The organism is Martelella lutilitoris (assembly GCF_005924265.1).
In the GTDB taxonomy this organism is placed as follows: Bacteria; Pseudomonadota; Alphaproteobacteria; order Rhizobiales; family Rhizobiaceae; genus Martelella; species Martelella lutilitoris.
In genome coordinates this window covers 113,587-337,870 of record NZ_VCLB01000001.1, presented here as the reverse complement: position 1 = coordinate 337,870, position 224,284 = coordinate 113,587, and the positions used below count along the sequence as shown (strand labels likewise).

Annotated in this window: 215 protein-coding genes, 2 tRNA genes, 1 pseudogene and 1 riboswitch (2 of these 219 running past the window's edge); of the genes and pseudogenes, 123 read left to right on the top strand and 95 right to left on the bottom strand. The window is 62.3% G+C overall.

The features are described 5' to 3' along the window. The 3 genes in view from FF124_RS01580 to FF124_RS01570 are tightly spaced (at most 44 nt apart) and all read right to left on the bottom strand, a layout consistent with a single transcriptional unit that may run on beyond the window. Positions 1-750, bottom strand: the 5' portion of a protein-coding gene (locus FF124_RS01580) for a metal ABC transporter permease (RefSeq protein ID WP_138746719.1). It extends 108 nt beyond the left edge of the window; only the first 750 of its 858 coding nucleotides appear in the window; its start codon is at positions 748-750; its stop codon lies off the left edge, out of view. Further along, positions 750-1,652, bottom strand: coding sequence for a manganese/iron ABC transporter ATP-binding protein (locus tag FF124_RS01575; protein WP_138746718.1), 903 nt, complete (start codon positions 1,650-1,652; stop codon positions 750-752). Before FF124_RS01575 ends, FF124_RS01580 begins: the two co-directional genes overlap by 1 nt. A gap of 44 nt (positions 1,653-1,696) precedes the next feature. After that, a complete protein-coding gene (locus FF124_RS01570; RefSeq protein WP_138746717.1) occupies positions 1,697-2,617 on the bottom strand; it encodes a metal ABC transporter substrate-binding protein in 921 nt (306 codons plus the stop codon). Between the two features lie 208 nt (positions 2,618-2,825). Here FF124_RS01570 and FF124_RS01565 point away from each other — a divergent pair, with 208 nt between their 5' ends. From FF124_RS01565 to FF124_RS01530, 8 genes are all read left to right on the top strand, one after another. Further along, complete coding sequence (locus FF124_RS01565) at positions 2,826-3,971, top strand: NAD(P)/FAD-dependent oxidoreductase (protein ID WP_138746716.1); 1,146 nt, start codon at positions 2,826-2,828, stop codon at positions 3,969-3,971. 146 nt (positions 3,972-4,117) lie between these two features. Beyond that, positions 4,118-4,609 carry a bacterioferritin gene (locus tag FF124_RS01560; RefSeq protein ID WP_138746715.1) on the top strand — a complete coding sequence of 164 codons (492 nt, stop codon included), beginning with the start codon at positions 4,118-4,120 and terminating at the stop codon, positions 4,607-4,609. Positions 4,610-5,083: 474 nt separating this feature from the next. After that, positions 5,084-5,641, top strand: coding sequence for a dTDP-4-dehydrorhamnose 3,5-epimerase (gene rfbC / locus FF124_RS01555; protein WP_138746714.1), 558 nt, complete (start codon positions 5,084-5,086; stop codon positions 5,639-5,641). Positions 5,642-5,650: 9 nt separating this feature from the next. Continuing rightward, complete coding sequence (gene rfbB, locus FF124_RS01550) at positions 5,651-6,694, top strand: dTDP-glucose 4,6-dehydratase (RefSeq protein WP_138746713.1); 1,044 nt, start codon at positions 5,651-5,653, stop codon at positions 6,692-6,694. Further along, complete coding sequence (rfbD, locus tag FF124_RS01545; protein ID WP_138746712.1) at positions 6,691-7,539, top strand: dTDP-4-dehydrorhamnose reductase; 849 nt, start codon at positions 6,691-6,693, stop codon at positions 7,537-7,539. The genes rfbB and rfbD overlap by 4 nt, the downstream gene beginning before the upstream one ends. Next, positions 7,536-8,432 carry a glucose-1-phosphate thymidylyltransferase RfbA gene (gene rfbA / locus FF124_RS01540; RefSeq protein WP_138746711.1) on the top strand — a complete coding sequence of 299 codons (897 nt, stop codon included), beginning with the start codon at positions 7,536-7,538 and terminating at the stop codon, positions 8,430-8,432. The genes rfbD and rfbA overlap by 4 nt, the downstream gene beginning before the upstream one ends. 170 nt (positions 8,433-8,602) lie before the next feature. Further along, positions 8,603-9,574, top strand: a complete 972-nt coding sequence (locus FF124_RS01535; protein ID WP_138746710.1) for an endonuclease/exonuclease/phosphatase family protein — start codon at positions 8,603-8,605, stop codon at positions 9,572-9,574. Between the two features lie 161 nt (positions 9,575-9,735). Then, positions 9,736-10,788, top strand: coding sequence for a hypothetical protein (locus FF124_RS01530; RefSeq protein WP_138746709.1), 1,053 nt, complete (start codon positions 9,736-9,738; stop codon positions 10,786-10,788). Positions 10,789-10,860: 72 nt separating this feature from the next. Here FF124_RS01530 and FF124_RS01525 read toward each other — a convergent pair whose 3' ends face one another. From FF124_RS01525 to ectA, 4 genes are read right to left on the bottom strand one after another with little or no spacing between them, the layout of a single operon-like run. Continuing rightward, positions 10,861-12,285: an aspartate kinase gene (locus FF124_RS01525; protein ID WP_138746708.1), complete on the bottom strand. Its 1,425-nt coding sequence runs from the start codon at positions 12,283-12,285 to the stop codon at positions 10,861-10,863. A 4-nt stretch (positions 12,286-12,289) separates the two neighbouring features. Continuing rightward, positions 12,290-12,688, bottom strand: coding sequence for an ectoine synthase (locus FF124_RS01520; protein WP_138746707.1), 399 nt, complete (start codon positions 12,686-12,688; stop codon positions 12,290-12,292). A gap of 6 nt (positions 12,689-12,694) precedes the next feature. Next, positions 12,695-13,981 (bottom strand): diaminobutyrate--2-oxoglutarate transaminase, encoded by a 1,287-nt coding sequence (gene ectB, locus FF124_RS01515; RefSeq protein WP_138746706.1) that lies wholly within the window; start codon positions 13,979-13,981, stop codon positions 12,695-12,697. 54 nt (positions 13,982-14,035) lie between these two features. After that, positions 14,036-14,569: a diaminobutyrate acetyltransferase gene (ectA, locus tag FF124_RS01510; RefSeq protein WP_138746705.1), complete on the bottom strand. Its 534-nt coding sequence runs from the start codon at positions 14,567-14,569 to the stop codon at positions 14,036-14,038. 223 nt (positions 14,570-14,792) lie between these two features. Between ectA and FF124_RS01505 the strand changes: the two genes are divergently transcribed. After that, complete coding sequence (locus tag FF124_RS01505; RefSeq protein WP_138746704.1) at positions 14,793-15,293, top strand: MarR family winged helix-turn-helix transcriptional regulator; 501 nt, start codon at positions 14,793-14,795, stop codon at positions 15,291-15,293. Positions 15,294-15,304: 11 nt separating this feature from the next. Here FF124_RS01505 and FF124_RS01500 read toward each other — a convergent pair whose 3' ends face one another. Next, positions 15,305-16,135, bottom strand: a complete 831-nt coding sequence (locus tag FF124_RS01500) for a PaaX family transcriptional regulator C-terminal domain-containing protein (RefSeq protein ID WP_210237415.1) — start codon at positions 16,133-16,135, stop codon at positions 15,305-15,307. A gap of 244 nt (positions 16,136-16,379) precedes the next feature. On the opposite strand from FF124_RS01500, the gene FF124_RS01495 reads away from it, so the two are divergent. Together FF124_RS01495 and FF124_RS01490 are read left to right on the top strand one after the other, a co-directional pair. Further along, complete coding sequence (locus FF124_RS01495; protein ID WP_246072141.1) at positions 16,380-16,937, top strand: cytochrome b; 558 nt, start codon at positions 16,380-16,382, stop codon at positions 16,935-16,937. 3 nt (positions 16,938-16,940) lie between these two features. Continuing rightward, the gene (locus FF124_RS01490; RefSeq protein WP_138746701.1) at positions 16,941-17,702 is read left to right on the top strand and encodes a RibD family protein; all 762 of its coding nucleotides are present in this window, start codon (positions 16,941-16,943) and stop codon (positions 17,700-17,702) included. On the opposite strand, the gene FF124_RS01485 is transcribed toward FF124_RS01490, so the two are convergent. The 4 genes from FF124_RS01485 to FF124_RS01470 are packed head-to-tail and all read right to left on the bottom strand — an operon-like array spanning position 17,682 to position 20,894. Further along, entirely contained in the window at positions 17,682-18,473 is a 792-nt protein-coding gene (locus tag FF124_RS01485) for a methyltransferase domain-containing protein (protein ID WP_138746700.1), read from the bottom strand. The two genes, FF124_RS01490 and FF124_RS01485, sit on opposite strands and share 21 nt — an antisense overlap. After that, positions 18,470-19,507: a glycosyltransferase gene (locus tag FF124_RS01480; RefSeq protein ID WP_246072140.1), complete on the bottom strand. Its 1,038-nt coding sequence runs from the start codon at positions 19,505-19,507 to the stop codon at positions 18,470-18,472. Before FF124_RS01480 ends, FF124_RS01485 begins: the two co-directional genes overlap by 4 nt. Beyond that, positions 19,504-19,902, bottom strand: coding sequence for a 6-pyruvoyl trahydropterin synthase family protein (locus tag FF124_RS01475; protein ID WP_138746698.1), 399 nt, complete (start codon positions 19,900-19,902; stop codon positions 19,504-19,506). Before FF124_RS01475 ends, FF124_RS01480 begins: the two co-directional genes overlap by 4 nt. Positions 19,903-19,913: 11 nt before the next feature. Then, on the bottom strand, positions 19,914-20,894 hold the full coding sequence (locus FF124_RS01470) for a zinc-dependent alcohol dehydrogenase (RefSeq protein WP_246072139.1): 981 nt from the start codon (positions 20,892-20,894) through the stop codon (positions 19,914-19,916). Between the two features lie 221 nt (positions 20,895-21,115). On the opposite strand from FF124_RS01470, the gene ribA reads away from it, so the two are divergent. Further along, complete coding sequence (gene ribA, locus FF124_RS01465) at positions 21,116-22,222, top strand: GTP cyclohydrolase II RibA (protein WP_138746697.1); 1,107 nt, start codon at positions 21,116-21,118, stop codon at positions 22,220-22,222. A gap of 6 nt (positions 22,223-22,228) precedes the next feature. Then, positions 22,229-23,044 (top strand): CDP-alcohol phosphatidyltransferase family protein, encoded by an 816-nt coding sequence (locus FF124_RS01460; protein WP_138746696.1) that lies wholly within the window; start codon positions 22,229-22,231, stop codon positions 23,042-23,044. Here the strand turns inward: FF124_RS01460 and FF124_RS01455 are convergent. Next, positions 23,029-23,952 (bottom strand): lysylphosphatidylglycerol synthase transmembrane domain-containing protein, encoded by a 924-nt coding sequence (locus FF124_RS01455; protein ID WP_246072138.1) that lies wholly within the window; start codon positions 23,950-23,952, stop codon positions 23,029-23,031. The genes FF124_RS01460 and FF124_RS01455 overlap by 16 nt on opposite strands. A 52-nt stretch (positions 23,953-24,004) precedes the next feature. Between FF124_RS01455 and FF124_RS01450 the strand changes: the two genes are divergently transcribed. After that, the gene (locus tag FF124_RS01450; protein ID WP_138746694.1) at positions 24,005-25,681 is read left to right on the top strand and encodes a sulfatase-like hydrolase/transferase; all 1,677 of its coding nucleotides are present in this window, start codon (positions 24,005-24,007) and stop codon (positions 25,679-25,681) included. Between the two features lie 55 nt (positions 25,682-25,736). Here FF124_RS01450 and FF124_RS01445 read toward each other — a convergent pair whose 3' ends face one another. The 5 genes from FF124_RS01445 to FF124_RS01425 are packed head-to-tail and all read right to left on the bottom strand — an operon-like array spanning position 25,737 to position 30,432. Further along, positions 25,737-26,249: a hypothetical protein gene (locus tag FF124_RS01445; RefSeq protein WP_138746693.1), complete on the bottom strand. Its 513-nt coding sequence runs from the start codon at positions 26,247-26,249 to the stop codon at positions 25,737-25,739. Then, complete coding sequence (locus tag FF124_RS01440; RefSeq protein WP_138746692.1) at positions 26,242-27,546, bottom strand: hypothetical protein; 1,305 nt, start codon at positions 27,544-27,546, stop codon at positions 26,242-26,244. Before FF124_RS01440 ends, FF124_RS01445 begins: the two co-directional genes overlap by 8 nt. Then, a complete protein-coding gene (locus FF124_RS01435; RefSeq protein WP_138746691.1) occupies positions 27,543-28,301 on the bottom strand; it encodes an ABC transporter ATP-binding protein in 759 nt (252 codons plus the stop codon). The genes FF124_RS01440 and FF124_RS01435 overlap by 4 nt, the downstream gene beginning before the upstream one ends. Next, positions 28,298-29,353 (bottom strand): FecCD family ABC transporter permease, encoded by a 1,056-nt coding sequence (locus FF124_RS01430; RefSeq protein ID WP_138746690.1) that lies wholly within the window; start codon positions 29,351-29,353, stop codon positions 28,298-28,300. Before FF124_RS01430 ends, FF124_RS01435 begins: the two co-directional genes overlap by 4 nt. Beyond that, positions 29,350-30,432, bottom strand: a complete 1,083-nt coding sequence (locus FF124_RS01425; RefSeq protein WP_138746689.1) for an ABC transporter substrate-binding protein — start codon at positions 30,430-30,432, stop codon at positions 29,350-29,352. Before FF124_RS01425 ends, FF124_RS01430 begins: the two co-directional genes overlap by 4 nt. Positions 30,433-30,848: 416 nt before the next feature. Here FF124_RS01425 and pcaF point away from each other — a divergent pair, with 416 nt between their 5' ends. The 9 genes from pcaF (at position 30,849) to FF124_RS01380 (ending at position 39,367) form a co-directional block, all read left to right on the top strand. Next, a complete protein-coding gene (gene pcaF / locus FF124_RS01420) occupies positions 30,849-32,054 on the top strand; it encodes a 3-oxoadipyl-CoA thiolase (RefSeq protein ID WP_138746688.1) in 1,206 nt (401 codons plus the stop codon). Between the two features lie 20 nt (positions 32,055-32,074). Beyond that, positions 32,075-33,073: a 1,2-phenylacetyl-CoA epoxidase subunit PaaA gene (gene paaA, locus FF124_RS01415; protein WP_138746687.1), complete on the top strand. Its 999-nt coding sequence runs from the start codon at positions 32,075-32,077 to the stop codon at positions 33,071-33,073. A gap of 29 nt (positions 33,074-33,102) precedes the next feature. Beyond that, entirely contained in the window at positions 33,103-33,387 is a 285-nt protein-coding gene (gene paaB, locus FF124_RS01410; protein WP_024708712.1) for a 1,2-phenylacetyl-CoA epoxidase subunit PaaB, read from the top strand. 38 nt (positions 33,388-33,425) lie between these two features. After that, on the top strand, positions 33,426-34,223 hold the full coding sequence (paaC, locus tag FF124_RS01405) for a 1,2-phenylacetyl-CoA epoxidase subunit PaaC (protein WP_138746970.1): 798 nt from the start codon (positions 33,426-33,428) through the stop codon (positions 34,221-34,223). 38 nt (positions 34,224-34,261) lie between these two features. Then, entirely contained in the window at positions 34,262-34,750 is a 489-nt protein-coding gene (gene paaD / locus FF124_RS01400) for a 1,2-phenylacetyl-CoA epoxidase subunit PaaD (RefSeq protein WP_246072155.1), read from the top strand. A 14-nt stretch (positions 34,751-34,764) separates the two neighbouring features. Beyond that, a complete protein-coding gene (gene paaE, locus FF124_RS01395; RefSeq protein ID WP_138746685.1) occupies positions 34,765-35,841 on the top strand; it encodes a 1,2-phenylacetyl-CoA epoxidase subunit PaaE in 1,077 nt (358 codons plus the stop codon). After that, the gene (locus tag FF124_RS01390) at positions 35,831-36,601 is read left to right on the top strand and encodes a Phenylacetic acid catabolic protein (protein ID WP_138746684.1); all 771 of its coding nucleotides are present in this window, start codon (positions 35,831-35,833) and stop codon (positions 36,599-36,601) included. Before paaE ends, FF124_RS01390 begins: the two co-directional genes overlap by 11 nt. A gap of 66 nt (positions 36,602-36,667) precedes the next feature. Next, positions 36,668-38,749 (top strand): phenylacetic acid degradation bifunctional protein PaaZ, encoded by a 2,082-nt coding sequence (gene paaZ / locus FF124_RS01385; protein ID WP_138746683.1) that lies wholly within the window; start codon positions 36,668-36,670, stop codon positions 38,747-38,749. Positions 38,750-38,752: 3 nt separating this feature from the next. Continuing rightward, positions 38,753-39,367: an acyltransferase gene (locus tag FF124_RS01380; protein WP_138746682.1), complete on the top strand. Its 615-nt coding sequence runs from the start codon at positions 38,753-38,755 to the stop codon at positions 39,365-39,367. A gap of 244 nt (positions 39,368-39,611) precedes the next feature. On the opposite strand, the gene FF124_RS01375 is transcribed toward FF124_RS01380, so the two are convergent. The 4 genes from FF124_RS01375 to paaG form a co-directional block, all read right to left on the bottom strand. After that, positions 39,612-40,211, bottom strand: coding sequence for a TetR/AcrR family transcriptional regulator (locus FF124_RS01375; protein ID WP_138746681.1), 600 nt, complete (start codon positions 40,209-40,211; stop codon positions 39,612-39,614). Positions 40,212-40,301: 90 nt separating this feature from the next. Beyond that, positions 40,302-41,618, bottom strand: coding sequence for a phenylacetate--CoA ligase PaaK (paaK, locus tag FF124_RS01370; RefSeq protein ID WP_138746680.1), 1,317 nt, complete (start codon positions 41,616-41,618; stop codon positions 40,302-40,304). Positions 41,619-41,645: 27 nt separating this feature from the next. Next, positions 41,646-42,092 (bottom strand): hydroxyphenylacetyl-CoA thioesterase PaaI, encoded by a 447-nt coding sequence (gene paaI / locus FF124_RS01365; RefSeq protein ID WP_210237414.1) that lies wholly within the window; start codon positions 42,090-42,092, stop codon positions 41,646-41,648. Between the two features lie 2 nt (positions 42,093-42,094). Then, positions 42,095-42,889, bottom strand: coding sequence for a 2-(1,2-epoxy-1,2-dihydrophenyl)acetyl-CoA isomerase PaaG (paaG, locus tag FF124_RS01360; RefSeq protein WP_138746679.1), 795 nt, complete (start codon positions 42,887-42,889; stop codon positions 42,095-42,097). 99 nt (positions 42,890-42,988) lie between these two features. Here paaG and paaN point away from each other — a divergent pair, with 99 nt between their 5' ends. The 8 genes from paaN to FF124_RS01320 all read left to right on the top strand — a co-directional run bounded on the left by paaN (position 42,989) and on the right by FF124_RS01320 (position 52,690). Next, positions 42,989-44,641, top strand: a complete 1,653-nt coding sequence (paaN, locus tag FF124_RS01355; RefSeq protein ID WP_138746678.1) for a phenylacetic acid degradation protein PaaN — start codon at positions 42,989-42,991, stop codon at positions 44,639-44,641. Positions 44,642-44,688: 47 nt separating this feature from the next. Further along, positions 44,689-45,831 carry an ABC transporter substrate-binding protein gene (locus FF124_RS01350; protein ID WP_138746677.1) on the top strand — a complete coding sequence of 381 codons (1,143 nt, stop codon included), beginning with the start codon at positions 44,689-44,691 and terminating at the stop codon, positions 45,829-45,831. Positions 45,832-46,157: 326 nt separating this feature from the next. Continuing rightward, positions 46,158-47,030, top strand: coding sequence for a branched-chain amino acid ABC transporter permease (locus tag FF124_RS01345; protein WP_138746676.1), 873 nt, complete (start codon positions 46,158-46,160; stop codon positions 47,028-47,030). A 4-nt stretch (positions 47,031-47,034) separates the two neighbouring features. Further along, entirely contained in the window at positions 47,035-47,991 is a 957-nt protein-coding gene (locus tag FF124_RS01340; RefSeq protein ID WP_138746675.1) for a branched-chain amino acid ABC transporter permease, read from the top strand. Beyond that, positions 47,988-48,770, top strand: a complete 783-nt coding sequence (locus FF124_RS01335; RefSeq protein ID WP_138746674.1) for an ABC transporter ATP-binding protein — start codon at positions 47,988-47,990, stop codon at positions 48,768-48,770. The genes FF124_RS01340 and FF124_RS01335 overlap by 4 nt, the downstream gene beginning before the upstream one ends. Then, the gene (locus tag FF124_RS01330) at positions 48,757-49,458 is read left to right on the top strand and encodes an ABC transporter ATP-binding protein (protein WP_138746673.1); all 702 of its coding nucleotides are present in this window, start codon (positions 48,757-48,759) and stop codon (positions 49,456-49,458) included. The genes FF124_RS01335 and FF124_RS01330 overlap by 14 nt, the downstream gene beginning before the upstream one ends. A 1-nt stretch (position 49,459) precedes the next feature. Continuing rightward, the gene (locus tag FF124_RS01325; RefSeq protein WP_138746672.1) at positions 49,460-51,394 is read left to right on the top strand and encodes a 3-hydroxyacyl-CoA dehydrogenase NAD-binding domain-containing protein; all 1,935 of its coding nucleotides are present in this window, start codon (positions 49,460-49,462) and stop codon (positions 51,392-51,394) included. Between the two features lie 78 nt (positions 51,395-51,472). Further along, complete coding sequence (locus FF124_RS01320) at positions 51,473-52,690, top strand: META domain-containing protein (protein ID WP_138746671.1); 1,218 nt, start codon at positions 51,473-51,475, stop codon at positions 52,688-52,690. 13 nt (positions 52,691-52,703) lie between these two features. Here FF124_RS01320 and FF124_RS01315 read toward each other — a convergent pair whose 3' ends face one another. The 8 genes from FF124_RS01315 to FF124_RS01280 form a co-directional block, all read right to left on the bottom strand. After that, positions 52,704-53,807 (bottom strand): calcium:cation antiporter, encoded by a 1,104-nt coding sequence (locus FF124_RS01315; RefSeq protein ID WP_138746670.1) that lies wholly within the window; start codon positions 53,805-53,807, stop codon positions 52,704-52,706. 51 nt (positions 53,808-53,858) lie between these two features. Further along, on the bottom strand, positions 53,859-55,343 hold the full coding sequence (locus FF124_RS01310; protein WP_138746669.1) for a TolC family protein: 1,485 nt from the start codon (positions 55,341-55,343) through the stop codon (positions 53,859-53,861). Next, complete coding sequence (locus FF124_RS01305; protein WP_138746668.1) at positions 55,343-57,163, bottom strand: FUSC family protein; 1,821 nt, start codon at positions 57,161-57,163, stop codon at positions 55,343-55,345. Before FF124_RS01305 ends, FF124_RS01310 begins: the two co-directional genes overlap by 1 nt. Continuing rightward, a complete protein-coding gene (gene mdtN / locus FF124_RS01300) occupies positions 57,147-58,181 on the bottom strand; it encodes a multidrug transporter subunit MdtN (RefSeq protein ID WP_138746667.1) in 1,035 nt (344 codons plus the stop codon). The genes FF124_RS01305 and mdtN overlap by 17 nt, the downstream gene beginning before the upstream one ends. 3 nt (positions 58,182-58,184) lie before the next feature. Next, positions 58,185-58,427 carry a YtcA family lipoprotein gene (locus FF124_RS01295; protein WP_246072137.1) on the bottom strand — a complete coding sequence of 81 codons (243 nt, stop codon included), beginning with the start codon at positions 58,425-58,427 and terminating at the stop codon, positions 58,185-58,187. Between the two features lie 149 nt (positions 58,428-58,576). Next, positions 58,577-59,404, bottom strand: coding sequence for a porin family protein (locus FF124_RS01290; protein ID WP_138746666.1), 828 nt, complete (start codon positions 59,402-59,404; stop codon positions 58,577-58,579). 9 nt (positions 59,405-59,413) lie between these two features. Next, positions 59,414-60,859 (bottom strand): metal-dependent hydrolase family protein, encoded by a 1,446-nt coding sequence (locus tag FF124_RS01285; RefSeq protein WP_138746665.1) that lies wholly within the window; start codon positions 60,857-60,859, stop codon positions 59,414-59,416. Positions 60,860-61,017: 158 nt separating this feature from the next. Then, positions 61,018-62,196 (bottom strand): alpha/beta hydrolase, encoded by a 1,179-nt coding sequence (locus tag FF124_RS01280; protein ID WP_138746664.1) that lies wholly within the window; start codon positions 62,194-62,196, stop codon positions 61,018-61,020. Positions 62,197-62,402: 206 nt separating this feature from the next. Between FF124_RS01280 and gad the strand changes: the two genes are divergently transcribed. Then, on the top strand, positions 62,403-63,797 hold the full coding sequence (gene gad / locus FF124_RS01275) for a glutamate decarboxylase (RefSeq protein WP_138746663.1): 1,395 nt from the start codon (positions 62,403-62,405) through the stop codon (positions 63,795-63,797). A 274-nt stretch (positions 63,798-64,071) separates the two neighbouring features. Here gad and trhO read toward each other — a convergent pair whose 3' ends face one another. The 3 genes from trhO to FF124_RS01260 form a co-directional block, all read right to left on the bottom strand. Further along, positions 64,072-64,983, bottom strand: coding sequence for an oxygen-dependent tRNA uridine(34) hydroxylase TrhO (gene trhO / locus FF124_RS01270; protein ID WP_138746662.1), 912 nt, complete (start codon positions 64,981-64,983; stop codon positions 64,072-64,074). An 80-nt stretch (positions 64,984-65,063) separates the two neighbouring features. Continuing rightward, on the bottom strand, positions 65,064-65,987 hold the full coding sequence (locus FF124_RS01265) for a CHAD domain-containing protein (protein ID WP_138746661.1): 924 nt from the start codon (positions 65,985-65,987) through the stop codon (positions 65,064-65,066). Position 65,988: 1 nt separating this feature from the next. Then, positions 65,989-66,465, bottom strand: coding sequence for a CYTH domain-containing protein (locus FF124_RS01260; RefSeq protein WP_138746660.1), 477 nt, complete (start codon positions 66,463-66,465; stop codon positions 65,989-65,991). A 202-nt stretch (positions 66,466-66,667) separates the two neighbouring features. Here FF124_RS01260 and FF124_RS01255 point away from each other — a divergent pair, with 202 nt between their 5' ends. From FF124_RS01255 to recF, 8 genes are all read left to right on the top strand, one after another. Further along, positions 66,668-67,312 carry a 2-dehydro-3-deoxy-phosphogluconate aldolase gene (locus FF124_RS01255; RefSeq protein WP_138746659.1) on the top strand — a complete coding sequence of 215 codons (645 nt, stop codon included), beginning with the start codon at positions 66,668-66,670 and terminating at the stop codon, positions 67,310-67,312. An 87-nt stretch (positions 67,313-67,399) separates the two neighbouring features. After that, entirely contained in the window at positions 67,400-68,089 is a 690-nt protein-coding gene (locus FF124_RS01250; RefSeq protein WP_138746967.1) for a GNAT family N-acetyltransferase, read from the top strand. Further along, positions 68,086-68,295, top strand: coding sequence for a DUF2207 domain-containing protein (locus FF124_RS01245; protein WP_138746658.1), 210 nt, complete (start codon positions 68,086-68,088; stop codon positions 68,293-68,295). Before FF124_RS01250 ends, FF124_RS01245 begins: the two co-directional genes overlap by 4 nt. Positions 68,296-68,324: 29 nt before the next feature. Further along, a complete protein-coding gene (locus FF124_RS01240; RefSeq protein WP_138746657.1) occupies positions 68,325-69,437 on the top strand; it encodes an adenosylhomocysteinase in 1,113 nt (370 codons plus the stop codon). A gap of 421 nt (positions 69,438-69,858) precedes the next feature. Then, positions 69,859-71,784 carry a molecular chaperone DnaK gene (dnaK, locus tag FF124_RS01235; protein WP_138746656.1) on the top strand — a complete coding sequence of 642 codons (1,926 nt, stop codon included), beginning with the start codon at positions 69,859-69,861 and terminating at the stop codon, positions 71,782-71,784. 91 nt (positions 71,785-71,875) lie between these two features. Continuing rightward, positions 71,876-73,018, top strand: a complete 1,143-nt coding sequence (gene dnaJ, locus FF124_RS01230; RefSeq protein ID WP_138746655.1) for a molecular chaperone DnaJ — start codon at positions 71,876-71,878, stop codon at positions 73,016-73,018. A gap of 128 nt (positions 73,019-73,146) precedes the next feature. Then, positions 73,147-73,770 carry an ImmA/IrrE family metallo-endopeptidase gene (locus FF124_RS01225; protein WP_138746654.1) on the top strand — a complete coding sequence of 208 codons (624 nt, stop codon included), beginning with the start codon at positions 73,147-73,149 and terminating at the stop codon, positions 73,768-73,770. Positions 73,771-73,898: 128 nt separating this feature from the next. Continuing rightward, positions 73,899-75,023: a DNA replication/repair protein RecF gene (gene recF / locus FF124_RS01220; protein WP_138746653.1), complete on the top strand. Its 1,125-nt coding sequence runs from the start codon at positions 73,899-73,901 to the stop codon at positions 75,021-75,023. A 7-nt stretch (positions 75,024-75,030) separates the two neighbouring features. On the opposite strand, the gene FF124_RS01215 is transcribed toward recF, so the two are convergent. The 10 genes and pseudogenes from FF124_RS01215 to cyoA form a co-directional block, all read right to left on the bottom strand. After that, positions 75,031-75,234, bottom strand: a complete 204-nt coding sequence (locus FF124_RS01215; RefSeq protein ID WP_138746652.1) for a SlyX family protein — start codon at positions 75,232-75,234, stop codon at positions 75,031-75,033. 142 nt (positions 75,235-75,376) lie between these two features. Next, positions 75,377-76,354: a class 1b ribonucleoside-diphosphate reductase subunit beta gene (gene nrdF, locus FF124_RS01210; protein ID WP_138746651.1), complete on the bottom strand. Its 978-nt coding sequence runs from the start codon at positions 76,352-76,354 to the stop codon at positions 75,377-75,379. A 17-nt stretch (positions 76,355-76,371) separates the two neighbouring features. Continuing rightward, positions 76,372-78,480, bottom strand: a pseudogene (nrdE, locus tag FF124_RS01205) (class 1b ribonucleoside-diphosphate reductase subunit alpha); the annotation flags it as partial. Positions 78,481-78,581: 101 nt separating this feature from the next. Beyond that, positions 78,582-78,983, bottom strand: a complete 402-nt coding sequence (gene nrdI, locus FF124_RS01200; protein ID WP_138746650.1) for a class Ib ribonucleoside-diphosphate reductase assembly flavoprotein NrdI — start codon at positions 78,981-78,983, stop codon at positions 78,582-78,584. A gap of 125 nt (positions 78,984-79,108) precedes the next feature. Next, positions 79,109-79,330 (bottom strand): glutaredoxin-like protein NrdH, encoded by a 222-nt coding sequence (nrdH, locus tag FF124_RS01195; RefSeq protein ID WP_138746649.1) that lies wholly within the window; start codon positions 79,328-79,330, stop codon positions 79,109-79,111. 686 nt (positions 79,331-80,016) lie between these two features. After that, a complete protein-coding gene (locus tag FF124_RS01190; RefSeq protein WP_138746648.1) occupies positions 80,017-80,766 on the bottom strand; it encodes an SURF1 family protein in 750 nt (249 codons plus the stop codon). A 137-nt stretch (positions 80,767-80,903) separates the two neighbouring features. Beyond that, positions 80,904-81,362, bottom strand: coding sequence for a cytochrome o ubiquinol oxidase subunit IV (cyoD, locus tag FF124_RS01185; RefSeq protein ID WP_138746647.1), 459 nt, complete (start codon positions 81,360-81,362; stop codon positions 80,904-80,906). Beyond that, a complete protein-coding gene (gene cyoC / locus FF124_RS01180) occupies positions 81,359-81,967 on the bottom strand; it encodes a cytochrome o ubiquinol oxidase subunit III (RefSeq protein ID WP_138746646.1) in 609 nt (202 codons plus the stop codon). The genes cyoD and cyoC overlap by 4 nt, the downstream gene beginning before the upstream one ends. Then, positions 81,964-83,946 carry a cytochrome o ubiquinol oxidase subunit I gene (gene cyoB, locus FF124_RS01175; protein ID WP_138746645.1) on the bottom strand — a complete coding sequence of 661 codons (1,983 nt, stop codon included), beginning with the start codon at positions 83,944-83,946 and terminating at the stop codon, positions 81,964-81,966. Before cyoB ends, cyoC begins: the two co-directional genes overlap by 4 nt. After that, positions 83,946-85,052, bottom strand: coding sequence for a ubiquinol oxidase subunit II (gene cyoA / locus FF124_RS01170; protein WP_246072136.1), 1,107 nt, complete (start codon positions 85,050-85,052; stop codon positions 83,946-83,948). Before cyoA ends, cyoB begins: the two co-directional genes overlap by 1 nt. Positions 85,053-85,329: 277 nt before the next feature. On the opposite strand from cyoA, the gene FF124_RS01165 reads away from it, so the two are divergent. The 3 genes from FF124_RS01165 (at position 85,330) to pgi (ending at position 87,883) form a co-directional block, all read left to right on the top strand. Beyond that, positions 85,330-85,575, top strand: coding sequence for a hypothetical protein (locus FF124_RS01165; RefSeq protein WP_138746644.1), 246 nt, complete (start codon positions 85,330-85,332; stop codon positions 85,573-85,575). Positions 85,576-85,610: 35 nt separating this feature from the next. After that, positions 85,611-86,015 carry a hypothetical protein gene (locus tag FF124_RS01160; protein ID WP_138746643.1) on the top strand — a complete coding sequence of 135 codons (405 nt, stop codon included), beginning with the start codon at positions 85,611-85,613 and terminating at the stop codon, positions 86,013-86,015. Between the two features lie 242 nt (positions 86,016-86,257). Further along, the gene (gene pgi / locus FF124_RS01155; RefSeq protein ID WP_138746642.1) at positions 86,258-87,883 is read left to right on the top strand and encodes a glucose-6-phosphate isomerase; all 1,626 of its coding nucleotides are present in this window, start codon (positions 86,258-86,260) and stop codon (positions 87,881-87,883) included. Positions 87,884-87,972: 89 nt separating this feature from the next. On the opposite strand, the gene FF124_RS01150 is transcribed toward pgi, so the two are convergent. The 7 genes from FF124_RS01150 to FF124_RS01120 all read right to left on the bottom strand — a co-directional run bounded on the left by FF124_RS01150 (position 87,973) and on the right by FF124_RS01120 (position 92,482). Continuing rightward, the gene (locus FF124_RS01150) at positions 87,973-88,209 is read right to left on the bottom strand and encodes a hypothetical protein (RefSeq protein WP_138746641.1); all 237 of its coding nucleotides are present in this window, start codon (positions 88,207-88,209) and stop codon (positions 87,973-87,975) included. A gap of 149 nt (positions 88,210-88,358) precedes the next feature. Further along, complete coding sequence (locus tag FF124_RS01145) at positions 88,359-88,589, bottom strand: hypothetical protein (protein ID WP_138746640.1); 231 nt, start codon at positions 88,587-88,589, stop codon at positions 88,359-88,361. A 153-nt stretch (positions 88,590-88,742) separates the two neighbouring features. Continuing rightward, positions 88,743-88,973 carry a hypothetical protein gene (locus FF124_RS01140; RefSeq protein WP_138746639.1) on the bottom strand — a complete coding sequence of 77 codons (231 nt, stop codon included), beginning with the start codon at positions 88,971-88,973 and terminating at the stop codon, positions 88,743-88,745. A gap of 307 nt (positions 88,974-89,280) precedes the next feature. Continuing rightward, on the bottom strand, positions 89,281-90,237 hold the full coding sequence (gene tal / locus FF124_RS01135) for a transaldolase (RefSeq protein ID WP_138746638.1): 957 nt from the start codon (positions 90,235-90,237) through the stop codon (positions 89,281-89,283). A gap of 318 nt (positions 90,238-90,555) precedes the next feature. Then, the gene (locus FF124_RS01130; RefSeq protein WP_138746637.1) at positions 90,556-90,963 is read right to left on the bottom strand and encodes a hypothetical protein; all 408 of its coding nucleotides are present in this window, start codon (positions 90,961-90,963) and stop codon (positions 90,556-90,558) included. Positions 90,964-91,030: 67 nt separating this feature from the next. Next, positions 91,031-91,915 carry a methylated-DNA--[protein]-cysteine S-methyltransferase gene (locus FF124_RS01125; protein WP_138746636.1) on the bottom strand — a complete coding sequence of 295 codons (885 nt, stop codon included), beginning with the start codon at positions 91,913-91,915 and terminating at the stop codon, positions 91,031-91,033. Between the two features lie 75 nt (positions 91,916-91,990). Further along, complete coding sequence (locus FF124_RS01120) at positions 91,991-92,482, bottom strand: DUF2244 domain-containing protein (RefSeq protein ID WP_138746635.1); 492 nt, start codon at positions 92,480-92,482, stop codon at positions 91,991-91,993. Between the two features lie 21 nt (positions 92,483-92,503). On the opposite strand from FF124_RS01120, the gene nth reads away from it, so the two are divergent. Continuing rightward, complete coding sequence (gene nth / locus FF124_RS01115) at positions 92,504-93,256, top strand: endonuclease III (RefSeq protein ID WP_138746634.1); 753 nt, start codon at positions 92,504-92,506, stop codon at positions 93,254-93,256. Positions 93,257-93,266: 10 nt separating this feature from the next. Here the strand turns inward: nth and FF124_RS01110 are convergent, their stop codons facing one another. From FF124_RS01110 to FF124_RS01090, 5 genes are all read right to left on the bottom strand, one after another. Then, positions 93,267-94,124, bottom strand: coding sequence for a D-amino-acid transaminase (locus FF124_RS01110; protein WP_138746633.1), 858 nt, complete (start codon positions 94,122-94,124; stop codon positions 93,267-93,269). A 111-nt stretch (positions 94,125-94,235) separates the two neighbouring features. Then, a complete protein-coding gene (locus FF124_RS01105; RefSeq protein ID WP_138746632.1) occupies positions 94,236-94,940 on the bottom strand; it encodes a sulfate transporter family protein in 705 nt (234 codons plus the stop codon). Positions 94,941-95,108: 168 nt separating this feature from the next. Further along, positions 95,109-95,651, bottom strand: a complete 543-nt coding sequence (locus FF124_RS01100) for a hypothetical protein (protein ID WP_138746631.1) — start codon at positions 95,649-95,651, stop codon at positions 95,109-95,111. Positions 95,652-95,901: 250 nt separating this feature from the next. Beyond that, a complete protein-coding gene (locus FF124_RS01095) occupies positions 95,902-98,070 on the bottom strand; it encodes a malate synthase G (protein WP_138746630.1) in 2,169 nt (722 codons plus the stop codon). A gap of 112 nt (positions 98,071-98,182) precedes the next feature. Continuing rightward, positions 98,183-99,088: a LysR family transcriptional regulator gene (locus tag FF124_RS01090; RefSeq protein ID WP_138746629.1), complete on the bottom strand. Its 906-nt coding sequence runs from the start codon at positions 99,086-99,088 to the stop codon at positions 98,183-98,185. A gap of 134 nt (positions 99,089-99,222) precedes the next feature. Between FF124_RS01090 and FF124_RS01085 the strand changes: the two genes are divergently transcribed. Both FF124_RS01085 and FF124_RS01080 read left to right on the top strand, forming a co-directional pair. After that, positions 99,223-99,849 (top strand): class I SAM-dependent methyltransferase, encoded by a 627-nt coding sequence (locus FF124_RS01085; protein WP_138746628.1) that lies wholly within the window; start codon positions 99,223-99,225, stop codon positions 99,847-99,849. 65 nt (positions 99,850-99,914) lie between these two features. Next, positions 99,915-100,676 carry a molybdopterin-synthase adenylyltransferase MoeB gene (locus tag FF124_RS01080; protein ID WP_138746627.1) on the top strand — a complete coding sequence of 254 codons (762 nt, stop codon included), beginning with the start codon at positions 99,915-99,917 and terminating at the stop codon, positions 100,674-100,676. A 5-nt stretch (positions 100,677-100,681) separates the two neighbouring features. Here the strand turns inward: FF124_RS01080 and FF124_RS01075 are convergent, their stop codons facing one another. From FF124_RS01075 to FF124_RS01065, 3 genes are all read right to left on the bottom strand, one after another. Next, positions 100,682-101,017, bottom strand: coding sequence for a protein tyrosine phosphatase family protein (locus FF124_RS01075; RefSeq protein ID WP_138746626.1), 336 nt, complete (start codon positions 101,015-101,017; stop codon positions 100,682-100,684). A 37-nt stretch (positions 101,018-101,054) separates the two neighbouring features. Then, the gene (locus FF124_RS01070) at positions 101,055-101,942 is read right to left on the bottom strand and encodes an MBL fold metallo-hydrolase (RefSeq protein ID WP_138746625.1); all 888 of its coding nucleotides are present in this window, start codon (positions 101,940-101,942) and stop codon (positions 101,055-101,057) included. A 216-nt stretch (positions 101,943-102,158) separates the two neighbouring features. Next, positions 102,159-103,928 carry a sugar phosphorylase gene (locus tag FF124_RS01065; protein WP_138746624.1) on the bottom strand — a complete coding sequence of 590 codons (1,770 nt, stop codon included), beginning with the start codon at positions 103,926-103,928 and terminating at the stop codon, positions 102,159-102,161. Positions 103,929-104,277: 349 nt separating this feature from the next. On the opposite strand from FF124_RS01065, the gene FF124_RS01060 reads away from it, so the two are divergent. Further along, complete coding sequence (locus tag FF124_RS01060; protein WP_138746623.1) at positions 104,278-104,625, top strand: hypothetical protein; 348 nt, start codon at positions 104,278-104,280, stop codon at positions 104,623-104,625. A 270-nt stretch (positions 104,626-104,895) separates the two neighbouring features. Continuing rightward, positions 104,896-104,971 (top strand) — tRNA-Phe (locus FF124_RS01055). Between the two features lie 229 nt (positions 104,972-105,200). Here the strand turns inward: FF124_RS01055 and FF124_RS01050 are convergent. Next, a complete protein-coding gene (locus FF124_RS01050; RefSeq protein WP_138746622.1) occupies positions 105,201-105,440 on the bottom strand; it encodes a hypothetical protein in 240 nt (79 codons plus the stop codon). Between the two features lie 107 nt (positions 105,441-105,547). Between FF124_RS01050 and FF124_RS01045 the strand changes: the two genes are divergently transcribed. The 5 genes from FF124_RS01045 to FF124_RS01025 all read left to right on the top strand — a co-directional run bounded on the left by FF124_RS01045 (position 105,548) and on the right by FF124_RS01025 (position 110,299). Continuing rightward, on the top strand, positions 105,548-105,928 hold the full coding sequence (locus FF124_RS01045) for a GtrA family protein (protein ID WP_138746621.1): 381 nt from the start codon (positions 105,548-105,550) through the stop codon (positions 105,926-105,928). Further along, a complete protein-coding gene (locus FF124_RS01040; protein WP_138746620.1) occupies positions 105,921-106,868 on the top strand; it encodes a glycosyltransferase family 2 protein in 948 nt (315 codons plus the stop codon). The genes FF124_RS01045 and FF124_RS01040 overlap by 8 nt, the downstream gene beginning before the upstream one ends. Before the next feature lie 96 nt (positions 106,869-106,964). Continuing rightward, complete coding sequence (locus FF124_RS01035) at positions 106,965-108,080, top strand: hypothetical protein (RefSeq protein WP_138746619.1); 1,116 nt, start codon at positions 106,965-106,967, stop codon at positions 108,078-108,080. Then, the gene (locus FF124_RS01030) at positions 108,077-108,625 is read left to right on the top strand and encodes a hypothetical protein (RefSeq protein WP_138746618.1); all 549 of its coding nucleotides are present in this window, start codon (positions 108,077-108,079) and stop codon (positions 108,623-108,625) included. The genes FF124_RS01035 and FF124_RS01030 overlap by 4 nt, the downstream gene beginning before the upstream one ends. An 87-nt stretch (positions 108,626-108,712) precedes the next feature. After that, positions 108,713-110,299: an ArnT family glycosyltransferase gene (locus FF124_RS01025; RefSeq protein ID WP_138746617.1), complete on the top strand. Its 1,587-nt coding sequence runs from the start codon at positions 108,713-108,715 to the stop codon at positions 110,297-110,299. A 72-nt stretch (positions 110,300-110,371) separates the two neighbouring features. Here the strand turns inward: FF124_RS01025 and FF124_RS20885 are convergent, their stop codons facing one another. The 5 genes from FF124_RS20885 to FF124_RS01005 form a co-directional block, all read right to left on the bottom strand. Continuing rightward, a complete protein-coding gene (locus tag FF124_RS20885; protein WP_281285216.1) occupies positions 110,372-110,494 on the bottom strand; it encodes a hypothetical protein in 123 nt (40 codons plus the stop codon). A 136-nt stretch (positions 110,495-110,630) separates the two neighbouring features. Continuing rightward, on the bottom strand, positions 110,631-111,293 hold the full coding sequence (locus FF124_RS01020; RefSeq protein ID WP_138746616.1) for a nucleoside/nucleotide kinase family protein: 663 nt from the start codon (positions 111,291-111,293) through the stop codon (positions 110,631-110,633). Between the two features lie 194 nt (positions 111,294-111,487). After that, entirely contained in the window at positions 111,488-112,489 is a 1,002-nt protein-coding gene (locus FF124_RS01015) for a rhamnose ABC transporter substrate-binding protein (RefSeq protein ID WP_138746615.1), read from the bottom strand. A gap of 54 nt (positions 112,490-112,543) precedes the next feature. After that, positions 112,544-113,533: an ABC transporter permease gene (locus tag FF124_RS01010; protein WP_138746614.1), complete on the bottom strand. Its 990-nt coding sequence runs from the start codon at positions 113,531-113,533 to the stop codon at positions 112,544-112,546. Next, the gene (locus FF124_RS01005) at positions 113,533-116,133 is read right to left on the bottom strand and encodes an ATP-binding cassette domain-containing protein (protein WP_138746613.1); all 2,601 of its coding nucleotides are present in this window, start codon (positions 116,131-116,133) and stop codon (positions 113,533-113,535) included. The genes FF124_RS01010 and FF124_RS01005 overlap by 1 nt, the downstream gene beginning before the upstream one ends. Before the next feature lie 260 nt (positions 116,134-116,393). Here FF124_RS01005 and FF124_RS01000 point away from each other — a divergent pair, with 260 nt between their 5' ends. The 4 genes from FF124_RS01000 to FF124_RS00985 all read left to right on the top strand — a co-directional run bounded on the left by FF124_RS01000 (position 116,394) and on the right by FF124_RS00985 (position 124,054). Further along, entirely contained in the window at positions 116,394-117,605 is a 1,212-nt protein-coding gene (locus FF124_RS01000) for an ROK family transcriptional regulator (protein ID WP_138746612.1), read from the top strand. Between the two features lie 189 nt (positions 117,606-117,794). After that, the gene (locus FF124_RS00995) at positions 117,795-118,355 is read left to right on the top strand and encodes a type 1 glutamine amidotransferase domain-containing protein (RefSeq protein WP_138746611.1); all 561 of its coding nucleotides are present in this window, start codon (positions 117,795-117,797) and stop codon (positions 118,353-118,355) included. Positions 118,356-118,684: 329 nt separating this feature from the next. Beyond that, positions 118,685-120,475, top strand: coding sequence for a DUF4422 domain-containing protein (locus FF124_RS00990; RefSeq protein ID WP_187326761.1), 1,791 nt, complete (start codon positions 118,685-118,687; stop codon positions 120,473-120,475). A 1,035-nt stretch (positions 120,476-121,510) separates the two neighbouring features. After that, positions 121,511-124,054 carry a calcium-binding protein gene (locus FF124_RS00985; RefSeq protein ID WP_138746609.1) on the top strand — a complete coding sequence of 848 codons (2,544 nt, stop codon included), beginning with the start codon at positions 121,511-121,513 and terminating at the stop codon, positions 124,052-124,054. A gap of 265 nt (positions 124,055-124,319) precedes the next feature. On the opposite strand, the gene FF124_RS00980 is transcribed toward FF124_RS00985, so the two are convergent. The 4 genes from FF124_RS00980 to FF124_RS00965 all read right to left on the bottom strand — a co-directional run bounded on the left by FF124_RS00980 (position 124,320) and on the right by FF124_RS00965 (position 131,377). Further along, on the bottom strand, positions 124,320-125,615 hold the full coding sequence (locus tag FF124_RS00980; RefSeq protein WP_138746608.1) for an HlyD family type I secretion periplasmic adaptor subunit: 1,296 nt from the start codon (positions 125,613-125,615) through the stop codon (positions 124,320-124,322). A gap of 1 nt (position 125,616) precedes the next feature. After that, entirely contained in the window at positions 125,617-127,341 is a 1,725-nt protein-coding gene (locus FF124_RS00975; protein WP_138746607.1) for a type I secretion system permease/ATPase, read from the bottom strand. Positions 127,342-127,730: 389 nt separating this feature from the next. Further along, the gene (locus FF124_RS00970; protein ID WP_138746964.1) at positions 127,731-129,845 is read right to left on the bottom strand and encodes a transglycosylase domain-containing protein; all 2,115 of its coding nucleotides are present in this window, start codon (positions 129,843-129,845) and stop codon (positions 127,731-127,733) included. Positions 129,846-129,988: 143 nt separating this feature from the next. Next, positions 129,989-131,377 carry a dipeptidase gene (locus tag FF124_RS00965; RefSeq protein ID WP_138746606.1) on the bottom strand — a complete coding sequence of 463 codons (1,389 nt, stop codon included), beginning with the start codon at positions 131,375-131,377 and terminating at the stop codon, positions 129,989-129,991. A gap of 446 nt (positions 131,378-131,823) precedes the next feature. Between FF124_RS00965 and polA the strand changes: the two genes are divergently transcribed. Further along, positions 131,824-134,775: a DNA polymerase I gene (gene polA, locus FF124_RS00960; RefSeq protein ID WP_138746605.1), complete on the top strand. Its 2,952-nt coding sequence runs from the start codon at positions 131,824-131,826 to the stop codon at positions 134,773-134,775. Positions 134,776-135,038: 263 nt separating this feature from the next. After that, entirely contained in the window at positions 135,039-135,383 is a 345-nt protein-coding gene (locus tag FF124_RS00955) for a DMT family transporter (RefSeq protein ID WP_138746604.1), read from the top strand. Positions 135,384-135,388: 5 nt separating this feature from the next. Here the strand turns inward: FF124_RS00955 and phnN are convergent, their stop codons facing one another. From phnN to mepA, 8 genes are all read right to left on the bottom strand, one after another. Next, complete coding sequence (gene phnN / locus FF124_RS00950) at positions 135,389-135,946, bottom strand: phosphonate metabolism protein/1,5-bisphosphokinase (PRPP-forming) PhnN (RefSeq protein ID WP_187326760.1); 558 nt, start codon at positions 135,944-135,946, stop codon at positions 135,389-135,391. Between the two features lie 3 nt (positions 135,947-135,949). Continuing rightward, positions 135,950-137,092 carry an alpha-D-ribose 1-methylphosphonate 5-triphosphate diphosphatase gene (locus FF124_RS00945; protein WP_138746603.1) on the bottom strand — a complete coding sequence of 381 codons (1,143 nt, stop codon included), beginning with the start codon at positions 137,090-137,092 and terminating at the stop codon, positions 135,950-135,952. Beyond that, positions 137,089-137,793 carry a DUF1045 domain-containing protein gene (locus FF124_RS00940; protein ID WP_138746602.1) on the bottom strand — a complete coding sequence of 235 codons (705 nt, stop codon included), beginning with the start codon at positions 137,791-137,793 and terminating at the stop codon, positions 137,089-137,091. The genes FF124_RS00945 and FF124_RS00940 overlap by 4 nt, the downstream gene beginning before the upstream one ends. 173 nt (positions 137,794-137,966) lie before the next feature. Then, positions 137,967-138,725: a hypothetical protein gene (locus FF124_RS00935; protein WP_138746601.1), complete on the bottom strand. Its 759-nt coding sequence runs from the start codon at positions 138,723-138,725 to the stop codon at positions 137,967-137,969. Positions 138,726-138,923: 198 nt separating this feature from the next. After that, positions 138,924-139,559 carry a 2,3-bisphosphoglycerate-dependent phosphoglycerate mutase gene (locus FF124_RS00930; protein WP_138746600.1) on the bottom strand — a complete coding sequence of 212 codons (636 nt, stop codon included), beginning with the start codon at positions 139,557-139,559 and terminating at the stop codon, positions 138,924-138,926. Positions 139,560-139,586: 27 nt separating this feature from the next. Next, on the bottom strand, positions 139,587-140,414 hold the full coding sequence (dapB, locus tag FF124_RS00925; RefSeq protein ID WP_138746599.1) for a 4-hydroxy-tetrahydrodipicolinate reductase: 828 nt from the start codon (positions 140,412-140,414) through the stop codon (positions 139,587-139,589). A gap of 118 nt (positions 140,415-140,532) precedes the next feature. Further along, entirely contained in the window at positions 140,533-141,558 is a 1,026-nt protein-coding gene (locus FF124_RS00920) for a glucokinase (RefSeq protein WP_138746598.1), read from the bottom strand. A gap of 240 nt (positions 141,559-141,798) precedes the next feature. Then, positions 141,799-142,815: a penicillin-insensitive murein endopeptidase gene (gene mepA / locus FF124_RS00915; RefSeq protein ID WP_138746597.1), complete on the bottom strand. Its 1,017-nt coding sequence runs from the start codon at positions 142,813-142,815 to the stop codon at positions 141,799-141,801. Positions 142,816-142,972: 157 nt separating this feature from the next. Between mepA and FF124_RS00910 the strand changes: the two genes are divergently transcribed. From FF124_RS00910 to FF124_RS00810, 21 genes are all read left to right on the top strand, one after another. After that, positions 142,973-144,787 carry an extracellular solute-binding protein gene (locus tag FF124_RS00910; RefSeq protein WP_138746596.1) on the top strand — a complete coding sequence of 605 codons (1,815 nt, stop codon included), beginning with the start codon at positions 142,973-142,975 and terminating at the stop codon, positions 144,785-144,787. A gap of 229 nt (positions 144,788-145,016) precedes the next feature. Then, positions 145,017-146,114: a microcin C ABC transporter permease YejB gene (locus FF124_RS00905; protein ID WP_138746595.1), complete on the top strand. Its 1,098-nt coding sequence runs from the start codon at positions 145,017-145,019 to the stop codon at positions 146,112-146,114. Position 146,115: 1 nt separating this feature from the next. After that, positions 146,116-147,255 (top strand): ABC transporter permease, encoded by a 1,140-nt coding sequence (locus FF124_RS00900; protein ID WP_138746594.1) that lies wholly within the window; start codon positions 146,116-146,118, stop codon positions 147,253-147,255. Beyond that, entirely contained in the window at positions 147,252-148,871 is a 1,620-nt protein-coding gene (locus FF124_RS00895; RefSeq protein WP_138746593.1) for an ABC transporter ATP-binding protein, read from the top strand. Before FF124_RS00900 ends, FF124_RS00895 begins: the two co-directional genes overlap by 4 nt. 56 nt (positions 148,872-148,927) lie before the next feature. Further along, positions 148,928-149,887, top strand: coding sequence for a 2-hydroxyacid dehydrogenase (locus tag FF124_RS00890; protein ID WP_138746592.1), 960 nt, complete (start codon positions 148,928-148,930; stop codon positions 149,885-149,887). Between the two features lie 85 nt (positions 149,888-149,972). Beyond that, on the top strand, positions 149,973-150,194 hold the full coding sequence (locus tag FF124_RS00885; protein WP_138746591.1) for a hypothetical protein: 222 nt from the start codon (positions 149,973-149,975) through the stop codon (positions 150,192-150,194). A 36-nt stretch (positions 150,195-150,230) separates the two neighbouring features. Further along, complete coding sequence (locus FF124_RS00880) at positions 150,231-150,467, top strand: hypothetical protein (RefSeq protein WP_138746590.1); 237 nt, start codon at positions 150,231-150,233, stop codon at positions 150,465-150,467. A 132-nt stretch (positions 150,468-150,599) separates the two neighbouring features. Continuing rightward, positions 150,600-151,904, top strand: a complete 1,305-nt coding sequence (pncB, locus tag FF124_RS00875) for a nicotinate phosphoribosyltransferase (protein ID WP_138746589.1) — start codon at positions 150,600-150,602, stop codon at positions 151,902-151,904. A gap of 87 nt (positions 151,905-151,991) precedes the next feature. Beyond that, a riboswitch (cobalamin riboswitch) is annotated at positions 151,992-152,190 on the top strand. 161 nt (positions 152,191-152,351) lie between these two features. After that, positions 152,352-154,286, top strand: a complete 1,935-nt coding sequence (locus FF124_RS00870; protein ID WP_138746588.1) for a TonB-dependent receptor domain-containing protein — start codon at positions 152,352-152,354, stop codon at positions 154,284-154,286. Next, the gene (locus FF124_RS00865) at positions 154,287-155,228 is read left to right on the top strand and encodes an ABC transporter substrate-binding protein (RefSeq protein WP_138746587.1); all 942 of its coding nucleotides are present in this window, start codon (positions 154,287-154,289) and stop codon (positions 155,226-155,228) included. Next, positions 155,225-156,226, top strand: a complete 1,002-nt coding sequence (locus FF124_RS00860) for a FecCD family ABC transporter permease (RefSeq protein ID WP_138746586.1) — start codon at positions 155,225-155,227, stop codon at positions 156,224-156,226. Before FF124_RS00865 ends, FF124_RS00860 begins: the two co-directional genes overlap by 4 nt. Then, on the top strand, positions 156,226-156,999 hold the full coding sequence (locus tag FF124_RS00855; protein WP_425462496.1) for an ABC transporter ATP-binding protein: 774 nt from the start codon (positions 156,226-156,228) through the stop codon (positions 156,997-156,999). The genes FF124_RS00860 and FF124_RS00855 overlap by 1 nt, the downstream gene beginning before the upstream one ends. Positions 157,000-157,198: 199 nt before the next feature. After that, complete coding sequence (locus tag FF124_RS00850) at positions 157,199-158,449, top strand: aspartate kinase (protein WP_138746584.1); 1,251 nt, start codon at positions 157,199-157,201, stop codon at positions 158,447-158,449. Between the two features lie 85 nt (positions 158,450-158,534). Then, entirely contained in the window at positions 158,535-160,802 is a 2,268-nt protein-coding gene (ptsP, locus tag FF124_RS00845; RefSeq protein ID WP_138746583.1) for a phosphoenolpyruvate--protein phosphotransferase, read from the top strand. Positions 160,803-160,861: 59 nt separating this feature from the next. Continuing rightward, positions 160,862-161,944: a peptide chain release factor 1 gene (gene prfA, locus FF124_RS00840; protein ID WP_138746582.1), complete on the top strand. Its 1,083-nt coding sequence runs from the start codon at positions 160,862-160,864 to the stop codon at positions 161,942-161,944. A gap of 10 nt (positions 161,945-161,954) precedes the next feature. Continuing rightward, complete coding sequence (gene prmC, locus FF124_RS00835; RefSeq protein WP_246072134.1) at positions 161,955-162,821, top strand: peptide chain release factor N(5)-glutamine methyltransferase; 867 nt, start codon at positions 161,955-161,957, stop codon at positions 162,819-162,821. A gap of 318 nt (positions 162,822-163,139) precedes the next feature. Next, entirely contained in the window at positions 163,140-163,889 is a 750-nt protein-coding gene (locus FF124_RS00830; protein ID WP_138746580.1) for a DUF4167 domain-containing protein, read from the top strand. Between the two features lie 122 nt (positions 163,890-164,011). Beyond that, positions 164,012-164,644, top strand: a complete 633-nt coding sequence (cmk, locus tag FF124_RS00825; protein WP_138746579.1) for a (d)CMP kinase — start codon at positions 164,012-164,014, stop codon at positions 164,642-164,644. Positions 164,645-164,816: 172 nt separating this feature from the next. Beyond that, positions 164,817-166,523: a 30S ribosomal protein S1 gene (gene rpsA / locus FF124_RS00820; RefSeq protein WP_138746578.1), complete on the top strand. Its 1,707-nt coding sequence runs from the start codon at positions 164,817-164,819 to the stop codon at positions 166,521-166,523. A 157-nt stretch (positions 166,524-166,680) separates the two neighbouring features. After that, positions 166,681-168,396: a S1 family peptidase gene (locus FF124_RS00815; RefSeq protein WP_138746577.1), complete on the top strand. Its 1,716-nt coding sequence runs from the start codon at positions 166,681-166,683 to the stop codon at positions 168,394-168,396. Between the two features lie 80 nt (positions 168,397-168,476). Next, complete coding sequence (locus FF124_RS00810; protein WP_138746576.1) at positions 168,477-168,821, top strand: DUF6665 family protein; 345 nt, start codon at positions 168,477-168,479, stop codon at positions 168,819-168,821. 77 nt (positions 168,822-168,898) lie between these two features. Here FF124_RS00810 and FF124_RS00805 read toward each other — a convergent pair whose 3' ends face one another. Next, positions 168,899-169,072: a YdcH family protein gene (locus FF124_RS00805; RefSeq protein ID WP_138746575.1), complete on the bottom strand. Its 174-nt coding sequence runs from the start codon at positions 169,070-169,072 to the stop codon at positions 168,899-168,901. Positions 169,073-169,401: 329 nt separating this feature from the next. Between FF124_RS00805 and purE the strand changes: the two genes are divergently transcribed. The 4 genes from purE to FF124_RS00785 all read left to right on the top strand — a co-directional run bounded on the left by purE (position 169,402) and on the right by FF124_RS00785 (position 171,918). Next, the gene (gene purE, locus FF124_RS00800; protein ID WP_187326759.1) at positions 169,402-169,905 is read left to right on the top strand and encodes a 5-(carboxyamino)imidazole ribonucleotide mutase; all 504 of its coding nucleotides are present in this window, start codon (positions 169,402-169,404) and stop codon (positions 169,903-169,905) included. A 4-nt stretch (positions 169,906-169,909) separates the two neighbouring features. Continuing rightward, a complete protein-coding gene (locus tag FF124_RS00795; protein ID WP_138746574.1) occupies positions 169,910-170,965 on the top strand; it encodes a 5-(carboxyamino)imidazole ribonucleotide synthase in 1,056 nt (351 codons plus the stop codon). Between the two features lie 146 nt (positions 170,966-171,111). After that, positions 171,112-171,237: a type B 50S ribosomal protein L36 gene (gene ykgO, locus FF124_RS00790; RefSeq protein ID WP_018064355.1), complete on the top strand. Its 126-nt coding sequence runs from the start codon at positions 171,112-171,114 to the stop codon at positions 171,235-171,237. An 87-nt stretch (positions 171,238-171,324) separates the two neighbouring features. After that, positions 171,325-171,918 carry a tetratricopeptide repeat protein gene (locus tag FF124_RS00785; RefSeq protein ID WP_138746573.1) on the top strand — a complete coding sequence of 198 codons (594 nt, stop codon included), beginning with the start codon at positions 171,325-171,327 and terminating at the stop codon, positions 171,916-171,918. A 137-nt stretch (positions 171,919-172,055) separates the two neighbouring features. On the opposite strand, the gene FF124_RS00780 is transcribed toward FF124_RS00785, so the two are convergent. From FF124_RS00780 to dapF, 5 genes are all read right to left on the bottom strand, one after another. Continuing rightward, positions 172,056-172,709: a septation protein A gene (locus FF124_RS00780; RefSeq protein WP_138746572.1), complete on the bottom strand. Its 654-nt coding sequence runs from the start codon at positions 172,707-172,709 to the stop codon at positions 172,056-172,058. Positions 172,710-172,809: 100 nt separating this feature from the next. Continuing rightward, on the bottom strand, positions 172,810-174,174 hold the full coding sequence (gene ftsY, locus FF124_RS00775; RefSeq protein WP_138746571.1) for a signal recognition particle-docking protein FtsY: 1,365 nt from the start codon (positions 174,172-174,174) through the stop codon (positions 172,810-172,812). 100 nt (positions 174,175-174,274) lie between these two features. Beyond that, complete coding sequence (gene mtaB / locus FF124_RS00770) at positions 174,275-175,537, bottom strand: tRNA (N(6)-L-threonylcarbamoyladenosine(37)-C(2))-methylthiotransferase MtaB (RefSeq protein ID WP_138746570.1); 1,263 nt, start codon at positions 175,535-175,537, stop codon at positions 174,275-174,277. Between the two features lie 329 nt (positions 175,538-175,866). Beyond that, positions 175,867-176,283 (bottom strand): hypothetical protein, encoded by a 417-nt coding sequence (locus FF124_RS00765; protein ID WP_138746569.1) that lies wholly within the window; start codon positions 176,281-176,283, stop codon positions 175,867-175,869. Positions 176,284-176,354: 71 nt separating this feature from the next. Further along, the gene (gene dapF / locus FF124_RS00760; protein ID WP_246072133.1) at positions 176,355-177,233 is read right to left on the bottom strand and encodes a diaminopimelate epimerase; all 879 of its coding nucleotides are present in this window, start codon (positions 177,231-177,233) and stop codon (positions 176,355-176,357) included. 151 nt (positions 177,234-177,384) lie between these two features. On the opposite strand from dapF, the gene FF124_RS00755 reads away from it, so the two are divergent. From FF124_RS00755 to FF124_RS00745, 3 genes are read left to right on the top strand one after another with little or no spacing between them, the layout of a single operon-like run. Continuing rightward, positions 177,385-177,603: a hypothetical protein gene (locus FF124_RS00755; RefSeq protein ID WP_138746568.1), complete on the top strand. Its 219-nt coding sequence runs from the start codon at positions 177,385-177,387 to the stop codon at positions 177,601-177,603. After that, entirely contained in the window at positions 177,600-178,499 is a 900-nt protein-coding gene (locus FF124_RS00750; RefSeq protein WP_138746567.1) for a DMT family transporter, read from the top strand. The genes FF124_RS00755 and FF124_RS00750 overlap by 4 nt, the downstream gene beginning before the upstream one ends. Before the next feature lie 23 nt (positions 178,500-178,522). Further along, positions 178,523-179,215: a DNA alkylation repair protein gene (locus FF124_RS00745; protein ID WP_138746566.1), complete on the top strand. Its 693-nt coding sequence runs from the start codon at positions 178,523-178,525 to the stop codon at positions 179,213-179,215. 4 nt (positions 179,216-179,219) lie between these two features. Here FF124_RS00745 and FF124_RS00740 read toward each other — a convergent pair whose 3' ends face one another. Next, the gene (locus tag FF124_RS00740) at positions 179,220-180,242 is read right to left on the bottom strand and encodes an MBL fold metallo-hydrolase (protein WP_138746565.1); all 1,023 of its coding nucleotides are present in this window, start codon (positions 180,240-180,242) and stop codon (positions 179,220-179,222) included. Positions 180,243-180,585: 343 nt separating this feature from the next. On the opposite strand from FF124_RS00740, the gene ffh reads away from it, so the two are divergent. From ffh to fdhD, 14 genes are all read left to right on the top strand, one after another. Continuing rightward, the gene (gene ffh / locus FF124_RS00735) at positions 180,586-182,124 is read left to right on the top strand and encodes a signal recognition particle protein (RefSeq protein WP_138746564.1); all 1,539 of its coding nucleotides are present in this window, start codon (positions 180,586-180,588) and stop codon (positions 182,122-182,124) included. Then, entirely contained in the window at positions 182,121-182,648 is a 528-nt protein-coding gene (locus tag FF124_RS00730) for a GNAT family N-acetyltransferase (RefSeq protein ID WP_138746563.1), read from the top strand. The genes ffh and FF124_RS00730 overlap by 4 nt, the downstream gene beginning before the upstream one ends. Further along, a complete protein-coding gene (locus FF124_RS00725; protein ID WP_138746562.1) occupies positions 182,645-182,947 on the top strand; it encodes a chorismate mutase in 303 nt (100 codons plus the stop codon). The genes FF124_RS00730 and FF124_RS00725 overlap by 4 nt, the downstream gene beginning before the upstream one ends. Before the next feature lie 118 nt (positions 182,948-183,065). Beyond that, a complete protein-coding gene (gene rpsP / locus FF124_RS00720) occupies positions 183,066-183,449 on the top strand; it encodes a 30S ribosomal protein S16 (RefSeq protein ID WP_138746561.1) in 384 nt (127 codons plus the stop codon). 145 nt (positions 183,450-183,594) lie between these two features. Further along, complete coding sequence (gene rimM / locus FF124_RS00715) at positions 183,595-184,161, top strand: ribosome maturation factor RimM (protein WP_138746560.1); 567 nt, start codon at positions 183,595-183,597, stop codon at positions 184,159-184,161. A 6-nt stretch (positions 184,162-184,167) separates the two neighbouring features. Continuing rightward, positions 184,168-184,866, top strand: a complete 699-nt coding sequence (gene trmD / locus FF124_RS00710; RefSeq protein WP_138746559.1) for a tRNA (guanosine(37)-N1)-methyltransferase TrmD — start codon at positions 184,168-184,170, stop codon at positions 184,864-184,866. Then, entirely contained in the window at positions 184,856-185,419 is a 564-nt protein-coding gene (locus FF124_RS00705; RefSeq protein WP_138746558.1) for a GNAT family N-acetyltransferase, read from the top strand. The genes trmD and FF124_RS00705 overlap by 11 nt, the downstream gene beginning before the upstream one ends. Before the next feature lie 171 nt (positions 185,420-185,590). After that, positions 185,591-186,052: a 50S ribosomal protein L19 gene (rplS, locus tag FF124_RS00700; RefSeq protein WP_138746557.1), complete on the top strand. Its 462-nt coding sequence runs from the start codon at positions 185,591-185,593 to the stop codon at positions 186,050-186,052. 368 nt (positions 186,053-186,420) lie between these two features. Beyond that, on the top strand, positions 186,421-186,636 hold the full coding sequence (locus FF124_RS00695; protein ID WP_138746556.1) for a hypothetical protein: 216 nt from the start codon (positions 186,421-186,423) through the stop codon (positions 186,634-186,636). A 53-nt stretch (positions 186,637-186,689) separates the two neighbouring features. Beyond that, positions 186,690-186,815, top strand: a complete 126-nt coding sequence (locus FF124_RS20880; protein ID WP_281285213.1) for a hypothetical protein — start codon at positions 186,690-186,692, stop codon at positions 186,813-186,815. A 74-nt stretch (positions 186,816-186,889) separates the two neighbouring features. Further along, a complete protein-coding gene (gene leuC / locus FF124_RS00690) occupies positions 186,890-188,299 on the top strand; it encodes a 3-isopropylmalate dehydratase large subunit (protein ID WP_138746555.1) in 1,410 nt (469 codons plus the stop codon). Between the two features lie 203 nt (positions 188,300-188,502). Then, positions 188,503-189,555, top strand: a complete 1,053-nt coding sequence (locus FF124_RS00685; protein ID WP_138746554.1) for a 3-carboxy-cis,cis-muconate cycloisomerase — start codon at positions 188,503-188,505, stop codon at positions 189,553-189,555. A gap of 163 nt (positions 189,556-189,718) precedes the next feature. After that, a complete protein-coding gene (gene ehuR, locus FF124_RS00680) occupies positions 189,719-191,119 on the top strand; it encodes a MocR-like ectoine utilization transcription factor EhuR (protein WP_138746553.1) in 1,401 nt (466 codons plus the stop codon). Further along, on the top strand, positions 191,112-191,927 hold the full coding sequence (fdhD, locus tag FF124_RS00675) for a formate dehydrogenase accessory sulfurtransferase FdhD (protein WP_138746552.1): 816 nt from the start codon (positions 191,112-191,114) through the stop codon (positions 191,925-191,927). Before ehuR ends, fdhD begins: the two co-directional genes overlap by 8 nt. A 267-nt stretch (positions 191,928-192,194) precedes the next feature. On the opposite strand, the gene FF124_RS00670 is transcribed toward fdhD, so the two are convergent. Further along, a complete protein-coding gene (locus FF124_RS00670; protein WP_138746551.1) occupies positions 192,195-193,295 on the bottom strand; it encodes a glycerol dehydrogenase in 1,101 nt (366 codons plus the stop codon). On the opposite strand from FF124_RS00670, the gene FF124_RS00665 reads away from it, so the two are divergent. Together FF124_RS00665 and FF124_RS00660 are read left to right on the top strand one after the other, a co-directional pair. Beyond that, positions 193,279-193,599 (top strand): hypothetical protein, encoded by a 321-nt coding sequence (locus tag FF124_RS00665; protein ID WP_138746550.1) that lies wholly within the window; start codon positions 193,279-193,281, stop codon positions 193,597-193,599. The genes FF124_RS00670 and FF124_RS00665 overlap by 17 nt on opposite strands. 11 nt (positions 193,600-193,610) lie before the next feature. Further along, positions 193,611-194,186 carry a nucleotidyltransferase family protein gene (locus FF124_RS00660; RefSeq protein WP_138746549.1) on the top strand — a complete coding sequence of 192 codons (576 nt, stop codon included), beginning with the start codon at positions 193,611-193,613 and terminating at the stop codon, positions 194,184-194,186. 20 nt (positions 194,187-194,206) lie between these two features. Here the strand turns inward: FF124_RS00660 and FF124_RS00655 are convergent, their stop codons facing one another. Both FF124_RS00655 and FF124_RS00650 read right to left on the bottom strand, forming a co-directional pair. Next, positions 194,207-195,058 carry an IclR family transcriptional regulator gene (locus tag FF124_RS00655; RefSeq protein WP_138746548.1) on the bottom strand — a complete coding sequence of 284 codons (852 nt, stop codon included), beginning with the start codon at positions 195,056-195,058 and terminating at the stop codon, positions 194,207-194,209. A gap of 66 nt (positions 195,059-195,124) precedes the next feature. Continuing rightward, positions 195,125-196,837 (bottom strand): thiamine pyrophosphate-binding protein, encoded by a 1,713-nt coding sequence (locus FF124_RS00650; RefSeq protein WP_138746547.1) that lies wholly within the window; start codon positions 196,835-196,837, stop codon positions 195,125-195,127. A gap of 181 nt (positions 196,838-197,018) precedes the next feature. On the opposite strand from FF124_RS00650, the gene FF124_RS00645 reads away from it, so the two are divergent. Beyond that, entirely contained in the window at positions 197,019-198,077 is a 1,059-nt protein-coding gene (locus tag FF124_RS00645) for a lysine-2,3-aminomutase-like protein (RefSeq protein ID WP_138746546.1), read from the top strand. Here the strand turns inward: FF124_RS00645 and FF124_RS00640 are convergent. Beyond that, positions 198,059-198,961, bottom strand: a complete 903-nt coding sequence (locus FF124_RS00640) for an N-acetylglucosamine kinase (protein WP_138746545.1) — start codon at positions 198,959-198,961, stop codon at positions 198,059-198,061. The genes FF124_RS00645 and FF124_RS00640 overlap by 19 nt on opposite strands. Positions 198,962-198,973: 12 nt before the next feature. Beyond that, a complete protein-coding gene (gene lplAB / locus FF124_RS00635) occupies positions 198,974-200,023 on the bottom strand; it encodes a lipoate-protein ligase LplAB (RefSeq protein WP_138746544.1) in 1,050 nt (349 codons plus the stop codon). Positions 200,024-200,188: 165 nt separating this feature from the next. Here lplAB and FF124_RS00630 point away from each other — a divergent pair, with 165 nt between their 5' ends. Beyond that, the gene (locus tag FF124_RS00630; RefSeq protein WP_246072132.1) at positions 200,189-201,673 is read left to right on the top strand and encodes a pyruvate kinase; all 1,485 of its coding nucleotides are present in this window, start codon (positions 200,189-200,191) and stop codon (positions 201,671-201,673) included. Between the two features lie 128 nt (positions 201,674-201,801). On the opposite strand, the gene FF124_RS00625 is transcribed toward FF124_RS00630, so the two are convergent. Together FF124_RS00625 and FF124_RS00620 are read right to left on the bottom strand one after the other, a co-directional pair. Beyond that, positions 201,802-202,404: a sugar transferase gene (locus FF124_RS00625; protein WP_246072153.1), complete on the bottom strand. Its 603-nt coding sequence runs from the start codon at positions 202,402-202,404 to the stop codon at positions 201,802-201,804. Positions 202,405-202,917: 513 nt separating this feature from the next. After that, positions 202,918-202,992 (bottom strand) — tRNA-Gly (locus FF124_RS00620). Between the two features lie 478 nt (positions 202,993-203,470). On the opposite strand from FF124_RS00620, the gene FF124_RS00615 reads away from it, so the two are divergent. The 8 genes from FF124_RS00615 to FF124_RS00580 all read left to right on the top strand — a co-directional run bounded on the left by FF124_RS00615 (position 203,471) and on the right by FF124_RS00580 (position 211,032). Further along, positions 203,471-205,060 (top strand): fucose isomerase, encoded by a 1,590-nt coding sequence (locus tag FF124_RS00615; RefSeq protein WP_138746543.1) that lies wholly within the window; start codon positions 203,471-203,473, stop codon positions 205,058-205,060. A 121-nt stretch (positions 205,061-205,181) separates the two neighbouring features. Further along, positions 205,182-205,685, top strand: coding sequence for a prolyl-tRNA synthetase associated domain-containing protein (locus FF124_RS00610; protein ID WP_138746542.1), 504 nt, complete (start codon positions 205,182-205,184; stop codon positions 205,683-205,685). Between the two features lie 58 nt (positions 205,686-205,743). Continuing rightward, the gene (gene trxA, locus FF124_RS00605) at positions 205,744-206,718 is read left to right on the top strand and encodes a thioredoxin (RefSeq protein ID WP_138746541.1); all 975 of its coding nucleotides are present in this window, start codon (positions 205,744-205,746) and stop codon (positions 206,716-206,718) included. A 17-nt stretch (positions 206,719-206,735) separates the two neighbouring features. Then, positions 206,736-207,401, top strand: coding sequence for an LON peptidase substrate-binding domain-containing protein (locus FF124_RS00600; RefSeq protein WP_138746540.1), 666 nt, complete (start codon positions 206,736-206,738; stop codon positions 207,399-207,401). A 10-nt stretch (positions 207,402-207,411) separates the two neighbouring features. After that, complete coding sequence (locus FF124_RS00595) at positions 207,412-207,600, top strand: Trm112 family protein (protein WP_138746539.1); 189 nt, start codon at positions 207,412-207,414, stop codon at positions 207,598-207,600. 93 nt (positions 207,601-207,693) lie between these two features. After that, on the top strand, positions 207,694-208,590 hold the full coding sequence (locus FF124_RS00590) for a hypothetical protein (RefSeq protein ID WP_138746538.1): 897 nt from the start codon (positions 207,694-207,696) through the stop codon (positions 208,588-208,590). Next, the gene (locus FF124_RS00585; protein WP_138746537.1) at positions 208,575-209,972 is read left to right on the top strand and encodes a hypothetical protein; all 1,398 of its coding nucleotides are present in this window, start codon (positions 208,575-208,577) and stop codon (positions 209,970-209,972) included. The genes FF124_RS00590 and FF124_RS00585 overlap by 16 nt, the downstream gene beginning before the upstream one ends. Before the next feature lies 1 nt (position 209,973). Beyond that, positions 209,974-211,032 (top strand): trypsin-like serine peptidase, encoded by a 1,059-nt coding sequence (locus tag FF124_RS00580; RefSeq protein ID WP_138746536.1) that lies wholly within the window; start codon positions 209,974-209,976, stop codon positions 211,030-211,032. Positions 211,033-211,057: 25 nt separating this feature from the next. On the opposite strand, the gene FF124_RS00575 is transcribed toward FF124_RS00580, so the two are convergent. Both FF124_RS00575 and FF124_RS00570 read right to left on the bottom strand, forming a co-directional pair. After that, a complete protein-coding gene (locus FF124_RS00575; protein WP_138746535.1) occupies positions 211,058-212,134 on the bottom strand; it encodes an NAD/NADP-dependent octopine/nopaline dehydrogenase family protein in 1,077 nt (358 codons plus the stop codon). A gap of 22 nt (positions 212,135-212,156) precedes the next feature. Further along, on the bottom strand, positions 212,157-212,618 hold the full coding sequence (locus FF124_RS00570; RefSeq protein WP_138746534.1) for an Lrp/AsnC family transcriptional regulator: 462 nt from the start codon (positions 212,616-212,618) through the stop codon (positions 212,157-212,159). A 398-nt stretch (positions 212,619-213,016) separates the two neighbouring features. On the opposite strand from FF124_RS00570, the gene FF124_RS00565 reads away from it, so the two are divergent. From FF124_RS00565 to FF124_RS00520, 10 genes are all read left to right on the top strand, one after another. Beyond that, positions 213,017-213,760: an aspartate/glutamate racemase family protein gene (locus tag FF124_RS00565; protein ID WP_138746533.1), complete on the top strand. Its 744-nt coding sequence runs from the start codon at positions 213,017-213,019 to the stop codon at positions 213,758-213,760. Between the two features lie 70 nt (positions 213,761-213,830). Further along, positions 213,831-214,931 carry an extracellular solute-binding protein gene (locus FF124_RS00560; protein WP_138746532.1) on the top strand — a complete coding sequence of 367 codons (1,101 nt, stop codon included), beginning with the start codon at positions 213,831-213,833 and terminating at the stop codon, positions 214,929-214,931. A gap of 81 nt (positions 214,932-215,012) precedes the next feature. After that, positions 215,013-215,996 (top strand): ABC transporter permease, encoded by a 984-nt coding sequence (locus FF124_RS00555; protein WP_138746531.1) that lies wholly within the window; start codon positions 215,013-215,015, stop codon positions 215,994-215,996. A 10-nt stretch (positions 215,997-216,006) separates the two neighbouring features. Continuing rightward, a complete protein-coding gene (locus tag FF124_RS00550) occupies positions 216,007-216,798 on the top strand; it encodes an ABC transporter permease (RefSeq protein ID WP_138746530.1) in 792 nt (263 codons plus the stop codon). Position 216,799: 1 nt separating this feature from the next. Further along, a complete protein-coding gene (locus FF124_RS00545) occupies positions 216,800-217,870 on the top strand; it encodes an ABC transporter ATP-binding protein (protein ID WP_138746529.1) in 1,071 nt (356 codons plus the stop codon). A gap of 30 nt (positions 217,871-217,900) precedes the next feature. Continuing rightward, entirely contained in the window at positions 217,901-219,346 is a 1,446-nt protein-coding gene (locus tag FF124_RS00540; RefSeq protein ID WP_138746528.1) for an NAD(P)-binding domain-containing protein, read from the top strand. A gap of 11 nt (positions 219,347-219,357) precedes the next feature. Then, complete coding sequence (locus tag FF124_RS00535; RefSeq protein WP_138746527.1) at positions 219,358-219,951, top strand: 2-hydroxychromene-2-carboxylate isomerase; 594 nt, start codon at positions 219,358-219,360, stop codon at positions 219,949-219,951. Between the two features lie 12 nt (positions 219,952-219,963). Further along, complete coding sequence (locus tag FF124_RS00530; RefSeq protein ID WP_138746526.1) at positions 219,964-220,446, top strand: CMD domain-containing protein; 483 nt, start codon at positions 219,964-219,966, stop codon at positions 220,444-220,446. 1 nt (position 220,447) lies between these two features. Next, positions 220,448-221,026, top strand: coding sequence for a peroxidase-related enzyme (locus FF124_RS00525; protein WP_138746525.1), 579 nt, complete (start codon positions 220,448-220,450; stop codon positions 221,024-221,026). Between the two features lie 6 nt (positions 221,027-221,032). Continuing rightward, positions 221,033-222,373 carry an MATE family efflux transporter gene (locus tag FF124_RS00520; RefSeq protein ID WP_138746524.1) on the top strand — a complete coding sequence of 447 codons (1,341 nt, stop codon included), beginning with the start codon at positions 221,033-221,035 and terminating at the stop codon, positions 222,371-222,373. Positions 222,374-222,382: 9 nt separating this feature from the next. Here FF124_RS00520 and FF124_RS00515 read toward each other — a convergent pair whose 3' ends face one another. The 3 genes from FF124_RS00515 to FF124_RS00505 form a co-directional block, all read right to left on the bottom strand. Next, positions 222,383-222,622: a DUF3329 domain-containing protein gene (locus FF124_RS00515; protein ID WP_138746523.1), complete on the bottom strand. Its 240-nt coding sequence runs from the start codon at positions 222,620-222,622 to the stop codon at positions 222,383-222,385. Between the two features lie 67 nt (positions 222,623-222,689). Further along, on the bottom strand, positions 222,690-223,727 hold the full coding sequence (locus FF124_RS00510; protein ID WP_138746522.1) for a DUF2793 domain-containing protein: 1,038 nt from the start codon (positions 223,725-223,727) through the stop codon (positions 222,690-222,692). A gap of 374 nt (positions 223,728-224,101) precedes the next feature. After that, on the bottom strand, positions 224,102-224,284 hold the 3' portion of the coding sequence (locus tag FF124_RS00505; RefSeq protein WP_138746521.1) for a YifB family Mg chelatase-like AAA ATPase. Its footprint extends 1,356 nt past the window's final position; 183 of the gene's 1,539 nt are visible here — the last part of the coding sequence; its start codon lies beyond the right edge, outside the window; its stop codon occupies positions 224,102-224,104.

Genomic DNA, 224,284 nt, shown 5'->3' with positions numbered 1-224,284 from the left:
GATGATGCCGCCGGTCGCGCCGTCGAGAAAATAGCTGGCATAGGCGCCGAAGAAGCTCGTCAGCGTGCCGATGATGACGGCAAGCATCAGCAGGCGGGGGAAGCGGTCGGTCAGGAGATAGGCCGTGGCGCCGGGCGTGACCACCATGCAGATCACCAGAAAGGCGCCGACAGTCTGCAGGGCGGCGACGGTGGAGGCGGCCAGAAGCGTGAAGAAGACGGCCTTCAGAAGGCCCGGTCTGAGGCCGATGGAACGCGCATGGTTCTCGTCGAAGAAGGTGACTATCATGTCCTTCCATTTGAAAAGGAGAATGGCCAGCGAGACGAAGCCGATGATGGCAAGCTGCAGCGTATCCTCCGGCGTGATCGCCAGGATGTTGCCGAGCACGATGGTCTGGATGTTGACCGATGTCGGCGAGACCGAGGCCATGAACAGGCCAAGGCCGAAGAAGGAGGAAAAGATCAGGCCGATGATCGCGTCCTCCTTCAGTTTGGTGCGCTGATTGAGAAACAGCATCGCCGCCGCCGCAAGCCCGCCGGAAAAGAAGGCGCCGATGGAAAAGGGCAGGCCGAGCATGAAGGCGCCGGCAACGCCCGGGACGATCGAGTGGGAGAGCGCGTCGCCGATCAGCGACCAGCCTTTCAGCATCAGGAAACAGGAGAGAAAGGCGCAGACCCCGCCGACGAGCGCGGAAACCCACATGGCGTTGGTCATGTAGTGATAGGTGAAGGGTTCAAAGATGACGGACATCAGCTTCCGCTCCCCGCCGTCTCGTCCTCTTCCCGCTTCTGGGCAACGCCGTCGCGAAAGATCAGCGGACGCTCGTCGTCGGAGAAGATGCCGACCGGGTTGGGCTGTCCCTTCCTCGCGCCATTGTTCAGCATGAAGTGGCGCAGCACCCCGCCGAAGGCCTGTTCCAGATTGGCTTCGGTAAAGGTTGTCTCCGTCGGGCCATAGGCGAGCACCGTGCCCTTGACCAGCACGGTCTGGTCGCAGAACTCCGGCACGGAGCCGAGATTGTGGGTGGAGACCAGCATCACCCGGCCTTCGTCGCGCAGGTCGCGCAAGAGCCTGATGATCTGGTCCTCGGTCTTGACGTCGACGCCGGTAAAGGGCTCATCGAGCAGGATGACGCGGCCATCCTGCGCCAGCGCGCGCGCCAGGAAGACGCGCTTCTTCTGCCCGCCGGAAAGTTCGCCGATCTGGCGATGACGGAATTCGCTCATGTTGACGCGGGCAAGGGCCTTGTCGACGGCCTCGCGATCGGCGGTCTTCGCGCGGCGCAGCGGCCCCATATGGCCATAGCGGCCCATCATCACCACGTCTTCGACCAGAACCGGGAAGTTCCAGTCGACCTCTTCCGACTGCGGAACATAGGCGACGAGGTTCTTCCTCAGGGCCGCATCCACCGGCATGCCGAGGACGGAAATATCGCCTCTGGCCAGCCGCACGAAACCCATGATCGCCTTGAAGATCGTCGACTTGCCGGCCCCGTTGACGCCGACAAGGGCCGCGATCGTGCCGGAGGGAATAGAAAAGGTCGCATCGCGCAGGGCGGTGTGGCCGTTGCGATAGGTGACGGTCGCGTGCGAAACCGCGATCCCCGCCGTCTGCGCTCGATGGTCGCTTGGCCCGTCCTTGCGTGCATTCATTTCGGCTGGACCTTCGGGTTTGAAATCTGTTGCAGCGCTGACCATCAGGAATTGCCCGACAATCCGTCGGCGATCCGCTCCGAGGTTACCCGCAGCAAGTCGATATAGGTCGGCACCGGTCCGTCGACCTCGCTCAGCGAATCCACGTAGAGCACGCCGCCATACTCGGCGCCGGTCTCGCGGGCGACCTGCTCGGCCGGGGCGGGCGAGATCGTGCTCTCGGAGAACACCACCTTGATATCATTCTCGCGCACGACGTCGATCACATGGCGCACCTGCTGCGGCGTGCCCTGCTGGTCGGCATTGATCGGCCAGAGATAGAGCTCCTTCAGCCCGAAATCGCGGGCGAGGTAGGAGAACGCGCCTTCGCTCGAAACCAGCCAGCGTTTTTCTTCCGGCACGGTGTCGAGCTTTGCCTGGATCGGGCCGACTGCGGCGCGGATCTCATGCTTGTAGGCTTCGGCATTGGCCCTGTAGGTTTCGGCATTGTCCGGATCCTGCTCCGCGAAGGCATCGCGAATATTGTCGACATAGATCAGGGCCGATGCCGGCGACATCCAGGCATGCGGATTGGGCTTGCCCTGATAGGGGCCGTCGGCAATGCTCATCGGCTCGACGCCGTCGGAGACCACCACGCTCGGCACGTCTTTGAGGTTCTGGAAGAACTTCTCGAACCAGAGTTCCAGATTCAGCCCGTTCCAGAGGATCAGGTCGGCATTCTGGGCCCGCAGGATATCCCGCGGGGTCGGCGCGTAATTGTGGATCTCCGCACCCGGCTTGGTGATCGATTCCACGATCGCCGCCTCTCCCGCGACATTCTGCGCGATATCGGCGATCACCGTGAAGGTGGTCACGGCCTTCAGCTTGCCGTTTTCTGCGGCCCTGGCCGGCAGGGCCGTGACAACGGCCGAGAGGACGAAAGCCGTCATGGCGGTCAGAATGGATCGCCGTCTTGTCTGCAACATTGCGCACTCCTGTTGGGGGCCGGTTCAGATGCCGTCCTTCATCATTAATGTAATTGAGAATGATTTGCAATAAAAGACTTGACCTGCCCGTGATGATCGCAATGGGCCGCCCGCCCCGGCATATCTTTGTCGAGTACAAATCGAAAACCATTGCGATTGAAGTTTATATACGTATATATGAAGAAACACAGATTATGGGCGTATCGATATGACCAATGTGACGATTATCGGAACCGGGTTCGCGGCTCTCACCACCGCGCGCGAACTGCGCAAGCGCGACAGCGCGGTGACGATCAGGATGATCTCTCCGCGCGCGGACCTGCATTATCTTCCGAGCACGATCTGGCTGCCGGCGCATTTGCGGCAGGGCGAGAAGTTGAAAGTGCCGCTTGCGGGCTTCTTTCAGAGGCATCGCATCGACTATGTGTCCGGTAGCGTCACCGGCCTTGCCGAAGACGGTCGCACGGTTCTCACCGAAAACGGCACCTTCCGGGCCGACCATGTGGTGATTGCCTCCGGCGCGCGCTTCATCAGGAAACTGCCGGGCATCGAGCATGCGCTGGTACCCTGCGAGGGCATCGCCGTCGGCGAGGAAATCGCGCGGCGACTGGAGGCGTTGGACGGCGGCACGATCGCCGTCGGTTTCGCCTCCAACCCGAAGGAACAGGGCGCCGTGCGCGGCGGGCCGATGTTCGAGTTCCTGTTCATCATCGACACCCTGCTCCGGAAACAGAAGCGGCGCGACAAGTTCCGCCTGGTCTTCTTCAACCCCTCCGACCGGCCGGGCCAGCGGCTTGGCGACAAGGCCGTCGTCGGTCTCCTGAAGGAAATGAAGCGGCGCGATATCGAGACCCGGCTCGGTCACAAGATGGTCCGCTTCGAAAAGGATGAAGTCGTCACCGAAGGCGGCGCCTTTGCCGCCGACCTGATCCTGTTCATGCCGGGGTTGACCGGCCCGGCATGGCTGGAAAACACGGACCTGCCGCTCTCGCCCGGCGGCATGATCGCGGCAGATGAGATGTGCCGGGTCTCCGGTCGTGACGGCCTCTGGGTCGTCGGCGACGCGGGCTCCTTTCCCGGTCCGGAATGGATGCCCAAACAGGCCCACCAGGCCGATCTGCAGGGCATGGCGGCTGCGGAAAACATTGCCCGCGCCTTGAAGGGCGCCGCGCCACGCCGCGCCTTCAAGCCGGAGCTCATCTGTATCGTCGATACGCTCGATGCCGGCATGCTCGTCTTCCGCAATCTGAAGCACAATATCGTCTTGCCGAAGAGCCGGGTGTTCCACTGGCTGAAGCGCTATTTCGAGAGACACTACCTCAAGGCCTTTCGCGACACCCCGCCGCAGCGCTGAGGTCGTCGTGCCCGACGCCGGCCCCTTGTCGGCGCGAACGGCAAGGCCATATGTGTCTTACGATCGGTTCAACGCACACTGGCCGCCACGCGCCTTTCTGAGCTGAGCGACCGCCGTGAACCGCTAACCGGGAAAGGATGACAGCGATGAAGAACACCAAATTGATCGAATATCTCCAGCGTGCGGTGAACATGGAGATGAGCGCTGCCCATCAGTATCAGCTGCATGCCCATACGCTTGAGGACTGGGGCCTGACGAAGATGGCGGCGAAGATGCGCGAGGAAATGTCGGAGGAACTCGGCCATTCCGACCTGTTCATCGAGCGGCTGTTTTTCCTCAAGGCTTCGCCGAAGATCGCCTTCGACAAGCCCCCGCAGAAGGCCGAAAGCCTTCCCGAGATGTTCAAGGCCGACAAGGCCGACGAGGAAGAGGCGATCGCCGTCTATACAGAGGCGGCGCAGCATGCCGCGGAACTCGGCGATATCGGCACGCGGATGCTGTTTGAGAAGATCGTGCTCGACGAGGAAGGCCACAAGGACTGGCTTGAGCTTCAACTCGACCTGATCGATCGCCTTGGCGAGAAGACTTACAGCTCCAAGCTGGTTTCCTTCGCTAACGACGAGGAAGACGAAGGCTGAAAAAGGCCTTGCCCTCCGTGCTGTCCGTTGAACGCGCGGGGGAGCGCCGGTCGTGGCGGTTGTTCCGCCCTTCCGGTTTCGCCCTGCCGGTTGCTCCCGGCATTTGGACAAGCAATTGCAGATCCTTCGGGCGCGATGTCCCCCGGCCGGTGTCGGGGGCCAATCTCTGCAACGATACCCGAATGCGGCCCCTCAAATCGAACTCGCGACCTCCGCCCACCCGGGAGACGCGGGGCAGCCAGGCAGGCTTGAGTTGTGTCTGCCTGCACAAATATCCTGTTCCTCTTCAACCGTTTTCTGCTCAACATAGGATCGTAAAGCTGGTAAGCCGTCCCGACTATGGGCGGCAATTCCGGGGGAACGCGGTTTTGACATTGCGGCGTTTTGCCTCAATACCATCGCGGTCTGCTGCCCGCCCCGTCTGGCAGCCAGCCTGTCCGTCGCAGATTCGAACGGTTTAGAGTGTTTTTTGAAATGGAAATTGAGAAGACGCATATTCCTGATCTCGCTATTCTGACGCCAAGGCGTTTCGGCGACGAGCGCGGGTTCTTTTCCGAGAGCTGGAACAGGAAGGTGATGTCCGGTCTCGGGGTCGATATCGACTTCGTGCAGGACAATCATTCCCTGTCGCGAACGGTCGGCACGGTGCGGGGACTTCACTACCAGTCACCGCCGCATGCACAGGCCAAGCTGGTCCGGTGCGGTCGCGGGCGCATATATGACGTCGCCGTCGATGTCCGCGCCGGATCGCCAACCTTCGGCCAGTGGTATGGCCTCGAACTTTCCTTCGAAAACGGCAGGCAATTGATGATCCCTGCCGGTTTCCTGCATGGCTTCATGACGCTCGAACCCGATAGCGAGATCATTTACAAATGCTCCGATTATTACGCGCCGGAATGCGACGGATCGGTCCGTTTCGATGACCCGGATATCGGCATTGAATGGCCACTCTCCGGTGTTCAATTCACCGTTTCGGCAAAGGACCGGGATGCCCTGTCCTTCAGGGATTTCCAGAGCCCGTTTATTTATTGAGGCCTTGCCATGAAACTACTTGTAACCGGCGGCGCCGGCTTCATCGGATCCGCGGTTGTGCGCCTTGCCGTCTCCCGCGGCATGCATGTCGTCAATCTTGACGCGCTGACCTATGCCGCCTGCCTTGAGAATGTCGCAAGCGTTGCCGACAGCCCCCTCTACGCGTTCGAGCATGCCGATATACGTGACCGCGCGGCGCTCGACAGGGTTTTCGAAACGCATGCGCCGGACGCGGTGATGCATCTTGCCGCCGAAAGCCATGTCGATCGCTCGATCGACGGTCCGGGCGATTTCATCGAGACCAATATCAACGGTACGTACAACATGCTGGAGGCGGCGCGCAGCTACTGGACCGGCAAGGGAAGGCCGGAGGGCTTCCGCTTCCATCACATCTCCACCGACGAGGTTTTCGGCTCGCTCGGCCCCACGGGCATGTTCACCGAGACGACGCCCTACGACCCGCGTTCGCCCTATTCCGCGTCGAAGGCCGCCTCCGATCATCTCGTGCGCGCCTGGCACGAGACCTATGGCCTGCCGGTGCTTGTCACAAACTGTTCCAACAATTACGGGCCTTATCATTTTCCCGAAAAGCTGATCCCGGTGGTGATCATCAACGCGCTCGCCGGCAAGCCGATCCCGGTCTACGGCAAGGGCGAGAACATCCGTGACTGGCTGTTTGTCGAAGACCACGCCGAAGCGCTTCTCACGGTCGTGGAAAAGGGAAAGCCCGGACGCAGCTATAATATCGGCGGCGAGAACGAGCGCACCAATCTCGATCTGGTCAGGACGATCTGCGCGCTTCTGGACGACAAGCGTCCGCTTGCGCACGGTTCCTATGCGGACCAGATCACCTTCGTGACCGACCGGCCCGGCCATGATCTGCGCTATGCCATCGACCCGAGCCGCGCGCGGGACGAGCTTGGCTGGCGGCCTTCAGTGACGGTCGAGGAGGGACTTGAGAAGACGGTGCAGTGGTATCTCGACAATGAAGACTGGTGGCGCGCCCTGCAAGGCCGCAAGGGCGTCGGGACGAGACTGGGAGTGAAGGCATGATCCTCGTTTTCGGCAGTACCGGCCAGGTCGCGCGCGAACTGCGCGACATTCTGCCCGACGCCCGTTTCCTGTCGCGTGAAGAGGCGGACCTCGCCGACCCTGCCGCTTGCGGGGCGGCGGTGAGGCGCCTTGCGCCGGAGGCCGTCATCAATGCTGCCGCCTACACGGCCGTCGACAAGGCGGAGAGCGAAGAGAACGTCGCGCTCGCGATTAATGGCGAAGCGCCCGGCGCGATGGCGCGCGCCTGTGCGGAACTGGGCATCCCGCTGGTTCATATCTCCACGGATTATGTTTTTGACGGAACGGGCGAAACGCCTTTTTCGACCGACCGCGAACCGGCGCCGCTTGGTGCCTACGGCAGGACGAAGCTGGCCGGTGAACGCGCCATTGCGGAGGCCGGACCTTCCCATGCGATCCTGCGCACAAGCTGGGTGTTTTCCGCCCACGGCAGCAATTTCGTGAAAACCATGCTGCGTCTTGCCGAAACCCGAGACACGCTCAATGTCGTCAGCGACCAGATCGGCGGGCCGACGTCGGCAAGGGCCATTGCCGCAGCCTGCAGGACGATCGCCGGGCAATTGATGGCCGAGCCCGGGAAATCCGGCATCTACCATTTCTCCGGCGCGCCGAATGTCAGCTGGTCTTTTTTCGCCCGCGCGATCTTCAAGGCAGCCGGCAAGGATGTCGTCGTCAATGACATACCGACATCCGATTATCCCACGCCCGCTGCCCGGCCGCTGAACTCCCGCCTCGACTGCGCATCCTTGTCGGCCTTCGGCCTGCAGCGACCGGACTGGGAAATGGACATGAACGCCGTTCTCGAAACGCTCGGAGCAAAGCCATGACCCAACGCAAGGGCATTATTCTCGCCGGCGGTTCCGGCACGCGGCTTTACCCGCTGACGCTGGCAATTTCCAAGCAGCTCATGCCGGTCTACGACAAGCCGATGATCTACTATCCGCTTTCCGTTTTGATGCTGAGCGGCATTCGCGAGATCGCCATCATCACCACGCCGGACGACCAGGCGCAGTTCCGGCGGCTACTGGGCGACGGCGGCCAGTGGGGGCTCTCCCTGACCTATATCGTCCAGCCTTCGCCGGACGGCCTCGCCCAGGCCTACATCCTGGCGGAGGATTTCCTCGCCGGTGCGCCGTCCGCCATGGTGCTCGGCGACAATATCTATTTCGGTCACGGTCTGCCCGATATCCTGAGAAGCGCCGATGCCAAGGAGAAGGGCGGAACGGTTTTCGGCTACTACGTCGCCGATCCGGAACGCTACGGCGTCGTTGCCTTCGACAAGACCGGCAGCGTGAGAGAAATCATCGAGAAGCCGGAGGTGCCGCCGTCGAACTATGCGGTGACCGGGCTCTATTTCCTGGACGGCGAGGCCCCGGCGCGCGCGCGTTCCGTCAAGCCTTCGCCCCGCGGCGAACTCGAGATCGTTGCGCTTCTGGAAAGCTATCTTCACGAGGGAACGCTGAGCGTCGAGCGCATGGGCCGCGGTTATGCATGGCTTGACACAGGGACCCATTCGAGCCTGCTCGATGCCGGCAATTTCGTCCGTACCCTTTCGGTTCGGCAGGGCATGCAGTCCGGCTGTCCGGAAGAGATCGCCTATCGCCAGGGCTGGATCGATGACGAAATGCTGGAAAAGCATGCGGAACGCTTCAGAAAGACGGATTACGGCGCTTATCTCGCCAACCTGTTGAGGGCAACGCCTGACCACCCGGTCGGTTAAGGCAAAAAATTGCCTTGATGCATCCCGGACGCGTCTCGACGAGATTGCGGACTGGCGGGAAGGGAGAATTGTGCTCGGGCAAGGAGAGCTGCCATCCTTCTCGTTGCCGCCACGCCGGCAGGATGCTAGTGTGAGAAGATATTTTATGCTCTTCTTTTCAGGATTTCAGTTTGTGCTTCCTCAGGTCCCTGTTCGGCATTTGCGCCGTTCTTGCACTCTCGCTGGGCGTATTGCCGTTCTTGTCGCAGGCGTGGCCATTCGTCTTTCTCGGCGGCATGCGCTTGCATATTGCCGTCGCGGCCATTTTCTTCTCACTCATTTTTTGGGCGCTTGTCCGCTCGCCATGGGCCGCGCTTCCGCTGGCGGGTGCCGTCATTCTCGCGGTCTGGGTCGGCTGGCTGCACCATGGGATGGTTCAGCCGGAGCGTGAGGGCGGTCAGCGTTATGCCACCCTGAAGCTCATCGAGTTCAACATGCTCCACCGCAACAGAAATGGGGCAGCCATTGCCGACTGGCTGAAGGCGCAGGATGCCGATGTCGTCTACGCGCTGGAATCAAGCCCGATCTGGCGTCATCTCGACGCGCTTTCCGAAACCTATCCCTATTGCGCCGGTTGCGAGCGTGTCGAACGCAGTGATGACCTGCTTGTCCTTTCGAAGTTTCCTTTGCAGGACGTGAGCCTTTTTTCTCTCGGCGAGCTCGCGTCCAGGCGCTTCATACGTTCGCGCATCGAGGTCGAAGGAACTTCGGTCACGCTTGTGGCGATGCATCTGACCAAGCCTTATTTCGATGATCTCCAGCAAGAGGAACTGGCGCGGGCGAGGCATCTTCTCAGGACGGTCGAGGGGCCGATCATTCTCGGGGGAGACTTCAACTCATCGCTGCTCTCTCCGGATATCCAGTCATTCATCGGGTCGACCGGCCTGCGCTCCCATGCGCATGAACCGCGCACCTGGCCGGTCAGAGCGCCCTCGATCGGTCTTCCTATCGACCATATCCTGGTCAGGCCGCCGGCGCATATCGACAAGCTTGCCCGCATGGAGGACAGTCTCGGCTCCAATCATTTCGGATTGATCGCCGAGATATCTATCCCTGTCGGGCCGCTCGCCGAGACCGGCGGGGCCAAGGCCGCCGATCCCTGATTGCCAGCAACGGGTTCGAGCCTGAAACTTTCAAATATCAGTTTTGTGTTTGCGCTGTCAGGAGGCGTGGCTTTCTGGCAAGCTGGTTCCGTTGCTTTTTAAGAGGGGCAGGGGGCCCGACAACAATGAGAGCAGTAGGTCGAATTTTGGGGTGCGCATTGATGGTTCTTTCCGCTGCCGGGATATCCCCGGCGACGGCGGATGAACCGACCGACGAGAATTTCTGTGACTGGTACTCCGCCTTTTCGGCGGCGATCGCCCATGAGGCGATCATGAAGAACCCGGACTGTCTCGATTTCGGGCGGGGCGTCCATGATAACAAGGACATGCATTTTTCATGGTGCATGCGCAACACCAAGGACACGGTGACCGGCGCCGGCCGGCATATCGCCGAGCTTGCCGAGCAGTGCAGCGCGCCATCAAACCCGCGCCCGGCGCAAAACAACCCGGATGCGTTTGCCGCGAAGGTGGCGGCCGGCGGCCAGACATGGATGGTCGAGCGATTGATCCCCGGCGTCTGCTATGCCGAACTGATCGACAATTCGAAACAGGACTACTTTGGCCGGATGATGCGGTTCGAGTTCTCCGACGGGCAGTATCGTCTGGTCTCCGATTTCACCGGCGCTGAAGGCGTGCACAATGTCCTCGTGGACGGCCGTGGCTTCCCAACGCGTTTCGAGCAGTTCTCCGATGCCGTTACGGCCACGGTCGACCAGGATTTCATCGCGGCCGTCAAGCGCGGCAGCCGGCTGAACCTCAATTTCGAGCCGGACGGGCCGGAATATTCGCTTAGCGGTTCCGCGGCCGCGCTCGACATGATGCGCGATTGCGCCAGCGGTCGGCAAGCCGCCACGCGTCAAACGGGGGCGCAAACGGCGCCCCAGCCCGCCTCGCCGCCGACAAGGGAACCCACCGTCATTCAGGGAAGCTGCAGGCTGATCGTCGACGGCATGACCTATATCGACCGGCGCGGCGATTGCCCGATCTGGATGGACAATGACGGGTCCGGAAGGCTCTGGATCAACACCGACCGCGTGAACGACATGCCCGACTATTTCGCCGAGCTCAGTCCGGACGGAAACGGTTTTGCCTCGGGCCACTGGAACGGCGAGCCGGGCGCGACCCATGCCCAGGGCTGGCTGGGGGACGATTTTCAGCTGGGCAAGGGCGGGTGCTGGTCGAACAGCCGCGCCACCATCTGTGCGGCGCGCTGAACAAAAGGAAAGGCCGGTCATGTTCTGACCGGCCTTGACCCCTCTCCGTCATGTTGATTTGCCTGCCGGCAATCACGCCGCCTTTGAAAGGGCGGGGCGTTCCGGCTCGGCCAGCGCGCGGTGCAGCGCAATGATCACCGGGTCCAGCGCGTCGCGGTCGACGATGAACTGGACGTCGACATTGCGCGGGCCCTGGCTGGCGCCGATCGCCTCGTGGCCGGCGGCGGCAATGGCCTGAAGGCCGCGCGTCAGGACCGAAAGGCCGTTCAGGTCGCGTCCGACGACCGAGGCCATGGCGATTGCCCTCGACGTGACTTCCGCCGAAGGGCAGCGCTCGGACAGATCCTTCTCCACGCGGCGCAGCACCTTGAGCGAGCTGTCGACGTAATGGGTGATCGTGTTGGCGTTGGAGACCTTCGAGACGATGCGCACCTTGTGGCGCGTCAGCACCTCAAGGATCGCCGCGTCATAGCCCTTTACGCCGACCATGTCCTGCTCGAACAGTTCAAGCGCGTAGAGCTCCAGTCCCGTGACGATCTCGACGCCGGGCTTGGCCGCCGGCTGGTCGTCAATCAGCGTGCCGGGATCTTTCGGCTCGAAGGCGTTGGTCACGCGCAGCGGCACGGCGGCTCGGCGCAGCGTCTTCGCCGCCTTCGGGTGGATCGCTTCCATTCCGAGATTGGAAAGCTGGTCAGCGACATCGTAATTGGTGCGGCCGAGCTTGCGCACGGCGTCCGCGCCGACGAGCGCCGGATCGGCGGAGGACAGGTGGAATTCCTTGTGAATGATCGCTTCGCTGGCGCCGGAAAGGGCGGCAAGGCGCGAAAAGGTCACTTCGGAATAGCCGCGGTCGAACTCGCTCATCAGCCCTTCGATACATTGCGCGTAACCGGTGACGATCGGCATCTCGGTTGCAAGATCAATGTCATCAATGCCCTGGCGGATGCGGTCATCAAGCGAGAGATCACCCTCGTCATGCCAGCCGGAAAGGTCGACGAAACGGGCATTCACGCCGGAGCGCTTCAGAAGAAGCGTCGTGGCAAAGGCCGAATGCGCCTCGCCGAGGCCGGACAGCAACTCGCGAATCTGGCTCATATGCTCCGACAGGCGGAAATGGCCGTAGGAGCACAGGCGCTGCAGGTCGATCAGGCAGTTGCGCGCGCCGAGAATGCGCTCCTGCACGAAGGCATCGGCGCGCTCGATATCGGCCGGATTGTCCAGCACCTTGAAATGCGCTTCCTTCATGGCATCGGCAACGCGATCCAGCGCGTCATGCCAGCCATGGTGGCTCTGATTGTTGACGAATGCGGCGTAAACGCCGTTCTCGCCGGTCTTCTTGTGCTCCAGCAGCAGGTTGGTGATGCCGCCGAAGGCGGAGACCACGAAAATGCGGCCGTAAAGCTCTGACGTCTTGCGATCGCCGATGATCAGCGTGTCGCGCAGCTCATTGATGCGGGACATGGATGTCCCGCCAATCTTTTCGACTGTATGGGCCATGGTTTCAGGCATTTTCCTCCGCCGGGGCATAGGATCCGTCTTCCCGGTGCACTTCCGTGCCGGTGACCGGGGGATTGAAGCAGCAGGCCATCACCAGCTCCTCCTCGGAGCGCAGGATGTGCCGGTCATGTTCGTTCAGCGCATACATCACGCCGGGCTTGATCTGGTGCGTTTCGCCGGTGGCGATATCGGTGATCGAGCCCTTGCCGCTGATGCAGTATACGCTTTCGAAATGGTGCTTGTATTCGAACGTGTGCTCGGAGCCTGCTTCCAGAATGGTGATGTGGAAGGAAAAGCCCATGCCGTCGCCGGCAAGCAGCATACGGATCGAACGCCATTTGGCGTCGGCAACCACGCGGTCCTTGTCGTTTTTCAAGATTTCGTTCAGGTCGCGTACAATCATTACGAATTACTCCGCTGCAATCTGGGTTTTGGCGGCCATCGTCTCGCGGACGGCCTCGATAAGAATGTCAAAGCCCTCGGCGAAGGTTTCTTCCGACGTCGTCAGCGGTGCGAGCACCTTGACCACCTGGTCCTCATTACCGGATGTTTCGATGATGAGGCCCTTATCGAAGGCGCGGGCGCAGATTTCTTCCGCCAGTTCGCCGGTGCCGACATCAACGCCCTGCATCAGGCCGCGGCCTTTCAGCGTCGCGCCGGGAATTTCGGCGGCAATCCGCGTCAGCGCGCCGGTCAGCATCGTGCTCTTGTCTGCCAGTTCCTTCTGGAAGGCGTCGTCGGTCCAGAACTTCTCGATGGCGACGCGCGCGGTGACAAAGGCATGGGTGTTGCCGCGGAAGGTGCCGTTGTGCTCTGCCGGGCCGAAGACATCGTGTTCGGGCCGGACCAGAACCAGCGCCATCGGCAGGCCGAAGCCGGAGACGGATTTCGCCATGGTGATGATATCCGGCGTCACGCCCATTTCCTCGAACGAGAAGAAATGGCCGGTACGGCCGGAGCCGGCCTGAATGTCGTCGATGATCAGCAGGGCGCCGTGATTGCGGGCAATCTCGGCCATGCGGCGGATCCATTCGGGAGAGGCGGCATTGAGCCCGCCTTCGCCCTGCACGGTCTCGAACATGATCGCGGCCGGTTCGTCGACGCCGCTGGACGGGTCGGCAAGCATCTGCTCGAGAAGAGCGGCGCTGTCGACGCCGTCGGCATAGTCGTCATAGGGAATGCGCGTGACGCCGGAGGTGTCCATCGAAGCGCCGCCGCGATGATAGCCATTACCCGTCGCTGCCAGCGCGCCCATGGTCACGCCGTGGAAGCCGTTGGTGAAGGCGATGATATTGGTGCGGCCGGTCGACTTGCGGGCGATCTTCATCGCCGCCTCGACGGCGTTGGCGCCTGTCGGGCCGGTGAACATCACCTTGTGGTCCATGCCGCGCGGCTTCAGGATGTGGGTTTCCATCGCCTTCAGGAAATCACTCTTGGCGTCGGTATGAAGGTCAAGACCCTGGGCGATGCCGTCTGAGGAAATGTGCTCGATCAGCGCTTCCTTCATGTCGGCATCATTGTGGCCGTAATTCAGCGAGGAGCAGCCGGCGAGGAAATCGATCCAGCGATTGCCGTTCTTGTCGAAAATCTCCGAGCCGCTGGCGCGGGTGAAGGTCGCCGGCATGCTGCGGCAATAGGAGCGCGCCGCGCTCTCGCGGCGCTTGAAAACATCGTTCTTGATCATGTCGATAGGCATGAGTCGTCCTTTCGCTTGAAGCGATTTTTCGGAAAAGGGGGTCGGGCTTTCGGCTCAGGCGGCGTTCGCCAGCGCGCGGGCGTCCGGCACGGTAATCGTCACCATGTGCTCGGTATCGTGATGCCCGTCGAAATGGGTGTCGCGCTCGTAATGCGGCTCGTCGGTCAGCTCGCCGCCGAGCGTGCGCGCAAAACTCTTGAACAGGCCCCAGGAGGCGTCATTGTCCTCGGTGATCGTCGTCTTCAGATGGGTGACGTCGTCGCAGACATCGCGCTCGATCAGTTCGAACAGCATCTTCTTGCCAAGGCCGAGGCCGCGGGCCTTCTCGCCGACGGCGACCTGCCAGACGAACAGTTCCTGCCTGGCCGGAATGAGGTGACCGGAAATCCAGCCGACGATCTCGCCATCGCGTTCGGCGACCACGCAGGTGTCGGAAAAATGTTCTGCCTGAATGAGATTGCAGTACATCGAATTTTCATCGAGCGGCTTGCAGCTCTTCACGAGCGACCAGATCTGGGCCCCGTCCGCTGCAGTGGGCTTGCGCAGGCGGGGCATGCTGGATCGGGGCTTGGCAACATTCCGGGACATCGTATGACCTCGTTTCATTTAGTTAGGCGTCCTAAGTAAATAACTCTTTCGAAAACATCAACCCTTAAAAGGGTATCGTCACAAAACCATAAAAATGAGCGAAAACAGTCAATTCAACCACAAATCCATGATTCTCAAGGGGTGTAGAAGATTCATAGAGGCTAATTATCTATGTAGTTTTTTTCGCTGTTGAAGGGCTTTCTCTTCGTGCAATAATGGAGACATGACGACGACACCCGTTGACCGCGTTGATCAGAGCCTGATCGCACTCAGGCGAATTCTCCGCGCCACAGAAAATTATGAACGCGATCTGGCGCAATCGGCCCGGTTGACGCCCGCGCAATTGCGCGTGCTGCAGATCGTCGAGGAGCGTGGCAGCGTCACGCCGAAGGCGCTGGCAACCCAGATGGGCATCCGCCAGGCCTCCGTCACCACGCTGGTCGACAAGCTTGTCACGCGCGGCATGGTGGAGCGGGTGCCGTCGAAGACCGACCGCCGCCAGACCAATGTCACCGTTACCGATGCCGGTCGCGCCATGGTCGAGAGCGCGCCGGACGCTTTGCAGCAGCGCTATGTGCAAGCTTTCGAATCATTGAAGGACTGGGAACAGGCCCAGCTGATCGCCTCGCTCGAGCGGGTTGCGACCATGCTGGACGCCGAGGGAATCGACGCCTCGCCGGTGCTGGCAACGGGCGAGCTTCATGCGGAAAAGCGCCCGCGCTGAGATGGTTTGCGCTAGGCCGCAATTTCCCGGCGCAGGGCGTCGATGCGGAAATCCGTCATTGCGGTCTGTTCCGGCAGAAGGCCGTCGCTGTTGCGGAAAGCGAGGCCGATATGGCGGTCGGCCTCTGCCGCCACGCTCAGATAAAGCGTGACGAAAAGCCGGCGCGCCGCGTTCGCCGGCCAGTCAGCCGGCAGCGCTTGCGCCGGAAGGCGCGGATCGGCAAGGGCCGCGGCGCGGAAATGATCGACAAGCCTCAGTCTCAGCGCCAGCGCGGTGGCGCCGTCAGGCGGCGGGCCGGCAGAAAGCGCGGCATGGATCGGCGAAAATGTCTCGATGAAATCGCGATAGGCCGCGCCGACGGCCTCAAGCGGCCAGAGCCTTCGGGCAAGCTCGGGAAGGCTCTCGACGCCGGCAAGCGTTTCCGTCGCCAGTATGACGCAGTTTCGCGGGCGCGCCGTGCCTTCCGGCGCAAGCGCCGCCTCCGGGCCGATCCGCGCCCAGCCCTCCGGCAGGTCGCGCGCGCCGAGCGCCAGCAGAAAGCGTTTCGACGACGGCGGCGGCGAATAGAGGATTTCGGCGGCGCGGGAAAACTCAGCCTCGGCCGCTTTTGTCAGCCGATAATAGCTCTTACGGCCGATGCGCTCGCCCGCCAGCCGGCCGTTTTCGACGAGCCGTGAAACGGCGGTGCGCACCAGGCTTTCGGAAATGCCCTGCGCCGCGCAGCTTTCGATCAGCGTGCCCATCCACAAGATGCCGCCGCGCGGCGCGGCGACATCGCCGTAAAGCGTGACGATGAAGCCGCTGGCGCGCGGACTGCCTGCGCCCAGGAAATCCCTGACCAAACCTCTGTCGTCTTCCCGAAGGCCTGTAACTTTCCCCATGTCCCCCTGCCTGTGAGAGGCCGTCAGCGAAAAATGCCGCAGCGCGGTTTGCCCCTTATAGGCCGAGGCCGCGTCGATCGCCAGTGAGGCTGTCAGACGCGAACTTGCGCTTTCGCGATCCGCTGCTATCGTTGGCGCGTATTTCGAACATGGTGATATCCATTTGCGCATGGCGTTGGTCACGCCCTGCGGATCGGGAGGTAGTTTGGGCGAACATTCAAGACTGCGCGATCCATCGCGAATAACCGTCACGGTCGAGCGCTATCCGGCGACGTCGCGCATTCTCCACTGGCTGATCGCCGTTCTGGTGCTGGCGACATGGCCGCTCGGCATGGTCATCAAGTTCGTCAAGAACGAGGTCTCGCTGGATTTCTACATGATCCATGAAAGCCTCGGCTTCCTGGTGCTGTGGCTGATGCTCTTGAGGGTCGGCAACCGGCTTTTGACGCGCAAGCCGGAGGAAGACGGCCCGCGGATCGAACGGATTGCCGCCGCATCGGTGCACGGACTGTTCTACCTCTTCCTGATCATCATGCCGTTGAGCGGCTTTCTGGCAACCAACGCGCATGGCTTTCCCTTCAGCTGGTTCGGCGTGCTGCCGATCTGGAGCCCGATCGGCAAGGCGCCCGACATTGCCTGGACGCTGTCGGCGATCCATCTCGCCAGCGCCTGGATCCTCGCCGTCCTGTTCGTGCTCCACATGGGCGCGGTGCTGATGCATCACGTGATCCGGCGCGACTTCACCCTCTACCGGATTCTCTAGGGCATGAACACGATCGACATGACCGACGCCGTCTGGCAGCGGCTTCTTTCCATTCGCGAGGGAGAAACGGTCGCCGGCGAGGCGGCGGCGATGGCGCTTTACGGGCCGATCGCCGGCGCAAGAGGCCGGTTCATCATCGCCCAGGTCGGCCAGTCGCTCGACGGGCGGATCGCAACGCCTTCGGGCGACGCAATGGATGTCTCCGGTCCGGACGGCCTTGCCCATCTACATCGTTGCCGCGCGCTCGTCGACGCGGTGATCGTCGGCGTGAACACGGTGAAGGCCGACAATCCCCGCCTTTCCGTCCGTCTTGTCGACGGCCCTTCGCCGGTGCGCGTGGTCATCGACTGCAACGGCGCGCTCGATGGCGATGAGGGCCTGTTTCACGACGGCGGCGCACCGGTGATCGTGGTGACGAGCGCTGACGCGCCCGGGAAAGGCCTGCCGAACGCCGAGACGATCCGCCTGCAATCTTCCGGCAAGGGCCTGGCGACGGGCGCAATCCTCGATGCGCTGGCTGCGCGCGGGCTTCATCGCGTTCTCGTGGAAGGCGGCGCGCGCACGATCGCCCGGTTCATCGAGGAGAGGCAGGTTGACCGGCTGCATGTCGCCATTTCGCCGCTGATCATCGGCGCGGGCCCGAGCGGCATCAATCTGCCGCCGGTCGCGCGGCTTGCCGACGCATTGCGCCCGCCGGCAGCCGTCTACAATCTGGGCAGCGACGTTCTCTTCGATTGCGCGCTTTCAGACCGGCAGGGCCAGTAGGTCGGTGTGGCCGACCGTGCAATGACTGCCGGGCTTCTCGGCAGCGGCGAGCCGGAAGGCGATCCAGTCGTCGATATCGCTCGACCTCAGCCCGCCGATCTCCTGCAATGGCTGACGGAACCCTTCAATGAAGGCCTTCTGAAGAGGCGCGCTGTCGCTTGAAAGACGCCAGGGGCTTTCTCCGGTTTCAACACGGAAACCATGATCGCCGAAAAGGACCGCAAGGCGCGCCGCCGCTTTTGGCCCGAGCGCGACGCCAAAACCCTTGTCCGTCTGCTGATGCCGGTTGAAGGCCGCGACCACGGTCTCATCCAGCGGATGCGCCTCCGACCAGTCGATCCGGCCGTCATAGTTCAACGCGGCATAAAGCCCGACCGAACAGACGGCGAGCCGCTCGGCAAAGCGCGCCGAGAAATCCTCCGAGCAGAGGTCGAACAGCGCCGATGCGGTGACGATTGCGGCATCTTCCAGCGGCAAGCCGACAAGATCGTTGAGGTCATGCCTGCGCAGGGCGATCCCGGCATGCGCTTCGCTACGGCGCTCCGCCTCTTTAAGCAGCAGCGGATCGTTGTCGAGCAGCAGCCAGTTCTTGTCTGCAGGCACCGCATGGGCGAGGCATCGAAGCGTCGAGCCGGTTCCGCATCCGATATCGATGACCAGAGGCTTGGCTGCGCCCGAAAGATGGCGGGCAAATGCTTCGACAAGCCTCTCGTCCCGGGCGGCCTTGTCCGCCGGTTCGCGCAGGGTCAGCCAGTCGGCGTCAAAACTCATGTCAGTTTCTCCAGCATGTCCGAAACAATGCGGCCGGTCTCGTCCCAGCGGGGAAGGGCGCTTCCCGCGCGGCGGGCGCCCTTCGTCTTGCGGCGGCGGATATCCGGATCGGAAAGCAGGGCGCGCAGGGCAGCGGCAAAGGCGTCGACGTTATCGACGTCCACGAGGAAGCCTGCCTCTTCCGGAACCACGTCCGGCACCGCGCCCGCCCGGCAGCCAATCACCGGCAGTCCGCGGGCGAGCGCCTCGGCAAAGACCATGCCATAGCCCTCGTAGCGGCTGGCGAGGGCGAAGAGATCGGCGCCGGCATAAAGCGGCCCCGTATCGTCCACCGCGCCGGTCAGGCGGACCCGTCCGCCAAGACCAAGCGCTTCGATCTGCCGTTCGATGGCAGCCGCCGTCTCGCCGTCGAGGTCACGGCTGCCGGCGATCGTCGCCGTCCAGGCAAGGTCTTCGACCTTTCCCAGCGCGGCGACAAGAACGTCATGTCCCTTGCGCGGCGTCAGAGAGCCGATGGACAGAATATGAGGGATGTCGCCGCTTCCATGGGCGTGCGAAGCGGGATCCGTGCCCGGAACGGCGATTGTGATCCTGTCGGGCGCGACGGCAAAGCCCCGTTCCAGCTCCCGCGCCGTTTCGGGCGAGGTGACGATGATATGGCGGGCATGTTCGAGCGCCTGGGTCTCGCTCTTGCGAAAGACTTCCGCCCGCTCGCGCGACAGCCCGGTCTCGAGCGCCAGCGGATGATGCACCAGGGCGACGAGGTTCAGGCGTTCGCCTTCCCGCGCGGCAAAGCCGTCCAGAACGCCGAAGGCGAGGCCGTCGATCATCACCAGCGTATCATCGGCAAGGGCCGACAGCGCCTGTTCCGCCCTGGCAATCGCCGCGGGAGCTGCGTCCGGAAAACCATCGCCGAGCGGCAGGAGATCAACCTGCCAGCCGGCCTCTTCAAGCGCCGCGATCAGCCGGCGGTCATAGCCATAGCCGCCGGTTCGAAGCTGAAGATTACCGGGATAGGCGAAGACAAGCCTCACAGATCGGCCTCGTACCAGCCGCGCGCGGCGTGGGATTCGTGCAGTGTGACGCGGATCTTGCGGATCCTGTCGCTGCCCGGACCGAGCCTGCCTTGCGCAACCGCTTCGGCGAGCTGGTCGAAAATATATTTCGCGATCACCTCGGTTGTCGTCACTTTGCCGGCAAAGGCTTCCAGCGCGTCAAGGTTCTGGTAGTTGAGCGGTTTCAGAACGTCACCCAGAACCGAGGTTGCCGCGCCGATATCGACCGCCAGGCCATCCTCGTCCAGATCGGCTGTGAAGAAAGCCGCGTCGGTGACAAAGGTTGCGCCATGTATGGCCTGGGCGGGTCCGAACACCGGGCGGGGAAGGGAGTGGGCGATCATGATGTGATCGCGAACCTCGACAGCAAACATATGGTTTTTCCTCAGTAGCGGATGCGGTGGCAGAGCGTATCGGGAGACGACAGGATGCCGGAATAGGCCGCCTCGATCTCCTCAAATGAAGTGTCGCCCGAAATCAGCGCGTCAAGGCGGGCATCGGCAAGAAGCTGCAGCGCCTTTCCCATGCGCCGCGCAAACGTCCAGCGGGCGCGGTGTGAGGGCGGCAGCGAACCGACCTGGGAACTGACGATGGCAAGCCGCCGCGCGTGAAACGGTCCGCCGAGCGGAATCGCGGCATCGCCGCTGCCGTGCCAGCTCGCCTCGACAATCCGCGCTTCCTGCCCGGCTGCGGCGATGGCCGCGCCAAGCGCCTTGTCGGATCCAGACGCATTGACCGCCACGTCAAAGGGGCCTTCGTAATTGCCGTTCGCGAAGGCGAGGCCGAGCTTTTCGGCGAGCGCGGCCCGGTTCTCGTTGGGATCGATCAGCGTCGTCTCGGTCGCCGGAATGGAGGACGCCAGGAAGGCGACCAGAGCACCGACAGTGCCCGCGCCGAAGACGGCGACCGTATCGCCCGGCTGGATGCCGGCATCCCAGACAATGTTCAGCGCGGTCTCCATATTGGCGGCGAGAACCGCGCGTTCCGGCGGCAGGTCCCCGGGCAAGGGGGACAGCATGGCGGCGGGCGCCACGAACCGGTCCTGATGGGGATGGAGGCAGAAGACGAGCCGGCCGACGCTCCCGTCCGGGCCCTCGGCGATCCTTCCGACGGCGGCATAGCCATATTTAACCGGAAAGGGAAAATCCCCCGCCATATTGGGGCCGCGCATGCGCTCGCGCTCGCTTTCCGGCACCCTGCCGTGGAAAACGAGGCTCTCCGTGCCCCGGCTCACCCCGGTGAACAGCGTCTCGACAAGCGCCTCGTCGGTGCCGGGACGCCGCAGTCTTTCCTCGCGCAAGAGAGCGCGCCCGGCTTCGGGAAACCACAAGGCCCGTGCCTCAAGCTGCCGTTCTCTTTCTGACAATGCCCTCTCCCTGCCGCAATCGATGACCATTCGTTCAAAGACGTCAACGGCTCGGCCTTTGTTCCGGATCACGCGAAGTTGCTCTTCAATTTCTGTTTTTTGTGCAGCAGACTGAACCACTTGGGAAGAGCAAACGTTCATAGGAAGAGAACCAACGCATTTTCCGGACGCCCGCGACGGTCTGTCGACCGAAAGGCAGCGCGCCCGAGGAGGAAATAAGCATGCGGCAAGACAAGAGTTTTGATTTTGCGACCCTTACCCCCGAAGCGGAGGTGGAGCGGGCCGTTGCCGAACTGCGTTTCGGTCGCCCCGTGATCATGCGTGAGGTCGGGAGGCGGATCGCCGCGCTCGCGCTTGATTGCGTCGCGCCGGCGCTGTTCGACCAGTTCGCCCGCGCCGCCGAAAACCGCCACAGCCTGTTCCTGACGCGCGAACGGGCTGACAGGCTCGGCATTCGCGCTGATGGCGGGATCGCCGTGCCGCTTGCCGGGATTGGGTTTGACGAGGCCTCAAGGCTTGCCTATGCGCTCTCCAGCGAGAAACCCGCCGCCTGGACGGACGCCGATCCTCTGGCGGCGGCCTCGCAGGAACTGGCGCGGCTTGCGCTCCTGCTGCCGGCCATGGTGACAAGCGAAATCGCGCCGGAAGACGGGCGGTTCGCCGCCTGCCAGGAAATCGACTTTGCAACGCTTGATCAAAGCGAGGGCGCCCGGCAGAATTTCCAGCAGGTGGTACGCACGCGGGTGCCGCTGAAGGAGATCGGCGACGCCGACTTCGCCGTTTTCCGCGGCGGGCTGGCGCAAAAGGACCAGATCGCCATCATCGTCGGCAAGCCGGACCTCGGCGCGCCGGTGCCGGTGCGCATCCACTCCTCCTGCATTACCGGCGATCTTTCCGGCTCGCTCAAATGCGATTGCGGCGACCAGCTTCGAAATGGACTGAAACAGCTTAAGGCCGCCGGCGGCGGCGTGCTGGTCTATCTCGACCAGGAGGGACGCGGCACCGGCATCGGCGCCAAGATGCGCGCCTATGGTTATCAGCATCAGGGCCTCGACACGATCGACGCCGACGCCGAACTGGGCCTTGCAAGCGATCACCGCCGCTACGAGGCCGCCGCCGCCATGCTCAGCCTGCTCGGCATTTCCAGCGTGGTGCTGCATACCAACAATCCGACGAAGATTGACGGACTGCGTGCAAACGGCATTGATGTATCGGGCCATGTCCGCGTTACCGGCACGGTCACGACCGACAATGTCAACTATCTTCGCACCAAGACGCTGAGGGCCGGCCATACCCTGGAGCTCGAAAGCCTGATCGCGGCGGAATAGGACGAGATGAGCACGCTTGAACCGCCGACTTCCGGGCGACCCTATCTGCGCCATTTCCGCTTGCCTGTTCAGGAGGGCAGCGAGGAAAGAGCACAATCGCGGGAACGCCGCCTCATCAAGAGCACGCTGACGACGCTTTCGGCGATCTATCTCGTCTCGATCGCGGCCTTCATTGTGCTGGCCGAACGGCTTGCGACGGGGCCTGATGCCGTGGTCGCGTCGGCGCTCACGCTGCTCGTCATCTTCGCGCTGGTGGTTCACGCGCTGCCCGGCCATGACCATGCCCGTTTCGGTCCGGCCAATATCATCACTGCCATCCGCGCGGCGATGGTGAGCTTTTTCGGCGCGGCGATGTTTTTCGGCAATCTCTCGGAGACTATCGAGCTCTATGCGCTCGTTATCCTCGTCGTGAGCGCGCTTGCGCTGGACGGGGTCGATGGTCACCTCGCCCGACGCACCCGCCTTCAGTCGGCGCTCGGCACGCGGTTCGACATGGAGGTCGATGCCTTCCTGATCCTGCTTCTGTCTGTTGCGGCCTTCCTGCTCGGCAAGGCCGGCATCTGGGTGCTGGCGATCGGCTCGATGCGCTATGGCTTCGTGCTGGCGCAGCTCGGTCTGCCCTTCCTGAAGGCGCCCCTCCCGCCCTCTTTCCGGCGCAAGGTGATCTGCGTGATCCAGGTGGCCGCACTTTGCGTCCTGCTTCTGCCCATCATCGCGCCGCCGGTCTCAACTGCGGTCGCGGCGATCGCCCTTCTCCTGATCACCTATTCCTTCGGGGTTGATATCGTTCACCTCGCACGCCGACGTCACCGCCCGTCATGATCGCGCCGGCGTCGCAGCGTGGCTGCCAGCAGGACAAGGCCCTGCGGGGCGACGCCGAAAAGCGAGATGAGGCCGTAGAGCAGGCTCGCCGAAAGTCCTTCGGCGCTGGTGAGCCCGAAGAGCGGCCAGAGAGCGGCGGCGGCCGCCTCCCGCGTGCCCCAGCCGCCGACGCCCGCCGGGATCAGCATCGTCATCAGGCAAAGCGGGATGACCGTGACGGCGGCAACAGGCGGCAGCGGCGCGCCGGTGGCATCAGCCGCGATCATGAACACGGCGATATAGGACACCACCGTCAGCATGCTGAGACCGAACTGGATGCCGGCCGCGCCGCGCCGCCAGAAGACGGCGGCAAGATCGGGCTTGAGCGTTTCGAACCGGGCAAAAAGCCTGCTGCGGGCAATGACCAGGCCAAGACCTGCGGCAAGCGCCAGAAAACCCGTGCAGATGAAAACCAGCCGATAGAAGCCGGGCGGCAGGCTTTCCGCCAGAAGCAGCGGCCAGGCGAACAGGCCGGCGCCGGCGACAAGGAAGAACGCAAACTGCCCCGAAAGCCGTTCGAGCACGATCGCCGCCGCCGGCCTTTTCCAGCCATCTTCCGTGCGGGCGCGATAGGCGCGCACCGCATCGCCCGCCATGCCGCCCGGCAGCACCTGGTTGACGAAACTGGCGATGTAATATTCGCCTATGGCAAGGCGGACGGGAATGGCGTGGCCGAGTCTTGCGGAGGTGAACCGCCAGCGCAGCGCCGACAGGATGACCTGCAACTGCACGATGGCCAGCGCGGCCGCCAGCGGCGCGACAGTGACATTCTCGAAGGCCGCCGCCACATCGGCGGGGTCGACAGCGATAACCAGTCCGGCAATGATCGCCAGACAGAAGATCACAGCAAGGACGCCATATGCGGACAACAGCCGCTCCTCTTGCATTCACGCGGGTTTCGGATGACCGGACGGTCGAGTCATGATGGCTGAGCGACCGCCTGGCAAGCAGAACCTTTCAGCGCGGGGCATCGGCGCGGCGCTTGCCTTCTCGCTCGTCGCCCTTTTCGTGCTCAATCTTCCGGACCATCCGCATGCCTTCTCGCTCCGGGCCTTCCTGCATCTGCCGGTGGAGATCCCGATCCTGGCGCTGGCGCTGGTGCTCTTGCCGCGCCGCATGGCGCTCTGGCTTGCCGCCCTTTCAACCGGCGCGCTCGGGCTCGTGCTGTTCCTCAGGCTCGGGGATATCGGCGTGCAGTCGGCCTTCCAGCGCCGCTTCAATCCCTATCTCGACGTCCGGATCTTCGCCGATGGATGGAACGTGTTTTCCGGCGCCGTCGGGCCCCTCGCCGCATCACTGGCGGTTGCCGGCGCGGTGATCGCCTTCCTTGCCGTGCTGGCATTGTTCTTCCTTTCCGCCCGTGCGCTTACGCGTCTTTCCGGCACGGCGGCGCGCAATCTGGTGATCGCCTTTTCCGGCGTCCTGGCCGCGGGGTTATTCCTGTGGGGTGCGGGACTGGCAACCGGAACCCGGCCCTATGCCGATACCGGCGGCTCCGCCTATGTCGTCTCCCGCGTCCAGGCGGTGGCAAAGGCGATGCGGGACATGCGGCGCTTCGACGGGATGCTCGCGACAAGCGACAGCCTGCCGGATGCCGATACGCTTTTCCGGGCGGTCGAAGGGCGCGATATCGTGCTTGTTTTCATCGAATCCTACGGCCGCAGCGCGGTCGAAGACCCGCGCTATGCGCCGCTGATCGACCCGCGCCTCGATGCGGTCGAGGCGGAACTGAGCGAGGCCGGTTTTGCCTCCGCCAGCGGCTGGAGCGTGTCGCCGACCATGGGCGGCCTCAGCTGGCTTGCCCACGGCACCTTCCTCTCCGGTCTCTGGGTCGACAACCAGGCCCGTTATGACCGGCTGATGATGAGCGACCGCAAGAGCCTCAACCGGCTGTTCCGTGAAGCCGGCTGGCGCACCGCCGCCATCATGCCAGCGATCACCATGGACTGGCCGGAAGGCAGTTACTACGGCTATGATACGATCTTCGCCTCGGATGATCTCGGCTATGAGGGAAAGCCGTTCAACTGGGTGACCATGCCCGACCAGTACACGCTTTTGGCCTTTGACCGGCTGGTGCGCCACACGGGAGACGACCGGCCGGTGATGGCCGAGATCGCGCTGATCTCCAGTCACGCCCCTTGGACGCCGGTGCCCGAGCTGATCGACTGGGCCGATGTCGGCGATGGCCGCGCCTTCGATGCGCAGGCGACAAGCGGTGATCCGCCGGCGGTGGTCTGGTCCGACCGCGACCGGGTGCGGCGTCAATATATCGAGACCATCGATTATTCGCTGCAGACCATCGGCGACTATATCGCGCGTTTCGGCGAGGACGCCGTCTTTATCGTGCTTGGCGATCACCAGCCCGCGCCGCTCGTCACCGGGCCGGATGCCTCGCGCGCCGTGCCCGTCCACGTCATCAGCCGCGATGCGCAACTTGTCGAACGGTTTGAGGCGGAAGGTTTTACGCCCGGCATGATCCCCGGCGCCGATGCGTCCGAACTGTCCATGGACACGATGCGGGACAGGGTGATCCGGCTGTTCTCCGCGCCGCCGTCCACCGTTCAGCCTGCCCCGGCGGCCCTCAACGGGGCCTTATGACGAAGAAAATCGGATCCGGTCGCGGGCATCAGCGGAAAGCCCGTCGATGCGGCGTTCAGCCGATCAGCCGCGCCGTATAGATTTCGCCTGCGGGCAGCGGCAAAAGGCGGTCTGCCATTTCGCGCTTCAGCGCTTCGTGGCGTTCGGTTTCCGCGGCCGACTTGTCCTTCTTGCCGCCGAGCCGTACGAATTCCTCCAGCACATGTCCGGGTTTGATGACGGCTTCCGCCAGTTTTCCGCGATAGGAAAAGCGGAAGAGATAAGGTCCCGGCGGATCGGTGATCACGTCCTTGCCGCCGAGAGGACGGAAGACGGCGAGCCGGTCTTCCGTCAGCGCCCGCGTCACCATTTCCAGCGCATCGCGCCCGCCCGGGCCGGTGAAGGCGGTGAGCACCGAGATTTCGCGGCGCTCCAGCGGCGCATCATCAAGCAGCGGAAAGGCCGCCTGCATGGCTTTCAGCCCGTGGACCACGCCGCCCGGAAAACCGCCGCCATGATAGGCCATGATATCGTTGAAGGAAAAGGTGAGGTCGCGGCCGCCTTCGCGGACCGTGATCGTGTCATGCATCGAGAAAACCCTTCAGATTGGGAATGAACCGGTCGAGGAAACGCGTCGTCGCCGGCATGAAATGCGAACCGTGGTGGAACATCGGGTCCAGCGAGGAGATGATCATCCGCCCGGGCGTCGACACGTCGTCGATATAGAAGATCGCGCGGCCCTCGCCGTCGCGCACAAGAACTGTGGCGCCTTCCGGTGGTTCGAAAAAGCCGTGCAGATGCCAGGTCGCGTCGCGGGCGCTCATCCCCGCCATCAGCGGATGGGCGGGCTCGGCGATCGTGACGCCGAGATCGGCCCCCGGCTCCAGCCACCACCACCAGTTCGTCGGGGTCCGGGTGAAGGCGACGTTGGGCAGCCACAGATGCGAGAGGCTTTCGCCAAGCGCGACCACCGTGCCGCCGGCGGCAAGATGCCGGTCGATGACGGGCCGTTGCGCGATCATCCGCTGCGCGGGCGTGCGGCAGGGCACCCACAGCGTATCATCATCACGCAAACTCTCGCCAAGGGCTTCCGGCATCGTGATCACGTCGAACAGGTCGCCATAGCGTGGACCTTCGAGGCTGCGGATCTGGTAATAGCAACCCGATGAGGGCAGGACGAGGCGCTTTTCCCGTTTGGGCGCGGACCGGAAGCCCGGATAGTCCTCCGCATCGGCCAGACGCTTTCGGTAGTCGTCTGCGGTTTGCGTCGCCGTCATCGGATCAACGCAATCGCCGCCATTGGCCCAGGCGATGATGCGCGCGGCAAGCGTTGCCGGCAGGTTCCATTCGCGCCCCATCGTGGCAAGGTCGTTGCCCGCATGGCTGAAGATGCGTCCGCCTTCGGGCCGCGCCCAGACCCAGTCGACCGGCACGGCGCCCGGCCCGAGCCCGTTGACGATGACGGCGCCCTCCGGCGGCGGGTTGCATCCGCGTCCGTAAAACCCGGCAACGTTCTTGTTGGTCTCGAGCTTTTCCAGATCTATACCGTCGAAGATCGGATGGGCATTGGCGGCCGAGAGATCGAAATCCGGCCGCTTCGGCGCAGCAATCGGCCGATATTGCGCCATGCCATCGACCAGCGGACGCAGCATGTGACCATTGAAGAGCCAGCGGCCGCCGCGGCTCAGAAAGGCGGCAAGCGCCGCCTTGAGGCCGAGCATGGCGTTCTGATCAAGCTGATTGCCGGTGATCAGTCCGTCATGGTTGGCCAGATGTTCTGCGCGCAGGTCGCACTGGTCGACAATGGTGACCACGCCTTCGGCTTCGGCCTGACGAAAGGTCTCTGACGGCCCCTCATAGGCCGATTTGACATAAAGAACGCTCATGAAAATTCCCTTCCGGCGAAAGCCGGTATCACGGCCTTGCGGGTGCCGCTTTCCGGTCCCGTCAGGTCCACCCAGCGCATGTCGACGCCGTAAAGCTTCGCCAGCGCCTCGGGCACGATCATCTCCTCCACCGTGCCGTTCTCCTCGTGTCCGCCCGGCATCATCATCAGCACGTCGTCGGCGGCTGCCAGCGCGTGGTTCGGGTCGTGCGTGGTGAAGAGAATCGCCTTGTCGCGCCGCGCGCGCAGCATGTTCAGAAGATCGAGCGTCTTTGCCTGGTTGCCGAGGTCGAGCGCCGAGGTCGGCTCGTCGAAGACCAGCGCGGGCGAGCCGGTGGCGAGCGCCCGGGCAATCAGGATCATCTGCCGCTGTCCGCCCGACATGCGGTCATAGCGGTGAACTGCCAGATGCGTGGCGCCGACGATTTCCAGCGCCTCTTCCGCTGCCGCGATGTCATCCTTGCCCGGCTGGCCGAAAAGACCGATCTGCGCGGCATGGCCCATGACCACGACATCGAGGCCGGAGAGCTTCGCCTGTGACGCCCCGTGCTGCGGCACGTAGCCGGCGATCCTCGGTGCGGTGCGCCGCCCCGTCCTCAGCGGCTGGAAGCCGAGGAGCGCGCGCAGAAGCGTCGTCTTGCCCCGGCCGTTCGGCCCGAGGATCGCCATGGTGCGTCCGACCGGCACCTCGAAGCTCACATCGCGGAAGATGACATTGTGACCGAAGGCGACGCTGGCATTTTCAAGTCCGATCATGGCTGGTTCGCCTTCGAGAAATGCCGGCGCAGAAGCAGGCCGAAGACCGGCGCGCCGATCAGCGCCGTCAGCACGCCGAGCGGGATTTCCGCAGACGTCAGCGTGCGCGCCAGCGTATCGACAAAGGTGAGATAGGCGGCCCCCAGAATGGCCGAGGCCGGGATCAGCACACGGTGATCCTCGCCCACCAGAATGCGCGCGGCATGGGGAATAACGAGGCCGATCCAGCCGATAATGCCGGCAATCGCAACCGAAGTCGCCGTCATCAGCGCCGTGGCGATGAAGATGAACCAGCGTTCGCGATCCGGATTGACGCCGAGCGAACGCGCCTCGGTATCTTCCAGCGCCAGAAGATTGAGCCGGTAGCGGAAGAGCCAGATGGCGACGATGCCGATGGCAAGGCCCGGCAGCCCGAGCCAGAACCGCGCCCAGGTGGCCGTCGAAAACGAGCCCATCAGCCAGTAGACGATCGCCGGCAACGAGGTGTTGGGGTCGGCAACAAACTGCACCACGGAGACGAGCGCGGAGAACAGCGCGCCGACCACCATGCCCGAGAGAATGACGGTGACGATCTCGGTGCGCCCGTTGATGCGCGCCAGGAGGCCGACGATGACGAGGGCGGCAAGTCCGAAGATGAAGGCGAGCCCCAGAAGCGTAACCCCGGCATAGCCGAGCAGAATGGCAAGCGCGCCGCCAAAGGCAGCCCCCTGGCTGATGCCGAGCACCTGTTGCGAGACCAGCGGATTGCGGAAGACGCCCTGAAGCGCTGCACCGCCGACAGCCAGCGCCGCGCCGGAAACGGCGGCGATCAGAACGCGCGGCATGCGCACCAGCAGCACGATCCGCTCGTCGATAGTCTCAAGCGGCGCGGAAGGTGCTGCGATCCAGGCAAGAATGATCTCGGCAATCCGGCCGGGCGAGACTGAAAATCGCCCCGCGCCGATGGCAAAGACCAGGGCCGCGAAAAGTGCTGCAAAAAGGCCGACGAAGACGCCGGCCCGCAAGGCGCCGGACCCGCCGCAAAGGCGGGCGCCGGCTGTCACATCGCTCATGACTTGGCCTTGAACTGATCGTAATTGGCCGCGCCGTCATTGAGGTCGGTCCAGAGAATGCCGTCAATGTCGTCTTCGGTCAGATCGTAGTCGTAGATCTTCGCATAGGCGTCCTTCATCTCGGCACGGAGGTCATAGTCGAAGACATCCGGGTGCAGGAGCTCGGCAAGCCACATCCAGGTCAGCGGGCTCTCCGTGTTCGGCGGATCCCAGCGATAGCCGCCGAGCGGCATGCGGTAGACCTTGTGGTTCCGCGCCGCATTGGTGAGCGACAGGATCGGGTCCTCATAGATGCGCTCGGGCGAAATATCGCTCTCGAAATTGTTGAGCAGGATGACGTCGGGGTTCCAGGCGGCGATCTGTTCGGGATTGATGGTCACGCCATTGGCCTCGAGGTCAGCCGAGGCGCTCTTGCCGCCGGTAAGCTCGATATACCAGCTATTGTAATTGTTCTTCGCGCCCGACGCCTTCAGCGTCTCCTGGGCGCGCAGAAGGTAGAGCACTTTCGGCTTGTCGGCCTCGTCGATGGCGGCGGCCTTGTCGGCGATGTCGTTGGCGACCTCTTCGCGCCATTCGATCAGCGGGCCGATGCGGTCGTCACGGCCCATGGCGACGGCCGACATGGTCATGTAGTCGCGCGCCTTTTCCTCCGTGCCGTAGGAGATCAGCATGGTCGTCAGCCCGGCATTGGTGATCGGGTCGACAAGATCATTGCCGCGATCGGCCCACTGGATGACGAGATCGGGATTGGTGGCGGCCAGTTCCTCGACATTGGGAATGAAGTTCGGCGCGGTGATGTCGGAGGAGATGTTTCTGGCCTCCGGATAGATCTTGCCGAGAATGCCGTCGAGCACGGCCTGTTTTGCGACCGGGTTCATGCCGACCTGCTTTTCGACGCCGCCATCGATCGCGATCAGCGTCGAGGCCATCGGCATCGGGATCGAGGCAACGCGCTCGGCGGGTTTCTCCAGAACCACTGCGCGGCCGGCCTGGTCGGTGATTTCGATCGGGTCGGCATGGGCGATGCTTGCGCCGGCCAGGATGAGGGAAGCGATGCCGAGCGGCAAGACGGTCTTCATGGGAAGCTCCTTTGACATATGGCAGGTAGGAACTTTTATATTAAGGTGATTTTTACAGTCAAGTTTTAATGCAACCCAGGCGCTATTTGGTCGCAGGGCGCGTATCGAAACTTCGACGGTTCAGGCGCGTGGGCGGGAGACGTTCGGTTATTCGAAACCGACGGCAAGGATGCCTGGCAGGCGCGAAAATCCCGAAATTAAGTGCAAATAAATCAATGCTTTATTCGGCTCTCCGTATAAAACATCACAGAAAATAGAACAAATCCCTTTTTGCGTGATGTTTTATGCGCTATATAAGTGACCGATCGGTCGGCGAATTGAGGGTTCCCGACCGGATGCCCGGCGAAAGCGGCTCGCGCAGCCGTCATGCGGGCAAGGGATTTGACGCGGCTGCTGCCGCCGAAGGAGGAGCATTCATGGCGCAAGCCTTTATCTGCGATGGAATCCGCACGCCTGTGGGCCGCTATGGCGGCGCGCTGTCCGCCGTGCGCGCCGATGATCTGGCAGCCGTGCCGCTTTCCGCATTGCAGGAGAGAAACGGCGAGGTCGACTGGGAAAGCGTCGATGATGTCATTCTCGGCTGCGCCAACCAGGCGGGCGAGGACAATCGCAATGTCGCGCGCATGGCGGTGCTGCTCTCCGGCCTGCCGGAAGGCGTGCCGGGCACCACGGTCAACCGGCTCTGCGGTTCGGGCATGGATGCGATCGGCCTTGCCGCGCGCACCATCCGCGCCGGCGATGGCAGCCTGATGATTGCCGGCGGCGTTGAAAGCATGAGCCGCGCGCCCTTCGTCATGGGCAAGGCGGAAACGGCTTTTTCCCGCAAGGCGGAAATCTACGACACCACGATCGGCTGGCGCTTCAAGAACAGGAAGTTTCACAGTGCGTTCGGCACGCACTCCATGCCCGAGACCGCCGACAATGTTGCCGCCGATTATGATATTTCCCGCGAGGATCAGGACCGGTTCGCGGCCATGAGCCAGGCGCGCTGGAAGGCGGCCCAGGACGCCGGCGTCTATGCCGATGAAATCGTGCCGGTCACCATTCCCCGGAAGAAGGGCGATCCGGTTGTCTTCGATACCGACGAGCATCCGCGTCCGGGCACCACGGCCGAGGTTCTGGCCAAGCTCAAGGGCGTCAATGCGCCGGAGCTTTCCGTTACCGCCGGCAATGCGTCCGGCGTCAATGACGGCGCGGCCGGACTGCTGATCGCTTCGGAACAGGCGGCAAGCGCGAACGGCCTTACGCCGAAGGCGCGGATCGTTGCCATGGCGGCTGCCGGCGTCGCTCCGCGCGTCATGGGCATCGGCCCGGTTCCGGCCACCCGCAAGGTGCTGAAGCTCGCCGGACTTTCGCTTTCCGACATGGACGTGATCGAGCTCAACGAGGCCTTTGCCGCGCAAAGCCTTGCCGTCCTGCGCGAACTCGGCCTTCCCGATGACGCGGCCCATGTGAACGCCAATGGCGGTGCGATCGCCATCGGCCATCCGCTTGGCATGTCCGGCGCCCGACTGGTGCTGACGGCCGCAAACCAGCTTCACCGCACCGGCGGGCGCTACGGCCTTTGCACCATGTGCATCGGCGTCGGCCAGGGCATTGCCATGATTATCGAACGGATCTGACCAAGGAGGCCTTGAGAGCCATGTATGCACAGATGGTAAAATCGGAAGGCATGAAATCCCGCGAAGAGATGTCGCCGGAAGAACAGGCCTTCCAGGACCGCATTGACCGCGGCGAGAAGATCGAGCCGAAGGACTGGATGCCCGAGGGCTACCGCAAGACGCTGGTGCGCCAGATCGGTCAGCACGCCCATTCGGAAATCGTCGGCCAGCTTCCCGAGGGCAACTGGATCACCCGCGCGCCCTCGCTGGAGCGCAAGGCGATCCTGCTGGCAAAAGTGCAGGACGAGGCCGGCCACGGGCTCTACCTCTATTCGGCCGCCGAAACGCTCGGCGTTTCGCGCGACGACCTGATGGAAAAACTCCATGACGGGCGGATGAAATATTCCTCGATCTTCAACTACCCGACGCTGAACTGGGCTGATATGGGCGCTGTCGGCTGGCTGGTCGATGGGGCTGCGATCATGAACCAGGTGCCGCTGCAGCGCACATCCTTCGGGCCCTATTCGCGGGCGATGATCCGCATCTGCAAGGAGGAAAGCTTCCACCAGCGCCAGGGCTATTCGATCATGATGAAGATGGCCTTCGGCACGCCGGAGCAGAAGGAGATGGCGCAGGATGCGCTGAACCGCTTCTGGTACCCGTCGCTGATGATGTTCGGCCCGTCCGACAAGGATTCGGTGCATTCCGCACAGTCGATGGCGTGGAAGATCAAGATCAACACCAATGACGAGCTGCGCCAGAAATTCGTCGACCAGACGGTGCCGCAGGCGAAATATCTGGGCCTGTCGATCCCGGACGAGAACCTTGCCTGGAACGAGGAGAAGGGCGGCTACGACTTCTCCGAGCCGGACTGGTCGGAATTCTTCGAGGTGATCAAGGGCAATGGCCCGTGCAACCGCGAACGCATCGAAGCCCGCCGCAAGGCCTGGTATGACGGCGAATGGTTCCGCGACGGGCTTGCCGCCCACGGCGAAAAGGAAGCGCGGCGCGCCAAGGCGCCGGTCGCGGCCGCAGAATAAGCGCACAGCGTTTCTCAAGGGAGGAAAACATGTCCAAGGAATGGCCGCTCTATGAAGTCTTCATCCGGGGTCAGCACGGTCTGAACCACCGCCATGTCGGCAGCCTGCACGCGCCGGACGCGGAAATGGCGATCCGCCACGCCCGCGACGTCTACACCCGCCGCAAGGAAGGCGTGTCGATCTGGGTGGTGAAGTCGAACGACATCACCGCATCCTCGCCGTCGGAAAAGGGCCCGCTCTTCGATCCGGCCGAAAGCAAGGCCTATCGTCATCCGACCTTCTTCGATATTCCGGAAGAAGTGGGGCATATGTGATGACCGCGACCGTCGAACATACGGGCAACGTCACGCCGATGGCGATTTCGACGACGCCCGACCCTTTCATCGGCGATGAAGCCCTGCGCCCGGCTTTCTTCGAGTGGCTCTGTCGCCTTGGCGATTCGACGCTGGTGCTCGGCCACCGCGTTTCCGAATGGTGCGGCCATGCGCCGGTGCTCGAGGAAGATATCGCCTTCGCCAATACCGCGCTCGATCTCATCGGTCATACCCAGATGTGGCTGGGGCTTGCCGGCGAGGTGGAGGGCGAGGGCCGCAGCGCCGATAATCTCGCTTACCTGCGTGATGCCGCAAAATTCCGCAACCTGCTGATCACCGAACTGCCGAAGGGCGACATGGGCGTCACCGTGATGCGCCAGTTCCTGTTCGATGCCTGGCATTTCGCCCTGCTGAAGCAACTGACGGGTTCGAAGAGCCCGCGCGTTGCCGAGATTGCCGCCAAGGCGGTCAAGGAAGCGGCCTATCATTTCGAGCGTTCCGCCGATCTGGTGATCCGGCTCGGCGACGGGACCGAGGAAAGCCATCGGCGCATGCAGGACGCGCTCGACTATCTCTGGCCCTATACCGGCGAGATGTTCATCACCGATGACATCGACCGGAGGATCGCGGAGGCGGGGATTGCGCCCGCGCCCGATGCACTGAGGGCCGAATGGGACCGGACGCTCGCTTCTGTCTTCTCCGAGGCGACGCTGAAGGCGCCGGAAGAGGGCTATGCCCATACCGGCGGCAAGACCGGGCGGCATACGGAGCATCTGGGCTTCATCCTGGCCGAGCTGCAATTCCTGCAGCGCGCCTATCCGGGAGCGGAATGGTGAGTGCTGCAACCGCCCTTCTGCCCTCGCCGGAAGAGGTGATGGCCTGGCTTTCCGAGGTGCCCGATCCCGAAATCCCGGTGATCTCGATCACCGAGCTCGGCATCGTGCGCAAGGTCGGCCATGACGGCGCAACGCTGGTTGTCACCGTGACACCCACCTATTCCGGCTGCCCGGCCGTGTCGCTGATCAATCTGGAAATCGAGGCCAAGCTCTTGGAAAAGGGCGTCGAGGATTTCCGGATCGAGCAGCAGCTCTCCCCGCCCTGGACGACGGATTTCCTGTCTCAGGAGGCGCGGGAAAAGCTTCGCGCATACGGCATTGCCCCGCCGATCGACGGTACGGCGGCCGATGGCCGTCTCGTGGCGCGCGCCGCGCGTCTTTCCGGCCGCTCAAATCTCGTCATTGCCTGTCCGCGCTGCGGTTCGGGCAATACGGAGAAGGTATCCCAGTTCGGCTCGACCCCCTGCAAGGCGTCCTATCGCTGCAAGGACTGTCTGGAGCCGTTCGATTATTTCAAGTGTATCTGAGGAGGAGTGATCAGATGGCACGGTTTCATCCGCTGGAAGTGACTGACATTCGCCGCGAAACGGCCGATGCGGTGGTGCTCACGCTGAAGCCCCGCGACGAGGATGCGAGCGCTTTCGGCTTTACCCAGGGTCAGTATCTGACCTTTCGCCGCCAGTTCGACGGCGAGGAAGTGCGCCGGTCCTATTCGATCTGCGCGGGTCTCGACGAGGGTTGCCTCAAGGTCGGCGTCAAGCGCGTGGAAGGCGGCGCCTTTTCCACCTTCGCCAATGAAGAGCTGAAGCCCGGCGACGTCATCGAGGCGATGCCGCCGATGGGCAAGTTCTTCACCCCGCTCGACGCCGGGGTGAGCAAGGATTATCTCGGCTTCGCCGGCGGTTCCGGCATCACGCCGCTGCTTTCGATCGTCAAGACGGTGCTGGCCCGCGAGCCGCAATCGCGCTTCACGCTGGTCTATGCCAACCGCCAGATCAAGTCGATCATGTTCCGCGAGGAGCTGGAAGACCTGAAGAACACCTATCTCGGCCGTCTTTCCGTCATTCATGTGCTGGAGAGCGACAGCCAGGAGATCGATCTCTTCACCGGCCGCATCGACGAGCAGAAGCTCGAGGCTTTCTTCAATCTCTGGATCGACCTTCCCGCCGTCGATACCGCCTTCATCTGCGGGCCGGAGCCGATGATGCTGACGATTGCCGCATCGCTGAAAAAGCACGGCATGAAGGACGAGCAGATCAAGTTCGAGCTGTTTGCCTCCTCCCAGCCGGGCCGCGCGAAGCAGAAGATCGTCTCGAAGGCGGCCGCGACCGCCGGCGAGAACGTGGAAATCCAGCTTACGCTCGATGGCACCACGCGCTCCTTCACCATGCCGCGCGACGGCACGGCGGTGCTCGATGCCGCGCTCGCCCACGATATCGATGCGCCTTACTCCTGCAAGGGCGGCATCTGCTCGACCTGCCGGGCCAAGGTTGTCGAGGGCGAAGTCGAGATGATCAGCAATCACGCGCTCGAAGATTATGAGGTGCGCGCCGGCTACGTGCTCTCCTGTCAGTGCCTGCCGCTCTCGGAAAAGGTGGTGATCAGCTATGACGAATGACATGTCGATCGCCGATTATCTGGCGGAAGGCGGCAAGCTCTCCTCGCCGGATAACGCCCCGCCGCTCTACCGCGCGGAGCTGATGCGGATGATGTCCTCCTTCGTCGACAGCGAGTTGGCGGGCTCGGCGGGTTTTGCCGCCGCCATCAACTGGGCGCCCGGCATTGCCGAGCGCATCGCCGCCAGCCGGATCGTGCTGGAAAAGGCCGATCATGCCGAGCGCGTGCTCGATCTGATGGGCGATTTCGGAACCGATACCGCGCTCTATAACCGCGCCCATAGCTGGGCGGCGCGGCTTGACCGCGATGCCGTGGTCGACACCCGCCGCATGGGCGGCGATATGCGGCTTTCCGTCTTCCACTATCCCTTCGAGGACTGGACGGATGCGGTGGTGATGAACGTTCTGATGGGCCTTGCGACGGTCATCCAGCTCGAAGAGATGACCCACGCCTCCTACACGCCCTATGCCGAGGTCATCCGCTCCGTTCTGCCGCGCGAGAAACGGCATATGGAGCTTGGGCTTGAAGGACTGAAGAAGCTCGCCGCGACCGATGAAGGCCGTGGGGCCGCGCAGAAAGCCGTTGCCTACTGGCATCCCCGCGTTGCCGAAACCTTCGGCCCGGCGGTCTCCGAACGTTTCGCCCGGCTTTCGCGCTTCGGCCTGCGCCACAGCGAAAACGAGGCGCTCAGGACCCGCTGGCGGGCCGACGCCGGAAGCGTGCTTGAGGACTGCGGGCTGAAGACGCCCGTCGCGGCCTGACCTGCAACATTTTGAGGCCTTGTCTGTGCGGAAAGTCCGGCAGGGCCGACGAGGAAGGATATCCCCATGACTGAGACGGCCGCACGCCGCCTTGAGAGCTATGTGCTCGGCGCCTGGCAGACGGGATCGGGCGCGGCTAAGCCGCTCGCCCATGCCGCAACCGGCAAGACCATCGCGCTGATCGGCGCCGAAGGGCTGAACTTCGCCGATGCGCTGGCCTATGGCCGCGAAAAGGGTGGACGCGCGCTTCGGGCGATGACCATTCACGAGCGCGCGCTGATGCTGAAGGCGGTCGGCATGGCGCTGATGGAGCGCAAGGAAGAATTCTACATCGAAAACACCTGGACCGGCGCCACGCGCCGCGATGGCTGGGTGGATATCGAGGGCGGTATCGGCACGCTCTTGACCTTCGCCTCCAAGGCGCGGCGCGAACTGCCGAACACGAAGGTGCTGAGCGAGGGCGAAGTCGAGCCGCTGTCAAAGGACGGCAGCTTCGTTGGCCGGCATATCCTGACGCCGATGAAGGGCGTCGCGATCCATATCAACGCCTTCAACTTTCCCGTCTGGGGCATGCTGGAAAAGATCGCGCCGGCGCTGATCGCCGGCATGCCGTGCCTCGTCAAGCCTGCCTCGCAGACGGCCTATCTCACCGAGCGCGTCACCCGCGCCATCATCGACACCGGCATTTTGCCCGACGGCGCGCTGCAGCTTGTCTGCGGCAGCGCCGGCGATCTGCTGGACCATGTCATTGGTCAGGATGTCGTCACCTTCACCGGTTCGGCGACAACGGGCCGCAAGCTGAAGACCGGAAAGGCGATCGTCGAAAACGCCGTGCGCTTCAACATGGAGGCCGACAGTCTCAATGCCGCGATCCTCGGCGAAGACGCGGGGCCTGGCACGCCGGAATTCGACCTCTTCATCCGTGAGGCGGCCAATGAAATGACCTCCAAGGCCGGGCAGAAATGCACCGCCATCCGCCGCATCCTCGTGCCGCGCGTACATGAGCAGGCAGTAGTCGCGGCGCTCTCTGAACGTCTTGCCAAGGCAACGATCGGCCTGCCGGATGACGAGAATGCCCGTATGGGCGCGCTGGTGTCGCTCGCCGATCGCGACGGCGTGCGCGAGAAGATCGCGGCGCTTCGCGGCGACGGCGAGATCGTTCACGGCGATCCCGATAATGTGACGCTTGTTTCGGGCGACGCAGAAAAGGGCGCCTTCATGAGCCCGGTGCTTCTTCGTTGTGCGAAGCCGTTTGATGCCAGGGCCGTGCATGATGTCGAGGCCTTCGGGCCTGTGGCGACCGTTATGGCCTATGACGACGCGGACGAGGCCGTGGGGTTGGCCGAGCGCGGCAAGGGTTCGCTGGTCTCATCGCTGTTTACCAATAACGGCGGCATTGCCGCCGAGATCGTCACCGGCCTTGCCGCCCATCACGGCCGCGTCATGATCGGCAATCGCGGTTCGGCGAAGTCCTCGACCGGCCATGGCTCGCCGCTCGCGCCGCTGATCCATGGCGGCCCGGGCCGCGCCGGCGGCGGCGAGGAAATGGGCGGCATGCGCGGGGTGAAGCACTTCATGCAGCGCACCGCCGTGCAGGGAACGCCCGACATGCTGACCGCGATCACCGGCGAATGGGTCGATGGCGCGGAAAGCCGGAGCGGCAAACATCCCTTCCGCAAGTCGCTGGAGGAACTCGCGATCGGCGACCAGATCGTGACCGAGACCCGCACGATCACCCGCGAGGATGTCGAACACTTCGCCGAATTTACCGGCGACACCTTCTACGCCCATATGGACAGCGATGCGGCCAGGGCCAATCCCTTCTTCGAGGACCGGGTAGCCCATGGCTATCTGATCGCCTCGTTTGCGGCCGGTCTGTTCGTCGATCCGGATCCCGGTCCCGTTCTCGCCAATTACGGCGTCGACAATCTGCGGTTTCTGACGCCGGTCTATTTCGGCGACACGCTGAGGGTGCGGCTGACCTGCAAGGCGATCAACCCGCGCGAAAACGCCGGCCATGGCGAGGTGCGCTGGGACTGCCGCGTCACCAACCAGAAGGACGAGGTCGTCGCGCAATATGATGTGCTGACCATGGTCGCGAAAACCTGGCCGCTTGCCGCTGAGACCCTCGCGGAAAAGGCGGGCTGAGCGATGGCAGTCTACGCCTATGACGATATCGTCCCGGTGATTGATCCGGAAGCCTATGTCCACCCGGATGCGGTGCTGATCGGCGATGTGATCGTCGGCCCGCAATGTTTCGTCGGCGCAGGCGCGGTGCTGCGTGGGGATTTCGGCCGCATCGAGATGCAGGCGGGCTCCAACATCCAGGAGACCTGCGTCTGCCATTCATTCCCCGACCGCGATGTCGTGGTCGAGGCTCACGGCCATGTCGGCCACGGCGCGGTGCTGCATGGCTGCCGCGTCGGCGAAAACGCCATGGTCGGCATGAATGCCGTGGTCATGGACGAGGCGGTGATCGGCAGGAACGCCATCATCGGCGCCATGGCCTTCGTCAAGCAGGGCTTTGTCGTGCCGGACGGCATGCTCGCTCACGGCAATCCGGCCCGCGTCATCCGGCCGCTGACGGAGGAGGAGGTCGCCTGGAAGCGCGGCGGCACGGATATCTACCGCCAGCTCGCCTTCGAGGCGGCCGGCAGGACGCGACCGGCCGAACCGTTGCCGCATGTCGAAGAGAACCGCCGCCGGATCGAGGCGCCGCGCTATGATCCGCTGATGTTTGTGCGGGTGGGTGGCGGCAAGGGGTGAGGCCGGAGCGACGCTCTTCGGTTTTCCTGAAACGACCGGTATGTCGCCAGAGGAGTATCATCCCACTCCGGGTCAAGCCCGAGTAAGACGCACCGAGTAAGACGCAATTGGGAAGGCCTTCCCAAACCTCTCCGCCATGCCGGCGGAAGAGGGCGGAAACGTGCCGAGCCCGACCACCCGGAATCGATTTCCCCCCCCCCTTGGGGGGGAGATTGATGGTCGAAGAGCCTCCAGAAAGCACCCCTTAGCGAACCGCCTTCACACCCTCCAGAAGCAGCGTCGTCGCCATCGCCGCATAGTCCTCGCGGGTGATCTTGCCGCCTTCGCGGAACCACATATAGACCCAGTTCATCATGCCGAAGAGCGACATGGTGACCGGCATCAAAAGCGGGCGCTCCGGGCGGTCGAGCTCGGGATGGATTTCGCGGATGACGGCGGAAAACCGGCCGACAATGCTGCGTTCCAGCGCACGGATCTGCTTGGTCTGCTCGGCGGTAAGCGCAGGCGCCGCATTGAGCTGCACCTTGTGCTGGTCGTCGGCGCCGCGATATTCGCTGAGCACCGTCATGACAAGTTTCTCAAGCCGCGCCTTGTGTTCGAGGCCCGGGTCGTCGGCTTCCTCAAGCGCTGCATCGAGCGCCTCCAGATGCGAGGCGATGATGGCGAAGATCAGCGCCTCCTTGGAGGGGTAATAGTGGTAGAGCAGCGCCTTCGACACGCCGGCCTCGCGCGCGATCTGCGACATCGAGGCCTTTTCCATGCCCTGCGTGGCGAACACATGGGCGGCGTTCAAAAGCAGGCCGTGCCGCTTCTCCTCGAAATCATTGGCCCGTGTTCTCGCCATGGTCTTTCCAGAAAATCCTGATGATGGGGTAAAGAGGGGCAGTTTCGCCCCTTTTAGCATTGCCTAATCAATTGACCAACCGGCCGGTGATTATTTCGGGCGATTGTCAACCACGCGTTTGGCCTTGCCTTCCGAACGGGCGACGCTTTCCGGATCGCGGATATCGATCTTCGTTGAAACGCCGATCACCGACTTGATGTGATGCGCAAGTTCCTTCGCCGATGCCATCCGCGCTTCGGCGGAGGATTGATCCGGCGTGCATTCCACATGCACGGTCATCACGTCCATGCGGTCCTTGCGGGTCAATTCGATCTGGAAATGCGGGGCAAGGCCCTCGCATTTCAAGATCATTTCCTCGATCTGGGTCGGGAAGACGTTGACGCCGCGCAGGATGATCATGTCGTCGGAACGGCCGGTGATCTTCTCGATCCGGCGCATGGAGCGCGCCGTGCCGGGCAGGATGCGGGTCAGGTCGCGGGTGCGATAGCGCACCATCGGCAGGCCTTCCTTGGTCAGCGTGGTGAAGACCAGTTCGCCCATCGCGCCGTCGGGAAGCACCTCGCCGGTCTGCGGGTCGATGATTTCCGGGTAGAAATGGTCTTCCCACACATGCAGCCCGTCCTTGGTCTCCACGCATTCATTGGCAACGCCGGGACCCATGATTTCCGAAAGGCCGTAAATGTCGACGGCATGCATGTCGAAGGCGTCCTCGATTTCCGCCCGCATCGCATTGGTCCACGGCTCTGCGCCGAAAATGCCGACCTTCAGCGAGCTTTCGCGCGGGTCGATGCCCTGGCGGCGGAATTCGTCGAGGATCGACAGCATGTAGGAGGGTGTGACCATGATGATCTGCGGCTTGAAGTCGCTCATCAGCGTCACCTGCCGCTCGGTCATGCCGCCCGAGATCGGCACCACGGTGCAGCCGAGACGTTCAGCGCCGTAATGTGCGCCAAGGCCGCCGGTGAAAAGCCCGTAGCCATAGGCCACGTGACAGATATCGCCGGCGCGACCGCCGGACGCCCGGATCGAACGGGCCATGACATCGGCCCAGACATCGATATCGTTCTTTGTATAGCCAACAACGGTCGGGCGCCCGGTGGTGCCGGAGGAGGCGTGGATACGGGCAAGCTTCTCGCGCGGAACGGCGAACATGCCGAAGGGGTAGCAGTCGCGCAGATCCGTCTTCACGGTGAAGGGGAATTTCGAAAGGTCAGACAGCGTCTTGAAATCCGACGGATGCACGCCGTTTTCGTCGAAACGCTTGCGGTAGAAGGGCGAGTTCTCATAGGCGTGGTTCAGCGACCAGGCCATGCGCTTTTGCTGAAGCGCGGAAATCTCGTCGCGGCTTGCCACCTCGATCGGATCGAGGATCTCGCGGGACGGTTTCAGGTTGTTGATGGCGTTCATGTCTTCCTCCTCGAAAACGGCTGCCGGTCAGGCTTTCAGCAGCGTGCCGTTGATGGTGCGCGAATGACCGCGGAATTCGGCGATCACCGTTCCGTCCTCCCGTGTCACGCTTATATCATAGATGCCGGACCGGCCCCTGCGCGAAACCTCGCGCGCGCATGCCGTCAGGCGGTCGCCAAGCCTGCCCGGCGCGGTATAGGTAATGGAGCAGTGCTGGGCGACGGTCAGCTGGTTGTAGGTGTTGCAGGCGAAGGCAAAGGCGCTGTCGGCAAGGGTGAACAGATAGCCGCCATGGGCATTGCCGTGGCCGTTGGCCATCGTCTCCGTCAGCGTCATGGAAAGCGTTGCCTCGCCGGGGGCAATATGCTCGATTGTCATGCCGAGGTGGCGTGAGGCGTTGTCGTCGTTCCACATGGCCCTGGCACAGGCTTCGGCCAGTTCCTGCGGGCTCATCGCGTTGATGGTTGCCTCCATGCTCATTTTCCTCTGAAAACCGGCGCGCGCTTTTCGAGGAAGGCGGTGACGCCCTCGGCATAGTCATCCGTGCGGCCCGCCTCGCGCTGGCAGTCGCGCTCCATGTCCAGATGGGTGGAGAGGTCGTTTTCGGAGGCCGCCTGGATCAGCCGTTTGGTCAGTCCCAGCCCCTTCGTCGGGCCGCCTGCAAGCTTTGCCGCCAGGCCGGTCGCCTCTTCCATCAGCGCCGCGTCATCGACAGCCTTCCAGATCAGGCCCCAGTCTTCGGCCTTTTCGGCGATAAGCGGCTCGGCGGTCATCGCCAGCGCCTTGGCGCGCGGCTCGCCGAGCGCGCGCGTCAGCGACCAGCTGCCGCCGGCATCGGGAATGAGGCCGATCTTGGAAAAGGCTTGAATGAATTTCGCGGATTTTGCCGCCAGCACGATATCGCAGGCAAAGGCGATATTGGCGCCGGCACCGGCGGCCACGCCGTTAACGGCGGCAATCACCGGCTTTTCCAGCGAGCGGATCAGCCGCAGCGTCGGATTGTAATAGGTCTCGAGCGTTTCGCCGAGGTCCGGCTTTTCCGGCATCTTGCGCGGGTCGCGGTCGCCGAGGTCCTGGCCGGCGGAGAAGGCGCGGCCGGCGCCGGTCAGAAGAACGGCGCGGATTTCGGCCTCGTCATGGGCGCGTTGCAGCGCTGCCCGCAGCGCGAGGTGCATGTCGACATTGAAGGAATTCAGCTTGTCGGGACGATTGAGCGTTACACCCAACACGCCATCTTTCAACGTGACGAGCACGCTTTCATTATCGGTCATTCTTGCCTCCCGTCGCGCTCTCCTCAAGCGCGGTTGATAATTGTTGTTGCATAAACCGTCCGGTCGGTCAATAATAGTCTCCGGAATTTGGGAGGAGACATGACGAACCTGTACGATCGCCATTCCGCGCTGCTGGCGCGGGCGGTGGAAGCGCTGAAGACCCGCGCCTTCTGGACGCCCTTTCCGGAAGTGCCGTCGGGCAAGATCTATGGCGAAACCGCCAAGGCGGACGGCATTGCCGCCTTCGAGGCGCTTGTCGGCAACGCTTTCGATATCCCAAGCCATCTCGAGACGCGCCGCGTTGGCCGCGAGAACGCGCCCTGGGGCAAGAGCCTTTCCATCACCTATCCTGCCGCCGATCCGGCAACGCTGATCGCGGCCTCCGAAAAGGCTGCCGAGCCCTGGGCCTCCGCCGATCCGGAAACCCGCGCCGGCATTCTTCTTGAGGCGCTCACCCGCCTCAACGCCATGAGCTTTCTCATTGGCCACGCCACCATGCACACCACCGGCCAGGCCTTTCCCATGGCCTTCCAGGCCGGCGGCCCGCATGCGCAGGATCGTGGCCTTGAAGCCGTTGCCGCGGCCTATGCGGAGATGACCGGCAGCGCCACCGCCGCCACATGGGAAAAGCCGCAGGGCAAGCGCGAGCCGATCACGCTGGAAAAGCGCTGGCGCATTGTCCCGCGCGGCCTGTCGCTGATGATCGGTTGCCAGACTTTCCCGAACTGGAACGGCTATCCGGGCCTGTTCGCCAGTCTCGCCACCGGCAATGCCGTGATCGTCAAACCGCATCCGGGCGCAATCCTGCCGCTGGCGCTCACCGTCAAGGTGGTGCGCGCGGTTCTGGTGGAAGAAGGTTTCTCGCCAGACGTGGTTCTGCTCGCCGCAGACGAGCCGGGCGCGGAAATCACCAAGGCGCTCGTCGAAACCCAGGCCTTCTCGATCATTGATTATACCGGCTCTTCCGTCTTCGCCGCCTGGCTGCGGAAGAACGCGGGCGGCGCTCTCGTCTTCACCGAGGAGACCGGCGTCAACTCGATCACCATCACCGGCACGGATGATTTTGCCGGCATGTGCGACAATATCGCCTTTTCGCTGTCGCTCTATTCCGGCCAGATGTGCACCTCGCCCCAGAACCTCTATCTGCCGAAGGGCGGCATAGAGACGGATGTGGGACACAGGAGCTTCGATGAGGTCGTCAGCGGCATCGTCGCAGCCATCGACAGGCTGCTTGAAGACGGCGCGCAGGCCTCTTCCATCTGCGGTGCGATCGCCAATCCCGCGACGTTCGGGCGCATCGAGAAAGCCCGGCAAGCGGGCCGCGTCGTGCGCGAGAGCCGCGAAACCGGGCTTGGTGCCTCGGCGACGCCGCTTCTTGTTGTGGCCGATGACCGCGAAGGCGGCCTTGAGCGTGACGAATGCTTCGGCCCGGTTTCTTTCCTCATCGCCTGTGATGATGCGCATGACGCCATCGCCAGGGCCTCTGCGATCGCGGCGGAGAAGGGCGCGATCACGGCCGCGCTCTACGCCACGGACGGCGCGCTGATCGAGGAGGCCGCAAACGCCTTTTCGAAGGCCGGCGTCAATCTCTCGGTGAACCTCACCGGCAATATCTATGTCAATCAGTCGGCGGCTTTCTCGGACTACCATGTCACGGGAGCAAACCCCTCGGGCAATGCAAGCCTCACCGACACGGCCTTTGTCGCGCCGCGCTTCCGGCGCGTCATGATCCGCTGGCCCAGAGCCGCCTGAGGGGTGGCCTGACAGCTCGTTTTGGATAAATCAGGGAGGAGAATCCAATGAAATTGACGACAACAACGGCACTGGCGATGCTCGCCACGCTCGGTCTCGCAACGGCCGCGAGCGCCGAAATCAAGCTCGGCGCCAGCCTTTCGGCCACGGGTCCTGCCGCCTTTCTCGGCGATCCGGAGGCCAAGACCATCGAGATGCTGGTCGAGGAACTGAACGCCAATGGCGGCATCAACGGCGAGAAGATCGATCTGACGCTCTATGATGATGGCGGCGACCCGAACAAGGCGCGCACCTTCGCCACCCGCCTGATCGAGGACGACGAAGTGGTCGCCATCATCGGCGGCACCACCACCGGCACCTCCATGTCGATCCTGTCGGTTGCCGAGGACGAAGGCATTCCCTTCATCTCGCTCGCCGGCGCCATCCAGATCATCGATCCGGTGAAGGACTACGTCTTCAAGACGCCGCACACCGACCGCATGGCGTGTGAAAAGATCTTCGACAACATGCAGAAGAACGGCATCACCAGGATCGGCATGATCTCCGGCACGGACGGTTTCGGCGCTTCGATGCAGGCCCAGTGCAAGGATGTTGCCGGCAGCTATGGCATCGAAATCCTCGCCGACGAGATCTATGGCCCGAGTGACGCCGACATGACGCCGCAGCTCACCAAGATCAAGAACACCGAGGGCGTCCAGGCGATCCTCAACCCGGGCTTCGGCCAGGGTCCGGCGATCGTCACCCGCAATGCCAGCCAGCTCGGCATCGACCTGCCGCTCTACCAGAGCCACGGCGTGGCCTCCGACAGCTTCATCGAGCTCGTCGGTCCCGAAGCGTCGGAGGGCGTGCGCCTGCCGGGTACGGCACTTCTGATCGCCGACATTCTGCCGGAAGACGATATCCAGCGCGATGTGGTGATGACCTACAAGACCGCCTATGAGGAAAAGTACAACCAGAACGTCTCGACCTTCGGCGGCTACGCCAATGACGCCTTCCTGCTGATGATCAACGCCATGACCGAAGCCGGCGGCGAAGACCCCGATGCCATCCGTGACGCGCTGGAAGCCACCGACGGTCTCGTCGGCACCACCGGCGTCTACACCATGGGTCCGGACAATCATCTCGGCCTCGATCTTTCCGCCTTCCGCATGCTCGAAATCGAGAATGGCGGCTGGACGTCGATCGACTGACGATTTGAAAGACACCCCGCGCTCTTGACGGGCGCGGGATCGGGCTAGCGTCAAAGCCTGTTGCAGGCAAATGGCGTTTGCTTCCCCATTCTCCGTCACCCCGGACTTGATCCGGGGTCCAGGGCGACAAAACACCTTTGTATCAGGACCTTGATTTGATGGTCTTCGATATCTGGCCCTGGATGCCGGCTCAAGGCCGGCATGACGGAAGGTGAGGCAAGGGCCTTTGTCAAATAACTGACCCCCGCGCCAAGGAATAACGGCGCGGGGCGTTCGCCGCGGGGGGTATCCGCCGCTTACCAGCAGTCACCGTTCGGGATCCATCCATGGACGCATTGATGCAATTCATTCTGTCGGGGTTCACGGTCGGCGCGGTCTACGCGCTGGTCGCGCTCGGCTTCACGATCATCTACAACGCCTCCGACGTGGTGAATTTCGCGCAGGGCGAATTCGTTATGCTGGGCGGCATGATCACCGCCTTTACCTATGCCGCCGGCCTGCCGCTGCCGCTGGCAGGACTTGTTGCCATCGTCATCACCGCAGCCGTCGGCGTCGCGCTCAACAAGCTTGCGATCGAACCCGCGCGCGGTGCCCCGGTGGTCTCGCTGGTGATCATCACCATCGGCGCGTCGATCTTCATCCGCGGCGTGGCGCAGCTTGTCTTCGACAAGCAGCTTCATCGCTTTCCCGCCTTTTCCGGCGACGACCCGATTCACATTCTCGGCGCGACCATTCTGCCGCAAAGCCTGTGGGTGATCGGCGGCGCCGTCTTTGTCTTCGTCGGTCTGTGGGCCTTCTTTACGAAGACGCTGACCGGCAAGGCCGTTCTGGCGGCCGCCAACAACCGGCTCGCCGCCCAACTTGTCGGCATCAACACCAACTGGGTGATGACGCTCTCCTTCTCGCTGTCGGCCGCGATCGCCGCCCTTGCGGGCGTGCTGATCACGCCGATCACGCTTGTCAGCTACGATGTCGGCGTGGCGCTGGCGCTGAAGGGCTTTGCCGCCGCCATGCTCGGCGGCATGGGCAACCCGAAGGGCGCGCTCGTCGGCGGCATCGCGCTCGGCCTGATGGAGGCGCTGACGGCGGGTTATCTCTCCTCGCAATACAAGGAAGCGGTCGCCTTCGTCGTCATCCTCGCCGTGCTTTTCGTCATGCCCCAGGGCCTGTTCGGCGCGAAGTCGACGGAAAGGGTCTGAAGCCATGTCAGCACATTCGAAATGGATCCAGATCGCGATCGTCGCGGCCCTAGTCGCCATTCTGCCCTTCTTCTTTCCGTCGGGCTATTACTATCGCGTCGGCGCGCTGATTTTCGTCAACGCGCTTTCGGTGATCGGCCTCGTCATCCTCATCGGCTATGCCGGGCAGATCTCGCTCGGCCATGCGGGCTTTGCCGGCATCGGCGCCTATTCCTGCGCGCTCGCGCCGGAGTATCTGGGCCTGCACCCCGCCCTTGCCGCCCTTCTCGGCGCGGTGATTTCCGGCGGTGTCGCGGCGCTCATTGGCCGGCCGATCCTCAAGCTTAAGGGCTATTATCTCGCCGTGGCAACGCTCGGCTTCGGCATTCTCGTGTCGCTGGTCCTGACCAATGAGCGTCAACTCACCGGCGGGCCGGACGGCATGGCCGTGCCGGAGCTTGGTCTGCGCGATCTTCTGCGCGACATGGGCTGGCGCCTGTCGGGCGGCGAGTTCTGGTATGGCGTTTCCGGCATCGTGCTCGTCATCGGCGTCTGGATCGCGCTCAATCTGGCGATGAGCCCGACGGGCCGCGCCATGCGCGCGCTGCACGGGTCTGAAGTCGCCGCCCGCACGGTCGGTATCGATGTCGCCCGCGTCAAGCTGCAGGCCTTCATCATCTCCGCGATCTACGCCTCGGTCGCAGGCTCGCTCCTGGCGCTGCAGAACCGGTTCATCACGCCGGATGTCGCCGGCTTCATGCATTCGATCGAGATGGTGTCGATGGCCGTCCTCGGCGGTGTGGGATCGATTCTGGGCGCCACGCTGGGGGCGGCGATCCTCACGCTTCTGCCGCAGGTGCTGACCGTGTTTGCCGAATATGAACAGCTCGTCCTCGGCGCAATCATGATTTCGGTGATGATCTTCCTGCCGCGCGGGCTTCTGCCCTCGATCGCAAGCAAACTGAAGGGGAGGGACGAATGAGCCTTCTTGATGTTCAGGGTCTCGGCATTTCCTTCGGCGGCCTGCGCGCCGTCAACAATGTCAGCTTTTCGGCGAGCGCCGGCGAGATCGTCTCGGTGATCGGGCCGAACGGCGCGGGCAAGACCACGCTGTTCAACATGATCTCCGGCGTTTATCTGCCCGGCGAGGGCAAGGTGACGCTCGATGGCCGCGACATTACCGCCAAGCGGCCCGACCGACTGGCGACCCTCGGCCTGACGCGCACCTTCCAGAACCTGCAGATCTTCCAGGAGATGACGGTGCTGGAAAATGTCATCGCCGGGTTTCACCTGCAGGAACGCGGCGCGCTCGTTGCCGATCTTCTGTCGCTTCCGGCCTCGAAGAAGCGGGCGGCGGAGGCCAGGAAAGGGGCGCAGGAACTGCTCGCCCGCGTCGGCCTGCAGAAGGCGGCGGAGCGTCAGGCCGGAAATCTTTCCTATGGCGCGTTGAAGCGGCTGGAAATCGCCCGCGCCCTTGCTGTCTCCCCGCGCGTCCTTTTGCTTGACGAGCCGGCGGCCGGTTGCAACGCAGTCGAAACGGAAGAAATCGACCGGCTGATCGCCGAACTGGCAAAAACCGGCATCGCCATCCTTCTCGTCGAGCACGACATGAAGATGGTGATGCGCATCTCCAACCATATCGTGGTGCTCGATCACGGCGAGAAGATCGCCGAGGGCGATCCGGAAACCGTGTCGCGCAACAAGGCGGTGATCGCCGCCTATCTGGGAACGGAAGAGGAGGCCGCCGATGCTGACGGTTAAGGGCCTGCGCTCTGCCTATGGCCGCATCGAGGTGCTGCACGGCATCGATCTCGAGGTCAAATCCGGCGAGATCGTCACCGTGGTCGGCGCCAATGGCGCGGGCAAGACGACGCTTTTGAAATGTCTCTCCGGCCTGCAGCCGGTGACTGATGGCGAGATGATCTTTCGCGGCGAGGTGATGACAAATGTTCCTGCCTTCAGGCGGCTGAAACAGGGCCTTGCCCAGTCGCCGGAGGGCCGGCAGATCTTCACCAATCTCTCGGTCGAGGAAAACCTCAGGCTCGGCGCCTTCCTCTATACCGATGAACGCGTCGATCGCGACATGGAAGACGCCTTTCAGATGTTTCCGATCCTCAAGGAAAAGCGCAACCTGGTGGCGGGCGGGCTTTCCGGCGGCCAGCAGCAGATGCTGGCGATTGCCCGCGCGCTGATGGGCCGTCCCGCCTGTCTTCTGCTCGACGAGCCGTCCATGGGGCTGGCCCCGTTGCTGGTGGCGCAGATCTTCGATGTGGTGAAGGCCCTGAAGGCGCGCGATGTCACCGTGCTTCTGGTGGAGCAGAACGCCTATGGCGCGCTGAAGATCGCCGATCGCGGCTATGTGATGGAAACCGGCCGCATCACCATGGAAGGAGCGGCCGCAGCGCTGATTGCCGATCCGCAGGTGCGCGAGGCCTATCTTGGAATCTGACATGAAGACTGTGATGACTATCACCCATCGCGGCGCAATCGCCGTGGTGACCATCGACAATCCGCCCGTCAACGCGCTGTCGAATGCCGTGCGCGCCGCTCTTGTGTCCGCCGTTGAAACGCTTGACGCGGATGATGGGGTGAGGGCCGTTGTGCTCACCTGCGCCGGGCGCACCTTCATTGCCGGGGCCGATGTGCGCGAGTTCAACCTGCCGCCGCAAGAGCCGCATCTGCCGGATGTGGTTGCCGCGATTGAGGAAGCGAAAAAGCCCTGGGTGGCGGCCATTCACGGGTCCGCACTTGGCGGCGGCTTCGAGATCGCGCTTGGCTGTCGCTTCCGCATTGCTGATGCGAAGGCCTCTGTCGGCCTCCCCGAAGTCACGCTTGGTCTCATCCCGGGCGCTTCCGGAACGGTGCGCACGCCGCGCCTTGCGGGCGTCGAGACGGCGGTGAAGCTGGCCGTCTCGGGCCGTCCGATGAAGGCGAAATCCGCGCTTGAGGTGGGGCTGATCGATGCGATCGCCGATGGTGATCTCGTCGGGGAGGCCGTCGCCTTCGCAAAACAGGCTGTGGAGAAACCGCTGCCGCCGAAGACGCGGGAGCGTCCGGTCAAGGCTCCTGCGGAAGATTTCTGGGCAGCGGCCGAAAAGGACGCGGCAAAGCCCGGTTATCGCGCGCCGCTGGAGGTGCTGGCCTCCATCCGCTTTGCCGTTGAACACCCGTTCGATGCGGCGATGAAACTCGAGCGCGACGTTTTTCTCGAACTACGCGCCTCCAAAGAGGCCGCAGCCCTGCGCCACGTCTTCTTTGCCGAACGCGCCGCGTCCCGTCCTGAAAGCTTGAAGGGCATCGAGCCGCTTGCCGTCTCTGCCGTCGGCGTCATCGGCGGCGGCACGATGGGGGCGGGGATCGCGGTCGCGGCGCTCACTGCCGGGTTCTCCGTCACCCTGATCGAGCGCGACGAGGAGGCTGTCGCGCGCGGCGTCCGCACGATCGACGGCATCCTGGCGGGCTCGGTCAAGCGCGGCAAGCTCACCGAGGCGGGCCGCGTCGAGCTGATGGCGTCTCTGGGCGGCACGACGGAATACAGGGCGCTCGGCGATTGCGATCTGGTGATCGAGGCGGTGTTCGAGGAGATTTCCGTCAAGCGCGCCGTCTTTGAAAGGCTCGGTGCCGCCTGCCGCCCCGATGCGGTGCTGGCCACCAACACCTCCTACCTCGATCCGCGCCTGATTGCCGAAGGCCTGCCCAATCCTGATCGCTTCATCGGCCTGCATTTCTTCTCGCCTGCCCATGTGATGAAGCTTCTTGAAATCGTGCCGGTGCCGGAGACTTCCGAGACCGTGCTCGCCACCGCCTTTGCCCTTGCCAAAAAGCTCGGCAAGATGCCGGTGCGCGCCGGCATTTGCGAGGGCTTCATCGGCAACCGGATCCTCAAGCGCTACCGCGCGGCGGCCGAAGACCTGGTCGAACAGGGCGTCGCAATTGCCGATATCGACGCGGCCATGCGCGGTTACGGCTTCAAGATGGGTCCGTTCGAGGCGCAGGATCTCGGCGGCCTCGACATCGCCTTCCTGCAGCGCGAGGGCGCGCGGGCCACAGGCGCGGCTGTGCCGGATACGCTCGGCGATATTCTCGTGCGCGCCGGGCGCAAGGGCCAGAAGACCGGCGGCGGCTGGTATGATTACGAGGCCGGAAGCCGGATCCCGATCGTTTCCGACACGGTGCATGCCCTGCTGAAAGGCCGGATCACGGGCTCCGCGCCACTGACGCTTGAGGCGATTGCCGATCGGCTTGTGAAGGCGATGGCGGACGAGGGACGCGCGATCCTCGCCGAAGGCATCGCCGAAAAGCCGGCCGATATCGACCTTGTCGAAATCCATGGCTACGGTTTTCCGCGCCACAAGGGCGGGCCGATGTTTGCCAGCGAGGCCTGATTTCGGCCAGCCGACATTGACCTCTTGTCTCGCACGGTTAGGCTTGGGGCCAAAATCGTCACAAAGCAGGAGGTCGCCATGTCCAAAACCTTGATCGTGCTGATGGCCGCGCTGGCATCGTCTTCGGCGCTTGCCCAGGAAAGTCGAACCGTCTCCGGCCAGGCGAGTTATCGGGAGCGCATGGCGTTGCCGGACAACGCCGAACTGGCTGTCACGGTGACGGGCTTTCAGGGCATCGAACTTGGCGGCGTCAGCGAGCCGACCGGCGGTCGTCAGGTGCCGCTTGCCTTCGAACTCGCCGTGCCGGCCGGCGTGAAGGGGGCGCTGACCGCCGCGATCATGATCGACGGCACGATCGCCTTTGTCGGCGACCCCGTCGAAATCGCCGCCGGCGCCGATGATGTCGATATCGGCACAGTGTGGCTTTCGGGTTTCACGCCCTCCGGTTTTCAGACGACCTGGGCTTGCGGCGATGACCGGTTCAGGATCGGCTTTCGCGAAGAGACGGCCGTTATCGAGACCGATGCCATGATCTACGAATTACCCCAGGCGATCTCCGCCGATGGCGCGCGCTTTGCCAGCGAAGACGGCGAGAACGAATTCTGGAGCAAGGGCGACAGGGCAAGCCTGACGCTTTCCGGCGAGACTTTTCCCGAATGCGTGGCCCTTGACGACGAGAATGACCGCTGGACGGCGCAGGGCAACGAGCCCGGCTGGCGCGCGGTCATCAATGGCGGGCGCTTCCTGCTGGACCTCAATTACGGCGATGACCGGCTCGATCTCCGGCTGCCCGAAGCCGAAATTTCCGAAGGCGCCTATCGCTATGCCTTCAACGCCTTCGGCCTGTCCTTCGCCGTCAGCGACCGGCTTTGCCGCGATGACATGAGCGGGCGGCTTTTCCCGCAGACAGCGGAACTGACGACGGCGACAGGTGTTCTCAAAGGTTGCGGCGGCGACACGATGACGCTTCTTGCCGGGCCGGAATGGACCGTTTTCGAGATTGGCGCGCAGAGCGTCGGCGACAGGGGCGAGGTGACGATTTCGGTTGGCGATGACGGCCGGATATCAGGTTCGGCCGGCTGCAATCGCTATATGGGCCTCGTCAAGCTCGGCGGCGAGGGCGGTCTTGAGATCGGCCCGCTGGCGGCGACCAACATGGCTTGTGATGAACCCTTGATGGCGCTGGAACGCGATTTCTTCCAGGCGATTGACAGCGTCGATGGTTTCGATATTGCCGACAATGGCGACCTTGTCCTGACGGCAGAAGGCGAAACCGTGATCCAGGCTTCGCGCTGAGGCGTCCTGATCGTCAGGGCACCAGCGTCAACAGCACGAAGACGGCGAAGATCACCAGATGGACCGCGCCCTGCAAAACGGTGGTGCGGCCCGTTCCGAGCGTGATCGTGCTGACGAACAGCGTCAGAATGAGCATCACCATCTGCTCCGGTTCGAGCCCGAGCGTCATCTGTCTGCCGAGCGCGATCGAGATCAGCGCCACGATCGGGATCGACAGGCCGATACTGGCAAGCGCCGAGCCGAGCACCAGGTTTATGCTTTGCTGGATCCTGTTCTTGAACGCCGCCTGCACCGAGGAAATGCCCTCCGGCATCAGGACCAGCGCTGCGATCATCACGCCGACAAGCGTCTGCGGCAGGCCGGCCGCCGCAATGCTCCGGTCAAGCGGCGCGGACAGCATTTCGGCGAGCAGGATGACCATCAGCAGCGAAAACGGCAGCATCACCGCGCTTGTCGTGGTCATCCGGCCTGAGGGCTGTGCGTGGTGGTCAGGGAAGAATTCGCCCCCCTCGTCGTCGGTCTCCTCGGTGAAGTCGCTGCGGTGGCGTACGGTCTGGATGAACAGGAACACGCCGTAAAGCACCAGGCAGCAAATGCTGACGACGAGAAGCTGGGCCCAGGAATATTGCCGGGCCGGGCCGGAAATCGCGAAGTTCGGCAGCACGAAGGCGAGCGTCGAGAGCGTGCCAAGCACGGCAAGGGCGGCCGTGGCGGCGGCAAGCTTGAAGCTCTGCGCGTGGTAGATCCGTCCGCCGACGACCAGACATAGGCCGATAATGCCGTTCAGCACGATCATCACGGCGGAAAATACCGTGTCGCGCGCCACGGCATCCGTGCCCTCGGCGCCGGACAGCATGATCGAGACGATCAGCGCCACCTCGATCAGCGTCACGCAGCCGGCCAGGATGATCGAGCCCATCGGTTCGCCCACCTTGGCGCCGAGGACTTCGGCATGCAGGACGGAGGCGAAGACCGCGCCGCCGAGCAGCAGGACCGCCGGCACCAGGAAAATCATCGATGTGTCATGCAGCACGCCGAAAATTTCGAGCGTAACGATGATGGCAGCCAGAAACGGCAGCAACACGCTCCATTTGGGTATCGAACTCGGACTGTGCATGGTCTCTCCTGATTGCGGGCATGCCGGACGGCATGGTCGACGCCGATCTCCTTAACGGGGAAGGGGCGCCGCTGTCGAGGTGCCGAGAACGAAGGCAAGGTTGGCGGCGGCGGTAAAGGCCGCCTCGCGCGCATCGCTTTCGGCAAGCCGGGCCTCGAGCAGGCCGGTCTCGGCCGTCGCCAGCGCCGAGACCGTGCCGACGCCGTTCTGATAGGCCTCGAGCGCGGAATCATAGGTCTTGTAGGCGGCCTGACGGAGCTTGACGGCGGAGGCATTGGCCTGGAGGGCCGTCGTCAGCGCATTCGAGGCGACGACGATCTCGCGGGCGGCGGCGTCCTTCAACTGCTCGAAATTGCGCTTGGCCGCCTCGACCCGGCTTTCGGCCTGTTTCAGATTGGCGTCGCGCATGCCGGCGTCGTAGAGCGGAATGGTGGCGCCGACCATGATATTGCCGTTGAGCCCGTTATTGTCGATGGTCGGCAGGCCGCCCGCCGTCACGCCGGTTTCGTAGGAAGAGAGCGTGCCGAACACGCCGATCTTCGGCATGAAGTCGGATTTCGCCTTTTTCACGCCCTCGCGGCTCGCCTCGAGCGTTGCATACCCCGCCAGAATGTCGGGCCGGTTGGAAAGGGCGATCTCGATCATGGTGTCGACCGGCGCGCGGGAAGAGGCCGGCAGGCCGCGCCCGGCCGTATCCTCGATCTTCAACTGCGACATCGGCGAGATGCCAAGCGCGCCGAGAAGCGCCTGATAGGCGTCCTGCTCGCTGCCTTTCGCCTGAACGAGCGCCAGTTCGGCCTGGGCGACGATCTGCTCGGCCTGGGCCTCGTCGACGGAGGTGGCAAGGCCGCGCCCGCGCCTTGCGCTGACCGCGTCGAGCACGGTGCGGCTGTTGGCAAGCGATTGGCTTGCTGCCCGCTTATGGGCGCGGGCGGCGTTGTAATCGTGATAGGCGCCGGTCACCGCGAAGACGAGCTTCTGGTGCATGGCGTTGAACTGGTAGTTGGAGGCGAGCGACACCTGCTTCGCCGCCTCCACGACGGCGCTGCGGCCGCCGAAATCGAGCGCCAGCCATTGCAGCGCCATGAACGGCACAACGCCCTGGATATTGCTGTCGAAATAGGCGCTGCCGCCGATCGGGATCGGCAGTTCGGCGGCATTCTGGTTGGTGCCGGCAATCACATTGGCGGTGATGACCGGCAGATAGGTGGCCTCCGCCATGCCGACGGCAAGCGCTGCCTGTCGCGCCTCTTCCCACGCCGCGCGCGTGCCCGGATTGGTGCGCTGGGCAAGATCGATCAGTTCGGGCAGCGAATAGGTCCTGGCATTGTCGATGACGGGCGGCGAGAGCGCCAGTTCCGTGCCGCCCTGTGCCGCTGTTCTCAGGTCATCCGCATTGGTATTTTCCGCCGCCGGCTGCCAGGGTCGGTCCGGCGAGGGCGGGGCAAGCGACAGCGAATCCGCCGCGCAGCCGCCGAGCGCCGTCAGGGCGAAGATGGCGATGATGCCAGCCATTCCGGAAAGAAGGTTTCGCATCAGGTCGTCTCTCCCGTGTGGGCGGTTTTCGAATAATCCGCCGGATCGGCGGGGCTTGTGATCGGGTCCGGTTCCGGCACGGGCGGCGGGTCCGGCCGGAAATAAAGCGCGAGCGAAAGGTCGTTCAGCGTCTGTGCCCTTGCAGCGTAGTTCCCGCGCGCCTCAAGCGACGGGCGCATGCTGCGCGGCTCGTAGGAAGCCATCTCGACGGCATTGCGGATCACGCCGATGTCGCTCTGCACCGAGGCGACCAGCGCGGTCGAGGCGCGACGGGTGTCAAAGTCCAGCCCGGCAAGCTGTTTCAGCTTCGCGGTGGCAAGGCCGACGCGGCGTCTCACCTCGTCGCCGACGCTGACCGGCCAGATCGTGGTGAAGATCACATAGACCACGGCATTGCCGAGCAGAATGCCGATGATGCGGTCGCCCGCCGCGCTCAGATCCGTGCTCGGTCCGAAACCCTGCAGCACGGTCAGCAAAAAGGCGAGCGCGATCTGCACGCCGCCATAGGAAATCCGCTCATTGCCGGTCGAGACCCATGCGGCCAGCGAGACGACGCCAAAGATGAGGAAGGCGAGCCCGCCGACGGATTCAAGCTGCGGAATGACGAAGAGGATCGCGACAAGGCCGAAAAACGCGCCGATCAGGCAGCCGGTGATGCGCAGCACCAGCTTGTGCACCGTGTCTCCCGTGGTGCCGAGGGCTGCGACATAACAGGTGATCATCGCCGTATGGATGCCCTGCCAGTCGATCGCCGTGTAGATGAAGAAGCAGGTGACGGCGGCAAGCGTCGTCTTCAGCGCGAACTGCAGATGGACGGGATTGGTGAAGATGTCGGGAGAGACCGCCGGATCATCGACCGGCGCGCCCTTTTCAAGCGGCGCCATCTGGCTGAGATCGTCCAGCGCGGCGGCGACATCGCCGAAGGCCGGCTCGGCGTCGAAAGCATCAGCGTCGAAAGCTGGTAGGTCTTTCTTCGCAAGAGCCGCTTCCGCTATTTCCCGGCAGAAGCCGGCGAGTGCCGAGCGGGTCTCAACGTCTGCCGTTTCCGGCAAAGCAGAGACGGCCAGCAGCAACCGGTAGCTGTGCGCCTGGCCGCGCTCGAGGAATTCATAATCCTTGCCATAGACGAGGTTCAGGAGCTTCGTCAGCAACAATCGCTTGTCGGATTCCGCCATGCCCTCGCCGAGCGCATCGGTGAAGGCGAGGTTGTGTTCGGCTCCGGGCCTTTCGAGACGGTCCGCGGCAAGCTCCAGCCGTTCGGAAATCGTTTGGCGCAGAAGCTTTTGCGGCGGAATGCCGAAGAGAAGGTTGAAGACCGCCATCACCGCCATCGGCACGAACACCATGGCCCAGGCATAAAGCACGGCGCGGGTGGCGATCTCGCCGAGCGGGATATTGCCCAGCAGGGTCAAAACGAAGGCGATCACCAACGCGACGATGCCGGCCTGCTCGCCCGCCTTGGTGGCCGAATCGAGATAGAGGAAGATGAAGGAGGCAATGACGATCGCCGCGATCTGGGCCGGCGGATGGTTGATGGTCAGGTTGATGATGCCGATCAACAGCACGACCACGAGCGAGACGGCAACGATGATGCCGACGCCGGTGACAACGTTTTCCGCCGCATTGGCGCGCATCAGGAAGATCACCAGATAGCAGCCGATGGCCGCTTCCGGGAAATGATACATCATCGAGATGACGGTCGAGATGGCGCAGATGGCGCCGATGGAAAGCGCAAGGCGCAACCGCCCGGGAAACGGCCTCAGGTCATCGACGAGCCGGTGCGATTTCCGCCTCAGCGCGCTTTCAGCAATCGTCGCCATGGCGAACCACTGTCGAGGCGGATGCGCCGATGCGCATCAGGTTTTCCGGCGGATCGATCAGTTCGATGCGCACCGGGAAGCGCTGTGCGATCTGCACCCAGTCGAGCTCCTTCGGCACATAGGGAAGCGCGCTCGGCAGATCGATCATGCTTTCCGTTGCCACCCCCCAGCCGATGCCCTGGACCCGGCCCTTTATCTCCACCGCGCGATCGGCCATCACATAGACTGACGCGCAGGTGCCGGCGGGCAGGTTCTTCAGTTCCGCCTCGCGGTAGAGCGCGGTTGCGAACCACTGGCCGGTATTGACCAGGGTGAAGAGCGGCGCGCCGGAAACGACGAACTGGCCGCTTGAGAATTTCAGTCCGACGACGCGTCCGTCATGGGGTGAATAGATCTTGGTGTTGGCGAGGTTGTGCTTGGCGAGGTCGAGCGCCGCCCTCCGGGCTTCGATGACGGCCAGCGTCTCCTCCGGCGTCGAGATCAGCGCATCGGCGGCCTTGGATTGCTGCATCGCCTGTTCGAGGGAGACCTCGGCATCGCGTTTCGCAGTGCGGGCGTCCTGCACCTGCTGGTCGGTGACATAGCCTTTGGGCTGCAGCGGCAGAAGCCGTTCCAGCGTCTCTTCCGCCAGTTCCAGATTGGCCCGCGCGCGTTCGATCTGCTGCACGGCGATCTCAGCATTGGCGGTTTCGGCGGCAATGCTGCGCTCTTGAGATTGGTAGAGCGCTTCTGCCGCCTTCAGCTCTGCTTCCGCCTGGGCCACGAGAAGGCGGTAGGATTCGTCTTCCAGCGTGAAGAGAAGATCGCCTTTCTTCACCGCCTGGTTTTCCGCAACATGAATGTCCGCGATCCGGCCGGGAACGGTGGCGGAGATCTGCGTGATCGGCGCGGTCAGCGTCGCGTCCTGCGACAGGATGTTCGCTTTCATCCGCGTCATATGCGTCCAGCCGAGATAGGCGGTCGCGCCGATGACGATGACCGGGATAAGGGCGACAAGCTTTGCCTTGGTGCTCAACATGATCTACCGCCCGAACAGAAGGATTGACGAGGCCAGCCCGATGGCGATTGCCATGAACAGATAGACAATCACCCGCAGCGGCATCACCGCGTCAATGCCGGCCTTGATGAAGATCAGCCGGATGATGACCGCGCTGATGATGCCGATCAGCGAGCAGGCGATCCATGAGGGAAAATAGGCCCCGAAAAAGGGAATGACCGGGCCGCGTTCGCCCATGCCGCAGGAGGCGAGCAAAACCGGCCCCAACAGAGCAAACCCCGCTTTATGCAATTGGACTAAGCCGCGCACCTGACCCTCTTTGTCGTTTTCCATCCCCGGCCTTTGCGGCCAGTTTCCTTCACGGTTGCGCCAAGTGTCAACCAAGTCTGACGATCAGGCTTAACAGGCCCGCCGGATCAGAAGCGGAAGGTCACGCCCAGCGTCGGTCCCTGCATGTCGATGTCGAGCTTGTGGCCGTCCTGGTCATAGTCGACGGAGAGGTATTTGTAGCCAAGCGACACGGCCGTGGTCTCGGAGACATCATATTTGACCGCGCCCATGGCCTGCCATGTGAGATCCGCTCCCCCGGAAGAACCGCCGATGTCGGCCTGGCCGACAAAGCTGAAGCCCTTGCCGAAATCATAGTCCATGCGTGCGCCGATGGTCGGGTCCACCCAGCCGAAATCGCTCTTTGCCCGGTAGGCATTGGGCGTTCCGGTGATGCCGGCGGAAACATCGGCCCACGCCTTGAAGACGCGCACGCCGGCGAGCGCATCGAGCGAGAAGCGGTCCGTATCGGCCAGGCGGTAGGTTCCGAACAGCGCCGCGTTGAAAAGCTTGGTGTCGAGATTGACGTTGACGCCTGGAACGGGACCGATGCCCGGAAGCGTGACCGGGCCGGTCGCGTGTTCTTCGCCGGTATCCACATACATCACGTCCGCATAGGCGCCGAACCTGCCGTTGGTCGCATAGAAATTGACGAAGCCGGCAAGATTGAGCTCTTCGAGGATTTCGGAAAAGCTGCGTTCCACCCTGACTGTCGGGGCGCCGGAGAAGGGCGTGACCTTTCCGGATAACCCCGCGCCCCAGATATAGGGCGTCAGCGCGAAGGTCCAGTCATCGGTGGTTGCCGGCATGACGGGCGCAGACGCTGGAGCTTCCACTGGGTCGGCGGCGAGCGCCGTGTGGGAAAGGGCGGCCGTGGTCATGCCCGCGAAGAGAAGTTTTGCGGCCGATGCGCGCATTTCGGTCTCCTAGACGAGCGTGTTCTTGAAGAAACGGCCATCCTTCATGATGACCGCCATATTGTCAGGATCGGCAATCAGCGAAATGTCTTCGAGCGGATTTCCGTCGATCAATAGCATATCAGCAAAGGCGCCGGCCTCGATCACGCCGACCCGCCCGCGATAGGGGTTGCGCACGCCCGAAAGCTGAAGCAGTTCGCCCGTGCGGCTGGTGGCCATTTTCAGAACCGTCGCCGGGGAGAACCACTCGGCGAGCTTGGCGAGCTGACGGCCTTGCGAATTCGTCTTGGCCGGATTGAACAGGATATCCGTACCCCAGACCATCCGCTCGATGTTGAACTTGTCGGCCCATTCGAAACAGCGCACCGTGCCTTCAGCGATATTGCGCTGGTCCTGGCGTTGCTGCTCGGTGCCCTGCGGGTTGGAATCCTCGTCCGCCAGGAAAGGTTGGATGCTCCACCAGGTTCCCGTGTCGACGATCATGCGCACGGTTTCCTCGTCCGCCAGCTGGCCGTGCTCAATGCAGGCGACGCCGTTTTCGATCGAACGCTTTATCCCTTCGGCGGTATAGACATGGGCGCAGACATAGGTGCCCCAGTCTTCGGTCGCCTGGACAGCGGCGCGGATTTCGTCCGGCGTGAACTGCAGGCTCGGTATCGGATCATATTGCGAGGACACGCCGCCGCCGGTCATGATCTTGATCTGGCTGGCGCCGAGCATCAGCTGTTCGCGCACGCGTTTCAGCACCTGCGGCACGCCGTTGGCGATGGAGGAGATGCCGGCTTCTTCCGCATGGCTGAGATCGGTGTTGTCGGACGCCGGGATCTCATAGGGCATGCGAAAATCGCCGTGGCCGGAGGTCTGGGTGATCATCGCGCCGGCGGGATAGATGCGCGGGCCGATCGCCTTGCCGCCGTCGATGGCCCGTTTCAGCGCAAAGGCGGGGCCGCCGACATCGCGCACCGTCGTGAAACCGCGCATCAGCGTCTTTTCCGATTCGGCGGCGGCGACCAGATGAACATAGGGCACCTGGGCCGTCATTGCCGTCTGCATGGGAATGGCGCAAAGCAGCGAATGCCAGTGCGCGTCGATCAGCCCGGGCATCAGCACGCGGTTGCCGCAATCGACCACGTCAGCATCGGCAACATCCTCTGCAACGGGAATAAGCGCCTCGATCCGGCCGTTGCTGACAAGCACGTTCCGGCCTTCGATGAGCGCGTCGGAGAGGCCGTCGAAGATACGCACATTGGTCAGAAGGACCGCTCGGTCATTGGCTTGCGCCAGTGAGGGCATGGAGGCAAGCGCGCCGGCGGCAATCGTTGCGGCTGCCCCCTTCAGCACCGAGCGTCGGCTGAAGCCGTCCATCAGGCGCTTGTTCAGGCGGGCGAATTCCGGCGTGTGGCACGGACAGCCCGCTCCGTGAATGAGGTGCTGGTATTTTGATCCGGCGCGCATACTGTCCTCCCTTGGTCCTTGATATTATCCTCAACCCATAAAGATCATGGCCGCGTTTGCAAGGAACGGTTCCGTGAAATTTCGCGCTTCCGCCCGGCAGAAACGGCCTTCTCCGCCGCTTCAAAGCATCCGGCGATGCCAATTAATCACCCGATGCTCTAACGTGCGCTGGCAGCCTGCGCGGCGCTGGCGGTCGCTGGGTCGACCGTACGGCCCATGGCATCGAGGAACCGGGCGCCCGGTCGCCTTCCCGTGCTGCCGAGCTCGGTGTCTTCGTCGAGCTCGGGATAGATCGCCGCAAGGGCGGCATAGCGGCTGTGGTTGAGCGCGTCGCGCGACGACACAGAGGAAATGTCGATCAGGGCCACATTCTTCCTCTCGGCCATTTCCAGCACTTCCGGATCGGTGATGTCGAGCTGGCCCGCGCGCTGGCGGTTGCCCTGGATAAACCGCGAGAAGCCGAGGGCGCGGTCGTCGCCCGAGACCATCACCAGAAGCGGCGGATCAAGCGGGCCGATCACATCGACCTGGGCGGCAAACACGTCCTCGTCGATATCGGGCGCTGCGAGGATGACATTGAGTTTCCTCAGCGCCTTGCGGTTGCCCTCCAGGCTCAACTGGCGAAGCGCTTCCATGGTCAGCCAGCCGCCCATGCTGTGGCCGAACAGCATGACCGAACGCACACTGGAAAGCGCGGTGACCTGCTCGAGAACATCCGTTAGTCCGTCACGCGAGAATGTCGCGGATTCCTTGTCGGTCGCATAGTCGAGAAGGCGCGCCTGCGACGGCCAGGAAAACAGGATCGGCACGCCGGAGACATCGGTGTCGGCGGCAAGTTGGGCCATGCGGAACAGGCCCTCCTGGAAGGAGACGTTGAAGCCGTGCACGAAGACGCCCGCGATCCCTTTTCCGGTTTCGCGCGCGGCCTTTGCCACGCGTGCATCGAAGGCCGCCCGTGACAGCGCGGTGTGCTTGAGAACCGTGAAATGCTCGTCGGGACGGGCCTTGCGCGCATAGGGCCATTCGATCTCGCCGGGATCATGGCCGGGCGGGATCGAGATCACGAACTCGGCATAGCTCATTTCGTCCTCGCGCTCCGGGGTGAAACCGTCAATCGGCTCCTCGGCCGGTTCGCGGGTGGTGGCCACATAGACGGTCACGGTGCGCGCGCCCTCCACTGTCGCCCCCGGATGCGGGTAGATCACCTCGGGTCCGGGGCGCTGTGTGCAGGCGGACAGCAGGAGCATGAGCAGAAAACCGAGGGCAAGGCCAAGCGGGCGAAGCGGACTGCGCAGATCGGGCGCGTCGTCTGCGGAAGGGGTGAGTATGATCTGCATGATCCGAATTCTCTTGCCTCGGGTCTGCGCGGGCTTTGCCTGTTTGATTGATCTCTACGGACCCGTAAGCCGGAAATCAAGTGTCGGAGGCCTGTCCGCGCGCATCCGTTCAAGAAAGTTCGCGCTTACGCAGCTTGTCTTGACCGCCTGAAAGCGAGCCGATACTTGTTTTTTATTAGGACCTGCGACAGAGGGAGATGAAGTCGATGGCGGAAGAACGCGAACAGGACGGTCTGTTTGATCCCAATGACGAGACCTACGGCGCTGCAGATCTTTCGGCGATCCTGCCGAAATCCGGCTTTCCCGAAAGGGAACGCGCGCCGCGCCTGGCCTATGCGGCGATCCATGACGAACTGCTGCTCGACGGCAATGCCCGGCAGAATCTCGCAACCTTCTGCCAGACCTGGGAGGAGCCCGAGATCCACAAGCTGATGGATGACTGCATCGACAAGAACATGATCGACAAGGACGAGTATCCGCAGACGGCCGAGATCGAGGCGCGCTGCGTGCGGATGCTGGGCGACCTGTGGCACGCGCCGGAGGGACCGATCACGGGAACGTCCACCACCGGCTCCTCCGAAGCGGCCATGCTCGGCGGACTGGCGATGAAGCGCCGCTGGGAGGCGAGGCGCAAGGCAGAGGGCAAGCCGACCGACAAGCCCAATCTGATCACCGGGCCGGTGCAGATCTGCTGGCACAAGTTCACCCGTTACTGGGATGTCGAGCACCGCGAGATTCCGATGGAGAACGGCCGCCTGCTGATGACGCCGGAAGAGGTGCTGAAGCTCTGCGACGAAAACACGATCGGCGTCGTGCCGACGCTCGGAGTCACCTATACCGGCGAATACGAGCCGGTGAAGGCGGTCAGCGATGCGCTGGATGATCTTCAGGCGCGCACCGGGCTTGATATTCCGATCCATGTGGACGGGGCGAGCGGCGGTTTTCTCGCGCCCTTCTGCGCGCCGGAACTGGAATGGGATTTTCGTCTTCCGCGCGTGAAATCGATCAACGCGTCCGGTCACAAGTTCGGCCTGTCACCGCTCGGCGTCGGCTGGGTGCTGTGGCGCGAGGACAAGGACCTGCCCGAGGAAATGGTGTTCTGGGTCAATTATCTGGGCGGTAATATGCGCGATATCGCGCTCAATTTCTCGCGTCCCGGCGGCCAGGTGATCTGCCAGTATTACAATTTCCTGCGGCTTGGCCGTCAGGGTTACCGCAAGGTCCACGAGGCCTGCTACCGCTCTGCCGCCTTTCTGGCGGAGGAACTGGAAAAGACCGGCCTCGTCGATATCGTCTTTGACGGCGACATGGAGAAGGGCATTCCGGCCGTCTCATGGAAGCTGAAGGAAGGCCTCAAAACCAATTACACCCTGTTCGATCTCGCCGACCGGCTGCGCTCGCGCGGCTGGCAGGTGCCGGCCTATACGCTCCCCGCCAATTGCGAGGATCAGGCGATCCAGCGGATACTGGTGCGGAACGGCGTGTCGATCGACCTCTGCTCGCTGCTGATCGAGGATATAAAGGCGGCGGTTGCCTATTTCAGGGCGCACCCGATCACCAAGCCGCTGACCGAGGACGAGGCCTCCGGCTTCCACCATTAAGGTTTCCCCGGTTCAGACAAGGCGCCGCGTCAGGGACGCGGCGTCAGTGTGTTGACGAAGTTCGCTTCACCCTCGTCCGTCATTCCGGCCTTGAGCCGGCATCCAGGGCGGAATAGCGAGAACCGTCGCGATCAAGGCACTGTTACAAAACGTATTTTTGTGGCCCTGGACCCCGGCTCGGGGCCGGGGTGACGGAGAATGGGAGCAGGCTCTCTGCTTCTGCAGCAGGCTTTGTCAGCAGTTTGAAGCCGCGTCCAGGGCGTTGTCGAGCGCCTTACGCCCCCAGATGCCGTTCGCCGCGCGCCCTGGCCAGCGCAATCTGGTGCTGGCGCTCGCGGAAGCGGGCGCGGTCGGCATCGGAATAGGTCTCGGCGCAATGCGGGCAGGAGACGCCTTCCTCGTAATCGGCGGAAAGCTTGTCTTCCGGCGTCACCGGATGGCGGCAGGCGTGGCAGAGTTCGTGCTCGCCTTCCTTCAAGCCATGGGTGACGGAAACGCGCTCGTCGAAGACGAAGCAGGCGCCGTCCCACAGGCTTTCGGTCTCCGGCACGTCCTCGAGATATTTCAGGATGCCGCCCTTCAGGTGGTAGACCTCCTCGAAGCCCTGCGCCTTCATGTAGGCGGTCGCCTTTTCGCAGCGAATGCCGCCGGTGCAGTACATGGCAATCTTCGGCTTGTTGTGCAGGCCCCTGTTTTCCTCCACCCAGCGCGGGAATTCGCGAAACGTTTTGGTATGCGGATCAACCGCGCCGCGGAAGATGCCGATCGCCGTCTCGTAATCATTGCGGGTGTCGATGACGATCGTGTCGGGGTCTGAAATCAGGTCGTTCCAGTCCTTCGGATCGACATAGGTGCCGACCGTCTTCAACGGATCGATATCCTCGACCCCCATCGTCACGATTTCCTTCTTCAGCCGCACCTTGAGGCGGTTGAAGGGCATTTTCGAGGCGTGGCTTTCCTTGTGCTCGAGACCCGTGAATTCGGGGCGCGCGCGGATGAAGGCGAGCACATTGGCAATGCCCTCATGGCTGCCGGCGATCGTGCCGTTGATGCCCTCATGCGCAAGCAGCAGCGTCCCGCGCACGCCGTTTTCCTCACAGCAGGCGAAAAGCGGCGCGCGGAACGCCTGAAAATCGGCAAACCGCGTGAAGTGATAGAGCGCTGCGACCAGATAGGACCCTTGCATGGTCTCTCTCCGCTTTCTTCAATCTCGGGCTATTCACGAATATTGCGCTGGCCAATACACGGATCGGCGGTTCTTGGCAATTATTCGCCGTCATGCGCGTGGGCGCGATTCTTCCACAAGGTCCGGATGATCCGCGCCTCGACATCGGGCTCGTCGCCGAAGGTCTTGCGCGCGCTTTTGATCGCCCGTCGGCGCAGCTGCGCGCGGGTTTCAAGAGCGGCCTCCCGGCAGGTCGCAAGCGTTCCGACATCGAGGCCGGGCGCGTCAGGGCCGTCCAGAAGCTGCAGCAGCATGCTGAGGTCATGTTCGTGGCCAAGCAGATCGGCGAGCGCCTTGGCGTCGTTGCGCTTGGCCTTCAGCGCCGAGGGCCAGGCCGGCGAGAGGAGCGCGCAGAACATCCAGTAGGTCTGGGTCTTCTTGCGCAATTCATGAAAATCGCCGTCCGCGCCATCGGCCTGCACCGTCATCAGCGCCACCTGGGCATTGGCGAGCTGCTTCTTCCAGGCCTTGCCAATGCATTTCGCCGCCGCCGACCGGTCCTCATGAAACGCGGCCTCTTCGATCGCGGCGATCGCGTCGCGGCAGGCGTGGATCGCCTCTTTCGCCTTCTTTTTCAGCGCCGCGTCGGAAACGGCGGCGCTGTCGCGGCGTTCGCGCAGCGCCGTTTCCAGCCGGGAAAGCGCCATGTCGCGCCTGCCGTCGTCTGCCAGGCCACGCAGATAGGCCGCGCATTCGATCAACGCCGTCGCGTCGCGCCCGTCGGAAAGGTCTGCCGCCATGTCGCGGATGCGCGCATTTTCCTCGCGCGAAAAGTCCTTCGCCGCTGGGCGGATCAGCCGCAACAGGCCGCGCACGCGCTTGAACTTCTTGCGGGCATCATGGATTGCCTCATCAAGGCCCCGGGGCTGTTTCTTCAGCGCCTTGATCGCATCTTCAAGCTGGGACACGGCCACTTTCCTGAAGGCCGCGTCGAGCGGTTTGTCGGGGTCGAGCGAGAAAGCCATGTCAGCCGTCCTCTTCGGGTATGACGCCGGTCTCGGCAAGCGCCTGGTTGGTATAGCGCCGGTCGCCGGTCACCTCGCGGCCGAGCCAGTCGGGAAGATGCGGCGTCGCCGTCTCGCTCGGCAGCTCGACCTCGGCAACGACGAGATCGGCAAGGTCGCCGTGGTAGACATCGACTTCCCAGACGAAATCGCCTGCCGGCACGCGGTAGCGCGTCTTGTCGATCACATGGCCGAGCGCGTGGTCGATCATGTCCAGCGCATCGTCCAGGGGCACGTCATATTCGAATTCGTCGCGGCTCATCGCGCCGGAGCCGAATTTCAGCGTGATGCGGGCGCGCGTGTCGTCGAAGAGCCTGACGCGGGCGGAGCGGTCGGGCGCGCCGAGGAGGTAGGCCTGGCGCAGGCGCACGCCCTTTTCCGCGCCGTCCTTCCATCCATCGCCGTCCACCAGGAATTTCCGTTCGATTTCCTTGGCCATCTCAAGCCCTCTTGACGCCGGTAGCAGGGCGCATCCCGTGTTAATCGAGATCAAACCCCAATGACAGGAATAAGGTCATAACACGGCCACTGTCGCGGGCAATGATTCCGGTCGATTATAATTCCTTCCGGTCTCGACTTGATGCCTGTGCCGGGGTATTTCAAACTCAGCTTGAGCAAAAAATCAAAAGGCCAGTGCGACCATGGATGCAAAAACCCAAAACCTCCTCGATGCCCTTACCGCTCAGCCCGTCGTTCCGGTGCTGATCGTGGAATCCGTCGAACATGCCGTACCGCTGGCGCGGGCGCTTGTCGAGGGCGGGCTGAAGGCGCTGGAGATCACGCTGCGCACCGATGCAGCGCTCGACGTCATCAAGGCCATGTCCGAGGAGATCGAAGGCGCGGTCATTGGCGCCGGCACCATCCTTTCGGCGCGCGACTATGCGGCGGCCGAAAAGGCCGGCGCCAAGTTCATCGTCTCGCCCGGCATCAACGGCGATATTCTGGATGCCGCCGATGATAGCGAAGTGCCGCTTCTGCCGGGCACGGCCACGGCCAGCGAAGTGCTGTCGCTGCGCGAGGAAGGCTACCGGGTGATGAAGTTCTTCCCCGCCGAACAGGCTGGCGGCGCGCCTTACCTCAAGGCGCTTTCCTCCCCGCTCGCCGACATCAAGTTCTGCCCGACCGGCGGCGTATCGCTTGCCAATGCGCCGGATTACCTGAAGCTGCCCAACGTCGTCTGCGTCGGCGGCTCCTGGGTTGCGCCGAAGGATCTGGTTGCCAAGGGCGACTGGGCCGGCATCAAGAAACTCGCCGAGGATGCCTGCGCGACGCTCGGCAAGTACTGAGAACCACAACGGAAGCGCCTGTTGTCGAAGGCAGGCGTCTCCGTTGGCGAAATCGGCGGTTTTGCCCGCTTCTCGAGGGAGGCCGTTTTGTCCGATCTTTCCGCTTTTGCCCCGCGGCTGAGGCCGCAGCCGGTGCACCAGCGCGGCCTGTACGTCACGGTCGAACCCTATGAGGAGGGGTCCCACGGCGCTGCGCTCTGGGAGGCGCTCGGCGGTTCCGCAGAAGCCGTCAACGGCCTCTTGCGCTTCTTCCCGCAGCCTGATTTTTCCGGTCCTGCCGATTTCTATGCCTGGCTCGATCAGCAGAACGCCTCGGGCAACTGGGTGACGCGCGTCTTCCGCACGGCGGGCGACGGCACGGTCGTCGGCATGGCGAGCTATATGCGCATCGACGAGAACAATGGCTCAATCGAGGTCGGCGCGGTCGCCCATGGGCCGGCCATGCAGCGCTCGCCGATCGCCACCGAGGTGCATTACCTGATGGCGCGGCATGTCTTCGATGATCTCGGCTATCGGCGTTACGAATGGAAGTGCCACAGCGAGAACGCGCCGAGCCGGGCTTCGGCCGAGCGGCTTGGGTTTTCCTTCGAAGGCATTTTTCGCAACCACATGGTGGCCAAGGGCAAGAACCGCGATACCGCCTGGTTTTCGATGATCGACTGCGAATGGCCCACGATCAGGGCCGCGTTCGAGGCCTGGCTTGCGCCCGCCAACTTTGATGCGGACGGCCGCCAGGTGCGGGATCTCAGGGCCATAAGGAGGGCAAGCGGACAATGAGCGAGCAAACCAACCGTTCAACCCTCATCGCGGCGGCGATCATCTTCGGCGGGCTTCTGATCGGCGGCTATTTCCTGCCGGACATTATCAATTACGTGGCGCTGTTTTCGCCATGGTTGGCGACCGGCATCGGCATTTTGTTCGTGCTGGCCGTCTTTTTCATTTTCTGGCTGAGAGGCCGTTATCAGCGTCGCCATGGGCGCTGAAGCAGTTTTCCGGCAGGGAGCCGACGACAATGACCGAGATCACCCCCGCCTGGGCCAAGGCGCAGATGCCGCGCGTTGCCCGCGCCGTTTCCAACCTGCCGGACATGTCCGGCGTCAGGCTCGCCATGAGCATGCATCTCGACATGAAGATGCTGCCGCTGGTGGAAGGCCTTGCCGGCCGCGGCGCGCAACTCTTCATCACCACCTGCAATCCGGCGACGGTGCGCAATGCGGTGGTGGATGCCATGCGGGCAGCCGGTGCGCGGGTCGACGCGTTCAAGGACATGCCGGAGGAGGAGTGGCAGCGGGCGATCGAGAACGGGCTCGCCTTCGGGCCGACGCATCTTTGCGAGATGGGCTCGGACTATACGCATTTTCTCCTGTCGCGCGGTCTGGAACTGCCCGACGTGAAGGCGGGACTGGAGGCGACGGGCTCCGGCATCAGCCGGCTTCAGGGTGACCTGCCGCCCTGGCCGATCTTCAACTGGGATGACCTTCCGGTGAAGGAAGGCCTGCACAATCGCCACATGGTGGGGCTCACCACCTGGAACGCCTTCTTCACCCGCACGCTGTTGAGCCTGCATGAAAAGAATGTGCTGGTCGTCGGCTACGGCTCCGTCGGCCAGGGTCTGGCCGCAAGCGCCCGCGCCTTCGGCGGCACGGTGATGGTGGCCGAGATCGACCCCGCCCGCCTTCTGCAGGCGCGCTATGACGGCTGGCGGACCGGCAGCGTCGCCGAACTCGCGCCCGAGGCCGATGTCATCGTCACCGGCACCGGCGGCCATCACGTCCTGCCCTTCGAGGTCATCGAGCAATTGAGAGACGGCTGTTTCCTCCTGAATTCCGGCCATCGCATTGACGAGATCGAGTTGTCGCCGCTTCTGGCCCGCCCGCGCGAACAGGCGCTGCCCGCCGTCACCACCCACACGCTTGCCTCCGGCAACCGGGTTCATCTCTTCGTCGGCGGGGCCATGGCCAATCTGACCGGCGGAGAGGGTGACAGCCTCAATGCCTTCGACATGACGCTCGCGGTGATGGCCGAGGGGATCGGCCACATTGTCGGGGAGGGCGAGAAGGCGCCTCAGGGCGTACACCTCCTGCCGCGCGCCATCTGGGAACGCGCCTGTCCCGATCCGGTCTGAAGCCTCTTTCGAAACCGTGTCTCCGGGTTTTCAAAGGCATGTCGCGGTCGCGGTCGCGCGTGAGCCGCCTTTTGCCGGAAATTGAGCCATGGTTAATCCCGGAAGGGGTTGATATCTGGGGCGACAGACCGCAAATCCCTCGGCTATGGCCACATCCCCTTGAGGCGCGTCGAAGACGGGCGCCGCGGCGTCGGCCGAAAGATGGTATCTGGTGACGGAGAACAATGCCGAGGGCCGCCAAATAGGCGCGTAAATGCTGTCATAAGCTTCAGCGAGCGCCTTGCAGAGCCATTTGGCGCTCATTATATAGCGCTCACAACGGCGTTATCGCCGCCAAAATCAAATCAAGACCATAGCTCAAGGGGCCGTCACAGAATGCCTGAAGGGTTCGGATGGCCTGCTTAAAAGGAGACAAGCGAAAATGGCTAAAGTAATCGGTATCGACCTCGGAACGACGAACTCCTGCATCGCCATCATGGATGGCAAGGATGCCAAGGTTATTGAAAACGCCGAAGGCGCCCGCACCACCCCTTCCATGGTGGCCTTCACCGATGACGGCGAACGCCTCGTCGGCCAGCCGGCCAAGCGCCAGGCCGTGACCAACCCCACCAACACGCTCTTCGCCGTCAAGCGCCTGATCGGCCGCCGCTACGAAGACCCGACCGTGACCAAGGACAAGGGCCTGGTTCCCTACGGCATCGTCAAGGGCGACAATGGCGACGCCTGGGTCGAGGCTTCCGGCAAGTCCTATTCGCCTTCGCAGATCTCCGCGATGGTTCTTCAGAAGATGAAGGAAACCGCCGAAAGCTATCTCGGCGAAAAGGTCGAGCAGGCCGTCATCACGGTTCCGGCCTACTTCAACGACGCCCAGCGTCAGGCCACCAAGGACGCCGGCAAGATCGCCGGCCTTGAAGTGCTGCGCATCATCAACGAGCCGACGGCTGCCGCTCTTGCCTATGGTCTCGACAAGAACGAAGGCAAGACCATTGCCGTCTATGACCTTGGCGGCGGCACCTTCGACGTGTCGATCCTCGAGATCGGCGATGGCGTCTTTGAAGTGAAGTCGACGAACGGCGACACCTTCCTTGGCGGTGAAGACTTCGACATGCGTCTCGTCGAATATCTCGCCGACGAGTTCAAGAAGGAAAACGGCATCGACCTGCGCGCTGACAAGCTTGCGCTGCAGCGCCTGAAGGAAGCCGCCGAAAAGGCCAAGATCGAGCTGTCGTCCTCGCAGCAGACCGAGATCAACCTGCCGTTCATCACGGCCGATGCCACCGGTCCGAAGCACCTGACGCTGAAACTGACGCGTGCCAAGTTCGAAAGCCTGGTCGACGATCTCGTCAAGCGCACGGTCGGTCCCTGCAAGGCGGCGCTGAAGGATGCGGGCGTTTCGGCCAACGAGATCGATGAAGTCGTTCTCGTCGGCGGCATGAGCCGCATGCCCAAGGTTCAGGAAACCGTCAAGCAGTTGTTCGGCAAGGAACCGCACAAGGGCGTGAACCCGGACGAAGTCGTGGCGCTCGGCGCTGCGATCCAGGGCGGCGTGCTGCAGGGCGACGTCAAGGACGTTCTGCTGCTCGACGTGACGCCCCTTTCGCTCGGCATCGAAACGCTCGGCGGCGTGTTCACCCGCCTGATCGACCGCAACACCACGATCCCGACCAAGAAGAGCCAGACCTTCTCCACGGCCGAGGACAATCAGTCCGCCGTGACCATCCGGGTCTTCCAGGGCGAGCGTGAAATGGCGGCCGACAACAAGATGCTCGGCCAGTTCGACCTCGTCGGCATCCCGCCGGCCCCGCGCGGCGTGCCGCAGATCGAAGTCACCTTCGACATCGACGCCAACGGTATCGTCAACGTGTCGGCCAAGGACAAGGGCACCGGCAAGGAGCATCAGATCCGCATCCAGGCCTCCGGCGGCCTCTCCGACAGCGACATCGAGCAGATGGTCAAGGACGCCGAAAGCCACGCCGAGGAAGACAAGAAGCGTCGCGCCGCAGTGGAAGCGAAGAATCAGGCCGAAAGCCTCATCCACTCGACAGAGCAGTCGCTCAACGAGCATGGCGGCAAGGTTTCCGAAGAAGACCGCAACGCCATCAAGACGGCAATCGAGGAGTTGAAGACGGCAGTCGGCGCCGAGGAGCCGGATGGCGATGCCATCCAGGCCAAGACGCAGACGCTGATGGAAGTCTCGATGAAGCTCGGCCAGGCCGTTTACGAGGCCCAACAGGCGGATGAGAACGCGGCTGCCTCCGCGGACGCCGCCAAGGACGCCGAAAGCGACGTCGTTGATGCCGACTTCGAAGATGTCAGCGACGACGATGACAAGAAGAAATCGGCTTGATCTGAGCGTCGCTCGACATCATTCCTGAAATCAAACCTCCGGCCGTCGCTTCGGCGGCCGGAAAAATCTGTTCAAGAGGTTGGCAGACTCCATGGCAAAAGCGGACTATTACGAGACACTCGGCGTCGGCCGTTCGGTTGACGAAAAGGAGCTCAAGAGCGCCTTCCGCAAACTTGCGATGAAGTATCATCCGGACCGCAACCCGGATAACAGCGAAGCCGAAAAGAAGTTCAAGGAAATCAACGAGGCTTATGAAACGCTCAAGGATCCGCAGAAGCGGGCCGCCTATGACCGTTTCGGCCATGCCGCCTTCGAGAATGGCGGACCGGGCGCCGGCGGCTTTGGCGGTGCTGGCGGATTCGGCGGCGCAGGCGGCTTCTCCGATATCTTCGAGGACATTTTTGGCGAAATGATGGGCGGTGCCCGTGGTCGTCGCTCCTCCGGCGGACGCGAGCGCGGGGCGGACCTTCGCTACAATATGGAAATCACCCTCGAAGAAAGCTTCGAGGGCAAGACGGCGCAGATCAGGGTTCCGACCTCCGTGGTCTGCGACGAATGCACCGGCTCCGGCGCCAAGCCCGGTTCCTCGCCAACGACGTGTTCGACCTGCCACGGTTCCGGCCGGGTGCGTGCGGCACAGGGTTTCTTCTCCGTGGAGCGCACCTGCCCGACCTGTCACGGCCGCGGCGAGACGATTTCCGACCCCTGCCCGAAATGTCGCGGCGAGGGCCGCACGGTCGAGGAGCGTTCGCTTTCGGTCAATATACCTGCCGGCATCGAGGACGGCACCCGCATTCGCCTTCAGGGCGAGGGCGAGGCCGGACTGCGCGGCGGTCCTTCGGGTGACCTCTACATTTTCCTCTCGGTCAAGCCGCACCCCTTCTTCCAGCGCGACGGGGCGGACCTGCATTGCTCCGTGCCGATCTCTATGACCCAGGCGGCGCTTGGCGGCAAGTTCGAGGTGACCACGCTGGACGGCACCAAGTCGCGCGTCTCGGTTCCGGAAGGCACCCAGACCGGCAAGCAGTTCCGCCTGAAGGGCAAAGGCATGCCGGTGCTCCGCTCCTCGCACAAGGGCGACCTCTACATTCAGGTCCGCGTCGAGACGCCGCAAAAGCTCACCAAACGCCAGCGGGAGCTGCTGCAGGAATTCGACGAACTCTCCTCCAACGAGAACAACCCTGAATCCAACGGCTTCTTTGCGCGGATGAAGGAGTTTTTCGGTACGGAGTGAGCAGTAGTTTTCTTATGCTACGAACGTCGGAGCCTTTCTCCGGCGTTTCCTATCACATCGTTAGGCGCTAAGCTGGGTCAGAAGAAGCGAACCCACTTAGATTGACGGGCGGTTGTCGGGCAAACGATATGTGGAATAGGTTTTCATTCTTATATTCTGCGTCTCTATTCTTCTGGCTCTTAGGTTCCACTGCTGCTCATTCCCAAAGTTGCCTTCTCATTAACGACGCGAGTGGTGTGCCTACTCCTGCTCTTCACATCAACAACGAATTTTTCTTCATCGAGCCGGCGTTCGAGGACTATGCATTCATGCTGGAGGATGCCTGTGGCGCATGGGGGATGGATATCGAAAATGGGTGTAACATACTGCCCATGATGGGAGCGATCCACTTCAACGCCGTAGCGGCCAAGTGCGATGGCAACAAAGTTATCGTTTATGACAGAAGACTAAGTAGCCGCCTTGGCTATGAGGGGGCGCAGGCAGTCTTGGCACATGAACTCGGCCACCATGTATGCAACCATCTTAATGATCCCAACCAGGAAATTTATCATGGCCGGCTTCAGGAACTGGAGGCTGATCAGTTTGCGGGCGCTACCCTTCGACGAATGGGGTTTCAGCGCGAATCTACCAGTGGTTTCGTTGAGCTGATGTCGGAACAGCCAACCGGCTTTCACCCCGGCAAAAAAGACCGAGTTTCCGCCTTGCTTCGTGGCTGGGATGATCCGGCGTCAGCTTTGCAATGCCGGGACTGATGAAATGCGAACTCGGATCCTTGAGGTTTGTTGAGTTAACTTTGAGCAAACAGATTTAGCTATCATCTGTCTTTCTAGAGGCTTCATTTTGCCCCATAAGGGGCGAACCGAACTGAACAGAAGCCGCCATGCTGCCTTCCATCTTCCTCACCGCGCTGAAGCTGACCGATTTCCGCAACTATCCGCAGGCGTCGCTTGTGCTGGACGGGCGGCATGTGGTGCTGACCGGTAATAACGGTTCGGGCAAGACCAATCTAATAGAGGCTGTCTCCTTTCTCTCGCCCGGTCGCGGCATGCGCCGTGCTGCCTACGGACAAGTCGTGCGCAAGGGCGCTCCCGCCGGGTTTGCTGTTTTCACCGAGCTTGAGGGCATGGAGGGCAGTGTTGCCATCGGTACGGGAACAGATGGCGCGGAGGGGACTGGTCGCAAGGTGCGGATCAACGGCACGCAGGCGGCATCCGGCGACGAGCTTCTCGATCATGTCCGGGTGATCTGGCTCACGCCGTCCATGGATGGGCTTTTTACCGGCTCTGCCGGTGATCGCCGGCGATTTCTTGATCGGATGGTATTATCGATCGATCCCGCCCATGGTCGTCGCGTTGCCGATTTCGAACGGGCCATGCGCTCGCGCAACCGGCTCTTGTCCGAACGGCGCATGGAGCCCGCCTGGCTTTCCGGGCTTGAGGAGCAGATGGCGGGTCTCGGTGTTGCCATGGCGCTTGCTAGGCGTGAACTGCTGTCGCTCCTGACCGGGCTGATCGCCGAGAGCGAGGCCAGTTCGCCTTTCCCGGCGCCCGAGATCGCGCTTGCCGGCTTCTTTGCCGACGCGGCGGATGCGCCCGCTATTGATCTGGAGGACCGCTACCGGGCGATGCTGGAGGAGGAACGTTTTCGCGATGCCGCCGCCGGGCGCACGCTGGACGGGCCGCATCGCAGCGAAATGGCGGTGCGCCATGCCCAGAAGGACATGGATGCGGCCCTTTGCTCAACCGGCGAGCAGAAGGCGCTGCTGCTCGGCCTTGTGCTCGCCCATGCGCGGCTGACGCGCCGGGTGAGTGGTCATCCGCCGGTGATGCTGTTCGACGAAGTCGCCGCTCATCTGGACGAGGGGCGGCGCGCCGCCCTTTTCGACCGCATCGCCGAAATCGGCGGTCAGGCCTTCATGACCGGGACTGATCGCTCCCTGTTTGAGGCGCTCGGCGCGGACGGGCAATTCTTCAATGTCTCGGACGGCCGGATCCAGGCGGACTGAGCCCTTCTCAGTAATGCGGCGGCTTGGTGACGGCAGGGCGTTCGCCGGCCTGTTCCTCAAGCTCGAGAAAGCGGTCGGTCAGAAGCTCGAACTTTTTCTGCAGGCTTTCGATCGTCTTCCATTGCTGTGCCACCTGGTCGGACAGCTCGTCAATGGTCTTGGTCTGGTAGGCGACGGTTTCTTCAAGACGGACAATACGCTCTTCAGTCATATCAGCCTCCATGTTTTCCAGGTGAGCGCCGCTTGGCACCGGCGCCTGCCTTGCGAGGTAGGAATCTTTGCCGCCCCTGTCAACAAAGTAAAGGCGGCTCCATGCGGAACCGCCTCTGCTCATGCGGATGATCTGCAAGCGATCAGAAATCCCAGTCGTCATCTTCCGTCGCGACCGCCTTGCCGATGACATAGGAGGAGCCGGAGCCGGAGAAGAAGTCGTGGTTCTCGTCGGCATTCGGCGACAGCGCCGACAGGATCGCCGGATTGACCTTGCAGGCTTCCGGCGGGAACAACGCCTCGTAACCGAGATTCATCAGCGCCTTGTTGGCGTTGTAGTGCAGGAACGCCTTCACGTCCTCGGTCAGACCGACGCTGTCATAAAGCGCCTCGGTATATTTCGATTCGATCTCGTAAAGCTCGAACAGAAGACCGAAGGCGAAATCCTTGATCGCCTGCCGCTCGTCCTCGGAGACCTTCTTCAGGCCCTGCTGGAACTTGTAGCCGATATAATAGCCGTGAACCGCCTCGTCGCGAATGATCAGCCGGATCAGATCGGCGGTGTTGGTGAGCTTGGCGCGGCTCGACCAGTACATCGGCAGATAGAAGCCCGAATAGAACTGGAAGCTTTCCAGGAAGACGCTCGCGACCTTTTTGCGCAGCGGGTCGGTGGCGCGGTATTCGTGCAGGATCAGGCGCGACTTTTCCTGGAGAAACGCATTTTCCTCCGACCAGCGATAGGCGTCGTCGACCTCGGCCATCGAGCACAGCGTCGAGAAGATCGACGAATAGGAGCGCGCGTGCACGGCTTCCATGAACGAGATGTTCGACAGAACCGCCTCTTCATGCGGCGTCACCGCATCCGGCATCAGGCTGATGGAGCCGATCGTGTTCTGGATGGTGTCGAGCAGCGTCAGGCCGGTGAAGACGCGGATCGTCAACTGCTGCTCGTTTTCCTTAAGCGTCGACCAGGAGGGAATGTCGTTCGACAGCGGCACCTTTTCCGGCAGCCAGAAATTGCCGGTGAGACGGTTCCAGACCTCGAGATCCTTCTCGTCGACAATGCGGTTCCAGTTGACGGCGCGCGGCACGGCGATGGCGGGTTTTGTCTGCATGTTCATGGTTTTCTTGCCCTTCATCACAGGCTGCAGGAGACGCAGCCTTCGACCTCGGTGCCCGAAAGCGCCATCTGCCGAAGACGGATGTAGTAGATGGTCTTGATGCCCTTCTTCCAGGCGTAGATCTGCGCCTTGTTGACATCGCGGGTGGTCGCCGTGTCACGGAAGAACAGCGTCAGCGACAGTCCCTGATCGACATGCTGGGTGGCAGCCGCATAGGTGTCGATGATCTTTTCCGGCCCGATCTCATAGGCATCCTGGTAATATTCGAGATTGTCGTTCGACATGAACGGCGCCGGGTAATAGACGCGGCCGATCTTGCCTTCCTTGCGGATCTCGATCTTCGAGACGATCGGATGGATCGAGGCCGTGGCATTGTTGATGTAGGAGATCGAACCCGTCGGCGGCACGGCCTGCAGGTTGCGGTTATAAAGACCGCCCTTCATCACCGCGTCCTTCAGCGCCAGCCAGTCTTCCTTGGTCGGCAGGTCGATGCCGGCCTTTTCGAAGAGCGCGCGCACGCGCTCGGTCGCCGGCGCCCAGTCCTTCTCGGTATATTTGTCGAAATATTCGCCGCTGGCATATTTCGATTTTTCAAAGCCGGCGAAGGAGACGCCGCGTTCGACGGCGATCCGGTTCGATGCCTTCAGCGCGTGATAGGTCACGGCGTAGAAATACATATTGGTGAAGTCGACGCCTTCTTCCGAACCGTAGAAGATGCGCTCGCGGGCGAGATAGCCGTGCAGGTTCATCTGGCCGAGGCCGATGGCGTGGCTCTCGTCATTGCCCTTTTCCACCGACGGCACGGAGGAGATGTGGCTCATGTCGGACACGGCGGTCAGCGCGCGGATCGCGGTATCGACGGTGCGGCCGAAATCGGACGAATCCATCGCCATGGCGATGTTCATCGAGCCGAGATTGCAGGAAATGTCCTTGCCCATATGCTTGTAGGACAGGTCCTCGTTGAATTCGCTGGCCTCCGAAACCTGCAGGATCTCCGAGCAGAGATTGCTCATCGAGATCCGGCCCTCGACCGGATTGGCGCGGTTGGCCGTATCCTCGAACAGGATGTAGGGATAGCCGCTTTCGAACTGCAGCTCGGCCAGCGTCTGGAAGAAGGCGCGGGCGTTGATCTTCTTCTTGCGGATTTCCGGGTTGTCGACCATCTCGCGATAGTGCTTGGAAATCTCCACCTCGGTCATCGCCTTGCCGTAGACGCGCTCCACGTCATAGGGCGAGAACAGGTACATGTCCTCATTGTTGCGGGCGAGTTCGAAGGTGATGTCGGGGATCACCACGCCGAGCGACAGCGTCTTGATGCGGATCTTTTCGTCCGCATTTTCGCGCTTGGTATCGAGGAAGCGCATGATGTCGGGATGATGCGCGTTCAGATAGACCGCGCCCGCACCCTGGCGCGCGCCAAGCTGGTTGGCGTAGGAAAAGCTATCTTCCAGAAGCTTCATCACCGGGATGACGCCGGAGGACTGGTTCTCGATCTTCTTGATCGGCGCGCCGTGCTCGCGGATATTGGTGAGCGAAAGCGCCACGCCGCCGCCGCGCTTGGAAAGCTGCAGCGCCGAATTGATCGAGCGGCCGATAGACTCCATGTTGTCTTCGACGCGCAGCAGGAAGCAGGAGACCAGCTCGCCGCGGCTCTTCTTGCCGGCATTGAGGAAGGTCGGCGTTGCCGGCTGGAAACGGCCGGCGATGATTTCATCGACGAGCGCGGTCGCAAGCTGCTCGTCGCCCTTGGCAAGCGCCAGCGCGACCATGCAGACGCGGTCCTCATAGCGTTCGAGGTAGCGTTTGCCGTCAAACGTCTTCAGCGTATAGGCGGTGTAATATTTGAAGGCGCCGAGGAAGGTCTGGAAGCGGAACTTCTTGTCGAAGGCATGGTCCCACAGGTCGCGCACGAAGTTGAAGGAGTACTGATCCAGCACTTCCTGCTCGTAATAGCCTTCGTCCACCAGATAATCGAGCTTTTCCCGAAGGTTATGGAAAAACACCGTGTTCTGGTTCACATGCTGCAGGAAATACTGCTTCGCCGCCATCCGGTCCTTGTCGAACTGGATGTGCCCGTTCTCGTCATAAAGATTGAGCATCGCGTTCAGCGCGTGATAGTCGAGCGCCGCCGCCTTGGTCTTGGCGGAGGCCTTTTCAGCGCCCTTGTCGGCGCTCTTTTCGCTGACCGTTTCCTGAACGGTTTCGTCCTCGGCGCTTGCGGCCATCCTCAGTTCTGCCGTTTCCAAAACTCTTCCAGTCCCTGTCTGACGTTGATGACATCCTCTTGCGTCCCGAGCAGTTCGAAACGGTAGAGGTACGGTACCTTGCATTTGGCGGAGATGATGTCGCCGGCAATGCCGTAGGTATCTCCGAAATTCGTATTTCCGGATGCAATGACGCCGCGGATCAGCGCCCTGTTTTCCGGATTGTTGAGGAAGCGGATAACCGGTTTCGGCACGGCGCCGCTTCCATCGCCGCCGGCATAGGTCGGGACGACGAGAACATAGGGCTCATCCACCGTTTCCGTGTCCCCCTGCGGACCGAGGCGTCTTGCCTCAAGCCCGGTTTTGGTGACGAAACGGTGCGTGTTGCCCGTGGCGCTGGAATAATAGACGAGCATGCCCGTCATCTGCTTCCCTCTTCACCATTACGGCGCGCCCGAATGACACGCCGTCTTGTCTTTGCCGCGCCCGCCGCGTCGATCCGCGCGGGCGCCCAGTCGATGAGGTCCGGCCGGCGGCCGGAACAGAAAGATCAGGCGAGGGTGCCGATCATGTCCGGGCGGAAGCCGGACCAGTGCTGTTCGCCGGCAACGACGACGGGCACCTGGCGATAGCCCATGCCGACGACATGGTCATAGGCGTCGTTGTCTACCGACACGTCGACGACTTCGTAGTCGAGGCCCTTGCGCTCGAGCGCGCGGGTCGTCGCATTGCACTGCACGCAAGCCGGTTTGGAATAGACAGTGATCTTCATCGTTATCCTCGCATAATCATTGTTTTTCAAAAGCGCCGATCATATCGCCGGCGCTTTCCCGCGCATCTTGCGGAGCCGGCCATGTTGATTATCAACAGGATCCGCTCCGGACCGGACCGTTGCCGGCTGAAAGCCGGGGAAGGCGCGGCGGTTGCAAGACGTCACCGCCATCCTTTCTCAACAGTCCCCTCGAACGCATTGACCGGACTGGCATTTTCATCCTCCAGAAGTCGGCACGGCGCGCGCTGTCCACGGGGAACACCACTTCGACACATGCTTATGAGGACTCAAAACCTTGAAGACCGGACGCCGCTGACGCATCAGCTTGATTCGATAGAATCACCATAACACAATATCTGCGAACTGAAATGCCCGAACTCACCATATATAGTGTTTCATACAGGTGAATTCCATATTTACGGTTAACGCAATATGAGGGGAGAACGGACAAGACTGCATCGCTTATTCCCGCTGGCGGGGAAAGCGCGCCGGGCGAATCGATTTCGCCGAAAGGCCGATGCAGCAGAAGATGACTGCTCGTCACGGGTATCGGCTACCAATCATAGGTTGAACCGGCATGCGCGCGCGATTTCTTTGGTGCTATCCACAGGCCGGAAAAAACCGGTGATGAGCAAGCGGGATTGCGCCGGCAGGGCCGCAGTGCGGCAAGGTCGGGCGGCAAACGCCTATTCGTCGTCGTCTTCCGGCGGACGGCGCTTGCCCCATACGCCCTCATGGCGCAGCACCAGCGCATAGAGGAAGGCCGTGCCGAGCGCCATGGCGAACCATGTCAGGGCGTAGCTCAGATGTGCGTTGCGGAATTTCACCACCGTCAGGCCGCCGATCGGATAGCCGCCGGGATTGACCGTGCTGTCGGCGTCAATGAAATAGGGCGCAAAGGGCCGCAGCCCCTTGGTCGCCATGATCGAGGCCACGTCGCGGCGATACCACTTGCCGTCTTCCGGATCATTGGCGCGCGAGAACAGCCAGCCCTTGTCTTCCGACATGCGCAGAAGCCCGGTGATGGTGATCTCGCCCTCCGGCGCCTCGCGGGTCGCGGGATCGCGCTTTGCCTCCGGCACGAAGCCGCGATTGATCAGGACGTAACTGCCGTCGGGCCGCAAAAGCGGCGTCATCACGAAATAGCCGGGGCCGAGCTCGGTCGGGTAATAGATCTGCACTTCCTGGCTGTTGAGCAATTTGCCGGTGACCGTCACATGGCGGTAGGCATCGTTCTCGCGGGTGACCTCCTGCCATTCGGACGGTCCCGGCGCGGGTACGGCCGGCGCCTCCACGCGCGCTTCCACGGCTGCGATCAGATCGAGCTTCCATTGCAGCCGGTAGACCTGCCAGATGCCGAGCGCGACGAAGCCGGCGAAGATCACCGCGGCGATGGCGGTGATGGCGATCAGATGTTTGCGGGAAGAAGCGGCCATGGGAACAACCTTCGGCGTGGACGGGAGCAGCTAGCTGGCTCTAAACGCCCGAACGGACGTCTCGTCAATGATTATCGAAACAAAAACGCCTCCCCGCGGGACCCGTGGGGAGGCGAAAAATGCGGCAGGGCAAAGGCCTACTGCTGGCCCTGGACGATGATGTTGCCGGTGACGCCGGCATCGCGCAGCTGCTGGGCAATCTCCGGCGTGGCGCAGACGATCGTGCCATCGTCGAGATAGGTGTAACCGCTTTCCGGCAGGGGCATCATGTACTTGTTCATGTTGTGCATGACCCAGAGCGAGCCGGCAAGCACGATCAGAAGCAGGATGAGGGCCAGAAGCGAGGATGCCATGGTCCAGCCTTCTTCCTGCTGGCTGCTGAGCAACAGGAAATATTTCAGGTGCACCAGGATCTGAGCCGCGGCGCAGATCATGATCACGGCCAGAAGGAAACCCTTGCTCGAGATCGCGTCGGCCATCACCAGCCCGAAGGGGATAATGGTGAGAACGGCCGCCAGGACGAAACCGGTCATCAGCGACTTGAAGCTGCCGTGGCCGTGGCTGTCGTGGGATGCATGTTCGTTGGCTGAGCTCATAGAACCACTCCCGTAAGATAGACAAGCGAGAAAACGCCGATCCAGACCAGATCGAGGAAGTGCCAGAACATCGACAGGGTCGCCGTGCGCCGACGGGTCGATTCTGTCAGGCCCTTGCGCGAGAGCTGGACCAGCAGGACGATCAGCCAGATCGTGCCGAAGGTGACGTGCAGGCCGTGCGTTCCGACGAGGGTGAAATAGGCCGACAGGAAGGCCGAACGGTCCGGCGTCGCGCCAAGCTCGATGAAGTGATGGAATTCGTAGATTTCCATGGCCAGGAAGCCGATGGCAAAGAGGCCGGCAACGATCAGCCACTTCATCAGGCCCGCCTTGTCGCCCTTGTCCATCCGCAGCATGCCCATGCCGAAGGTGACCGAGGAGAACAGCAGCAGCGCCGTTTCGATGAGCGCGAAGTCGAGCTCGAACAGGTCGGCCGGCGAGGGGCCGCCCGCATAGGAGCGGCCGAGCACGGCGTAGGTTGCAAAGAGCGTGCCGAAGATCAGGCAGTCGCTCATGAGGTAGATCCAGAAGCCGAGCTGTGTCGGACTGCTGTGATGGGCGTGTTCGTCGTGATGCGTATCGCCCGTCTGATCAGCGATCGTCATGCATAAGCCTCCTTGGCCTTTTCCTGGTCGCTGGCGACCACTTCGGCGGGAATGTAGTAGTCGCGATCAAAATCGAAGGTGTGATAGATGATCGTGCCGATGGCGGCCAGGAAGCTGACGATCGCCAGCCACCAGATGTGCCACACGAGGGCGAAGCCGAGCGCCAGCGCGAAGAAGGCGGGCACGATGCCGGCCCAGGTGTTCTTCGGCATGTGGATCGGCTGGTAGTCCGTCGACCACTTGAAGCCCTGCTTCTTCATCTGCCACCAGGCGTCACGGCCGGTCACGACGATATCCTGCGGGAAGTTGTAGGCGGGAACCGGCGAGAGCGTCGCCCATTCCAGCGTACGGCCGTTCCACGGATCGGGGCCGCATTTCAGCTTGTCGCGGTTCTTGATCGAGACCACGAGCTGGATGACGGTGCAGGCGATGCCGGCGCCGATGGTCAGCATGCCGATGCAGGCGATGATGAAGTAGATCTGCCAGCCGACATCGGTGTAGCTCTGCAGCCGGCGGGTGACGCCCATCAGGCCGAGAATGTAAAGCGGCATGAAGGCGATGTAGAAGCCAATGCACCAGAACCAGAAGGAGCGGCGGCCCCATTTGTCGTCCAGCTTGAAGCCGAAGACCTTCGGCCACCAGTAGGTGTAGCCCGCCATCAGCCCGAAGACCACGCCGCCGATGATGACGTTGTGGAAATGGGCGATCAGGAACAGCGAGTTATGCAGCTGGAAGTCTGCCGGCGGAACAGCGAGCATCACGCCGGTCATGCCGCCGATGGTGAAGGTGATCAGAAAGCCGACGGTCCAGTACATCGGCGTCTCGAACCGGATGCGCCCGCGATACATCGTAAACAGCCAGTTGAAGATCTTGGCCCCGGTCGGCACCGCGATGATCATCGTGGCAATGCCGAAGAAGGTGTTCACACTGGCGCCCGAGCCCATGGTGAAGAAGTGGTGCAGCCAGACGACGAAGGACAGGACCAGGATGCACGACGTCGCATAGACCATCGAGCGATAGCCGAAGAGCGGCTTGCCGGAGAAGGTCGCGACCACTTCGGAGAAGATGCCGAAACAGGGCAGGATCAGGATATAGACTTCCGGGTGACCCCAGATCCAGATCAGGTTCACGTAGAGCATGGGGTTGCCGCCCATGTCATTGGTGAAGAAGTGCATGCCCAGATAGCGGTCGAGCGCCAGCATGGCGAGCGTTGCCGTCAGCACCGGGAAGGCGGCGACGATCAGCACGTTGGCGGCAAGCGTCGTCCAGGTGAAGACCGGCATGCGCATCATGGTCATGCCCGGCGCGCGCATCTTCAGGATGGTGGCGATCATGTTGACGCCCGATAGCGTCGTGCCTATGCCGGCGATCTGCAGTGACCATATGTAATAGTCGACCCCCACATCGGGCGAGTATGCGATCCCCGAAAGCGGCGGCATGGCGAGCCAGCCAGTGCGGCCGAGCAGGCCGATGAACAGCGATACGTTGAGCAGGATCGCGCCCGACACCGTCATCCAGAACGAAAAATTGTTCAGCCACGGAAAGGCAACGTCGCGCGCGCCGATCTGCAGCGGCATGGCGACGTTCATCACGCCGACCAGAAAGGCCATGGCGAAGAAGAAGATCATGACCGTGCCGTGAGCGGTGAAGATCTGGTCGAAATGGTGCGGCGGCAGATAGCCCTGCGCCCCGCCTGCGGCGATCGCCTGCTGGGTGCGCATCATGAAGGCGTCGGTGAAGCCGCGGAACAGCATCACAAGGGCCAGCACGATATACATGACGCCGATCTTCTTGTGGTCGACCGAGGTGAACCACTCGCTCCAGAGGTAGCCCCATTTGCGATGATAGGTGATCAGGCCGAAAACGGTGAGCGCCGCGATGACGACTGCGGCAAAGGTGACGTCGAGAATGAGAACGTCATAGGGAATGTCATCCCACGACAGCTTGCCGAAAATAATGTTCCAGATTTCAGATCTCATTAGTGCCTCACGGGTTCAGAAGCGTTCGACGCGCTGTCGTCGCCGGGAATATGGGTCACAGTCTGATCGGGATTCTTGATGTTGACCGGACCGCTTCTCGGTTCGTCGGGATTGGCGTGGAGCGTGCCTTCGAATGCGTGCTGGTCGAAGCCTTCGCCCGGCGCGAATTCGTCGTAGAGATACTCGTTCTTGGTTTTCACGCCCTGAAGGCCGCCGCCGCCCATCATGTCCTGCATCATCATCTCGCCGACGCAGACCTTGCCCGGCTCGACGCAGAGCCCGACGATCTTGTCGAAGAGGTTGTCGGCCACGCCATTGTAATAGGACACGCCGTCGGCGACCGTTGGCTTGGAAAGCTGGAGATAGGTCTCGTCGCTCATCGTATTGGACGAGGACTTGACCGTGTTGACCCAGCTGGAAAACTCGTCCTCGGAAACGGCGAAGGTCTCGAAGTCCATATGGGCGTAGCCGGGGCCGGAGTAATTGGCCGAGCGGCCGTAATATTGACCGGCTTCCTCGGCCACCAGATGCAGCTTCGTCTCCATGCCGGCCATGGTGTAGATCATGCCGGCGAGCGCGGGAACGGAGAAGGTGTTCATCACCGAGCTCGAGGTGAGCTTCATGTTGATCGGACGGTCCGTCGGGATGACCAGCTGGTTGACGACGGCCATGTCCTGTTCGGGATAGATGAACAGCCACTTCCAGTCGAGCGAGACGACGTCGATCTCCAGCGGTTCGCCGGCGATATGGTCCAGTGGCTTGTAGGGGTCGAGCCTGTGGGTATAGATCCAGGTCAGCGCGCCGAGCGCGATGATGATCATGACCGGCACGCCCCAGATGAACGCCTCGAACAGCGAGGAATGTTCGAATTCCGGGTCGTAGTCATTGGTGGTCTTGCGGCTGTCGCGGTAGCGCCAGGGTATGTAGACCGCCAGAACCAGCACCGGGACGATGATGACAAGCATCAGAACCGTCGATGCGATCAGGAGGTCGCGTTCCTGGTTGGCGACCCAGCCGGCCGGGTCGAGAAGAATGAGCTGACAGCCCGACAAGAGAAGCGCAAGCGGCAAAAGCAGCGCCAGTTTCAATAGCTTGTAAAGGTTCACAATCGCCTTCATTCTCTACAATGACGCCGGATTGCGCGGATAATCCGGACTTGATTGTCGATGACATGCCTGCCGGCCCTGGCCAAACGTTCCCGCGGCGACCGAACGCGTATTGCAGGCATTTCCTAAAGACAGCCCCTGCCTTGCCAGACGGCGGCGTCATCCTGACGGTCTCATAATCACATTTAGACCAGAAATGAAGCGTGTCCGTCCTGTGGCATTTTGGCACAAGGCCGCATTCGCGTCACCTTGCCGCCATGATTTTTGCGCGTGTTGCGTGAAAAATGCCACGAAAATTGGCAATCATCAGGAAACGCCTTGCTGGATTGCTGTGCTTGAGGCGGTTTTCATTGATTTCGCTCAACCGATCTTCGGCGATGGCGCGCCGGAATTGCCGCGCCGCAGCATGGCCTTTGCGGCTTCTTCACCATTTACCTTCCAAGACCGCCAAAATGGCGGAACAGACCGGCATTTCAGGAGTTGCATTATTAAGACAATGTATGCGACAATACGCCACATGTGACAAACTGCGCACAACCGTTTCGAGGAGGAGACGAGATGTCAGGCCTGTTTTTCTTTCCCTATGTGACGAGCGCCATCGGCGTGTTGCTGGGGGTTTATCTGACTAATGAACTGCGCGAGTATGACCGCCGGGACTATTTCCTGCGTGCCTGCTTCATCTTCGTGATCAATCTGGTGATTTCCTACCTTCTGGAATACGCCTTCCCGCGCGAGGCCATCGGCAGCGAGGGCATGGCGCTCTCGACCGCCTATTACATGGGCCTGTCGATCTACGCCGTGGTTCCGGGGCTCGCCTTCGGTCGCTTCACCGCGTTTCGCGCCCGCAATATGGGCCACGACAAGTCGGTCGCCTATTGGAGCGCGATCCCCTTCGTGTTCATCTATTTCATGCTGGTCGCTCACAAGCGCGAGCATCATGCCTCGCCGCGCACCGCCGGCTGAGCAAGAAGACGGACTGCCATACCGACCGCGCGCCATTCGGCGCGCGGTTTTCTGTTTGAGGCGTCGCACGATGACAGGGATGTCTGGGTAATTCGCATTCCGGCGGTTGATTTTCAGGCCCCGCCCGCCTTCAATGTCAAAAAAGCGTTCGATTTCGTCGGCATGATTGAACACAATCATATTCAATCGTTTTAAAATGGCGCTATAAGCGTATCTCCAAGTCTTTTCAGGGAGCCATCGACATGAATGCCCTCATCAATGCCCTCAAGGATACTGCGGCGCGCACCGACGCCACGGATCTGCGCGCGGCCTTTGCCGCCGATGCGGCCCGGTTTGACCGGTTCAGCCTCCGGTTTGAAGACCTGCTCATGGATTTCTCCAAGATCGCCGTCAATGACGAGGTCCTGTCCGGGCTCGTCAAGCTTGCCGGGGAAAAGGGCGTCGAGGAAAAGCGCGCGGCGATGTTTGCCGGTGAGAAGATCAACATCACCGAAGACCGTGCCGTCCTGCACACCGCGCTGCGTAACCGCGCCAATACGCCGATAATGGTCGACGGCGAGGATGTCATGCCCGCCGTCAACGAAGTGCTCGATGCGATGGGCGATTTCTCAGAGGGCATCCGCTCCGGCTCCATCAAGGGCGCCACCGGCAAGGCCTTCACCGATGTGGTCAATATCGGCATCGGCGGATCGGACCTCGGCCCGGCCATGACCACGCTCGCGCTCGCGCCCTATCATGACGGCCCGCGGCTTCACTACGTCTCCAACATCGACGGCGCCCATATCGCCGATACGATTGCCGGGCTCGATCCGGAAACGACGTTGTTCATCGTCGCCTCCAAGACGTTTACCACGATCGAGACCATGACCAACGCCAAGACGGCGCGCAAGTTCATTGCCGGCGCGCTCGGCGAAGACGCGGTCGGCCATCATTTCTCAGCCGTTTCGACAGCCCTCGACAAGGTCGCCGATTTCGGCATCGATCCGTCGCGCGTCTTCGGCTTCTGGGACTGGGTCGGCGGCCGCTACTCGATCTGGTCGGCGATCGGCCTGCCGCTGATGATCGCGATCGGGGCGAAGAATTTCGGCGCATTTCTCGACGGCGCCCATGCAATGGACAGGCATTTCCAGGAGGCGCCGGTCACGGAGAACCTGCCCTTCATGCTCGGCCTCATCGGCTATTACCAGCGCGTCGTGCTCGGCTATCCCTCGCGCGCCGTCATTCCCTATGACCAGCGCATGTCGCGCTTTGCCGCTTACCTGCAGCAGCTCGACATGGAGAGCAACGGCAAGTCGGTGACCGTGGGATCTGAGGAAGTGACGACGCCGACCGGGCCGATCGTCTGGGGCGAACCCGGCACAAACGGTCAGCACGCCTTCTTCCAGCTCCTGCACCAGGGCACCAACATCATCCCGATCGAATTCATGATCGCCGCCAATGGTCACGAGACGGATCTGCGCCACCAGCATCAGCTCTTGATGGCCAATTGCCTGGCCCAGTCGGAGGCGCTGATGAAGGGGCGGACGCTGGAAGAGGCGAAAGCCCAGCTTCTCGACAAGGGGATGGACGAAGCGACGGCCGAGAAGATCGCGCCGCACCGCGTCTTTTCCGGCAACCGGCCGTCAATCACCTTCGTTTACGATGCGCTGACGCCCTATGCGCTCGGCCGGATGATCGCGCTTTACGAACACCGCGTCTTCGTCGAGGGCGTGCTCTTCGGCATCAATTCTTTCGACCAGTGGGGCGTCGAGCTCGGCAAGGAACTGGCGACCGGTCTTCTGCCGGTGGTCTCGGGCAGCGAGAGTGCCGAAGGGCACGATTCCTCGACGAAGGGCCTTGTCGCCGCGCTTCTGGCCGCGGCCAACTGACTTCAGCTTTTCAGGCACAAGAAAAGGGCGGCCGCTGATTGCGGTCGCCCTTTCTGCTTCGCCCAGGAAAGAGAAAACGAGGGAAGCGGTCAGTTGCTGCTTTCGCGAACCTGATCGACGAGGTCGAGCTTGCCGTCTTCGCCGACGCGGAAATAGTTCTGGTAGCGGTCGCCGAACTTGCCGGTCGATTCGATGGTGACCGTGCTGCCGACGGGCGCTTTTTCGAACGTGCCGGTGTCCGGAACGGCGGACGGCTGCAGCGCAAAGGCGGCCGGAGCGGCGGCGAGAACGGAAACGAGGGCGGCGGATGCGAAGATCTTCTTCATGATAGTCTCCTTGATGGTTCTTGTGTGGGTTGTTTGATCTGCCCGGTCCAAAGCAGTCGGAGGCCTTCCCGGTCTCGAGGCTGTTTGGATTTCGGGCGCCGGGAGACGAAGGACGATTGTCCCTCGCTCTTTACTCCCGGGATATCTGGTTAGTTCGTGCGGTACTGATCGACGAATTCGAGTTCGCCGTCTTCGCCGACGCGGAAGTAGTTATCGTAGCGATTGCCGAACTTGCCGGTCGTCTCGATGGTGACCGTGCTGCCGACAGGGGCCTTGGTGACCTTGCCGGTATCCGGGATGGCCGAGGGCTGGATCGCGAAGGCGGCAGGCGCTGCGGCGAGTGCGGAAACGAGGGCGACGGATGCAAAAATCTTGTTCATGACAGTCTCCTGACTGAATTTTACTGGTGGGCCAGATGTAGGTTTAATCAATTGATTAACAAGAGGGCGGAAGCTGGGAGAGGTGGTTTTTTTTGGCTCTCCGGCGCGTTGCCGCTGAAGTCTAGCGCCGCCGGCCTCCTGTCTCTCGCAAAATCAGTTGGCCGAATCCTGGAAGACGAAATCGAGCTCGCCGTCTTCGCCGACGCGGAAATAGTTCTGGTAGCGGTTGCCGAACTTGCCGGTCGTTTCGATGGTGACCGTGCTGCCGACAGGGGCCTTGGTGAAGGTGCCGGTGTCCGGAATGGCAGACGGCTGCAGCGCGAAGGCGGCCGGAGCCGAAGCCAGAATGGAAACAAGGGCTGCGGATGCGATAAACTTGGTCATGGTGATGAACTCCTGTGTCATCATTGTTGCGTTCGATGACCGGGAATTAGGATTTAATCAATCGATCAACAAGTCCACAAAAACGAACCGCAGCGTTGCAGAAACATTGACGCTAAGGGGCTTGAAATGCGGTCGCCAGAGACGGGGCGAGCAGCCGAAGAGCCAGGAAAATGATAATTATGAAAATAAATTCAATTAGATATTTGGTGCGCGCCAGACCGTGACCAAGAAGCGAGAAAACGGCCAAAACAGAAAACCCGGCCGCAAGGGCCGGGTCCAAATTTTAAGCGGTCTGACGTTTTCGTGATCAGGCGTCGAGTTCTTTCGCCACGCGCGTGCGCAGTTTTCCGAGGTCGGCGGCGAAGTTGCGGATGCCTTCGGCGAGCTTTTCGGTGGCCATCGCGTCCTCGTTCATCATCCAGCGGAAGGTCTGCTCGTCCATCTCGACCTTGGGCTCCGGCACGAAGGCGTCCGGCGAGAGCTTGCGCTCCAGCTTGCCCTGGTCGGCCTCGAGCTCTTCGAGCAGGTTCGGCGAGATCGTCAGCCGGTCGCATCCGGCAAGGCCTTCGATTTCCCCGGTGTTGCGGAAGGAGGCGCCCATGACCACGGTCTTGATGCCGTTGGACTTGTAGTAATTGTAGATCGACCGCACCGACAGGACGCCCGGATCGGTCTCGGCGGTGTAGTCCTCGCCGGTGGCCTTCTTGTACCAGTCAAGGATACGGCCGACAAAGGGCGAAATCAGGAAGGCGCCGGCATCGGCGCAGGCGATCGCCTGGCACTTGGAGAACAGGAGCGTCAGGTTGCAGTCGATGCCTTCCTTCTGCAGCACTTCGCAGGCGCGGATGCCTTCCCAGGTCGAAGCGAGCTTGATCAGGATGCGCTCGCGACCGATGCCGCGTTCCTCGTAAGCCGCGATGATTTCATGCGCCTTCTTGATCGAGCCTTCGGTGTTGAACGACAGGTCGGCATCCACTTCGGTGGACACACGGCCCGGCACCAGATCGACGAGCGCCGCGCCGACATCGATCGCCAGGCGGCTGGCAACGGCATCGACAACAGCATCGCGGTCGCCCGACTGGGACTTGCCCCATTTGATGGCGGCGGCGAACTGCTCGTCGAACATGTCCGTCGACAGTGCCTTGAGCACGATGCTGGGGTTGGTCGTGCAGTCGACCGGCTTGATCTTGGCGACGGCCTTGATGTCGCCGGTATCGGCGACGACCGTTGTCATCTCGCGCAATTGGTCAAGTTTGGAAGCCATGATCCTCATCCTTCGTTTTCCGGGTTCGCGGCGGAAAGGCCTGCGAACCGCTCTCGATTTCTTAAGCCGGACAGCATTCGCGCCTTTTCGGCGTCGTCTGCTGCAAAGGCTAACGCGCCGCGGTGATCTTTCAATGACTGTTGGCAAACATCGGCGCCGGACGCAAGCGCCGACATCCGCTGTAATTCGCCCGCGACTATCGCAAGGCGCTGCTTCGCAAGTCAAGGTAAGATATCAATCGATTTAGACAAGGATTTGACCGGTCGCAAACAGTCCGAGAAAAATGCAGGGTCGCCGGGAAGGATCGTCAAGACCCGTTCAGCGCCGGGTAAAGCTCTTGACCGCCCTCCCGGCAGCGCCGGCGAGCCGGCGCCCGGCAACCCATAGCGCATAGATGATCGGAACATAGACCAAGACCGCCACCGCCGCTGCGGCCAAAGCGCCAAGAAGGCCGATAAACGGGGCACTCCCGAGACGGGAGAGCGAAGCCATAGCCAGAACCAGCGGAATGGAGGGAAGCAGCGGAAAATTGTAGAATATGGCTTTCGGCAATCGCAATGCCGCGTCCGGGCCGCACTCGACGTAGAGAAAAAGCGCATCTTGCCAATAACAACCCGATCGTTGTTCCGGCGCCGAGACGTGCGACAACCCGAGGCCGGCGACAATGCTCAATCCGATTGCCGCAATGTAGAAGACGCCAAGGATCAGCACTATCTTTTTCGGCATTTAGGCTCTCAACGGCACCTAGCCGGGCTGGCGGGCAGGGAAATCCTATCATGGCGCTCCTGCCTCGTCACGCCTTGCCCGCCTCCCAGCCCAGCATGGCGCGCTTGCGCGTCAGGCCCCAGTGATAACCGGTGAGCGCGCCGGACTTGCCGAGCGCGCGGTGGCAGGGCACGACGAAGGAGACCGGATTGCGGCCGATCGCGGCCCCCACGGCGCGGGAAGCCTTCGGACGACCGATCTCGCAGGCGATCTCGGAATAGGTCTTGGCCTTGCCGAAGGGGATCTTCAGAAGACTTTCCCAGACCTGGACCTGAAAGTCCGTGCCGATGAGCACGACCTTGAGCGGCCGGTCCGCCGCCCATTCGGCCGGATCGAAAATGCGGCGGGCATAGGCTTCCGTCATCGGCTCGTCCTCGACATAGCGCGCCTCGGGCCAGCGCGCGGTCATGTCCGCAAGCGCAGCTTTCTCCTCGCCCGGATCGGCAAAGGCGACGCCGGCCAGCCCGCGCTCCGTCGCCATCACCAGCGCCTTGCCGAAGGGGGAGGAGTGAAAGCCATAGCGGATGACGAGCCCGCCGCCGCCTGCCTTCCATTCGCCGGGCGACATCGATTCATGCGTCACGAACAGGTCGTGCAGCCGGCCCGGTCCGGAAAGCCCGAGCTCGTAGGAGGTGTCCAGCAGCGGCAGCTTTTCCTCGCCGAGCAGGCGCTTGGCGTGGTCGAGCGTGATTGCCTGGAGAAAGGCCTTGGGCGAAAGCCCCGCCCAGCGGGTAAAGGTCTTCTGCAGACTGGTCGGCGACATGTCGAGCCGCCGCGCGATTGTCTCGAGCCCCGGCTGTTCGCGGTACTCTTCGCTGATCATCGCGATGACCTTGCGCACGACGTCATAGTCCGCGCCTGAGGGCGTTATCTCGATGGGCTCTTCGGTCATGGTTTCAAGAATGGCGTTCATCGTCATGGCCTCCTTCGGAAGATGAAGGAAACACGCTTCGGCGTCACGCCGCCACCCGAAACTTGCGCATTGCGCTCAAATGCGCTGTTTCACGGTTGCCAGAGCCTGTTTGAAGGCGGCGGCGAAGCTCTCCCGGTCGTCCGGATTGAGAAAGGCGCCGATCTCGAGCCGTTCATCGCGGCTCAAGAGCCGCATGCCGGTAATGCCGAATTCGTCGTGACGGTCGACGGCAAACCGCGTCCAGAACGGATTGAAATGGGTCTCGCTCATCCGTCCCGAGGGCGTGATCTTGCGCACGGAAACGGAAAGCCTGGAGACGGACACATGTTCGCGCACCCTTGCCGACCGGTAGGACAGCCGGAATGCGATGTAGAGCGCGACAAAGGCAAGGCCGCAGTAAAGCGCGATCGGCCAGGCCCCATGGGCGGCGAACCACAGCGCATTCGGGAAAAAGCCGAGCGCGGCAATGGCGATCAGCACGCGAAAACCCTTGCGCCCCAAAGAGCGATGGGGGAAAAGTTCAGCCGAAAACACCGGCCGGTCCTCAAACGCATTCACATCGGTCATAGCGTCAGCGATCAAAAGAAAATGACAAAAGCCAAGCCACAAGTGAGCACCCAAAGGGCGAAAAAGTCAAATCCGGCGTCCGCCGGCAAGCGCCCGCCTGCCCGCACGGCCTATTCCAAGGACGAAATCCGCGAGATCTTCCGCCGGTTTTCGGTGCAGCGGCCGGAACCGAAGGGCGAGCTTGAGCATACCAATCCCTTCACCCTTCTGGTGGCCGTGGTGCTGTCGGCCCAGGCGACGGATGTCGGCGTCAACAAGGCGACGAAAGCGCTGTTTGCCGTGGCCGACACGCCGGAAAAGATGGCGGCACTCGGCGAGGAGAAGCTTGCCTCCTATATCCGCACCATCGGGCTTTATCGCAACAAGGCGAAGAACGTGATTGCGCTCAGCGAGCGGTTGATCGCCGATTTCGGCAGCGCCGTGCCGAAGACCCGCGAAGAACTCGTCAGCCTTCCCGGCGTCGGTCGCAAGACCGCGAATGTGGTGATGTCGATGGCCTTCGGCGAGGCGACGATCGCGGTCGACACCCACATCTTCCGCATCGCCAATCGCATCGGCCTTGCGCCGGGCAAGACGCCGGATGAGGTGGAGGCGAAGCTCGAAAAGATCATTCCGCCCGACTACCTCTTCCACGCCCACCACTGGCTGATCCTGCACGGCCGCTATGTCTGCAAGGCCCGCAAACCCGATTGCCCCGCCTGCGTCATCGCCGACATCTGCAAGGCGGCGGAAAAGACCTCGGAGATGCCTGCGCCGCTGGCGCCGTTGGCGTGATCGTCGATAATCAGATCGCGTTCGCCCGGCGGTCTTCGATATAGAGCTCCCGCAGTTTCAGGCTGATTTGGCCCGGCTTGCCATCGCCGATCTTCTCGCCGTCAATGGCGACGACGGGCGTGACGAAATTGCTGGCGGAGGTGTAGAAGGCTTCCTTGGCGGCCTTGACCTCATCGACGGAAAAGGGGCGCTCTTCCACCTTGAAGCCGTTGCGGGCGGCGATCTCCAGCGCCGAGGCGCGGGTGATGCCCGGAAGGACCACGCGCGACAGCGGGCGGGTGACGATGACATCGTCGGCGGTGACGATATAGGCGGTGGCGGAGGTCTGTTCGGTGACGAAACCGTCCTTCACCAGCCAGGCATCGTCCGCGCCCTTGTCATGGGCTTCCATCTTGGCAAGGCTCGGGTAGAGAAGTTGGACCGTCTTGATGTCGCAGCGCCCCCAGCGCAGGTCCTCGAGCGTGACCACGGTAATGCCCTTCTTCGCCGAGGCCGATTCGATGACCTTCTTCTTCTGGGTGAACATGGAGAAGGTTGGCTCCATGTCCTTTTCGAACATGAAGTCGCGATCGCCGGGATTGCCGCGCGAGACCTGGAGATAGATCAGGCCTTCGCGCATGTCGTTGCGTTCGGCGATCTGCCGGTGTAGCGCGAGCAGGCCGTCGTCATCGACGGGCAGTTTTATGCCGATCGCATCGGTGGAGCGTTTCAGGCGCGCGGCATGGCCGGGGTAATCCAGAAGCTTGCCGTCGAGCACGCAGGTGACCTCGTAGATCGCGTCGGCAAAGACATAGCCGCGGTCGAAGATCGACACTTTGGCTTCTGTCTCCGGCAGCCATTCCCCGTTCAGATAAACGATGCGCCCCATTTTCAAGCTCCTGTTCGCCCTTTTCACCATGAAACGGTCATAACCTTGGCGGGTCTTCGATTCAAGGCCGTATTCTTCGTCGTTCATTGCGGAAAATATGATTTCCGCGCATCAAACCACTGCGCTCTCCCGCATTCGCCTGACGATGTGTATCATGAAGGCGGTGGCAAACAACGGCGTCGCCAGATTGACGATCGGGATCGCAACGAAACCGGCGACGACGAGGCCGGCGAGAAACACGGTGAGGCCTCTTTCGCGCCGGAATGCGCGCGCGGCCTCGGGGCTCATGAAACGCATCGCCGCGAATTCGAAGAACTCCCGGCCAAGGAGATAGCCGTTGACCAGGAAGAAGGCGACCAGATTGACGCCGGGGACGAACAGTAACAGCAGGGCAAGTATATTGCCGAGAATGACGATGCCGAGAAATTTCAGCGCTTCCTTCATCGCCGTCAAAACCGGCAGGGCGGTGCCGGGCGGATCGTCCGGGTAGTGCAGGCGTTCGATATGCTCGGCCGCGTCATCGAGAAAGATGCCGGCGACAAAGGCGGAGACCGGCGCCATCAGCAGCGCAAGCCCGAGCGCCAGGCCGACGGCGGCGAAGATCAGCAGCACGAAGGTGATCCAGCCCGTCCATTCCGGCATCGTTGGAAACAAATTGGCGAGAAAGGGGAAGGCGAGCCAGAGGAACAGAGAGCGGATGGCAAACCACAGCGCGACGAGGCAGAGCAGGGAAAGGCCCAGCACCTTCCACAGGATGCCGCGCATCTTGGGGTCGATCAGGTCCAGAAGCGCTTGTCGCGCCGCAGTCAAAAGCATCGGCAGCTCCCCGGTCTCGCGCCCGCCGCCGGGCGCTTCCCTCTCGATTTAGGTCACCGGCAGCCGCCCTGCAAGCGCCCGCTTGGAGCGCCGTATGTTCATCCAGCGTTGAAAGGAGCGCCTGCATCGCGAAAACCGGACGTTCGCGATGCAGGCGCTGGCCGTTTGTCAGGAGCCGGAGCCCGGCTGCTGCTGCTGGGAAAGCCAGTCAAGGCTGGCGTGGAGCCCGGTCAGGTCGGCGGTCGCCACCTCCTGGGTGTCGGGGCCCAGATAGCTGACCATGATCTCGTCGCGACCGACGCGGGCGGCTGCCAGCACCGGCTGGACGATGGCCTGGTCGCGGGTTACGTAGCCACCCTCGGCGTCGTCCTTCTTCAGATCCTTGACCATAATCGAGACGATGTCATGTCCGTCGACAGCGATCGTGAATACGCCGTCGCGATTGAGCGTCTCCATCCCGGTGATCGTTGGCAGCACCATCATCACCGGCGCATGGGGCTTGTCGGCCTTGACGAAGGAGGGGATCGCGAGCCCGCCGTCATCGGCCGGCATCTGGCTGGTGGTCAGTCGGCAGGTCATCTCACTGTCGCAGGCCGCATTCCACGTGCCTCCGGAATCAAACATTTCCGCGGCCGAGGCAGCGGTCTGAAGAGAGACAACACCAATGACTGTCGCGGCAAGACCCGCATAGACGATTTTACGCATCCTCATAAACGTCTTCCTTTCTGCATGTTGACAGCGAGGGGAGGAAGCCAATGATTCGCGCCAAAATTGTGGCGTGAAATCATGAATAATATTACGGGAATTTAAGAACTTGGCGAAAGCCCCGACGCCTCAGGGTTTTGGTCGTGACAAAACGCCCCAAGATAGGGAAAACAAAATGCCCGGCCGAAGTCGGGCACAATCAAGCCATTGATAAGACGTCATTTTATGCGGGCGCAATGCCGCAAGACCTGCCCTCTCAGGCGGCGTCCTTCGCCTTGCGCTCCAGCCTGCGGGCATGGAGCACCGGTTCCGTATAGCCGTTCGGCTGTTCACGCCCCTTCAGCACCAGGTCCAGCGCCGCCTGGAAAGCGACGGATCCGTCGAAGTCCGCGGCCATGGGCCGGTAGGCGGGGTCGCCCTTGTTCTGACGATCGACCACGGCGGCCATCTTCTTCATGGTCGCGACGATCTGTTCCTCGGTGCAGACGCCGTGGTAGAGCCAGTTGGCCATGTGCTGGGAGGAAATGCGAAGGGTCGCACGGTCCTCCATCAGGCCAATGTCATTGATATCCGGCACCTTGGAGCAGCCGACGCCCTGGTCGATCCAGCGCACGACGTAGCCGAGAATGCCCTGGGCATTATTGTCGAGCTCGGCCTGGACCTCCTCTTCCGACCAGTTCGGACGCACCGCGACGGGAACGGAAAGAATGCTGGTGAGGCTGGCGCGCGGCCGGTCCTTCAGCGTCTCCTGCACCTTTGCAACGTCGACGGCGTGGTAATGCGTGGCGTGCAGCGTGGCCGCCGTCGGGGAGGGGACCCAGGCGGTGTTGGCGCCGGCCTTCGGCTGGCCGATCTTGGCTTCCAGCATGGCCGCCATCAGGTCCGGCATGGCCCACATGCCCTTGCCGATCTGCGCATGGCCGGCAAGGCCGCATTCCAGCCCGATATCGACATTCCAGTCCTCGTAGGCCGCAATCCAGGGGGCCGATTTCATGTCGCCCTTGCGGATCATCGGCCCGGCCTCCATCGAGGTGTGGATCTCGTCGCCGGTGCGGTCGAGGAAGCCGGTATTGATGAAGACGACCCGGTCCTTGGCCGCGCGGATGCATTCCTTGAGGTTGACCGTGGTGCGGCGTTCCTCGTCCATGATGCCCATCTTCATCGTGTTCGGCTTCATGCCGACAATCTTCTCGACCCGCCCGAAAAGCTCGTTGGCGAAGGCGACTTCCTCGGGCCCGTGCATCTTCGGCTTGACCACATACATGGAGCCGGCATGCGAATTCATGTGCCGGCCGCCTTCCCCGATATCGTAGAGCGCGATCAGCGCGGTGATCGCCGCGTCCATGATGCCTTCGGGGACCTCGCGGCCGTCGCGGTCGAGGATCGCCGGGTTGGTCATCAGGTGGCCGACATTGCGGACCAGCATCAGCGAGCGGCCCTTCAGGCTTGCGGGCGTGCCGTCCGGCGCGCTGAAGGTGATGTCGGGGTTCAGCTTGCGCGTAAAGGTCTTGCCGCCCTTGGTAACCTCTTCGGTGAGATCGCCCTTCATCAGGCCGAGCCAGTTGGCATAGGCGAGCACCTTGTCCTCGGCATCGACGGCGGCAACGGAATCCTCGCAGTCCATGATCGCGGTGATCGCCGATTCCAGCACGATATCGTTGATATGGCCGGGATCGGTCTTGCCGATCATGCCATTCGGGTCGACGTCAACGATCACATGAAGGTTGTGGTTGGCGAAGATCAGCCGGAATTCATCGCCGTCCCTGTCATCGAAGCCAGCATACTGGCCGGGATCGGCAAGGCCGGTCTCGCCGGCCGCGGTCTTGATGATCAGCACGCCGTCGCTGTAGCCGAAGCCGGTGACATCGGCCCATTTGCCGGCGGCAAGCGGGATGTTTTCATCGAGAAAGGCCTTGGCCCAGGCGATCACCTTCTCGCCGCGCTTCGGATTGAATGCCGCACCCTTTTCCGCGCCGTCGTCTTCGGCAATCGCATCCGTGCCGTAAAGCGCGTCATAGAGCGAACCCCAGCGCGCATTGGCGGCGTTCAGCGCATAGCGCGCGTTCATCACCGGGACGACAAGCTGGGGGCCGGCAATCGTGGCGATCTCCGGATCGACATTGTCGGTCTCAACCGAGAAATCATCGCCCTCGGGAAGAATGTAGCCGATCTCGCGCAGGAAGGCCTCATAGGCCGCCATGTCGGACGGCGCGCCGTTTTCCTTGTACCAGGCGTCCAGCCGCTCCTGCATCGCGTCGCGGGTTTTCAGAAGGGCGCGGTTCTTCGGCGCAAGCTCGTGCACGATCTCCGAAAAACCGGCGAAAAAGGCCTCGGGGTCGACCCCGGTTTCCGGAAGCACCTTTTCGGTGAGGAAATCATGGAGCGCCTTGTCGAATTGAAGGCCGTGTTTGTCGATGCGAGCCATGGGAAACGCCTTTTCGGATGAATTGTCTGCCGTCACTGTAGCGACGCAGCCGGTAAGGTCAATTCGGCGCGAATTTGAAATATTGTTTCCGAAATGGAGATAATTGAAATATTCACTGCCTGTCGGACGAAAGTCGCGAAAGGTGGTCGGCAAGAATGTCATAGACCACGCGGATGCGCCGGCTGGAATGGAGCTCGCGGTGGGTCACCAGCCAGATCGGCACGGAAATTGGCCTAAAGGCCGGAAACACCGCCTCGAGGTCGGGAAACAGCGCGACATCCTCCTTCAGCAGGAGGCCGATGCCGAGGCCGGCGCGCATCAGCTCCATCACCAGCGTGCCGCTTTCGGTGATCACCGGGAAATTATCGACGGTCAGCGTGATGCCCTCCTCGGCAAATACCGGAAGAAGCTGCTCGCGAAACTCGAAGCCGAAGAACTCCGCCGACTTCAGCTTTTCGATCGTCACCGGTCGGCCGAGACGGTCGAGATAGCGCTTTGACGCATACATCGTCGCCGAGGTGACGCCGACCTGTTTGGCGATCAGTTCCGGCTCGGTCGGGCGCGCATGCCGGATGGCGATATCGGCCTCGCGCCGGATCAGGTCGGAAAGGGCGTTGGAGGTCTTGATGTCGAGCGCGATGCCGGGCGCGGCCTTGCGGATCTTCGCGACCACGGCCGGCAGGTGGTAAGTGGCCATTGCGTTTGTTGCCGCCACACAAACCTCGCCTTCGACGGCCTGGGAATGGCCGGAAGCGGCAAGCGAGATATTGTTGGCGGCATCGTTCATGGTGCGGGCATGAACAAGCAGCTGGCGTCCGGCAGATGTCAGCGTCATCGACCGGGTGCCGCGCTCGAACAGCGTCACGCCGAGACTTTCCTCAAGTCCGGCCACCTGGCGGCTCAGCGTCGGCTGGGTCACCTTCAGCGCCCGCGCTGCTGCGGACAAAGAGCCTTCCTCGGCCGTCGCCAGAAAGGCGCGGACCTGGTTCCAGTCATATCTGACAGCGTCCCATATCATCCATCTGCGTATAGCAGCTCAAGGAATTTAGGCAATTCCCGCATAGTCTGAAAATCTCTATCACTGCGCACAACATCACGGCGGTTCAGCCGAAAATTGAGCCGCGCCGCAATATGTTAAGCAGGAGCCCGACAATGGCAGCCAACAAGAAACAGTTCTGGGACAAGATCGCGGAAAAATACTCCCGTGACCCCATCGCCGATCCGCAGTCCTACCAGATCAAGCTCGACATCACGCGCGAGTATTTTCGCCCCGACATGCGGGTGCTGGAAATTGGTTGCGGCACGGGCTCGACCGCGCTTTATCACGCGCCCGCCGTCGCCCGGATCGACGCCTTTGACCTTTCCGACACCATGATCGCGATTGCAAAACGAAAGGCCGAGGACGCAGCTATTACCAATGTTCACTTCCGCCAGGGCGATGTCGCCGCTATGAATGGCTCGGACGGGCTTTATGATGCGGTGATGGCGCATTCACTGCTGCATCTGCTGGAAGACCGCGAGAGGGTTCTTGAAAAAGTTCACGCCATGCTGAAGCCCGGCGGCGTGTTCGTTTCCTCCACCGCCTGTCTGCGCGACTTCTCCTTCTATATCCGCGCGGCGCTCCCGGTGATGCAGCTGGTTGGCAAGGCGCCCTATGTCGGCAGTTTCACCCAGGAAGGACTGATCAACGAGATGGCTCGTGCCGGGTTTTCCGTTGTCCACCAGTGGTGCCCCGGCAAGAACAAGGCGACCTTCCTGGTCGCGACCAAGGCGCTTTGAGAGAGACAGGGCGGCGGCGCTGATTTTTGAAGGATGCCACCGGTTTTCCGTGTTAAAAGGCGGCCATGACCGAAAGCGAAGCCTTCTCGTCCGAGGAAATCGAACGTTACGCCCGCCACATCGTGCTGCCGGAGATCGGCGGCGCGGGCCAGCAGGCAATGAAGCGCGCCCGGGTGCTGGTCATCGGTGCCGGCGGGCTCGGCAGTCCGGTTCTGTCCTATCTTGCTGCTGCCGGCATCGGAACGCTCGGCATTGCCGATGATGACGGCGTCAGCCTCTCCAACCTGCAGCGACAGATCATTCACGACACCGGCTCAGTCGGCGCGGCGAAGACGGAAAGCGCCGCGCGGGCGATTGCGCGCATCAACCCGCATGTGGTCTGCCGCCGGTTTCACGAACGGCTGGATGGGGCGATGATTGGCGAGATTCTTTCAGGCTTCGATATTCTCGTCGACGGCTCGGACAATTTCGACACGCGCTACATGGCTGCCGATGCGGCCGAGCAGGGCGAGACGCCGCTGGTGACCGGCGCTGTCGGCCGTTTCGATGGTTCCCTGACGGTGTTGAAGCCCTATGCGAACGGAGCGGGCGGCAAGGCCAATCCGCGCTACCGCGACCTCTATCCCAAGCGCCCGCCCCAGGGTCTCGTGCCCTCCTGCGCCGAGGCCGGCATTGTCGGCCCCGTTACCGGCGTCATCGGCACGCTGATGGCGATGGAGGTGATCAAGCTCGTCACCGGCGCCGGCGAACCGCTCATCGGCAGGCTTCTTCTCTATGACGGACTGTCCGCGCGTTTCGAAACCATCGCCTATGCCAGACGCGGCTGAGGCAATCAGCCGGCCTGCAGGGCAAGCTGGTAGAGGCTGGCGCAGCGCCCGCCGGAGGCACAAAACGCCAGCACAGGCCCATTGCTCTCCTTCAGGATCTGCTTCAGCTTCGTGGCCTGGATAATCGGCTGGTGGCCGCCGCCGACCGGAAGATAGTAGCAGGCAAGGCCGGCGTCCTTCGCGGCGGCTTCGATCTCGGCATATTTCGGCTGGAAGAAGCCTTCGCCGTCGGGCCGCATGCAGATGACGGCGGCAAAGCCCGCCTTCGCCGCTTCCGGTATGTCCTTGGCCTTTAGCTGGCCGGTCACGTGATAGTTATTGTTGATTGCACGGGTATGCATGCGTGTCTTCCTGGTTGCGGATGGGATGGTCGGCGCTTTAAAGTGCGTTGACCGGCACTTTCAGCATCAGCCGGCCGTCCTTGTCCTTCGGCACGGCGCCGGCGCGCATATTGACCTGCAGCGAAGGCAGGATCAGCCGCGGCATGGAAAGCGTGGCGTCGCGTTTTTCGCGCATCTCCACGAATTCGTCCTCGCTAATGCCGTCATGCAAGTGAATGTTGTGGCGGCGTTCCTCGCCAACGCTGGTCTCCCACGCGATGTCGCGGCCATTCGGGCCGTAGTCATGGCACATGAACAGACGCGTTTTCTCCGGCAGTTCGAGCACGCGCTTGGTGGAGCGGTAGAGCGTGCGGGCGTCGCCGCCGGGGAAATCGGCGCGCGCGGAGCCGCCATCGGGCATGAACAGCGTATCGCCGACAAAGGCCGCGTCGCCGATCACATGGGTCATGCAGGCGGGCGTGTGGCCGGGCGTGTGCATCACATGCGCGGTCATGCCGCCGATTGCGTAGCTGTCGCCATCGATAAACAGCCGGTCGAATTGCGAGCCGTCGCGCTCGAACTCCGTGCCCTCGTTGAACACCTTGCCGAACGTGTCCTGGACGATGACGATATTCTCGCCGATGCCGATGCGGCCGCCGAGCTTTTCCTGAATGTAGGGTGCGGCCGACAGGTGGTCGGCATGGACATGGGTTTCGATCAGCCATTCCAGCCGCCAGCCCTTCTCGCGGATCATCGCAATCATCCGGTCGGCGCTTTCATGGGTGATGCGACCTGCCGCATAGTCGATGTCCATGACGCTGTCGATCACGGCGCAGGCCTCTGAACCCGGGTCGCGCACGACGTAGGAGATCGTGTTTGTGGCCGGATCGAAGAAGCCGTGGACCTCCGGCTTGAAGTCGGGCTCGGGCGTAAAGGGCAGGGTCATCTCGGGTCCTTCTCGGGTTGCGCTTGGAAGATTTTCTAGCGTATAATACGTATCTACGAAAATATGAAATAACTATGACGGATTCAACCGCCGCCGACCGGCAATCGGCCGAATTCTCGCGACAGAAATAAACGAAGCATGGCTCAAGGCCTGCGGGAAGGTCTATAGCTCAACCAAGGCTAGGTCAGTCCTGTGCCGCAAGGCCGCCGCGGCCCCTCAGGCGCGGTTGGTGATCCAACGGCACTGATAGGGGGCGAAGTTGATCTTGGCGTCTCCGACGGCCTCTCCGGAGATCAGGTCGATCCATTGTTCGCCGCCGATGAGATTGAGCGCCATGGCCGGGATCTCAAGTGTTTCGTCCGTCACATTGTTGATGGCGAAAATGCTCTGGGTGCGATCGACGCTCTGGCGCCAGAAGCCGAACAGCTTCTCGCCAAGGTGCAGGGTAAATTGCGTGGCGTTCGGATGGAAGGCCGGTTGCCGGGTGCGGATGCCGATCAATTCGCGCATGGCGTTGAACACTCTGGCGTGCTGCGTGGTCTCGTCGGCAAGGGCTTCCTGCAGTGCGTCATAGTTCCAGCGGTGGCGGTTGATCGCCCGGTTATGGCCGGACTTCTCCACGCCCTCGTAGTCGTTGCTCGTTGCCAGCAGCGAGTGGATATAGAAGGCGGGAATGCCTTCCAGCGCCATGGCGATCGTCTGGCTGCAGAGGAAGCGGGCGATGTTGTGTTCATCTTCGCCCTTCACCGTGCCCTTCAGCGCGTCGAACAGCGAGACATTCATCTCGTAAGGCCGCATCGAGCCGTCGGAGAGCTGGCGCATGGAAACTCTGCCGCCAAAGCTCTTTACCGTCTCGACCATCTCACCGATCGCCTCGTCGGACAGCAGGCTTTCGGCGGGCCTGAGGCCGATCCCGTCATGGGAGGCGGTGAAGTTGAAATAGGCGCAGCCCATCTGCGCCGGCGGCATGGCCATCTGCCAGGCATTGAGGAATTGCGATGTCCCCGTCATCAGCGCATGCACGATCAGCGGCGGCAGCGAGAAATTGTAGATCATATGCGCTTCGTTGCGATTGCCGAAATAGCTGAGGTTTTCGACATTCGGCACATTCGTCTCGGTGATGAGAACGATGCTTTCCTCGCTGTAATCGGCCAGCACCCGCATCAGCCGGATGATCTCGTGCGTTTGCGGCAAGTGGATGCACGAGGTTCCGACCTCCTTCCAGATGAAGGCGCAGGCATCGAGCCTGATGGTGCGCACGCCGTGATTGATATGAAAGCGCATGATGCGCAGGAATTCGAGCAGGACTTCCGGATTGGAGAAGTCGAAATCCACCTGGTCGTGGCTGAAGGTGCACCACACATGCTTCTCGCCGTCCGCAGTCTCGACTTTGCGCAGCAGCGGGTGCGCGCGCGGCCTGACAACGGAGGAGAGATCGTCTTCCGGCGATGCGGTGAAGAAAAAATCCTTATAGGGGGCATGGCCCATGCGGAACTCGTTGAACCAGCTGCTCTGGCTGGAACAATGATTGAGCACCAGGTCCGACATCAGCCGGAATTCGCGGCCGATGCGTTCGATATCCTCCCAGCCGCCGAGGCCGGAATCGACTGCGCGATAATCGGTGATGGCGAAGCCGTCATCGGAGGTATAGGGGAAATAGGGCAGGATGTGCACGCCCTTGATGACGCCTTTCAGGTTTTCGGTGACGAAGTCCTGCAGCAGCGAAAGCGGCTTGTGCTCGCCGTCGATGATCGAATTCCCGTAGGTGATCACATAGGTGTTGTCGGCGCTCCACATGTTGTTGCCGGCCACGCGGCCGCGCTTGCGCGGGACGGCGCCATCGCCCCAATAGGCCTCGAGCACTTGCCGCGTCAGCGCGCGGGAATCTTTTTCCGGATAGATGCTTTCCAGATGAAGCCGGATGCTTTCCCGCAGCCGCCTGGAAATGACCATGGTTTTTTGCGGCGTCTCAGAAACTGTCGTCATTCTTGTCCTTCTTTCCCCACACGCCAAGGTTAGCATGTCGGTTTCGATTGGCAATCGCCTATCAAGGACAAAACCGTGCTTTCCCGGCCGGTTTTTGTTGCGGCGCCACATGCGCGCGACTGCCTGCATCATCGTGCGGACAGGGCCCGCTCGGCGTTTCGATGCCAGTCCGCACGCCGCCAGAGCCGGGTGTCCGGCGCGGTCTTCCATCAAAAGAAGAGCTTTCAAGAAGTTTCCGGTTGTGTTAGTCGGAAACGGGAATTATATTACGCAAGGCAATGAAAATTTATTTTTAAATGAAGTTTCTATCTTGTTTTATATTAGTATTAAATAATATTAAAGGCTAATCATGCGTGAGTTAAACGCAAAAGTACATTTTCTGCCGAAGCGCAAAGAGCCCGATCCGCGTCTTGTATCTCATGCCTGCGCGCTGGCGGCGCTTGCCAGAACCGAATGTCTGCAGATTGCCAGGGCGCTGGAGGCGGGCGGGTTGAGCCGCCTCGACGTCTGCCGGATGACCGGCCTTTCCATCATCGAGGTTGCCGCCGCCATGGCTTCGCTTCTCGCCCACGGCTTGATCCTGGCGCCCCGGCAGGGCAGCGAAACGGTCTATGAACTCGCCCATCCCCGGCTCGGAGAGGTTATCCTGCTTGCCGAGGAACTGTCAGGCGCGCGCCCGCGTCATTCGGCGTGCTGATACGGCCGCGGCCGGCGCCAGATGCCAAGCGGTGATGCGCCTGCAAGGCCTGCCGGAGGCGCCACGCCGCGTTCCCGCCCGGCTTTTCGATGGCGTCTGCAGCGGTTTTGCCCTGAGGGGCCGGCGTTTCCGGCGCCTCAAAGAAGTCCAGAAATTTTCTTGAAAAAACGGAAAATTGCCGCTGGACTTGAAAAAACAAAATGCTATAAACGCGCTCATTCGCGGGCCGGCGGTCCGCAAAGGCAGCCCGCTATCGCTTAGCAGGCGCCTGCCCAGATAGCTCAGTTGGTAGAGCAGCGGATTGAAAATCCGCGTGTCCGTGGTTCGAATCCGCGTCTGGGCACCATTTATCTACAGAAGTGATTTTTAACGGTTGAGCTTTGGCATTGTCCCTTTGTCGTTGCTGTGCTTTGCTGACATGCGCCTGAGGGGGGGGCAGCACGGGAGCTCTGGCCGGCTGCTCGGCTTGTATTTCTTGGCCTCCGAGGTCTTATGGCCAGTAATGGCCACGATTTCGAATTCCGTGCAACCGAGTTCGGCCGAGCGTGCAGCCGATGGCTTGCAGAGATTGTGATCTAAATGGTTCTCGACTCCAGATACACCAGCCCTTTCGCGGGAGGGATTGACCCGTCCATTGCTTGATCTTGTTGGCTTTGACGGCGACTGTTGAGAAAGCTCGAGCCAAAAAGTTTTTCGCCCATGATCGCTGCCATGGTGACTTTGGATTTCAAGGCGGCGTTCTGATTTGCGGCGGGCTTCTGGCCATTGTGGCCGGTATGAACGATATGATGCCGAAGAGAGAAGCCGAGCGCCAACTGTTTCGCCTTTTAGTTTTTCAAGCCGCTTCACAACATGCGTGACATGAACGCAGAGACGTCTTAAGGAGACTCGGGCGATACGTTGTAGAAGGTCGGGCCTGCCGATGCCGCTGGTTGTAGAGCAATTCCTGAAGTACGGACTCGTGGGCGTGATGAACACCGTCATCACGCTGTCGGTAATAGCGGGTCTGAGCTATATTGGCTTTGCTCCCGTTACCTGCAACATCGCCGGCTATGCCTTCGGGCTGCTGAACAGCTTCCTGTTCAATGGTCGATTCACCTTCGATTCGACCTACAACCGGAGAGTGGCATATCGTTTTCTGATAGGCTTTGCCTTGGCCTATGGCCTTAATTTGATCGTCCTTGTTGCCCTGACGCGGCAGAGTGATTTGCCGGAAATGGCATCGCAGCTCGTCGCGATGGTGGCCTACAATGTCGGTTTCTTCCTGGTAATGAAGTTCTGGGTTTTCGATAAAGATGGCTAGCCCCTACTCTCTTGATGTTGTGATCCCCTGCTATAATGAAGAGGAAAACCTTCCTCACACGATTCCGGTCCTGAATGATTTTCTCGCGAACCTCGTGTCCCGGGAGGATCTGGCGCTGGCGGGGTTCCGGATGATCCTTGTCGATGACGGCAGTTCGGATCGGACATGGCAGCAGATCGAGGATTTTACGAAGGAGATTGGCGCCACCGGCTTGAAGCTCAGCCGCAATTACGGTCACCAGAACGCCATGCTGGCAGGGCTTTCAGTTGCCGACGCCGATGTCGTCGTGACGATCGACAGTGACTTGCAGGACGATATCAACGCCATTGTCGAGATGCTGAAGGCCCATGAAGCCGGCGCAGAGCTGGCGCTCGGCGTTCGCCGCTCGCGCGGAAGGGACAGCTTTTTCAAGAAGAATACGGCGAAGGGGTATTATGGGCTGATGAAGCTAATGGGCGCGCAGATCGTGCCCGATCATGCGGATTTCAGGCTGATGTCGCAAAAAGCGCTCAAGGCGCTTCTGGCGCATGAGGAGACCAATCTGTTTCTGCGTGGGATCATACCCAGCCTGGGGTTTAAAACCGAGGTCATCAGATATGATCGCCAGAGCCGGGAGCACGGTGAAACCAAATACACGCTGAGGAAAATGCTATCGCTCGCCGTCAACGGCGTGACTTCCTTCTCGGCGGCGCCGCTTCGGTTCGTGGCTGGCCTGGGTATTACCGTATTTCTGCTTTCGATGCTTCTCGCATTCTGGTTCTTGATGGAACGTCTCTTCGTCTCCAAAAGCACGGTTCCGGGCTGGGCCTCAACCGTGCTGCCGATGCTCTGGCTCGGCGGTCTGCAGATTTTCTGCATGGGGATTATCGGCGAATATGTGGGCAAGATATATCTGGAGGTAAAACGCCGGCCACGCTTCATTGTCGATAAGGTGGTTTGATATGCCCGCCGGGCGACCGTCCGGCCTGGCAACTGTCTTTCTCAGATCAGATCGGACAACTTCTCATAATGCACTTATACTCAAGGGGTTGACCCGGTGATTGCTTTTTCATTCAAAAAGAAGACCTTGTTCGCAGACGAGAAATACGCACTTCTCGCGATTGGCGTCGGATTCTTCATCCTGAACCAGGTCCTTGAACTGCTGATCATGAAGTTCTCCGGTTTTCGCTATTCGGAAATGTGCACCTGGGACTGCGGATGGTATCGGGGTATCGTTGAGGCAGGTTACGATCTCGAACCACACGCGCACGAGCGGATGGATGCGGCGAACTGGGCCTTCTTCCCTGTCTTTCCGTTATTTGCACGGTTTGTATACTCCGTTTTTGACGTCTCGCACTCTTATGCTCTTCTGATATCAAGCAGATTTTTCTTTCTTTTATCGATTATATACTTCATGAAACTTTCGCGCGTATATTTCCCGGCTATTCCTTTGATGGTCTCCGCTTCGGTGGTCGCGCTCAATCCATTTGCCATCTACGGAAACGTGGGATACACGGAATCCTGTTTTCTTTTCTTTACTTCCGCATTTTTCTACAACCTCAAGCAAGAACGTTTCGTCCTTTCCGGCGTTGTGGGCGGCATCCTTTCTGCGGTTCGCCTGGCCGGAAATTTCGCATTGATCGCATATCTTTATGTGGCGATCAGAAAACTGGTCGAAGACTGGAGGCACCCGGAACGACGCTTCAGGCCTGAACCTCTGGTTTTGGGGGGTATTCTTATCCCTTTGGGACTGTCGCTCTATATGTTCTTTCTCTACCGTCACACCGGCGATGCCTTCGCTTTCTCCCACATCCAAAGGGCTTGGGACCGATCTCCCGGAAATCCCTTCGCCCGCATTGGGGATGGCCTGTCCGGCGATGCCTATGGCAAATACCTCGCACTTATGAGTGCGGCGGCTCTCATAGTTCCGGCTTTCCTCATCTACAAGCGGCATGTGGAACTCGCGATCTTCTCGGTTCTGTGCACGCTCATCCCCCTCTCGACAGGCTTATGGTCGATGCCACGCTATATTTTCTGGCAGGCGCCGGTTCTGCTTGCGATCGCCTGCGCTTGCACAAATCGGAAGATATGGATTCTGTTCCTGACAGGATCCGTCATCATGCAGCTCGCCATCTACACGGCTTGGTTCACTGGGCGAGGATGGGTAATATGACTTATGCATATAGATTCATTATTTCTTTGATCGCTGCATTCTACCTGTTTATGCTTTATTTATTATTACATCCGAACGTAAGCGATCCTTATTACAGATATTATATTGCAAAAGATGTCAGCATAAATCCTAAGCAATTAGAGAAAATAGAAGCAATCGATCCGGATAAATATTACAATCATAGGAATTCCGATATCGGTTACTACAGAGGCTGGTCGAATCCGGAATCAGAGCATCGATGGAGCGACGGGAAATATGCCGAGATAAAATTCATTGTGGGTGAAAAAAGTAAATTTGACGGTGAGATTTACATTCACGGAATAGTATTCGATCGCCAGAGAATATCAGTATACCTAAATAATAATGAAATCTATTCTGGTGAGGTTTTCGAGCGAGAGGGATTGGATCTGAACATACGCTTCGACAAGAAACTGCTGGTTGATGGTCTCAACACGCTCGCCTTCGATTTGCCAGACGCCCGAAGGCCCGGCGGACCGGACCAACGCGAACTGGCAATCGCGCTCGAAGAGATCGCGATCCGATAGCTGGCTGAATCGAAACCGATTGTCGGGCGCAGTCGCCAAAGGCGCAATTCTGTTGTAGCAACCGCAAGCCTCTGAGATCGTTGTATCGTGAACGAAATTAGCTGGGGACGAATGCGCTCGAAATCTGAAAATTTGGCCATACTGACGGTCGCCGTAGTCACATTTACGGCACTGAACATTTCGCTCACAGTGAACGTAGGGGCCCTGTCCGCGCCTCCAACGTATGACGATAGCGGCTATTTGATGGATGGCTACTACCGCTTCATGTTGGACGGTGTGCGCTCCCTTTGGTCGCTGGCGGAGAGTTTTGTTCAGTACCCGCCGCACGCGCCGGTTGAAGCCCTGACGGTCGTCCTTGGCTATTGGTTTTTCGGTCCGAGCAATGTCGGGCCTTACATCATGAATATCTGGGGGCTCTCGGCCTTTGCCCTGATGATGTTCAGTGTCGCGGGTGACAGAATTGACGACCGGGCGGCGACGCTGCTCGCGATTGCCGCAATGTTCGTTCCAGTCGCCGGGGCGATCATATCCGAGTTGAGACCCGACATGATCGCGGGTCTTTTCTTCGCATTTTCCGGCTATGTGCTTTTGGTCAGGGAGGGTGCGAAGCGTGATCATCGCGCGGCGGCGTTGGTGGGTCTGCTCTGCGCATTCTCCATGATCATCAAACTCAGCGCCGTCGTGATTACCGTTCCGATGCTTGGTTTTGCACTTGTCGCCGGCGTCGCGCTTCAAAGCGAGGCGAGGTCAAAAGCCGTCTCTGGAGCAGCCATCACGGTGGCGGCCGCCTTCGTCATTCTAGTGCCTGTCGCATATATCTGGGGAGGCCAGACATATGCCTATGTCCACCAAGCCCTGGTTTCTAACAGAGATATCTGGTTCACTCCCGGTGACCGCTGGTTCCACCTGAGTTACTATGCAACCGGACCGGGGGGCTCGGTCGGACTTGGCAACCTTTTTTATGTCGGCGTCGCGTTAATCCTGATCGATATTGCGGCGTCATTGGCGACCAAGAGAAGCGATATCCGCTCCCTTGCCTATTATGCCTGGACATTGCTGATTTTTATCGGGATGACCAATTCGGCGGAGAAGACAGTCTACCAGGGCAGCTTTTTCTTCTTTCCTTTTGTCATCAGTTCGGTAGTCGCGCTAAGCAGGCTGCTTTCGATGTTCCCTCGTCAGTCTTTTCGGGGTTCCGCGGCAATCGCTCTTTTGGCGGTATTGTTTCTCGAGCCGGCACATACCTATAATCAGGGGTTATATCGCAAGGATACGGCAGCGATGGTGGAACAGATCTCGGACATCGTTGTGCAGAGTGCCTCAGCGACACCTCTCTGCGGCGCGCCCATGTATCGCTTTGCCGTAGTAGGTTCTCAGCCGGTTACGGCCCAAACCGTGGCGCTTGAGGTGGCGAAGAAAGACCGGTTGCGCCTTGCCCTAGATTGGCTGTTTTTTGTGCGGGAATGGGAGACAATGGAGCAGGAGATCGAGAAGGCCAATTTTGTTCTATTGCCAAATGAGGCAGGCTTACGCGACTCTCTCAACCAACACTTGCCGGGCGCTGTATATAACGATCAAGTCAGGGCGTTGTTGCGACAGGATAATCGTTGGCAAGAATACCGAATCGAGGCTGCTGATCCGCTGACATTGTTTGTCCGAGAGCGCTGCGAATAAACGGGAGGATACCTCTATTTTTCGTGGATCCCCGGGTGGTTAATCTGAATCGCCCTGCGATCCATATCTTTGTTATGCGCATCGGGTTACCGAAAAATCGGATTCCACTTTTTCACCCGATGCTCGTATTTCCGCCATAGTGACCGCATCCCCGCCGATGTCGATCGCACGGATGAAGCGCTTCATCTTTTCCATTCCGGTCCCGTCTTGGCGGTTTCCCGTTCGAGTACCCCGTTTGGCGCATCTGCGCTTTGGCGGCGAGACCGGCGGCAGCGGGCGGCCGGTGTGACGCGATGCGCTCTTTTGTCCGTTCCCGGCTTCCGGGGGCGCCCTATGCTTCTTCAGCCTCGATGACCAAGGTCGCGTCCAGCCCCTTTTCCTGGACGAGGCCGGCGTTCACCAGGTCGTTTTCGCGGGCGCGGCGGCGGGCCTCGCCCTGGGAGAAGCCCTGCTCCGTCCAGCGCGCGATGAGGCGTGTCTCAAGCGTTGAAAAGGGAACGGACAGGGCCACGGAAAGGTCGAAATATCGCTTCAGGCCCGACCAGGGCGGCAGGTCCAGAAGCAGGTAATTGCCCTCGACAAGAATGATCTTCCGGCTCTTGGGGATGATGCGCGCGCCCGCCCGCGCGATTTCGAGATCCCGGTCGAACAGCGGAACGGCGACCGCGTCCTCCCGGTTGGCCTTCAGGCGGGAAAGAATGGAGTTCAGCCCGCCGACGTCAAAGGTGAAGGGCGCGCCTTTTCTGGCCAGCGTCCCCTGTTCGCGCAATACGCCATCATCAAGGTGGAAACCGTCCATCGGCACGACGGCTGCGAGGTCGCCGTCCGCCGCGCCGGCATTCAGCCTCTGGCAGAGGCGGTCGCTCAATGTTGATTTTCCGCTGCCGGGCGCGCCGGCAATGGCAACGATCAGCCTGTCTTTTCCCTCGGCGGCCTCGTGAATAGCGTCGAAAACCCTGTCGAAGCGGTGCTCTTTCTGTGTGGTCGCGTTCATGATTGCTGTGGTGCGTTGCGGCGTTTGAAAACGCAGGAAGACGCGACCTCCTGTTCGATATCAGTGTTTCATGGAGCAGATGCAGCATCTGCGATCGCAGGCGTCAAGAGCGTGGCGGCTTTCCGCCACGCAGATTATTGGAACGCCGTGCATCCATTCGGACGCACAAAGCGCGAGCGTCAGGTCTCTGCGGATCAGAACTTGAACTCATCCAGATTGTCCGGCGTAACGATCTTGGCCGGGCCAAGCACCACTTCGCCGGCATCGCCGACAGTGTAGGTGCCGAGGCGTCCCGCCTCGAAGGTTTCGCCGGCTTCGCCGCTGACCTTGCACTGTGCCAGCGCCTGGGCGGCATAGTAGGTCAAGTAACCGAGGTCGGAGACGTTCCACCAGATGTCCTGCGCATCGCCATCGGCCACATATTTGCGGATGAGCGAGGCGGGGGCGAGGCCGGTGAGCTTGATCTTGCCGGTAAGCCCTGCTTCCTCAAGCGCGCGCGCCGCCGCGGGAAGACCGATGCCGGCAGGCACGATGATACCCTTGAGATCGGGATAGGCCTGGGCGAGCGCAATGGTCTGCTGCTGGTTGATCTGCTCGCTTTCCTCGCCATAGGAAATCTGCACCAGTTCCAGGCCCTTGTAATCCGGGTTGCTGGCCATCTCCTCCTTCATCTGGGCAATCCATGCGTTCTGGTTGGTCGCCGTCGGCGTCGACGACAGGATCGCGAATTCACCCTCGCCGCCGATCATCTCGGACATGGATTGCAGCATCATCGAGGCAAGGCTTGAGCCGAGCGCCTGGTTGATGAACAGCGTGCGGGCGCTTTCCGCGACGTCGGAATCGTAGGAGATGACCTTCACGCCGTTTGCGGCGGCGCGCTTCAGCGCGGGCGCGACCGCATTGGCGTCATTGCCGGAAATCGCGATGACATCGACGCCCTGCGAGACGAGATTGTTGATGAACTCGATCTGGGCTTCGGCCGTCGCCTGGCTGGGTGCTGCCTGGATGACCTTGCCGCCGATCTCGGCCTGGGCTTCCTCGGCGCCCTTGCCGGCGACCTGGAAATAGGGATCGGTATCAAGCTTGGGCAGGAAGCCGACCGTGACCGGGCCGTCGGCGCAATCGGCAGCCGCGGCCGCCCCGGCCGTGAGCATTGCAAGGCCGCAGACCGTTGCGAGCAATGATTTTACAGGCATTTCTTCTCTCCTCCAGTGTTATAGCCAGTCAGGCTGGCCTGTTTTGCTGCGCGCTCATTGCGTCGCAACAGGTCCTTGTCGTGTCAGCTGTTTCAGACGTGCCGAAATCGCTGATGAAAAATTCCCGGCCAGCAGCGCGATGATCAGCAGCATGCCGACGACCGTGCTCTGCGCATCGCCGCCGACGCCGCTGATGCCGAGCAGGTTGCGGATCAGCGTCACCAGGCAAAGCGAGCCGAAAACCCCTGCCACGCCGCCCTTGCCGCCGAAGACGCTGACGCCCCCGAGCATGGCGATGGTTATGACGTCGAGCTCCATGCCGAAGGCGTTGTTGGCGCGGGCATTGGCGAGGCGGGCGGTGTAAACGATGCCGGCAATGGCGCACATGACGCCTGAGAAGACGAACAGCCAGAAACGAATGCGATCGACCGCAATGCCGGAGAATTTGGCCGTGTCGGGATTTCCGCCGATGGCGAAGATGCGTCGTCCGAGCGGGGTCGCGTGCAGGACAACGGCGAAGACCGGCAGAATGATCGCAAAGGGCAGGATAGTGCGCGGTATGGGCAGGCTTCCGACATTGAGAAAGCCGAAATTTGTCAGCGCTTCGGGCAGGATATTCACAGAACCCGTGCCCAGGAGCACGTAGCCGATGCCGCGGAAAAGCGCCATGGTGCCAAGCGTCACCACCAATGACGGCAGGCCGAACAGCGTCGTCATCATGCCGTTGAAAGCGCCGAGCAGCGCGCCGGAGACGAGGGCAATGGCGATTGCCGCGGGCAGGGCCAGTCCCGCTTCAAGGCTGAGGCCCAGGAGGACGCTGGTCAGCGCCAGCGTGCTGGCAACCGAAAGGTCGATGTCGCGGGTGATCAGCAGCAACATGATCGGCAATACCAGAAGCGCGCGTTCCGAACCGCCCGCGATCAGCTGGGAGATGTTGAACGGCGTGCCGAAATTATGCACGAAAACAAGGCCGTAAAGGGTGGCAAGCGCGGCGACGGCGCAGATGAACACGTCCCAGACGGATAGCCAGAGCGGCAGTTTCATCACATCATCCTCCGTTTGAGCGCGCGCTCGCTGCGGGCGGCGATTTTCGCGTCGATGGTAATGGCGGCCAGAATGACGAGGCCGTAGACGCCCTGCAGCCAGAGCGGGTTGACACGGACCAGGCTCAGGCCGTTGCGGATGACCAGCAGCGTGACCACGCCGAGGATGATGCCAAGCACGGTGCCCGAGCCGCCGCGAATGGCGACGCCGCCGACGACAACGGAGGCGATTACCGTCAGCTCGTAGCCGAAGGCGACGCGGGCATCGACCGTGGCGTAGCGCGAGGCCCAGAGCGCGCCCATGACCCCGGCGAGCGCGCCGGCGATGGCGAAGGCCGCCAGAATGCGCCTTGCCGAGGGCACGCCGATGGTGTCCGCCGCTTCCGGATTGGAGCCGACGCCATAGATCTCGCGGCCGAAGCGGGTCCGCTGCAAGAGAAAGCCGGCAATCGCCAGCGTGACGAGGGAGGCCACGACAATGCCCGGCAGGCCAAGCAGACGCTGGCCGGCAAGATCGAGCCAGTGTTGCGGCACTTCATCGGCGCTGATCTGGTCGCCATTGGCCCAAAGGCTCAGGAGCCCGCGATAGACCGACATTGTGCCGAGCGTCGCAACGATGGAGGGCACCCGGCCATAGCCGACGATCAGACCGTTGATCGTGCCGAGGCCGCCGCCGATCAGGACGGCAAAGCCAAGGCCCGCGAGCGCCGGAAGTTCGGGGTGGGTCGACATCAGCAGCGCTGCGGCATAGGCCGTAAGCCCGATGACGGACGCAACGGAGAGATCGATATTGCGGGTGAGGATCACCAGCATTTCGCCAAGAGCGACGAAACCAAGAAGGCCCGCGTCCATCGAAAGCGATTGCAGATTGGTAAAGCTCAGCATGCGCGGGTTGATGATCGAAACCGGAATGACGACGGCGAGAATGGCGACCACAAGGCCAATCTCGCGGCGCATGAACACCTGCTCGAAAGACTGTCGCAGGACCGATTTGGCTTTGCTCTCCGCGCCTGATTCATCCGGGCCGGAGGCTGCGTCGTGGTCGGCGGGTTTGAATTCCGCCTTCGCCGTCGTCTCGGTCGCCGCCTTCAGCACTTCGGTCGGATCGACGTTTTTATCCTCAAAGGTCGCCGTCTGCCGCCCCTCGCGCAGCACCGTGATGCGATCGCACATGCCGATCAGTTCCGGCAGTTCGGAGGAGATCAGGACGATCGCCATGCCGGACCTGGCGAGATCGGCGATGATGGCATGAACCTCGGCCTTGCTCTCGACGTCAATGCCCTGGGTCGGTTCGTCGAGGATCAGGATGCGCGGTTTCGTCGCCAGCCATTTCGACAACACGACCTTTTGCTGATTGCCGCCGGAAAGGCCGGAGATTTCCTGTTCATAGGAGGCGAAACGCAGTTTCAGCCGCTGCAGATATTCCTTCACGTAATTGACTTCGCGCGCCGGTCGCAGAAGGCCGTGATGCGTGCAGTTCTGCAGCACGGTCAGCGATGCGTTGACCCGGATCGGGAAGTCCATGATCAGCGATTTGGCGTGGCGGTCCTCCGAGACATAGGCAATGCCGTGTTTCATCGCCTGCTGCGGCGAGCGGATGTCGACGGTCTTGCCGTCAATGCGGATCGAGCCGCGGCTCGGATGCTTCACGCCGAATATCGTGGTGGCGAACTCCGTTCGACCGCTGCCGACCAGCCCGCCGATCCCCATGATTTCGCCGGCGCGGACGCTGAGCGAGATATCCTCGAACTCCGCGTCGACGCCGAGGTTCTCGACGCTCAGGATTTCAGGGCCGAGATCGTGCTTGCGCTGCGGGAAGGAGGCCTGCAGTTCGCGCCCCGCCATCAGGTTGATGGCCTGCTGGCGCGAAAGCTCCGACGCATCCGCCGTGCGCACGAGCGCGCCGTCGCGCAGAACGGAGATGCGGTCGGAGATGTGGAAGACCTCATCCATGCGGTGGCCGACAAAGACGATGCCGACCCCGCGCGCCTTCAGCTTGCGCACCACCGCGAACAGCTTCTCGACTTCGCGATGGGAGAGCGACGCCGTCGGCTCGTCAAGGATGAGCACGTCGGCATCGGTGGAAAGCGCCTTGGCGATTTCGACGAGCTGTTGTTCGGAAATGCTCAGTGACTTCAGGAGGGCATCCGGACTGGCGGCCAGACCCACCATGTCCAGAAGCTCGACGACCCGCCGGTGCATGGCCTTGCGGTCGAGCAGGCCGACGGCATTGGTCGGATAGCGGCCGAAATAGATGTTCTCGACGATTGAGAGATCGGGGAAGAGGCCCGGATGCTGGTGCACGACGGCAATGCCTGCATGCTGCGCGTCAAGCGGCGAATGCCAGTTCTGCACTTTGCCCGCGACGATGATGTCACCCGCCGTCGGCTTGTGGACGCCGCACATCATCTTGACGCAGGTGCTCTTGCCTGCGCCGTTTTCGCCAAGCAGGGCCAGAACCTCCGCCGGTCGCACATCCAGCGTTACATCACTGACGGCGACCGTGCCGCCAAAGACCTTGGAGACGCCCCTGAGTTCGATCAATGGCGGCAGTTCGGGCGGCCGCGCTCCCTGAGGGTATGTCGGATCGATCTTTTTCATGATTGTGTTGAGTATTCACGGTGTCGAACCCGGCGCGCAGGCCGTGCGATACGTGAATGGTCCTCCCCCATTGTGCACGCTTCAATTGCATTCCTCGGGGTCCAAGAAAGCGCATCGCATCATCGATGTCAAGACTATTTCATCATGAAGTTATTAGTCGTGAGCTGTGCCCTTCTTGGCCCGCGCGCCTTGTCATAAGGAAAGCCACACCATAGAAATGAATATCCAACCAGCGCCCAGAAACAGTGATACGCGACACGATGGAACGGCAAAATCAAGAGGAATCAGGTGCTTCGCCCAAGCGGCGAGGCTCGAATCAGATTGTCGTCCGCCACTATAATGAGCGCCTCGTTCTGCAGCTTATTCGCCGGCACGGCCAACTCACCAAGGCCGAGGCAACGCGCGCGACCACGCTTTCGCCGAACGCCATCTCGAATATTTTCCGCAGCCTGGAGGCTGAAAACCTGCTGTTGAAGGGCGAGCCGGCGCGCGGAAAAATGGGCCAACCTTCCATTCCGGCGAGCATCAATCCGGATGCGAAATTCTATTTTGGACTGAAGGTCGGCAGGCGCAGCTTCGATCTCGTGATCATTGATTTCGCCGGTGAAATTCGCGCTAGCGAGAGCGTTTTTCACGACTATCCGACGCCTGAAGCCTGCATCGGGTTTGTGCGCGCGGCCATCGAAACGCTTCTCGGGCAGGCCAAGGTCAGGAAGAAAGATATCGCCGGCTTCGGCGTCGCCATGCCGGGCGAGCTCTGGAGCTGGACGGACGAGGTTGGCGCGCCGGCGGCCGAAATGAATGCGTGGCGGACCTTTGACATCGCCGAGGCGCTCGCCGCCTTGGGGGCGTGGCGGGTGATGATCGAGAATGACGGAACCGCTGCCTGTCGCGCGGAACTGATGTTCGGGCCGCATGCCGACAAGCATGATTTCGTCTATTTCTTCGTCGGAACGCTGATTGGCGGCGGCATTGTGCTCAATGGCAGCGTGTTCTCGGGGCGCACCGGCAATGCCGGCGGTTTTGGTCCGCTGCGTATACCGGGCGGCGTTGCCGGCAAGGACCGCCTGATGGACCAGACGTCGGTTTTCGTGCTCGAACGGGCGATTGCCGAAACCGGTGCGGATCCGCATTGTATCTGGCACAGGCCTGCAAGCTGGGATGCGTTCCCCGGGGAGGTGGAGGCATGGGTGAGCGCCACGGCGAAGGGCCTTGCGGCCGCCACGGTCTCGTCTCTGTCTATCATCGACTTTGAAGCCGTCGTCGTGGACGGCGCGTTTCCCGAGCATGTGCGCGCGACCCTGATAGACGCGATCAGGACGGAAATCGAGACGATGGACCTGCAGGGCATCTCGAAGCCATCGGTCGAGGCCGGGCGCTGGGGAAGCCTGGCCAAGGCCGTGGGGGCGGCGGCCCTGCCGCTTGCCGCCGAGTACTCCATTGAGAACAGCCCCTTTGTCGCACTGAGCTGAAGTCTTGTTTCGAGACGCCGCTTGTTATTCCCTACCGTTCCGGCGGTTGCCGCTTTTCGAGCGCAGCGGTTCTGCAATCTTTCTCCGGTCGAAGGAACGCGATGGTCGGGCTTTGCGTTTCTTTCAGGAAGGCAGCAGCGAAGCGCTTTCGCTGAGAGCCAAAACCAAGAAAATCGACAGGAGGATGCGATGCCTGGTATTCATCAGTCCAAGATTCTGATCATGGCCACCCATGGATATGAACGTTCGGAACTGCGCGTGCCGCTGGACGAACTCAAAAAGCGCGGTGCTTCGGTGACAATTGCCTCACTGGAAAAAGGCCCGATCAAGAGTTGGGACGAAAAGGACTGGGGCGACAGCGTCGAAGCTGAACGCGCGCTCGAAGACGTCTCGGTCTCCGATTATGACGCGATCGTGCTGCCCGGTGGCCAGATCAATCCGGATGTGCTGCGCACCTCGGAGAAAGCCGTTTCGATCGTCAAGGAATTCGTGTCGTCGGGACGCATTGTCGCCGCCATCTGCCACGGCCCCTGGCTTCTGGTGGAGGCCGATGTTCTGAAAGGCCGCGACGCCACGTCCTACCACTCCATCCGGACCGACATGAAAAATGCGGGCGCCAATTGGGTGGACAGCGAATGCGTCACTGATAACGGCATCATCACCTCGCGTTCGCCGAAGGACCTCGAAGCCTTTGTCGCCAAGATCGTCGAGGAGGTCGAGGAAGGCCGCCATGATCGCCGCGCAGCGTAAGCTCGCAAGGAAAATCAATACTATCTATCTGTTTTGACGTCTTTTCGCGGACGTTGGATGTTTCCATCTGACGGCGAAATACTCGATGCCGCCGTTCGGCCTGGAACAGGGTCGGGCGGCGGTTTCCTTGCTCCGGTGTCATCCCTTTGGATCTTGCGAGCCTCAAACCGTGCGCGGCTGGATTAAGGGGGTTCTCAGAACAGGGGGGCCGGGCTATCTTCCGCTGAGTTTTGATGTGTTTGTCAGGACATGAGCCTTCGTCGCCGGATGCCGGGACCGGATCGTGGTCCGGGCGAGCCGCTTCGCTGAAACCATGGCCAGACCAACGCATGATCTCCACGAAAATCTTCATCTCGGTCGTCTATTTCAAACCGGCACCGCTGGTGAAGACCGCATATCTGAACCCGATCCAGGCCGGCCGGGCGCTCGGGCGGTTTCATGTCGAGGGCGCGATCGGGGATGATACCGGCAAGAACAATTCGCACGACAACCTGTTCTGGAGCGAACTGACCGCGCTTTACTGGATGCGCCACAATGTGGAGGCCGAATATTACGGCCAGATGCATTATCGCAGGCTCCTTGCCTTTGCCGGAAAGAAGCCGCGCGGCCTGTCATTCGAAGAGATTTCCGATGAAACCTATGAGAAATACGGGTGGCGCGACGACCTGATCGAAAAAGCCTGTGAGAGCGCGGATATCCTGACGCCGCCGGCGCGACCGCTCTATCTTCCGGGCCTGCCGGATTTGGTTATGACCGCTTCGGACTTCTTCGCGCATCAGCACCATGCGAGGGACATGGCCGTGCTGGAGGATATCGTCAAGGAGCGTGCGCCGCACATCTATCCCTATCTCGTACAGATCCTTACCGGACGAAAGCTGTTCTTCAATTCGATCTCGGTGATGCGTCGACCGTTTTTTCTGGAGTATGCCGATTTCCTGATCGACATGCTCGAGGCGGCACAGCAGAGGATCGACGTCTCCGGCTATGATTCCTACCAGTCTCGCCTCGGCGGGTTCCTGGCTGAATATCTGACCTGTGCCTATGTTGCCTATGCGAAATCCGTTCACGGGGCCAGGGCGCGGGAACTTCCGCTGACCTGGGGCATCAGGCCGCGCCCGCCGGTCTCCCCTCAACAGGTCCTTCTCGAAGCGCGGCAAAAACGTGATCGGACGCGGGTCGCCGATCGGGGGGACGGCGGCGCCGATGATGACATCAATGTCGCGCTCGCGGTGGACGATTACTATTTGCCGCATGCCGCCGTCACCATGCTCTCGGCCCTCAAGACCAGCACAACGCCCTCGCGCCTGCGTTTTCTTGTCCTGAACGGACACACTATTTCGGCAGGCAACCGCGAACGGCTTGAAGGGCTCGTCAAAGGCGCGGGCGGGCGCATCGATTTCATCGACATCGATGACCGGGACTTGCGCTGGTTGCCGCTCAACCGTGATTATATTTCGATCGCCACCTATTACCGTCTGGTCATGCATCACTATCTTCCGCCCGACGTGGAAAAGGTGATCTATCTTGACGCCGATACCGTCGTCATCGAGCCTGTTGAAAAGCTCTGGGCGATCGACCTGGAAGGCCATCCCGTTGCCGGCGCGCCCGATGATGCCGGCCTGCCCCAGGCCCGCCGCCTGAGGCTTGACGCGGCGCATCGCTATTTCAATGCCGGGGTCATGGTGTTTGACGTCGCGCGCTTTCGCGAAATGCCGCTCGCCGAGGCGATCCTCGAAATCTTTCGTCGTCAGGGTCCCTATATCATCTCGCAGGACCAGGACATTCTCAACATCCTGTTTTGCAACGACACCAAGGAATTGCCGCTGGCCTGGAATGCCGGTACCCGCATCTATCGCTCAAACGCTCTGGAGCCGGCCTATAGCGAGAAGGAGGCTTTCGAAGCGGCGCGCTTTCCGGCGATCGTGCACTTCATGGACGCGAAGAAGCCGTGGCACACCAAATGCACCCACCCCTTCACCGAGCTTTACTGGGACTACCGAAACCAGACGCCCTGGGCCGAAAGCGCCGGACACAGAGCCAAGCGCCGACTGATCCAACGCGTTCGCCGCTGGCTGAGGGCGCCCGACCGTCGCTTTGAGAAACGCATCAAGTCGTCTTGAACGCGGGTCTGCTGCCGGTCGCAAACCCGAAGGCGGGTTAATGGCGGTGCCGTGATCTGATTCGACCGCTTCCGGAAAGAGGGCCGTGATGGGACGATCTTTCCAGGGCCGAGGACGGCGAAAGACCGAAAAACGGGCTGTTTGGTTCGGGTGCACGAAGAATTTGACTATCTGGTAAAAGTTGCGTAAAATTGCCGTTACAACCTCGGCGAAAACAGATGCTTCGGTTTTAATCTGTTTCCGGAAAGCCGGGAGCGGCAGATGTCGCATTTGAGGCTCTGCCTGCGCCTGCGAGGCGGACGGAAGTATGCGGGAACCCTCGGTTTCCCTGCGGTCCCGCCTTCCGAAGGCAGGTTGAAATGAAAAACGCTCGCGTGGTCCATGCCCCCGGCACAGCAAATACAGGCGTTTATTTCCTTCCTCGCGCCGTGCCCGGGGAAGCACCCGCTTCGGTCTTGCCGGATATCGGCGGCTTGTGCCGCAATCGGAGCGGGCTTCGATCTCGTCGTGTTTACGTAAAAACGGACGCAAAATCGTCATCCGTCTTTGCTGAAATTGCCGTAAAACGGAGCCGCGGCCTCTCTCCTGGCGCTGTTGGGTATCCGGGCGCTGCCCGCGTGGCAGGTTCCCCCCAAGCTTCCATGAAAACGGGATGGCTGCGCCCCCCGGGCAATTTCGTTGACGGTCCCGGCGACGACCGGCGCGCCGAAATCCGCGGCCGCGGCCTGAACGGTCCTCCGCCGTGACGCGCCTGACGGCGCCTGCCGCCTAAATCCGTCCATTCTTGAAACAGCAGACAATATCCGTGAGGCCTTGAGTGGCGCTTGCGGAAACGGGCTTCTGCGATCGCCCGTCAGGCACGGGGAGGACGCCACGTGTCGAGCAAGGACCGCAGGGGGACAGGGCCTCGTTCCCTGGCGAGAAAGGCACCGCGTTGGCGCGTTCGCAGCCGCAGGAAATCCGAGAAGGAAGGCTGCACGCAAGAGCGGGGCAGAAAATAGCCGAACCCCCTGGCGGGCTCGGGAGGAGACGAAAATGAGAAACCAGTTCTGGATTGATGTTCTTGGTGAAGATCAGACCAAGACGACGCAAGGCAGAGACAAAACCCAATATCTGGAGTTGATCGGCGATGCCGAGGGGAATGCTTCCGCCGCGCAAGATGAAGAGGTCCGGCAGCATCACGCCCGCGACCTGTTTGTCCCCGATCCGACGGCGCTTCCGTCGAATGTGGATGGCTATGACGAAAAGGCCCGGCAGGACCAGGCCGTCCCTGTCGATGGTTCAGAGCGTGCGATGCAGCCCGATACGTTTACCTTCGAGGACAGGTCCCGCATCGCGTTTCAGACCGGCACAGGCGATCTGGCGCTTCCTGCATCCGTCGAAGCCATGACGCCCACTGTCTACAACAGCGCTCAGGCGGCTGGTGGCGCTGATGACACGTCCGCAGTGACGATAGAAGCGTATTCATACGAGTGGTACCCTGTACCGGATGCAGTCATCCATTGGAATAGGTCAACCCAGACTTTCGTGGATTTATATAACATTATATTCTTCAATTCGAGCATAATTGAACACAGACTTGAGATATATTACAGTTCTAATAATCTTGGATCCTATGACAGTCGAAGCTGGAAGTATAGTTGTGAATATGACAAGGAGCATACATATGCCCTGAGATTGGACCTTAGCTCGGATTACGACTGGCTCCGCGTCAGGGATACGACAGATGGCGGTGTTTGCGCCTATATGGGCGGAGGAGATGACTGGGTTCGCTGCGAGGAGGCAAAGGGACTCCCATTTGCCTATTTCGACCTCGGCGACGGAAACGATGCTGCGGTCATCACGGGTGTCGATTCCAAGCCTTCAAATGGCGGCAATTACTATTTCTCGAATGTCGTCGTACGTGGCGGAAACGGAAACGACCGGATCTCCTATGAAGACGGCGGCAACGTCAGAATTTTTGCTGATGGGGGAGACGATTTCCTGACATTCTCATTCGGCAACGGACAACGGTCCGGTATCGTGGAAGCCTGGGGAGGGGAAGGTGCCGACACGTTCGTCTCGATGCAGAGGACCGGCAAGGATGTGATCGTGGAATCATCTGCCCCTGCATCGAACTGGATGATGATAACCGGCGCCTACGCGCTGCAAGACCTGCTCGGCTCCTGCGCTGGAATGGGCATTATAACCATGGGGATTCGTCAATTGATCCGCGTGGGCGAATTTATTATCAACGGCGTACGCCATGGGGATGACTATTACTCCCACCTCGATACAGATTCTTTTCTCAAGATCAATGATTTTGATCCAAGGGAGGACAGTTTTATCCAGTTTTTTCAAAATCAGAACGCGAATAGAAGGAATGTTAGCTTTTTCGTCAACGAATCTCCCGAACAATATATTTCTATTAATAGTGGAGACAGCGTTGTTGCGGAAATACACATAGATAACGCCGTTATAAATGACATCATCGGTATCGCGAATGAACATAGTGAGCATCTATCGATTGGAGATGTTGACTTTAAAGCAATTGAAATGGCACTTCTAAAATCTGTTCTGGCTTCAGCTGTCTATTGTGATAAGCAAAGTTATGCCTTCAGAATGTGGTCTGATGACCAGACGCCTGAATCCGGAGTAACATTCAATGGAAATTCAGAAGTCATGGATCTGTTGAGGCGTTCGGATGTCTATGACAGCTGGAATGACCTGTACGGCTCAATGACAAATGGTGATTTTTTGGCCTTCTTCGGCAACAGTGGTGTCATCCAGGGCGGGGCAGGCTACAACGGAAAATCTATTGCCGTGGGAACCGAGCTAAGTGATATTATTTACGCCGGGAGAAGGGCTGCTCTGGATCCTACCGCGACGAACCCCGTCGATCCCGCGGCGAGCGATGTGTTCGGGCTGGGGGGACATGACAGGATCTTCGGCTCGCACGGCGACGACAAGGTCTATGCCGGATCGGGCGATGATGTCATTGATGGCGGCAAGGGAAATGACGTCATTTATGGCGATGAGGGCAATGACATCATCTATGGCGGTGACGGCAACGACATCATCTACGGCGGCGGCACTGGCGTAACGGGAGTTGATATTTGGGGGGAAGAATTTGCGGTCGATCGCGATACCATAGAAGGTGGCGCGGGCGATGACATCATCCATGGCGACAGGCCTTTCACTGGCCACCTGTACACTGATGACTTGCGTCTGTTTGAGGATAAGATTGATGGCGGCGCCGGCAATGACAAGATTTGGGGCGACTCTGGAAACGATACCATCAATGGCGGATCGGGCGATGATGACCTCTACGGTTGTTCTGGCGCAGACACGTTCGTCTTCGATAGGGGGTTCGGCCACGACAAGATCTTTGACTTTATGAAGGGAGAAGACAAGATCGACCTGAGCCAGATTGCCGAACTCGACAGTTGGGATGAGCTTCAAAGCCATCTCGATTACGACCCCGACGTCAAAGACCTCGGCTATTGCGCGGTGATCAAGGACGGCTTCGGAAACGAGATCGACATTGCGCTTTACGGCGGCCAGCAGCATCTTGCGGAAAGCGATTTCATCTTCGCTTGAAGGCTGGCAAATCTGATGATAGCGGCGCGGACCGGCACCTGGTCCGCGCCGTTTTGCATGATGCGGCGACGGCAGCAATATTCGCCGCTCGGGCATGACCTGCCAATGTCATAATCTCGTCTGCCGAGGGGCGCTTTCGCACCCTCACGCAAGAGCCTGATGTCAGGTTCGACGGGTCACATCGGCAGTCATATTTCAGCTTCGGTTGTCGCCGCAGGGAGCAAATCCGAAGGGTGCGCGACCCCCGGTTTTCGAGGAGGCTTGGTCAGTCGTCGCGGAAGGCCATGTCAAAGTAATCGGTCATCGGCTTCAGCAGGTAGGAGACCGGGCTGCGCGCGCCGGTCTGGATAAAGGCGGTGACCGGCATTCCCGGCTTGATGCCAAGCTTTTCCGCCTCGTCTTCGGAGGCCGGGGCAAGCGTGGCCTCGACGCGGAAATAGGGCGCTCCGGTCCTCTCCTCCGTCAGCACGTCTGCGGAAACGGTCAGCACGGTCCCGAAGAGTTCGGGCGTCGAGCGGCTGTCAAAGTTCGGAAACTTGACGATCGCATCCTGTCCGACCGAAACCCGGTCGATCTCGGCGGGCGGGACCCGAAGCGCCAGCGTGAGCGGCTCGTCGTCGGCGGCGATCGCGGCTACCTCCGCGCCGGGCTGAATGACGCCGCCAATGGTGAAGACCTTCAGGTCATAGACCGTCCCGTCCATGGGCGCGCGCAGCGAAAGCCTGTCATATTCCTTTTCGATGACATTCAGTTTCTCTTCCATTTGCGCGAGCTGCGGCTGGGTTTCGGCATATTCCTGCTGCGCGGCAAGGCGCGCGTCGGCCTTCACTCTCAGCAATTGCACGGCATAGCCGGCGAGCTTGCCGTTGACGTCGGCGATCTCGGCCTTCAGGTCGGCGATCTCGGCCTCCACCATTGCCGCCTCGTGCTTCATGCTGGAAAGGCTGTTCGCCTGGGCCAGGCCGCGGTCGAGGAGCCCCTGATAGCGGTCGATCTCCTGATCATCGATGGCAAGCGCCTTCTCGAACGCGGCGATCTGCTCGCGGTTGGCTGCGATGACGGCATTGGCCTGCGCCTGCTGTTCGGCAAGCTGCTGCGCCATCAGGGCATTGGATTCCGCCTGGACGTCGAACACCTTGCGCTCATCCTCCAGAATCGATTGATAGTCGGGATTTGCCTGTGCCTCGGCGACAAGCCCGGGGGAAAAGGCGAGTTCGTCCGCGCCCTGCGCCTGCGCGCGCGCGCGCTCCAGCTTGGCCCTGGCCTCGAAGATCTGCCGGTTGAGGATCATCCGCTGACCGTTGAGCTCGCTGTCATCAAGCAGGACAAGCTGCTGGCCGGCCTTGACCTTCTCGCCGTCATGCACGTCGATCTTGGCGACAATGCCGCCATATTGATGCTGGATGACCTGGCGGCGCGCCTGCACCTCGACCTGACCGGCGGCGATGACCGCGCCGTTGATCCGCGTGGTGGCGCCCCAGGCGGCAATGCCGCCGAGACCGAGCCCCAGCGCAACGAAACCGGTGACGAGGAATTTCGTCGGTGACAATCTCTCGGACATCTTATTTTGCTCCTCCCGTGACCACGCTCGGCACCTGCGCGCCTGTGATGCGGCTCAACACCTCGTCGCGCGGGCCCCAGGCCCGCACCTGACCCTTCTCGAGGACCAGGACCTCGTCGCATTCGGCAAGCGCAGACGGGCGGTGGGACATGATGATGACGGCGCGGCCATCGGTTTTGGCTTCAGCGATGGCGCCGTTCAGCGCCCGCAACCCGTCATCGTCGAGGCTGGCATTCGGCTCGTCGAGCACGAGAACCAGCGGATCGCCATAGAGCGCGCGCGCCAGGCCAAGCCTCTGGCGCTGACCGCCGGAAAGAAGGCTTTCGCCTTCCGTCAGGACGGTGTCATAGCCCATGGGCAGGTTGAGGATCATCTGGTGCGCTTCCGCCTTCTGCGCTGCCCGCACGACCGCTTCGGGATCGGCGTTCTCGTCGAAACGGGCAATGTTCTGCGCCACGGTTCCCGGAAAAAGCGTCACGGTCTGCGGCAGATAGCCGAGATAGCGGCCGAGCGTGTCCGGCGGATATTCATTGATATCGGCGCCGCCCAGCCGGATGATGCCTGCCGCCGCCGGCCAGACGCCGGTAAGCGCCCGCGCCAGGGAGGATTTGCCCGCGGCGCAGGGCCCGATCACGGCCAGGGCCTTGCCGGGCGTGAGCGAGAAGGTGATCGCGTGCAGAACCGGTTTGCGCTCGCCGGGCGGCACGACGCTCGCCGCCTCGACGTCGATCCGCGCCTCGGGCCGCGGCAGCGGCATATGCTGGGCCTCGTCCTCGATGACGTCGAACAGGACCGACAGGTTTTTCCAGGCCTCCCATGCGCGCTGGATCAGGCCCCATTGGCCGATCACCTGTTCGATCGGCGCCAGCGCCCGGCCGAGAAGGATGGAACAGGCGATCATCGCACCGGCATGAAAATCGCCGGCAAGAACGAGGACGGCGCCGAGCCCCAGGGCTGCGGACTGCAGAAACTGGCGCGCCGCCTTGGATGCCGAGGTCAGCCGGCCGGAAATGTCCGAGGTCGCAAGATTGGCATCGAGCGACGCAGCCCGCAGGCCCTTCCAGCGCATGAGGAACGGGCCGACCATGCCGAGCCCGAGAACGGTCTCGATCTGCTTGCGCGTCCGCTCCGTTTCCGCATCCGCCTCGAGCCTGATCCTGTAGGCGTCTGCGTTTTTCCGCTTCGTCAGCCACTGGTTGGCGACGGCCAGCGCGGCGACGATGATTGCGCCGGCAATGCCTAGAAGCCCGAGCCAGAGGCTGAAGGCGAACATGATGGTCAAGAAGAACGGCACCCATGGCAGGTCGAAGATCGCGCCCGGCAGAGGCGAGGCGAGAAAACCCTGGATCGTGCCCAGGCTGTTGAGCGCCACGGCAGGTTTTTGCCGTTCGGAGGGCAGCCGCGACTGCTTCAGCACGATCCGGAACACCCGTTCGTCGAGCCGGTCCTGAAACCGGGCGCCAATGCGGGCGAGCACACGGCTGCGGGCATTGTCGAGAATGCCCATCAGCAGATAAAGCAGAATAACGAGCGCGAACAGCGCCAGAAGCGTCGCCCCGGAATGGCTGGGAATGACGCGGTCATAGACCTGCAGCATGAAAAGCGTGCCTGTCAGGGCAAGGATATTGACCACGGCACTGAAGGCGGCAACGCCGCCTAGGGCCCTGGCGGAAATACCGATTGCAGCGAGAAGCTCTCTGTTTTTGTTGTTTCTTTTTTTCGACATCGACACATCCTCTTGATCTTGGGAGAGGCGGCGGTCCATCGCTTCTGTCTTGCCAAACAGCCCAGCGTTCCGTCCGCCCGTCTTTGTTTCGCCGACGATAAGGAACACGTTTAGCAGTCGAGCGGGATTTTTACCATGACGATAGTTAAGCGCCGGAAGACAACTAAAGCGTGCCTCTTCTTGGCCGTGGAAGTGGCAATTCTGAGGCGGTCCTGGGGGGCTTGAAATGGCGGCTATGTCTGTCAGTCGCGCGGCCGGACAATACCCGAAGGCACGGCGCTCCAGCGCTTGCGAGCGTCGTCCGTCTCTCATAAAAATCGCCGAGCCCGGCACAGGTTCGCGTGCTCGGGGACCGAGCGGAATGCGGCCCGTCTGCAGGACCAGCCGCCTCAGCCTCCGCCGAGAATCTGCATGATGGTTCGGCGTTTGCGCTCTTGCGGTTGCGCCTGCGCCGCGCCGACATCGGCGGGCGGGGCGGCATCTGCGTCACCGAGGCGGCCGAGCAATTCGACGAGCGTTTTGGGATTGTCGGTGTCTCTCGCCGGCGCAGCGTTCGGCTTCGGCTCGATCAGCCTGCCGCCGCCGTAAAGCGGCTCGGGAGCAAGGCCCTTGTGGGCGCGCGCCATGAAATCGTGCCAGATCTTGGCCGGCAGCTTGCCGCCGGTGACGTTTCTCATCGGCGAATTGTCGTCATTGCCGACCCAGACGCCGGTGGTCAGATTGGCGGTGAAGCCGACGAAGAGTGCATCGCGGGAGGATTGCGTCGTCCCGGTCTTGCCGGCGACCTGCCAGCCCGGGATCTGCGCCGCGCTGCCCGTTCCCTCGGTCACTACGCGCATCAGCATGGCGTTCATATTGGCGGCAATCTGGGGCGAAAGCACGCGCGGCTGGCTGGCGTGGTCGGCCTGGTAGAGCGTGTTGCCGCCGGTCGTTTCCACCTTTTCGATCACATAGGGCGTCGCCTTGAACCCGCCATTCATGAAGGCGGTATAGGCCCCTGTAAGTTCGATCAGCGAAACTTCCGACGTGCCAAGCGCGATCGAGGCGTTGGCGGTGATATCCGAGGTGATGCCGAGCCTGCGCGCCATGTCGGCCACGCCGCCGGGGCTTGCCTCCATCACCAACTGCGCGGCAATGGTGTTGACCGAATGGGCAAGCGCGTTCGTCAGCGTCATCGGCCCGGAATAGGTCTTTTCATAGTTTTCCGGCGTCCAGTTGTCGATGGTGATCGGCGCGTCATTGCGGACCGAGCTCGGCCGGTCGCCGATTTCGAGCGCCGCGGCATAGACGAAGGGTTTGAAGGCGGAGCCGGGCTGGCGCTTCGCCGTCACGGCGCGATTGAACTGGCTCTTGGAATAGTCGCGCCCGCCGACCAGCGCCCGCACCGCGCCCGTAGCATCGACGGCCACCAGCGCGCCCTGCTCGACGCGGTCTTTCTTGCCTGCGGCATCGAGGGCCGACTTCAGGCTCTCCTCGGCGTCGCGTTCGAGGCCGGGATCGATCGTGGTATGAACGACCACATCGGTGGTGATCTCGCCGATCATCGGTTCAAGCCGGGCCATCACCATGTCGGCCACATAATGTTCCGCGCCCGACCAGTAGCTCGGCGCACGCGTCGGTTCGCGCGCCATGGCGGTTGCCATGTCGCTGTCGTCGATCATGTCCTGGTCGTGCATGGCGGCAAGAACCACCTGCGCGCGCGCTTCCGCAGCCTCCGGGTCGCGCGCCGGAGACAGCCGGGACGGCGCCTTCAGCAGGCCTGCGAGAAGCGCGGCCTCGCCGAGCGTCACGTCGCGCGCGGACTTGTTGAAATAGCGTTGCGAGGCGGCCTCCACGCCATAGGCGCCGGAGCCGAAATAGACGCGGTTCAGATACATCGCCAGGATCTGGTCCTTGGAGTACTTGTGCTCCAGCCACAGCGCCATCAGCGCTTCCTGCACCTTGCGCTCCAGAGTCTGGGCGTGGGAAAGCAGCACGTTCTTGGCCAGTTGCTGGGTCAGCGTCGAGCCGCCCTGCACGACATCGCCGTGCTGGATATTGGTCACCATGGCGCGCGCGAGCCCGATCGGGTCAACGCCGAAATGGGAATAATAACGCCGGTCCTCGATGGCGACGACCGCCATGGGGATGAAGGGCGACATCTCGTCGATCGATACCGCCTCGCCGCCGGTCGCGCCGCGATTGGCGATCAGCGAACCGTCATTGGCGACGATCTTGACGTTGGGCGCGCGGTCGGGGACCGCCCATTCGTCGACGGGCGGCAGCTTGGCGCCGTAATAGATGACGATGCCTATGATCACGACGCCGCCCCAGACGGCGGCGACCATGCCCCAGTAGAAGACAAAGCGCAGCGCGCGCGCCAGAAGGCCCCGCTCGGATGTCCGGGACCGGGCGTTCTTGCCCTTCGCGGCGGGTTTCCGTTTCGCAGGTGTCCTGCCCGCCCCGGCGGTCGAGCCGCCCAGGGTGGGGTCTTTCCTGCTGCGCTTTTTCTTGCTTCCGGCCATGGCGGTGGAGCTGCTCACCTTCCGTGTTCGCTTAAGAGGCTAGCCGAGTGCCGTTAAGGTCGCGTGAAAGACCGCTCCGGCGCAATGCCCCCGGGCCAACAGATCAAAAGCAACGTTAACGCAAGCTGAACGTCGCGTCGCTTCTACTTTGCCAGCGCGTCGAGAATGCGGATCCACGAGCGGATGCCCTTGTGGAAGGAGGTCAGCTCGTATTTCTCATTGGGCGAGTGGATGCGGTCGTCATTGAGCCCGAAGCCGACGAGGAGCGAATCCATGCCGAGCTTCTTCTGGAAATCGCCGACGATCGGGATCGACCCGCCCATGCCGATGACGACGGCGGGGTTCGGCCATTCGTCGGACAGGGCTTTCTGCGCCTTCTTCAGGAAGGGGGCGTTGTAGTCAAGATGAATGGCCGGCGAACCGCCATGGGGGTGAAACTCGACCTTGCAGTCTTCCGGAATTTTGGAGCGGACATAGCTGCGGAAACTGTCGCGGATCTTCGCCGGGTCCTGCGTGCCGACGAGGCGGAAGGAGACCTTCGCCGAGGCCCTGGCCGCGATCACCGTCTTGAAGCCCTCGCCGGTATAGCCGCCGGTAATGCCGTTGACCTCTGCCGTCGGCCGCGTCCAGGTCAGTTCCAGCACGGAGCGGCCCTTTTCGCCGGAAGGGACCGAAAGGCCGATCTCGCCGAGGAAACGCTGGTCGGTCTCGCCAAGCTGTTCCCAGCCCTTCTTCACCTCCTCGGGCGTCTCTTCCACGCCGTCGTAAAAGCCCGGCAACGTCACGCGGCCGGTCTCGTCGTGAAGGCCCGCAAGGATATCGGCGAGAATGTGGATCGGATTGGCCGCCGCGCCGCCGAAAAAGCCGGAGTGAAGATCGCGGTCGGCCGCGGTGATCACCACCTCGTCGCCGACAAGGCCGCGCAGCGTCGCGGCAATCGCCGGCGTGTCGCGGTCCCACATGCCGGTATCGCAGACAAGCGCGAAATCGGCCTTGATAAGGTCGCCATGCTCCTCGATGAAGGCCGGCAGGGAAGGTGAGCCGGACTCTTCCTCGCCCTCGAACATCACGGTGATCTTCACCGGAAGCTCGGCATTTTCCTCGCGATAGGCGCGGCAGGCCTGGAGGAAGGTCATCAGCTGGCCCTTGTCATCGCTGGTGCCGCGCCCGGTAATGATCTTGCGGCCATTGCCGCCGTCCTTGATTTCCGGCGCGAAGGGATCGCTTTCCCAAAGGTCCAGCGGATCGACCGGCTGCACGTCGTAATGGCCGTAAAACAGCACATGCGGCGCGCCTTCCGGCGCATTCTCCGACGTACCGACCACCATGGGGTGGCCCTTGGTGGTGTAGGCGGTGGCCGCAAAGCCGAGCGTCTTCAGCTCGCCGACCAGCCAGTCGGCGGCTTCGGCGCAGTTCTTCCGGTAGGCCGGATCGGTGGAAATCGAGGGGATACGCAGGAGCGCGAACAGCTTGTCGAGGCTGGAGGGCAGGTTGTCGTCAGCGCGCTTCAGGAGCGTTTCAAGTTCGGTCATGGGAGATCCTCGGTCTTTCACGAATGATGTGGGCGGACCATAGGCCAAGCCGGGGCCTTTTGGAAATACACGATTGCAGGAATGCGGGGCGGGGTTGGAAACGGGGTAAAAAATAAGCCGCCATGGCCTGGAGGGGGGCTGGCCATGGCGGCTGCTTTTTGGGACAAAGGCCGGAGAGGGGGGATGGAGCCTTTGTCCTGTTGTCTGACGAGGCGGGGGACGAGCCTCCATCAGGCATCGGCGCTATCGTGCGCCGCTGAAATGTATTTGTACCTCGAAATGTGTCGATTCAAGGGAAAGAGCGGCGCATTTCGTTACAATTCGGTAATCTGATTAAATTACCGGCCTTTTTTCGAGGATTCCCTGGTGCGGCAAGGGTCGAGCGGCCGGCCTGAAATCCGGCTTTGCGATGGACCTTTTTTGCCGACCGGGCTATGCATTCGAGCATGAAAAAAGACGATCACCTATTCCTTATCGACGGTTCCGGCTTCATCTTCCGGGCCTTCCACGCTTTGCCGCCGCTGACGCGCAAGTCCGACGGCCTGCCGGTCGGCGCCGTGTCCGGTTTCTGCAACATGCTGTGGAAGCTGCTCACATCCGCGCGCGACACCTCGGTTGGCGTCACGCCGACCCATCTTGCGGTGATCTTCGACTTTTCCTCGCAGACCTTCCGCAAGAAGATCTATCCCGACTACAAGGCCCACCGGCCGCCGCCGCCGGAGGATCTGGTGCCGCAGTTCTCGCTCATCCGCGAGGCGACGCGGGCCTTCAACCTGCCCTGTATCGAGATCGAGGGCTATGAGGCCGACGACATCATCGCCACCTATGCGCAGATGGCGGTGGAGGCCGGCGGCGACGCCACCATCATCTCCTCGGACAAGGACCTGATGCAGCTCGTCGGTTCCAATGTGCATATGTATGACGGGATGAAGGACCGGCAGATCGGCGTGCCGGAAGTGATCGAGAAATGGGGCGTGCCGCCGGAAAAGATGATCGACCTGCAGGCGCTCACCGGCGATTCGGTCGATAATGTGCCGGGCGTTCCCGGCATTGGCCCAAAGACGGCGGCGACCCTGCTGGAGGAATTCGGCGATCTCGACAATCTTCTCGAAAATGCCGAGACGATCAAGCAGAAGAAGCGCCGCGAAAACATCATCGCCAACAGGGAGCTCGTGCTGGTCTCGCGCAAGCTGGTGACGCTGAAGCGCGATTGCCCTGTCGAGCTGCCGCTCGACGCGCTGGTGCTGGAAGAACAGGACGGGCCGAAGCTCGTCTCCTTCCTCAAGGCCATGGAGTTCAACTCGCTGACGCGGCGCGTGGCCGAGGCGACGGGCGCAGAGGCTGCCGAGATCGAACCGGCGAGCGTCAATGCTGAATGGGGCGAGAAGGCCCACGGCCCCGATCTCGATCCGGGCGAGGCCGTTTCCAGTGAAGGCGAGAAGCCCGCGCCGGACAGCGAAGCCTCCGGGCCGGCCGCACTTGCCGCTGCCCGTGCCGCACGCTTTGCCGCGGTCCCGATCGATCGCTCGTCCTATGAGACGATCCGCGATCTCGAAACGCTTGAAGACTGGATCTCTGCGGCGCGCGATAAAGGGCTCTGCGCCTTCGATACCGAAACCACCTCGCTTGACGCCATGCAGGCCGAACTCGTCGGCTTCTCGCTGGCGCTTTATGACGAAGACCAGTCCGATGCCGCAAAGGCGATCCGCGCGGCCTATGTGCCGCTCGCCCACAAGGCCGGTCAGGACGATCTCCTGGGCGGCGGGCTTGCAGACGGGCAGGTCGATTTCGACAAGGCGCTTGCCGCGCTCAAGGGCCTGCTCGAGGACGAGGGCGTGCTGAAGATCGCCCAGAACCTCAAATATGATTATCTGGTGATGCTGCGCCACGGCGTTACGGTGAAGAATTTCGACGACACCATGCTGATCTCCTATGCACTCGATTCCGGCATGGGCAATCACGGCATGGATGCTCTGTCGGAACGCTGGCTCGGCCATCAGCCGATCCCCTACAAGGAGGTTGCCGGCTCCGGGCGCAATATGGTGACCTTCGATTACGTCGATATCGACAAGGCGACGGCCTATGCGGCGGAAGATGCCGATGTGACGCTGAGACTGTGGCTGGTGCTCAAACCCCGCCTCGCCGCCGAACACGTCGCCACCGTCTATGAGCGGCTGGAGCGTCCGCTTTTGCCGGTGCTCTCGCGCATGGAAGAGCGCGGTATCTCCGTCGACAGGCAGATTCTGTCCAGGCTTTCCGGCGAACTGGCGCAGAAGGCGGCCCGCCTTGAGGACGAGATCTACGAACTGGCCGGCGAAAAATTCAATATCGGCTCGCCCAAGCAGCTTGGCGATATCCTGTTCGGCAAGATGGGCCTTCCCGGCGGCAAGAAGACCAAGTCCGGCCAATGGTCGACAGCCGTTCAGGTGCTTGACGATCTGGCTGCCCAGGACATTCCGCTGCCCTCGAAAATCGTCGAATGGCGGCAGACGACCAAGCTGAAATCGACCTATACCGATGCGCTGCCGGGCTATATCCACCCTCAGACCAAGCGCGTCCACACCTCCTATTCGCTGGCCGCGACCACGACCGGTCGGCTCGCCTCGTCGGAACCGAACCTGCAGAACATTCCGGTGCGAACGGCGGAAGGGCGCAAGATCCGCACCGCCTTCATCGCCAATCCGGGCCACAAGCTGCTGTCTGCCGACTACAGCCAGATCGAATTGCGCGTGCTCGCCCATGTGGCCGACATCGCGCAGTTGAAACAGGCCTTCGCCGATGGCATCGACATTCACGCGATGACGGCGTCGGAAATGTTCGGCGTGCCGGTGGAAGGCATGCCCGGCGAGGTGCGACGGCGCGCCAAGGCGATCAATTTCGGCATCATCTACGGCATCTCCGCCTTTGGCCTTGCCAACCAGCTCGGCATCGAACGCTCCGAGGCCAGCGACTATATCAAGCGCTATTTCGAGCGCTTCCCCGGCATCAACGACTATATGGAAGACACCAAGGCGCAGGCCCGTGACAAGGGCTATGTCGAGACGATCTTCGGCCGGCGCATTCACTACCCGGAGATCAAGTCGTCGAACCACCAGGTCCGAAGCTTCAACGAGCGCGCCGCCATCAACGCGCCGATCCAGGGCTCCGCCGCTGACGTGATCCGCCGCGCGATGATCCGCATAGAGCCGGAGCTGGCCGCCGCCGGGCTTGGCGAAAAGGCGCAGATGCTGCTTCAGGTGCATGACGAGCTGATCTTCGAGGTCGAGGATGAGGCGGTGGACGAGGCGACGAAGCTGATCGTCGATGTCATGGAAAACGCAGCGATGCCGGCCGTCTCCATGGCCGTGCCGCTTCAGGTCGATGCCCGCGCCGCGCATAACTGGGACGAGGCGCACTGAGCGGGCGGGAGCAGGCTGAAAACTCATGTTGCAGGCCCCTTGAGATTGCTCAGTCCTCTGTCCGTCACCCCGGACTTGATCCGGGGTCCATGGCCGTGGACCGACTTTCGCGCAAAAGGTCTACTCCAGATGGTCCTCGCTCCTTGGCCCTGGATGCCGGCTCAGGGCCGGCATGACGGAAGTGCCTTCGGGAGACCCTGGTCAACAAACCCTGGCGCACCGAGTGCGCTGTCCCGGCTCCGCATTTTTGAAAAGGATATCAGATGAACCCCGCGCTCGCCGCTTATGGCGCTCTTGGAATTGCGATCGTCTGCGAGGTGGTCGGTTCGACGCTTCTGCAGAAATCCTACGGCTTCACCCGTCTTCTGCCGACGATCGGCGTGGCGGTGTTCTACCTCATCGCCTTCTTCTGCCTGTCGCAGGCGCTGAAGACGATCCCGCTCGGCGTGGCCTATGCCATCTGGGCGGGTCTCGGCATCGTGCTCACGGCCGCCGTCAGCGTGCTTGTCCTGCGCCAGAGCCTCGATATCGCCGCCTGGGTCGGGATCGCGATGATTGTCGGCGGCGTGGTTGTGATGAACCTGTTCTCAAACGCCGCCGGGCACTGAAGGCTTCAGGCGAGGCTGTCCCGGATCACCCGCACCAGCGCCTCTCCGGCATCTTCCAGCGCGCCCGAATTGTCGATGTTGACGACATCGAAATTGCCGTGGATCGCCGTGGTCGAGCGGGCGAGGCGTTCGAGGATGTCTTCCCGGCTTTCGCGCCCGCGCGCCTGAAGGCGTTCGGCCCTTATCTCCGGTCGCGCCGTGACATTGACCACGGTCATCGCGGCAAAGGCTTTGTCAAACAGCGGCAGCGCCGGGCGCGAACCATTGGCAATGGTGACGCCGCCTGACGCCACGAAGGCGCGATGTTCTTCGGGAATGCCGTATTCCAGTCCGTGGGCGGCCCAGGTCACGGCGAACCCGCCCGCCGCTTTGGCGGCGGCAAAGGCTTCCGGCGTCATCGAGGCATGGTCTTCCGTCGTGCCATCGCAGGGACGGGTGATGACCCGGCGGACGAAGCGGACATTCGGATGGCCGGAGAATGCGGCTTTCGCGTAGCCGATCAGGCTGTCCTTTCCTGCCCCGCTCGGGCCGACGACAACGATGATCCTGCCGGCTTTGCCCATGCTTTACGCCACACGCTTTCCGAGAGAGAAGACGGCGCGCACCACCGGCACGTCCTCGGTGCGTTTGACGCGGACGAGATCGGCGCGCAGTCCCAGCGCGATGCGGCCGCGATCATCAAGGCCGGCGGCTTTCGCCGGCGTTGCCGTCACCATGGCGATGGCCCAGGGCAACGAGACCCCGGCGTCCTCGTCGCCGGCAAGGATGAACGGGGCGTGCAGCAGGCTGAAGGGCACATAGTCCGAGGACAGTACATCGAGTACGCCGGCCGCCGCCAGGTCGCGCGCGGCGATGTTGCCGGAATGGGACTTGCCGCGCACCACGTTCGGCGCGCCCATCAGCACCGAAAGCCCGGCCGCATGCGAGGCCCTTGCCGCGTCGAAGCTCGTCGGAAACTCGGCGATGCGCACGCCGAGCGCGATCGCCTCGTCCACATGGGCTGTCGTTGCGTCGTCATGGCTGGCGATCGAAATGCCGTTCTTCGAACAGTGATCGGCAATCATCCGGCGATGCTTGTCCGCATAGGCCTCGGAGGCGGCCTGACGGCGGGCGACGAAGCGTTCGAAGGCGTCGTCATCGAGACCGCGCTTTGGCTTGTAATAGCGCCGGTACTGCTGGATGTCGGCAAATTGTCGCTGGCCCGGCGCGTGGTCCATCATCGAGGCAAGGCGCACATGCGGCTCTTCCTCGAAGGCGGCGAAATGCTCCATGACATTGGCGGCGGAGACCTCGCAGCGCAGGTGCAGGAAGTGCTGGGCCTTGAGCCGGTCTTCCCGCTCCGCCTGAATGATCGCGTCCGCCATGGCGCGCATCTCGCCGACCTCGAAGCCGTCGGTGTCGTCGGAGCCCAGGCGCAGGCAGTCGAAAACGGTGGTGATGCCGGAGGCCGCGACCTGCGCGTCATGGGCCTGGATCGCGGCAATCTTGTTCCAGCGCACGCCGGGGCGCGGCGCGTAATGGCCCTCAAGATGGTCGGTGTGAAGCTCGACAAGGCCGGGGATCAGCAGGTCGCCGTCGAGATCCTCAGCCTTGCCGACATTGCCTTCGGCGATGTCGGCGATCTCTCCGTCGCGGATCACAAGCGTGCCGTCGACGATCCGGTCCTCGGTGACGATCCGGGCATTGGTGAAAACGGTCTCGACGCTCATGTTTCTTGTTCTTCCGCGCCGGAAAGCGGCTGCCAGCGCTTGATGGTAAAGGGCGCGCCGCGCCGCGCCTCGACAAAAAGACCGAGGCCGCCGATCTCGAGCGGCCTGCCGGTATAGGGACCGAAATAATCCTGGACCGCCGTCTCGATCACATGCGCATCCGTGCCGGTCACCGGGCCGGTCAGCGTCATGTGAAAGCGGAATTCGTCGAAGACGTATGGATAGCCCCAGCGGACCATATAATCACGCTGGATTTCGGTCAGCGTCTCGGGCTTGCGCCGCGCGATCTCGTCATTCAGCAGCGGCGCGCGCATCGGCTCGAAATGTTCCACCACATCGGCTGCGAAGGTCTGCAGCGTCTCATCTTCCGTCGCCGGAATGAGCGCGTAGAACTTGCCGAGTTGCCCCAGCGTGATCTCGGGGATGCTGAAAGGCTTGCGGTTGCGGCAGAACACATCGAAGGTCGCCTCCAGCGCCGAGGGCGAGATGTTCTCCGCCAAACGGAACGGCGCCTTGATGGTGGCGTGAAATCCGTAGCGGGCCGCCGCCGCCGTCACCGCGCTCATCCGTCCGGCAGGAAGCGCGATATTGTCGGGGTAGGGCCGTTCCTCGCCCGTAAAGGCGTCATAGCCCAGCCAGCGGCTGGCGGCGACGGTCAGCGGATCGTCTGCAGGCGGCGTGAAATAAATGGCGTATCGCAAACCGGTTTCCTTGCACAAAACCTTGTATGTGAATTCGAACGTGACGGGATTCGCCAGCCTTTGCAAGCGGATCGGTCCCTCAAATCAATCAATGCCAAGGCCGGGCCCCAGGTTCCCCGTGAACGTCCGATAGACGCTTTCATCACGGAACGGGCTGGTTTGATCAGCGGTTGTCAGAGTTCTGCCCAGAACGCGGAAGATGGTGTGCACAAGTTTTTCAAAGGCGCAATAAACCGTTCCGGATGATCAATGCGGTCAAATCGGAAATGGCGAGGCGACCAGTTGAAATATCTCGGCCCGTCATCGCCATCCACGACAAGAATACCGTGAAAGTACCAATCAGATGTCGACTTGTAACCCGAAGCGGTCGTGTAGAAGGCAAAACCGCGCAAGTTCCATAGCGAACCAATGGCCGAAGATGAATGGTGATGCGCTATGCAGAAGGGGGCGCCCGCAGCAGTCTGGTTGGCCTGAAACACGACAGCCGGAACGGACAGCAAAGACCAGATGGCAGCGGCAGCCGACACGGCCATCCCGGAAATGGCCAATCGTGCGATTCTTGAACGCTCCTCCCTGATAGCCAGACATAATACGCCCGATGCGACCGCGACGGACAGAAGGCTTCCCTGCGTCAGCAATAGCGGCCTGGAGAGAGTAGACGCAAACGCGAGGCACAGAAGCGTAAGAAAAAGGCCGGCCAGAAAAACAATGATTGCGATTGGCCATATCTGTGCCGGCGAGGCGGGGCGGTGCATCAAAGACCTCGTCAGTATCGCTGCGGCCGGCAGAAGGGGCGCAGACCAGACAAGGAAATATGCTGCCCCGACAAGACCATCCGCACGATGTTCCGGAGGGCCGAGGGCAAAGGGCTGGATGAAGCCTGTGACAATCAGCGCCGCACAGACTGAAAGAACGATGAAGCTCTTTTTCAAAGTGTGTAATTTCTTGCCTTTGATGTGGTTTGGCCCTCGGAATTCGGGAATCAGCGCATCGTCATTCCAATCGGCTGATAGTGCAATCCATGATCGTTTTTTCCTTGGCGCGCAATCTTGTTTCCCGCGCCGTGAAACTGAAAAACAAAAAAGGGCGATCCGAAGACCGCCCTCAAATTCTGCATAAACAATCGCGGCTCAGTGCGCGCCGGACATGTCGCCGAGGACTTTCTTGTCCGCGACGGTGGAATCGGCGTTCAGCGTGTAGACCATCGGCACGCCGGTGGCGAGGTTGAGCTTCAGGATCTCCTCCTGGCTCAGCCGGTCGAGCACCATGACGAGCGCGCGCAGCGAGTTGCCGTGTGCGGCGACCAGAACCTTCTCGCCCCTGAGGACGCGCGGCAGGATTTCCTGCATGTAATAGGGCCAGACGCGTGCGCCGGTATCCTTCAGGCTTTCGCCGCCGGGCGGGGGCACGTCGTAGGAGCGGCGCCAGATATGAACCTGCTCCTCGCCCCATTTCTCGCGGGCGTCATCCTTGTTGAGACCGGCGAGATCGCCATAGTCGCGCTCATTCAGCGCCTGATCCCTGATGGTTTCGAGGTCGGCCTGGCCGACCTCGTCGAGGACCAGTTTGCAGGTGTGCTGGGCGCGCGTCAAAGCCGAGGTGAAGGCGATATCGAACTTCATCCCGGCCTCTGCCAGCGCCTTGCCGCCGGCGGTGGCTTCCTTGACGCCGAGTTCGGTCAGGTCAGGATCCTTCCAGCCGGTGAAAAGGTTCTTCAGGTTCCATTCGCTTTGGCCGTGACGCACGAGAACCAGTGTTCCGCTCATGACAGTCTTCCTTCGTCAGATCTTGGGTTAATGTGTTTTCGAAAGCCCGAGCACGTCGAGCATGGAATAAAGCCCTGGTTTTTCGGCCTTGCCCCAAAGGGCCGCCTGAACCGCGCCGCGGGCGAAGATCGAACGGTCGGTCGCCTTGTGGGAGAGGCTCACCGTCTCGCCTTCGCCGGCGAGGAGTACGGAGTGCTCGCCAACCACGGAGCCGCCGCGCAGAGTGGCAAAGCCGATCGTGCCTTCCGCGCGCGGGCCGGTATGCCCGTCGCGTACCTTCACGGCATTCTCCTTCAGCGAAATGCCGCGGCCTTCCGCCGCCGCCTCGCCCAGAAGAAGGGCCGTGCCGGACGGCGCGTCGACCTTGTGGCGGTGATGCATTTCGAGAACCTCGATATCCCAGCCCTTTGCCGAAAGCGCTGCGGCTGCCTGCTTGACCAGTTCGCCAAGCAGGTTGACGCCCAGTGACATGTTTCCAGACTTGATGATACGGGCATGGCGGGCGGCCGCCTTGATCTGGGTCTCGTCATCCTCCGAAAAGCCGGTCGTGCCGATCACATGGACGATGCGCGCCTGTGCGGCGAGCCCGGCATATTCGACCGATGCCGCGGGAACGGTGAAATCGAGCACGCCGTCTGCATCAACAAAGGCCTTCAGCGGATCGTCGGTGACGGCAACGCCGAGCGCACCAACGCCCGCAAGCTCGCCGGCGTCCTTGCCAAGCGCCGGGCTCTCCGGGCGGTCGATGGCGGCATGCAGCACCGCGCCCTCGGTTTCGCTGATCACGCGGATGAGGGTCTGTCCCATGCGTCCGCTGGCGCCCACGACGACGAGTTTCATTGCCGGACTGGTCATGCTTCTTCCTGGTATTGCTTCAGATATGTTTTCCGCCGCGCTGAACGCGCGGCGAAGGCAGTGAGACTTTATTGGAAGCGCAGGAGGAAGAAAAGGTTGATCTTGGTCTGCGCTCCGCTCAGTCTCGCCAGCGGCGGCCGTCAAGCGCGAGGCCGAAGCGCAGCGGCGTGCGGGCATAGGTGGCAAGGCCTGCAAGGGCCGCGAGCGGGTGGGTGACGACATAGGTCGGGATCGACTGCATCAGCGCGTTGTGCGGGGCCTTGTCCTCGAAGGCGGCGCGGAACTCCGGCTTCTTCAGCGCCGGCAGGATTTTCTGCGAGATGCCGCCGGCAAGGTAAACGCCGCCGCGCGCCATGAACACCATCGCCATGTCACCGGCAATGCGGCCGAGATAGGTTGAAAACAGCGACAGCGTTTCAACGGCCTGCGGGTCGGAACCGTCAAGGCCCGCATGGCTGACATCCTTCGGCTCAAAGGGCCTGGCCTCGATCCCGTCTGCCGCGCAGATGGCGTTGTAGAGGTTCACCATGCCGCGACCGCAGAGGATCTGCTCGGCCGCGACCCGGCCCTCAATGGTCTTGATATGCGGGAAAATCTGATAGTCGCGATCCGTGCGCGGGCCGACATCGATATGGCCGCCCTCGCCGGGCACGGGGATCCAGCGTTCCTCCGCATGGACGAGACCGGCAACGCCAAGCCCGGTGCCGGGGCCGAGCACGACGCGCGAGGCGACCATGGTGTCCGGACGCGGCGCGATCGGTTCGCGGAACTCGTCGGGCATGTTCGCGATCGCCAGCGCCTGGGCCTCGAAATCGTTGATGATCACCACATCCTCGAGCCCGAGCGCGCTGATCATGTCCTTCGGCTTGATCACCCAGTCGCAATTGGTCAGCGGAATTTCATCGCCGCGAATGGGGCCGGCGACGGCGAGGATGGCGCTGCGCGGCTGCAGCGAGGTCTTGTCCATGACGCCCGCCTGGATGGCGGCATCGACGGTCGGGAAGTCTGCGGTGTGGACGATCGGAAATTCGCGCGGCTCGGCATAGGCGTCGACCAGCAGCGAGAACCGCGCATTGGTGCCGCCGATATCGCCGATCAGGATGGGAAAGGAGAGAGGGTCCGAGGTGTTGAAGGTTTTGGCCATGGTGTTTCCGCGTTCCGCCCTGTCCCGGGCTTTCTTGAAGGTCTGGCGCAGTCTGTGCATTCAGTTTGGCTATTTTGCAACCGCATCCGTCAAATCGGAAGGGCAATCGCAAGATGCCGGCGCGCTGTCCGCAACCTGAGTAGCGGGCGCGGCCTGCCTGCCGTTCATACAATAACTCAAAGCGCTTTGAAAGGCGCTGCCGATGGACAGACGCAACGCACTTTGTCGCCGCAGCCGCCGTCATTCCGCCGGGCGCGGTTGCGGAACCGGCCCGATCTCCGGCCAGGGGGCCAGGGGCGGCAAGGGAATTTTCGGCGTGACGGCGGCCGCCGGCAGGGGCGAGGGAGCAGGCGCTTCCAGCACGCCGGTGCACGCCGCCGGCAGATCGGACAGGATCGTATAGGCCGGCCGCGTCGGCTTGGGCGCCGGTTTTTCCGGCTTCTTCGGAGGCGTCACCGGTTTTGCCGGGGCCCACGGTTCGTCGGACAGCCACCAGGCGAGGTGTTCGCCGCAGCCATCATCCTTCATGTCGACGGCGTTCTGCGCCTTGCAGCCGGGCGAGCCGTCGCGGCAGAACAGGCGAATGTGGAAGTGGTAGTGATGACCGTAATAGGGCCGGACCTTGGCGAGGTTCGAGCGGTCGCCGGTCCAGTCTTCGCAAATCGCCTTCTTGATGCCCGGATGGACGAAGATGCGCTGGACTTCCGGATAGCTTGCCGCCCGCATGATCAGTCGTTGATGGGCGGGCGTGAATTTTTCGGGATCGACGAACAGCGTGCCGTCATTCTTCAGCACCGAAACGGCGGAAATATCCTCGCGTTCGCGCAATGTCAGCCGCCGGTCCGGCATCGGGTTCAGCCAGATATCGGCATCGAGCCCGACCTGGTGTGAGGCATGACCGGAAAGCATCGGTCCCCCGCGCGGCTGCGAGATGTCGCCCACCAGAAGTCCGGGCCAGCCGTCATATTGAGCGGCATCGCCTGCCAGCCTCTCAATCAGGGCGATTGTATCGGGGTGACCGAATCGGCGATTGCGCGAAAGCCGCATCGCCTGCCAGTTCGGCCCGTCGATCGGCAGAGCCTCGGCCCCGGCGATGCAGCCTTTCGTGTAAAAACCGAAGGATTGCGGCGGACCGGCGCTCGGCGCGGCCTCGGAGGCGAACAGGATTTTCGCAGGCGGCGGAAAATCCTGGGCCGCGGCCGAAGGGGCCAAAGCCGCAAGCGCCAGGGCGGCCGCAAATGCCTTCATCCAATGCATCATGAACTCCCTCAAGCCGGCGTGTTGGCGCTTTCCCGGCGTGCCCTGCGACCTGCCCCGTTGCCGCCTTACGAAAACGACACTTGTGCACCCGGGTCGATATTTGCTTATTCTTGTCGCGATAACGAGAAAAGCAAGAACGGAAAAGGCTGAAACCATGTGGAAAACGATCTCGGTTGCTGCCTGGGTTATCGCAGGCGCGTTCGGCCTCGCGCCGGCGGCATTCGCGCAGGACGGCGAGGGCGGCTGGCAACATGCATCCGCTCTGACCGGAACGCCGCGATACCCCTCCGATTTTTCCCATTTCGACTACGTCAATCCGGATGCGCCGAAGGGCGGCGAACTCAAATACTACGCTACAGGCACCTTCGATTCGCTCAATCCCATACCCTATGGCGGCTCGAAAGCCGCTGGCCTCGGCCTTGTCTTCGAGACCCTGATGACGCCGGCTGAAGATGAGATCGATGCCCAATACGGCCTGCTCGCAGAGGGTTTCCGCGTTCCGGAGGATATTTCCTTCGTCACCTACCGCCTCCATCCAGAGGCCCGTTTTTCCGATGGGGCCCCGGTGACAGCCGAGGACGTGGTGTTTTCCTTCGAGCGGCTGAAAGAACTCAATGCGATGTATGCCAATTACTATCGCCACGTGGTCAGCGCGGAAGTGACGGGCGAGCGCGAGGTGACCTTCAGCTTTGATGAAACCGGAAACCGCGAACTGCCGCAGATCGTCGGCCAACTCTTGGTTCTGCCGAAGCACTGGTTCGCGGATGGCCGTGAGGTGTCCGCGAGCACGCTTGAGAAAATCGTCGGTTCGGGACCTTACGAGATTGCCGAGGTCAATCCCGGCTCGTCGATCACCTACAGGCTGCGAGACGACTATTGGGGCAAGGACCTGCCGGTCAATGTCGGCCGCAACAATTTCGGCGCGGTGAAGTATCTCTATTTCGCCGATCTTGACGTCGCCTTCGAGGCGTTTCGCGCCGGAACCTTCGACTTCTGGGTTGAGACGCGGGCCAAGCGCTGGGCGACCGGCTATAATTTCCCGGCGGTGAAGGATGGTGAGGTCAAGCGCGAGGCGGTGCCCAATCCCTTGCGCAAGACCGGCATCATGCAGGCGCTGGTGCCCAACAACCGCCGCGCGCCCTTTGACGACAAGCGCGTGCGCGAGGCGCTGATCTATGCCTTCGATTTCGAGACCATCAACAAGAACCAGTTGAGCGACGCCTATTCGCGCGACAACAGTTTCTGGTTCGGTACGGATCTCGCATCCTCCGGCCTGCCGAAGGGCGAGGAACTGCAGATCCTCGAGAGCGTGCGCGATCTGGTGCCGCCGGAAGTGTTCAACACCGCCAACAAACTGCCCGTCGGCGGCACCGAGGATCAGTCCCGTGCCAATCTGCAAAAAGCCTTTCAGTTGCTGAAGGAGGCTGGCTTCGAGCGGCGCGGCAGCCAGATGGTCAACGCCCAGACCGGCGAGCCCTTTTCCTTCGAGATCCTGCTCGACAACCCTTCCCTTCAGGTCGTCGTCCTGCCCTATGTCGAAAACCTGCGCAAGCTCGGCATCGATGCCGCGATCCGCGTGGTCGACACGTCTCAGTACCAGAACCGGGTCAATGATTTCGATTATGACATGATCTGGGAGTTGTGGGCCCAGACCCTGAGCCCGGGCAATGAGCAGTTCAACTACTGGGGCTCGCTGTCGGCCGATCAGCCGGGCTCGGAAAATTACGCCGGTATTTCAGATCCGGGCATTGACGCGCTGATCGAGAAGGTCGTGTTCGCCGACGACCGGGACACGCTGGTGGCCGCCACCAAGGCGCTGGACCGCGTGCTTCTGGCCCACGACTTCATCGTTCCGCTCTACTATTCCATGGACTACCGCATCGCTTATTGGGACACGATCACGCATCCCGGTTTCCCCGAATACGGCCTCGATTTCCCCGCCGCCTGGTGGTCGACGGAGGCTGAATGAGAGTGCATATGGGCCGTAAGGTCGTGGCTGGCGGGATGGTCTCATTTTCGCAACGTCGCGCTTCACTCTCCCGTCATGCCGGCCTTGAGCCGGCATCCAGGGCCACGAGAACGAAGCCGAAATGGGGTTACGGGCAGTTTCGGAAACGCTTTTCGGGTTGCCCTGGACCCCGGCTCAAGGCCGGGGTGACGGCGCATGCAGACATCATTCCCGACAGGAGCGTTGCGTAATGGGTTCCTATATCCTCCGCCGCCTGCTGCTGATGATCCCGACGCTTGTCGGCATCATGACGATTTCCTTCGTCATCGTGCAGTTCGCGCCCGGTGGGCCGGTGGAACAGGTGATCGCCGAGTTGAACGGCCAGGGCGGCGGCGCGGAAAGCCGCATCTCCGGCGGTTCGGACGCCGGCATGGCGATGGACAGTTTCGACAGCGCCTCGTCGTCGAACTATCGCGGCGCCCAGGGCCTCGACCCGCAACTGATCGCGGATCTCGAAGCCCAGTTCGGCTTCGACAAGCCGCCTCTGACGCGTTTCCTGCTGATGATGCGCGATTATCTCACCTTCGATTTCGGCGAGAGCTTCTTCCGCAATTCCTCCGTCATCGACCTGATCATCGACAAGTTGCCGGTGTCGATCTCGCTCGGCATCTGGGTGTTGTTGTTGTCCTACGGCGTTTCCATTCCGCTCGGCATCCGCAAGGCCGTGAAGGACGGTTCGCGCTTTGATGTCTGGACCTCCGGCGTCATCGTTATCGGCTTCGCCATTCCGGGTTTCCTGCTCGGCATCCTGATGATCATCCTCTTTGCCGGCGGTTCCTTCTTTGACTGGTTTCCGCTGCGCGGCCTCGTCTCGGATAATTTCTCCGAACTGCCCTGGTGGCAGAAGCCGATCGACTATTTCTGGCACCTGACCCTGCCGCTGATCGCGCTTTCGGTCTCTTCTTTCGCCACGACGACGCTATTGACCAAGAATTCCTTCATCGACGAGATCGGCAAGCAATATGTGATCACCGCCCGCGCCAAAGGGCTTTCGGAGCGCAAGGTGCTCTACGGCCACGTGTTCCGCAATGCCATGCTGATCGTGATCGCCGGCTTTCCCGGCTCCTTCATCCTCGCCTTCTTTACAGGGTCGCTTCTGATCGAGAACGTGTTCTCGCTCGACGGACTCGGTCGGCTCGGCTATCTGTCGCTGGTCAACCGGGACTATCCGGTGGTCTTCGCCACGCTCTACATCTTCTCGCTTCTGGGGCTGTTCATCGGCCTTGTCTCCGACCTGATCTACACCTGGATCGATCCGCGCATCGACTTCGAAAAGAGGGATGTGTGACATGAGCGATCTCGCATCCGAGGACATGGTCAAGCGCCCGAAGACCGGCTGGCTTTCGCCGATGAACGCGCGGCGGTGGAAGAATTTCAAGGCCAACCGTCGCGGCTACTGGTCGCTGTGGATCTTCCTTTTCCTGTTCATCCTCAGCCTGTTCGCCGAATTTGTCGCCAACGACAAGCCGATCATCGCCTCCTACAAGGGCGAGATCCTGTTTCCCGTGGTGGTCGATTACCCTGAGGAGAAGTTTGGCGGCTTTCTCGCGGTCACCGATTATCGCTCCGACTTCATCCAGGAGGAGATCGAGGCCAATGGCTGGATGATCTGGCCGCCGATCCGCTATTCCTACCGCACCATCAATTCCAACGTGCCCTATTCGGCGCCGACCCCGCCCTTCTGGCTGATGACCAAGGAGGAGCGCTGTGCCGGTTATCCTGACGGCGTTGATGATCCGGGCTGCAATCTCGGCAACATGGACTGGCTCGGGACCGACGACCTTGCCCGCGACGTGCTCGCCCGGGTGATCTACGGCTTCCGCATCTCGGTGCTGTTCGGCCTGCTGCTCACCGGGTTTTCCGCCGTCATCGGCGTCACCGCCGGCGCCGTGCAAGGCTATTTTGGCGGCTGGGTCGACCTCTTGATGCAGCGCTTCATCGAGATATGGTCATCGCTGCCGACGCTTTACATATTGCTGATCATCGCCGCCATCCTGCCGCCCGGCTTCTTCGTGCTGCTCGGCGTCATGCTGGTGTTTTCCTGGGTCAGTTTCGTTGCCGTTGTCCGGGCCGAGTTCCTGCGCGCGCGCAATTTCGAATATGTGCGGGCGGCGCGCGCGCTTGGCGTGGGCAATGGCACAATCATGTTCCGGCATCTTCTGCCCAATGCCATGGTCGCCACGCTCACCTTCGTGCCCTTCATCCTGTCGGGCGCGATCGTGACGCTGACCTCGCTTGATTTTCTGGGCTTCGGCATGCCGCCCGGCTCGCCCTCGCTCGGCGAACTGGTCAATCAGGGCAAGAGTAATCTGCAGGCGCCCTGGCTCGGCATCACCGCCTTCTTCACGCTGTCCATCATGCTGTCGCTTCTGGTCTTCGTTGGCGAGGCGGTGCGCGATGCGTTCGACCCGAGGAAGACCTTCCAATGAGTGACACGCCGCTTCTATCCGTCCGCGATCTGTCCGTCGCCTTCCGCCAGGGCGAGGCCGACAATCTGGCCGTCGACCGGATTTCCTTCGATATTATGCCGGGCGAGGTGGTGGCGCTGGTGGGCGAATCGGGCTCCGGCAAATCCGCGACGGCGGCGTCCGTTCTCCGGCTTCTGCCCTATCCCGCTGCAAGTCATCCGAGCGGCGAGATCCTGTTTGCCGGCCGCGATCTGCTGAAGGCCGATGACCGCACGCTCAGGCAGGTGCGTGGCGGCGATATCACCCAGATCTTCCAGGAGCCGATGACCTCGCTGAACCCGCTGCATTCGGTGGAAAAACAGGTGGGCGAGACGCTGGCGCTGCATGCCGGCATGACCGGGGCGGAGGCCCGCAAGCGCGTGCTGGAACTGCTGCACGAGGTCGGCATCCGCGAGGCGGAGAGACGGCTCGGCGCCTTCCCGCACGAGCTTTCCGGCGGCCAGCGCCAGCGCGTGATGATCGCCATGGCGCTTGCCAACCGACCGAAACTGCTGATCGCCGACGAGCCGACCACGGCGCTCGACGTCACGGTGCAGGCGCAGATCCTCAAGCTCCTGAAAAGCCTGCAGCGCGATCACGGCATGTCGATGTTGTTCATCACCCACGACCTCGGCATCGTCCGCAAGTTCGCCGACCGCGTCTGCGTGATGACCGACGGCAAGATCGTCGAGCACGGCCCGGTCGCCGAAATCTTCGATAATCCGCAGCATGCCTATACGAAACACCTTCTGGCCGCCGAGCCGAAGGGCGAGCCCCCGGCGCATGATCCTTCCCGCCAGGTCGTTGTCGAGGCCGACAATGTGAAGGTCTGGTTTCCGGTCAAGACCGGACTTTTGCGCAAGACGGTCGACCACGTGAAGGCGGTCAACGGCATTTCGCTGAAGCTCAGGGCCGGCGAGACACTCGGCGTCGTCGGCGAGTCCGGTTCGGGCAAGACCACGCTCGGTCTGGCGCTGACGCGGATGATTGGCTCCGAAGGCCGGATCGCCTTCATCGGCAAGGATATCGACGCCTATTCCTTCAAGGCGATGAAGCCGCTCCGTGAGGCGATGCAGATCGTTTTTCAGGACCCGTACGGTTCGCTGTCGCCGCGCATGTCCGTCGGCGAGATCGTGGCCGAAGGTCTGAAAATCCACGAGCGCTCGCTTACCGCAGCCGAGCGCGAGGCGCGGGTCGGCGCGGCGCTGGAGGAGGTCGGGCTCGATGCGGCCACCCGCTGGCGCTACCCGCACGAGTTTTCCGGTGGCCAGCGCCAGAGGATCGCGATTGCCCGCGCCATGGTGCTGAAGCCCCGTTTCGTCATGCTGGACGAACCGACCTCGGCGCTGGACATGAGCGTACAGGCGCAGGTGGTGGATCTGCTCTCCGACCTGCAGAAAAAGCATAATCTCGCCTATCTGTTCATTTCCCACGATCTGAAGGTTGTCCGCGCGCTCGCCAACGAGATCATCGTCATGCGCTTCGGCGAGGTGGTCGAGCGCGGTCCGGCGGCGGAGGTTTTCGAGAACCCGAAGGCCGATTACACCAGGGCGCTGCTTGCCGCCGCCTTCGATATCGAGCCGGTGGAGGCGGATTGAGCGTTTTGCTCACGACGCAAGCTTGACCATTACGCCGACCCTAATAGGAAGTCCCGATGCCCAAAGCCCCCATCCTGATCGACCTCAAATTCTCCGGCCGCGCGGCGATCGTGGAGGCGCTCGGGGCTTGCTTTTCCGACCGCCCGGTGATCGACCTCGCCGATCCGCGAACGAAGGGCCGCGATCTTTCCGATTGCCGCTATGCCGTCTTGTGGAAGCCGGATCACGATCTGTTTTCGCGCGCGCCGAATCTCGAAATTCTCTTTTCCGGCGGGGCGGGGGTCGAGCGGGTGCTGGCATTGGAAGGCCTGCCGGATGTGCCGCTGGTGCGTTTCGTCGATCCCTCGCTGACGCGCCGGATGAGCGAATATGTGGTGCTACAATGTCTTTACCATGCCCGCCGCATGCCGGATTATGCCCGCCTCAAGGCCGAGAAAGACTGGCAACCGCTGCCGGCTGCCGAGGCCGGAGACTTCACCGTCGGCATCATGGGGCTCGGCGTTCTGGGGCAGGATGCGGCGGCGAAGCTGAAGATCATGGGCTTCAACGTGATCGGCTGGTCGCGCCGCAAGAAAGAGATCGATGGCGTTGAATGTTTCGATGCCGGAGGCCTCGACGAATTTCTTGCCAGGACGGACATCCTCGTCGGCCTTCTGCCGCTGACCGATGAGACGGTCGGAATCTTCAATCGCGCGCTGTTTGAAGCGCTCCGCCGTTCCGGTCCGCTTGTGCGCCCCGTCTTCATCAATGCCGGACGCGGCGGTTCGCAGGTCGAGGCCGATATCCTCGCGGCGCTGGACGAGGGCCTGCTTCACGGCGTCTCGCTCGATGTGTTCGAAACCGAGCCGCTGCCCGCGACAAGCCCTCTCTGGGCGCATGAGCGGGTCGTCGTCACGCCGCATGTGGCGTCCGATACCGATGTGCGGGCGCTTTTTGCCCATGTGGAACGCCAGATCGCCCGGTTCGAAGCCGGTCTGCCCCTGCAGCATGTCGTTGATCGCACTGCTGGCTACTGACCGTTTCGGAACAAAGACCCGCGTCCCGACGTTTTGTCGCTTTAGATCCACTTCCGTCGATTGCACGGAGGGGAGGGAGAACGACATGACGACGCATTTCGATCCGAAGGAAGGCCGCCCTGTCACCTATCCGGGCGAGAACAATTATCCGCAGAAGAGCGAGGACGACACGCGCGTGTCCGAGACCGAGAAGCGGCACCTCAATCGCGGCCGGGCCGTGATCATGGTCATCATCGCCGTCATGGTCGCCGTGGTGCTGATCTGGGGCGGTGCCTCGTGGCTGTTCGGCGCGCCCGGTGCGGGCTGATTCTCTCCGCAGGAGAAACGATAAGGGAGGTAGACAATGGTTGAAAAAAAGAAGACGGGAAGCCGGTCTGATGATGTCGAGGTCGACGTGACCCCGACCGAAGCCCGTCACTCCGAGCGCGGACGACCGGTGCTCGTCATTCTGGCCAGCGGTCTGGTCCTGGCCTTTCTGGTCTGGGGCGCTGTGGAACTCTTCGCCCCGCGCGGCGGCGATCCCGCGGTCGAGACCGTGACCGAAGACGCAGCCCAGACGGAACAGGCGCCGGCCCAGTAAAGCTCAATTCGAGCAAAACGGCTCTGGACTTTTCATCGCCTTTGCAGCTAAGTCATGGGCCCGAAAGGGCGGCATGGCGGCTCTTTCCAGCGTTTTTTTCGCCTGAGAGGCGGCTCGAAAGGCCGAAGAGCGATGCCGAAGACCGATATTGCAACGCGGGTCTACGACCATAGCTGGAAACTCGACCCGATCATCCGCAGCCTGCTGGATACCGATTTCTACAAGCTTTTGATGCTGCAGATGATCTGGAAGCTTTATCCGGACGTCAATGCGACATTCTCTGTCATCAACCGGACGACCTCGGTGCGCCTTGCCGACGAGATCGACGAGAGCGAGTTGCGCGAGCAGCTTGACCATGCGCGCGAGATCAGGCTCACCAAGAAGGAAATGATCTGGCTTGCGGGCAACAGCTTTTACGGTCGCTCGCAGATCTTCGAGCCGGAATTTTTGACCTGGCTCGCCAATTTCCGCCTGCCCGAATATGAACTGACCAAGCGCGACGGCCAGTATCAGCTCGATTTTCACGGTCCCTGGATGGAAACCACGATGTGGGAGATCCCGGCGCTGTGCATCATCAATGAATTGCGCTCACGCGCGGCGATGAAGGACCTTGGTCTCTTCACCATCGACGTCACCTATGCCCGCGCCAAGGCGAAGATGTGGGCGAAGGTGGAGCGGCTGGCCGCGCTCGAAGGCTTGAGGATTTCCGATTTCGGCACGCGTCGCCGGCATTCCTTCCTCTGGCAGCGCTGGTGCGTGGAAGCGCTGAAGGAAGGGATCGGCCCGGCCTTCACCGGCACCTCCAACGTGCTTCTGGCCATGGATACCGATCTGGAGGCAGTCGGCACCAATGCGCACGAGCTTCCAATGGTTGCGGCAGCGCTCGCCGAAACCGACGAGCAGCTTGCGGCAGCGCCCTACAAGGTGATGCAGGACTGGAACAAGCTTTACGGCGGCAATCTGCTGATCGCGCTGCCCGATGCTTACGGCACCACCGCTTTTCTGCGCAACGCGCCGGATTGGGTTGCCGACTGGACCGGTTTCCGCCCCGACAGCGCACCGCCGATCGAGGGCGGCGAGAAGATCATCGACTGGTGGAAAAAGATGGGCCGCGATCCGCGCGAAAAGATCCTGATCTTTTCCGACGGGCTTGATGTCGACGCGATCATCGAAGCCTACAAGCATTTCCAGGGCAGGGTGCGCATGAGCTTCGGCTGGGGCACCAATCTCACCAATGACTTCATCGGCTGCGCGCCGCACCGCGTCGGCGGGCTGAAGCCGATCTCGATCGTCTGCAAGGTTTCCGACGCCAACGGCCGCCCGGCGGTCAAACTTTCCGACAATCCGCAAAAGGCGACCGGAGACCCGAAGGAAGTCGAGCGCTACCTGAAGTTCTTCGGCTCCGAGGACATGCACAACCAGCCTGTTCTGGTGTGATCGCAGCTGTGGCCGAAACGCAATAGGTTGAATTTGTCTCAACATTTCGCACGTCTCTCGTCGTTGACTTGGCGGCGCGCCGCCGCATAGATTGCGCGCGGATCAGGTTCCGTTCGAAAGGACGGATGAAAAGGGAACACGGGACAGGGCCTTTCGCCCCATCCGTGGCTGCCCCCGCAACTGTAGCCGCTGAGCCGTTTCCAAATGTCACTGGATTAATCCGGGAAGACGGAAACAATGGCGATGACGCGGAAGCCAGGAGACCTGCCCGATCCCGTCACCCATGCCGGAACACGGGGTTCTTGTTTTGGCGCGGTCTGCCGTCGCGGTGACATTTCGAAACGATGTTGCCACCGACGGGACAGGATCGCGACCGGGTTTTGCCGCCGCATCTCTTCCCCGACGGGCTTTTCGGCTGGCTTCACGCCAGCCGCTTGGGGATAGTCAATGAAGAAATTTATGCTTGCGGCCTCTGCCGCATTCCTGATCCTGATGCCAACGCAAGGGGCGCTTGCCCAGAATGCCGCGCCCGTCGAAGACGGCGTGATCGAACTGCAGCCGGTCTATGTGACCACGCCGCTGCGCCGTCCTACCACGATCCTGCAGTCGACCTCGACGGTGACCGTGATCGACAAGGAGGACATCGAAAGATCGGCAGCGCCCGACCTGCCGTCGCTGCTGAGGAAATATCCGGGCGTCAACATCACTGCCAATGGCGGCCAGGGCGCGCAGGCGACGGTCACGCTGCGCGGCGCCAGCGCGTCGCAGACGCTGGTGCTTGTCGACGGCATGCGGGTGGCCTCTGCCACCGGCGGTTCGGCCTATCTCGCCAATATTCCGTTGTCGGCGATCGAACGGGTCGAGATCGCCGAGGGCGCGCATTCCGCCGAATGGGGCGCCGATGCGATCGGCGGCGTCGTCAACATCATCACCAGGGACGGCTCGACCTGCGCCAACGGCCAGGCAATCTGCACCACGGTGGAGACCGGCGTGACTTGGCCCTGGGGCGGTTTCGGCACGATTGCGACCCGCGGGATCACTGACAATGGCGTCGATTTCAACCTCGGCCTCTCGCTGCTTGGAACCGAGGGCTATGACTTCACCACGCCGGAAAATTCAGTCCATGAACCCGGCCGCGACGGTTTCCTGCAGGGCGCGTTCAATTATGCGATCGGCAAGGACTTCACCTGGGGCAGGCTTTATTCGGAAGGCTTTTATGCCCGCTCCAATCCGCATTTTGACGCGGCGCCCTATGCCGACTGGATGACCGGCGCCATGGTCTACGGCGCCAACCAGTCGATCCAGACCAATGCCGCCTTCAAGCTCGGCGCGGAACTCGATCATTCCGATGACTGGTCCTCCGTCTTCGAGATCTATTCGGCCTTCGATTACCAGAAGAACTTCCGCGACGACCATCCGGAAGCCGAAACGCATTACGATACCAACCGTTTCGGCCTTTCGGCATCGACCACGAAGGAGGTGATCGCCGGCGACGCGCTCAACAGCTTCACCCTTGGCGGCGAGGCCTATCGCGAGACGGTGGACAGTTCCGTCGACTACACCGAGACCGGCCGCAATGTCGGCGCGGTCTACGGCCAGTACGGCCTCGAATACGAGGCGCTGACGCTGAACGCCGGCCTGCGCTATGATGCCGACGAACAGTTCGGCGGCGCGCTTACCTATAATCTCGGCCTGGGCTATGAGCTCCTGCCCGGCCTGACGGCGCGCGCTTCCTATTCGACCGGCTTCAATGCCCCCACCTTCAACGATCTCTACTGGGCCTATGACGGTTCCTATGTGGGCAATCCGGATCTCGATGCCGAGACATCGAAGAACTGGGAAGCCGGCATCAACTGGGATTCGGGGACCGGCACGGTTATCGATCTCGTCTACTATGAAAACCATATCGACGACATGATCGCCTATGTCTCCGCGCCGCCGTCCTATATCGGCACGATGGAGAACATCGACAGGGCGAAGATTTCCGGCGTGCGGGCCGTCTGGTCCGAGACCCTGATGGATGACCGGCTCGGGCTCGACTTCGGCTTCGAATACCGCCTGCCGAAGAACGAGACGGACGATGTCTATATCGCCAACCAGAACCGGCTGAAGCTCACGGCGGCGGCAAGTTTTCAGGCCACCGAAGCGCTCAATCTGAACGCCGATATCGAATATGTCGGCAGTCGCTGGACCAATGAATCGAGCTATAATCCGCAGCTAGGCGACTACACGCTGGTCAACGTCTCGGCGCTCTACGACATCGATCCGGCAGCGAGGGTCAAGTTCGCGGTGGAGAATCTGTTCGATGAGGACTATGAGACCACCTATGGCTACAAGGCGCCCGGCACCACGGTGACGCTTTCCTACCAGAGGACGTTCTAGATGTTGCGGTCGGCGCTTTCGGCTCGAAATCTCCTGAAGCTCGCGAGCCTCTGCGCCGGCCTCCTTCCCGTCCTGCCGGTTTGCGGCCCGGCCTTCGCCCACCATGAGAGCTTCGCGCCCGGCCGCGTCGTCTCGATCAATCTGTGCACCGACCAGATGGCGATGCTGCTTGCCGGAGACGGCCAGCTCGTCTCGGTGTCGAACCTTGCCGCCGATCCGGCAGTTTCGGCGATGGCGGAGGAGGCCAGCGGCTACAGGCTCAATCACGGCCTGGCCGAGGAAATCTTCCTGATGAAGCCCGACCTGGTGCTTGCCGGCAGCTATACCACGCGCGAGACGGTGGACCTCTTGAAACGGCTCGGCATCCCGGTGGCCGAGTTTGACCCCGAGGCCTCGCTTGAGGATGTCCGCGAGAACATCCTCCGCATGGGCCATCTTCTCGGCCATGAACAGGCCGCCGGAAGGCTTGTCGCGGATATGGATGAGACGCTTGCGGCGCTTGCCGCCGCGCCCGCAAGCCACAAGACCGCAGCGCTCTATTTTGCCAACGGTTATACCTCGGGCGAGGGAACGCTTGCCGGCGATGTCGTCGCCAGAGCAGGGCTTGAGAATATCGGGATTTCGGCCGGTATTGACGGGCTCGGCCGCCTGCCGCTCGAACGTCTGGTCATGGCCGCGCCCGACGTCATCATCGGCGGGGACAGCGGCTATGATGCGCCGGCGCTGGCCGAAGCGCCCTTTGTCCATCCCGCCTTCCGCGCAGCCGCCGCAAAGGCGCAGCTTGTCGACCTGCACAGCCGCCTGACGATCTGTGGTGGGCCTTTCAATCTCAAGGCCGTGGCAAGGCTGAAAAGCCGCGCCGCCGCCAATGGCCTTCCCGACGATGGCGGTGCAGGCGCCCGTTTCAGCGGCTGGGAACTCCGCTCCGGAAACGCGCCATGACGGAACGCGGCCGCTACGTCTTGCTTCTCACCGGCCTCAGCCTCCTGGTGGCGGCGCTGTTCATGGCCTCGCTCACCATCGGTCCGGCAGGCTTCGGCTTCCGCGCGGCACTCTCCGGGCTTTTCAGCGATGATGCCGGGGCGATCGCGCTGATCATGCAGGAGATCCGGCTGCCGCGCGCGCTTCTGGGGCTGACGATCGGCGCGACGCTCGGCCTGTCAGGCGCGGTGCTGCAGGGCTATCTGCGCAACCCGCTGGCCGAACCCGGGTTGCTCGGCGTCACGGCCTCTGCCTCGCTCGGCGCGGTGATCGCGATCTATACGGGCTTGTCAGCGCTTTTCGCGCTGGCGCTGCCGGTTCTGGCGCTGGTCTTCGCCTTTCTTTCGGTCGTGCTGGTGCGGTTTCTCGCCGGCGGCGGGGCGCGCAGCCTGTCGATCATTCTCGCGGGCGTCGCCGTCACGAGCTTTGCCGGCGCGATGACGGCGCTGGCGCTCAATCTTTCGCCCAATCCCTTCGCCGCCATGGAAATCATGTTCTGGATGCTGGGCTCGCTGGCCGATCGGTCCATGCTGCAGTTCTGGCTGGCGGTGCCGTTCATGGCGCTCGGCTGGGCGTTGCTGTTTTCATCCGCGCGCGCGCTTGACGCGATGACGATCGGCCACGAAGCGGCGCAAAGTCTCGGCATATCGCCGAAAGTCACGGATAGGCTGGTGATCTGGGGCGTGGCGACAAGTGTCGGGGCTGCGACTGCCGTTTCCGGCACGATCGGCTTTGTCGGCCTGGTGGTTCCGCATCTCCTGCGCCCGCTCGTCGGCGCGGTGCCGTCCAGGCTTTTGCCGGCCAGCGTGCTTGGCGGCGCGGCGGTGCTTCTGGCGGCCGATGTCGCCGTGCGCTTCATCGCGCCGGAACGGGACCTGAAGATCGGCGTCGTGACGGCGCTCATCGGCGCGCCCTTCTTCTTGTGGCTGATCTTCAAGACAAGGCGGGAGCTGATTTGATGCTGCTTGGCGCTGAAAATCTCACCGTACGCATTGGCGGCCGCGCCATCATCGACAATGTGGCCCTTTCCGTCGGCCATGGCGAGCTTGTCGGTCTGATCGGGCCGAACGGCGCCGGCAAGACGACGCTTCTGAAGGCCTGCCTCGGCCTCATCCGCGCGGCCGGCGACGTGCAGCTGATGGACAGGCCGCTTGCCCGTATGACGCCGCTCGAACGCGCCCGCGCGGTCGCCTACCTGCCGCAGGACCACGAGATCGCCTGGGCGGTGGCGGTGCGACATATCGTCGGCCTCGGGCGCCAGCCCTGGCGCGATTGCTCGGCCTTCGGCGATTACGCCGGCGGCCAGATTGTCGCCCGGGCGATGGCGCGCATGGGCGTCGAAGGGCTCGCCGAACGGCGGGCGAACACGCTTTCCGGCGGGGAGCGCGCGCGGGTGCTGATCGCGCGGGCGCTTGCCCAGGCAACGCCGCTGCTGATCGCCGACGAGCCGGTGGCCGGCCTCGATCCGGCGCACCAGATCGCGCTGATGGAGGTATTCGCATCGCTTCTCAATGAAGGCCGGTCGGTGGTCTGCTCGCTGCATGACCTGGGCCTGGCCGCTCGCTGGTGCACGCGCCTGGTGGTGCTTTCGCAGGGATGCGTCGTCGCCGACGGGCCGCCGTCTGCGGTGCTGCGACCGGAAATCCTCCGGCGCGTCTATGGCGTCGAGGCGTTTTTCGGGCATGCGGACGGCGGCCCGGTGGTCATGGCGACCGGGCTTTCGAAAAAATAGCCGCTTTCCGATCGGGACACCCGACAAACTCTTGCCAAGCGCCATTGCGCGCCGGGTTCGATTTCGCTAAGAAACCGCAGCTTTCCCGGCTTCAGTATCCGGTCGCGACCAGAACGGGCCGTCGACCGGTCGCCATAGGACAGCCATGGTGTCGCGTCCGCCATCGCTTTCGGACGTTTTTGAATTCGAGTGTTGGAATATGGCCCGCATTGTCATGAAATTCGGCGGTACCTCTGTCGCCAATATCGAGCGAATCCGCAATGTGGCGCGCCATGTCAAACGCGAGGTCGATGCCGGCCACGAGGTTGCCGTCGTCGTTTCCGCCATGGCCGGCAAGACCAATGAACTGGTCGAGTGGACCCGCGAAGCCTCGCCGATGCATGATGCGCGCGAATATGACGTGGTCGTTGCCTCAGGCGAACAGGTGACCTCCGGGCTTCTGGCCATCGTGCTGCAGTCCATGGGCGTCAACGCCCGCTCATGGCAGGGCTGGCAAATACCGATCAAAACCGACAGCACCCATGGCGCGGCCCGTATCGCCGATATCGACGGTTCGGATATCATCAAGCGCATGGGCGAGGGGCAGGTTGCCGTCTGCGCCGGTTTCCAGGGCATCGGCCCGGACAACCGGGTCGCGACGCTCGGGCGCGGCGGCTCGGATACCTCCGCCGTCGCCATCGCCGCCGCCGTTCACGCCGATCGCTGCGATATCTACACCGATGTCGACGGTGTCTACACCACCGACCCGCGCGTCGAGCCGAAGGCGAAGCGCATGAAGAAGGTGGCCTTCGAGGAAATGCTGGAAATGGCTTCGCTGGGCGCCAAGGTGCTGCAGGTGCGCTCCGTCGAACTGGCCATGGTCCATAAAGTGCGCACATTTGTGCGTTCGAGTTTCGAGGCGCCGGATGCGCCGGGCATGGGCGACTTCGACAATCCGCCCGGGACCTTGATTTGCGACGAGGATGAGATTTTGGAACAGGAAGTCGTGACCGGCATCGCGTATGCCAAGGATGAGGCGCAGATCTCGCTGCGCCGCGTGGAAGACCGCCCCGGCGTTGCCGCCGCCATTTTCGGGCCGCTTGCCGAGGCCCATGTCAATGTCGACATGATCGTCCAGAATATTTCCGAGGACGGCACCCACACCGACATGACCTTCACGGTGCCAGCCTCCGACGTGGAAAAGGCCAAGGCAGCGCTCGCCGCCAAGCATTCCGAGATCGGTTATGACGCGATCCAGAGCGAGACGGAACTTGCCAAGATTTCGGTGATCGGCATCGGCATGCGCTCGCATTCCGGCGTTGCCGCGTCGGCCTTCAAGGCGTTGTCTCAGAAGGGCATCAACATCAAGGCGATCACCACGTCCGAGATCAAGATTTCGATCCTGATCGACGGCGCCTATGCCGAGCTTGCTGTCAGAACTTTGCATTCCTGCTACGGTCTCGATAAATAAGCCGTAACGGATTGTCCGCAAACCCCTTCGTTTCGGAACGGTCCGCCTGAAACCTTGTCGGTTTCTCCACCGGGGACAGACTGCTATGAACCACCAAGCACCGAGCCCGCGTATCCTGCTGAAGCGGCTCAGGGAACTGATGGCCGAGCCGCTGGAGCCGCAGGACCGCCTTGACCGCATTGTTGGCCAGATCGCCGACAACATGGTCGCGGCCGTGTGTTCTGTCTACGTGCTTCGCGCCGACAGCGTGCTCGAGCTCTACGCGACGCAAGGCCTGAAGCGCGATGCGGTGCACCTGGCGAGCCTGCGCATGGGCCAGGGGCTTGTCGGCACGATCGCCGCGTCGGCGCGGCCGCTGAACCTGTCCGACGCCCAGTCGCATCCCGCCTTCCGCTACCTGCCGGAGACAGGCGAGGAAATCTATCATTCCTTCATGGGCGTGCCGATCCTGCGCGCCGGGCGCACGCTTGGCGTTCTCGTGGTGCAGAACACCGACGAGCACGCCTATAGCGAGGAAGAGGTCGAAGCGCTGCAGACTGCGGCGATGCTGCTTGCCGAACTGATTGCCTCTGGCGACCTGAAGAAGATCACCCGGCCGGGCATGGAACTCGATCTGATGCGCTCGGTCTCGCTGTCGGGCGATGCCTATGGCGAGGGCATCGCGCTTGGCCATGCCGTGCTGCACGAGCCGCGCATCATGATCAACAACCTCGTCAACGAGGACAGCGACGCGGAGATCGCGCGGCTGCGCGCGGCGATGGAGAAGCTCAGATTTTCGATCGACGAGCTTCTCCAGCGCAATGACGTCTCGTCGGAGGGCGAGCATCGCGAGGTGCTGGAGACCTACCGCATGTTCGCCCATGACCGCGGCTGGGTGCGGCGGCTGGAAGAGGCGATCATGCTGGGGCTGACGGCAGAAGGCGCCGTCGAGAAGGTGCAGAGCGATACCAAGGCGCGGATGATCCGGCTGACCGACCCCTTCATGCGCGACCGCATGCATGATCTCGACGATCTTGCCAACCGGTTGCTGCGCCAGCTGACCGGTCATGCGGTCGATACGGACGGGGAGAATTTTCCCGAGGATGCCGTTGTCGTCGCCCGCGTCATGGGCCCGGCCGAACTGCTTGACTATCCGCGCGAGAAACTGCGCGGTCTCGTGCTCGAGGAGGGGGCCGCGACCAGCCACGTCATCATCGTCGCGCGCGCCATGGGCATACCGGTCATCGGCCAGGCGACCGGCGTCGCCGCCCAGGTGGAAAACGGCGATGCCGTCATTGTCGATGGCGACGATGGCGAGGTGCATGTGCGCCCGCTCGATGCCGTGATCACGGCCTATGAGGAAAAGCTGAGGCTCAGGGCGCGTCGTCAGGAACAGTTCCGGGCGCTGCGATCCGTCGATCCGGTCTCCGCCGATGGCGTCCGCGTGAAGCTGATGATGAATGCCGGGCTTCTCGTTGACCTGCCGCAGCTTGATGATTCGGGCGCGGAAGGCATCGGCCTGTTCCGCACCGAGCTGCAGTTCATGATCGCCTCGCGCATGCCCAAGGCCGCCGAGCAGGAGAGCTTCTACCGGCAGGTGCTGGATCACGCGGGCAACCGTCCGGTCACCTTCCGCACGCTCGATATCGGCTCCGACAAGATGGTCTCCTATTTCCGCTCTCAGGAAGAGGAAAACCCGGCCATGGGCTGGCGCGCCATCCGTCTGGCGCTCGACCGGCCCTATCTCCTGCGCATGCAGTTGCGCGCGCTGATGAAGGCGTCCGCCGGCGAGACGCTTCGGGTCATGGTGCCGATGGTCTCCGAGGTCGGCGAGATCCGCGAAGCCCGTGCGCTGATGGCCAAGGAAGTGCAGCACATGGCCCGCTTCGGCCACCGGGTGCCGCGCAGAATAGAGCTTGGCGCCATGCTGGAAGTGCCGGCGCTGCTCTACGAGATCGATGAGTTGATGGCCGAGGTCGACTTCGTCTCGGTCGGCTCCAACGACCTCTACCAGTTCTTCATGGCGATCGATCGCGGCAACGCCCGCGTTTCCGACCGCTATGACACGATCAGCAAGCCTTTCCTCAGGATGCTGCGTGATATCGTGCGCGCCGGCGAGCGCAACAATGTTCCTGTGACGCTGTGCGGCGAATATGCCAGCAAACCGATTTCCGCGCTGGCGCTGTTTGCCATCGGCTATCGTTCGGTGTCGATGTCGGCAACCGCGATCGGCCCGGTCAAGGCCATGCTGCTCGGGCTTGATATCTCGGCCGTCAGCAATGTCGTCAACGCCGCGCTCGACGATCCGTCCAATCTGACGCCGATGCGCGCTCTGCTTGAGCGTTTTGCCAGCGAGCACAATATTCCGCTTTAGCGGCGTTTTCTAAAACGCAGGCGGCAATAAAGATCAATAACAAGCGGAGAGAATGACCCGTGGCGATGCTACCACAGGAAAAGATGCGGGAACTGGAGCGGCGTTTTGCCGAGGTCGAGGCGCGCATGTCGTCCGGTCCCGACGCCGAGACCTATGTGAAGCTTGCCTCCGAATATGCCGAGCTTGAACCGGTGGTGGCCAAGATCCGCGCCTACCAGTCCGCCGAGCGCGAGCTTGCCGATCTTGAAAGCCTGCTTTCCGACCGTGCGACCGACCGGGAGATGCGCGCGCTCGCCGAAATGGAAGTGCCGGAGCTTGAGGAGCGCATCGAGGCGCTGACCGGGGAAATCCAGCTGCTGCTCCTGCCGCGCGATGCGGCGGACGAGAAGAGCGCCGTGCTGGAAATCCGCGCCGGGACCGGCGGCTCCGAGGCGGCGCTCTTTGCCGGCGACCTGTTCCGCATGTATGAGCGCTACGCCTCCGACAAGGGCTGGAAGGTCGAGGTGCTTTCGGCCAGCGAAGGCGATGCCGGCGGCTACAAGGAAATCATCGCCTCCGTCTCCGGTCGCGGCGTGTTCTCGCGGCTGAAATTCGAATCCGGCGTGCACCGGGTGCAGCGCGTGCCGGAAACCGAAGCCGGCGGTCGCATTCATACGTCAGCGGCAACGGTCGCCGTTCTTCCCGAGGCGGAAGACATCGACATCGAGGTTCGCCAGGAAGATATCCGCATCGACACGATGCGTTCGTCGGGTGCCGGCGGCCAGCACGTCAACACGACCGACTCGGCCGTGCGCATCACCCATATCCCGACCGGCATCGTGGTCACCAGCTCGGAGAAATCCCAGCACCAGAACCGGGCAAAGGCCATGCAGGTGCTGCGCGCCAAGCTCTTCGACATGGAGCGCCAGCGCGCCGACAGCGAGCGGTCTGCCGACCGCAAGGCCCAGGTTGGCTCCGGCGACCGGTCGGAACGCATCCGCACCTATAATTTTCCCCAAGGCCGCGTCACCGACCACCGCATCAACCTGACGCTCTACAAGCTCGATGCCGTGATCGCCGGCGATCTCGATGAGATCGTCGATGCGCTTGTGGCCGACTATCAGGCCGGCCAGCTCGCGCTTCTCGGCGCGAAGGCCAATTGAGGGTGCGGGCGTGACGACGCTTTCAGCGCTCTATCGCAAGGCCGTCGCCGCCTTCGAGGCGAAAGGCCTTGAAACGCCGGCGGAGGACGCGCGTCATCTCGTGAGCGGCGTGCTTGGTCTTTCCCTCACCGAGATGATGACCGAGGGCGACCGCGAGATTGAGCCGGACGAAGAGGCGGACGTGTCTGCCGCCATCGAAAGGCGGCTTTCCCGTGAGCCCGTCTACCGCATTCTCGGCGCGCGCGAGTTCTTCGGTCTCGACTTCATCCTGTCCGCCGACACGCTGGAGCCCCGGCCCGACACGGAAATCCTGGTCGAGCAGGGGCTTGCCATACTTGAACGGACGGTGCGGCGGAAGGGCTCCGCCAGATTCGTCGACCTTGGCACGGGAACTGGGGCGATTGCGGTCGCTCTCCTGAAAAATTGCGCCGGAGCGACGGCGCTCGCAACGGATATTGCAGACGGCGCCCTTGAAACGGCGCGCGCCAATGCCTTGATAAACGGTGTTGCAGACCGCTTCGAGACGGCGCGCGGGCCGTGGTTCGATGCGGCAAAGGGGCGATACGACATGATCGTGTCAAATCCGCCCTATATCGTCTCGGACGTGATCGAAACACTGGCGCCCGAGGTGCGGGACCATGATCCCGCCCTTGCGCTTGATGGAGGCAAGGACGGTCTTGACGCTTACCGCGCGATTGCGGCGAAAGCTTCGGAACATCTGGCCGAAAACGGCGTCATCGCGCTTGAAATCGGCTATGACCAGAAGGATACGGTAACCGAAATCTTTTCGGCGGAAGGGTTCGTGCTAACGGATTCGCACAAGGATTTGGGCGAAAATGATCGCGTTGTCATTTTCGCAAGTGCCCGGAAAAGCTGAAAATCAGGTCGCTTCCGAGCTTTTTCAAATGAGGTGAAGAAAGGGCTTGGAATTTTTAAACAAGCACGATAGGTTGCAGCCACGCAAAACGGTGACTGAACGAAACGGGCGATTCGTCGCCAGGCAGCAGTCTCAAGGTTTTTCGTCCAATGTTGGTTCATTGTGACATGCCGTCTTTTGCGTGATTCAGGTATTTGGATTCCACGAATGGCAGCGGGTTATTTGCCCTGCCAACGGGGCTATGCCGCCGTGTTTCGCTGATGCGGGAACGGCCAGGGCGTAGCTCGACCATTGACAGAAAATTCAGGTGAATACTCCATGAGGTCAGGACAGCAGAATAAGCGCAGCCGGGGGCGCGGCGGCAATAATAACTTCAATCGCAAGGGCGCCAACCCGCTGACCCGGACCTATGACAGTTCCGGTCCTGATGTGAAGGTGCGGGGCACCGCGCAGCACGTTGCGGAAAAATACATGTCGCTTGCGCGTGACGCGCAAGGGGCGGGCGACCGGGTGATGGCGGAAAACTATCTCCAGCACGCCGAGCACTATAATCGCATCATCGCCGCGGCCCAGTCGCAGCTTCAGGAGCGCCACCAGCGTGACGACCGCTCCGACGACGACAATGACGATGTTGCGGCCAGGAAGGGCAACAACAGCAATAGCCAGTCGTCGTCCGATGAGCGTGGCGAGCGCAACGAGCGCAAGGAACAGCAGCGCAGGCAGGAGCCGCAGGTGGATGCCGATGGTCCGCAGCCGGTGATCGACGGAACGCCGGCCGAGGTTGCGGCCGAAGAGGCCGAGGGCCAGCCGGCAGCGAAATCCCGCCGCCGTTCGACCGCCGCCAGCCGTCCGCGCCGCACCAAGCGCGCCGCTGCGGAAAATGCCGGCGAGGACGACAATGCCACTGCAGCCGTTGAGAATGCCGGCGAGGCCGAGGCCCCCAAGAAGCCGGCGCGCCGCCGGCGCACCCCGAAGGCCGAGGCTGAAGGCGATGACGGCAAGGACGCGCCGTCCAAGCCGGCCAAGAAGGACAAGGCCCCCGCGCTTGCCGACAGCGCTTCGGAGTAAGCCTTCCTTACGACATTTCAGGATTGGGCCTGGCTGTCTCAGCCGGGCCCTTTCTGTTTTCATCGGTTCCGGTTTGCAAACATATGCGCTATGTCAGCGTCAAACGGAACGGAATGGGTGTCATGGGCTTTGTCATCGCAATCGACGGACCGGCGGCGGCCGGCAAGGGAACGCTGGCGCGAAAGCTCGCCGCGCATTACGGCCTGCCGCACCTTGATACCGGGCTGACCTACCGCGCGACCGCGAAGGCGCTCCTCGACGCGGGAAAGCCGCTGGACGACGAGGCGGTCGCAGCAAGGATGGCTGCCAGTGTCGATCTCGCCAATCTCGACCGCGCGGTGCTTTCGGCCCATGATATCGGCGAGGCGGCGTCGAAGGTCGCTGCCATGCCCGCTGTGCGCGTCGCGCTGGTGGAGGCCCAGCGACGGTTCGCGTCGACTGGCAAGGGCGCCGTGCTCGACGGGCGCGATATTGGCACGGTTGTCTGCCCCGAGGCGCCGGTGAAGCTTTATGTGACAGCCGATGCCGAGATCCGCGCCAGGCGCCGCTATGACGAGATCGTGGCGAGGGGAGAGACGGCCGATTTCGATGCGATCCTCGACGATGTCCGCCGCCGCGACGCGCGGGATATGGGGCGAAAGGACAGTCCCCTGCGCCCAGCGGACGATGCGCACTTGCTTGATACGTCCAAAATGGGTATAGAGGCCGCGTTTCAGGCCGCGCGCGCCCTTGTGGACCAGCGGCTCGACCCGTAATGCATGCGGAGGAGACTCCGCAAATCAAGGTTTTCACTGCATCCATGCGCCGGAATGCTCTTTGTCTTTTCTGAAAAGGCGAAGAGGGGTGCGGTGACAGCCGAAGATCAACACCAGCCACCGGCGCAACGCGTGTTCGGTTCAAGAGAACGGACACGATCCAGGAGTTTCTATGACTGCACAAACCCCCACGCGCGACGATTTCGCCGCAATGCTCGAGGAATCCTTCGGCGCGAACAATGATCTTGCCGAAGGCTATGTCGCCAAGGGCCTGGTCACGTCCATCGAAAAGGACATGGCCATCATCGACGTCGGCCTGAAGGTCGAAGGTCGCGTACCGCTGAAGGAATTCGGCGCGCGCGGCAAGGATGGCGAGCTGAAGGTCGGCGACGAAGTCGAAGTCTATGTCGAGCGCATCGAAAACGCGCTGGGCGAGGCTGTCCTGTCGCGTGAGAAGGCCCGCCGCGAGGAAGCATGGGTCAAGCTCGAAGCCAAGTTCGAGGCCGGCGAGCGCGTCGAAGGCATGATCTTCAACCAGGTCAAGGGCGGCTTCACGGTCGATCTTGACGGTGCGATCGCCTTCCTGCCGCGTTCCCAGGTGGACATCCGTCCGATCCGCGACGTCTCCCCGCTGATGCACACGCCGCAGCCGTTTGAAATCCTCAAGATGGACAAGCGTCGCGGCAACATCGTCGTTTCGCGCCGGACCGTTCTTGAGGAAAGCCGTGCGGAACAGCGTTCGGAAATCGTCCAGAACCTCGAAGAAGGCCAGGTTGTCGAGGGTGTCGTCAAGAACATCACCGATTACGGCGCCTTCGTCGATCTCGGCGGTATCGACGGTCTGCTGCACGTCACCGACATGGCATGGCGTCGCGTCAACCACCCGACCGAGCTTCTGTCCATCGGCCAGCAGGTCAAGGTTCAGATCATCCGCATCAACCAGGAAACGCACCGTATTTCGCTGGGCATGAAGCAGCTTGAAGCCGACCCGTGGGATGGCATCCAGGCCAAGTATCCGGAAGGCAAGAAGATCTCCGGTACGGTCACGAACATCACCGATTACGGCGCGTTCGTCGAGCTGGAGCCGGGTATCGAAGGCCTGATCCACATCTCGGAAATGTCCTGGACCAAGAAGAACGTACACCCCGGCAAGATCCTGTCGACCACGCAGGACGTCGATGTTGTCGTGCTCGAAGTCGATCCGGCCAAGCGCCGCATTTCGCTCGGCCTCAAGCAGACGCTTGAGAACCCGTGGGAAGCCTTCTCCTTCTCGCATCCGTCTGGCACGGTTGTCGAAGGCGAGATCAAGAACAAGACCGAATTCGGCCTGTTCATCGGTCTCGAAGGCGATGTCGACGGCATGGTGCACCTTTCCGACCTCGACTGGAACCGTCCGGGCGAGCAGGTCATCGAGGAGTACAACAAGGGTGACGTCGTCAAGGCTGTTGTTCTCGATGTCGATATCGACAAGGAACGCATCTCGCTCGGCATCAAGCAGCTCGGCAAGGATTCGCTGACGGAAGCCGCTGCTTCCGGCGATCTGCGCAAGGGCGCTGTCGTGTCCTGCGAAGTCACGGCCGTCAACGATGGCGGTGTCGAGGTCAAGCTCGTCAATCACGACGACATCTCGGCCTTCATCCGCCGTTCGGACCTCGCCCGCGATCGCGACGAGCAGCGCCCCGAGCGTTTCTCCGTCGGCCAGGTCTTCGACGCCCGCGTCACCAACTTCTCCAAGCGCGACCGCAAGGTCATGCTCTCCATCAAGGCGCTTGAAATCGCCGAGGAGAAGGAAGCCGTCGCACAGTTCGGTTCGTCCGACAGCGGCGCTTCGCTCGGCGACATCCTGGGCGCGGCTCTGAAGAACCGCGACGACCAGTAAGCGTTCCGCTTGCACTGACTGAGTTCAAGCCGCCGGGTGGCAACGCCCGGCGGTTTTTCTTTTTGGCCCCAACGATGCCAGGACGACTTGATTTTGCCGGCTCCCGGAGGGCACGATAGGGACCCGGTAAGGCAAGGGGAGTTCAGGGGGGGGTCGAATGCGTTTCCTGTTGTTGGTGTGTTTTCTTCTGGCCCCGTCGGCAAACGCTCTCGCCGCGTTCGTGTCTCCCGGCGACTGTCTCGCCGTGCTTGCCTCCCGCCCGACGCTTGCTGCAGCCGAGGACTATCGCGTAAGCCACCCCGAATACGATATCTCCGCGATCTATCTGAGCAGCAATGGCTGGTTCGCGCTGACGGGCGACATGCTTGACGAGGATGAAGCCGATGCGCGGCTCAACAGCATGAAAGCGGGCGGATTGATCCCCGGGGATTCCTTCTGCTCGAGCGGCAAGGGCCTTGTCGAACGCGTCTGGCCGGCCACTTCGATCCGGCCCGCTTCCCCGCCGGACCTTTTGTTTTCCGAGTTCGACGCACGGCCGCTCGATCGCGATGAGAAGCGTTTTCTCCAGGCGTCGCTGGCGCTCACCGGCGATTATGACGGCCGGCTCGACGGACAGTGGGGGCGCGGCTCCCAGTCGGCGCTGGATCGGTGGAGCCTGCGCGAGTTCGGTGAGCTTCCCAGCAATTTCCATGTGGCCTTCCTCGCCGCCGCCGGCAGCGAGATGCTGGAAGCCGACGACTGGGATGTCTATTACGATAGCAATCTCGACATATCGCTGCTGGCCCCGTTCGCCATTGTCTATGCCGGTGATACCGACGAGCGGATGCTGGAGATCCTCTCCGACGACGACAGTTTCGCCGCTGTCGCAGCGCTGACGGACCGCGCGAGCGCGATCGGCTTCCACGAGATGCTGATCGCCAACGCCTCGGGCGTCTACCGCACCGAGCCCTACATCGTGCGCAGGGACGATTTCTGGGTTACCTCCTATGCCGAAGATGGGCACATGGCCTATCAGCGGACGGATTTCAGCCGCGGCACAGGCCTTGCGCGTATGGCGCTCTTCACGGCGGAGACGGCCGGAGGGCGGGCGGTGGCGAACCTCATGGTCGCGAGCTATCGCACCGGCGGCCAGCGCCCGCTCCAGATCCCGCCCGCGGGCCGGCTGATGACCTATATGAAGGCGACGCTCGATGTGCTTTCCGCCGACGACGAGGCCGCGCCGGCGACCGAGTCGAACCCGGCACAGACGACATCGCAGGCCCGCTCCTCGGGCAGCGGCTTCTATATCAATGACGCCGCCGATGTCATGACCAATGCGCATGTGGTCGAAGGCTGCGGCCGGCTTGCCGTTGACGGGGCTGAGGCCGCGCTTGCCGCGGTTGATGCGCGGCTCGATCTGGCGATCCTCAGGCGCGGCTCGAGACTGCCGGAGGAAGCCGAAGCCCTCGCCTTTGCCGCGACACCCGCACGGCTCAATTCGGATGTCACGGTTGCCGGCTTTCCGCTGAAAGGGTTGCTCGATACGCTCAACGTCACGCGCGGGTCGGTTTCCGCGCTCAAGGGCATGGACAATGACGCGACCCGGCTGCAGATCACGGCGCCCGTGCAGGCCGGTAATTCCGGCGGGCCGATCGTCAACCGCCACGGGCAGGTGGTCGGCGTTGTCGTTTCGAAGATGAACGGCCTCACTGTTGCAGAGCTGACCGGGGACCTGCCGCAGAATGTCAATTTCGCCGTGCGCGGCAGCATCGCGCGCATCTTCGCCGAGGCCAACAACATTTCGACATCCCTGTCGGGCGAAACGACCACGCTTTCGCCGGAGGCGCTTGCCGAGCAGCTTTCCCGGGCCACCGTCCTGATCGAGTGCTACTGAGGAGGCAGATCTGCGCCTGCCCTTGAACTTCGGCCCGTGTTTTCCGATGTTGGGAAGACGAAGCGGTAAAGGAAAAGGCCATGGAAAAGAAGACGCCCATACTGCCCGGGACCAACAGCAAGCCGCTCGATCCGCGGATGGATGCCCTGCAATACGAGATCATGCAGGAGACGGCGCAGGCGCTGGGCCGGATCGGGCGCAGGCTGGAAGAGGCGCTCGCCGCGCTCAAACGCCACGACGAGACGCCGGGCTCCAACCAGGATCGCGATGCACTGGTGCAGGAGGCGGCCGATCGCGCCTTCGCGCTGTTCATCCAGCGCGACTATCTCGGGCTTCGAACCGACCATCACCTGACATCGACCTATGATATTCCCCGTGAGGTGATGCTGCGCGTCGGCGTCATGAAAAAGGCGGAAAAAACTTAAGAAGCCTGAGACCGCAGCCAAAAAAACGCCCCGGTCGAAAACCGGGACGCTTTGCATTTTACGGAAAGGCCAGCTGATCAGTTCGCCGAGTGCTGAAGGCGCTCGATTTCGTCCTTGAGCTGAAGCTTCTTGCGTTTGAGTTCGTTGATTTCCTCATCATGGCTTGACGGCGAGGACATCACGCTCTGCAGCTTCTTTTCGAGCGCGGAGTGTTTTTCCTCCAGGGCGGCAAGGTGGGTCTGAACTGTCATTTTCGCACGTCCTTCCTTCGTTTATCGCCGCAGCATGCGGCGCCTCGTCATCAATTTGCAAAAAAATCATGCCATGTTTCGTGACGCTTGTCGAAGGCGGAAATGTGATTTTCCGGCGGCATTTTCAATGTCTGCGCTGTCACGCGGCAATCGCTTGCTTTTCACCGAAATCGAATGATGCTAAGGCCTTTGCGGGCAGGCTTGTGCCGCATCTGACCGTGGCCCGGAGCGTCCGGCGTGAAAGGTGAAGACCGGTTTCGAAACTCCGACGCGCAACAACCCCGGCCCGGTTTCGCCAGAACTGGAACCACGACCGAAATGGAAGGCCGATGAGCCCGATCATGAACCCGAAAGTCGCCATCGTCATGGGCTCCCAGTCCGACTGGGAAACGATGAAGAACGCCGCCGACACGCTCGACATTCTCGATGTCGACTACGAAGCTCGTATCGTCTCCGCGCACCGCACGCCGGACCGGCTCTACGATTTTGCCCGCGGCGCGCGCGGCGAGGGTTTTCAGATCATCATTGCCGGCGCGGGCGGGGCGGCGCATCTGCCGGGCATGCTGGCCGCGCTGACGCCGCTGCCGGTCCTTGGCGTTCCGGTTCAGTCGCGCGCGCTTTCAGGCCAGGACAGCCTGCTTTCGATCGTGCAGATGCCCGCGGGCGTGCCCGTGGGAACGCTGGCGATCGGCAAGGCGGGCGCGGTCAATGCCGCGCTCTTGGCCGCCGCCGTTCTGGCGCTGACGGATCCGGAGCTTGCCGGAAGGCTCGATGACTATCGCGCCCGCCAGGCGGCCCATGTCGCAGAATATCCCATCGACAAGGACGAATAGGCCCATGAAAACCATCGGCATCATCGGCGGCGGCCAGCTCGGCCGCATGCTGGCCATGGCCGCAGCCCGGCTTTCAATCCGCACCGTCATCCTTGAGCCTGATCCGCATTGCCCGGCGGCCCAGGTGGCGAACGGCCATATCGTGGCGGGTTATGACGATGACCGCGCGCTGGGTGAGCTTGCGTCCCATTGCGATGTCATCACTTACGAGTTCGAGAATGTGCCGGAAAAGAGCGCGGCCCGGCTCGCCGCCGAGCGACCGGTCTATCCGCCGGCGCGCGCGCTGTCGATCTCGCAGGACCGGCTGACGGAAAAATCCTTCCTCAACGATTGCGGCATTCCGACTGCCGGGTTCCACGCCGTCGACAGCCGCGCCGATCTCGATGCGGCGCTGCAGCTCTTCGGCGGGCGCGGCGTGCTGAAGACCCGCCGTTTCGGCTATGACGGGAAGGGGCAGTGGGTCTTCACCGGCGCGGGTGACGACGCTGGAGCCGCCTTTGAAGCCCTTGGCGGGGCGCCGGCGATCTTCGAGGAATGGATCGATTTTGCCTGCGAAATCTCCGTCATCGCCGCGCGCGGCATGGATGGCAGCGTCGTCTCGTTCGATCCGGCCGAGAATGAGCACAGCGGCGGCATTTTAAGGGTCTCGCGCGTTCCCGCACGCGTTTCCGGCGATGTGATCGAGAAGGCGAAGATCGCCGCCGAAAAACTGCTCTCGGCGCTGGAATATGTCGGAGTCGCCGGGCTGGAACTCTTCGTCGCCCGGGACGGGCGGCTGCTTGCCAATGAATTCGCCCCGCGCGTGCACAATTCCGGCCACTGGAGCGAGGCGGCCTGCGTCACCTCGCAGTTCGAGCAGCATATCCGCGCCGTTTGCGGCCTGCCGCTGATCGATCCGGCGCGCCACAGCGATTGCGTGATGTACAATATCATCGGCGACGATATGGACGATATCCCGCGCTACATGATGATGCCAGGCGCGCTTGTTCACCTCTACGGCAAGGCCGAGACACGGCCGGGGCGGAAAATGGGGCATGTCACCGTGCTTTCGCCGCGATGAAACCCGCCGGAACGGTTGACTTTCGCCCGGCCTTTCGCTAGGTACCGGCCACAGCCAAGCGCGCCCCATTCCGGCGCGCTTTTGAATGTTGAAACAGACCGCCTTTACTGATCAGTCGAGAGCGGCACAAACAGCGGATCGAAAACATGAAGATCAAGAATTCGCTCAAGGCGCTCAAGTCCCGTCACCGGGAAAACCGTCTGGTGCGCCGCAAGGGCCGAGTATACATCATCAACAAGCAGAACCCGCGCTTCAAGGCCCGCCAGGGCTGAGTGCGTTCACCGGTCCGTGATCGGGCCGGGGCAATATCTGTTTGAATTTTCGCCATGACGGGATACCATCCCGTCATGCGCTTTTTCATGCCTGTTTTTCTGACGCTCGTTGCGCTCGCCCCTCTGGCGGGTCAGCCTGCTCTCGCGCAGAGCGATGCCGGTGTCGCTCCGGTCCGGGAAGAGCCCACGCTCGAGGCGCCTGGCGATCCGCTCGACGCGATGTATCGCAATCTCGCCCGCACCCGCGATCCCGCGCGCGCGGCCTCCTTTGCCAAGGAAATCGACGATTATCTCGACCGCTCGCCGAGCGCGACGGTGTCGCTGCTGATCGAATGGTCGGACGCGGCGGAGGCCGATGGCCGCACGGCGGCCGCACTCGACTTCCTGTCAGAGGCGATCGCGCTCAGGCCCGGTGAACCGGCGGCCTATCGCAAGCGCGCCGTCATCCATTATACCCATGGCGACTTCAACCGGGCTATGGACGATATCGGCGCAGCCCTTTCGCTGGAGCCGCGCGATTTCGGCGGGCTCGGCCTGATGGCGACGATCCTTGACCGGACCGGGCGACCGGAGGCCGCGCTCGCAGTCTGGCGGCGCTATCTCGACTTCTACCCCGCCGACCGCGATGTCGGCGCCTATGTGGACAATACGGAAAACGATCTGGCCGGCCGGCGGCTGTGATCGGTGCTGACGCTGCGAGGCGGGCGGAGCGCCCTTTGAGTGCCGTGCGTCCTTTAGGACGCACAAAGGACGCTCTAACTTATTGAATCTACGCATCGTTCTTTTTGAAAATCGATTCCGATTTTCGAGCCGATGCGCTAGCCCTCGTCCTTCTTTTCCTCGCCGATCGGCTCGACCGAATGGCGCATGATCAGCGGCATCTGGGCAAGGGTGAAGGCGATGGTGATCGGCATCGTCGCCCAAACCTTGAAGTTGACCCAGACATCGTCGGAAAAATTGCGCCAGACGACCTCGTTGATGATCGCCAGGAAGACGAAGAACAGGCCCCATCTGAGCGTCAGCTTGCGCCAGCCCTCGTCATCCAGCCTGAAGGCGGAGTGGAAGACATAGCCGAGCAGCGACCGGCCGAAGACGAGGCCGCCGAGGAGAACCGCGGCAAACAGGCCGTTGACGATGGTCGGCTTCATCTTGATGAAGGTCTCGTCCTGCAGCCAGATCGACAGCGCCCCGAACACCAGAACGACGACGCCGGAGACGAGCGGCATGATCGGCACCTTGCCCATGAAGATGCGCGAGGCGACGAGCGAGATCACGGTTGCCGCCATGAACAGGGCGGTTGCCACCAGAAGCGGCGTGCCGAAGGCGGAAAGAGCCGGGAAGGCGCGCATCAGCCATTCGCCGCGCAGATTGGCGAAGAAGAAGATCATCAGCGGACCGAGCTCGAAGACAAGCTTCAGGAACGGCTCTTCCTTCTGTTCGGTCGTCAGTTTCTTCGGGCTGCTGTCGCTCATGCTCTGTCGCTTCTCAAGGGTGGGCTCGTCGGCTCATATCATATGGGGGCGACGTCCATTCAACCCCAAAAACGGCTATTTTGCGGGTCAAGCCCTCGATTCAGGCCTCTTCTTCCTCAGGCGTCCCGGCAATGGCCTGGGCAAACTCCTCCGCCTCGAAGGGCTCGAGGTCATCGATCCCCTCGCCGACGCCGATGAAATAGACCGGCAGTTTGTGCTTTGCCGCAATCGCGACCAGAATGCCGCCGCGCGCCGTGCCGTCGAGCTTGGTCATGACGAGGCCTGAGACGCCGGCGACATTGCGGAAGATTTCCACCTGGCTCATGGCGTTCTGGCCGGTGGTGGCGTCGAGCGTCTGCAGCACGGTGTGCGGCGCGTCCGGATCGAGCTTGCCGAGCACGCGGACGATCTTGGCCAGTTCGTCCATCAGTTCGGCCTTGTTCTGAAGCCGTCCCGCCGTATCGATGATGACGACGTCCGAGCCGTTTTCCTGGCCGCGCTTGAGGGCGTCATAGGCAAGGCCGGCGGCATCGGCCCCCAACTTGGTGCCGACGAATTCGGCGCCCGTGCGGTCCGACCAGATCTTCAGTTGTTCGATGGCCGCGGCCCGGAACGTGTCGCCGGCGCCGAGCGTCACCTTGAGGCCGGCGCGCGTCAGCTTGGCGGCAAGCTTGCCGATCGTGGTGGTCTTGCCGGTGCCGTTGACGCCGACGACGAGAATGACATGCGGCTTTTTTGACAGGTCAAGCGCCAGCGGCCTTGCCACCGGCTGCAGCACCTTGGTGATCTCGTCGGCCATGATGCGGGTCACATCCTTGCCGGTGACATCGCGTCCATAGCGTTCGGCAGAAAGCGTATCGGTGATGCGCATCGCCGTCTCGATGCCGAGATCGGCCTGGATCAGCAGGTCTTCCAGTTCCTCCAGCGCTTCCTCGTCCAGCTTGCGCTTGGTGAAGAGTGCGGTGATCTGCCCGGAAAGCTGCTGCGAGGTGCGGAACAGGCCGGCCTTCAATCGCTGGAACCAGGAGAGTTTTTTCGTCGGCAGCGGCTTGGGCGCTTCGGGCGTCGGCCCGGCGGTGATTTCGAAGCCCTGGTTCTTTTTCGGGGCGGGGACCGGCTCTTCCGCGGCCTCAGGCGGTGCCTCGACCGGCGTCGCGGCGACAGGCTCTTCTGCCTGGGCGGAGGTCTCGGGGGCTTCGCCGGCAGGCTCTTTTTCCGGCCCAGGCTCTTCCGGTGGCGTTTCCGGTTCCTCTGAAGACCGGCCGACGACACCGCCGACAATGCTGTCATCATCCCAGGGATCGCTGCTTACGGCCTCGGTGATGGCGGCTTCGGCCTGTTCCGGTTCCGTCGTCGCGGTCTGCGGCGCTTCGGTTTCCTCCTCAGGCGCGACGACCTGATCTTCCTGCGGCTTCTGTTCCTTTTTGCCGAAGGTGAAGACGTTTTTCATGAAGCCGAGGGCCATGGGAATACTGTCCTGTTCTTGCCGTTGTGCGGTTCCTTATCCCGTGCCCCGAAGCACCTTGTCAACGCACAGTCGACGCAACCCGGCAGGGCGCAAGGCCTCAAGCGTCCGCGAATGTCGCCTCAAGCCTTCTGCCGTCATGGCCGGTGATGCGGGCGTTGACGAAACGGCCGGGCTTGAACTTCGGCATGGCCACGGCTGCGAAGTTTTCCGCATGGCCGGTCTCGCCGCGCTCGGAGAGCACGGTCTGGGTCGTGCCGACCAGCCCGTCGAGATGGCGCGCCTTGAGCGCATCTCCGGTCTCGCGCAACCGCCTTGCCCGTTCCTTCACCAGCGCACGGTCAAGCTGGGGCATGCGGGCGGCCGGCGTTCCGGGCCGGGGGCTGTAGGGGAAGACATGGAGATGCGCGATCCCGGCGTCCTCAGCCAGCCGCACGGTGTTTTCAAAATGCTCTTCGGTCTCGGTGGGAAAGCCGGCGATGAAATCCGCGCCGAAGGCCATGTCCGGGCGCAGTCGCCTTGCCTCGGCCATGAAGGCGAGCGCGTCGTCGCGCGAATGCCGGCGCTTCATCCGCTTGAGGATCAGGTTGTCGCCGTGCTGCAGCGACAGGTGCAGATGCGGCATGAAGCGCGGCTCGTCGGCGATCAGGTCGAGAAGGTGACGGTCGACCTCGATACTGTCGATCGAGGAAAGCCTCAGCCGGGCGATCTCCGGCACCCGTTTCAAAAGCGTCTTTGCCAGAAGGCCGAGTGTGGGCTGGCCGGGCAGGTCCGCGCCGTAGGATGTCGCATCGACCCCGGTCAGCACCATCTCGCGATAGCCCTGTTCTGAAAGCTTGTGCGCCTGATCGATGACCGCGCCCATCGGCACGGAGCGGGAATTGCCGCGGCCATAGGGGATGATGCAGAAGGTGCAGCGGTGGTCGCAGCCGTTTTGCACCTGCAGGAAGGCGCGCACATGCCCGTCAATGCTTTCCACCATCTGCGGCGCGGTTTCGGTCACGCTCATGATGTCATTGACGACGATCTTTTCTTCCGCCGAGACGCCAAAATCCGGCAGGGCGCGGTAGCTTTCGGCCTCAAGCTTTTCGGCATTGCCAAGCACGGCATCGACCTCGGCCATGGCGGCGAAGGTATCCTTCTCCGTCTGCGCCGCGCAGCCGGTGACGATGATGCGCGCATCCGGGTTTTCCCGCCGCGCCCGGCGGATCGCCTGGCGCGCCTGGCGCACGGCCTCGCCCGTCACAGCGCAGGTATTCACCAGCACGGCATCGCCAAGGCCCGCTTCCTCAGCCGCCTTGAGCATGACTTCGCTCTCATAGGTGTTCAGCCTGCAGCCGAATGTCAGGGTTTTCAGGGTCATTGGTTGGCTGGCTTTCGGAATCGTCTTGGTCAATGCCGTTTGGTCGCGAATGCATTTTCCCCGTTTATCCCCGCTCTGATACGGAAGTCTATTCTTTTGGAGGATCCGTCTTGGAAAGGGAGAAACGTCATGAACAATGAATTCTATGGGAAGACTCTGAAACAGGCAATTTCGAGGAGCGTTCGTTCGAGGGAGATAAGGAGGGGATCAGCTGTTTTATGGTCAGGGGCCAGGCGCAACCGAAATAACGATCACAGGCAACAAGGCCACGGCCCTGCAATTTCGCTGCCGCGCCCATTCGCCGACCGGAACGGAAGTTCTGGTTCTGGTCAGGCCCATGCGCCTTGAGTAAACAGTTGCCAGTAGGACCATAGGTGAAAGGGCAACGAGGCTATCTCGGTGATCGCGCTTAACCGTCCGAATGGCAACGCCAGAAAATTGGCCGCAAACATAACGTAAAAAATTTTGCTTCGACCGGGGAAGGTCCGGGCGGCGAGAACGTTCAAGACTTGCACGACAATAAACGCGAGCGCCAAAAAAAGACCAGAGAGCCTTGGTGTGAAAAACAGAAACGGCGCGATGAAGAAAATGTAGATCGCCGGAACAACGACGTTGATCCAGAAAACCGCTTTCAAGTCAGGTCGCGGCGAATGGTAAAAACGAAGTATCGGCTCAACAACAAAGCGCCGCCATTTTTTCGTGACAGCGGACAAAAAGCGTCTCGAAGAAGGACTGATGTTGGGCATACGCCCAAGCTATTTCAAATCCTTTGGTCCGCAAAGCGGTTTCTGTCATGTGGGCAAGTCTGTGTGCAGCTTCAGGTTTGGCACCATTCGCCTGTCTTGGGATCAACCCGGCCCGACCATTCATGTTCCGCCGGCCCCGTCATGATCACGTGGTCGTCGTCCTCGCGCCAGTCGATTTCCAGTGCGCCGGCGGGCAGATAGACGGTGACCTTGCGGCCGGTGCGGCCGGTGCGGGCGGCTGAGACGGCGGCGGCGCAGGCGGCCGAGCCGCAGGCGAGCGTCAGCCCGGCGCCGCGCTCGAAGGTCTTCAGCGACAGCGAGGAGGGCGAGGTGACCTGCGCCAGCGAGATGTTGGCGCGTTCAGGAAACAGCGGATGACGCTCGTAGCGTGGACCGAAGGCAAGAATGTCGTAGCTGTCGACAGCGCGCGGCACGAAGAAGACGGCATGGGGATTGCCCATGGAGGCGGCGGAAAAGCGCTGCAGCGCCGGATCGGCCTCATGCGGTTCGGGCAGCGCGACATGGGTCGTGTCGGCGGCGGGTCCTGCAAGCGGGATCTTCTCCCAGTCGAAGATCGGCGCGCCCATGTTGACGGAGATCAGCCTGTCGGAAAGCCGTTCTGCAAAGAGCGCGCCGGCAATGGTGCGAAAGGCGAAGCGGTCCTTGTCGGTCTCACGCGTCAGATAGTCGACGACGCAGCGCGTTCCGTTGCCGCAGGCCTGCGCCATCGAGCCGTCGGAATTAAGGATGTCGATCCAGCCGTCCGGCGCGTCCTCGCGCGGATCGTAGAGCGCCATGATCTGGTCGAATTCGGTGTCGGGATGGGCATCAAGCCGGATCGCGGCCTCAGGCGTCACCCTGTCGGTGCGCCCGCGCATGTCGATGACGAGGATCTTGTTGCCAAGTCCGTTCATGCGCTCCATGCGCACCATATTCGTGCTGTCGGCCATCAGGGGCTCCGTCACCTGTCGTTGCTTCCGGCGTTATATGGGCGAAATCCGCCGCCGTCACCAGTCCATGCCCTCGCTTGCCCGCGAAAAATAGTCCCGGCCGAACCCTGCGGGCCGAGAGCGGCCTTTGCGTCGACCGCCATGACGTGTAATGTCGGTGAAATCCTCCCCCGGCAGCGAACGTTTCGGCCACACCTTGCGGTTCTCGGAATATCCCGCTGCCAGCCATGGTCCGGATATTGCCTGCGCCATGCCTCTCGAAAGTTCTGAAACGATGCCAGTTCCTCATTTTGCCGCGAAGGTGATCGGTTTGCCGGTCTGCCGGCCCATTGCCCTTGATGTCTCACGCCGCGTCGGAGCGGCTGCATGAAGCTTTCCGGTGTCGCCCTTGCCTTTGGCGCGGTCTCGATCTTTGCGGTCCAGGACGCGATCACCCGCCATCTCGGTCCGCTCTATTCGCCGTTCTTCATCGCCATGGTGCGCTTCTGGGCCTTCGGCCTGTTCGTGATCATCCTGGCTTCCCGCGCGCCGGGCGGTTTCAAGGCCGCGACGGTGACCCATCACCCCGTCCTTCAGATCTGGCGAAGCTTCCTGCTGGTGGCGCAGATCCTGATCTCGATCCTGTCCTTTGCCCTTGTCGGCCTTGCCCAGAGCCAGGCGATCTTCATGGCCGCCCCGCTGGTGGTGGCGCTCCTGTCGGTGCCGCTGCTGGGCGAACGCGTCGGCTGGCGGCGCTGGCTGGCGATCGTCGTCGGCCTGTTCGGCGTGCTGGTCATCATCGATCCGCTCGGCGAGCAATTCTCGCTGGCGATGCTGGTGCCGGTCGGCTGCTGCTTCACCTTCGCGCTCTATTCGCTCTATACCCGTCTTGCCGGGCGCTATGATGCGCCGGAAGTCAGCCTGTTTTATACCGGCGTGGTCGGCATGGTGCTGACAAGCCTCATCGGCCCGTTCTTCTGGGAGGATGTGCCGCTTGCCGACTGGGGCTGGCTTGTCGCGCTTTGTTTCACCGGTATTTCAGGGCACTATCTCCTCATCCGGGCGCTTGCGGTGACCGAAGCCGTGACGGTGCAGACCATCACCTATATGCAGCTCGTCTATGGTTCGCTGTTCGGCGTTCTGGTGTTCAAGGAACAGTTGAACGTGCATATGATTGCCGGCGGGCTCACCGTCGTCGGCGCCGGCGCTTTCACCATCTGGCGCGAGCATGCGCTGAAAAAGCGCGAGGGCGCCTCATCGACGGAGGCATCGCTGGCGGGACGGTGAAAACGGCGCCAAAAGGGGGGAGAATGGAACTGACGGCACAGTCATCGACAGAGGATATTCTCTCGGCCCTTGAGGCCAGCGCCGATCCGGCGCGGCTTGCGGAGATGAAGCGCGTCGGCATCAAAACCGACACGGCCATCGGCCTTTCCAATCCCGAACTGCGGCAGATCGCAAAGGCTGTCGGCGTGAACCATGCGCGGGCGGCGGCGCTCTGGCAAAGCCCGGTGCGCGAGTCGAAGATGCTGGCCTTGCTGACCTTCGATCCGGGTGAACTGACGCAGGAGAACATGCTTGCGCTTGCCGGTGATTTTGTCTCCTGGGAAATGGTGGACCTTGCCGCCGACCTCTTCGTTGAGGCGCGGTTTGATGCCGAAATCGTCTCCCTGTTTGCGCAAGACGACCGTGAATTCGTGCGCCGGACCGCCTTCGCCATGATCGCCGGCGCGGCCGTCCACCGCAAGAAGGAGCCGGACGGAAGCTTTATGGCGCTCTTCCCGCTGATCGAGGCGCATGCCGCAGACGGTCGGAACTTCGTGAAGAAGGCGGTCAGTTGGGCGTTGCGCAATGTCGGCATGCGCAATGTCCGCTGCCACAGGGCCGCAATCGCGCTCGCGGAGAAACTTGCGGCCAGCGACGAGCGCGCGAAGGCCTGGGTCGGCCGCGACGCGCTGCGCTATCTCGCCGATCCGAAACGCATCGCGCGGCTGAAAGCCTGAAGGCTCAATCGATCTCCGGCACGTCGAAGGCCTCGCCGGGCTCCAGCGGGCGGAAGCGGTCTTCATCAATGCCGGCATCGGAAAGGGCGGCTTTCAGCAGTTTCACCGGATCGTCATGGCCTTCGTCGGTGAGCTGGAAGGTGCCGAAATGGTGGCCTGCGGCATAGGCGGCCTTGGAGAGTTCGAACCCCTTGACCGCTTCCACCGGGTCCTGATGCTCGTTCTTCATGAAATAGCGCGGCTCATAGGCGCCGATCGGCAGGTTGGCGAGGCGGAAGCCGCCGTATTTTTCGGCCGCCGCGCGGTAGTTGCGCCCCTCGTGAAAGCTGGTGTCGCCGATGTGGTAGATGCAGCCTGCGGGCGTTTCCAGCACGAAGGCGGCCCACAGCGCCATGCGCCGGTCGGTGACGCCGCGGGCCGACCAGTGGTGGCAGGGCTCGGCGAAGACATTCACGCCGCCCGGAAGCGGCGCCTGGTCGCCCCAGTCGAGCACGGTTACATCCGCATCCGGCACCTTCTGGTGGATCACCGTGTCATTGCCGAGCGGCGCGATGATCCGGGGCGCGTGATCGGCCTGAAGGCGTTTCAGGCAGGCATGACTCAGATGGTCGTAGTGGTTGTGGGTGATCAGCACGACATCGATCTTCGGCAGGTCATCGAGCAGGACGCCCGGCGGGCAGACGCGCTTCGGACCGACGGAGTCAAACGGGCTGACGCGCTTGGTAAATACCGGGTCGGTCAGGATGTTGACGCCGGCAACCTGGATCAAGAGGCTCGCATGGCCGATCATCGTCACGCGCATCCCCTTGCCGGTGACAAGCGCGTCGGGCTTGTGCGGCGCATAGCGGCAGGAGACTTCCTTCGGCCAGGGCGTGCGCTTGTGGGCAAGCTGCCATTTGACGACCTCGGCAAGGCCGGGCGGGTTCATGCCGTCGGGGTTGAAGAACAGTGTGCCGTCGAAATGATCGCTTTTCGGTCCGGTATAATAGCGGTTCTTCTTCTGCAGACGCACGCGCGTGGGGATCATGAAAGGCCCTTTCGGTTGATCCGGCGTTCGCCGGTCACCCTTGATTGTCGACATGGATATCATCGGATATATGCGCCGGGCTCGAAAAAGTTCCAGACCTTGAAAAAGGCGAAAGGGCTCACAAAGGCTTGACTTTGCCGCAATCTTGGGGTTTATCCCCTCCAAATCTGCTGACAGTGAAGACGTTCAGCCGCCGACCGGGCCCCGCAAAGGTATAAAGAGAGCCCGGAGGTCAACATCCGACAGCGCGATGCGCCCTCGGATGGAATTTTGCTTTGCGTCTTGCATTTGCCGGCAGAGGTGCCAACGTTTCGCGAAATGCGAAACGAAAAGGGATTGGGCTATGTTTGAAAACCTCCAGGACCGCCTTGGTTCCGTCCTCAAGGGACTAACCGGCCGCGGCTCGCTTTCGGAAGCCGATGTTTCGGCTGCGCTGCGCGAAGTTCGCCGCGCGCTTCTGGAAGCCGACGTCGCGCTGGAGGTTGTGCGCGATTTTACCGCCCGCGTGCGCGAAAAGGCCGTCGGCGCGGAAGTGCTGAAGTCGATCAAGCCCGGCCAGATGGTCGTCAAGATCGTCCATGACGAACTGGTCGAAATGCTCGGCTCCGAGGGCGTCACGCTCGATCTCAATGCCCCCGCGCCCGTCGTCATCATGATGGTGGGCCTGCAGGGCTCTGGCAAGACGACGACAACCGGCAAGATCGCGGCGCGTATGACCAATCGCGATCGCAAGAAAGTGCTGATGGCCTCGCTCGACACGCGTCGTCCGGCCGCCCAGGAGCAGTTGAAGCAGATCGGCGAGCAGACCTCGGTCGACACGCTGCCGGTGATCAAGGGGCAGGATCCGGTCGCCATCGCCAAGCGCGCCGTGCAGGCGGCAAAGCTCGGCGGCCACGACGTCGTCATTCTCGATACCGCCGGCCGCACCCATATCGACGAGCCGCTGATGGTCGAGATGGCGGATATCCGCAAGCAGGCCAATCCGCACGAAATCCTGCTGGTGGCCGACAGCCTGACCGGTCAGGACGCCGTCAACCTCGCCCGCAATTTCGATCAACGCGTCGGCATTACCGGTCTTGTGCTGACCCGTATGGATGGTGATGGGCGCGGTGGTGCTGCCCTTTCCATGCGCGCGGTTACCGGCAAGCCGATCAAGCTGATCGGTACCGGCGAAAAGATGGATGCGCTGGAAGAGTTTCATCCCAAGCGCATTGCCGACCGTATTCTCGGCATGGGCGATATCGTCTCGCTCGTTGAAAAGGCATCGGAGACGATCGACGCCGAAAAGGCGAAAGCCATGGCCGAGAAGATGGCCAAGGGCAAGTTCGACCTCGACGACATGGCCGAGCAGCTGAAGCAGATGCAGAACATGGGCGGCATGGGCGGCATTATGGGCCTGATGCCCGGCATGGGCGGCATGAAGGAAAAAATGGCCGCCGCCGGCATGGACGACAGCGTGTTCAAGCGCCAGCTCGCGATCATCTCCTCGATGACGAAGTATGAGCGCGCCCACCCCGATGTCCTGAAGAACTCGCGCAAGAAGCGCATTGCCGCCGGCTCCGGCACCTCTGCCGCCGATATCAACAAGCTTCTGAAGATGCACCGCCAGATGTCCGACATGATGAAAGCCATGGGCGGCAAGGGCAAGGGCAAGATGAAACAGATGATGAACATGATGGGCGGTGGTATGCCCGGTGGAATGGGCGGCATGCCCGACCTCTCCAAGCTCGACGCCAACCAGTTGGCAGATCTCGAGAAGAAGGCTGGCGGTCTCGGTGGCGCAGGCGGCATGCCCTCGGGTGGTCTGCCGGGTCTTGGCGGCCCGAAGCTTCCCGGTCTCGGCGGCGGCTTCGGCGGTTTCGGAAAGGGCAAGAAGAAGTGACAGACGTCCCTGTTCTGGAAACCGAAAGACTGGTCATGCGTGCCTTCCGACGCGAGGATTTTGCGCCGATGGCGGCTTTCTTCGCCGATGAGCGGTCGTTTTACTATGGCGGCCCCCTTTCGAAGGGCGATGCGTGGCGCAGGCTTGCCGCCTATGCAGGGCACTGGGTCCTGAATGGTTTCGGGGAATGGGCGCTGGAAGAGAAGAATACGGGACGTTTTGTCGGCTTTTGCGGCCCCTGGCATCCCGCCGACATGCCTGAGCCCGAGATTGCCTGGGCGTTGCTGCCCGATCACTACGGCAAGGGCTATGCCTTCGAGGCGGCGTCGCGGGCGCTTCGCTATGTCTATGAAGACCTGAAATGGCCGACGGTGATGAGCCTGATCGAACCGGACAACGCACCGTCCATTCGTCTTGCGGAGCGACTTGGCGCGACGGCCGAGAAGACGCTCGAAATCTACGGCAGGGACGCGGTCGTCTACCGTCACTTGCCGCCCGAGATGCTTCTGGAGAAAACGGCATGACCCCGAAGGAGCAGCTTTTTCAGTATCGCCAGTCGATCGACAATCTCGATGCCGCGCTGGTTCACATTCTGGCCGAACGGTTTCGCTGCACCAAGGCGGTGGGGCACCTGAAGGCCGAGCACGACCTGCCGCCGGCCGATCCGGCGCGCGAGGAACAGCAGATTTCGCGGTTGAGGGCACTGGCCAAAAGCGCCGATCTCGACCCCGATTTTGCCGAGACCTTCCTGAATTTCATCATCAAGGAAGTCATCCGGCATCATGAGCAGATCGCCGCCCAGCATGGCGGTCAGGAGAAATAGGCCGGTCCTCCGGTCATTGAGAATGCCCCGTGCGCCGGCCAGAGCGTGGTTGCAGGCAGCGGGAACCACAAACGAATGGACTGCGGTCCGACAGAAATGCCTTTAAGGAGAAAACAAAATGGCAATCAAGATTCGTCTCGCCCGCGGCGGTTCCAAGAAGCGCCCCTACTACCACATCGTTGCCGCCGACGAGCGTTCGCCCCGTGACGGCCGCTTCATCGAGAAGCTCGGCCACTGGAATCCGATGCTGCCGAAGGATGCGGAAGACCGCGTCGTCTTCGACGAAGAGCGCGTGAAGTACTGGCTTGGAACCGGCGCCCAGCCGACCGACCGCGTGCTGCGCTTCCTCGCCGAAGCCGGCATTGCCGAACGCAAGGCCCGCAACAACCCGAACAAGGCGAAGCCCGGCAAGAAGGCCGAAGAGCGCGCTGCCGAGAAGAAGCAGAAGGCCGAGGAAGCAGCCGCCGCTGCAGCAGAAGCCGCTGCCGAAGCTTCGGAATAAGCCGGACTGCCGTTGGCGGTCTCGCCTGGTTCAGGCGGAAGACCTGCTTTCAGGTATCAATCATGGGCCGGGCGCGTGCGTCCGGCCTTTTCCTTTTCGGCAAAAGGGCATAGATAGCCATGGATAGCTGGGAAAGAATGTGACGATGGCAAAGCTCAATGACCCGATCCTGATGGCGACCATTGGCGCGGCGCAGGGCCTGCGCGGCGATGTCAGGGTGCGCTGCTTTACCGCGAACCCGCTGACCGTCGGTGACTATGGCAATCTCCATGCCGAGGATGGACGCGTGTTCGAGATCCTCGAGACGCGCCCCGGCAAGAACAACATGATCGTCATTCGCTTTCGCGGCGTGAACGACCGCACCGCAGCCGAGGCGCTGCGCGGCCTCAATCTCTATATCGAGCGCGACAACCTGCCCGATGACGAGCTTGAGGATGAGGAGTATTTCTACGCCGACCTCGAAGGCCTCGATGTCTTCGACGATGCGGGCAACAGCTATGGCGCGATCAGTGCGATCTTCGATTTCGGCGCCGGCGATCTTCTGGAATTGAAGGGGCCGGGGCGGCGCCCGGTTCTGATCCCGTTCAACGAAAGCGCCGTGCTGGAGATCGACTTCGAGGACCGCCGCGTGCTGATCGATCCGGTAGCCGCCGGCCTCGTCGACGACGGCGATGGCGATGCTTCGGATTTTCCCGATCCGGACGCCCGGTAGGCACACATGTCCTTCAAGGCGACCGTCCTCACGCTCTATCCGGAAATGTTTCCCGGCCATCTCGGCACGTCGCTTGCGGGCCGGGCGGCGGAGCGCGGGCAATGGTCGCTGGAAGCCGTCAACATCCGCGATTTTGCCGAGGATCGTCACCGCAGCGTCGACGACACGCCCTCGGGCGGCGGCGCGGGCATGGTGCTGAGGCCGGATATTCTGGCAAGGGCGATCGACGCCGTTTCCGCCGATGACGACCGTCCGCGCTTGCTGATGAGCCCGCGCGGAACGCCGCTGACGCAGGCGCGGGTGCGCGCACTGGCCGAAGGGCCGGGCGCGGTGATCGTCTGCGGACGTTTCGAGGGCGTCGATCAGCGCGTCATCGACAAGCGCGGCCTCGAGGAAGTCTCGATCGGCGACTATATCCTCTCCGGCGGCGAGCCGGCGGCACTCGTGCTGCTCGATGCCGTTGTGCGCGTTCTGCCGGGCGTCATGGGCAATGCGCTTTCCGGCACGCATGAAAGTTTCGAGGACGGCCTTCTGGAGCATCCGCACTATACCCGTCCTGCGGAATGGGAAGGGGAGGGGATCCCGGAGGTTCTTACTTCCGGTAATCACGCGGCCATCGACAAATGGCGCCATGATGAGGCGTTACGGCTGACGGCTGAGCGGCGGCCCGATCTTCTCGCTGGGAGTGGCAAGGATGCCGACTGAAGACCTGCAGCTCGAACCGTTTTCTCGCTCGCATTTCGACACCGTGGCCGGCTGGTTTGCGGATGCCCGGGGGGCCGCTCTTTGGGGCGGCACGCAGCTTCCCTACCCCTTCAGCTTCGAGCAGCTTTGCGAGGGTTCCGCGGAAATGCTTGGCTCAAAGCCCGCGCTTGCCTGCTTCTCGGCCAAAACCGGCGATAGACTGGCAGGACACGGTCAGATCGCCTTTGACCGGCTGAACGGCGTCGGTCGACTTTGCCGTATTGCCCTTGCGCCTGCGTTGCGGGGCCGGGGGCTTTCGCGACCTATGCTCGGCCTTCTGGTGGATGAGGCTTTCAAGGAACCAGACATCATGCGGGTGGAGCTCAATGTCTACGACCTCAATGCGTCCGCGATCCGCGCCTACAAGGCGCTCGGTTTCGTCGAGGAGGGCGTTCGTCGCTCCTCCGCCCGTTTCGGCGAAGAACGCTGGAACACGGTGATGATGGGGCTTTTGCGCGCGGAATGGCGGAAAAGCCGGCAAGATAGCGCCGGGAATGCCGCGCAAAAGGGGTGACAAAGGCCCAAAAATCGTCTATAGGCCCGCCCTGACCGGGTGTTCCGGTTACCGAAAAGAACAACCGCGTAACGCTCCCGCCTTGAAGACAAGGCAAATCCGGAGGCATTGACCGAAGGATGATTGTCGAGCGCTCTGGCCGTTAAAGCAAGATATCAAGAGGTTAGACCGATGAACATCATCGAGCAGCTCGAAGCTGAAGAAACCGCGCGCATTGCCGAACAGCGCGAACTTCCCCCGTTTGAAGCCGGCGACACCCTGCGCGTCAATGTCCGCGTGACGGAAGGCACCCGCACCCGCGTGCAGGCCTTCGAAGGCGTCTGCATTGCCCGCTCCGGCGGCGGCATCCACGAGAACTTCACCGTTCGCAAGATTTCCTACGGCGAAGGCGTCGAGCGCGTATTCCCCGTTTACTCCCCGCAGGTCGAGGGCGTTGAAGTGATCCGCCGCGGTAAGGTTCGCCGCGCGAAGCTCTATTACCTGCGCGATCGTCGCGGCAAGTCGGCCCGTATCGCCGAAAACACCTCCGTTCGTTCGCGCCGCCTCAACGACGAGGCCCGCGAGGCAGCAGCGGCCGCCCGCGCCGCCGCCAAGGCCGAGAAGGAAGCTGCAGCGGCAGCCAAGAGCGAATAAGCCTTTTTCGCTTTTGAAATCGTTTCGGGAAGCCGCCTTCGGGCGGCTTTTCAGTTTGTTGACAAAGCTGTCCCCGCACTCCGCGTCATCCTCGGGCTTGACCCGAGGATCCAGGCTTCTCCGGCGATGCGTCGGCCCGGTTGAAGGCCGGCATGCATAGGTCATGCGGCCCTGGACCCCGGCTCAAGGCCGGGATGACGGCGTTGAGAGTATTATAGTCTGAAGCCGCCTTCGGGCGGCTTCTTTGCGTTTTGCGATCCGTCCGCCGGTTTTGACAAGAAAAAGCCGGAATCGCTTCCTATCTCCATGCTCCCTTGAATTGTGAAGCCGCGATCATCTTTTTCTGGTTGTGGCTATACGGAGTAGAAATGTCTCTTACACGCGCCATTGTGGCAGGCGCCGGCAACCCGATGATACTGGGTTCCATTGCCACACCCGTGCTCGCCTCGACCGCCAAGGCGCGAGACCGCTTCGTCTTTGACGATGAAGACGCGGCGGAGTGGCACGACAGCCGCGGGATGTCGGCTGACCCCCTTCTCGTCTTCCTTAAGGCGCGTGCGGGCCATGTCCGGGGCCAGTTTTGAACCATTCTCGTAAATGATTGCCGGAGCCCGAGAAAGCTGGTAAAGACCGGCCCATGAGGATCATTGACAGAAAGAGCGCGGCCGTTTCCTTCAGGCCCTTCGTGCTGCAGGACAGAAAGCGCCTGCCGAGCCGCTTCTTTGCGATGATTTCCGGCGCGCTCAACGCCCGACTTAGCTGACGCTTGTTGAAAAGCAATGCCGGCAGCGGGCAACCGCGCCCTTTCCTGTTCATCGAAAAATGGGTTACGAAATCATGAGCAAGGCTCGCACAATCTACGACAAGATCTGGGACGATCATCTGGTGGACAGCCAGGATGACGGCACCTGTCTCATCTATATCGACCGCCATCTGGTCCACGAAGTCACCAGCCCGCAGGCCTTCGAGGGGTTGAGGCTCGCAGGCCGCACGGTTCACGCGCCGGCAAAGACGCTGGCCGTCGTCGATCATAACGTTCCGACCACGCCCGACCGCGTCAACGGCATCAAGAACGAGGAAAGCCGCATCCAGGTGGCGGCCCTTGCCCAGAATGCGCTCGATTTCGGCGTCGAATATTACTCCGAGAAGGATAAGCGCCAGGGAATCGTCCACATCGTCGGGCCGGAACAGGGCTTCACCCTGCCGGGCATGACGATCGTGTGCGGCGACAGCCACACCTCGACGCACGGCGCGTTTGGCGCGCTGGCGCATGGCATCGGCACGTCAGAGGTGGAGCATGTGCTCGCCACCCAGACGCTGATCCAGTCGAAGGCCAAGAACATGCTGGTGCGCGTCGACGGCAAGGCGCCGGAAGGCGTCACCGCCAAGGACATCATCCTGGCGATCATCGGCGAGATCGGCACGGCCGGCGGCACCGGCCACGTCATCGAATTTGCCGGCGAGGCGATCCGCGATCTTTCCATGGAAGGCCGCATGACCGTCTGCAACATGACGATTGAGGGCGGCGCCCGCGCCGGTCTGATCGCGCCGGACGAAAAGACCTTCGCCTATATCAAGGAACGCCCGCGCGCGCCGAAGGGCGAGGCCTGGGACCGGGCTGTCGAGTACTGGAAGTCGCTGACGACGGATGAGGGTGCGGAATATGATCGCGTCGTCACGCTCGATGCCGCCAACCTGCCGCCGATCGTCTCCTGGGGGTCCTCGCCGGAAGACGTGATCGCGGTGACCGGCGAAGTGCCGAACCCGGACGATATCGCCGACGAGACCAAGCGCGCCTCCAAATGGCGGGCGCTGAAATATATGGGGCTGACGCCCGGAACGAAAATCACCGATATCGAGATCGACCGCGTCTTCATCGGTTCCTGCACCAATGGCCGCATCGAGGATCTGCGCGCCGCTGCTGCCGTCGCCAAGGGCCGCAAGGTTGCCGATCGGGTCAATGCCATGGTCGTGCCGGGCTCGGGCCTGGTGAAGGAACAGGCGGAAGCCGAAGGCCTCGACAAGATTTTCCTCGAGGCCGGTTTCGAATGGCGCGAGCCGGGCTGTTCCATGTGCCTTGCGATGAATGACGACCGGCTGAAGCCGGAGGAGCGCTGCGCCTCGACATCGAACCGCAACTTCGAGGGGCGCCAGGGCTACAAGGGGCGCACCCATCTGGTCTCGCCCGCAATGGCAGCAGCCGCCGCCATCGAAGGCCGGTTCGTCGATATTCGCGACTGGAAGTAATGCGCGACGCAGCGGGTTTTGCGAAGGCGGCCATCGGCCGCCTTCTTGCTATGCGGGCCGCTGGAACGCGGAAAACAGGGCTTCGCCCTTGCGCTTGTCGCGCCATTGTCGCAATGTGAGGTCGGTGCCGGTCTTCACCGCACCCGTGTCGGTCGGGATGGTTCCGCCCTCCTGCTGTTTCCAGTAGCAAGCGATCGCAATCCATGAGTTATTCTGCTTTTGATCATCCCGTGCTTTCGGGCCTGGTGGGCGACGACGAGGTTGCCGCCTTCTTTTCGCTCGATGCGGAAATCAAGGCCATGCTGGCCTTCGAGGCCGCCCTTGCCGAGGCCGAGGCCCGCGCCGGCGTCATTCCGGAAGCGGCCGCGAAGCGCATTGGCGAAGTCTGTGCCTCCTTTTCACCGGATATCGAGGCGTTGAAGATCGCGACCGGTCGCGACGGCATCGTCGTGCCCGATCTCGTGCGTCAGCTCCGCGCGGCCGTAGGCCCGGATGCGGCGGACCATGTGCATTTCGGCGCGACCAGCCAGGATGTCATCGATACCTCTTTGATGATGCGGCTGTCGGCGGTGTCGACGCTCCTGATCGACCGGCTAGATCATCTTTTCCAGCGCATGGAAACGCTCGATTCACGCTTTGGCGAACGCAGGCTGATGGGGCGCACACGCATGCAGCCGGCGATGCCGATCACCGTTTCCGACCGGTTGCGCTCCTGGCGCGAGCCGGTTCTTTATCTCAGGCAGTTTCTCTTGAGGCTCGACGGACAGCTCTTTGCCGTGCAATTCGGCGGCGCGGTCGGCACACTGCATCGTTTGCCGGATGAGGCTGTCGAGGTCCGGGCCATGCTGGCCGATCTTCTTGGCCTGATCGACGCGCCGCAATGGCAGAACCAGCGCAATGTGATCGCCGAATTCGCCTCCGCCATGTCGCAGATCACCGGCAGCCTCGGCAAGTTCGGCCTCGACATCGCGCTGCTTGCCGAGATGGGCGAGGAAATCGAGCTTTCCGGCGGCGGGGAATCCTCCGATATCGAAGGCAAGCGCAATCCGGTGACGGCCGAGGTGCTGGTGTCGCTGTCGCGTTTCAACGCGGCGCAGCTTGCGGCCATGCATATGGCGCTGGTGCATGAGCAGGAGCGCTCGGGCGCCGCGTGGACGCTGGAGTGGCTGACCTTGCCGCAGATGGTGGCCGCCGCCGCCGCCTCGCTGAAGCTGTCGGACTGGCTTTGCACCAAGATCGAGAGCCTCGGCACCTGACCGGGTTTTCACAGTGCCTTAACCAATTGCACTGATTTTGGCCGCCGCCGCCAGGGGGCAGGGCAGAAGATGTTCTGCAATTCAATAGCTTGTGTCGCGATGTCGATGCGCTCGTTCCCGCCTGACCTATTGTCAATTGATATGATTTGCCGCACGATGGGGCATGACCAAATGGCGTCCCAATCCGAGGCTGATCAAGCGACCGGCCTATCTTTCCATTGCCGAACAGATCGCCGGCGCTGTCCGCGACGGCCTGCTGATCGACGGCATGCGGCTGCCGCCGCAGCGGCAGATGGCGGCTGACCTGAAGATCTCCGTCCAGACCGTCTCCCGCGCCTATGAGGAGCTGTCGCGCCGGGGGCTCGTTACCGGCGAGGTGGGGCGCGGCTCCTATATCAAGGCGTCGTCGAGTGCGCCTGAGCGGCCGCATCTGACGGAAGGAACGTCCGGCGTCGTTGATCTCTCGATCCTGAAGCCGGTCTGCGAGAGCCGCAGTCTTGGCCGGTTCCGCAATGCCTTTGCCGAGCTCGGCGCGACCATGCCGCCGGATCTCGCCTTCTCGATGATCCCGAACGCGCTGTTCCGGCGCTACCGGATGGCGGGCGTCAGCTGGCTGGCGGCCTGCGGCCTGAAGGCTCCGCCGCACGGCGTTACCGTCACCAACGGTTCCAGCGATGCGATGACGGCGGCCTTCATGAGCGTTGCCCCGCCCGGTTCGGCCATGGCGGCGGAGGATCTCACCCATCCGATGGCGCGGCCGCTTGCCGGCTATCTCGGCATCGACCTCGAATCGGTCCCTACGGACGCAGAGGGGATCCTGCCTTCGGCGCTTGAGGCGCTTGCCGCGCGCAAGCGGCTGAGGGCGATCTTTCTGCAGCCCTCGGCCGCCGGACCGCGCGGCACGGTGACGAGCGCGCCGCGTCGGCGGGCGATTGCCGGGATCGCGCGCAGGTTTGATCTTGCGATCATCGAGAACGACGTGCTCGGGCCGCTGGTGGAAAACCGGCCGCCGCCGCTCGCGGCCTTTGCCCCGGAGCGCACGCTCTACATGACAGACCTGTCGAAGAATACGATCCCCGGCCTTAGATGCGGGTTTCTGGTCGCTCCCGACCGGTATGCGGCCGTCGTTTCAAACCGCTACCTTGCCGCCAACTGGATCGCGACCCCGGTGATGGCCGAGATCGCCAGCCGCTGGATCGTCGACGGCACGGCGATGGAGCTGGTCAACTGGCAGCGCATGGCGCTGAAGCGTCGCCGCGCGATCGCCGACAAGGAACTCTCCGGCATTGCCTGCGCCATGACGCCGGGAGCGCTTCATGTGTGGATCCCGCTGCCCGAAGGCACGAACGAGGCCGCCTTCGTCGATCGCGCCCGCCATCGCGGCGTTGCTGTTGCCGCCGGCAGTTCGTTCCGCGCCGGGCGCGAACCCACTGCCCCCGCAATCCGCGTGGCGCTCGCCGCCTCGTCGGAAATCGAGCTTTCGTCGTCGCTTGCGCTGATTGCCGCCATGCTTCAGGGGGAGAGCAAGCCGCGCCGCGCCGCCAGAGTGGCGGAAAATGGCTGAGGAGGAACTGCCCGCAGCTCGTCCACTGAAGCCGCTTTTTTCCGTCGGCAGCCGGAAGACGGCCGGCGGTTTTCAATCGCTCGCCGCCGAAACGGCCGTGGCGCTCAGCTATGGCGGCTCCTCCCTTGCCGTGCTGATGGCGACCCCTGCCGACCTTGTCGACCTCGCCTATGGTTTCAGCCTGACGGAAGGCATTGCCTGCCGTCCCGACGAAATCCTTGGCGTCGAAACGGTTCCGTTTGCTTCCGGCATCGATCTGCAGATTGCGCTTGCGGAAGACCGCTCGGCCGCCCTCGCCGCGCGTCGCCGTTCGATGGCGGGCCCCGTCGGCTGCGGGCTTTGCGGGCTGGAGAGCATTGACGCCGCCATGCGTCCGGTGCCGATCGTTGAAGGCGATGATTTCACGATGTCGACCGTTGATGTGGATGCGGCGGTTACGGCCCTTTCTCAACATCAGCCGCTCTTTGCGCAAACGCGCGCCGTTCATGGGGCAGGCTTTTTCAGGCCGGGCACCGGCATGCTTGCGGTGCGTGAGGATGTCGGCCGCCACAACGCGCTCGACAAGCTGATCGGCGCTCTTTCCCGAAAGGAAGAGACGGCTGCACGCGGCGCCTTCGTCGTCACCAGCCGGCTGTCCGTGGAAATGGTGCAGAAGGCGGCGATCGCCGGCGCGCCGGTGCTGATCGCCGTCTCGCAGCCGACCGCGCTTGCTGTCGAAACGGCGGAGAGGGCGGGGATCACGCTCGTCGCCAGCGCTCGCGGAGACGGGTTCTCGGTGTTTTCCCACGGTCGCCGGATCACGCATTGAGGGCCGGGCGCCTGGCCTGGCCGGATTTTCGGTGACGCTCTTGAAGCCGTGTCGCTCCACGAAATATCGTCATGCCGGCCTTGAGCCGGCATCCAGGGCGGCACGAGAGGGACAGAAGATCACGTCTGAAGAGAGTCTAAAATGAACCGTCTATCACTTGGCCCTGGACCCCGGCTCAAGGCCGGGGTGACGGGATAGGGATGCTGGTGTGCCTCATCCGTGCGAGCCGGGCTTAACGCCCGGCCCTTGAAACGCCCGATCGGCGCCTCACGCGGCGAGCCGTTTCGCCTTGCGGCTTCGTCCCTCGGCGTCGGCGGATCTGATGGCGGCGACGACGTCTTCGGGCTTTACGGAGCCGGGCACATTGCCCATCGTGTCGGCCGGGTCGCAGGCAAGCTTCGCGACCTTCAGAAGGTCGGCGTCGCTGGCATCGCCGATGCCGATATCCGCAAGCGTTATCGGCAGGCCAATCGCCTCCGAGAAGCCGTAGACGGCCTCGACGATCTCGCGCGGGCGTTTCGTCAACATCACGAGCGCCTGCGTGCCGATCGCGACCTTCTCGCCGTGCCAATAAGCATGCGTGCCGGGAAGCGCCGTGAGACCGTTATGGATCGCATGCGCGCCGGAAAGGCCGCCGCTTTCAAAGCCGAGGCCGGAGAGCAGCGTGTTGGCCTCCACCACCCGTTCGAATTCGGGCGTCACGATCTTCTGCGAGGCCGCCGCCTTGGCCGCCGCACCATCGGCGAGCAGGGTGTCAAAGCACATGCGGGCAAGGCCGTAGGCGGTCATCGAGCCGATCCGGCCGGTCATGTTGGGGCTTTGCGTATGGCGGCAGTCCTCGGCCTCGAAAAAGGTCGAGAGCGCGTCGCCCATGCCGGCGACGAACAGGCGCACCGGCGCGCCGACGATCAGTTGTGTGTCGACCAGCACGACATCCGGGTTTTTCGGCAGGACCAGATAGCGCTTGAAGGCGCCTTCCGCCGTGTAGATCACCGAAAGCGCCGAGCAGGGCGCATCGGTGGAGGCGAGCGTCGGCACGATGACGACGGGAAGGCCCGCCGCATGGGCCACGGCCTTGGCCGTATCAAGCGCCTTGCCGCCGCCGATGCCGGCGATCACATCGGCGCTTTCAGCCGCGACGCGCTTGCCGATGCGCGCAATTTCCTCGTCCGAGCATTCGCCGTTGAATGCCTCCACGGCGATTGCCGCCTCTTCGCCGCCGCTGACGGCATCGCGCACCAGCGCCATCACGCCCTTGTCGATGATGGCAAGCGCTTTCGTGCCAAGCCGGGCAATCTCCGCGTCAAGCTGGCCGATAGCATTGGCGCCCTGGACATAGCGTCCGGGAAAAATGGTTGTCGAGATCATTGTGAGCCTCCAATCTTTGCCGCGGTTGATCCGCGCACAGCATGATCGGACGCGCCGACAGGCGCTGCCGGTCACGACGTCAGGAAAGACCCGCAATGCGGCCATTTCAAGCAAAAAATCCGGAAATTTGTTGTTTTATTTCAATTGCTTTTTGGCAATTTGCCGGCACGTCTGCGGCACCTTGACAGCCATCAGGAAACCGGTGCGGGAAGTGCTGCGAAAATCGACCCGCCACCCTATCGGAGCTTGCAATCGTCAGATTTTCCGCCAAGCTTCTCCTACAGGGTCCGGGCGCCGGACCTGAAGAGGACTTCGATGGACGACCAATGCGCGCGGCTTGCGGCCGCTCTCTCGGAAAGCCCGCTGCTTTCACCCATTCTGGAGAATTTCGACCGGATCGACCTGCCGGATTGCTGGCTGGTCGCCGGAGTTCTGGCGCAGACGATGTGGAACCGGCGCTTCGGCTACGCCCCGGGCCACGGCATCGCCGATATAGACATCGTCTATTTCGATCCGAACGACCTTTCCGAACGCGGCGAAGCGCGCGAGGCGGCGCGGGTCAGGGCCATGTTCGAAGGCGTCCCCGCCTGGATCGACGTCAAGAACCAGGCCCGCGTGCATCTTTGGTATTGCGAACGCTTCGGCTATGGCATCGAGCCCTATGACAGCGTTTCGGAAGCGATCACCACCTTTCCGGCCACCGCCACCTCTGTCGGAATGCGGCCTGTCGGTGCGCGCTGGCAGTGCGATGCGCCGTTCGGCCTTGCCGACCTGATGAATGCCACCGTCAGGCCGAACAAGACCCAGGCCTCGCGCGAGGTCTACGAAAACAAGGCCGAGCGCTGGCTGGCGCTGTGGCCGGAACTCACCGTGATCGAATGGGATGAGTGAGGCCGATCGAGACCGGGGCCTCAGAAATTGACGCCGGAAAGGGCGGAAATCTCCTGGGCGGCGCGCATCAGCATCGGCAGATGCGTGGCTTTCAGCTTCTCCTCCGGCAGGTTACGGGCATTGCCGCCCACGCTCAGCGTGTAGATGTCGCCGGTCATCGGGGCATGCAGGACCACGCCGATGGCATTGTGGTCGGGCACCCATTCGCCGAAGGATTCCGAATAGCCGGTCTGGGCCATGCGTTCGAGCGCGGCCTCAAGCGCCGGCTTCTTCTGCGCCTCCCAGGCCTTGCCGTGAACGTCCTTCAGTAGCGTGAAGGCCGCTTCGCGTTCTTCCCCGGAAAGCGCAAAGAGATAGGCCCGTCCCGGCGCGCTTTCGGCAAGCGGAATGCGGGAGCCGACATTGAGGTTGAGCGCCACCGCCGTCGGCCGGCGCACCAGTTCGACGAACATCATCTCCGCCCCGTCGCGCACGGAAAGCGCGACGACGCAATCGCCATTGGCCGCGAGCTGATCCATATGCGAGCGCACCAGCTCGCCGAACCCGAACCGGCCGATCGCGGCATAGCCGAGGGTGAGCACCTCGTTGGAGACGGCGTATTTGCCGTATTCGGGCATGTAGCGCAGATAACCGAGCTTGGTCAGCGTGCCAAGCAGGCGCGACACGGTGGTCTTGTGCAGGCCCGTGCGCTCGGCAAGCGCCTGCGTGCCGAGAACCTTGTCCTCGGCCCGGAAGGCGCGCAGAATGGACAGTCCCCGCGCCAGCGAGCTGACGAAGGGGCGTTCCTCGTTGATGGCGGCGGCCCCGATATCCTGCCGGGGGCGGCCGCGCCGCTTGACCGGCTGGCCGCTATTGTCGTTTTCCTCGCTCATTGTGCCTGTTTAGCCCATCACATGCCCATCTGTCATTTGGTTTCAGGGCCGCATGCAATGGCTCTTCTATTTCAGCGAAACATTGTCCGGCAGGTCGTCATAGTCGGAGCAGTCGCGATGGCTGGCTGCCGGATCGACCTTGACGTCGAGCACCACTGGGCCGCCGCGTTCATGCGCTTCCCGCAGTGCGTCGCCGATCTGGTCGGCGTCCGTCACCGTCATGCCGGAGCCGCCGAGACCTTCGGCCACCTTGGCAAAGTCATGATCGCCGAAATTGACGCCGATCGCCTTGTTGCCGAGATTGTCGCGCACCATGCCGAGGCCGGCATTGTTGGCGACCACATAGACCACGTCGAGGTTCTGTTCGGCGGCCGTCGCGATCGCATCCATGGTCATGACGAAACCGCCGTCGCCGATCACGCCGGTCACGCGCTTTTCCGGGCAGGTGACCTTGGCGCCGGTCGCCGCCGGCGTCGACCAGCCCATGCCGCCGATCCCGCCGGGGGCGACGAGCTGGTGCGGGGATCGCAGCGGCAGCGATGACGTTGCCCATATGCGGTTGGTGCCGGCATCGAGCGTCAGGAGGTCGTCTGGGGTCAGGAAACCGTCGAGCCCGCGCATGATGTCTGCGTAGTGCACCGTGCCGGGTCGGGTCTTGTAATGCGGCAACGCGCCATAGCGGTTTTCGGTCTTCAGCGCGGAGATGAAATCCTTGCGCCGCTCGGCCGTCGCCTGATCGACGCCGGGGCGGTCGAGAAGGAAGGATACGACATCGGCGACATCGGCGGTCACCGCCATGTCCACCGGCAGGACCCAGCCCGCCTGCAGCGGATCGATGTCCACCTGGATGATTTTCTGCTCGCCCGGCCGCATCATCTTCTCGTCGCGGAAACGGGTATATTCCGGCCCGAGGCTGCAGCCGAGCACGAGGATCAGGTCTGCGGCCTGAACCATGCGGTTGGCGGATTTTGCCGCCCAGTTGCCCATCATGCCGACGGCGACGGGTGTGGTCTCATCGATCGTGCCCTTGCCGTGATAGCTGGAGGCAACCGCTATGCCCTCGCGATTGGCAAGGCGCGACAGCTTCTCGCCCGAGCGGCTCATATAGATGCCGTTTCCTGCAATGATCACCGGCCGTTTCGCGCCCTTCAGCGCTTCGGCGATGGCGGCAAGCGCATCGCCGTCGGGCTTCATCGGGGTCGAACGCAGATAACCCTCGGTCGGATAGAGTTTCGCGCGCGGGTGGTCGGGCACGTCTTCCTTGATGATATTGGTGCGCATGACCACGGCGGCCGGGCCCTGGCGGGGGGTGGCAGCGTGCTTGACGGCAAGCTGGGTGCCGTAGATCGCCTCCTGCGGGGTCGTCGCGTAGGTGGCGTATTTGGTCATCGTCTTCATCACGGCAAAGGCGTCGCCCGCGCCATAGTCGCCGGTCATGGTCTGGTAGACGCCGTGCTGAGCAAAGCCGTCATAGCAGGACGTGTCGGTGAGCACGACCATGGGCGAGGAGGAGAAATAGGCCTCCAGAATGCCGAAAGCGCCGGTCGAGGAAGCAAAGGGTCCCTGCGCCATCAGCAGGCCGGGGCGGCCGGTAAGCTTGCCTGCGACCTGGGCCATGATCGAGGCCGACTGTTCCGAGCGCGCCAGCACCAGTTCGAACTCGTCCTTGCGGTCGAAAAAGGCCGGCAGCGACCAGGTGATGCCAAGGCCCGGCAGGGTGAAGCCGCGCGTGATTCCGGCCTCGATGAATGTTTTGATGACGCCTTCATTGGTTTTCATGGATGTCCTCCCAATCGTTCCCGCAAACTAGATCATCCATTTAATTCTGCCAAGCGCAATTATGTAGTGATATGTGAATTTATTAGCGACACGAACGCACCCTTTGTTTTGACGGTCGGATGGCGTAGAAGGCGGGTCGGAAAAGGCAGGACCTTGCAGAATGACGGGCGGTGCGGCTGAGATGACGAAGAGCGGTGCAAAAGCGGTGGTGAGTGCGGCCGGTCTTGTGCGCCACGGTCTGGCCCATCCGGATGACAGCGCCGCGCTTGAGGCTGTGGCGGAAAACTTCCGCATCCGCATTCCCGCCCATGTGCTGGAGACGCTGGACGGTGCTCCCGCAGACGACCCCTTGCGCGCCCAGTATGTGCCGGATGCGCGCGAGCTCGATCATCATGAGGATGAAAGCGAGGACCCGATCGGCGATCAGGTTTTCGAGCGCGTAAAGGGCATCACCCATCGCTATCCCGACCGCTTGCTGCTGAAGCCGACCCATAGCTGCCAGGTCTATTGCCGCTTCTGTTTCCGCCGCGAGAGCGTCGGCAAGCCGGAGGCCGCGCTTGACGGCGCGGAGCTGGAGGCCGCGCTTGACTATATCCGTGCGCATGAGGAGATCTTCGAGGTGATCCTCTCCGGCGGTGATCCCCTGGTGCTCTCCGACCGACGGCTCGGGTCACTGATGGAGGCGCTCGGTGATATCGCCCATGTCGGCGTCATTCGCTTCCACACCCGCGCGCCGCTGGTCTCCCCCGAACGCGTAAGCGAAAATCTGGTTTCGGCGCTGAAACGGGCGGGAAAGACGGTCAACATCGTCATCCATGTCAACCACGTTCGCGAACTGACGGATGTGGTGAGGGCGGGGCTTGCCCGGCTCGCCGACAGCGGCATGCCGCTGTTCTCGCAGACCGTGCTGCTGAAGGACGTCAACGACGATGCGGAGACGCTTGCCGCCCTTTTCCGCGCGCTTTTGACGAACCGGGTCAAGCCCTATTACCTGCATCACCTCGACCACGCGAAGGGCGTCAGCCATTTCGCCGTGCCGATCACGCGCGGGCAGGCGATCATGCGGGCGCTTCGCGGCCGGGTTTCAGGCCTTTGCCTGCCGACCTATGTCCTCGATATTCCGGGCGGCCACGGCAAGGTGCCGGTCGGGCCTGTCTATCTGGAAGAGCTGGAAGCAGCAGGCGACTATCAGGTCGAGGATTACCTGGGCGTGCGCCACCGCTATTCGGACTGGCGCTGAAAGGCGCGGCGCGCCAGTTCCGCCGCGCCCTCTGCGATATCGGCCTTGGGAAACAGCGCGACGCCGTTGAGCTTATCCGCAATCGTCTCTCCGATCACCGGCGAGAGACGCAGAACGCCGCCGACAAAGGCGACAGGCAGGTCGCCGGCGCGGGCGATCAGAATATTGCCGAGCCGCGCGATTTCGCGGCCTGCCTCTTCCAGAAGGTCTTGCGCATACGGGTCGCCGGAATCAGCGGCCCTGGCGACGGCCAGCGAAAGCGCGCCGATCCGCCCCCGGTCGCCGCCATAGACAAGGCGCTTGACGTCTGCCCAGTCATCGCTGCCGATCATCTCGAAAACCTGTGCGGCAAGGCCCGCCATCTCGCCATATGCGCCGTCTTCGTCCACCCTGCGGTAGAGCGCGCGGATGGCAGCCAGTGCAATCCATCCGCCCGAGCCCGCGTCATCGATCATCAGCCCGCGGCCGCCGATGCGAAGCCGTGAACCATCCGCCCTGAAATGGCTGCCGATGACGCCTGTGCCGGCCGAGACCAGGTGGCCTTCGCCGGGCGCAAACAGAACGCGACAGGCCAGTTCGATATCATCGCAAAGGGTGAGACGGTTGGGCAAGATACCGGTTGTTTGCGTGAAGAGCGCGGCGATGTCGTCAAGGGCTTCCGGCCCGTAGCCGGAAAGCCCGATCATTGCGGCATCGAGGGGATGCGGCAGGCTTGCGCCGATGCGCCTGAAACTTGCCTCGAGGCGGGCCCGGTCGTCCGGCGCGGCAAGGAGCGCGCTCGCGCCGGGAGCGGTGCCGCGCCTGACGGGGCTTCCCGCCGCATCGACCAGGACGAAGCGGGCGCCCGTACCGCCGATATCGCATCCGAGGTAGAAGCCGCCCATCGTCGCAAGCCTTTACGGGATCGAAGCCAGCCATTCCGGCGTCGCGAACTTCTCGTCCGCCAGCGCCTCGGCCGCCTTGTATTCCTCCGGCGTCACCTTGCCGTCGCGCCCGCCGTTCAGGTCCGTGAAGGTCGCCTTCATCCGGTCGATCACCGCCCGGCGATCGAGCCCGGTCTGGCTGCGGACGGGATCGACGCGCTTGGCCGCACTCTTGGTGCCCTTGTCGGAGAGCTTTTCCCGGCCGATCCGCAGCACCTGCATCATCTTGTCGGCGTCCATGTCATAGGCCATGGTCACGTGGTGCAGCACGGTGCCGCCGCCATAGCGCTTCTGCGCGGCGCCGCCGATCTTGCCTTTCGAGCTCGCAATGTCGTTGAGCGGCTTGTAGAAGGCATCGACGCCCAGATCATTGAGCGCCTTCAGCACCCAGTTGTCGAGAAAGGCATAGCTGTCGGCAAAGCTCATGCCGTCGACCAGTTCGCCCGGCGCATAGAGCGAATAGGTGATCGCGGTGCCCGGCTCGACGAACATCGCCCCGCCGCCGGTCACCCGGCGCACCGTCTGAACGCCGAGCCTTTCGGTCGCTTCCAGATCCACCTCGTTCTTCAGAGACTGGAACGCGCCGATGATGATGGCTGGTCGCTCCCATTCCCAGAAGCGCAGCGTCGGCGCGCGACGGCCTTCGGCAACGGCGCGCGCGAGAACATCGTCTATGGCGAGATGCATGGCCGGGGTCTCAGCGCCGGTGTCGATGATTTCCCATTCGAAATCGCGCCAGGTCTTGGCAACGCCCAGCGCCCGGCGCACGGCGATCGCCACCGATTCCAGGCTGAAGCCGATCAGGGCGGCATCGGGCCTCAACTTCGCCTTCAGCGCCGCGACCATCGTCTCGGCCGAACTTGTCGCCGGCAGGCCTTCAAGGGCGTCGCAGAGGTCGGAAAGCGCCTCCGGCGGCTCGAGGAAGAAGTCGCCGGCGATCTGGACGCTGGAAAGCCTGTCGTCGCGCAATTCGACGTCGGCGACCACCAGCTTGCCGCCGGGAACCTTGTATTCGCCATGCATGGTGTGAAACTCCTGCCTTGCATTCAACAGCCGGAAAACCGGTCGCCCTTCCATAGACCCGCCCGTCCGTCTCGCGCAAGCCGGACCGCCCCCATGATCCCTGTCATGGAATGGTCGTGAAAATCGGTCTATCTGGTGACGGGAAGAGAAAGGGAGGAGTAGGTCATGGTTGCCTTCGAGCATTTTGCCGACATGGACGATGTCTGGGGCCTGACGGAGCGCGTGGAAAGCCTGCGCGACCTGGTGGCAAACGAGGCGCGCCCGATCTTGCAGGGTTTCGGACCGGAGGCGGCTTCGCTGCCGGGCATCGTCAATCTCGCGCATTACCTGGCGCTCCGCCATCACGATGTCCGTCCGCTGCAGCGCGCGCTGATGCGCCACGGGCTTTCCTCGCTTGGCCGGCTGGAGAGCCGGGTTCTGCCCACGCTCGATGCCGTGCTTGTCGCCCTTGCGGCGCGGGCCGGACGGCAAAGCCCCGTGGCGTTGCCATCGTCGGACGCGTTCTTCGCCGGCGAGGCGCGGCTGGAACAGGCCACCGACCTGATGTTCGGCCCGCCGCCCGCCCATCGGCGCAGCCGCATCATGGTGACGCTCGCAAGCGAGGCGGCGGAAGACCCGGCTTTCGTCGCCGATCTCGTGCGCCGCGGCATGGATATCGCCCGCATCAACTGCGCCCATGACGGACCGGAGGCCTGGCGGGCCATGGCGAAGCATGTGCGGGCGGCGGGCGATGCGGCCGGGCGGCGCATCGCCGTGCTGATGGATATCGCCGGCCCCAAGATCCGCACCGAACAGGTCCTGCTCGCCGAACGCAAGCTGAAGGCCAATGTCGGCGACCGCATTCGCCTCGTGGCCTCGGGCGAGCCATCGCTTTTCGATGATGTCCGTTTTGCCGTCAGCGTATCGCTGCCGGAAATGGTGACGCGGCTGAAGGTCGGTGACCGGGTGCTCTACGACGACGGCAAGCTGCAGACCGTGGTGACAGAGGTTGGCGACGGCATGGCGGTGATCAGGGTTGAACGCGCCAAGGCAAACGGCGCGCGGCTGAAGCCCGAGAAAGGTATCAACCTGCCCGATACTGCCCTCGGCCTTTCACCGCTCACGGCCAAGGACGAGGGCGATATTTCGACCGTGGTCGAATGCGCCGATATGGTCGGCTATTCCTTCGTCTCGCGGCCGGACGACCTCGACCTGCTCGACCGGGAACTCGGCGCCGGCGGCAACGGCAATCCCGGTCTCGGCGTCGTCGCCAAGATCGAGCGGCCCGAGGCGGTGAAGAACCTGCCGGCGCTTATTGCGCGCGCGGCCGGAAAAAGGGAGTTCGCCGTGATGATCGCGCGCGGCGATCTTGCCGCCGAAATCGGCTTCGAACGGCTTGCGGAGATGCAGGAGGAGATCCTGTGGATCTGCGAGGCGGCCGGCGTGCCGGTGATCTGGGCGACGCAGGTTCTGGAAAACCTGGTCAAGTCCGGCGTGCCCTCGCGCGGGGAGATGACCGATGCGGCTATGGGCGCGCGGGCCGAATGCGTGATGCTGAACAAGGGGCCGGCGGTGGGCGAAGGGGTTTCGACGCTCGATACGCTGCTCGCCCGCATGGACGAGCATATGTTCAAGAAGACGCCGGAGCTGCGGGCGCTGAAGAGTTGGTAATGGGCTGCCCTGCCCCGGCAGGCGAAAGCCGCCGACGCAGGACGCCGGCGGCTTGTTGTCGAAGTCTTTGTCGGCAGAGATAGCGGGCCGGATCGAATTCTTTGCGTGTCCGGTATGGCCGCCCGGACCTAAAACCCGGTGCCGCGGCCCACTTCCGAGCGGATCGTCGCCAGAAGGATCTGCATGTCGAGCATGAAGCTGTAGTTCGACACGTAATAGAGATCGCACATGATCCGGGCGCGCGCCTCGCCGCGCCGTGTCGTCGGTCCGCGCCATCCGCGGATCTGGGCGAGACCGCTCAGGCCCGGCCGCATGACGTGGCGCTGGTGATATTCCGGCACCAGTTCCTCAAACAGCATGCCGCTTGCCAGCATGCCGACGGCGTGGCAACGCGGGCCGATCAACGACATGTCTCCACGCAGGACATTGAAGAGCTGCGGCAGCTCATCAATATTCGTGCGCCGCAAAAAGGCGCCGATCTTGGTGATGCGCGGGTCGTTCTCGACTGTCTGCTTCACGCCTGTCTTGTCGCCGAGGTCGTTGCGCATCGAACGGAACTTGAAGATGTTGATCTTCTTGCCGTAACGGCCCCAGCGCACCTGGCTGAAAAAGACCGGGCCGGGGCTGTCAAGTTTGATGAGCACCGCCACAACAAGAAAGAGGGGTGCAAGCGCAACCAAAGCGCCAAAGGAAATGGCGATATCGAACAGGCGCTTGAGCGCCAGCTGCAGTTTTCGTTTCCCGGAATTGTCAGAAAAAACAAGCTCGTGGCCAAATGCCCGACGGGGCAATGAGGTCATCTCCTGAATATGGGCCGTGGGGGAGGCCTGAAAATCCGCCGCGCTCACTGAAGCACCCTCTGTGTTTGCAATCGCTTATATTGTTAAGATGAATTGAATGTATCCTGTTCTAACCCGTCTTGGCGGAAAAGTCATTAGCTGATGCCGCATTTTTGATCTGCTTTCGCCGCAAACGGAACAGACGGAACTTGACGTTAACTGGAGAAAGCGGCCCTTTCCTGAAGTCTTGGCGACGATTTATTTGTAGAGTACTGGATTTGTTGTTCTTTTTGGATTTCGTCAATATTGGCGCGCGGACGGCGCGCAAACGCGTTCAGACTGAGGCATGCAACAGCCGAATGGCAGGTCTTCCGGATCGGCATGACTGCGCCGCAGCGGCAGAGCCGGACAGCCCTCGGAGCCAAAGCCCAAAATAACCGAAGCTGGTCAACTGAGGAGGGAAACTGGAGCGGGCGAAGGGATTCGAACCCTCGACCCCAACCTTGGCAAGGTTGTGCTCTACCCCTGAGCTACACCCGCTCACAAGACCGGTCTGGGGTAAGTCGGTGACCGGCGGTGTCACCATGTCGGCGACGAGGGCGTATATGGCCTAACCCGATTTCAAATGCAACAGGCAAATGACGGATTTCTGCTTTTTTTTGCGGGTTGAAAATAGCCTATCAATTTCAGTTCCTTAGCAGTGTGGTCGTGGCAATCCCTGAAGGGAGCCGGATTCCGGTGGTCGGGACATCATCCGCCAGGGCGCCGAGTGCCGTCGAACAACGCGTGCCTGGTACATCGTCGGGCGAAGCGTCTGCGCAGCGCCATGGTCCTCGGACAGGCATTTTCGGGGTCGCCCTTTCTGTCTGGACAAGCCGCTTTTCTGGCGCTAACAAGGTTGCTGACACGAATTTGCAAGCAAAAAATGCCGGTTTGCCGTTGTTTTGACATACGCCGCCGCACAGACGGCCAGAGCGCGGCAAGACCTTGTTGAAGAGATAATCGGGAGGATATGAAGATGACCGAGATCATGCTGGTGGCCAGCGGCGACCTGCGCGAGAGCGCCAATACCAAATGCTGGCCAACGCAGAAGGCGATGGAGGACAAGCTTGCCGCCGTCGTTGCCGAAATGGGCCACACGCTGAAGCGCGCCCATCCGGTCAAGCCAGAGGGCCACGGCTTCATCGCCACCCAGCGCGAGGGCATGGATGTGTTCCGGACGATCGAGCCGCATGCGCCGATCATCGTGGCGGAGGCCGTCTGGCAGTATTCGCATCACGTTCTGCCGGGGCTTTCCTCGCACAAGGGGCCGATCCTGACGGTCGCCAACTGGTCGGGACAGTGGCCGGGTCTCGTCGGCCTTTTGAACCTCAACGGGTCGCTGACCAAGGCCGGCATCGCCTATTCCTCGCTCTGGAGCGAAAGTTTCGAGGATGATTTCTTCCGTTCTGGCCTGAAGAGCTGGCTCGAGAGCGGCACCATCGCCCACGACGAAAGCCATGTCCGCCCCTTCGACGCAACGGCCGTGCCCGCCGAACTCGCAGGTCTTGCCGATGACATCGCCGCCGATATGGCCGGCAACAAGGTGATCATGGGCGTCTTCGACGAGGGCTGCATGGGCATGTACAATGCCATCATCCCCGACGAGATGCTGATGCCGATCGGCGTGTTCAAGGAGCGGCTGTCGCAGTCGGCGCTCTACCATGCGACCAAACAGGTTCCCGAAGAGGAAGCGCGCGCCGCCTATCAGTGGATGCTCGACAAGGGCATGACCTTCCATTTCGGCTCCGACCCGAAGGAGGAACTGACCGAGGATCAGGTCATCGATCAGTGCCGCATGTATATCGCCGCCGTCCGGCTTGCCGATTTCTTCGGCTGCGAGGCGATCGGCATTCAGTACCAGCAGGGCCTGAAGGACCTGTTGCCGGCCTCCGATCTGGTCGAGGGCATGCTCAACAATGACGACCGCCCGCCGGTGGCGCGCGCAGACGGTTCGATCATCCGAGAGGGTCAGGCGATCGTGCATTTCAACGAGGTCGATGAATGCGCCGGGCTGGATGCGGTGCTGACCAATCGCCTGCATCGCGCGCTCGGCCAGCCGGTGGAGACGACGCTGCACGACCTGCGCTGGGGCGACGCCGACAAGTCCGGCTCGCGCGACGATTTCGTCTGGGTGTTCGAGATTTCCGGCGCCGTGCCGCCTGCCCATCACGAGGGCGGCTGGGCCGGTTCGGAAAGCTATCGTCAGCCGTCCATGTTCTTCCCCTTCGGCGGCGGCACGTTGAAGGGCTATGCCAGGCCCGGCGAGATCGTCTGGAGCCGCATCTTCGTCAAGGACGGCGCGCTTCACATGGATATCGGCCGCGGCCAGGCGGTCAAGCTGCCGGCGGAAGAATGCGAGCGTCGCAGCCGCGCCACGGATTATCCCTGGCCGATCATGAACGCGGTGCTGACCGGTGTTTCCCGCGACCAGATGATGGCCCGCCACAAGGCGAACCACATTCAGGTCGTCTATGCGCTTTCGGCCGAAGACGCAGACAAGGCGATGATGGCCAAGGCGGCTCTGGCGGCGAAGATGGGCATGACGGTCAGCCTTTGCGGCGTCTGAGGTCGCCCTCATCGGCATTAACGCAATGGCTCCGCGCAAGCGGGGCCATTGTTGCATTTGGGCCTGAATGGTGGTGAAACAGGCGCGATCATTCTCACGTCCTTGCAAAGTGCCAGCCGCCATGACCGAGACCAAGACCGCCGACGATCTCTTCGCCTTCCTCGACGAACTCGGGATCACTTACGACAACCGCGAGCACCGCGCGGTCTTTACCGTTGCCGAGGGCGATGATCTGCGCGCGGAAATTCCGGGCGGCCACACCAAGAACCTGTTCGTCAAGGACAAGAAGAGCCGCTATTTCCTGCTCACCGTCGAGGAATATGCGACGGTGGATCTGAAACAGGTGCATAATCTGATCGGCGCATCGGGCCGGGTCTCCTTCGGCAAGCCGGACGCGATGATGGATTATCTCGGCGTCGAGCCGGGATCGGTCACCGCACTTGGCGCGATCAACGACACGGCGCATCAGGTCACCTTCATCCTCGACGCGGACCTGATGGAAAACGAGATCATCAATTGCCACCCCTTGCGCAATACGGCGACTACATCGATCGGCCGCGATGATCTGCTGCGCTTCATCCGGGCGACCGGGCACGAGCCGCTTGTCTTGAAAGTGACGGCGTGACACACGATCTACAAACGAAGACAGGAATTGGCCCTTCGGGCCGGACGGGGAGATAGTGATGAGCGGTTTTGACAATCCATATGGCGGTTCCTTCGGTGGCCAGATGAACGTATCGGCCAACGGCGCTTCCAACGGCGCAACGCCGCCCGGCGGGCTGATCAAGGACACGACCACGGCCGATTTCGGCAAGGATGTCATCGAGGAATCGCGCACCCAGCCCGTGCTGGTGGATTTCTGGGCGCCCTGGTGCGGCCCGTGCAAGCAGCTCGGTCCAGTCATCGAGAAAGCCGTGACGGCTGCCGGCGGCAAGGTCAAGCTGGTCAAGATGAACATCGACGATCACCCGGCCATCGCCGGCCAGCTCGGCATCCAGTCCATTCCCGCCGTCATCGCCTTCTCCAACGGCCAGCCGGTGGATGGTTTCATGGGCGCTGTGCCGGAAAGCCAGGTGAACGAATTCATCAACAAGCTCTCCGACAAAAGCCCCTCCGAACAGGACCGCAAGGCCGAAATCGCCTCGGCGCTCGATCAGGCCGAACAGCTTCTGGCGGAAGAAAAGCTGCAGGAGGCCGGCCAGCTTTTTGCCGCCGTCATGCAGGCCGACCCGGAAAATCCGAAGGCGCTCGCCGGCATCGGCCGCTGCATGGTTGCCGCCGGTCAGCTCGATCGCGCCAAGCAGGTGCTCGAGCAGGTGCCGGAAGAACTCAAGGACGACGACGCCATCAAGGCGCTTTCCGCCCGCATCGAGCAGATCGAGGAGGCCCGCAAGTTTGGCGATCCTGCAGAACTCGAGCATGCGCTTGCGCTCAATGCCGATGATCACGCCGCCCGCATGAAGCTTGCCAAGGTGCTGAATGCCGAAGGCAAGCGCGACGAGGCGGCCGAGCACCTTCTGACGATCATGCGCAAGGACCGCGAATTCGAGGATGACGGCGCGCGCAAGCAGCTGATCGCCTTCTTCGAGGCCTGGGGTCCGAAGGACCCGGCGACGATCGCCGCGCGCCGCCGGCTGTCGACGATCCTGTTTTCGTAAGGCGAGGAGGCGGACCGGTGCAGGTTGGCAATGCCCGATATCTGACGCGGAAGGATCTGCCGGAGGTGGTTCCGGTGTTTCCGCTGACGGGCGGGCTGTTGTTGCCGCAGGGGCAATTGCCGCTCAACATTTTCGAACCGCGCTATCTGGCGATGGTCGATCAGGCGATCTCGGGCAACCGGCTGATCGCCATGGTCCAGCCCGCCCATCATGACGAGACGCTGAACGTCAACGACGTCACGCCGCTTTCCAATATCGGCTGCGTCGGCCGGGTCACCTCGTTTGCCGAGACCGGCGACGGGCGCTATCTCGTGGCGCTGACCGGCATCTGCCGCGTCCGGCTGATCGAGGAGGTGCGCACGGCAAAACCCTTCCGCAGTTTCGAGATCGCGCCCTTCATGGGCGATCTCAATCTGGAGGCGCAGGAGGAGAGCGTCGACCGCGCCGCGCTTCTGGAGGCCTTCAGGGATTATCTCGAGGCAGAGGGGCTTGAGACCGAGTGGGAGCATATCGAACAGGCGAGCAATCTGACGTTGGTGAATTCACTCTCCATGATGGCGCCCTTCGGCCCGGCGGAAAAACAGGCGCTTCTGGAGGCGCCGGACCTGAAAACCCGCGCCGAACTGTTCGTCGCGATTATCGAATTCGCGCTTGCCGGCGATCCCGGCGACAAGCTGCAATAGGCAACCGGCCATGGCCAAGAAGGATGCCGGGATCGATCCGAAAATGCTGGAGCTTCTCGTCTGCCCGGTGACCAAGGGCAGGCTCACCTATGATGCCGAGCGCCAGGAGCTCGTCTCGCAAAAGGCGCGGCTTGCCTATCCCATTCGCGACGGCGTGCCGATCATGCTCGCATCCGAGGCCAGGCCGATCGAGGTTTAAGCATTCGGAAAGCCTGGTTTGCACTGAACCGCTTCACCACTTGCTGACAACCGGGCGCTCGACTAGTTTCGGTCGCAGCAGGGGTTAAAGGCGATGGCGCGTGTGCATATCGAAAGCCCGGCCGGAGACGAATTCTATCCGGCCAGGGTGGAAAGAGCCTATTTCAGGCTGGGTGATCCGATCATCAGCGGCGATCCGCTTTATGATCTGGAGACGGCGAACGGCCGCTCGTTTCATGTGCGCGCCAGCGAGAGCGGCAAGGCGGTTACCGCGCCGCTTGCCGTGGGCGCGACCCTTCTTCAACGCGAAAGCCTGCTGGAGATCGAGGTGATGGCGCCGGAAGAAGGGCCGGTCGCTCCGCAAGTCGTCGCTCCCGCGCCGCAGCGTTCCTCTTCAAGGCGCGTCGATCTTCACACGCCCGTCGACAGCGAGCTCTACCCCGCCAATGTGATGAAGGTTCATGTCGAACCCGGCGGTCGCGTCGACCGCCACAGCGTGCTCTACACGATCGAGGCAGCCACGGGCGCGGTGGTCGAGCTTCAGGTCCCGCTTGCGGGACGGATCCTTTCCTCCAATGATGCCCGCAACCTGACGCGTCAGCGCGCGATCGCCGTGATCGAGCCCGATGAGGACGACCCGCTGGCTGCCGCTCTCGGAACCGCGGGCGGCGTCTATCTGCTAGCCGGCGGCGCGCAGGCCGGCGGCGAGGACGAGGCCGAATACGGCGAGCCGCAGACAGCGGCTCTCCCGCTATCGGAAAAACGGTCGCGCCGCTGGTGGACGATCGGCTTTCTCGCAGGGCTCTGCGCGATTGCCATTGTCGCGGCCGCAAGCTGGTATGTGCTGAGTTTCGTGCCCTATGAGCTGGATGAGGCCTATGGCGACAGCTATTACGGCCAGCGCGTCAACGGCGCGCCGCTTGGGGGAAAACGTCGGCTTTTCATCTCGGACGAACAACAGAGGGAATTTGAGTCATGGCTCGATTCCTGACTTCCGGCCGGCCCGTGACGGGCGAAACCAGGCAGCAGGCAAAGACAGTCCACGGCCTGCCGGCGCTGGTTTTCCTGCTTTTTCTGGCCCTTCCGGTTATGGCCTTCGCTCAGGACAATCCACGCATTGTCGAGGCCGGGGCCGAGCGGTACGAAGCGACCTTCCGCAATCCGCTTGTCGGCGAAGACCTGGCGCCGGCATCGACCGTGACGCTTGACTGGAATGCCGAACTGGAGATGGGCCTTCTTTACGACGAGCCCGTGTTTTCGACCCGGTTTCGCTATGACGTGACGGACTACCGCCTTCAACTGCCCACGCTTGGTCCCGGCGCGGTCCAGCTCTGGACGCCGCAGGGCGAGGACGGCGGCGCGGCTTTGCCGGAAGGCGCGCCGCTTGTCCAGCCCTATGCCGTCAGGCTGGTGTTCCGCTTCTATGCCCCGAGCCAGAATGCCTATGTCGGGTTGGCGCAGGTGATCGAGGCTCCCGGTCTTCCGGGCGAATGGGCCTTCAACATGCCGTCAAGCCCTGACTGGGGACGGACCTTTGTCTGGGAGAGCGGCATCGCCAAGGGCGACTGGGTCAAAGCGGAAACGGCGAAGGCGATCTGGAACGGGGATTTGCGGGCCGAGGGTGCGCGGCTTGACGCGATCAACTGGTCGACGGCGGATTTCATGGCCTTTCTTGCCGAAAACAACCTGCGCAACCGGGCGATCGCAACGGCCGAAGCGGTCAACCGCCTGCTCTCGGGGGCGGCCCGCAGCTTCGGCTACGAGGTTTTGTCGCTGCGCGAGGACCCGAAAGCCTATGATCAGCCTGCCTTCAGGCCCCGGATATCGCTTCGGCTTCTGCGCAAGTATGAACGATTGCTGAGCCTGCCGCAAAGCCTGAAACAGGGCGATGCGACGGCCTATGACGAGGCGCGCGAGGAAGCGCGCGCGATCATGGCGCTGATGGAGGACGATGCGGCTTCCTACGCCGATCCCGGGCCGCTGCGCGCCGACCTGCCGCGCGGCGCGGCGATCGATTTGGGGGATGACGGGCTGCAGCCGGTTTTCGTCGAACTGCCGCTCGCCTTCACGCTGATCGACAATGGCCGCGAGGATGTCGATCGCGTGGAGCTGACGATCAGCGACAGCACCGGGGTCGTCTCGTCCGAGATTGTCGATCTTCTGAACGGCGGCACCCGTTTCGAACCATCGGTTGCGCCCGGCCCCGTGCGGATCGCGGTCAAGGCGCTGAGCGAGGGCGCGCTGGGGCAGAATACCTGCACGATCCAGCTGCATTCAACCGTCGTCAAGGGGCCGGGCGAGCAGGAATACAGCCTCAGGGCCGGCGAAACGGCGTCGCTTCTCGTCTTTGCCGAAGCGCCGCAGGGAGAGTGATGTGAGCCGTTTCTCGTTGAAGCCGATCCACCGTCTTGCCACCGGGTTTTCCGTGCTCCTTCTTTGCCTTTTCGCGCTGCCCGTTTCCGCGCAAACGTCCGTGGAGCCTGTCAAGGCGCTTGATGCGCCGGACCGGGCCATGGCGGCCATCGTGACGGGCGTCAGCGATATTGTCTGCAGCGCGACCGTCATCGGTCCGCGTCATGTGCTGACGGCAGCAGCCTGCGTGATCGACCCCGATACGGACCAGGTTCTGGCCGACCGGCAGGTGATCCCGCGGGTCGACCTGGACGACGGCTATATCCCGGCTTCGCGGCGTTTCATCCGGCGCGTCTTTCTGCCTGTGGACGAGGCGCCCTTCGGACCGGCGGCCCGTTTTGACGGCAAGCTCGCCATTGTCGAAACAGTCGAGCTTGTGGAGCATCCCCCCTTCAGCGCCGAGACCGACGAGGCGGCTTTCGACCGGCGGGAGACGGAAAGGGACGACGGCTTCCTGGCCATCCGCTTTTACGATCGCGCGACCGGCGGCCAGATGACGACGCCGGCCTGTGCGGCGCTCTCCATTGCGCCGGGCGACATGATGGCGATGAACTGTGACCTGCCGGAAGGAGCCTCGGGTGCGGCAATTCGCGTGGCCGCCGGCATTACCGGGCTTTATCTTTACCCGGGCGAGGGACGCTATATCGGCAAGGCCGAGATCGAGGCGATCGGCCGGGTGGTCACAGGCGCCGGTTCGCCCTTTTTCCGCGCCATCGAGGCCACGCCCGACCTGTTCATCGCCTTCGTTCTCAGCAATCGCTGCGACGCGCCGATCGACTACAGCCTGCGCTATCGCCCTGTCGGCGGCGGCGATTTCACGGCTGTTTCCGGCCGGATCGAACCCGACGAGCGCCGTTTTGTCGACCTGATGACGGATAATGGCGTCGTCTATATGCGCGGCACCGCCAAGGATGGCGCGCTCGTCTGGGATGGCGGCCGCGTCTTCGAGGACGGCCGCTATTTCGATATCCGCATCAACAGCTGGGGCGACTATTTCCATTCGCTGAGCTGCGACGAGTAGCGGTGCGAGGCTTTTTCCGGCTGCCTCAGCCGGCGTAGCCGTCCCGGCAGAGCCGCTCGAGCGCTTTCCTGTCGAGGCTGGCAAAATCAAGGGCGGGCAGAAGGTCGTTGTCGGCGGCAAGGTCGCGGCCATAGGCGGCGGAAAAGATCGCTGTGCCGGCCTCGTGCAGCTTTGCCGGAACGCCGACCAGGCGGCCAAGCGCGCTGGTGGCGACAAGACCGAAGGGCACATCTTCCAGAATATAGCGGCTCTCGATGGTCGACGGCCCGAAACCGCCGCGCCCCTGCGCATGCATTTCCTGGTTCATCTCCGAGACCGAGGCGAGCGGCACGTGGAAGGACAGGGAGAAATGCTCGCGCACCGTCTTCACGTGAAGTCCGAATTTCTCCGCGATCGCCAGCCGCTCGGCATCGAGCGCCTCGATGAAGCGACCGACGGCCGGGGTGATGTTCTCGCCCTGGCCCCAGGTTTCTCCCTTTTCCATCCGCGTCAGGTTCATCAGCGCAATGCCCAGATGGTTTTGCGGGTTGAGGTTGGACAGCGCGATCGCCATAAGCCCGTCGCGCCGGACGAAGCGGTCGCCGAAAAGCTCGGTGCAGAGCGCGTGGCCTTCATCCATGGCGCCGAAGGGCACGGTCGCCATGTCGACCTTCTGGCGCACGGTGTTGACCACAACGGCGCTGTCGCCGTTTTTCCGCGCGGTCAGAAGCGTCGTGCCCCAGGCAATGATCGGAAGCGTCTTGCCTGCGTCCCTCAGCGCGCGCGAGAGATAGAGCGCGGCAAAGGAACTGTGGGAGGAAATGATCACCGGCGTTGCGGGCTTCAGATGGTCCACCATGGCGTCGATTGCCGCCCTGTGGCCGTTGACCGGCATGGCGATCATCACCAGATCGGCGCTGCTGACGGCCTCTTCGCATGAGGCGGCCACGCCAACGGGACCTTCGAATTCCACCGCGCCGGTGGCCATCAGCGCCGTGCCCTCGGCAAGCGCCAGGGCATTCGTGCCGGAAGGAGACCAGAGCACGGGCGCATGGCCGGCATCGGCGATGAAGGCAGCAAGGCCGTAGGCGTTGTTTCCAGCGCCGAGAATTGCGATTTTCATGGGTCTTCGAGCCTTTGTCTTCTTACATGTAGTTGGTCGGCAGCGCCGTGGTGAATTTCAGCTCCTCCATCGCGATCGAGGAGTTGATGTCGGAAAACTCCAGCCGCGAAATCAGGTTCTTGTAGACCTGGTCATAGGTCTCGATGTCGGGCACGACAATCCTCAGCAGGTAGTCCGTATCGCCGGTCAGCCGGTAGGCCTCCGTCACCTCGGGGATATCCCTGATCTGCTTGCGGAACTCGTCGAACCATTCAATGGCGTGGCGCGGCGCCTTGACGGCGATGAAGATGGTCATCGGAATATTGGCCATCTTGCGGTCGATGAGGGCAACGCGGGCGCGGATGAAGCCGAGGTCCTCCATGCGCTTGATCCGCCGCCAGCAAGGCGTGTGCGAAAGGCCGACCTCCTCGGCGATCTCGCTGACCGTCCGGTCCGCCTGGCGCTGCAGGATATCGACGATCTTGCGGTCGATCTCGTCAAACATTCTCGGGGCTCCCCTGATATCCTGCGGTCGGGATGAAATTCTCAGAACTGTCTGAAAATTGAGAAGAAATTTTCATATGCCTTGCCATTTCGACAAAATCTGACGCCGCAACGCAACTGCAGATATGGCTAAATTGGACGGTTGACCCTTGTCAAAATGCAGAAAATTCCGCATGCTTTGCTCAAGTTTTGGTGAATTGTATCTATTGAGTAAAATTTGTGCACGAGTATGGGATTTATGTCAAGTTTTCAAAAGAGAGAAAATTTCCGCATTATTTGAGGTTCAGTAGGACATATTTGCTTGGATTTTTGCCTTTGTGCAAAAATAAGAAAACTCTCTTCTGTCAGGTCCGCTACGCTGATTATGTTCGTACCTGAAACAGAATTGAGAACGAGACAATGAAAAGGATAGGCCTGATCGGCGGCATGAGCTGGGAGAGCACCGCGGTGTATTACAAGCACATCAACGAGGAGGTCCGGCGCCTGATGGGCGACGGCTTGGCTTCGGCGGATCTTTGTCTGCGCTCCGTCAATTTTTCCGAGATCGTGGCGCAGCAGAAGGCCGGACGCTGGGACCTTGCGGCCGAAACGCTGATCTCGGTTGCCCGCGAACTGGAACAATGCGGCTGCGCCATGGTGCTGATCTGCACCAACACGATGCACATTCTCGCCGACGAGGTGCAGGCGGCGATCGATATTCCGCTGATCCACATCGCCGAGGTGACGGGCGCTGCGGTGAAGAAGGCCGGAAAGAAGCGGCCGCTGCTTCTGGCCACGCGCTACACGATGGAGAAGCCGTTCTATGTCGGTTACCTCAAGGACCATTTCGGCCTCGATCCGGTCATTCCCGGAGAGGCCGACCGGGCCACGGTGCATGATGTGATCTTTGAGGAGATCTGCTGCGGGGTGCTCAGCGGCGCATCGCGCGAACGCTATATCGCGATCGCCGAGCGAGCCAGGCAGAAGGGCGCCGACTGCATCATCTTCGGCTGCACCGAGGTCGGACTTCTGGTCCGTCCGGACGATTTCGACATACCGAGTTTTGATTCGACGCTGCTTCACGCAGAGGCGGCCGTCAGGTTCTCCCTGGAAGACGAGCTTTCAGCGGAGGGGAAAGAAAGCCGGCCCGTTCCAGTCCACTAGGTCGGCGAGAAACGCCCGCGCTCCGGCCGAGAGGGACCGGACGCGGGACGAACAAACCAGGAGATCGAGAATGACACTTCGCAATCCGACACGGCGCACGACCCTGAAGATGATGGGGACAAGTGCTGGTCTCATCGCCGCACCGTCCATCATTCGCCCGGCCTATGCCCAGAGCAATGTCCTCAACATCACTACCTACGACAAGTTCCTCCCCGAAGGCTTCGTCGAGCAGTTCGAGAAGGATACCGGCATCGAGGTGCGCATTCGCCTGACAGACGACCAGGGCAAGCAGTACAACCTGCTCGCCGCCGAGGGCGCAGATCCGACCACCGATATCGTCACCGTCGCCGGTCACCGTCTCAGCCAGTTCATGGCCTCCGATCTCCTGCAGCCGATCGATCCGTCCCGCATCTCCACCTGGGATAATCTCGCCGGGCCCTACAAGGGCGCACCGCAGCTTATCCGCAAGGGCGAGGTCTACGGCATTCCGCTGCTCGCCGGCTTCGAGGGCATGGTCCGCAACACCGACTACACCAAGCCGTCCGACAGCTGGGGCCTGATGTTCGATCCGGAATACAAGGGCTTCACCACCTACATCATCTCCGACTTCGTTTCGATCACCATGAAATATCTCGGCTATGACGGTGACTTCGTCGCCTATGTCGACAAACCGGAAGAGGCCCAGGCGGCGGTGAACGCGGCTCGCGACTTCCTGATCGAACACAAGGATATGGTCCGCAAGTTCTATGACGGCGGCGCCGAAGTGCAGCAGATGCTGGTCAACGAGGACGTCTATGTCGCCCAGACATGGTCGGGCCCGGCCGCCAAGCTGATCATGGACGGTTTTCCGATCGAACTGTCGATCCCGAAGGAAGGCACCTACGGCTTCCTCTACTCCTTCAACCTGGTCAACCATGCGCCGAACGTGGATGCGGCCTACACGTTCTTCTCCGCGCTTCTCGCCAATCCGGAAGTCGGCGCAGCGATGACGCGCCAGTCCGGCTTTGCCAGCGCCTTTTCCGGCGTCGACCAGCTTCTGACGGATCGCGAGCGCGCCGCGATCGCGCTGCCGGAAGAGCAGATCGCCCGCATCCAGTTCTTCGCCGAAGAAAACCGCGACATGAAGAACGAGATGATCGACAGGGCCGTTGCCGAAATCAAGGCTGCCTGATCAATGCCACGGCCGGGCAGCGTTGTCCGCCCGGCCGTCTGCGCCACCGCGCAGCTTTTTCAATCTATGGATTTTCACACTATGACCAATGATGTTTTGGCCAGTGAGGGGCAGGGCGCAAAGAAATCGACCGCGCGCTATTCAAGCTGGATCGGCAAGGTTGCCAACTCTCCGGCCTACCGCGGCACGATCGGCCTTGTTGCCGAAAACCGGCTGGCCCGGCTTGTCGTCCTGCTCGCCGTGCCCTTGGCCTGGATCGCCTTCTTCAATATCGGCCCGATCCTGCAGATGGGCAATATCTCGCTGCTTGCCAATTATCCTCTGCTGGATGGCGCCGAGCCGGTTTATACCTTCTCGCAATACGCGCTGTTCTTCCAGGAAAGCCTCTATTTCGTGCCCTTCCTGCGCAGCCTCGTCTTTTCCATCGTGGTGACGGCGTCAACGCTGGTCGTGGTCTATCCGGTCGCCTATTACATCGGCAAGGTCATCCGCCCCGCCTCGCGCAACAAGGCGCTGCTGCTGCTCTTGACGCCGTTCTGGGCGGGCGAGATCATCCGCGTCTTTTCCGTAATCATGCTTCTGGCCAACCGCGGCGCCGTCAACGCGCTCCTGCGCGAGCTTGGCATGATCGACCGGCCGATCCCGATGCTCTACACCTATTTTTCGCTGAGCTTCGGCGTCGTCTACCTGATCGCGCTCTACATGCTGCTGCCGCTCTATTCCTCGATCGAGAAGATCCCGAACAGCCTGCTCGACGCCGCCTCCGATCTCGGCGCCGGTCCGCTGCAGCGCTTCCGCCGGGTGATCCTGCCCTTGTCGCGCGATGGCATCGTCTCGGGCTGCAGCCTGGTGTTCCTCACCTCGATCGGCGTCTTCGCCGCGCCGCTTCTGCTCGGCGGTCCCAACACGGTGATCTTTCCGGAAATCATCGCCCAGCTGTTCCACGGCTCCAACGACAAATGGCCGGCGGGCGCCGCCTTCTCGATCATCATGCTGTTGATCTCGCTCACCACGGTCGGCCTGTTCATGCGGGTTGTCGGCGGGCGCAACGTGAAACTGATGTGAGGGACGGACAATGCGATTTTACATGAAGAACCCGCAAAACGTCTTCCTCACTGGCTTCTACTGGGCTTTCGTTGCCTATCTCTTCGTGCCGTTGATGCTGATGACGGCGATGAGCTTCAAGGATTCGAACTTCATCTCGTTTCCGATCGATAGCTTCACGATGAAATGGTACGTGCAGGTGGTGCAGGACGAACAGTTCCTGAGCGCCGTCGGCTATTCGCTGATGATCGCCTTCATCGTCACGATCGTTGCGACGGCGGTCGGGGTGTGGATTGCGCTTCTTGCTTCCAACGAGGCGATCTGGGGCAAGGCCCTCATCTTCGCGCTCGCCTGTCTGCCTGCCGTCGTGCCGGGCATGATCCAGGCGATCTCGATGCGCATCTTCATCCGCGCCATCGATGTGCCGACCGGCACCTTCGCCATCATCCTCGGCCATACGGTGCATGCCGTACCCTTCGTGGTGATCATGGCGATGACCAGGCTGCGCTCGATGCCCTCAAGCCTCATCGATGCCGCGCGTGATCTCGGCGCCGACAATTTCATCGCCTTCTTCCGCGTCACGCTGCCCTATCTCGGCCCGGCGCTGGTTGGCGGCATGATCTTCTGCGCGCTGACCAGTATCGACGATTTCGTCCGCACCTTCTTCCTCGGTGGCTACCAGACCACCCTTCCCATGCTGATCTTCGCCAAGATTTCGGGCGGCATGTCGCCGGAAATCAACGCCATGGCAACACTCGTCCTCATCGCCACCGGCGCCGTCGGGCTTTACGCCGAGCGCCGCGTCCGCCGCTCAAGGAACTGAAATGCAACCGCTCGTCCACTTCAAGAACGTCAACAAATATTATGGCAAGTCGCTTGCCGTGAACAATCTCGACCTCAAGATCGAGCGCGGCAAGTTCGTCACCCTTCTGGGCCCGTCAGGCTGCGGAAAATCGACCTCGCTGCGCATGCTGGGCGGTTTTGAGGACCCGTCCTCCGGCGCGATCCTGCTCGATGGCAAGGATGTGACCCACCTGCCGCCGCACCGGCGCAACGTCAACATCGTGTTCCAGGACTATGCGCTGTTTCCGCATCTGACGGTTGGTCGCAACATTGCCTTCGGGCTTGAGCTGAAGGGCATGCCATCGGAGAAGATCCATGCCCGGGTGATGGATCTTCTGGCGCTTGTGGAGCTTCAGGATTACGCCGACCGCATGCCCGACCAGCTTTCCGGCGGCCAGCGCCAGCGCGTGGCGCTGATGCGCGCGCTGGCGCCCGATCCCGATGTGCTGCTGCTGGACGAACCGCTGTCGGCGCTTGACGCGAAGCTTCGCCACCAGATGCAGATCGAGCTCAAGAGCATTCAGGAAAAGACCGGCAAGACCTTCCTCTTCGTCACCCATGACCAGGAAGAGGCGCTGACCATGTCGGACCTCATTGTCGTGATGAACAACGGCAGGGTCGAGCAGATGGGCGATCCCCATACGCTTTACGCCCGGCCGGTCAACCGCTTCGTCGCCACCTTCATCGGCGAATCGAACTTCCTCGATGCCGAACTGCGCTCCGTCGAAGGCAATATCGCCACGCTCGACTGGTGCGGCCACATCATCCACGCCACGCTCACCGGCCCCGCCGCCAAGGTTGGCAGCCATGTCACCGTGGCGCTGAGACCGGAAGCAATCTATGCGGTCAGCCGCGAGCCGGACCGCAGGATTGCGCTTCCCGGCAGGATCACCAACCGGCTGTTCAAGGGCAATTTCACCGCGCTCACCGTCGGCCTCAACGAGGGGCAGTCGCTCGTCGCCCAGCTTGACCCCGTGGCGCTCGCGCATCTGGAGGGCGACGATGTCTGGATCGGCTGGCGCGAGGAAGACGCTGTGGTGCTGGCCGATTGAAGGCCCTGGAATTCGTGAAGGACTGAAGACATGACCAATGAAAAAGCGCTTGACGCGCTGAACGAACGGGTTCGCCAGGATCTTGATTATCTGAACTTTCCCTCCGCCAACTGGGTCAAACCGGTTGGCCCGGTCGACGGCACGCCGGTGAGCGATATCGTCATCGTCGGCGCCGGCATGTGCGGGCTCGCCGCCTGGCTGCAGCTGAAGCGCCAGGGCATGCACAATACCCGCCTCATCGATATGGCGCCGGAGGGCAAGGAGGGCCCGTGGCTCACCTATGCGCGCATGGAGACGCTGCGCTCGCCGAAAAACCTGCTCGGTCCTGCGCTCGGCATTCCCTCGCTCACCTTTCAGGCCTGGTATCGCGCCCAGTTCGGCACAAAGGCCTGGGACGAACTCTACCGCATTCCCCGGCCGATGTGGCAGGACTATCTCGTCTGGTACCGCAAGGTGACCGGCGCGCCGGTTGAAAACGGCCTGAAGGTCGAACGCGTCATCCCGCGCGAAGACGGGCTTTTGGCCCTGAAAATGGCCGATGGCGACATCATCCTCACCCGCAAGCTGATCTGGGCGACGGGGCGCGACGGGCTTGGCAAGGGCACGGTTCCGGGCTTCGTCTCCGGCCTGCCGCGCGAAAGCTGGGCGCATTCGGCCGACGAGATCGATTTCGACAAATGGAAAGGCAAGCGCGTCGTCGTCATCGGCGTCGGCGCATCCGCCGTCGACAATGCGGCGGAAGCCCTGGAACATGGGGCTGCGGAAGTCCGCCTTCTGGCGCGGCGCAAGAAGATGCCGACGATCAACAAGCTGATGGGCATCGGTTCCTATGGCGTGACGGCCGGCCTGCCGGATCTTTCGCCCGAGTGGCGCTGGCGGATCATGGATTACGGCGACAAGCAGCAGACGCCGGCCCCGCACGGTTCGACCCTGCGCGTCAGCCGCCACGAGAACGCCTACTTCCATTTCAACTGCGGCATCGCCAAGGTGGAGCAGGACGGCGCTGAAGTGGTGATCACCACGGTGACCGGCCGCGAATTCCGCTGCGATTTCCTGATCCTGGGCACCGGCTTTACCGTTGACCCGATGGCGCGACCGGAATTTGCGCCCTTCAACGCCGAGATCGCCTGCTGGGAAGACCGCTACACGCCGCCGCCGGAAGAGCGGAACCCCGGTCTCGGGCGTTTTCCCTGGCTCAACCCCGATTTCTCCTTTTCGGAAAAGAAGGAAGGCGCTGCACCCTTCCTCGCGGATATTCACAGCTTCAATTACAGTTCGGCCATGAGCCTCGGCAAGGTCTCCGGCGACATTCCGGCGATCAGCGAGGGCGCGCTCTGGCTTGCGCGCGGGGTCGCCTCCAGCCTGTTCCGCAAGGATCTGGAACAGCATTGGGAGGATCTGCTCAGCTACGAGAGCCCGGAGCTTGACGGCAGCGAATGGACCGATGCCGACGCCGTGGCCGCCGAGCAGGCCTGAAGGACAAGACCATGACCAAAAAGACCGTCTATTATTATCACGCGCTCTCGTCTCCCTGGGCCTATCTCGGCTGGCCGCAGTTCAAGGCGCTGATCGAAAAGCATGACCTCGATGTCGTCGTCCGTCCGACCCGGATCGTGCCGGACAATGGCGGCGTGCCGCTGCGCTCGCGCCCGCAGCCGCGCCAGGATTACCACGCCGTGGAGCTTGATCGCTGGCGCAAGCGTCTCAACATGCCGCTGGTTCTCAAACCGGCGCATTATCCGACCAACAACGAGTTCTCCGCCCGCATGGTGATTGCCGCCGACCGCGAGGGCCTGCCGGCGCTCGAACTCTCCCACGCGCTTCTGCATGCGTTGTGGAGTGAGGAACTGGATGTCACCCAGCCCGAAGTGCGCATCGACGTTGCCAACCGCATCGGCCTTGACGGCACGGCGCTGCAGGCGATGGAAGAGGAGCCCGAAATCGTTCAGGCCTGGCATGACAGCCATGCCGAGGCGACCGCGCGCGGCGTGTTCGGCACGCCGACGTGGATCTACAAGGACGTGCTCTACTGGGGGCAGGACCGGCTCGATTTTCTCGACGAAGCATTGTCGGAAGACTGAAGGGAGACTTCAATGGTCGATGTGATCGACAAGGTGCTCGGCGAGGATGCCGACATGATTGCGCTCAGAAACCGGCGCGAACTCTTGAAACAGAAGACGCAGGCAAGCTGCGAGGCGGCGCTGACGCCGAAGGAGCCCGGCAATTTCAGCTTTGCGTTGCGCGCAGCCCTTGCCGCGCGCATGTGCGCGCTGTGGAGGGCCGCCGAGCTTGAGGCGCATTACCGCGATCTGCTGGAGAGCTATGGTGAGACCGCCTTCGACGCGATCCTCGACACGGGCTTCCGGCCCGGAAAGGCCGATGCGAAGCTCGATGCCATCCTCGAGCGGGTCGACAAGGTGACGCTGACGCCGAAGGAGGCGACCCGCGCGGACGTTGAAAAACTCTATGCCGCCGGGCTTGATGACCGGGACATCGTGACGCTGGCAAGCCTGACGGCCTTCGTCAATTACCAGATCCTGGTCGTTGCCGGGCTGAAGATGCTGAGGGACCACTGACATGTCCGAACCCGTTCACGAATTCACCCTGAAGCCGCTCGACTGGCATCCCTACGTGAAGCCCGTCGACCTGGAAACCGCGAACGACGAACAGCGCGACGCCCTGCAGATCACGCCGTCCAACACCAAGGTGTCCGACTATGTTCTGGTGCTGGCGCAGGAGCCGGAAACGCTGAAGGAGCGCTCGCCGCTCTTCAACGACATCATGTATTCCAAGGAGGGTCTTTCGCGCGGTGGGCGCGAGATGGGCGCGCTAGCGGCCTCCTTCGTCAACAAGTGCATCTATTGCGCGGCCGTGCATGCCAACCGCCATATTCAGGTCGAGAAGCGCCCGGAGGTGATCGAGGCGATCTATGAGAAGGGGCTCGAGGCGGACCTTCCGGACTATGACCAGGCGCTGTTCAATTTCGGCGTCGATCTGACGGCGCACCCGGACAATGTCGGCGTCTACCAGTTCTATCATTTGCGGGAAACGGGCCTTGACGACCTCGAGATCCTCGACCTAATCCATGCCATCGCCATTTTCGGCTGGGCCAACCGGCTGATGCACACGCTGGGCGAGCCGCACGTCAAGGAATAGGTTCCGTTGGAAAACACCGCCGGTCGCACCCCGCGCCCCTTTTCGGTGACGCACCGGCAGGTGCTCACCATCGCTTTGCCGATGATGATCGCGCATTTTTCCACCCCGCTGGTGAGCCTTGCGGCGACCGGCGTGGTTGGGCAATTGCGCGACGAGGTGCTGATCGGCGGCGTGGCGCTGGCGGCGGTGATCTTCGACGTGCTGTTCACCACCTTCAACTTTCTGCGCGGCGCAACGACCGGCTTCACGGCTCAGGCCGTCGGCGCGGAAGACCGCCGGGCCGAACAGCGCATGCTGCTTGGCGGCATCCTGATCGCGGTCGGTTCAGGCCTTCTGATCATGCTTTTGCATGTGCCGATCGGCCGGCTCGGCCTTTACGTACTCGGCGCCGATGGCGCGGTGGGGGAGGCGGCCTGGACCTATTATGCCTGGCGGGTGTGGTCGGCGCCCTTTGCGCTGTTCAATTTCGTCGTCTTCGGCTGGGTCATCGGTCGCGGCGAGGCGGTGACGGCGCTGTTGCTGCAGGTGGCGCTCAACGCGCTCAACCTGTTCTTCGCCTTTTTCTGGGTGCTGTGGCTGAATTACGGTCTCGCCGGGGCGGGGGCGGCAAGCCTGGTTGCCGAGGGCGTTACGGCGATTGCCGGCGTCATCCTGATCCTGCGGCGCACCGACCGGCACAAATGGGAAGTGCCGGATATTTCCACCGTCAAGCGGCTGTTCTCGGTCAATCGCGACATGATGATCCGTTCCTTCGCGCTTCTGATCGGGCTTTCCTTTTTCACCCGGCAATCGGGCGTGCTGGGCATTGATGTGCTTGCCGCCAACACGGTGTTGCTGCGCTATTATTTCTTCGGCGTCGCCTTTCTCGATGGCTTCGCCACGGCGGCCGAGCAGCTTGCCGGCCGCGCCGTCGGCGCCTTTTACCGCCCGGCCTTCGACCGCGTGATCAGGCTGACGACGCTTTGGGGCGTGGCCATGGCCGTTGCCGTCTCCGGGGCCTTCTTCATCTCCGGGCCTTACGTGGTGGCGCTGATCGCGCCGATCGCCGAGACACAGGCCCTGGCCCATGTTTACCTGCCTTATGCCGCGATCATGCCGCTGGTCGGGGTCATCGCCTTCCAGATGGACGGGGTCTTCATCGGCGCCACATGGTCACGCGAGATGCGCACGCTGATGCTGTTTTCGCTTGCTTGTTATTTTGCGGCCTGGGCCGTGCTGCAGCCGCTCTTCGGCAATCACGGTCTGTGGATCGCCATGCTGCTGTTTCAGGGCGTTCGCTCGGTCGCTTTCCGCTTCATGCTGCCGAAGCTGGCAGACAGGACCTTTGCCGGGAACTACCCGGGCTGAGTTTCGATCCTATTCTTCCGGCTCGTCATCGCGGCTGTTGAAATAGGCGCGCTCTGGAGAAATGAAGAAGACATAGCCCATGTAGGCAGCCGCCGCGCCGAACAGCACCGACCAGAAGGGCGAGCCGATAAAGATCTCGGCGACCGCCCAGCCGCCGCACAGCGCGACGGCCAGCACGCGGACCCAGAGCGGTTTCAGCGATGGGTGTTTGAGATTGAAGCTCTCGCGCCAGTCGATCTTGCCAGCCATGGGCCGCCTCCGAGGTTTTTGGTCCTGAAAGGCATAGCGGGGAACGGCGGCCGATGGCAAGCCGGCTTCAAAGGAGCATGGCTGTCATTTCCGTCTGGCCGTAGCCGAGCGCATAGGTCGCAGTGCCGGAAAAGGCGAGGCGCGCATAGTCACCGGCCGAAAAATAGCTGATCGCGGAGGCGGAATGCGACAGCGGATCGCCGCCGGTTGCGATGCCGCTAAGGGTTGCGCAGTTTTCCGAACCGTTCTTTTCAAGCGCTACCCAGTAGCTTCCCGCCGCCGTGGCGGTCACGGTAAGGCTCACCGCGTAATAGCCGCTTGCCGGAAAGACCAGCCTGTTGCCGCCGCCGGTCACGGCGGCGCCCAGCGAAAATCCGCCTTCGCCGACGTGAAGCGTGCCGAAGCCGCGGTTTGCCGGCCCTGCAATCAGCGCCGAGCCGGCCGGCGCCGCGGCGCGGGCCAGAGGGCGCGACGGCATGGTGACCGCGCCCGCCGGCGTGATCCTCACCGCCTCGTGCCAGCTTGCGCCGTCGGGGCTCGTCTTGATCGCGAAACTGTCGGAACCGGAAAGCCCCATCTCCGCGCGGCCGGACCAGCCGGTCTGGTAGAGCAGGGAGGCCGTATCGCCGGCCGTGGCCTTGTTGATCTTCAGTTGATGCCCGCTGCCGGCATTGTTGAAAAGGGTTGCGGGCGCGGAAACCGAAAGCCGGTTGGTGGCATTTGCCGTGGCGTTGATACCGAGCGTCGGGAGTTCGAGGTCCGGACTAGGCGGCGGGGAAATCCAGGCGCTGCCGTCAAACACGCGCACTGCGTTTTCCGACACGAACCAGGCCGACCAGCCGGCGACAGGCGCAATGAACTGCCAGTAGCCGTCCTGAAACAGCGCGAGCGCGCCGGCATGGCCCGCCCATTCGCCGGTCGGGCCTGCCGCCACCAGATGGCAGGCGCCCTCATTGGGGCTCGAAGGCGGGGTGTTGCCTTCGCCGGAAATGGCGAGATGAACGATTGCGTCGAGCCGCTGCAGCGCCTCGTTGTGGGTGACGTGTTTTTGCGCCTGGGCGGGCAGAATGAAGGGCAGGCCAAGCCTGGCTGTCTGATCCGACATGAAAAACTCCCTTTGTGTGGTCGCTGGACCTGATGGGACAAGCCTAGCCCCGCCCTGTGCGACGGGGAAAAGGGTGGGCCGTGCCCGGGCATCGCTGTGCGCCGGGTGAAAAAGCCCTCAGGGCATCGATCGCGTGATGAAGCCGATATGAGCGGAGGGGCGCGGCGAGGCAGAAACGGCCGCCATGCGCGGGCAGGCGTTCTGGGTCGCCGGATTGTCCTGTATCCCGTGCCGTCTCCAGCGGACTTCCGTGTCGCCAGAACGGCCCGACGCAATTGTCATCGCGAGTTACGCCGCCCTGCGGCGTTGCCCGCGCGCGCCGTCCTCGACAGGGCGTTTCCTTTGCAGTCTGGCCCTTCTGCACGGCAGAGGGCTCAGGCTGCCGTGGTGATCCGCTCGGCTGCCGAGACCCGGTAGGCGATGGCCTCGCCGATATGGACCCTGCCGACTTTTGCCTTGCCGTCGAGATCGGCAATGGTGCGCGCGACCTTTAAAACGCGGTGATAGCCGCGCGCCGAAAACCGCATCTTTTCGGCCGCTTCCCGGAGCAGCGCGAG

What these genes read in the sequence shown, in the direction of transcription:
- FF124_RS01575 (WP_138746718.1), bottom strand. Translation starts at nt 1,652, where the DNA reads ATGAATGCACGCAAGGACGGGCCAAGCGACCATCGAGCGCAGACGGCG.
- FF124_RS01570 (WP_138746717.1), bottom strand. Translation starts at nt 2,617, where the DNA reads ATGTTGCAGACAAGACGGCGATCCATTCTGACCGCCATGACGGCTTTC.
- FF124_RS01565 (WP_138746716.1), top strand. Translation starts at nt 2,826, where the DNA reads ATGACCAATGTGACGATTATCGGAACCGGGTTCGCGGCTCTCACCACC.
- FF124_RS01560 (WP_138746715.1), top strand. Translation starts at nt 4,118, where the DNA reads ATGAAGAACACCAAATTGATCGAATATCTCCAGCGTGCGGTGAACATG.
- rfbC (WP_138746714.1), top strand. Translation starts at nt 5,084, where the DNA reads ATGGAAATTGAGAAGACGCATATTCCTGATCTCGCTATTCTGACGCCA.
- rfbB (WP_138746713.1), top strand. Translation starts at nt 5,651, where the DNA reads ATGAAACTACTTGTAACCGGCGGCGCCGGCTTCATCGGATCCGCGGTT.
- rfbD (WP_138746712.1), top strand. Translation starts at nt 6,691, where the DNA reads ATGATCCTCGTTTTCGGCAGTACCGGCCAGGTCGCGCGCGAACTGCGC.
- rfbA (WP_138746711.1), top strand. Translation starts at nt 7,536, where the DNA reads ATGACCCAACGCAAGGGCATTATTCTCGCCGGCGGTTCCGGCACGCGG.
- FF124_RS01530 (WP_138746709.1), top strand. Translation starts at nt 9,736, where the DNA reads ATGGTTCTTTCCGCTGCCGGGATATCCCCGGCGACGGCGGATGAACCG.
- FF124_RS01525 (WP_138746708.1), bottom strand. Translation starts at nt 12,285, where the DNA reads ATGGCCCATACAGTCGAAAAGATTGGCGGGACATCCATGTCCCGCATC.
- FF124_RS01520 (WP_138746707.1), bottom strand. Translation starts at nt 12,688, where the DNA reads ATGATTGTACGCGACCTGAACGAAATCTTGAAAAACGACAAGGACCGC.
- ectB (WP_138746706.1), bottom strand. Translation starts at nt 13,981, where the DNA reads ATGCCTATCGACATGATCAAGAACGATGTTTTCAAGCGCCGCGAGAGC.
- ectA (WP_138746705.1), bottom strand. Translation starts at nt 14,569, where the DNA reads ATGTCCCGGAATGTTGCCAAGCCCCGATCCAGCATGCCCCGCCTGCGC.
- FF124_RS01505 (WP_138746704.1), top strand. Translation starts at nt 14,793, where the DNA reads ATGACGACGACACCCGTTGACCGCGTTGATCAGAGCCTGATCGCACTC.
- FF124_RS01490 (WP_138746701.1), top strand. Translation starts at nt 16,941, where the DNA reads ATGAACACGATCGACATGACCGACGCCGTCTGGCAGCGGCTTCTTTCC.
- FF124_RS01485 (WP_138746700.1), bottom strand. Translation starts at nt 18,473, where the DNA reads ATGAGTTTTGACGCCGACTGGCTGACCCTGCGCGAACCGGCGGACAAG.
- FF124_RS01475 (WP_138746698.1), bottom strand. Translation starts at nt 19,902, where the DNA reads ATGTTTGCTGTCGAGGTTCGCGATCACATCATGATCGCCCACTCCCTT.
- ribA (WP_138746697.1), top strand. Translation starts at nt 21,116, where the DNA reads ATGCGGCAAGACAAGAGTTTTGATTTTGCGACCCTTACCCCCGAAGCG.
- FF124_RS01460 (WP_138746696.1), top strand. Translation starts at nt 22,229, where the DNA reads ATGAGCACGCTTGAACCGCCGACTTCCGGGCGACCCTATCTGCGCCAT.
- FF124_RS01450 (WP_138746694.1), top strand. Translation starts at nt 24,005, where the DNA reads ATGATGGCTGAGCGACCGCCTGGCAAGCAGAACCTTTCAGCGCGGGGC.
- FF124_RS01445 (WP_138746693.1), bottom strand. Translation starts at nt 26,249, where the DNA reads ATGCATGACACGATCACGGTCCGCGAAGGCGGCCGCGACCTCACCTTT.
- FF124_RS01440 (WP_138746692.1), bottom strand. Translation starts at nt 27,546, where the DNA reads ATGAGCGTTCTTTATGTCAAATCGGCCTATGAGGGGCCGTCAGAGACC.
- FF124_RS01435 (WP_138746691.1), bottom strand. Translation starts at nt 28,301, where the DNA reads ATGATCGGACTTGAAAATGCCAGCGTCGCCTTCGGTCACAATGTCATC.
- FF124_RS01430 (WP_138746690.1), bottom strand. Translation starts at nt 29,353, where the DNA reads ATGAGCGATGTGACAGCCGGCGCCCGCCTTTGCGGCGGGTCCGGCGCC.
- FF124_RS01425 (WP_138746689.1), bottom strand. Translation starts at nt 30,432, where the DNA reads ATGAAGACCGTCTTGCCGCTCGGCATCGCTTCCCTCATCCTGGCCGGC.
- pcaF (WP_138746688.1), top strand. Translation starts at nt 30,849, where the DNA reads ATGGCGCAAGCCTTTATCTGCGATGGAATCCGCACGCCTGTGGGCCGC.
- paaA (WP_138746687.1), top strand. Translation starts at nt 32,075, where the DNA reads ATGTATGCACAGATGGTAAAATCGGAAGGCATGAAATCCCGCGAAGAG.
- paaB (WP_024708712.1), top strand. Translation starts at nt 33,103, where the DNA reads ATGTCCAAGGAATGGCCGCTCTATGAAGTCTTCATCCGGGGTCAGCAC.
- paaC (WP_138746970.1), top strand. Translation starts at nt 33,426, where the DNA reads ATGGCGATTTCGACGACGCCCGACCCTTTCATCGGCGATGAAGCCCTG.
- paaD (WP_246072155.1), top strand. Translation starts at nt 34,262, where the DNA reads ATGGCCTGGCTTTCCGAGGTGCCCGATCCCGAAATCCCGGTGATCTCG.
- paaE (WP_138746685.1), top strand. Translation starts at nt 34,765, where the DNA reads ATGGCACGGTTTCATCCGCTGGAAGTGACTGACATTCGCCGCGAAACG.
- FF124_RS01390 (WP_138746684.1), top strand. Translation starts at nt 35,831, where the DNA reads ATGACGAATGACATGTCGATCGCCGATTATCTGGCGGAAGGCGGCAAG.
- paaZ (WP_138746683.1), top strand. Translation starts at nt 36,668, where the DNA reads ATGACTGAGACGGCCGCACGCCGCCTTGAGAGCTATGTGCTCGGCGCC.
- FF124_RS01380 (WP_138746682.1), top strand. Translation starts at nt 38,753, where the DNA reads ATGGCAGTCTACGCCTATGACGATATCGTCCCGGTGATTGATCCGGAA.
- FF124_RS01375 (WP_138746681.1), bottom strand. Translation starts at nt 40,211, where the DNA reads ATGGCGAGAACACGGGCCAATGATTTCGAGGAGAAGCGGCACGGCCTG.
- paaK (WP_138746680.1), bottom strand. Translation starts at nt 41,618, where the DNA reads ATGAACGCCATCAACAACCTGAAACCGTCCCGCGAGATCCTCGATCCG.
- paaI (WP_210237414.1), bottom strand. Translation starts at nt 42,092, where the DNA reads ATGGAGGCAACCATCAACGCGATGAGCCCGCAGGAACTGGCCGAAGCC.
- paaG (WP_138746679.1), bottom strand. Translation starts at nt 42,889, where the DNA reads ATGACCGATAATGAAAGCGTGCTCGTCACGTTGAAAGATGGCGTGTTG.
- paaN (WP_138746678.1), top strand. Translation starts at nt 42,989, where the DNA reads ATGACGAACCTGTACGATCGCCATTCCGCGCTGCTGGCGCGGGCGGTG.
- FF124_RS01350 (WP_138746677.1), top strand. Translation starts at nt 44,689, where the DNA reads ATGAAATTGACGACAACAACGGCACTGGCGATGCTCGCCACGCTCGGT.
- FF124_RS01345 (WP_138746676.1), top strand. Translation starts at nt 46,158, where the DNA reads ATGGACGCATTGATGCAATTCATTCTGTCGGGGTTCACGGTCGGCGCG.
- FF124_RS01340 (WP_138746675.1), top strand. Translation starts at nt 47,035, where the DNA reads ATGTCAGCACATTCGAAATGGATCCAGATCGCGATCGTCGCGGCCCTA.
- FF124_RS01335 (WP_138746674.1), top strand. Translation starts at nt 47,988, where the DNA reads ATGAGCCTTCTTGATGTTCAGGGTCTCGGCATTTCCTTCGGCGGCCTG.
- FF124_RS01330 (WP_138746673.1), top strand. Translation starts at nt 48,757, where the DNA reads ATGCTGACGGTTAAGGGCCTGCGCTCTGCCTATGGCCGCATCGAGGTG.
- FF124_RS01325 (WP_138746672.1), top strand. Translation starts at nt 49,460, where the DNA reads ATGAAGACTGTGATGACTATCACCCATCGCGGCGCAATCGCCGTGGTG.
- FF124_RS01320 (WP_138746671.1), top strand. Translation starts at nt 51,473, where the DNA reads ATGTCCAAAACCTTGATCGTGCTGATGGCCGCGCTGGCATCGTCTTCG.
- FF124_RS01315 (WP_138746670.1), bottom strand. Translation starts at nt 53,807, where the DNA reads ATGCACAGTCCGAGTTCGATACCCAAATGGAGCGTGTTGCTGCCGTTT.
- FF124_RS01310 (WP_138746669.1), bottom strand. Translation starts at nt 55,343, where the DNA reads ATGCGAAACCTTCTTTCCGGAATGGCTGGCATCATCGCCATCTTCGCC.
- FF124_RS01305 (WP_138746668.1), bottom strand. Translation starts at nt 57,163, where the DNA reads ATGGCGACGATTGCTGAAAGCGCGCTGAGGCGGAAATCGCACCGGCTC.
- mdtN (WP_138746667.1), bottom strand. Translation starts at nt 58,181, where the DNA reads ATGTTGAGCACCAAGGCAAAGCTTGTCGCCCTTATCCCGGTCATCGTC.
- FF124_RS01290 (WP_138746666.1), bottom strand. Translation starts at nt 59,404, where the DNA reads ATGCGCGCATCGGCCGCAAAACTTCTCTTCGCGGGCATGACCACGGCC.
- FF124_RS01285 (WP_138746665.1), bottom strand. Translation starts at nt 60,859, where the DNA reads ATGCGCGCCGGATCAAAATACCAGCACCTCATTCACGGAGCGGGCTGT.
- FF124_RS01280 (WP_138746664.1), bottom strand. Translation starts at nt 62,196, where the DNA reads ATGCAGATCATACTCACCCCTTCCGCAGACGACGCGCCCGATCTGCGC.
- gad (WP_138746663.1), top strand. Translation starts at nt 62,403, where the DNA reads ATGGCGGAAGAACGCGAACAGGACGGTCTGTTTGATCCCAATGACGAG.
- trhO (WP_138746662.1), bottom strand. Translation starts at nt 64,983, where the DNA reads ATGCAAGGGTCCTATCTGGTCGCAGCGCTCTATCACTTCACGCGGTTT.
- FF124_RS01265 (WP_138746661.1), bottom strand. Translation starts at nt 65,987, where the DNA reads ATGGCTTTCTCGCTCGACCCCGACAAACCGCTCGACGCGGCCTTCAGG.
- FF124_RS01260 (WP_138746660.1), bottom strand. Translation starts at nt 66,465, where the DNA reads ATGGCCAAGGAAATCGAACGGAAATTCCTGGTGGACGGCGATGGATGG.
- FF124_RS01255 (WP_138746659.1), top strand. Translation starts at nt 66,668, where the DNA reads ATGGATGCAAAAACCCAAAACCTCCTCGATGCCCTTACCGCTCAGCCC.
- FF124_RS01245 (WP_138746658.1), top strand. Translation starts at nt 68,086, where the DNA reads ATGAGCGAGCAAACCAACCGTTCAACCCTCATCGCGGCGGCGATCATC.
- FF124_RS01240 (WP_138746657.1), top strand. Translation starts at nt 68,325, where the DNA reads ATGACCGAGATCACCCCCGCCTGGGCCAAGGCGCAGATGCCGCGCGTT.
- dnaK (WP_138746656.1), top strand. Translation starts at nt 69,859, where the DNA reads ATGGCTAAAGTAATCGGTATCGACCTCGGAACGACGAACTCCTGCATC.
- dnaJ (WP_138746655.1), top strand. Translation starts at nt 71,876, where the DNA reads ATGGCAAAAGCGGACTATTACGAGACACTCGGCGTCGGCCGTTCGGTT.
- FF124_RS01225 (WP_138746654.1), top strand. Translation starts at nt 73,147, where the DNA reads ATGTGGAATAGGTTTTCATTCTTATATTCTGCGTCTCTATTCTTCTGG.
- recF (WP_138746653.1), top strand. Translation starts at nt 73,899, where the DNA reads ATGCTGCCTTCCATCTTCCTCACCGCGCTGAAGCTGACCGATTTCCGC.
- FF124_RS01215 (WP_138746652.1), bottom strand. Translation starts at nt 75,234, where the DNA reads ATGACTGAAGAGCGTATTGTCCGTCTTGAAGAAACCGTCGCCTACCAG.
- nrdF (WP_138746651.1), bottom strand. Translation starts at nt 76,354, where the DNA reads ATGAACATGCAGACAAAACCCGCCATCGCCGTGCCGCGCGCCGTCAAC.
- nrdI (WP_138746650.1), bottom strand. Translation starts at nt 78,983, where the DNA reads ATGACGGGCATGCTCGTCTATTATTCCAGCGCCACGGGCAACACGCAC.
- nrdH (WP_138746649.1), bottom strand. Translation starts at nt 79,330, where the DNA reads ATGAAGATCACTGTCTATTCCAAACCGGCTTGCGTGCAGTGCAATGCG.
- FF124_RS01190 (WP_138746648.1), bottom strand. Translation starts at nt 80,766, where the DNA reads ATGGCCGCTTCTTCCCGCAAACATCTGATCGCCATCACCGCCATCGCC.
- cyoD (WP_138746647.1), bottom strand. Translation starts at nt 81,362, where the DNA reads ATGAGCTCAGCCAACGAACATGCATCCCACGACAGCCACGGCCACGGC.
- cyoC (WP_138746646.1), bottom strand. Translation starts at nt 81,967, where the DNA reads ATGACGATCGCTGATCAGACGGGCGATACGCATCACGACGAACACGCC.
- cyoB (WP_138746645.1), bottom strand. Translation starts at nt 83,946, where the DNA reads ATGAGATCTGAAATCTGGAACATTATTTTCGGCAAGCTGTCGTGGGAT.
- FF124_RS01160 (WP_138746643.1), top strand. Translation starts at nt 85,611, where the DNA reads ATGTCAGGCCTGTTTTTCTTTCCCTATGTGACGAGCGCCATCGGCGTG.
- pgi (WP_138746642.1), top strand. Translation starts at nt 86,258, where the DNA reads ATGAATGCCCTCATCAATGCCCTCAAGGATACTGCGGCGCGCACCGAC.
- FF124_RS01150 (WP_138746641.1), bottom strand. Translation starts at nt 88,209, where the DNA reads ATGAAGAAGATCTTCGCATCCGCCGCCCTCGTTTCCGTTCTCGCCGCC.
- FF124_RS01145 (WP_138746640.1), bottom strand. Translation starts at nt 88,589, where the DNA reads ATGAACAAGATTTTTGCATCCGTCGCCCTCGTTTCCGCACTCGCCGCA.
- FF124_RS01140 (WP_138746639.1), bottom strand. Translation starts at nt 88,973, where the DNA reads ATGACCAAGTTTATCGCATCCGCAGCCCTTGTTTCCATTCTGGCTTCG.
- tal (WP_138746638.1), bottom strand. Translation starts at nt 90,237, where the DNA reads ATGGCTTCCAAACTTGACCAATTGCGCGAGATGACAACGGTCGTCGCC.
- FF124_RS01130 (WP_138746637.1), bottom strand. Translation starts at nt 90,963, where the DNA reads ATGCCGAAAAAGATAGTGCTGATCCTTGGCGTCTTCTACATTGCGGCA.
- FF124_RS01125 (WP_138746636.1), bottom strand. Translation starts at nt 91,915, where the DNA reads ATGAACGCCATTCTTGAAACCATGACCGAAGAGCCCATCGAGATAACG.
- FF124_RS01120 (WP_138746635.1), bottom strand. Translation starts at nt 92,482, where the DNA reads ATGACCGATGTGAATGCGTTTGAGGACCGGCCGGTGTTTTCGGCTGAA.
- nth (WP_138746634.1), top strand. Translation starts at nt 92,504, where the DNA reads ATGACAAAAGCCAAGCCACAAGTGAGCACCCAAAGGGCGAAAAAGTCA.
- FF124_RS01110 (WP_138746633.1), bottom strand. Translation starts at nt 94,124, where the DNA reads ATGGGGCGCATCGTTTATCTGAACGGGGAATGGCTGCCGGAGACAGAA.
- FF124_RS01105 (WP_138746632.1), bottom strand. Translation starts at nt 94,940, where the DNA reads ATGCTTTTGACTGCGGCGCGACAAGCGCTTCTGGACCTGATCGACCCC.
- FF124_RS01100 (WP_138746631.1), bottom strand. Translation starts at nt 95,651, where the DNA reads ATGAGGATGCGTAAAATCGTCTATGCGGGTCTTGCCGCGACAGTCATT.
- FF124_RS01095 (WP_138746630.1), bottom strand. Translation starts at nt 98,070, where the DNA reads ATGGCTCGCATCGACAAACACGGCCTTCAATTCGACAAGGCGCTCCAT.
- FF124_RS01090 (WP_138746629.1), bottom strand. Translation starts at nt 99,088, where the DNA reads ATGATATGGGACGCTGTCAGATATGACTGGAACCAGGTCCGCGCCTTT.
- FF124_RS01085 (WP_138746628.1), top strand. Translation starts at nt 99,223, where the DNA reads ATGGCAGCCAACAAGAAACAGTTCTGGGACAAGATCGCGGAAAAATAC.
- FF124_RS01080 (WP_138746627.1), top strand. Translation starts at nt 99,915, where the DNA reads ATGACCGAAAGCGAAGCCTTCTCGTCCGAGGAAATCGAACGTTACGCC.
- FF124_RS01075 (WP_138746626.1), bottom strand. Translation starts at nt 101,017, where the DNA reads ATGCATACCCGTGCAATCAACAATAACTATCACGTGACCGGCCAGCTA.
- FF124_RS01070 (WP_138746625.1), bottom strand. Translation starts at nt 101,942, where the DNA reads ATGACCCTGCCCTTTACGCCCGAGCCCGACTTCAAGCCGGAGGTCCAC.
- FF124_RS01065 (WP_138746624.1), bottom strand. Translation starts at nt 103,928, where the DNA reads ATGACGACAGTTTCTGAGACGCCGCAAAAAACCATGGTCATTTCCAGG.
- FF124_RS01060 (WP_138746623.1), top strand. Translation starts at nt 104,278, where the DNA reads ATGCGTGAGTTAAACGCAAAAGTACATTTTCTGCCGAAGCGCAAAGAG.
- FF124_RS01045 (WP_138746621.1), top strand. Translation starts at nt 105,548, where the DNA reads ATGCCGCTGGTTGTAGAGCAATTCCTGAAGTACGGACTCGTGGGCGTG.
- FF124_RS01040 (WP_138746620.1), top strand. Translation starts at nt 105,921, where the DNA reads ATGGCTAGCCCCTACTCTCTTGATGTTGTGATCCCCTGCTATAATGAA.
- FF124_RS01030 (WP_138746618.1), top strand. Translation starts at nt 108,077, where the DNA reads ATGACTTATGCATATAGATTCATTATTTCTTTGATCGCTGCATTCTAC.
- FF124_RS20885 (WP_281285216.1), bottom strand. Translation starts at nt 110,494, where the DNA reads ATGGAAAAGATGAAGCGCTTCATCCGTGCGATCGACATCGGCGGGGAT.
- FF124_RS01020 (WP_138746616.1), bottom strand. Translation starts at nt 111,293, where the DNA reads ATGAACGCGACCACACAGAAAGAGCACCGCTTCGACAGGGTTTTCGAC.
- FF124_RS01015 (WP_138746615.1), bottom strand. Translation starts at nt 112,489, where the DNA reads ATGCCTGTAAAATCATTGCTCGCAACGGTCTGCGGCCTTGCAATGCTC.
- FF124_RS01010 (WP_138746614.1), bottom strand. Translation starts at nt 113,533, where the DNA reads ATGAAACTGCCGCTCTGGCTATCCGTCTGGGACGTGTTCATCTGCGCC.
- FF124_RS01005 (WP_138746613.1), bottom strand. Translation starts at nt 116,133, where the DNA reads ATGAAAAAGATCGATCCGACATACCCTCAGGGAGCGCGGCCGCCCGAA.
- FF124_RS01000 (WP_138746612.1), top strand. Translation starts at nt 116,394, where the DNA reads ATGGAACGGCAAAATCAAGAGGAATCAGGTGCTTCGCCCAAGCGGCGA.
- FF124_RS00995 (WP_138746611.1), top strand. Translation starts at nt 117,795, where the DNA reads ATGCCTGGTATTCATCAGTCCAAGATTCTGATCATGGCCACCCATGGA.
- FF124_RS00990 (WP_187326761.1), top strand. Translation starts at nt 118,685, where the DNA reads ATGATCTCCACGAAAATCTTCATCTCGGTCGTCTATTTCAAACCGGCA.
- FF124_RS00985 (WP_138746609.1), top strand. Translation starts at nt 121,511, where the DNA reads ATGAGAAACCAGTTCTGGATTGATGTTCTTGGTGAAGATCAGACCAAG.
- FF124_RS00980 (WP_138746608.1), bottom strand. Translation starts at nt 125,615, where the DNA reads ATGTCCGAGAGATTGTCACCGACGAAATTCCTCGTCACCGGTTTCGTT.
- FF124_RS00975 (WP_138746607.1), bottom strand. Translation starts at nt 127,341, where the DNA reads ATGTCGAAAAAAAGAAACAACAAAAACAGAGAGCTTCTCGCTGCAATC.
- FF124_RS00970 (WP_138746964.1), bottom strand. Translation starts at nt 129,845, where the DNA reads ATGGCCGGAAGCAAGAAAAAGCGCAGCAGGAAAGACCCCACCCTGGGC.
- FF124_RS00965 (WP_138746606.1), bottom strand. Translation starts at nt 131,377, where the DNA reads ATGACCGAACTTGAAACGCTCCTGAAGCGCGCTGACGACAACCTGCCC.
- polA (WP_138746605.1), top strand. Translation starts at nt 131,824, where the DNA reads ATGAAAAAAGACGATCACCTATTCCTTATCGACGGTTCCGGCTTCATC.
- FF124_RS00955 (WP_138746604.1), top strand. Translation starts at nt 135,039, where the DNA reads ATGAACCCCGCGCTCGCCGCTTATGGCGCTCTTGGAATTGCGATCGTC.
- phnN (WP_187326760.1), bottom strand. Translation starts at nt 135,946, where the DNA reads ATGGGCAAAGCCGGCAGGATCATCGTTGTCGTCGGCCCGAGCGGGGCA.
- FF124_RS00945 (WP_138746603.1), bottom strand. Translation starts at nt 137,092, where the DNA reads ATGAGCGTCGAGACCGTTTTCACCAATGCCCGGATCGTCACCGAGGAC.
- FF124_RS00930 (WP_138746600.1), bottom strand. Translation starts at nt 139,559, where the DNA reads ATGAGCGGAACACTGGTTCTCGTGCGTCACGGCCAAAGCGAATGGAAC.
- dapB (WP_138746599.1), bottom strand. Translation starts at nt 140,414, where the DNA reads ATGACCAGTCCGGCAATGAAACTCGTCGTCGTGGGCGCCAGCGGACGC.
- FF124_RS00920 (WP_138746598.1), bottom strand. Translation starts at nt 141,558, where the DNA reads ATGGCCAAAACCTTCAACACCTCGGACCCTCTCTCCTTTCCCATCCTG.
- mepA (WP_138746597.1), bottom strand. Translation starts at nt 142,815, where the DNA reads ATGCATTGGATGAAGGCATTTGCGGCCGCCCTGGCGCTTGCGGCTTTG.
- FF124_RS00910 (WP_138746596.1), top strand. Translation starts at nt 142,973, where the DNA reads ATGTGGAAAACGATCTCGGTTGCTGCCTGGGTTATCGCAGGCGCGTTC.
- FF124_RS00905 (WP_138746595.1), top strand. Translation starts at nt 145,017, where the DNA reads ATGGGTTCCTATATCCTCCGCCGCCTGCTGCTGATGATCCCGACGCTT.
- FF124_RS00900 (WP_138746594.1), top strand. Translation starts at nt 146,116, where the DNA reads ATGAGCGATCTCGCATCCGAGGACATGGTCAAGCGCCCGAAGACCGGC.
- FF124_RS00895 (WP_138746593.1), top strand. Translation starts at nt 147,252, where the DNA reads ATGAGTGACACGCCGCTTCTATCCGTCCGCGATCTGTCCGTCGCCTTC.
- FF124_RS00890 (WP_138746592.1), top strand. Translation starts at nt 148,928, where the DNA reads ATGCCCAAAGCCCCCATCCTGATCGACCTCAAATTCTCCGGCCGCGCG.
- FF124_RS00885 (WP_138746591.1), top strand. Translation starts at nt 149,973, where the DNA reads ATGACGACGCATTTCGATCCGAAGGAAGGCCGCCCTGTCACCTATCCG.
- FF124_RS00880 (WP_138746590.1), top strand. Translation starts at nt 150,231, where the DNA reads ATGGTTGAAAAAAAGAAGACGGGAAGCCGGTCTGATGATGTCGAGGTC.
- pncB (WP_138746589.1), top strand. Translation starts at nt 150,600, where the DNA reads ATGCCGAAGACCGATATTGCAACGCGGGTCTACGACCATAGCTGGAAA.
- FF124_RS00870 (WP_138746588.1), top strand. Translation starts at nt 152,352, where the DNA reads ATGAAGAAATTTATGCTTGCGGCCTCTGCCGCATTCCTGATCCTGATG.
- FF124_RS00865 (WP_138746587.1), top strand. Translation starts at nt 154,287, where the DNA reads ATGTTGCGGTCGGCGCTTTCGGCTCGAAATCTCCTGAAGCTCGCGAGC.
- FF124_RS00860 (WP_138746586.1), top strand. Translation starts at nt 155,225, where the DNA reads ATGACGGAACGCGGCCGCTACGTCTTGCTTCTCACCGGCCTCAGCCTC.
- FF124_RS00855 (WP_425462496.1), top strand. Translation starts at nt 156,226, where the DNA reads ATGCTGCTTGGCGCTGAAAATCTCACCGTACGCATTGGCGGCCGCGCC.
- FF124_RS00850 (WP_138746584.1), top strand. Translation starts at nt 157,199, where the DNA reads ATGGCCCGCATTGTCATGAAATTCGGCGGTACCTCTGTCGCCAATATC.
- ptsP (WP_138746583.1), top strand. Translation starts at nt 158,535, where the DNA reads ATGAACCACCAAGCACCGAGCCCGCGTATCCTGCTGAAGCGGCTCAGG.
- FF124_RS00830 (WP_138746580.1), top strand. Translation starts at nt 163,140, where the DNA reads ATGAGGTCAGGACAGCAGAATAAGCGCAGCCGGGGGCGCGGCGGCAAT.
- cmk (WP_138746579.1), top strand. Translation starts at nt 164,012, where the DNA reads ATGGGCTTTGTCATCGCAATCGACGGACCGGCGGCGGCCGGCAAGGGA.
- rpsA (WP_138746578.1), top strand. Translation starts at nt 164,817, where the DNA reads ATGACTGCACAAACCCCCACGCGCGACGATTTCGCCGCAATGCTCGAG.
- FF124_RS00815 (WP_138746577.1), top strand. Translation starts at nt 166,681, where the DNA reads ATGCGTTTCCTGTTGTTGGTGTGTTTTCTTCTGGCCCCGTCGGCAAAC.
- FF124_RS00810 (WP_138746576.1), top strand. Translation starts at nt 168,477, where the DNA reads ATGGAAAAGAAGACGCCCATACTGCCCGGGACCAACAGCAAGCCGCTC.
- FF124_RS00805 (WP_138746575.1), bottom strand. Translation starts at nt 169,072, where the DNA reads ATGACAGTTCAGACCCACCTTGCCGCCCTGGAGGAAAAACACTCCGCG.
- purE (WP_187326759.1), top strand. Translation starts at nt 169,402, where the DNA reads ATGAGCCCGATCATGAACCCGAAAGTCGCCATCGTCATGGGCTCCCAG.
- FF124_RS00795 (WP_138746574.1), top strand. Translation starts at nt 169,910, where the DNA reads ATGAAAACCATCGGCATCATCGGCGGCGGCCAGCTCGGCCGCATGCTG.
- ykgO (WP_018064355.1), top strand. Translation starts at nt 171,112, where the DNA reads ATGAAGATCAAGAATTCGCTCAAGGCGCTCAAGTCCCGTCACCGGGAA.
- FF124_RS00785 (WP_138746573.1), top strand. Translation starts at nt 171,325, where the DNA reads ATGCCTGTTTTTCTGACGCTCGTTGCGCTCGCCCCTCTGGCGGGTCAG.
- FF124_RS00780 (WP_138746572.1), bottom strand. Translation starts at nt 172,709, where the DNA reads ATGAGCGACAGCAGCCCGAAGAAACTGACGACCGAACAGAAGGAAGAG.
- ftsY (WP_138746571.1), bottom strand. Translation starts at nt 174,174, where the DNA reads ATGGCCCTCGGCTTCATGAAAAACGTCTTCACCTTCGGCAAAAAGGAA.
- mtaB (WP_138746570.1), bottom strand. Translation starts at nt 175,537, where the DNA reads ATGACCCTGAAAACCCTGACATTCGGCTGCAGGCTGAACACCTATGAG.
- FF124_RS00765 (WP_138746569.1), bottom strand. Translation starts at nt 176,283, where the DNA reads ATGCCCAACATCAGTCCTTCTTCGAGACGCTTTTTGTCCGCTGTCACG.
- dapF (WP_246072133.1), bottom strand. Translation starts at nt 177,233, where the DNA reads ATGGCCGACAGCACGAATATGGTGCGCATGGAGCGCATGAACGGACTT.
- FF124_RS00755 (WP_138746568.1), top strand. Translation starts at nt 177,385, where the DNA reads ATGTCGGTGAAATCCTCCCCCGGCAGCGAACGTTTCGGCCACACCTTG.
- FF124_RS00750 (WP_138746567.1), top strand. Translation starts at nt 177,600, where the DNA reads ATGAAGCTTTCCGGTGTCGCCCTTGCCTTTGGCGCGGTCTCGATCTTT.
- FF124_RS00745 (WP_138746566.1), top strand. Translation starts at nt 178,523, where the DNA reads ATGGAACTGACGGCACAGTCATCGACAGAGGATATTCTCTCGGCCCTT.
- FF124_RS00740 (WP_138746565.1), bottom strand. Translation starts at nt 180,242, where the DNA reads ATGATCCCCACGCGCGTGCGTCTGCAGAAGAAGAACCGCTATTATACC.
- ffh (WP_138746564.1), top strand. Translation starts at nt 180,586, where the DNA reads ATGTTTGAAAACCTCCAGGACCGCCTTGGTTCCGTCCTCAAGGGACTA.
- FF124_RS00725 (WP_138746562.1), top strand. Translation starts at nt 182,645, where the DNA reads ATGACCCCGAAGGAGCAGCTTTTTCAGTATCGCCAGTCGATCGACAAT.
- rpsP (WP_138746561.1), top strand. Translation starts at nt 183,066, where the DNA reads ATGGCAATCAAGATTCGTCTCGCCCGCGGCGGTTCCAAGAAGCGCCCC.
- rimM (WP_138746560.1), top strand. Translation starts at nt 183,595, where the DNA reads ATGGCAAAGCTCAATGACCCGATCCTGATGGCGACCATTGGCGCGGCG.
- trmD (WP_138746559.1), top strand. Translation starts at nt 184,168, where the DNA reads ATGTCCTTCAAGGCGACCGTCCTCACGCTCTATCCGGAAATGTTTCCC.
- FF124_RS00705 (WP_138746558.1), top strand. Translation starts at nt 184,856, where the DNA reads ATGCCGACTGAAGACCTGCAGCTCGAACCGTTTTCTCGCTCGCATTTC.
- rplS (WP_138746557.1), top strand. Translation starts at nt 185,591, where the DNA reads ATGAACATCATCGAGCAGCTCGAAGCTGAAGAAACCGCGCGCATTGCC.
- FF124_RS00695 (WP_138746556.1), top strand. Translation starts at nt 186,421, where the DNA reads ATGTCTCTTACACGCGCCATTGTGGCAGGCGCCGGCAACCCGATGATA.
- FF124_RS20880 (WP_281285213.1), top strand. Translation starts at nt 186,690, where the DNA reads ATGAGGATCATTGACAGAAAGAGCGCGGCCGTTTCCTTCAGGCCCTTC.
- leuC (WP_138746555.1), top strand. Translation starts at nt 186,890, where the DNA reads ATGAGCAAGGCTCGCACAATCTACGACAAGATCTGGGACGATCATCTG.
- FF124_RS00685 (WP_138746554.1), top strand. Translation starts at nt 188,503, where the DNA reads ATGAGTTATTCTGCTTTTGATCATCCCGTGCTTTCGGGCCTGGTGGGC.
- ehuR (WP_138746553.1), top strand. Translation starts at nt 189,719, where the DNA reads ATGACCAAATGGCGTCCCAATCCGAGGCTGATCAAGCGACCGGCCTAT.
- fdhD (WP_138746552.1), top strand. Translation starts at nt 191,112, where the DNA reads ATGGCTGAGGAGGAACTGCCCGCAGCTCGTCCACTGAAGCCGCTTTTT.
- FF124_RS00665 (WP_138746550.1), top strand. Translation starts at nt 193,279, where the DNA reads ATGGTTGTCGAGATCATTGTGAGCCTCCAATCTTTGCCGCGGTTGATC.
- FF124_RS00670 (WP_138746551.1), bottom strand. Translation starts at nt 193,295, where the DNA reads ATGATCTCGACAACCATTTTTCCCGGACGCTATGTCCAGGGCGCCAAT.
- FF124_RS00660 (WP_138746549.1), top strand. Translation starts at nt 193,611, where the DNA reads ATGGACGACCAATGCGCGCGGCTTGCGGCCGCTCTCTCGGAAAGCCCG.
- FF124_RS00655 (WP_138746548.1), bottom strand. Translation starts at nt 195,058, where the DNA reads ATGAGCGAGGAAAACGACAATAGCGGCCAGCCGGTCAAGCGGCGCGGC.
- FF124_RS00650 (WP_138746547.1), bottom strand. Translation starts at nt 196,837, where the DNA reads ATGAAAACCAATGAAGGCGTCATCAAAACATTCATCGAGGCCGGAATC.
- FF124_RS00645 (WP_138746546.1), top strand. Translation starts at nt 197,019, where the DNA reads ATGACGAAGAGCGGTGCAAAAGCGGTGGTGAGTGCGGCCGGTCTTGTG.
- FF124_RS00640 (WP_138746545.1), bottom strand. Translation starts at nt 198,961, where the DNA reads ATGGGCGGCTTCTACCTCGGATGCGATATCGGCGGTACGGGCGCCCGC.
- lplAB (WP_138746544.1), bottom strand. Translation starts at nt 200,023, where the DNA reads ATGCATGGCGAATACAAGGTTCCCGGCGGCAAGCTGGTGGTCGCCGAC.
- FF124_RS00630 (WP_246072132.1), top strand. Translation starts at nt 200,189, where the DNA reads ATGGTTGCCTTCGAGCATTTTGCCGACATGGACGATGTCTGGGGCCTG.
- FF124_RS00615 (WP_138746543.1), top strand. Translation starts at nt 203,471, where the DNA reads ATGACCGAGATCATGCTGGTGGCCAGCGGCGACCTGCGCGAGAGCGCC.
- FF124_RS00610 (WP_138746542.1), top strand. Translation starts at nt 205,182, where the DNA reads ATGACCGAGACCAAGACCGCCGACGATCTCTTCGCCTTCCTCGACGAA.
- trxA (WP_138746541.1), top strand. Translation starts at nt 205,744, where the DNA reads ATGAGCGGTTTTGACAATCCATATGGCGGTTCCTTCGGTGGCCAGATG.
- FF124_RS00595 (WP_138746539.1), top strand. Translation starts at nt 207,412, where the DNA reads ATGGCCAAGAAGGATGCCGGGATCGATCCGAAAATGCTGGAGCTTCTC.
- FF124_RS00590 (WP_138746538.1), top strand. Translation starts at nt 207,694, where the DNA reads ATGGCGCGTGTGCATATCGAAAGCCCGGCCGGAGACGAATTCTATCCG.
- FF124_RS00585 (WP_138746537.1), top strand. Translation starts at nt 208,575, where the DNA reads ATGGCTCGATTCCTGACTTCCGGCCGGCCCGTGACGGGCGAAACCAGG.
- FF124_RS00575 (WP_138746535.1), bottom strand. Translation starts at nt 212,134, where the DNA reads ATGAAAATCGCAATTCTCGGCGCTGGAAACAACGCCTACGGCCTTGCT.
- FF124_RS00570 (WP_138746534.1), bottom strand. Translation starts at nt 212,618, where the DNA reads ATGTTTGACGAGATCGACCGCAAGATCGTCGATATCCTGCAGCGCCAG.
- FF124_RS00565 (WP_138746533.1), top strand. Translation starts at nt 213,017, where the DNA reads ATGAAAAGGATAGGCCTGATCGGCGGCATGAGCTGGGAGAGCACCGCG.
- FF124_RS00560 (WP_138746532.1), top strand. Translation starts at nt 213,831, where the DNA reads ATGACACTTCGCAATCCGACACGGCGCACGACCCTGAAGATGATGGGG.
- FF124_RS00555 (WP_138746531.1), top strand. Translation starts at nt 215,013, where the DNA reads ATGACCAATGATGTTTTGGCCAGTGAGGGGCAGGGCGCAAAGAAATCG.
- FF124_RS00550 (WP_138746530.1), top strand. Translation starts at nt 216,007, where the DNA reads ATGCGATTTTACATGAAGAACCCGCAAAACGTCTTCCTCACTGGCTTC.
- FF124_RS00545 (WP_138746529.1), top strand. Translation starts at nt 216,800, where the DNA reads ATGCAACCGCTCGTCCACTTCAAGAACGTCAACAAATATTATGGCAAG.
- FF124_RS00540 (WP_138746528.1), top strand. Translation starts at nt 217,901, where the DNA reads ATGACCAATGAAAAAGCGCTTGACGCGCTGAACGAACGGGTTCGCCAG.
- FF124_RS00535 (WP_138746527.1), top strand. Translation starts at nt 219,358, where the DNA reads ATGACCAAAAAGACCGTCTATTATTATCACGCGCTCTCGTCTCCCTGG.
- FF124_RS00530 (WP_138746526.1), top strand. Translation starts at nt 219,964, where the DNA reads ATGGTCGATGTGATCGACAAGGTGCTCGGCGAGGATGCCGACATGATT.
- FF124_RS00525 (WP_138746525.1), top strand. Translation starts at nt 220,448, where the DNA reads ATGTCCGAACCCGTTCACGAATTCACCCTGAAGCCGCTCGACTGGCAT.
- FF124_RS00515 (WP_138746523.1), bottom strand. Translation starts at nt 222,622, where the DNA reads ATGGCTGGCAAGATCGACTGGCGCGAGAGCTTCAATCTCAAACACCCA.
- FF124_RS00510 (WP_138746522.1), bottom strand. Translation starts at nt 223,727, where the DNA reads ATGTCGGATCAGACAGCCAGGCTTGGCCTGCCCTTCATTCTGCCCGCC.